199 protein-coding genes, 4 pseudogenes and 1 riboswitch (2 of these 204 running past the window's edge) are annotated in these 230,686 nt (G+C 68.1%); of the genes and pseudogenes, 93 read left to right on the top strand and 110 right to left on the bottom strand.

Going from position 1 to position 230,686, the window contains the following annotated elements; all coding sequences use genetic code 11:
- On the bottom strand, positions 1-1,312 hold the 5' portion of the coding sequence (locus tag WS51_RS05875) for a DHA2 family efflux MFS transporter permease subunit (protein ID WP_069228771.1). Its footprint begins 77 nt before the window's first position; the window shows 1,312 of its 1,389 coding nt (coding positions 1-1,312); the start codon lies at positions 1,310-1,312; its stop codon lies beyond the left edge, outside the window.
- Between the two features lie 267 nt (positions 1,313-1,579).
- Positions 1,580-1,930 carry a VOC family protein gene (locus tag WS51_RS05870; protein ID WP_057925050.1) on the bottom strand — a complete coding sequence of 117 codons (351 nt, stop codon included), beginning with the start codon at positions 1,928-1,930 and terminating at the stop codon, positions 1,580-1,582.
- Positions 1,931-2,189: 259 nt separating this feature from the next.
- Here WS51_RS05870 and WS51_RS05865 point away from each other — a divergent pair, with 259 nt between their 5' ends.
- The 32 genes from WS51_RS05865 to WS51_RS05715 all read left to right on the top strand — a co-directional run bounded on the left by WS51_RS05865 (position 2,190) and on the right by WS51_RS05715 (position 36,063).
- Entirely contained in the window at positions 2,190-3,329 is a 1,140-nt protein-coding gene (locus WS51_RS05865) for an LLM class flavin-dependent oxidoreductase (protein ID WP_059507736.1), read from the top strand.
- A gap of 171 nt (positions 3,330-3,500) precedes the next feature.
- Entirely contained in the window at positions 3,501-4,694 is a 1,194-nt protein-coding gene (locus tag WS51_RS05860; protein ID WP_069228770.1) for an acyl-CoA dehydrogenase family protein, read from the top strand.
- 10 nt (positions 4,695-4,704) lie between these two features.
- Positions 4,705-6,465: an FAD-dependent oxidoreductase gene (locus tag WS51_RS05855; RefSeq protein WP_069228769.1), complete on the top strand. Its 1,761-nt coding sequence runs from the start codon at positions 4,705-4,707 to the stop codon at positions 6,463-6,465.
- Positions 6,462-6,980 (top strand): flavin reductase family protein, encoded by a 519-nt coding sequence (locus tag WS51_RS05850; protein ID WP_059451250.1) that lies wholly within the window; start codon positions 6,462-6,464, stop codon positions 6,978-6,980. Before WS51_RS05855 ends, WS51_RS05850 begins: the two co-directional genes overlap by 4 nt.
- 39 nt (positions 6,981-7,019) lie before the next feature.
- Positions 7,020-7,190: a hypothetical protein gene (locus WS51_RS31940; RefSeq protein WP_155640021.1), complete on the top strand. Its 171-nt coding sequence runs from the start codon at positions 7,020-7,022 to the stop codon at positions 7,188-7,190.
- Between the two features lie 10 nt (positions 7,191-7,200).
- A complete protein-coding gene (locus WS51_RS05845) occupies positions 7,201-8,250 on the top strand; it encodes a ferredoxin--NADP reductase (protein WP_069229136.1) in 1,050 nt (349 codons plus the stop codon).
- 46 nt (positions 8,251-8,296) lie between these two features.
- Positions 8,297-9,883: a FadD3 family acyl-CoA ligase gene (locus tag WS51_RS05840; RefSeq protein ID WP_069228768.1), complete on the top strand. Its 1,587-nt coding sequence runs from the start codon at positions 8,297-8,299 to the stop codon at positions 9,881-9,883.
- Between the two features lie 67 nt (positions 9,884-9,950).
- Positions 9,951-10,259, top strand: coding sequence for an SDR family NAD(P)-dependent oxidoreductase (locus WS51_RS32805; protein WP_069228767.1), 309 nt, complete (start codon positions 9,951-9,953; stop codon positions 10,257-10,259).
- 642 nt (positions 10,260-10,901) lie between these two features.
- Positions 10,902-11,579, top strand: a complete 678-nt coding sequence (locus tag WS51_RS05830) for a hypothetical protein (protein WP_081333524.1) — start codon at positions 10,902-10,904, stop codon at positions 11,577-11,579.
- Positions 11,580-11,686: 107 nt separating this feature from the next.
- The gene (locus tag WS51_RS05825) at positions 11,687-12,883 is read left to right on the top strand and encodes a glycosyltransferase family 87 protein (RefSeq protein ID WP_069228766.1); all 1,197 of its coding nucleotides are present in this window, start codon (positions 11,687-11,689) and stop codon (positions 12,881-12,883) included.
- A gap of 433 nt (positions 12,884-13,316) precedes the next feature.
- A complete protein-coding gene (locus WS51_RS05820) occupies positions 13,317-14,213 on the top strand; it encodes a VOC family protein (RefSeq protein WP_069228765.1) in 897 nt (298 codons plus the stop codon).
- Positions 14,214-14,222: 9 nt separating this feature from the next.
- Complete coding sequence (locus tag WS51_RS05815; protein WP_069228764.1) at positions 14,223-15,116, top strand: CoA transferase subunit A; 894 nt, start codon at positions 14,223-14,225, stop codon at positions 15,114-15,116.
- A 10-nt stretch (positions 15,117-15,126) separates the two neighbouring features.
- Positions 15,127-15,924, top strand: a complete 798-nt coding sequence (locus tag WS51_RS05810) for a CoA-transferase subunit beta (protein ID WP_069228763.1) — start codon at positions 15,127-15,129, stop codon at positions 15,922-15,924.
- An 8-nt stretch (positions 15,925-15,932) separates the two neighbouring features.
- Positions 15,933-16,859 (top strand): enoyl-CoA hydratase, encoded by a 927-nt coding sequence (locus WS51_RS05805; protein ID WP_069228762.1) that lies wholly within the window; start codon positions 15,933-15,935, stop codon positions 16,857-16,859.
- Positions 16,856-17,944, top strand: a complete 1,089-nt coding sequence (locus WS51_RS05800; protein WP_069228761.1) for an NAD(P)H-dependent flavin oxidoreductase — start codon at positions 16,856-16,858, stop codon at positions 17,942-17,944. Before WS51_RS05805 ends, WS51_RS05800 begins: the two co-directional genes overlap by 4 nt.
- A gap of 23 nt (positions 17,945-17,967) precedes the next feature.
- Positions 17,968-18,771 (top strand): enoyl-CoA hydratase family protein, encoded by an 804-nt coding sequence (locus tag WS51_RS05795; protein ID WP_069228760.1) that lies wholly within the window; start codon positions 17,968-17,970, stop codon positions 18,769-18,771.
- Positions 18,768-19,937, top strand: coding sequence for an acyl-CoA dehydrogenase family protein (locus WS51_RS05790; RefSeq protein WP_059507505.1), 1,170 nt, complete (start codon positions 18,768-18,770; stop codon positions 19,935-19,937). The genes WS51_RS05795 and WS51_RS05790 overlap by 4 nt, the downstream gene beginning before the upstream one ends.
- 35 nt (positions 19,938-19,972) lie before the next feature.
- Complete coding sequence (locus tag WS51_RS05785) at positions 19,973-21,040, top strand: acyl-CoA dehydrogenase family protein (protein WP_069228759.1); 1,068 nt, start codon at positions 19,973-19,975, stop codon at positions 21,038-21,040.
- Entirely contained in the window at positions 21,040-22,191 is a 1,152-nt protein-coding gene (locus WS51_RS05780; protein ID WP_059507503.1) for an acetyl-CoA C-acetyltransferase, read from the top strand. Before WS51_RS05785 ends, WS51_RS05780 begins: the two co-directional genes overlap by 1 nt.
- Positions 22,192-22,232: 41 nt before the next feature.
- Positions 22,233-23,111, top strand: a complete 879-nt coding sequence (locus WS51_RS05775; protein ID WP_069228758.1) for an SDR family oxidoreductase — start codon at positions 22,233-22,235, stop codon at positions 23,109-23,111.
- Positions 23,112-23,114: 3 nt separating this feature from the next.
- On the top strand, positions 23,115-24,356 hold the full coding sequence (locus tag WS51_RS05770; protein ID WP_069228757.1) for an acyl-CoA dehydrogenase family protein: 1,242 nt from the start codon (positions 23,115-23,117) through the stop codon (positions 24,354-24,356).
- Positions 24,353-25,555, top strand: a complete 1,203-nt coding sequence (locus WS51_RS05765) for an acyl-CoA dehydrogenase family protein (RefSeq protein WP_069228756.1) — start codon at positions 24,353-24,355, stop codon at positions 25,553-25,555. The genes WS51_RS05770 and WS51_RS05765 overlap by 4 nt, the downstream gene beginning before the upstream one ends.
- Positions 25,552-26,352 carry an SDR family oxidoreductase gene (locus WS51_RS05760; protein WP_059451268.1) on the top strand — a complete coding sequence of 267 codons (801 nt, stop codon included), beginning with the start codon at positions 25,552-25,554 and terminating at the stop codon, positions 26,350-26,352. Before WS51_RS05765 ends, WS51_RS05760 begins: the two co-directional genes overlap by 4 nt.
- Complete coding sequence (locus WS51_RS05755) at positions 26,352-26,837, top strand: MaoC family dehydratase (RefSeq protein WP_059451269.1); 486 nt, start codon at positions 26,352-26,354, stop codon at positions 26,835-26,837. The genes WS51_RS05760 and WS51_RS05755 overlap by 1 nt, the downstream gene beginning before the upstream one ends.
- A gap of 23 nt (positions 26,838-26,860) precedes the next feature.
- Entirely contained in the window at positions 26,861-28,066 is a 1,206-nt protein-coding gene (locus WS51_RS05750; protein WP_069228755.1) for an acetyl-CoA C-acyltransferase, read from the top strand.
- A 168-nt stretch (positions 28,067-28,234) separates the two neighbouring features.
- Positions 28,235-29,194, top strand: a complete 960-nt coding sequence (locus tag WS51_RS05745) for a WD40/YVTN/BNR-like repeat-containing protein (RefSeq protein ID WP_060136480.1) — start codon at positions 28,235-28,237, stop codon at positions 29,192-29,194.
- A 93-nt stretch (positions 29,195-29,287) separates the two neighbouring features.
- Complete coding sequence (locus tag WS51_RS05740; protein WP_069228754.1) at positions 29,288-31,765, top strand: efflux RND transporter permease subunit; 2,478 nt, start codon at positions 29,288-29,290, stop codon at positions 31,763-31,765.
- Between the two features lie 69 nt (positions 31,766-31,834).
- A complete protein-coding gene (locus WS51_RS05735) occupies positions 31,835-32,914 on the top strand; it encodes a Rieske 2Fe-2S domain-containing protein (RefSeq protein ID WP_059773880.1) in 1,080 nt (359 codons plus the stop codon).
- A gap of 300 nt (positions 32,915-33,214) precedes the next feature.
- Entirely contained in the window at positions 33,215-33,418 is a 204-nt protein-coding gene (locus tag WS51_RS05730) for a cold-shock protein (RefSeq protein ID WP_006751843.1), read from the top strand.
- 460 nt (positions 33,419-33,878) lie between these two features.
- Complete coding sequence (infA, locus tag WS51_RS05725) at positions 33,879-34,142, top strand: translation initiation factor IF-1 (protein ID WP_059451274.1); 264 nt, start codon at positions 33,879-33,881, stop codon at positions 34,140-34,142.
- Between the two features lie 410 nt (positions 34,143-34,552).
- Positions 34,553-35,818, top strand: a complete 1,266-nt coding sequence (locus WS51_RS05720) for an alkaline phosphatase family protein (protein ID WP_069228753.1) — start codon at positions 34,553-34,555, stop codon at positions 35,816-35,818.
- Complete coding sequence (locus tag WS51_RS05715; RefSeq protein ID WP_059507493.1) at positions 35,815-36,063, top strand: hypothetical protein; 249 nt, start codon at positions 35,815-35,817, stop codon at positions 36,061-36,063. The genes WS51_RS05720 and WS51_RS05715 overlap by 4 nt, the downstream gene beginning before the upstream one ends.
- A 209-nt stretch (positions 36,064-36,272) precedes the next feature.
- Here the strand turns inward: WS51_RS05715 and WS51_RS05710 are convergent, their stop codons facing one another.
- From WS51_RS05710 to WS51_RS05680, 7 genes are all read right to left on the bottom strand, one after another.
- Positions 36,273-37,661 carry an MFS transporter gene (locus WS51_RS05710; RefSeq protein ID WP_060022222.1) on the bottom strand — a complete coding sequence of 463 codons (1,389 nt, stop codon included), beginning with the start codon at positions 37,659-37,661 and terminating at the stop codon, positions 36,273-36,275.
- A 175-nt stretch (positions 37,662-37,836) separates the two neighbouring features.
- Positions 37,837-38,868, bottom strand: a complete 1,032-nt coding sequence (dmpG, locus tag WS51_RS05705; RefSeq protein ID WP_060339728.1) for a 4-hydroxy-2-oxovalerate aldolase — start codon at positions 38,866-38,868, stop codon at positions 37,837-37,839.
- A 16-nt stretch (positions 38,869-38,884) separates the two neighbouring features.
- Positions 38,885-39,784, bottom strand: a complete 900-nt coding sequence (locus WS51_RS05700) for an acetaldehyde dehydrogenase (acetylating) (RefSeq protein WP_069228752.1) — start codon at positions 39,782-39,784, stop codon at positions 38,885-38,887.
- Positions 39,785-39,797: 13 nt separating this feature from the next.
- On the bottom strand, positions 39,798-40,580 hold the full coding sequence (gene dmpE / locus WS51_RS05695) for a 2-oxopent-4-enoate hydratase (protein WP_069228751.1): 783 nt from the start codon (positions 40,578-40,580) through the stop codon (positions 39,798-39,800).
- Between the two features lie 98 nt (positions 40,581-40,678).
- A complete protein-coding gene (locus tag WS51_RS05690; RefSeq protein ID WP_059773870.1) occupies positions 40,679-42,061 on the bottom strand; it encodes a DUF1329 domain-containing protein in 1,383 nt (460 codons plus the stop codon).
- 41 nt (positions 42,062-42,102) lie between these two features.
- Positions 42,103-43,668, bottom strand: a complete 1,566-nt coding sequence (locus WS51_RS05685) for a DUF1302 domain-containing protein (RefSeq protein WP_059951004.1) — start codon at positions 43,666-43,668, stop codon at positions 42,103-42,105.
- A 166-nt stretch (positions 43,669-43,834) separates the two neighbouring features.
- Positions 43,835-44,614 carry an SDR family oxidoreductase gene (locus WS51_RS05680; protein ID WP_059507487.1) on the bottom strand — a complete coding sequence of 260 codons (780 nt, stop codon included), beginning with the start codon at positions 44,612-44,614 and terminating at the stop codon, positions 43,835-43,837.
- 138 nt (positions 44,615-44,752) lie between these two features.
- On the opposite strand from WS51_RS05680, the gene WS51_RS05675 reads away from it, so the two are divergent.
- The 9 genes from WS51_RS05675 to WS51_RS05635 all read left to right on the top strand — a co-directional run bounded on the left by WS51_RS05675 (position 44,753) and on the right by WS51_RS05635 (position 51,283).
- Complete coding sequence (locus tag WS51_RS05675) at positions 44,753-45,598, top strand: alpha/beta fold hydrolase (RefSeq protein WP_069228750.1); 846 nt, start codon at positions 44,753-44,755, stop codon at positions 45,596-45,598.
- 62 nt (positions 45,599-45,660) lie between these two features.
- Positions 45,661-46,449 carry an SDR family NAD(P)-dependent oxidoreductase gene (locus WS51_RS05670; protein WP_060022211.1) on the top strand — a complete coding sequence of 263 codons (789 nt, stop codon included), beginning with the start codon at positions 45,661-45,663 and terminating at the stop codon, positions 46,447-46,449.
- A gap of 40 nt (positions 46,450-46,489) precedes the next feature.
- Positions 46,490-47,239: an electron transfer flavoprotein subunit beta/FixA family protein gene (locus WS51_RS05665; RefSeq protein ID WP_059845789.1), complete on the top strand. Its 750-nt coding sequence runs from the start codon at positions 46,490-46,492 to the stop codon at positions 47,237-47,239.
- Positions 47,240-47,254: 15 nt separating this feature from the next.
- Positions 47,255-48,205 (top strand): electron transfer flavoprotein subunit alpha/FixB family protein, encoded by a 951-nt coding sequence (locus tag WS51_RS05660; protein ID WP_069228749.1) that lies wholly within the window; start codon positions 47,255-47,257, stop codon positions 48,203-48,205.
- A gap of 3 nt (positions 48,206-48,208) precedes the next feature.
- On the top strand, positions 48,209-48,739 hold the full coding sequence (locus WS51_RS05655; RefSeq protein WP_059944403.1) for an acyltransferase: 531 nt from the start codon (positions 48,209-48,211) through the stop codon (positions 48,737-48,739).
- Between the two features lie 254 nt (positions 48,740-48,993).
- The gene (locus tag WS51_RS05650; protein ID WP_059450374.1) at positions 48,994-49,242 is read left to right on the top strand and encodes a hypothetical protein; all 249 of its coding nucleotides are present in this window, start codon (positions 48,994-48,996) and stop codon (positions 49,240-49,242) included.
- A gap of 222 nt (positions 49,243-49,464) precedes the next feature.
- Positions 49,465-50,109 carry a DUF1326 domain-containing protein gene (locus tag WS51_RS05645; protein ID WP_059450373.1) on the top strand — a complete coding sequence of 215 codons (645 nt, stop codon included), beginning with the start codon at positions 49,465-49,467 and terminating at the stop codon, positions 50,107-50,109.
- On the top strand, positions 50,106-50,897 hold the full coding sequence (locus tag WS51_RS05640; protein WP_069228748.1) for a DUF2182 domain-containing protein: 792 nt from the start codon (positions 50,106-50,108) through the stop codon (positions 50,895-50,897). Before WS51_RS05645 ends, WS51_RS05640 begins: the two co-directional genes overlap by 4 nt.
- A gap of 38 nt (positions 50,898-50,935) precedes the next feature.
- Entirely contained in the window at positions 50,936-51,283 is a 348-nt protein-coding gene (locus WS51_RS05635) for a copper-binding protein (protein ID WP_069228747.1), read from the top strand.
- A gap of 49 nt (positions 51,284-51,332) precedes the next feature.
- Here the strand turns inward: WS51_RS05635 and WS51_RS05630 are convergent, their stop codons facing one another.
- Both WS51_RS05630 and WS51_RS05625 read right to left on the bottom strand, forming a co-directional pair.
- On the bottom strand, positions 51,333-51,743 hold the full coding sequence (locus tag WS51_RS05630) for a VOC family protein (RefSeq protein WP_069228746.1): 411 nt from the start codon (positions 51,741-51,743) through the stop codon (positions 51,333-51,335).
- 63 nt (positions 51,744-51,806) lie between these two features.
- Positions 51,807-52,268: an Lrp/AsnC family transcriptional regulator gene (locus WS51_RS05625; RefSeq protein ID WP_069228745.1), complete on the bottom strand. Its 462-nt coding sequence runs from the start codon at positions 52,266-52,268 to the stop codon at positions 51,807-51,809.
- 114 nt (positions 52,269-52,382) lie between these two features.
- On the opposite strand from WS51_RS05625, the gene WS51_RS05620 reads away from it, so the two are divergent.
- Positions 52,383-53,021, top strand: a complete 639-nt coding sequence (locus tag WS51_RS05620; RefSeq protein WP_069228744.1) for a LysE family translocator — start codon at positions 52,383-52,385, stop codon at positions 53,019-53,021.
- Between the two features lie 35 nt (positions 53,022-53,056).
- Here the strand turns inward: WS51_RS05620 and WS51_RS05615 are convergent, their stop codons facing one another.
- Complete coding sequence (locus WS51_RS05615; RefSeq protein ID WP_059800474.1) at positions 53,057-54,985, bottom strand: TonB-dependent receptor domain-containing protein; 1,929 nt, start codon at positions 54,983-54,985, stop codon at positions 53,057-53,059.
- Between the two features lie 315 nt (positions 54,986-55,300).
- Positions 55,301-55,493: riboswitch (cobalamin riboswitch) on the bottom strand.
- A 108-nt stretch (positions 55,494-55,601) separates the two neighbouring features.
- A complete protein-coding gene (locus tag WS51_RS31935; protein WP_155773565.1) occupies positions 55,602-55,847 on the bottom strand; it encodes a hypothetical protein in 246 nt (81 codons plus the stop codon).
- Positions 55,848-55,898: 51 nt separating this feature from the next.
- Between WS51_RS31935 and WS51_RS05610 the strand changes: the two genes are divergently transcribed.
- A complete protein-coding gene (locus WS51_RS05610) occupies positions 55,899-56,723 on the top strand; it encodes an SDR family NAD(P)-dependent oxidoreductase (protein WP_059944399.1) in 825 nt (274 codons plus the stop codon).
- 48 nt (positions 56,724-56,771) lie between these two features.
- Here the strand turns inward: WS51_RS05610 and WS51_RS05605 are convergent, their stop codons facing one another.
- The 4 genes from WS51_RS05605 to WS51_RS05590 form a co-directional block, all read right to left on the bottom strand.
- Entirely contained in the window at positions 56,772-57,017 is a 246-nt protein-coding gene (locus WS51_RS05605; protein ID WP_059507473.1) for a hypothetical protein, read from the bottom strand.
- Between the two features lie 131 nt (positions 57,018-57,148).
- Positions 57,149-58,123, bottom strand: coding sequence for a threo-3-hydroxy-L-aspartate ammonia-lyase (locus WS51_RS05600; protein ID WP_069228743.1), 975 nt, complete (start codon positions 58,121-58,123; stop codon positions 57,149-57,151).
- 67 nt (positions 58,124-58,190) lie between these two features.
- Positions 58,191-58,829 (bottom strand): helix-turn-helix transcriptional regulator, encoded by a 639-nt coding sequence (locus tag WS51_RS05595; protein ID WP_059773840.1) that lies wholly within the window; start codon positions 58,827-58,829, stop codon positions 58,191-58,193.
- Entirely contained in the window at positions 58,826-59,347 is a 522-nt protein-coding gene (locus tag WS51_RS05590; RefSeq protein WP_069229134.1) for a YbaK/prolyl-tRNA synthetase associated domain-containing protein, read from the bottom strand. The genes WS51_RS05595 and WS51_RS05590 overlap by 4 nt, the downstream gene beginning before the upstream one ends.
- A 413-nt stretch (positions 59,348-59,760) precedes the next feature.
- Here WS51_RS05590 and WS51_RS05585 point away from each other — a divergent pair, with 413 nt between their 5' ends.
- Positions 59,761-61,347: an isocitrate lyase gene (locus WS51_RS05585; protein WP_059450356.1), complete on the top strand. Its 1,587-nt coding sequence runs from the start codon at positions 59,761-59,763 to the stop codon at positions 61,345-61,347.
- A gap of 53 nt (positions 61,348-61,400) precedes the next feature.
- Here the strand turns inward: WS51_RS05585 and WS51_RS05580 are convergent, their stop codons facing one another.
- Together WS51_RS05580 and WS51_RS05575 are read right to left on the bottom strand one after the other, a co-directional pair.
- A complete protein-coding gene (locus WS51_RS05580; protein WP_059450355.1) occupies positions 61,401-62,117 on the bottom strand; it encodes an EthD domain-containing protein in 717 nt (238 codons plus the stop codon).
- A 50-nt stretch (positions 62,118-62,167) separates the two neighbouring features.
- Positions 62,168-62,689 carry a nuclear transport factor 2 family protein gene (locus tag WS51_RS05575; RefSeq protein WP_069228742.1) on the bottom strand — a complete coding sequence of 174 codons (522 nt, stop codon included), beginning with the start codon at positions 62,687-62,689 and terminating at the stop codon, positions 62,168-62,170.
- Positions 62,690-62,898: 209 nt separating this feature from the next.
- Here WS51_RS05575 and WS51_RS05570 point away from each other — a divergent pair, with 209 nt between their 5' ends.
- The 5 genes from WS51_RS05570 (at position 62,899) to WS51_RS05550 (ending at position 68,346) form a co-directional block, all read left to right on the top strand.
- The gene (locus WS51_RS05570; protein WP_059450353.1) at positions 62,899-63,399 is read left to right on the top strand and encodes a nuclear transport factor 2 family protein; all 501 of its coding nucleotides are present in this window, start codon (positions 62,899-62,901) and stop codon (positions 63,397-63,399) included.
- 51 nt (positions 63,400-63,450) lie between these two features.
- Positions 63,451-64,317 carry an SDR family NAD(P)-dependent oxidoreductase gene (locus WS51_RS05565; RefSeq protein ID WP_059541333.1) on the top strand — a complete coding sequence of 289 codons (867 nt, stop codon included), beginning with the start codon at positions 63,451-63,453 and terminating at the stop codon, positions 64,315-64,317.
- A gap of 9 nt (positions 64,318-64,326) precedes the next feature.
- Entirely contained in the window at positions 64,327-65,082 is a 756-nt protein-coding gene (locus WS51_RS05560) for an SDR family NAD(P)-dependent oxidoreductase (RefSeq protein ID WP_059507467.1), read from the top strand.
- A gap of 96 nt (positions 65,083-65,178) precedes the next feature.
- Positions 65,179-65,955: a glucose 1-dehydrogenase gene (locus WS51_RS05555; RefSeq protein WP_060024373.1), complete on the top strand. Its 777-nt coding sequence runs from the start codon at positions 65,179-65,181 to the stop codon at positions 65,953-65,955.
- Positions 65,956-66,480: 525 nt separating this feature from the next.
- On the top strand, positions 66,481-68,346 hold the full coding sequence (locus tag WS51_RS05550; protein WP_069228741.1) for a phosphoenolpyruvate carboxykinase (GTP): 1,866 nt from the start codon (positions 66,481-66,483) through the stop codon (positions 68,344-68,346).
- Positions 68,347-68,477: 131 nt separating this feature from the next.
- On the opposite strand, the gene WS51_RS05545 is transcribed toward WS51_RS05550, so the two are convergent.
- The 5 genes from WS51_RS05545 to WS51_RS05525 all read right to left on the bottom strand — a co-directional run bounded on the left by WS51_RS05545 (position 68,478) and on the right by WS51_RS05525 (position 72,415).
- Positions 68,478-69,383, bottom strand: coding sequence for an NAD-dependent epimerase/dehydratase family protein (locus tag WS51_RS05545; RefSeq protein ID WP_060339925.1), 906 nt, complete (start codon positions 69,381-69,383; stop codon positions 68,478-68,480).
- Between the two features lie 78 nt (positions 69,384-69,461).
- A complete protein-coding gene (locus WS51_RS05540) occupies positions 69,462-70,298 on the bottom strand; it encodes an SDR family NAD(P)-dependent oxidoreductase (protein WP_059845821.1) in 837 nt (278 codons plus the stop codon).
- A gap of 37 nt (positions 70,299-70,335) precedes the next feature.
- Positions 70,336-71,094, bottom strand: a complete 759-nt coding sequence (locus WS51_RS05535; RefSeq protein WP_059800459.1) for an SDR family oxidoreductase — start codon at positions 71,092-71,094, stop codon at positions 70,336-70,338.
- Positions 71,095-71,137: 43 nt separating this feature from the next.
- The gene (locus WS51_RS05530) at positions 71,138-71,995 is read right to left on the bottom strand and encodes an SDR family NAD(P)-dependent oxidoreductase (protein WP_069228740.1); all 858 of its coding nucleotides are present in this window, start codon (positions 71,993-71,995) and stop codon (positions 71,138-71,140) included.
- Between the two features lie 3 nt (positions 71,996-71,998).
- A complete protein-coding gene (locus WS51_RS05525; protein ID WP_069228739.1) occupies positions 71,999-72,415 on the bottom strand; it encodes a nuclear transport factor 2 family protein in 417 nt (138 codons plus the stop codon).
- Positions 72,416-72,867: 452 nt separating this feature from the next.
- Between WS51_RS05525 and WS51_RS05520 the strand changes: the two genes are divergently transcribed.
- The gene (locus WS51_RS05520; protein ID WP_059507734.1) at positions 72,868-73,077 is read left to right on the top strand and encodes a hypothetical protein; all 210 of its coding nucleotides are present in this window, start codon (positions 72,868-72,870) and stop codon (positions 73,075-73,077) included.
- 306 nt (positions 73,078-73,383) lie between these two features.
- Positions 73,384-74,880 carry an FAD-dependent oxidoreductase gene (locus WS51_RS05515; protein WP_069228738.1) on the top strand — a complete coding sequence of 499 codons (1,497 nt, stop codon included), beginning with the start codon at positions 73,384-73,386 and terminating at the stop codon, positions 74,878-74,880.
- 96 nt (positions 74,881-74,976) lie between these two features.
- On the opposite strand, the gene WS51_RS05510 is transcribed toward WS51_RS05515, so the two are convergent.
- Positions 74,977-76,641 carry an acid phosphatase gene (locus WS51_RS05510; protein WP_059773809.1) on the bottom strand — a complete coding sequence of 555 codons (1,665 nt, stop codon included), beginning with the start codon at positions 76,639-76,641 and terminating at the stop codon, positions 74,977-74,979.
- Positions 76,642-77,054: 413 nt separating this feature from the next.
- Here WS51_RS05510 and ftsH point away from each other — a divergent pair, with 413 nt between their 5' ends.
- A complete protein-coding gene (gene ftsH / locus WS51_RS05500) occupies positions 77,055-79,031 on the top strand; it encodes an ATP-dependent zinc metalloprotease FtsH (protein ID WP_060329518.1) in 1,977 nt (658 codons plus the stop codon).
- Positions 79,032-79,155: 124 nt separating this feature from the next.
- Complete coding sequence (locus tag WS51_RS05495) at positions 79,156-79,623, top strand: OsmC family protein (protein ID WP_059507455.1); 468 nt, start codon at positions 79,156-79,158, stop codon at positions 79,621-79,623.
- A gap of 21 nt (positions 79,624-79,644) precedes the next feature.
- Here WS51_RS05495 and otsA read toward each other — a convergent pair whose 3' ends face one another.
- From otsA to WS51_RS05480, 3 genes are all read right to left on the bottom strand, one after another.
- Positions 79,645-81,051, bottom strand: coding sequence for an alpha,alpha-trehalose-phosphate synthase (UDP-forming) (gene otsA / locus WS51_RS05490; RefSeq protein ID WP_059507454.1), 1,407 nt, complete (start codon positions 81,049-81,051; stop codon positions 79,645-79,647).
- 584 nt (positions 81,052-81,635) lie between these two features.
- Entirely contained in the window at positions 81,636-83,273 is a 1,638-nt protein-coding gene (locus WS51_RS05485) for a methyl-accepting chemotaxis protein (RefSeq protein ID WP_069228736.1), read from the bottom strand.
- A gap of 415 nt (positions 83,274-83,688) precedes the next feature.
- Entirely contained in the window at positions 83,689-85,716 is a 2,028-nt protein-coding gene (locus tag WS51_RS05480; RefSeq protein WP_069228735.1) for a TonB-dependent receptor, read from the bottom strand.
- A gap of 454 nt (positions 85,717-86,170) precedes the next feature.
- On the opposite strand from WS51_RS05480, the gene adhP reads away from it, so the two are divergent.
- Positions 86,171-87,199 carry an alcohol dehydrogenase AdhP gene (gene adhP, locus WS51_RS05475; protein ID WP_059507451.1) on the top strand — a complete coding sequence of 343 codons (1,029 nt, stop codon included), beginning with the start codon at positions 86,171-86,173 and terminating at the stop codon, positions 87,197-87,199.
- 65 nt (positions 87,200-87,264) lie between these two features.
- On the opposite strand, the gene WS51_RS05470 is transcribed toward adhP, so the two are convergent.
- From WS51_RS05470 to WS51_RS05460, 3 genes are all read right to left on the bottom strand, one after another.
- Positions 87,265-88,725 carry a sialidase family protein gene (locus WS51_RS05470; protein ID WP_069228734.1) on the bottom strand — a complete coding sequence of 487 codons (1,461 nt, stop codon included), beginning with the start codon at positions 88,723-88,725 and terminating at the stop codon, positions 87,265-87,267.
- Between the two features lie 469 nt (positions 88,726-89,194).
- The gene (locus WS51_RS05465; protein ID WP_059450336.1) at positions 89,195-89,626 is read right to left on the bottom strand and encodes a MarR family winged helix-turn-helix transcriptional regulator; all 432 of its coding nucleotides are present in this window, start codon (positions 89,624-89,626) and stop codon (positions 89,195-89,197) included.
- A complete protein-coding gene (locus tag WS51_RS05460; RefSeq protein WP_069228733.1) occupies positions 89,623-90,540 on the bottom strand; it encodes an alpha/beta hydrolase family protein in 918 nt (305 codons plus the stop codon). Before WS51_RS05460 ends, WS51_RS05465 begins: the two co-directional genes overlap by 4 nt.
- Before the next feature lie 301 nt (positions 90,541-90,841).
- On the opposite strand from WS51_RS05460, the gene WS51_RS05455 reads away from it, so the two are divergent.
- The gene (locus WS51_RS05455; protein ID WP_069228732.1) at positions 90,842-91,807 is read left to right on the top strand and encodes an ABC transporter substrate-binding protein; all 966 of its coding nucleotides are present in this window, start codon (positions 90,842-90,844) and stop codon (positions 91,805-91,807) included.
- 287 nt (positions 91,808-92,094) lie between these two features.
- Here the strand turns inward: WS51_RS05455 and WS51_RS05450 are convergent, their stop codons facing one another.
- The 10 genes from WS51_RS05450 to WS51_RS05405 form a co-directional block, all read right to left on the bottom strand.
- Positions 92,095-93,027, bottom strand: a complete 933-nt coding sequence (locus tag WS51_RS05450; protein ID WP_069228731.1) for an ABC transporter substrate-binding protein — start codon at positions 93,025-93,027, stop codon at positions 92,095-92,097.
- A gap of 34 nt (positions 93,028-93,061) precedes the next feature.
- A complete protein-coding gene (locus WS51_RS33060; protein WP_081333522.1) occupies positions 93,062-94,846 on the bottom strand; it encodes an amino acid ABC transporter permease/ATP-binding protein in 1,785 nt (594 codons plus the stop codon).
- 59 nt (positions 94,847-94,905) lie between these two features.
- Positions 94,906-96,264: an LLM class flavin-dependent oxidoreductase gene (locus WS51_RS05440; RefSeq protein ID WP_069228730.1), complete on the bottom strand. Its 1,359-nt coding sequence runs from the start codon at positions 96,262-96,264 to the stop codon at positions 94,906-94,908.
- A 7-nt stretch (positions 96,265-96,271) separates the two neighbouring features.
- Positions 96,272-97,321, bottom strand: coding sequence for an LLM class flavin-dependent oxidoreductase (locus WS51_RS05435; protein WP_060272132.1), 1,050 nt, complete (start codon positions 97,319-97,321; stop codon positions 96,272-96,274).
- Between the two features lie 35 nt (positions 97,322-97,356).
- Positions 97,357-98,298 (bottom strand): ABC transporter substrate-binding protein, encoded by a 942-nt coding sequence (locus WS51_RS05430; RefSeq protein ID WP_059869715.1) that lies wholly within the window; start codon positions 98,296-98,298, stop codon positions 97,357-97,359.
- Positions 98,299-98,362: 64 nt separating this feature from the next.
- Complete coding sequence (locus WS51_RS05425) at positions 98,363-98,923, bottom strand: GNAT family N-acetyltransferase (protein WP_069228729.1); 561 nt, start codon at positions 98,921-98,923, stop codon at positions 98,363-98,365.
- A gap of 303 nt (positions 98,924-99,226) precedes the next feature.
- Positions 99,227-99,628: a type II toxin-antitoxin system MqsA family antitoxin gene (locus WS51_RS05420; protein WP_069229132.1), complete on the bottom strand. Its 402-nt coding sequence runs from the start codon at positions 99,626-99,628 to the stop codon at positions 99,227-99,229.
- Positions 99,629-99,758: 130 nt separating this feature from the next.
- A complete protein-coding gene (locus tag WS51_RS05415; RefSeq protein ID WP_059450328.1) occupies positions 99,759-100,793 on the bottom strand; it encodes a succinylglutamate desuccinylase/aspartoacylase family protein in 1,035 nt (344 codons plus the stop codon).
- A 232-nt stretch (positions 100,794-101,025) separates the two neighbouring features.
- Positions 101,026-101,301: a hypothetical protein gene (locus tag WS51_RS05410; RefSeq protein WP_059450327.1), complete on the bottom strand. Its 276-nt coding sequence runs from the start codon at positions 101,299-101,301 to the stop codon at positions 101,026-101,028.
- Between the two features lie 292 nt (positions 101,302-101,593).
- Complete coding sequence (locus tag WS51_RS05405; protein ID WP_069228728.1) at positions 101,594-103,144, bottom strand: sensor domain-containing diguanylate cyclase; 1,551 nt, start codon at positions 103,142-103,144, stop codon at positions 101,594-101,596.
- A gap of 504 nt (positions 103,145-103,648) precedes the next feature.
- Between WS51_RS05405 and WS51_RS05400 the strand changes: the two genes are divergently transcribed.
- Genes WS51_RS05400 through WS51_RS05390 form a run of 3 tightly spaced genes read left to right on the top strand, consistent with a single transcriptional unit; the run spans position 103,649 to position 108,464 of the window.
- Positions 103,649-106,525, top strand: a complete 2,877-nt coding sequence (locus tag WS51_RS05400; RefSeq protein WP_060121656.1) for a xanthine dehydrogenase family protein molybdopterin-binding subunit — start codon at positions 103,649-103,651, stop codon at positions 106,523-106,525.
- Positions 106,522-107,205 carry a (2Fe-2S)-binding protein gene (locus tag WS51_RS05395; RefSeq protein ID WP_059944381.1) on the top strand — a complete coding sequence of 228 codons (684 nt, stop codon included), beginning with the start codon at positions 106,522-106,524 and terminating at the stop codon, positions 107,203-107,205. The genes WS51_RS05400 and WS51_RS05395 overlap by 4 nt, the downstream gene beginning before the upstream one ends.
- Positions 107,202-108,464: a cytochrome c gene (locus WS51_RS05390; RefSeq protein WP_069228727.1), complete on the top strand. Its 1,263-nt coding sequence runs from the start codon at positions 107,202-107,204 to the stop codon at positions 108,462-108,464. Before WS51_RS05395 ends, WS51_RS05390 begins: the two co-directional genes overlap by 4 nt.
- A gap of 93 nt (positions 108,465-108,557) precedes the next feature.
- Here the strand turns inward: WS51_RS05390 and WS51_RS32450 are convergent, their stop codons facing one another.
- The 3 genes from WS51_RS32450 to WS51_RS05375 form a co-directional block, all read right to left on the bottom strand.
- Entirely contained in the window at positions 108,558-108,722 is a 165-nt protein-coding gene (locus tag WS51_RS32450) for a hypothetical protein (protein ID WP_167357964.1), read from the bottom strand.
- A gap of 237 nt (positions 108,723-108,959) precedes the next feature.
- Positions 108,960-109,451 (bottom strand): peptidoglycan-associated lipoprotein Pal, encoded by a 492-nt coding sequence (gene pal, locus WS51_RS05380; RefSeq protein WP_059541261.1) that lies wholly within the window; start codon positions 109,449-109,451, stop codon positions 108,960-108,962.
- 332 nt (positions 109,452-109,783) lie between these two features.
- Positions 109,784-111,037, bottom strand: a complete 1,254-nt coding sequence (locus WS51_RS05375; RefSeq protein ID WP_069228726.1) for a porin — start codon at positions 111,035-111,037, stop codon at positions 109,784-109,786.
- A 577-nt stretch (positions 111,038-111,614) separates the two neighbouring features.
- Between WS51_RS05375 and WS51_RS05370 the strand changes: the two genes are divergently transcribed.
- Positions 111,615-123,968, top strand: coding sequence for an LWXIA domain-containing protein (locus WS51_RS05370; RefSeq protein ID WP_069228725.1), 12,354 nt, complete (start codon positions 111,615-111,617; stop codon positions 123,966-123,968).
- 68 nt (positions 123,969-124,036) lie between these two features.
- On the opposite strand, the gene WS51_RS30615 is transcribed toward WS51_RS05370, so the two are convergent.
- From WS51_RS30615 to WS51_RS05360, 3 genes are all read right to left on the bottom strand, one after another.
- Entirely contained in the window at positions 124,037-124,210 is a 174-nt protein-coding gene (locus WS51_RS30615; RefSeq protein WP_414016564.1) for a hypothetical protein, read from the bottom strand.
- A gap of 4 nt (positions 124,211-124,214) precedes the next feature.
- Positions 124,215-125,732 (bottom strand): cryptochrome/photolyase family protein, encoded by a 1,518-nt coding sequence (locus WS51_RS05365; RefSeq protein WP_069228724.1) that lies wholly within the window; start codon positions 125,730-125,732, stop codon positions 124,215-124,217.
- 90 nt (positions 125,733-125,822) lie between these two features.
- Positions 125,823-126,440: a DUF2878 domain-containing protein gene (locus tag WS51_RS05360; RefSeq protein ID WP_081333547.1), complete on the bottom strand. Its 618-nt coding sequence runs from the start codon at positions 126,438-126,440 to the stop codon at positions 125,823-125,825.
- Positions 126,441-126,999: 559 nt separating this feature from the next.
- Here WS51_RS05360 and WS51_RS05355 point away from each other — a divergent pair.
- Positions 127,000-127,959, top strand: coding sequence for an alpha/beta hydrolase (locus WS51_RS05355; protein WP_069228722.1), 960 nt, complete (start codon positions 127,000-127,002; stop codon positions 127,957-127,959).
- Between the two features lie 224 nt (positions 127,960-128,183).
- Here the strand turns inward: WS51_RS05355 and WS51_RS05350 are convergent, their stop codons facing one another.
- Positions 128,184-129,155, bottom strand: coding sequence for a MerR family transcriptional regulator (locus WS51_RS05350; RefSeq protein ID WP_059792529.1), 972 nt, complete (start codon positions 129,153-129,155; stop codon positions 128,184-128,186).
- A gap of 220 nt (positions 129,156-129,375) precedes the next feature.
- On the opposite strand from WS51_RS05350, the gene WS51_RS05345 reads away from it, so the two are divergent.
- Positions 129,376-130,905 (top strand): cryptochrome/photolyase family protein, encoded by a 1,530-nt coding sequence (locus tag WS51_RS05345; RefSeq protein ID WP_069228721.1) that lies wholly within the window; start codon positions 129,376-129,378, stop codon positions 130,903-130,905.
- Between the two features lie 162 nt (positions 130,906-131,067).
- Here the strand turns inward: WS51_RS05345 and WS51_RS05340 are convergent, their stop codons facing one another.
- The 13 genes and pseudogenes from WS51_RS05340 to WS51_RS05285 all read right to left on the bottom strand — a co-directional run bounded on the left by WS51_RS05340 (position 131,068) and on the right by WS51_RS05285 (position 142,348).
- Positions 131,068-131,772 (bottom strand): sigma-70 family RNA polymerase sigma factor, encoded by a 705-nt coding sequence (locus WS51_RS05340; RefSeq protein WP_069228720.1) that lies wholly within the window; start codon positions 131,770-131,772, stop codon positions 131,068-131,070.
- 115 nt (positions 131,773-131,887) lie between these two features.
- Complete coding sequence (gene folE, locus WS51_RS05335; RefSeq protein WP_059450314.1) at positions 131,888-132,619, bottom strand: GTP cyclohydrolase I; 732 nt, start codon at positions 132,617-132,619, stop codon at positions 131,888-131,890.
- 19 nt (positions 132,620-132,638) lie between these two features.
- Positions 132,639-133,478: a hypothetical protein gene (locus WS51_RS05330; RefSeq protein WP_069228719.1), complete on the bottom strand. Its 840-nt coding sequence runs from the start codon at positions 133,476-133,478 to the stop codon at positions 132,639-132,641.
- A 666-nt stretch (positions 133,479-134,144) separates the two neighbouring features.
- A pseudogene (locus tag WS51_RS33145) lies at positions 134,145-134,216 on the bottom strand (DUF2256 domain-containing protein); the annotation flags it as partial.
- 95 nt (positions 134,217-134,311) lie between these two features.
- The gene (locus WS51_RS05325; RefSeq protein WP_059950944.1) at positions 134,312-134,839 is read right to left on the bottom strand and encodes a chalcone isomerase family protein; all 528 of its coding nucleotides are present in this window, start codon (positions 134,837-134,839) and stop codon (positions 134,312-134,314) included.
- Between the two features lies 1 nt (position 134,840).
- A complete protein-coding gene (locus WS51_RS05320; protein WP_069228718.1) occupies positions 134,841-136,058 on the bottom strand; it encodes an SAM-dependent methyltransferase in 1,218 nt (405 codons plus the stop codon).
- The gene (locus tag WS51_RS05315; protein WP_069228717.1) at positions 136,055-136,909 is read right to left on the bottom strand and encodes a DUF1365 domain-containing protein; all 855 of its coding nucleotides are present in this window, start codon (positions 136,907-136,909) and stop codon (positions 136,055-136,057) included. Before WS51_RS05315 ends, WS51_RS05320 begins: the two co-directional genes overlap by 4 nt.
- A complete protein-coding gene (locus WS51_RS05310; protein WP_069228716.1) occupies positions 136,906-138,210 on the bottom strand; it encodes an NAD(P)/FAD-dependent oxidoreductase in 1,305 nt (434 codons plus the stop codon). The genes WS51_RS05315 and WS51_RS05310 overlap by 4 nt, the downstream gene beginning before the upstream one ends.
- A 91-nt stretch (positions 138,211-138,301) precedes the next feature.
- Positions 138,302-138,898, bottom strand: coding sequence for a lipocalin family protein (locus WS51_RS05305; protein ID WP_151003398.1), 597 nt, complete (start codon positions 138,896-138,898; stop codon positions 138,302-138,304).
- Positions 138,899-138,918: 20 nt separating this feature from the next.
- The gene (locus WS51_RS05300; RefSeq protein ID WP_069228715.1) at positions 138,919-140,019 is read right to left on the bottom strand and encodes an SAM-dependent methyltransferase; all 1,101 of its coding nucleotides are present in this window, start codon (positions 140,017-140,019) and stop codon (positions 138,919-138,921) included.
- On the bottom strand, positions 140,016-140,849 hold the full coding sequence (locus WS51_RS05295; protein WP_059507421.1) for a DUF1295 domain-containing protein: 834 nt from the start codon (positions 140,847-140,849) through the stop codon (positions 140,016-140,018). Before WS51_RS05295 ends, WS51_RS05300 begins: the two co-directional genes overlap by 4 nt.
- A 156-nt stretch (positions 140,850-141,005) precedes the next feature.
- Complete coding sequence (locus WS51_RS05290; protein WP_069228714.1) at positions 141,006-141,740, bottom strand: anti-sigma factor; 735 nt, start codon at positions 141,738-141,740, stop codon at positions 141,006-141,008.
- Positions 141,737-142,348, bottom strand: coding sequence for a sigma-70 family RNA polymerase sigma factor (locus WS51_RS05285; RefSeq protein ID WP_059507419.1), 612 nt, complete (start codon positions 142,346-142,348; stop codon positions 141,737-141,739). The genes WS51_RS05290 and WS51_RS05285 overlap by 4 nt, the downstream gene beginning before the upstream one ends.
- A 248-nt stretch (positions 142,349-142,596) precedes the next feature.
- Here WS51_RS05285 and WS51_RS05280 point away from each other — a divergent pair, with 248 nt between their 5' ends.
- Positions 142,597-143,166, top strand: coding sequence for a lipocalin family protein (locus tag WS51_RS05280; RefSeq protein ID WP_069228713.1), 570 nt, complete (start codon positions 142,597-142,599; stop codon positions 143,164-143,166).
- 298 nt (positions 143,167-143,464) lie between these two features.
- Here the strand turns inward: WS51_RS05280 and WS51_RS32790 are convergent.
- The 11 genes and pseudogenes from WS51_RS32790 to WS51_RS05225 all read right to left on the bottom strand — a co-directional run bounded on the left by WS51_RS32790 (position 143,465) and on the right by WS51_RS05225 (position 154,750).
- A pseudogene (locus WS51_RS32790) lies at positions 143,465-143,738 on the bottom strand (addiction module antidote protein).
- Positions 143,739-143,740: 2 nt separating this feature from the next.
- Positions 143,741-143,874 (bottom strand): annotated as a pseudogene (locus WS51_RS33085) (type II toxin-antitoxin system RelE/ParE family toxin); the annotation flags it as partial.
- A 106-nt stretch (positions 143,875-143,980) separates the two neighbouring features.
- Positions 143,981-145,426: an NAD-dependent succinate-semialdehyde dehydrogenase gene (locus WS51_RS05265; RefSeq protein ID WP_069229131.1), complete on the bottom strand. Its 1,446-nt coding sequence runs from the start codon at positions 145,424-145,426 to the stop codon at positions 143,981-143,983.
- A gap of 162 nt (positions 145,427-145,588) precedes the next feature.
- On the bottom strand, positions 145,589-146,908 hold the full coding sequence (locus tag WS51_RS05260) for a c-type cytochrome (RefSeq protein ID WP_060117499.1): 1,320 nt from the start codon (positions 146,906-146,908) through the stop codon (positions 145,589-145,591).
- Positions 146,909-146,923: 15 nt separating this feature from the next.
- Positions 146,924-149,158, bottom strand: coding sequence for a xanthine dehydrogenase family protein molybdopterin-binding subunit (locus WS51_RS05255; protein ID WP_059944364.1), 2,235 nt, complete (start codon positions 149,156-149,158; stop codon positions 146,924-146,926).
- A 1-nt stretch (position 149,159) separates the two neighbouring features.
- Positions 149,160-149,615, bottom strand: a complete 456-nt coding sequence (locus WS51_RS05250) for a (2Fe-2S)-binding protein (protein ID WP_059467966.1) — start codon at positions 149,613-149,615, stop codon at positions 149,160-149,162.
- Between the two features lie 141 nt (positions 149,616-149,756).
- Positions 149,757-150,056, bottom strand: a complete 300-nt coding sequence (locus WS51_RS05245) for a putative quinol monooxygenase (protein WP_059450300.1) — start codon at positions 150,054-150,056, stop codon at positions 149,757-149,759.
- 93 nt (positions 150,057-150,149) lie between these two features.
- Positions 150,150-151,208 (bottom strand): NADP-dependent oxidoreductase, encoded by a 1,059-nt coding sequence (locus WS51_RS05240; RefSeq protein WP_069228712.1) that lies wholly within the window; start codon positions 151,206-151,208, stop codon positions 150,150-150,152.
- Between the two features lie 203 nt (positions 151,209-151,411).
- The gene (locus WS51_RS05235) at positions 151,412-152,032 is read right to left on the bottom strand and encodes a TetR/AcrR family transcriptional regulator (protein WP_059507413.1); all 621 of its coding nucleotides are present in this window, start codon (positions 152,030-152,032) and stop codon (positions 151,412-151,414) included.
- Between the two features lie 123 nt (positions 152,033-152,155).
- Complete coding sequence (locus tag WS51_RS05230) at positions 152,156-153,166, bottom strand: DNA-binding protein (RefSeq protein WP_059804737.1); 1,011 nt, start codon at positions 153,164-153,166, stop codon at positions 152,156-152,158.
- 393 nt (positions 153,167-153,559) lie between these two features.
- Positions 153,560-154,750, bottom strand: a complete 1,191-nt coding sequence (locus WS51_RS05225) for a helix-turn-helix transcriptional regulator (protein WP_059450296.1) — start codon at positions 154,748-154,750, stop codon at positions 153,560-153,562.
- Between the two features lie 281 nt (positions 154,751-155,031).
- Between WS51_RS05225 and WS51_RS05220 the strand changes: the two genes are divergently transcribed.
- From WS51_RS05220 to WS51_RS05200, 5 genes are all read left to right on the top strand, one after another.
- Complete coding sequence (locus tag WS51_RS05220; RefSeq protein WP_069228711.1) at positions 155,032-155,970, top strand: alpha/beta hydrolase; 939 nt, start codon at positions 155,032-155,034, stop codon at positions 155,968-155,970.
- The gene (gene ribBA / locus WS51_RS05215) at positions 155,967-157,091 is read left to right on the top strand and encodes a bifunctional 3,4-dihydroxy-2-butanone-4-phosphate synthase/GTP cyclohydrolase II (protein ID WP_059450294.1); all 1,125 of its coding nucleotides are present in this window, start codon (positions 155,967-155,969) and stop codon (positions 157,089-157,091) included. The genes WS51_RS05220 and ribBA overlap by 4 nt, the downstream gene beginning before the upstream one ends.
- Before the next feature lie 172 nt (positions 157,092-157,263).
- Positions 157,264-157,686, top strand: a complete 423-nt coding sequence (locus tag WS51_RS05210) for a helix-turn-helix domain-containing protein (protein ID WP_069228710.1) — start codon at positions 157,264-157,266, stop codon at positions 157,684-157,686.
- A gap of 2 nt (positions 157,687-157,688) precedes the next feature.
- Positions 157,689-159,023 carry a type II toxin-antitoxin system HipA family toxin gene (locus WS51_RS05205; protein WP_059804730.1) on the top strand — a complete coding sequence of 445 codons (1,335 nt, stop codon included), beginning with the start codon at positions 157,689-157,691 and terminating at the stop codon, positions 159,021-159,023.
- Between the two features lie 91 nt (positions 159,024-159,114).
- Positions 159,115-160,350 carry an NADH:flavin oxidoreductase gene (locus WS51_RS05200; protein WP_069228709.1) on the top strand — a complete coding sequence of 412 codons (1,236 nt, stop codon included), beginning with the start codon at positions 159,115-159,117 and terminating at the stop codon, positions 160,348-160,350.
- Between the two features lie 46 nt (positions 160,351-160,396).
- Here WS51_RS05200 and WS51_RS05195 read toward each other — a convergent pair whose 3' ends face one another.
- On the bottom strand, positions 160,397-161,524 hold the full coding sequence (locus WS51_RS05195) for a 4-hydroxyphenylpyruvate dioxygenase family protein (protein ID WP_059450290.1): 1,128 nt from the start codon (positions 161,522-161,524) through the stop codon (positions 160,397-160,399).
- A 355-nt stretch (positions 161,525-161,879) separates the two neighbouring features.
- Between WS51_RS05195 and shiA the strand changes: the two genes are divergently transcribed.
- The 3 genes from shiA to WS51_RS05180 all read left to right on the top strand — a co-directional run bounded on the left by shiA (position 161,880) and on the right by WS51_RS05180 (position 165,701).
- Positions 161,880-163,187 (top strand): shikimate transporter, encoded by a 1,308-nt coding sequence (gene shiA, locus WS51_RS05190; protein ID WP_059541188.1) that lies wholly within the window; start codon positions 161,880-161,882, stop codon positions 163,185-163,187.
- 209 nt (positions 163,188-163,396) lie between these two features.
- A complete protein-coding gene (locus WS51_RS05185; RefSeq protein WP_069228708.1) occupies positions 163,397-164,698 on the top strand; it encodes a UDP-N-acetylglucosamine 1-carboxyvinyltransferase in 1,302 nt (433 codons plus the stop codon).
- Positions 164,699-164,930: 232 nt separating this feature from the next.
- On the top strand, positions 164,931-165,701 hold the full coding sequence (locus WS51_RS05180; protein WP_059507405.1) for an IclR family transcriptional regulator domain-containing protein: 771 nt from the start codon (positions 164,931-164,933) through the stop codon (positions 165,699-165,701).
- A 37-nt stretch (positions 165,702-165,738) separates the two neighbouring features.
- Here WS51_RS05180 and WS51_RS05175 read toward each other — a convergent pair whose 3' ends face one another.
- The 5 genes from WS51_RS05175 to WS51_RS05155 all read right to left on the bottom strand — a co-directional run bounded on the left by WS51_RS05175 (position 165,739) and on the right by WS51_RS05155 (position 171,836).
- A complete protein-coding gene (locus WS51_RS05175) occupies positions 165,739-168,039 on the bottom strand; it encodes an ATP-dependent DNA helicase (RefSeq protein ID WP_069228707.1) in 2,301 nt (766 codons plus the stop codon).
- Entirely contained in the window at positions 168,036-169,730 is a 1,695-nt protein-coding gene (locus WS51_RS05170) for a VRR-NUC domain-containing protein (protein WP_069228706.1), read from the bottom strand. Before WS51_RS05170 ends, WS51_RS05175 begins: the two co-directional genes overlap by 4 nt.
- Before the next feature lie 99 nt (positions 169,731-169,829).
- Positions 169,830-170,708 (bottom strand): MipA/OmpV family protein, encoded by an 879-nt coding sequence (locus WS51_RS05165; RefSeq protein ID WP_069229130.1) that lies wholly within the window; start codon positions 170,706-170,708, stop codon positions 169,830-169,832.
- Between the two features lie 206 nt (positions 170,709-170,914).
- Positions 170,915-171,226, bottom strand: a complete 312-nt coding sequence (locus WS51_RS05160) for an ATP-binding protein (protein ID WP_059507401.1) — start codon at positions 171,224-171,226, stop codon at positions 170,915-170,917.
- Positions 171,227-171,527: 301 nt separating this feature from the next.
- The gene (locus WS51_RS05155) at positions 171,528-171,836 is read right to left on the bottom strand and encodes a hypothetical protein (protein WP_059507400.1); all 309 of its coding nucleotides are present in this window, start codon (positions 171,834-171,836) and stop codon (positions 171,528-171,530) included.
- A 141-nt stretch (positions 171,837-171,977) separates the two neighbouring features.
- On the opposite strand from WS51_RS05155, the gene WS51_RS05150 reads away from it, so the two are divergent.
- The 3 genes from WS51_RS05150 to WS51_RS05140 all read left to right on the top strand — a co-directional run bounded on the left by WS51_RS05150 (position 171,978) and on the right by WS51_RS05140 (position 173,564).
- The gene (locus tag WS51_RS05150) at positions 171,978-172,226 is read left to right on the top strand and encodes a hypothetical protein (RefSeq protein WP_059507399.1); all 249 of its coding nucleotides are present in this window, start codon (positions 171,978-171,980) and stop codon (positions 172,224-172,226) included.
- Positions 172,227-172,566: 340 nt separating this feature from the next.
- Complete coding sequence (locus WS51_RS05145) at positions 172,567-172,998, top strand: CBS domain-containing protein (protein WP_059507398.1); 432 nt, start codon at positions 172,567-172,569, stop codon at positions 172,996-172,998.
- 65 nt (positions 172,999-173,063) lie between these two features.
- Entirely contained in the window at positions 173,064-173,564 is a 501-nt protein-coding gene (locus WS51_RS05140; RefSeq protein ID WP_059450280.1) for a PRC-barrel domain-containing protein, read from the top strand.
- Between the two features lie 46 nt (positions 173,565-173,610).
- On the opposite strand, the gene WS51_RS05135 is transcribed toward WS51_RS05140, so the two are convergent.
- Together WS51_RS05135 and WS51_RS05130 are read right to left on the bottom strand one after the other, a co-directional pair.
- A complete protein-coding gene (locus tag WS51_RS05135) occupies positions 173,611-174,240 on the bottom strand; it encodes a DUF4142 domain-containing protein (protein WP_155773586.1) in 630 nt (209 codons plus the stop codon).
- A 99-nt stretch (positions 174,241-174,339) separates the two neighbouring features.
- Complete coding sequence (locus WS51_RS05130; RefSeq protein WP_069228705.1) at positions 174,340-176,322, bottom strand: hybrid sensor histidine kinase/response regulator; 1,983 nt, start codon at positions 176,320-176,322, stop codon at positions 174,340-174,342.
- Positions 176,323-176,681: 359 nt separating this feature from the next.
- Here WS51_RS05130 and WS51_RS05125 point away from each other — a divergent pair, with 359 nt between their 5' ends.
- Positions 176,682-177,719, top strand: coding sequence for a sigma-54 interaction domain-containing protein (locus tag WS51_RS05125; RefSeq protein ID WP_059450278.1), 1,038 nt, complete (start codon positions 176,682-176,684; stop codon positions 177,717-177,719).
- 60 nt (positions 177,720-177,779) lie between these two features.
- Here the strand turns inward: WS51_RS05125 and WS51_RS05120 are convergent, their stop codons facing one another.
- Together WS51_RS05120 and WS51_RS05115 are read right to left on the bottom strand one after the other, a co-directional pair.
- Positions 177,780-179,579 carry a methyl-accepting chemotaxis protein gene (locus WS51_RS05120; protein ID WP_059507395.1) on the bottom strand — a complete coding sequence of 600 codons (1,800 nt, stop codon included), beginning with the start codon at positions 179,577-179,579 and terminating at the stop codon, positions 177,780-177,782.
- A 249-nt stretch (positions 179,580-179,828) separates the two neighbouring features.
- Positions 179,829-180,083: a DUF3562 domain-containing protein gene (locus WS51_RS05115; protein ID WP_059450276.1), complete on the bottom strand. Its 255-nt coding sequence runs from the start codon at positions 180,081-180,083 to the stop codon at positions 179,829-179,831.
- A 574-nt stretch (positions 180,084-180,657) separates the two neighbouring features.
- Between WS51_RS05115 and WS51_RS05110 the strand changes: the two genes are divergently transcribed.
- Positions 180,658-181,071 (top strand): hypothetical protein, encoded by a 414-nt coding sequence (locus tag WS51_RS05110; protein WP_059507394.1) that lies wholly within the window; start codon positions 180,658-180,660, stop codon positions 181,069-181,071.
- 489 nt (positions 181,072-181,560) lie between these two features.
- On the opposite strand, the gene WS51_RS05105 is transcribed toward WS51_RS05110, so the two are convergent.
- The 5 genes from WS51_RS05105 to WS51_RS05085 form a co-directional block, all read right to left on the bottom strand.
- Positions 181,561-182,496, bottom strand: coding sequence for a universal stress protein (locus WS51_RS05105; protein WP_069228704.1), 936 nt, complete (start codon positions 182,494-182,496; stop codon positions 181,561-181,563).
- 259 nt (positions 182,497-182,755) lie between these two features.
- Positions 182,756-184,138, bottom strand: a complete 1,383-nt coding sequence (locus WS51_RS05100; protein ID WP_069228703.1) for an amino acid permease — start codon at positions 184,136-184,138, stop codon at positions 182,756-182,758.
- Positions 184,139-184,577: 439 nt separating this feature from the next.
- Complete coding sequence (locus WS51_RS05095; protein ID WP_059450272.1) at positions 184,578-185,603, bottom strand: DedA family protein/thiosulfate sulfurtransferase GlpE; 1,026 nt, start codon at positions 185,601-185,603, stop codon at positions 184,578-184,580.
- Between the two features lie 166 nt (positions 185,604-185,769).
- The gene (locus tag WS51_RS05090) at positions 185,770-186,276 is read right to left on the bottom strand and encodes a cupin domain-containing protein (protein WP_059450271.1); all 507 of its coding nucleotides are present in this window, start codon (positions 186,274-186,276) and stop codon (positions 185,770-185,772) included.
- A 338-nt stretch (positions 186,277-186,614) separates the two neighbouring features.
- Positions 186,615-187,085, bottom strand: coding sequence for a universal stress protein (locus WS51_RS05085; RefSeq protein WP_059450270.1), 471 nt, complete (start codon positions 187,083-187,085; stop codon positions 186,615-186,617).
- Between the two features lie 320 nt (positions 187,086-187,405).
- On the opposite strand from WS51_RS05085, the gene WS51_RS05080 reads away from it, so the two are divergent.
- Positions 187,406-189,517 carry a PAS domain S-box protein gene (locus WS51_RS05080; protein WP_069228702.1) on the top strand — a complete coding sequence of 704 codons (2,112 nt, stop codon included), beginning with the start codon at positions 187,406-187,408 and terminating at the stop codon, positions 189,515-189,517.
- Positions 189,514-190,161, top strand: coding sequence for a response regulator (locus WS51_RS05075; protein ID WP_059450268.1), 648 nt, complete (start codon positions 189,514-189,516; stop codon positions 190,159-190,161). The genes WS51_RS05080 and WS51_RS05075 overlap by 4 nt, the downstream gene beginning before the upstream one ends.
- A gap of 50 nt (positions 190,162-190,211) precedes the next feature.
- Here the strand turns inward: WS51_RS05075 and WS51_RS05070 are convergent, their stop codons facing one another.
- The 7 genes from WS51_RS05070 to WS51_RS05040 all read right to left on the bottom strand — a co-directional run bounded on the left by WS51_RS05070 (position 190,212) and on the right by WS51_RS05040 (position 198,224).
- The gene (locus tag WS51_RS05070) at positions 190,212-190,616 is read right to left on the bottom strand and encodes a lysozyme inhibitor LprI family protein (protein ID WP_059773696.1); all 405 of its coding nucleotides are present in this window, start codon (positions 190,614-190,616) and stop codon (positions 190,212-190,214) included.
- A gap of 265 nt (positions 190,617-190,881) precedes the next feature.
- Positions 190,882-191,211 carry a DUF4148 domain-containing protein gene (locus WS51_RS05065; RefSeq protein WP_059450266.1) on the bottom strand — a complete coding sequence of 110 codons (330 nt, stop codon included), beginning with the start codon at positions 191,209-191,211 and terminating at the stop codon, positions 190,882-190,884.
- A 273-nt stretch (positions 191,212-191,484) separates the two neighbouring features.
- Positions 191,485-192,360 (bottom strand): PilZ domain-containing protein, encoded by an 876-nt coding sequence (locus WS51_RS05060; protein ID WP_069228701.1) that lies wholly within the window; start codon positions 192,358-192,360, stop codon positions 191,485-191,487.
- Between the two features lie 78 nt (positions 192,361-192,438).
- Positions 192,439-194,994, bottom strand: coding sequence for a penicillin-binding protein 1A (locus WS51_RS05055; protein WP_167357963.1), 2,556 nt, complete (start codon positions 194,992-194,994; stop codon positions 192,439-192,441).
- A gap of 186 nt (positions 194,995-195,180) precedes the next feature.
- The gene (lhpH, locus tag WS51_RS05050; protein ID WP_069228699.1) at positions 195,181-196,188 is read right to left on the bottom strand and encodes a trans-3-hydroxy-L-proline dehydratase; all 1,008 of its coding nucleotides are present in this window, start codon (positions 196,186-196,188) and stop codon (positions 195,181-195,183) included.
- A 55-nt stretch (positions 196,189-196,243) separates the two neighbouring features.
- Complete coding sequence (locus tag WS51_RS05045) at positions 196,244-197,365, bottom strand: branched-chain amino acid ABC transporter substrate-binding protein (RefSeq protein WP_069228698.1); 1,122 nt, start codon at positions 197,363-197,365, stop codon at positions 196,244-196,246.
- 121 nt (positions 197,366-197,486) lie between these two features.
- Positions 197,487-198,224 carry a FadR/GntR family transcriptional regulator gene (locus WS51_RS05040; RefSeq protein WP_059507385.1) on the bottom strand — a complete coding sequence of 246 codons (738 nt, stop codon included), beginning with the start codon at positions 198,222-198,224 and terminating at the stop codon, positions 197,487-197,489.
- A gap of 248 nt (positions 198,225-198,472) precedes the next feature.
- Here WS51_RS05040 and lhpI point away from each other — a divergent pair, with 248 nt between their 5' ends.
- From lhpI to WS51_RS05025, 3 genes are all read left to right on the top strand, one after another.
- The gene (lhpI, locus tag WS51_RS05035; protein ID WP_059541149.1) at positions 198,473-199,408 is read left to right on the top strand and encodes a bifunctional Delta(1)-pyrroline-2-carboxylate/Delta(1)-piperideine-2-carboxylate reductase; all 936 of its coding nucleotides are present in this window, start codon (positions 198,473-198,475) and stop codon (positions 199,406-199,408) included.
- A gap of 181 nt (positions 199,409-199,589) precedes the next feature.
- Positions 199,590-199,997 (top strand): response regulator transcription factor, encoded by a 408-nt coding sequence (locus WS51_RS05030; RefSeq protein ID WP_059450260.1) that lies wholly within the window; start codon positions 199,590-199,592, stop codon positions 199,995-199,997.
- Positions 199,998-200,014: 17 nt separating this feature from the next.
- The gene (locus WS51_RS05025; RefSeq protein ID WP_069228697.1) at positions 200,015-200,794 is read left to right on the top strand and encodes a helix-turn-helix domain-containing protein; all 780 of its coding nucleotides are present in this window, start codon (positions 200,015-200,017) and stop codon (positions 200,792-200,794) included.
- 18 nt (positions 200,795-200,812) lie between these two features.
- On the opposite strand, the gene WS51_RS05020 is transcribed toward WS51_RS05025, so the two are convergent.
- The 6 genes from WS51_RS05020 to WS51_RS04995 form a co-directional block, all read right to left on the bottom strand.
- A complete protein-coding gene (locus WS51_RS05020) occupies positions 200,813-201,166 on the bottom strand; it encodes a hypothetical protein (protein ID WP_059774312.1) in 354 nt (117 codons plus the stop codon).
- A 170-nt stretch (positions 201,167-201,336) separates the two neighbouring features.
- Entirely contained in the window at positions 201,337-201,576 is a 240-nt protein-coding gene (locus tag WS51_RS05015; protein ID WP_059450257.1) for a hypothetical protein, read from the bottom strand.
- Positions 201,577-201,592: 16 nt separating this feature from the next.
- Positions 201,593-201,868: a DUF1488 family protein gene (locus tag WS51_RS05010; RefSeq protein WP_069228696.1), complete on the bottom strand. Its 276-nt coding sequence runs from the start codon at positions 201,866-201,868 to the stop codon at positions 201,593-201,595.
- 130 nt (positions 201,869-201,998) lie between these two features.
- A complete protein-coding gene (locus WS51_RS05005; RefSeq protein WP_059541144.1) occupies positions 201,999-202,397 on the bottom strand; it encodes a DUF488 domain-containing protein in 399 nt (132 codons plus the stop codon).
- A 130-nt stretch (positions 202,398-202,527) separates the two neighbouring features.
- On the bottom strand, positions 202,528-203,730 hold the full coding sequence (locus tag WS51_RS05000) for an amino acid aminotransferase (protein WP_059541140.1): 1,203 nt from the start codon (positions 203,728-203,730) through the stop codon (positions 202,528-202,530).
- A 43-nt stretch (positions 203,731-203,773) separates the two neighbouring features.
- Positions 203,774-205,159 carry an amino acid permease gene (locus WS51_RS04995; protein WP_059450253.1) on the bottom strand — a complete coding sequence of 462 codons (1,386 nt, stop codon included), beginning with the start codon at positions 205,157-205,159 and terminating at the stop codon, positions 203,774-203,776.
- Between the two features lie 319 nt (positions 205,160-205,478).
- On the opposite strand from WS51_RS04995, the gene WS51_RS04990 reads away from it, so the two are divergent.
- Positions 205,479-205,952 (top strand): Lrp/AsnC family transcriptional regulator, encoded by a 474-nt coding sequence (locus tag WS51_RS04990; protein WP_006479071.1) that lies wholly within the window; start codon positions 205,479-205,481, stop codon positions 205,950-205,952.
- A gap of 51 nt (positions 205,953-206,003) precedes the next feature.
- Here WS51_RS04990 and WS51_RS04985 read toward each other — a convergent pair whose 3' ends face one another.
- Positions 206,004-206,915 (bottom strand): EamA family transporter, encoded by a 912-nt coding sequence (locus WS51_RS04985; protein ID WP_059507381.1) that lies wholly within the window; start codon positions 206,913-206,915, stop codon positions 206,004-206,006.
- 346 nt (positions 206,916-207,261) lie between these two features.
- On the opposite strand from WS51_RS04985, the gene WS51_RS04980 reads away from it, so the two are divergent.
- Both WS51_RS04980 and WS51_RS04975 read left to right on the top strand, forming a co-directional pair.
- Positions 207,262-208,935 (top strand): phospholipase C, encoded by a 1,674-nt coding sequence (locus WS51_RS04980; RefSeq protein ID WP_059450251.1) that lies wholly within the window; start codon positions 207,262-207,264, stop codon positions 208,933-208,935.
- 100 nt (positions 208,936-209,035) lie between these two features.
- A complete protein-coding gene (locus WS51_RS04975; protein WP_069228695.1) occupies positions 209,036-210,469 on the top strand; it encodes a cytochrome-c peroxidase in 1,434 nt (477 codons plus the stop codon).
- A 67-nt stretch (positions 210,470-210,536) separates the two neighbouring features.
- On the opposite strand, the gene WS51_RS04970 is transcribed toward WS51_RS04975, so the two are convergent.
- The 3 genes from WS51_RS04970 to WS51_RS04960 form a co-directional block, all read right to left on the bottom strand.
- Entirely contained in the window at positions 210,537-211,871 is a 1,335-nt protein-coding gene (locus WS51_RS04970) for a chloride channel protein (protein ID WP_069228694.1), read from the bottom strand.
- A 179-nt stretch (positions 211,872-212,050) separates the two neighbouring features.
- A complete protein-coding gene (codA, locus tag WS51_RS04965) occupies positions 212,051-213,292 on the bottom strand; it encodes a cytosine deaminase (protein ID WP_069228693.1) in 1,242 nt (413 codons plus the stop codon).
- Positions 213,293-213,365: 73 nt separating this feature from the next.
- Entirely contained in the window at positions 213,366-213,830 is a 465-nt protein-coding gene (locus tag WS51_RS04960) for a VOC family protein (protein WP_059507376.1), read from the bottom strand.
- A 21-nt stretch (positions 213,831-213,851) separates the two neighbouring features.
- Here WS51_RS04960 and WS51_RS31930 point away from each other — a divergent pair, with 21 nt between their 5' ends.
- The 3 genes from WS51_RS31930 (at position 213,852) to WS51_RS04950 (ending at position 215,808) form a co-directional block, all read left to right on the top strand.
- Positions 213,852-214,022, top strand: a complete 171-nt coding sequence (locus WS51_RS31930; RefSeq protein WP_155773564.1) for a hypothetical protein — start codon at positions 213,852-213,854, stop codon at positions 214,020-214,022.
- Between the two features lie 117 nt (positions 214,023-214,139).
- Positions 214,140-215,282, top strand: coding sequence for a porin (locus tag WS51_RS04955; RefSeq protein WP_059507375.1), 1,143 nt, complete (start codon positions 214,140-214,142; stop codon positions 215,280-215,282).
- A gap of 223 nt (positions 215,283-215,505) precedes the next feature.
- Complete coding sequence (locus WS51_RS04950; protein ID WP_059773668.1) at positions 215,506-215,808, top strand: DUF4148 domain-containing protein; 303 nt, start codon at positions 215,506-215,508, stop codon at positions 215,806-215,808.
- Positions 215,809-215,980: 172 nt separating this feature from the next.
- Here WS51_RS04950 and WS51_RS04945 read toward each other — a convergent pair whose 3' ends face one another.
- Positions 215,981-216,928 carry a LysR family transcriptional regulator gene (locus WS51_RS04945; protein ID WP_059450244.1) on the bottom strand — a complete coding sequence of 316 codons (948 nt, stop codon included), beginning with the start codon at positions 216,926-216,928 and terminating at the stop codon, positions 215,981-215,983.
- Positions 216,929-217,107: 179 nt separating this feature from the next.
- Between WS51_RS04945 and WS51_RS04940 the strand changes: the two genes are divergently transcribed.
- Both WS51_RS04940 and WS51_RS04935 read left to right on the top strand, forming a co-directional pair.
- Positions 217,108-219,291, top strand: coding sequence for an FUSC family protein (locus tag WS51_RS04940; RefSeq protein WP_059450243.1), 2,184 nt, complete (start codon positions 217,108-217,110; stop codon positions 219,289-219,291).
- A gap of 157 nt (positions 219,292-219,448) precedes the next feature.
- Complete coding sequence (locus tag WS51_RS04935) at positions 219,449-219,661, top strand: hypothetical protein (protein WP_059467910.1); 213 nt, start codon at positions 219,449-219,451, stop codon at positions 219,659-219,661.
- A gap of 138 nt (positions 219,662-219,799) precedes the next feature.
- Here the strand turns inward: WS51_RS04935 and WS51_RS04930 are convergent, their stop codons facing one another.
- Positions 219,800-220,909, bottom strand: coding sequence for a DmpA family aminopeptidase (locus WS51_RS04930; protein WP_069228692.1), 1,110 nt, complete (start codon positions 220,907-220,909; stop codon positions 219,800-219,802).
- A gap of 44 nt (positions 220,910-220,953) precedes the next feature.
- Complete coding sequence (locus WS51_RS04925; protein WP_069228691.1) at positions 220,954-222,360, bottom strand: APC family permease; 1,407 nt, start codon at positions 222,358-222,360, stop codon at positions 220,954-220,956.
- A gap of 132 nt (positions 222,361-222,492) precedes the next feature.
- Here WS51_RS04925 and WS51_RS04920 point away from each other — a divergent pair, with 132 nt between their 5' ends.
- Complete coding sequence (locus tag WS51_RS04920) at positions 222,493-223,293, top strand: helix-turn-helix transcriptional regulator (protein ID WP_059450239.1); 801 nt, start codon at positions 222,493-222,495, stop codon at positions 223,291-223,293.
- A gap of 16 nt (positions 223,294-223,309) precedes the next feature.
- Here WS51_RS04920 and WS51_RS04915 read toward each other — a convergent pair whose 3' ends face one another.
- Positions 223,310-224,749: a cytochrome P450 gene (locus WS51_RS04915; protein ID WP_069229128.1), complete on the bottom strand. Its 1,440-nt coding sequence runs from the start codon at positions 224,747-224,749 to the stop codon at positions 223,310-223,312.
- A gap of 87 nt (positions 224,750-224,836) precedes the next feature.
- Here WS51_RS04915 and WS51_RS04910 point away from each other — a divergent pair, with 87 nt between their 5' ends.
- On the top strand, positions 224,837-225,775 hold the full coding sequence (locus WS51_RS04910) for a helix-turn-helix domain-containing protein (protein ID WP_069228690.1): 939 nt from the start codon (positions 224,837-224,839) through the stop codon (positions 225,773-225,775).
- A gap of 21 nt (positions 225,776-225,796) precedes the next feature.
- Here the strand turns inward: WS51_RS04910 and WS51_RS04905 are convergent, their stop codons facing one another.
- On the bottom strand, positions 225,797-226,174 hold the full coding sequence (locus WS51_RS04905; protein WP_059793901.1) for a nuclear transport factor 2 family protein: 378 nt from the start codon (positions 226,172-226,174) through the stop codon (positions 225,797-225,799).
- A 383-nt stretch (positions 226,175-226,557) separates the two neighbouring features.
- On the opposite strand from WS51_RS04905, the pseudogene WS51_RS04900 reads away from it, so the two are divergent.
- The 3 genes and pseudogenes from WS51_RS04900 to WS51_RS04890 all read left to right on the top strand — a co-directional run bounded on the left by WS51_RS04900 (position 226,558) and on the right by WS51_RS04890 (position 229,247).
- Positions 226,558-227,441, top strand: a pseudogene (locus tag WS51_RS04900) (LysR family transcriptional regulator).
- A 155-nt stretch (positions 227,442-227,596) separates the two neighbouring features.
- Positions 227,597-228,529: an AEC family transporter gene (locus WS51_RS04895; protein WP_069229127.1), complete on the top strand. Its 933-nt coding sequence runs from the start codon at positions 227,597-227,599 to the stop codon at positions 228,527-228,529.
- Positions 228,530-228,872: 343 nt separating this feature from the next.
- Positions 228,873-229,247, top strand: a complete 375-nt coding sequence (locus WS51_RS04890; protein WP_059450237.1) for a COG4315 family predicted lipoprotein — start codon at positions 228,873-228,875, stop codon at positions 229,245-229,247.
- Positions 229,248-229,404: 157 nt separating this feature from the next.
- Here the strand turns inward: WS51_RS04890 and WS51_RS04885 are convergent, their stop codons facing one another.
- Positions 229,405-230,686, bottom strand: partial view of a CoA-acylating methylmalonate-semialdehyde dehydrogenase gene (locus WS51_RS04885; protein ID WP_059507369.1) — the 3' portion only. It continues 236 nt past the right edge of the window; the window shows 1,282 of its 1,518 coding nt (coding positions 237-1,518); the start codon falls outside the window, past its right edge — the gene reads right to left on this strand; its stop codon occupies positions 229,405-229,407.

Here is a 230,686-nt window from a genome sequence, read left to right as displayed (position 1 = left end):
GCGTGACCGCGCCCATGCAGACGAACGACAGCACGAAGCCCTTCGCCATCGAGCCCCAATACGCGGCGAACAGGTTCACGAGCCCGCCGCCGATCGACACGCCGAGGCCCATCGCCAGCATCTGCATCATCGTAAACAGGCTGTTGCCGCTGCCGGCGTCGGCGTGCGACAGCCCCTTGAGCGTCACGGCGTTCATCGCGGCGAACTGCATCGAGTTCGCGGCGCCGAACACGATCAACAATGCAATCTCCAGCACCGGCGCGGGCCGTGCCGAAACCAGCGCGAACCCCGCGATCGCGCAGCCGACGATGCCCGTGTTCACGACCAGGAAGGTCGCATAGCCGAAACGTTTGGCGAGCGGCGCGATCCAGCGCTTCGCGATCACGCCGGCGATCGCGGCCGGCAGCATCATCATCCCCGATTGCAGCGGCGTATAACCGAGCTGCACCTGCATCAGCAACGGCAGCATGAACGGCACCGCGCTCGTGCCGATGCGGCAAAGCAGGTTGCCGAGCAGCCCCGAACCGAAGTTCGGCTCGCGGAACAACCCGAGCCGGAACAGCGGCTGCGCGCGGCGCCGCGCATGCGGCAGGTACGTGAGCGCACTCGCCACGCCCAGCACGGCGAGCCCGGCCGCCCAGCCGGTGCGGTGCGCGGGCATCGGCGGATCGATCGCCAGCGACAGCGCGATCATCGCCACCGACAGCAGCGTGCAGCCGACGAAGTCGAACGGCGGCGGCTGCGTCGCCTGATCGTGCGGCAGGAAGCGCTGTACCGCGATGAAGCCCGCGACGCCGACCGGCACATTCACGATGAACACCCAGTGCCAGGAAATCGCTTGCGTGAGCCAGCCGCCTAGCGTCGGCCCGACGATCGGGCCGAGCTGCCCGGCGATCGACACGAAAGCGATCGCCGCGACGTACCGTTCGCCCGGCACGCGGCGCAACACCGCGAGGCGCCCGATCGGCAGCAGCATCGAGCCGCCGATGCCCTGCACGGCGCGCGCGACGACGAGCTGGCCGAGCGTGTGCGACGCCGCGCAGCCGATCGACGCGAGCGAGAACACCAGGATCGCGAGCGAGAACACGCGGCGCGTGCCGAACCGGTCGGCGAGCCAGCCGGACGCCGGCGTGAGCATCGCCATCGTCAGCGTGTAGACGACCACGACCGGCTGCATCGCGAGCGGCGACGCATGCAGGCTTTGCGCGATCGACGGCAGCGCGGTGTTGACGATCGTCGTGTCGAGCGACTGCATGAAGAACGCGGCGGCGACGATCCACAGCAGCGCGGAGTGTGAGGGTTCGCGGGACATGACGAAACGGGAAGTGCGGCGACCGGCGCGGCGGCGACGTGACGGGCGACGCGCGCCGGCGCACGGCCGGTCTACAAGCGCTCGATGGTACCGGTTCCTGCGGCCATCGGGAAGTTGCCCGTGAGCATTCGTCGTCATCGGAATGGCCGATGGCGGCGCGGGATGCCCGATCCCGTCCGGCTTATTGCCGAGGCCACCCGTTCCGGTCGCATCCGGCCGGGTTCCCGCTGATCGTATCGCGCGGCATGCGCGCCGCGCGTGACCGCATCACGCCGCGCGTTTCTGCGAAATCACCAGCAGCGCGCCGTTCCTGTCCTCCAGCACCGCGCGGTATTCGTGCGGCCCGGCCTGCACAGGCACGCGCACCGACGCGCCTGCCTTCACGACCCGCGCCATCGCCGCGTAAAGGTCGTCGTCCTCGTCCACGCGCAGCGTGAGGGCCGCGCGTTCGACGATCTGCTCGTCGCCGGCCACCAGCGCGATCGTCAGCGGGCCGCCGTCGAGCGCGCAATAGCGATCGCCGTCGCGGAACTTCACGTTCAGGCCCAGCCCGTCGACGAACAGCGGCAAGGCCGTGTCGATGTCATCGACCGGGTACAGCAGCATCGATACCTTCATTCGCTCTCTCCCTTGTCGTGATGTGTACGGCACGTATCGCGCCGTCGTCCGATGCTAGCGCGCGGTGCCGGCCGCCACGCAGTCTGTTCGGATGACGGTGAAACCCCTCTGTCCCCGCGCGCACGCCGTTACTCCAAACAGACGATGCCCGGGCACGCCCGCGCGCCGACACTCCCATCCGTGGACCGTCGCTATTCGTCCGTATCGTGCGGGCGGCTGCACGACCCCGACTCGTCCAACACACATGGAGACGCACGCAATGAAGTTTTCCCTCATCTACGAAGCCCAGACCACCGACGCATCGCGCGAGGGCGACCACCGGGTGTTCAAGGAGACGGTCGAGCAGGCGCTGCTGGCCGAGCAGGTCGGCTTCGACACGATCTGGTGCGTGGAGCACACGTCGCTGACCAACTATGCGCACATGAGCGCGCCGGAAACCTTCCTTGCGTACCTGGCCGGCCGTACGACGCGCATCGGCCTCGGTCACGGCGTCGTGTGCCTGCCGCCGGCGATGAACCATCCGATCAAGGTCGCCGAGCGCGTCGCGCTGCTCGACATCCTGTCGGGCGGCCGCGTGCATTTCGGCGTTGGCAAGGGCGGCAGCCAGCAGGAAGCGGGCGCGTTCGGCTACGACCTCAACGAACTGCAGCCGATGATCGACGAGTCGATGTACCTGGTGCCGAAGATGTTCGTGCAGGACGAAATCGAGCACGACGGCAAGTACATCAAGATCCCGAAGCGTCCGATCCACCCGAAGCCGTTCCAGGATCCGCATCCGCCGATGTACCTCGCCTGCACGAACACCGATGCGCTGCTGCGCGCCGGCCAGCGCGGGATGGGCGCGCTGGTGCTCGGCTTCGGCGGCCCGGACGAAGTCGCGAAGAAGAACGCGATCTACCGCGACGCATGGGCGAACCGCAAGCCGGAAGACCAGGTGGGCTTCCGCCCGACCCAGCACCTCGCGGCGCTGTGCCCGACGGTCGTGATGGCCGACGGCCAGAAGGCCCGCAAGATCGGCATCCGCGGCCAGCGCTACTTCATGGAATCGCTCGCGTACTGGTACACGGGCGGCGAGCGTCCGGACCCGGCGAAGTGGGGCGACGACCTCGTGCAGGCCGACACCGGCGAAATGGTGATCCGTTCGCGCTTCGCGTCGGAGGAAGTCGTCGTGAACTTCGCCGATCCGGCGCTCGCGATGATGAACCCGAACCATGCGTACGGCACGGTGGACGACTGCATCGGCTACGTGGGCCGGCTGCAGGAAGCGGGCGTCGACGAAGTGCTGTTCCTCTGCCAGATGGGCACGGTGCCGCACGACGCGCAGATGGAAACGATCCGCAACATCGGCGAGCACGTGATCCCGTTCTTCAACAAGGAGAAGGCGCGCGCCTGCGCATAAGGGCGGGCGGGCCGGGCCGCGCCCGTCGTCCCTTCGGACGATGCGGCGCGCCCGCGCGAGCCCGACCATCGCCGGCAGGAGCCCTCGCTCGCGGCGCCGGCCGCGACGAACCACTTGGAGAGAGACCGGGGTGAGCGCCGCCGCGCGCGCCCCGTATCACAGGAGACATTCGTGCACCGCGACAACGATTCGAACGCACTGGCCGCCACCCTGATCGCCCGGGCCGAGGCGCTGGCGCCGACCCTTGCCGGCCGCGCCGCGCAGGCGGAAGCGCAGGGCCGCATCCCGGCCGAGACGATCGCCGACATGCAGGCCGCCGGCTTCTTCAAGGTGCTGCAGCCGAAGCGCTACGGCGGCTACGAGCTCGATCCGCAGACGTTCTTCGACATCCAGATGGCGCTCGCGCGCGGCTGCATGTCGACGGCGTGGGTGTACGGCGTGGTCGGCGTGCACAACTGGCAGCTCGCGCTGTTCGACGAACGCGCGCAGCAGGACGTATGGGGCAAGGACCCCGCGACGCTGATCGCGTCGACCTACATGCCGGTCGGCCGCGTGACGCCGGTCGAAGGCGGCTTCCGGCTGTCCGGCCACTGGAAGTTCTCGAGCGGCAGCGAATTGTGCGACTGGGTGTTCCTCGGCGCGCTGGTGCCGCCGGCCGAGGCCAGCCAGCCGCCGGAATACCGAACCTTCCTGCTGCCGAAATCCGACTACCGGATCCAGCAGGACTGGGACGTGCTCGGCCTGCGCGCGACCGGCAGCCACGACATCGTCGTCGACGACGCGTTCGTGCCCGCGTACCGCACGCACAAGGCGCTCGACGGGATGATGGGCACGAGCCCCGGCCTGGCCGTCAACGACGCGCCGCTGTTCAAGCTGCCGTTCGCGCAGATCTTCGTGCGCGCGGTGTGCACGTCGTGCATCGGCGCGTTGCAGGGCGCGCTCGACGATTTCACCGGCTATGCGGCCACGCGCGTGTCGGCCAACAGCGGTGCGAAGACGACCGACGATCCGGGCGCGCAGAACGCGTGTGCGAACGCGGCCGTCGCGATCGACGAGATGAAGGTGCTGCTCAAGCGCAATTTCGCGGAGCTGATGGCGTCGGTGACGGGCGGGCCGGCCGTGTCGATCGAGCGCCGCGTGCATTTCCGCTACCAGTCCGCGCAGGTCGCCGAGCGCTGCGCGCAGGCCGCGAACGCGCTGCTGCGCTATGCGGGCGGCAACGGCATCTATCACCGCAATCCGCTGGTGCGCCGCTTTCTCGACCTGCATGCGGCCCGCGCGCACTACGCGAACAACGTGGATCGCTTCGGCCAGAACCTCGGCGCCGTGATGCTCGGCCGCGAGAACACCGACTATTTCATCTGACGAGGCCGCGATGAACGACACGCAAGCGCAGCAATACGTGTTCGACGTCGTGGTCGTCGGCTCGGGCGCGGGCGCGCTGCTCGCGGCATGCCGCGCGGCCGACCGCGGACTGTCCGTCGTCGTGATCGAGAAGACGGCGCTGTACGGCGGCACGTCGGCGGTCTCGGGCGGCGGCATCTGGATACCGTGCAATCACCATATCGCGGAGCTCGGCGCGACCGATACGCGCGAGGCCGCGCGTCGCTATCTCGACGCGTGCACGGCCGGCGCATCGTCGCGCGAGCGGCTCGACGCGTATCTCGACCAGGCGCCCCAGATGTTGCGTTACCTCGAAACGAAAACGCCGGTGCGCTACCAGGCGCTGCCGAAGTACGCGGACTATTTCCAGAAGCTGCCGGGCGCGATGCCGGGCTATCGGGCGCTCGATCCGTTGCCGTTCGACGGTGCGCTGCTCGGCGACGAGCTCGACCGGCTGCGTCCGCCGTCGCCCGGCACGTTGATCGGCGGCCGCGTGGCCGTGACGTCGAAGGAGGCGCACACGCTGTTTTCGCGCGGGCCGGGCTTCATGAAGCTCGCGATCGCGCAGTTCGGCCGCTACTGGCTCGATGTCGGCGTGCGGCGCCGAACGCGGCGCGACCGGCGCCTGACGCTCGGCAATGCGTTGATCGGCGGGCTGCGCCGTGCACTGCTCGAGCGCAACGTGCCCGTCTGGCTCGACACGCCGATGCGCGATCTGCTCGACGTGGACGGCCACGTGACGGGTGTGCGCGCGCAGCGCTTCGGGCAGCCGGTGACGATCACCGCGCGGCGCGGCGTGATCCTCGGCGCGGGCGGTTTCGAGCGCAACCAGCCGATGCGCGAACGCTACCTGCCGCACCCGACGCAGATGCAATGGAGCGCGACGCCGCCGGCCAATACCGGCGACGCGATTGCCGAAGGCCATCGGCTCGGCGGCGCGCTCGCGTTGATGGAACACGTCTGGGGCGCGCCGACGGTCAGCGTCGCGGGCGAGGAGAAGCAGCGAGCGCTGTTCGTCGAGCGCAACCTGCCGGGCTGCGTGATCGTCAACGGTCTCGGCCGGCGTTTCGTCAACGAAGCCGCGCCGTATTCGGAATTCGTGCCGGCGATGTACCGCGACCATGCGCGCACCGGCGCGTGCGTGCCGGCGTGGATGGTGTTCGACGCGCGTTTTCGCCGCAAGTATCCGTGCGGACCGATCATGCCGGCGTCGATGATGCCCGACTCGCGCATTCCCGATGCATTCCGCGACGTGCTCGTGAAGGCCGACACGATCGATGCGCTCGCCGCACGGATCGGCGTCGATGCGGCCGGGCTGCACGACACGCTGCGCGACATCGCGCGTTACGCGGCAACCGGCATCGACGAAGCGTTCGGCAAGGGCGACAACCTGTTCGACACGTACTACGGCGATCCGACGAACCAGCCGAACCCGTGCCTCGGGCCGGTCGACGAGGCGCCATTCTATGCAGTGCGAATCGATGCGGGTGATATCGGCACGAAGGGTGGGCTCGTCACCGACGCGCACGCGCGCGTGCTGCGCGCCGACGGCGCGCCGATCGACGGCTTGTATGCGATCGGCAACACCAGTGCATCGGTGATGGGAACGAGCTACCCCGGCGCGGGCTCGACGCTCGGTCCGGCGATGACCTTCGGGTTCATCGCAGCCGATCACCTGGCCGCGCAGGCGGCCGACGCCGGAGGCCAGTCCAACCAGCCCTCCACGACCCAACTTGACGGAGTCCAATCATGAGCGATCTCACTACCCATCCGCTGCGCACCGACATGTTGCTCGCGATGCGCCGTCTCGCGCGCTCCGTCACGGTGATCAGCAGCGCGCACGACGGCCGGCGCTACTCGATGTCCGCGACGGCGGTCGATTCGCTGTCGACCGATCCGCCGTCGCTGCTGATCTGCATCAACCGCAATGCGTCGCTGTATCCGCCGCTCGATGCGGGCGCGCCGTTCTGCGTGAATGTGCTGTCCGCACGCCACGAAGGCATCGCGATCGACTGCAGCGGCCGCCTGAAGGGCGAGGCGCGCTTCACGACCGGCGAGTGGCGCACGTCGCCGCTCGGCGTCCCGTATCTGCACGATTCGCAGGCGAGCCTCGTGTGCGAGCAGGACGGTCGTTTCGAATACGGCACGCATACGGTGTTCATCGGGCGAATCCGCGAAGTGCTGATGAGCGGCGACGTCGATCCGCTCGTTTATCTCGACGGTGCGTACACGACGCCCGGCGCGCCCGCGAACCGTGCGGCCGCGTGACGGCGGCGCGCGTTTCATCGCATCGGAAAGGAACGACTCATGACACGCAGACTGAACCGCCATATCTGGAACGGTGCGGACACAACTATTTTTCAAGAGCTCGTGCAGTTGATCGGTGCTGCTGCAACGCAGGTGCTGAACGCGTTCGCATGCATCGCGCCGGCGCTCGCGTCGAACCTGGCGCGGAGCCGTGCGCCCGGTACGCCATGAGGAGCCGGCGATGAGCGATTCCCGTTTTCACCGGCTGACCGTCGCCGACGTCATCGCCGAAAGCGACGATGCATGCTCGTTCGTGTTCGACGTGCCCACGGCATTGCGCGATGCGTTCGCGTATCGGCCGGGCCAGTTCCTGACGCTGAACGTGCCGTGCGCCGGCGCGAGCGTCGCGCGCTGTTACTCGCTGTCGAGCGCGCCGGGTATCGACGCGGCACCGAAGATCACCGTCAAGCGCGTGCGCGACGGCCGCGCGTCGAACTGGCTGTGCGACCGCATCCGCGCGGGCGATGCGCTCGACGTGCTGCCGCCGGCCGGCGTCTTCACGCCGCGCACGCTCGACGACGACCTGCTGCTGTTCGCGGGCGGCAGCGGCATCACGCCGGTGCTGTCGATCCTGAAGTCGGCGCTCGTGCACGGCCGCGGGATGCTGACGCTGATCTATGCGAATCGCGACGAGCGCTCGGTGATCTTCCGCGACGAACTGCGGCAGCTCGCGCAGCGCCATCCGGGCCGCCTGCGCGTGATCCATTGGCTCGACAGCGTGCAGGGCGTGCCGCACCAGCGGCATCTCGAGGAACTCGCGCGGCCGTTCAGCCAGCAGGAAACGTTCATTTGCGGGCCGGCGATGTTCATGGAGAACGCGCTCGCCGCGATGCTCGGCCTCGGGCTGCCGCGTGCGTGCGTACACGTCGAGCGCTTTGCGTCGCTGCCCGATGCGCGGGTGCGGGCCGATCCGGCTGCATCGTCCGCGACGGCGCCCGCCACGGCCGCCGACGATGGCGCGGCGATCGAGACGGTGCTCGACGGCGAGACCTTCGCATTTGCCGGCGCGCCCGGCGAAACGCTGCTCGATGCGATGCTGCGCGCGGGCCTGCCGGCACCGAATTCCTGCCGGATGGGGCAGTGCGGCGCGTGCATGTGCCGTATCGAGCGCGGGCAGGTGGCGCTCGACGGCAACCACGTGCTCGACGACGACGAGATCGCGTCCGGCTGGACGCTCGCCTGCTGCGCGCGGCCCGCGAGCGACGCGCTGCGCGTGGTGTTTCCCGATTGAGCCGCGACGCGCGTGCGGCGCGCGCGGCAACCCTGTTGCGATGCCTATGACGATGGACAACGAAATCCTCACCACGCCCGCGCTGATCGCGCGGGCTGCCGCGCGCCACGGCGCGCATCCGGCGATCGAGTCGGAGCACGGCCGACTGACCTATGCGGAACTCGACGCGGCGCGTCTCGAGGCGGCCCGCGCGCTGCTCGCGAGCGGCATCGATGCCGGCGACCGGATCGCCGTATGGGCGCCGAACCTGCCGCAATGGATCGTCGCGGCGCTGGCGATCCACACCGTCGGCGCGATCCTCGTACCGGTCAACACGCGGATGAAGGGCATGGAAGTGGGCGGCATCCTGCACGACAGCGGGGCACGGCTGCTGTTCTGCTGCGGCACCTTCCTCGGCGAATCCTATCCGGCGATGCTCGCGCCGCACCGGCCCGCGACGCTCGAACGCGTCGTCGTGTTCGACGGCGAACCGCCGTCCGGTGCATGCGACGGAACGTGGAACGCGTTCCTCGCGCGCGGTGCGGCGGTGCCGCTCGCCGCCGTGCGCGAGCGTGAGGCGCAGGTGACACCGGATACCGTGATGGACCTGATGTTCACGTCCGGCACGACCGGCCGCCCGAAGGGCGTGATGACCGCGCACGGACAGAACCTGAAGGCCGCACAGGCGTGGGCCGCGATCGCCGGCGTGCGCCGGGACGACCGCTATCTGATCGTCAATCCGTTTTTCCATACGTTCGGTTACAAGGCGGGGTGGCTCGCCGCATTGTCGAGCGGCGCGACCGTGCTGCCGCATCTCGTGTTCCAGCCCGCCGACGTCCTGCGGCGCATCGCCGCCGAACGCGTGTCGGTGCTGCCCGGGCCGCCGACGCTGTACTACGCGCTTCTCGATGCGCCCGAACGCGCGACGCACGACCTGTCTTCGCTGCGAATCGCGGTGACGGGCGCGGCCGCGATCGCGCCGAGCCTGATCGAGCGGATGCGCGCGGAGCTCGGCTTCGAGACCGTGCTGACCGGCTACGGGCTGACCGAATCGTGCGGGTTCGCGACGCTGTGCCGTCATGGCGACGACGCGCAGACGGTCGCGTGCACGTCGGGCAGGCCGATGCCGGGCGTCGAGCTGCGCATCGCGGGGCGGGACGGTGCCGCGCTCGGGTCGGAGGAAACCGGCGAGATCTGGGTGCGCGGCTACAACGTGATGCGCGGCTACTTCAACCAGCCGGAAGCGACGCGCGAGGCCGTCGACGCCGACGGGTGGCTGCATACCGGCGACCTTGGCTGCGTCGACGCGAACGGCAACCTGAAGATCACCGACCGGATCAAGGACATGTTCATCGTCGGCGGCTTCAACTGCTATCCGGCCGAGATCGAGCGGCTGCTGGCCGCGCACCCGGCGATCGCACAGGTCGCGCTGGTCGGCGTGCCGGACAAGCGGCTCGGCGAAGTCGGGCATGCGTACGTCGTGCTGCGTCCCGGCGCGCACACCGACGCCGACGCGCTGAACGACTGGGCACGCGGCAACATGGCGAACTACAAGGTGCCGCGGCATTTCACGTTCGTCGACCAACTGCCGACGAGCGCGGCCGGCAAGGTGCTGAAGTACCGGCTGCGCGTGGGCGCCGAGGCGGCGGCCTGAGCGCCGGCGCGCGATCCGTGACCAACGGGATGAACGCACGAACGACAACGGATTTCCACCGGGGGCGGTGCTCGTGTTCGGCGGCAGCGGCAGGATCGGGCAGAGCGTTGCGCTCGAATTCGCACGCGCCGGCGTGCCGGTCGCGCTCGGTTATCGCAGCAAGGCCGACGTCGCTGAGCGTGTCGCGCGCGACCTGCGCGACACAGGCGTCGCTGCCACCGCGCATCGCGCGGACGTGACCGATCCCGCGCAGATCGACACGCACAGCCGCGTGCACACGAACACGTCCGTTGCTCTTGGCGCCCGATTCGTCGAATCTGGCACACCGCCGGCGAACGGGATCGTCGGCCCACATTCCATGCTTCGACGCGCGTGAGCGCCCATCTCGCCGCCGACTCGTTGCGCACGCATCGTCCTCGGTAATCACCCTGACCCGCATCGCGGGATGACGTCTCTCTGGCCACGCATGGCCCGGGCGGGGTCACGTCGATGAAACATTTTTCCCGGACGTGTGGTGCCACACGCGCTTGCCGGTCGTTGCGGCTTCGTGGATGCCGACGGCCGCGCACGCTTGGCCGGCGCGCGTCGCAACGCCCGATGCGTAGCTTCCCTGCATCGGCCACGGCGCTCCCGCGCCGTAAACAGATGCGTTCCTGAAACATTTCCGTCGATTCCCTCCCGCATAACCCCGGGCGTCCGGCCGAGACGCTTGCCCGGCGCCGGTCCGCGCCGCATGGCACATGCCTTGCGGTTAGGCCGGTGCCGCTCGACACAACCGCGATCGATATCAACGACGAATCGCGAGAGCGGCATGCAACGACATCGAAATATCGGGGATCGGATCGAGCCGCGCAATGGTCGCCGGTCGTGTCGAACGCGCGAGGCGTCGTTTCGAAGACACGAACGGACACCGCACGTGCGATCCGTCAAACAGCAAGCTTGCTTGCGAGATGTCGTGTCGGGGGCCCGCTGCGCGTGGCGGCATGCGCTGCACGCGGCGGGTCGGCGCACCCGGCACATGTCGGGGGAGACGCCCGTGAAAATGACTGTGAACCAATGGGCAGCGCTGGCGATCGTGTTCGCGGCCGGCGCGCACGCGCAGGAAATCTACCTGCAGGGCGGTACGCAAGGCGTCGGCATCGGCGCGGCCGTGAGCTTCAACTCCGTGCTGGGCGCACACACGGATTTCAATGCGATCAATCTGACGCACGACTTCACCGTGGCCGGCAATCGCTATCAGGACGACATCAAGCTGCGCCAGGGCGGCCTGTATGCCGATATCTTTCCGTGGCGCGGCAGCGGCTTTCGTGCAACGATCGGGTTGCGCTTCAACGACGACGAAATCCGCGGCGTGTCGGTGCCCACCAACGGCACCTACGTGTTCGGCGGCAAGCGATATCCGGCGCTGCCCGGGATGTACGCGGTCGCGGAGGCGCGCTATCCGGCCGTGATGCCGTACGTCGGGATCGGCTACGGGCACCGGCCGGCATCGAAAGGGCTCGGCTTCGTCGCCGATCTTGGCGTCGCATACGGGATCCCGCGCTGCTCGTACACGCTGTCGCCGGCGCTCGCCGCCGCAGCCGGACCGCAGAAGAGCCAGGTTCTGGCCTCCAGCGGCCTCGACGAACTGAACCGGGTAATGTCGCGGTATCGGTGGTATCCGGTCCTGCAGATCGGGATCTCGTACCGGTTCTGAGCGGCACGCCCATCACGGCACGGCCATGCGACGCATGCGCAGTGTCGGCCGCAGCGCGGGCCGGGCGTCATCCATGCTTCACCGGAACACATAGCGCGGGGTGGTCGATGGAGCGGGTACGTGCAGCGGACGATCGTGCAGCCGATGGACGGCGCGTCGGCACGTATGCCGTCGCGGCGCTCGCGTTGCAGGTTCTCTTCCTCGTCGTCTGGGCGATCCGCTATTACCTGTGGCACGACAGGTCCGCGCCGATGGTCGGGTCGGACTTCGCGATATTCTGGGCAACGGCGCGGGTCGCGCTCGAGCACGGCCCGACGGCGATCTTCTCGCCGCAATGGATTCAGCCGATCGAGGCCGCGCTGCGGCCTTTCGACGATTTCGCGCCGTGGCCGTATCCGCCGACCTTTCTGCTCGTCGTCGTCCCGTTCGGCTTGATGCCGTTCGCGAATGCCGTCGTTTTGTTCGGTTTGCTGACCATCGCCTGCTATGCGGCGGTCGTCGCGCGACTGACGCGTTCGCTCGACGGCCAGTGGCGGCTCGCGATCGCCGCGTTTCCGGGGCTGATCGGTGCCGCGCTGACGATGCAGAATGCGTTTCTGACCGTCGCGGCGGCCGGCGCGGCGCTGTTGATGCTCAGGTCGCGCCCGGTCGTCGCGGGCGCCTGCATCGCGCTCCTGATGGTGAAGCCGCAATACGGCGTGCTGTTCCCGTTGGCCCTGATCTGCGGACGGCACTGGACGGCGCTGGCCTCGGCGGGCATGTTCAGTGCCGGACTCGTCGCGGTTTCGGCGATCATATTCGGGTGGCAGGCGTGGATCGCGTTTTTCGCGTTCCTGCCGTCCTTCGATCGCGGCGTGATGGCGTACGGCGAGACGCTCTGGCGCGGCATGCCGTCGATCTTCGGGTTCGCGCGCGCCGCGGGCCTGTCGATTCAGGTCGCATACGGCTTGCAAACGTGCGTCGCGGTGGGCGCCGTCGTGGCCGTCGCTTATGTATGGATTCGCGCGACGCGCTTCGAATTGCGTGCGGCCGCACTGGCTGCCGCGACGCTGCTCGTTCAGCCGTACTTCATGTATTACGACTTGTTGTGGCTGGTGCTGCCGGTCATCTTCCTGCTGCTCGACTGCCGCAACCTTCGGCCGGACCGGCTCGAGACGGCCGTCCTGGCGCTCGCATGGCTCGCGCCGGCGCAGGCGTTCGTCGCGGTCATTACGGGCACGATGTGGCCGGTCGCGTCGGCGATCCTGGTCGCGGTGCTGGCGGTGGTCGTGCGGCGAAGCATGCTGGCGGCCGCGGCATCGTGACGGATCATCGCGTGCACGGCGGCCGGGGCGGGCGAATCGGCTGAATCGCGACGCAAGACGTCGAGCCACGTTCCAGTCGTGGGTTGACAACGTTAGCTAATGCGAATCAGTGCGGCACTGACGGGGGCCACCGTCACGGCGACCTGCCGGTTCGCCACGGCAAGCGTCTGCTGCCGTTGTAGATGCCCGGATTGGCGAGCTGAGCATTCGCATACCATCCGCGTTGTCCCCGATTGTCCAGGCATCGCTCCGGCCTCCCTCTCCCGACCTCCGTTGCCGCGCCGCACCAAGACAACGCCGTTTCCCCCAACGCACTGGCCGCGCCACGCTCCCGCCTCCCACCGGCTCTCGTCCCAACAGACGATGTGACGCCATCCCCGACCGTCCAGAATCCTTTCACGAACAACGGAATCTGAACCTGGAGGAGGCCGACATGATCGATGTCCGTGCGCTCGGCTACGTCGTCGTCGAGGCGACCCGCGTCGATGCGTGGCGCCGCTACGCGGAAGACGTGCTGGGCATGCAGGCGCTCGACGCACCCGACGGCGCGCTGTACCTGAAGATGGACGAGCGCGATTTCCGCTACGTGATCGTCCCCGGCACGGCCGATCGCTATTTGGCGTCGGGCTGGGAGCTGCCCGACGCCGCCGCCTTCGACGCCGCGCTCGCGGCGTTGCAACATGCGGGCGTCGAGGCCGTGCGCGCGACGCGCGACGAAGCCGCACTGCGCCGCGTGCAGGCGATGGCGTGGTGCACCGATCCGTCCGGCAACCGCCACGAGCTGTACTGGGGCGCGCGCTGCGACTTCCGCCGCTTCGTGTCGCCGCTCGGCGTCGCGCGCTTCGTCACCGGCGACATGGGTCTGGGTCACGCGGTGCTGCCCGCGCCGCAGTTCGACGCGACCGACGCATTCGTGTGCGGCGTGCTCGGCTTCGAGCTGTCCGACATCTACCGCGTGAGGTTCACGCCGGACCCCGCGGAACCCGAGAAACGCATCCACTTCATGCACTGCCGCAACGCGCGCCATCACAGCCTCGCGCTGTTCGAGATGGCCGTGCCGTCGGGCTGCGTGCATGTAATGGCCGAAGTCGACTCGATGGACGAAGTCGGCCGCGCGCTCGATCGGGTCGCCGCGCACGACGTGAAGATGTCGGCGACGCTCGGCCGGCACTGCAACGACCAGATGATCTCGTTCTACATGAAGACCCCCGGCGGCTTCGATCTCGAATACGGCTTCGGCGGCCTCACGGTCGACTGGTCGAAGCACGCGGTGTTCGAGGCCACCAAGGTGAGCCAGTGGGGCCACGATTTCAGCATCGGATACCGGTAAGCCAGCACGATGACGATGAAACCTCTCGACAAGACGATGTCCGCGCGCGACGTGGTCGCGCAACTCGCCGACGGCATGACGATCGGCATCGGCGGATGGGGGCCGCGGCGCAAACCGATGGCGCTGGTGCGCGAGATCGCGCGCTCGAACCTGAAGGACCTGACGCTCGTCGCCTACGGCGGCGCCGACGTCGGCCTGCTGTGCGCGGCGGGCAAGGTGCGCAAGGTGGTGTTCGGCTTCGTGTCGCTGGACGTGATCCCGCTCGAACCGCATTTCCGGCGCGCCCGCGAGCAGGGCCGCATCGACGTGCTGGAACTCGACGAAGGCATGTTGCAGCTCGGCCTGCGCGCGGCCGCCGCGCGCCTGCCGTTCCTGCCGACACGCGCCGGGCTCGGCACCGCGCTGCTCGACCACGCGCCGCAATTGCGCACGGTCAGGTCTCCGTACGACGACGGCGAGACGCTGCTCGCGATGCCGGCGCTCGAACTCGACGTCGCGTTGCTGCACGTGAACGCGGCCGACCGGATGGGCAATACGCGCATCGACGGCCCCGATCCATTCTTCGACGCGTGGATGGCGCGCGCCGCGCAGCGCTGCTACGTGTCTGCGGAAACGGTCGACGCATCGCTCGCGACCGAAGACCTCGATGCCGCGAAACGCAACCCGTTCGAGCGCTCGCTCGTCACCGGCGTCGTGCCTGCGCCGGGCGGCGCGCACCCGACCTCGTGCGGGCCCGCCTACGGCTGGGACTTGCCGTACCTGCGCGCGTACTGCGCGAGCGCGGAAGACGATGCGAAGACGGCGGCGTACCTGCGCGACGTGGTCGGCCGGGACGAACGCCAGTATCTCGAAGGCGTCGGCGGCCTGTCGCACGTGACGACGCTGCCGTTGCCGATTCTGTAAAGGAGCGCCTGTGAGCGAATTTCTCGACCATTCCCTCGCGGAACTGATGATCGTCGCGTCCGCGCGACTCTGGCGCGACGACGGCGAAGTGCTGGCGACCGGTATCGGCACGGGCCCGCGGCTCGCGGCTGGCCTTGCGCGGCTCGCGTACAACAACGGCCTGATGCTGACCGACGGCGAGGCGTATCTCGTCGAGGAGCCGGTCCCGCTCGGGCCGCGCCCCGACGGTTTTCGCGTGAAGGCGAGCGGCTGGATGACCTACGAGCGCGTGTTCGACTGCCTGTGGCACGGCCGCCGCCACGCGCTGGTAATGCCGACGCAGATCGACCGCTTCGGCCAGGCGAACATCTCGTGGCTTGGCGACGACTATGCGCGGCCCAAGACGCAACTGCTCGGCGCGCGCGGCTTCCCCGGCAACTCGACGAACCATGCGAATTCGTTCTTCATCAGCGGCCATGGCAAGCGCACGTTCGTCGAAGGCGAAGTCGACATGGTCTGCACGGTCGGCTACAACCCGGCGCGCCGGCTGCCCGCCATGAAGACCTTCGTCGACCTGCGCAGCATCGTCACCGATCTCTGCGTGATGGATTTCGGCGGCCCCGACCATGCGATCCGCGTGCGCTCGCTGCATCCGGGCGTGAGCTTCGACGAGGTGCAGGACGCGACCGGCTTCCCGCTGGTTGCCGCGCCGGAGCTCGGCACGACGGCCCCGCCGAGCGCGGAAGACCTGCGCATCGTGCGTGCGCTCGACCCTCACAACCTGCGCGCGACGATCGTGCGCAACAATCCGGCGCCGCGCCGCGGATGAGGTCCGACATGGAAGCGACCCAGATGGCGTTCGGCGACGGTGTCGTCGACTATGTGGTCGAGGACGGCATCGCGACGATCACGATGAACCGTCCCGAGTATCACAACGCGCAGAACTCGAAGATGACGTATGCGCTCGACGCGGCGTTCCGGCGCGCGTCGCATGACGACGCAGTGAAGGCGATCGTGCTCGCGGGCAACGGCAAGCATTTCTCGGCGGGCCACGACATCGGCACGCCCGGGCGCGACATTCACGAGTCGTTCGAGCGCGCGTCGCTGTGGTACGACCACGTCGACAAGGAGGGCGGCGAATTCCTCTATGCGCGCGAACAGGAGGTGTATCTCGGGATGTGCCGGCGCTGGCGCGACCTGCCGAAGCCGACCATCGCGATGGTGCACGGGGCATGCATCGCGGGCGGGCTGATGCTCGCGTGGGTATGCGACCTGATCGTCGCGTCGGAAGACGCGTTCTTCGCGGATCCAGTCGTGCGGATGGGGATTCCGGGCGTCGAGTATTTCGCGCATGCATACGAGCTGAACCCGCGCATCGCGAAGGAATTCCTGTTCCTCGGCGAGCGGATGCCGGCCGAGCGCGCGTACCAGATGGGCATGGTCAACCGCGTGGTGCCGCGCGAGCGGCTGCGCGACGCGACTTACGCGATCGCCGCGAAGATCGCGACGATGCCGCGGCTCGGCCTCGCGCTGACCAAGCAGGCGCTGAACCACGTCGAGGAACTGCAGGGCAAGCGCGCGGCGATGGACGCGGCATTCGCATGGCATCACTTCGCGCACGCGCACAACGAGCTCGTCAGCGGCGACCGCCTCGGCGGCTACGACGCGCGCAAGATGGCCAGCTCGCAGCGCCGCCCGGAGCAGGCGGACGACGAAGGGCGCGCCGCTGCGGCAGCGGCGGCCGTCAACGGAGCGGCCGCATGAGCACGACGCTGCATACGCCGTTGTGCGACCTGCTCGGCTGCCGCTACCCGATCGTGCAGACCGCGATGGGCTGGGTGGCCGACGCGCGCCTCGTCGCGGCGACCGCCAACGCCGGCGGCTTCGGCTTCCTGGCCGGCGCGACGCTCGAACCGGAGCAGCTCGAGGCCGAGATCCTGAAGGTGAAGTCGCTGACCGACAAGCCGTTCGGCATCAACTTCCACATGTTCCAGAAGAACGCCGCGCAGGTGGTCGATCTCGCGATCGCGCACCGGCTGCGCGCGGTCAGCTACGGCCGCGGGCCGGACGCGAAGACGATCCGCCGCTTCAAGGACGCCGGCATCGTCTGCATGCCGACCGTCGGCGCGCCGAAGCACGCGGCGAAGGCGGTCGAGCTCGGCGCGGACATCGTGACCGTGCAGGGCGCGGAAGGCGGCGGCCACACCGGCTCGGTGCCGACCACGCTGTTGTTGCCGAAGGTGCTCGACGCGGTGCGGGTGCCGGTCGTCGCGGCCGGCGGCTTCTTCGACGGGCGCGGGCTGGCTGCCGCGCTCGCGTACGGCGCCGCCGGCATCGCGATGGGCACGCGCTTCCTGATGAGCGCCGAATCGCCGGTGCCGCGCGCGACGCTCGACCGGTACGTCGCGGTCGGCGACCCGGCGCGGATCCGCGTGTCGGATGCGCTCGACGGGCTGCCGCAACGGATGATCGACAACCCGTATCTGCTGAAGCTCGAGCGCTTCGACCCGCTGCGCCGCACGCTGTTCGCGCTGAAGACGGCAGAAGCGTGGCGCCGTCAGAACGGGCTGCGTACGACCGACATGCTGGGCTTGGCGATCAAGGCGCTGCGCTCGCACGACTACACGGCGAGCCAGACGCTGATGGCCGCGAACGCGCCGTTCCTGATCCAGCGCGCGATCGTCGAAGGGCGGCCGGACGACGGCGTGCTGCCGAGCGGCCAGGCGGCCGCGATGATCGGCGCGATCGAATCGTGCGACGCGCTGATCGCGCGGATCGTCGCGCAAGCGTGCGAGCGGCTCGACGCGCTGGCCGCGTTGCGCAGCGTGGCGGCGACCGACGCGGCCTGAAGGACATCACAGGGAGGCAGGAGATGACTACATCCAAACAACCGGACGGCGCGATGCCGTTCCGGATCGAGCGCGCCGACGGCATCGCCGAACTGGTGATCGCCCATCCGCCCGTGAACGCGCTCGATGCGCAGGGCTGGCATGCGCTCGCACGCGCGCTCGATGCGCTTGGCGAGGACGAAGACGTGCGCGTGATCGTCGTGCGCGGCGAAGGCCGTGGCTTCTGCGCGGGCGTCGACATCAAGGAGCTGGCCGCGCATCCGGAGCGGATCGTATCGGTCAACGCGGGCAACTACGAGACGTTCCGCGCGGTGCACCGCAACCCGAAGCCGGTGATCGCGGCCGTGCACGGCTTCGTGCTCGGCGGCGGAATCGGCATTTGCGGCGCGGCGGACATCGTCGTCGCGGCCGACTGCGCACGCTTCGGCGTGCCGGAGATCGATCGCGGCGCGATGGGGGGCGGCGCGCATTTGCAACGACTGTTCGGGGTGCAGAAGGTCCGCGCGATGTACTTCACCGGCGAGATGATCGACGCGGCCGAAGCACATCGGCTCGGGGCGCTCGAGCAGGTCGTCGCGCGCGACGCGCTGCGCGATGCGGCGCTTGCGATCGCCCGCAGGATCGCGGAAAAGAGTCCCGCGATGGTGCGGCTCGCGAAGGAGGCGCTGAACGGCGTCGAGGACGGAGATCTGGAGGACAAGTACCGCTGGGAGCAGGGCTTCACGCTGCAGGCGTACATGACTAACGATTCGACGGAGGCGCGCGCCGCATTCGTCGAGAAGCGCGACGCGCGGTTCGACGCGCAAGCCGAGGAGGCACGCGCATGAACCTGACCTATACGCCGCAACAGCAGGCGTTCCGCGCGGAAATCCGCGAATGGCTCGCCGCGCACGTGCCGCGCGAGCGGCTGCCGAGCTTCGACACCGAGGAAGGCTTCGCCGCGCACCGCGAATGGGAGCGCACGCTGCATTCGGGCCGCTGGAGCATGGTCACGTGGCCGCGCGAGCTGGGCGGGCGCGGTTGCGACCTGATCGAGTGGCTGATCTTCGAGGAAGAGTACTGGCGCGCCGACGCACCGATGCGCGTGAACCAGAACGGCATCTTCCTGCTCGGTCCGACGCTGATGGATTTCGGTACTCCTCAGCAGAAGGCGCGCTTCCTGCCGGCGATGGCGGCGGGCGAGCACGTGTGGGCGCAGGGCTGGTCGGAGCCGAACGCGGGCTCGGACATGGCCGCGATCCGCACGAGCGCGATCCGCATCGGCGACGAATACGTGCTCAACGGCCAGAAGATCTGGTCGACGCGCGCGGTGTGGGCCGACTGGTTGTTCGGGCTGTTCCGCAGCGATCCCGAATCGTCGCGTCACCACGGGCTCACGTTCCTGATGGTGCCGCTGTCCGCGCCGGGCATCACCGTGCGGCCGATCCGCCAGTTGAACGGGCAGACGGGCTTCGCGGAAATCTTCTTCGATGACGTGCGTGTGCCGGTCGAGAACCGTCTCGCGGCAGAAGGCGCGGGCTGGCAGGTCGCGATGGCCACGGCCGGCTTCGAGCGCGGATTGATGCTGCGTTCGCCCGCGCGCTTCCAGCGCACCGCGCAGGCGCTGCGCGACCTGTATCTCGCGCACCGCGACAGCGCGGATCGCGATCCGACGCTGCGCGAACGCGTGGTGTCCGCGTGGATGGACGCGCAGGCATACGCGCTGTCGACCTACGCGACTGCGAGCCGGCTGCTCAAGGGCGGCCATATCGGCGCGGAGTCGAGCACCAACAAGGTGTTCTGGTCGGAGCTCGACCTGCGCATGCATCAGACCGCGCTCGACATTCTCGGTGCGCACGGCGAGGTCGTCCCGCAGACGGCCGCGCAGCATGCGACGCTCGGCCATTGGCTCGACGGCTTCCTGTTCGCGCAGGCCGGCCCGATCTACGCGGGCACCAACGAGATCCAGCGCAACATCGTCGCCGAACGGATGCTCGGCATGCCGCGCGCGTGAGCGTGCCGGCGCCCCCCTCACTGAACGGACATCGTATGGATTTCGTATTCGATGAAGACCAGGAAGCGCTTGCCGACAGCGTGAAGCGCCTGCTGATGACCGAAATGACGCCGGAGCTGATCCGCGAGCTGTGGGCCACGCCGACGGGCCGCTCCGACGCGTTGTGGTCGCTGTTCGCGTCGCAGGGGCTGACCGCCGTGTCGGTGCCCGACGCGCACGGCGGCCTCGGCCTGACCGAAGTGGAATGGGCGCTGCTCGCGCAGACCTACGGCTACTTCGGCAGCCCGGAGCCGTTGCTCGATACGGCGCTCGTGTCGGCCGGCGTGCTCGCGCGGCTGCCGGCCAGCGACTGGCGCGACGCGCTGCTGCGCGACATCGCCGAAGGGCGCGCGCGTGTCGCGCTCGTGCATCCGGTGAACCCGTATGCGGCCGACGTGCACGTCGCGCAGACGCTGCTGTGCGCGCACCGCGGCGAGCTGCACCGGGTCGACCCCGCGCAGTGCGCATGGCGCGCGGTCGACAGCGTCGATCCATCGCGGCGCCTGTTCACGCTCGACTGGGAGCCGTCGGCGGCCACGCGCATCGCGAGCGCCGACGAAGCCGCGCCGCTGCTCGATCGCGCGCTCGACCACGGTGCGTTCGCGGTCGCGGCGCAACTGCTCGGTCTCACGCAGCGCGTGCTCGACGTCGCGATCGACTACAGCGCGCAACGCAAGCAGTTCGGCAAGGCGATCGGCTCGTACCAGGCGCTCAAGCACCTGCTCGCCGACGTCGCGATCCGCTACGAGTTCGCGCGGCCGGTGATCGCGCGCGCCGCGCAGGCGATCGCCGACGATCACCCGCGGCGCGCGGTGCTGGTGTCGCACGCGAAGCTCGCGGCGACCGCCGCCGCGCAACTGGCCGCGCGTCACGCGATGCAGGTGCACGGCGCGATCGGCTACACGTGGGAGCTCGACCTGCAGATCTTCATGAAGCGGATCTGGGCGCTCTCCGGCAGCTGGGGCGACAACGCATTCCACAAGGCCCGCGTGGCCGACGCGATCCTCGGTGAAGCATTGCCGATCGGTCCCGCGCAGACCTTCGACTTCGAGGAAACACATTGATGAAACAAGCCTATATCGTCGACGCGCTGCGCACGCCGACCGGCCGCCGCAAGGGCGGGCTTGCCCACGTGCATGCGGCGGACCTCGGCGGCTTCGTGCTGAAGACGCTCGTCGAACGCAATGCGATTCCGGCCGACGAATACGACGACGTCGTGTTCGGCTGCGTCGACACGATCGGCCCGCTCGCCGGCAACATCGCGCGCACGTGCTGGCTCGCGGCCGGGCTGCCGCTGCAGGTGCCGGGCGTGACGGTCGACCGGCAGTGCGGCTCGTCGCAGCAGGCCGTGCATTTTGCCGCGCAGGCCGTGATGAGCGGCGTGCAGGACGTCGTGGTCGCGGGCGGCGTGCAGACGATGACGCAGATCCCGATCTCGTCCGCGATGACGAGCGCGGCGCCGCTCGGCTTCGACGACCCGTTCTCGGGCAGCGCCGGCTGGCGCGCGCGCTTCGGCGACGCGCCGGTGTCGCAGTTCGTCGCGGCACAGCGGATCGCCGATCACTGGAACCTGTCGCGCGATGCGATGGAGCGCTACGCGCTGGAAAGCCACCGGCGCGCGGTGGCGGCGATCGAGGCCGGCCATTTCAAGCGGGAAATCGTGCCGTTCGAAGGCGTGCTGCACGACGAGACGCCGCGCCCCGACACGTCGCTGGAAAAGATGGCGACGCTCGAGCCGCTGATGCCGGGCGGCTCGCTGACGGCCGCCGTCGCGAGCCAGACCTGCGACGCGGCCGCCGCGTTGCTGATCGTGTCGGAGGATGCGCTCAAGCGCTACGGGCTTACGCCGCGCGCGCGCATTCACCACCTGAGCGTGCTCGGCGACGATCCGCTGTGGATGCTCACCGCACCGATCCCGGCAACCCAGGCCGCATTGAAGAAGAGCGGGCTCGACTGGTCGCGGATCGACGTCGTCGAGATGAACGAGGCATTCGCGTCGGTCGCGCAGGCATGGCTCGCGGACACGCGCTTCCCGCACGAAAGGACCAACCCGAACGGCGGCGGCATCGCGCTCGGCCATCCGCTTGGCGCGACGGGCGCGCGGTTGATGACGACGCTGCTGCACGAGCTCGAACGCACCGGCGGTCGTTACGGATTGCAGACGATGTGCGAAGGCGGTGGCCTCGCGAACGTCACGATCATCGAGCGCCTGTGAGCGCGGCACTTTCACGATCTGTCGATCGAGGAGACACAAGCATGGGAATCTGTCACGGACGCACCGTGATCATCACCGGCGCGGGCGGCGGGCTCGGCCGCGAATACGCGCTCGCGTTCGCGGATGAAGGCGCGGCGGTCGTCGTCAACGACATCCGTCACGAGGCCGCACAGGCCGTGTGCGACGAGATCGCCCGACGCGGCGGTCGCGCGCTCGCGAATGCCGACGACATCACCCGGATCGACACCGCGCAGCGGATCGTCGATGCCGCGCGCGACGCGTTCGGCGACGTGCACGTGCTGATCAACAACGCGGGCATCTGCCGCGACAAGATGTTCGCGAGCATGACCGAAACTGACTGGGACGACGTGATGCGCGTGCACCTGCGCGGCCATTTCTGCCTGTCGAACGTGCTGGCGCGCGCGTGGCGCGACGCCGCGAAGGCCGGCGCGCCGATCGACGCGCGCATCGTCAACACGAGCTCGGGCGCCGGGCTGCAAGGGTCGATCGGTCAGTCGAACTACGGCGCGGCGAAGGCCGGCATCGCGGCGCTCACGCTGATGCAGGCGGTCGAGCTGCAGCGCTACGGCGTGCGGGTGAACGCGCTCGCGCCGGCCGCGCGCACATCGATGACCGAGGGCGTGTTCGCCGACATGATGAAGAAGCCCGAGGACGGCGGCTTCGACTATTTCGATCCGGCCAACGTCGCGCCGCTCGTCGTGTGGCTCGGCAGCGCGCTGTCGGCCGACGTCACGGGCCAGGTGTTCGAGGTCGCGGGCGGGATGATCGCGGTTGCCGAAGGCTGGCGCACCGGCCCGAGCGTCGATCGCGGCGCGCGCTGGGTGCCGGCCGAGGTCGGCCCGGCGGTTGCGCGGCTGCTCGCCGACGCGCGTCCCGCGCAGCGCGTGTACGGGAGCTGAAGCATGGATCTCGCGCTCACCGACGAACAGGCGATGATCCGCGATGCGGCTGCCGACGTGCTCGCCGAACGCAGCGCATCCGCCGACGTGCGCCGCGCGCTCGAGCATTCGGCCGGCCGCGATGACGCCTTGTGGGCCGCGCTCGCGGGCGAACTCGGCTGGAACGCGCTCGCGCTGCCGGAAGCGGCGGGCGGCCTCGGGCTCGGCGCGGTCGAACAGACGCTGTTGATGGAGCAGCTCGGCCGGCGCATCGCATGCGTGCCGTATTTCCCGACCGCATGCCTGGCCGCGACCGCGCTGGCGAGCTGCTCCGACGCACCGCTCGCAACCGGCTGGCTCGCGAAGATCGCCGAAGGCGCATGCAGCGCGACGCTGGCATTGCCGTTCGAGTTGCCGGCCGGCGCGGGGCTGTTGCCTGTCGTTGCCGAAGAAGCGGCGGGCGGCTACGCGCTGTCCGGCACGATCGAACAGGTGATCGACGGCGCGCGCGCCGACCTGCTGCTGATTCCCGCGCGGATCGCGAACGAAGGGCGGTCGATCGGCCTGTTCGCGATCGACGTTGCGACGGCGCCCGGCCTGCGCATCACGCCGCTCGACACGCTCGACGCGACACGGCCGATCGCGCGCATCGTCCTCGACGAAATCCGCGTGAACCGCGAGGCACTGTTCGCCTGCGGCACCGTCGCCGCGCAGGTGCTGGAGCGCGCCGCATGGTTCGCGGCGCTCGCGCTGGCCGCCGAACAGCTCGGCGGCGCGCAGCAATGTCTCGACCTGACGCTCGACTACACGGGCCAGCGCGTGCAGTTCGGCCGCGCGATCGCGTCGTTCCAGGCCGTCAAGCATCGCTGTGCGCAGATGATGGTGCTGATCGAATCCGCGCGCTCGGCGGTGCTCGGCGCCGCGCACGCATGGGATGCGCAAGCGGGCGGCATGGCGCCGGACGCGGCGCTGCGCGGCGACATCGCGGCCGCGAAGGCCGCCGCGAACGACGCATACGCGTTCTGCGCGCAGGAAGCGATTCAGTTGCACGGCGGTGTCGGCTTTACGTGGGAATACGACCCGCATCTCTATTTCAAGCGTGCGCAGGCGTCGCTCGCGCAGTTCGGCAGCACGCCGCAACTGCTCGAATGGATCGCACGCCATGCGATCGACAACGGCACGTCGCGGCACGACGCGGCACCGGCATCGTTACATGCATCGATGGCCACGCGTCCATCCGCCGCGCGCACGGGAGCGCTCCAATGAACAGCGAAACACGCGAACAGCAATTGCGGCACGAAGTCGGCGACTGGGTGCGCTCGCACCTGACCGGCGAATTCGCGTGCCTGAAATATCGCGGCGGCCCCGGCGACGAGGAGGCGTTTCCGGAACTGCGCAAGGCGTGGGAACGGAAATTGGCGCAGGGCGGCTGGACCGGCCTCGGCTGGCCGACCGACGCGGGCGGCCGCGGCTTCACGGTCGCCGAGCAGGTGATCTTCCACGAGGAATACGCGCGCGCCGGCGGCCCGGGCCGGATGGGCCATATCGGCGAAGGGCTGCTCGGGCCGACGCTCGTCGCGTGCGGCACCGACGACCAGCGTGCGCGCTTCCTGCCCGGGATTCTCGGCGGCACGCAGTTCTGGTGCCAGGGCTACTCGGAGCCGGGTGCGGGCTCCGATCTCGCGAACGTGCGCACGCGTGCGGAGCGGGATGCCGACGGCACCTGGCGCGTGCATGGCCAGAAGGTGTGGACGTCGCTCGCGCACGATTCCGACTGGATCTTCGTGCTCGCGCGTACCGATCCGGCGTCGACGGGCAACAAGGGGCTGTCGTTCCTGCTGATGCCGCTTGACCAGCCGGGCATCGAGATCCGCCCGATCCGGCAGCTCAACGGCGGCGCCGAATTCAACGAAGTGTTCTTCGACGGCGCGCGCGTGCAGGCACGCGACCTGGTTGGCGCGCCCGGCGACGGCTGGCGGATCGCGATGACGCTGCTCGGCTTCGAGCGCGGGATGTCGACGCTCGGCCAGCAGATGCAGTTCGTGCGCGAACTCGATTGGGTGATCGACGCCGCGCGCGAATCGGGCGCCGATCGCGACCCGGTGCTGCGCCAGCGTATCGGCCGCGCGTGGGCCGGGCTGCGCGTGATGCGCTACAACGCGCTGCGGATGCTGTCCGGCGCGGACGACGCGAACGGCGGCGCCACCGCGCCGCTGCGACGCGAGGCGCTGATCTACAAGTATTTCTGGTCGAACTGGCACCGCGACCTCGGCCAGCTCGCGATGGACGCGCTCGGGCCGCGCGCGAACGTGATCGATCCGGGCGACGAAAAGCTTACCCATCTGCAGCGCGTGTTCCTGTTCTCCCGTGCGGACACGATCTACGCCGGCACCAACGAAATCCAGCTCAACATCATGGCCGAGCGCGGGCTCGGCATGCCCAGGGAACCACGAGGCACCGCATGACCGAACCCCAGATCCAGAAAGCGCCCGCGTACGTGCCGGGCCACCAGCTGCTCGCCGGCAAATCGGTGCTGATCACGGCCGCCGCGGGCGCCGGCATCGGCTTCGCGGCCGCGCGTCGCTGCGCGGAGGAAGGTTGCCGCGCGCTGTTCATCTCCGACATCCACGAGAAACGCCTCGAACAGGCGGTCCAGACGCTGCGCGCCGAAACGGGCCTGCAGCAGGTCTTCGGCCGCCTGTGCAACGTCGCGGTCGAGGACGACGTGCAGGCGCTCGTGGCCGATGCCCAGGACCGGCTCGACGGCGTCGACGTACTGATCAACAACGCCGGGCTCGGCGGCGCGCGACGCATCGTCGAAATGGACGATGCCGAATGGTCGCGGGTGATCGACATTAGCCTGACCGGGACGTTCCGGATGACGCGCGCGATGCTGCCGCACATGCAGGCCCGCGGCCGCGGCGCGATCGTCAACAACGCATCGGTGCTCGGCTGGCGTGCGCAGGCGGAACAGGCGCACTACGCGGCGGCGAAGGCGGGCGTGATGGCACTCACGCGCTGCGCGGCGCTCGAGGCGTCGCCTTACGGCGTGCGCATCAACGCGGTCGCGCCGAGCATCGCGATGCACGATTTTCTGAAGAAGTCGGCCCCGGCCGACCTGTTGAATCAACTGGCGTCGCGCGAAGCCTTCGGGCGCGCCGCCGAAGTCTGGGAGGTCGCGAACGTGATGGTGTTCCTTGCAAGCGATTACGCGTCGTACATGACGGGCGAAGTGCTGTCGGTCAGCAGCCAGCACGCATGATGGAGACGACTCTCGACCCCGTGCGCGCGACGCCTCGCGTGTTCGCGCATCCCGGCGAACTCGCGGCGGCCGTCGGCGAAACGCTCGGCGCGAGCGCGTGGCTCACGATCGACCAGATCCGCATCGACGGTTTCGCCGACGCGACGGGCGATCACCAGTGGGTGCACGTCGATCCGATCCGCGCGAAGGACGGCCCGTTCGGCGCGTGCATCGCGCACGGCTACCTGACGCTGTCGCTCGTCAATCATTTCCTGCCGCAGATCGTACGCATCGACGGCGCGCGGCTCGGCGTCAACTATGGCTGCGACAGGATCCGCTTCCCGGCCCCGGTGAAGGTCGGTGCACGCGTGCGCGGCGTCGGCGAGCTGCTCCGTGTCGAGCCGCTCGACGGCGGCGTGCAGGCGTGGATCCGCGTGACCGTCGAGATCGAAGGCGAAGGCAAGCCCGGCTGCGTTGCCGACACCATCAGCCGTTACACCTTCTAGATTCGGATTCGGAGAGCCACCTCATGGAAGACGCAGTCATCGTTTCCGTCGCCCGCACGCCGATCGGCAAGGCGTTTCGCGGCATGTTCAACGACACCGAGGCACCCGCGCTGGGCGGCCACGTCGTGCGCGCCGCGCTCGAACGCGCGGGCGTCGCGCCGGCCGACGTCGACGACGTGCTGATCGGCTGCGCCGCGCAGCAGGGCACGCAGGGCTACAACATCGGCCGCCTGTCGGCCGCGGCGGCCGGGCTGCCGGCTTCGGTGCCCGGCATGTCGATCGACCGCATGTGTTCGTCGGGCCTGATGTCGATCGCGAGCGCGGCGCGCAGCATCGGCGCGGGCGACGCGCGGATCGTCGTCGCGGGCGGCGTCGAATCGATCTCGCTCACGCAGAACAAGCACAAGAACGGCTATCGCGCGCGTTCGCAGGCCGTGCTCGATCACCAGCCGGCCGCGTACATGGCGATGATGGAAACCGCCGAGATCGTGTCGCGCCGCTACGGGATCTCGCGCGCCGCGCAGGACGAATTCGCGCTGCAGAGCCACCAGCGCACGGCCGACGCGCAGGCGGCCGGCCGCTTCGACGCGGAAATCGCGCCGCTCGACGTGACGCGCGCGCTGTTCGACAAGGAAGGCAACCCGAGTGGCCACGAGGCCGTGCGCGCGACGCGCGACGAAGGCGTGCGCGCCGATACGACGGCCGAGCGGCTCGCGGGGCTCAAGCCGTCGTGGAGCGGCGGCAAGGTCGTCGAGCAGGGCGAGTTCGTGACGGCCGGCAATGCGTCGCAGCTGTCGGACGGCGCGGCGGCGGTCGTCGTGATGTCGCGCGCCGAGGCCGCGCGTCGGGGCCTCGCGCCGCTCGGTACGTTCCGCGGGCTGGCCGTGGCCGGCTGCGAGCCCGACGAAATGGGCATCGGCCCGGTGTTCGCGATTCCGAAGCTGCTGGCGCGCTTCGGGATGACCGTGCGCGACGTCGGGCTGTGGGAGCTGAACGAGGCGTTCGCGTGCCAGGCGCTGTATTGCCGGGACACGCTTGGCATTCCAAATGAACGGCTGAACGTCGACGGCGGCGCGATCGCGCTCGGCCACCCGTTCGGGATGTCGGGCACGCGGATGACGATGCACGCGCTGCTCGAAGGCGCGCGCCGCGGCGTGCGGCATGCGGTCGTGACGATGTGCATCGGCGGCGGGATGGGTGCCGCCGCGCTGTTCGAGGTCGGCGCGTAAGGGCATTCGACGCAGCCGCACCGGCAGCCGCACCGACAGCCCGGTTCGGCCGCCATCCATGCGGAACCATGCGAGGCCGCGGCAACGACCGGCGGCCCGGAGACTTGCAGCGGCAGGGCGCGCGCGTCGACGCGGGCCCCGGCCGATTGCCAGGACAGGAGACAACCGATGAAACGTACCTTGCCAGGACTCGCGATGTCGGCGCTCGTGCTCGGCGCCGCGCTGTTCGCGTTTTCGCCGCGCCCGCTGCCGGCGTTCCCGGCCACCGCGATCCACGCGGACCGCCTGCAGATCAACGGGCTCGCCCGCGCCGGCGCGCGCGTCGTCGCGGTGGGCGAGCGCGGCGTGATCCTGCTGAGCGATGATGCGGGCCGCCGCTGGCGGCCGGCGTCGGTCACGCCCGATCAGGGCTCGACGCTCACGCAGGTGAGCTTCGTCACACCGACGCTCGGCATCGCGGTCGGCCACGACGGCCGGATCGTGCGCAGCGACGATGCGGGCGTGCACTGGCGCGAGGTCCACGTCGACCACGCGCATTCCGATCCGCTGCTGTCCGTGTGGGGCAGCGCGAACGGCCCGCTGTTCGCGGCCGGCAGTTTCGGCCAGCTGCTGCGCTCGGACGATGCCGGGCTCACGTGGCAGCCGCTGAAGACCCCGGCCGGCGACCGCCACCTGAACGCGATCGTCGGCGACGGCCACGGCAACCTGCTGATCGCGGGGGAGAGTGGCACGCTGCTGCGCTCGACCGACGGCGGCGCCACCTGGGACAAGCTGCCGTCGCCGTATGCAGGCTCGCTGTTCGGCGCGCTGATGCTCGCCAACGGCGACTGGGTCGCGTACGGCATGCGCGGCAACGTGCTGCGCAGCACCGATCGCGGCGCGACCTGGACGCACGTCGACAGCCACGTGCCGGTGTCGTACTTCGGCGCGACGCAGCTCGCCGACGGCGAACTCGTGCTGGTCGGGCAGGGCGGCGCGATCGTCGCGTCGCGCGACGGCGGCGCGACCTTCGACGTGCGCAAGCTCGGCGGCGTGCAGAGCCTCGCGGCCGTGCTCGACATGGGCCGCGGCGCGCTGCTGCTCGGCGGCGAGGCCGGCGTCGCGCCGCTCGCCGCGTCGCCGTCCTGATGCGCGGCGGCGGCGATTGCCGCCGCCCGTATCCGTTCGCCGCGCTGCGCCGATCCGCATCGTCCGTCCCGTCCGTCCCGACCCGAGAAATCCATGAACGACCTGTCACGCTCCACCGAAGCCGTTCCCGCGTCGCGCCTCGCCGCGTTCGTCGAGCGCTGCGCCGACACGATCATCCGGCAGCGCCGCCTGCTGATGCTGCTGTGCGTCGCGGTGACGCTCGCGCTCGGCCTGTCCGCGACGCGCCTGAAGCTCGATCCGGGCTTCAACAAGATGATTCCGATGCAGCATCCGTACATGCAGGTGTTCGAGCGCTACGCGGGCGCGTTTCCGGGCGCGAACACGATCCTCGTCAGCCTGCGCTGGAAGGGCGACGGCGACATCTACAACCAGGCCTTCATGGACGCACTGCGCCACGCGACCGACGACGTGTTCTTCATCCCCGGCGTGAACCGCTCGCGCGTGTTCTCGCTGTTCACGCCGAACGTCCATTACACGGAAGTGACCGAAGCCGGCTTTCGCGGCGACGTGGTCGTGCCCGGTCAGTTCTCGAGCGCGAACCCGGGCGATCTCGCGAAGGTGCGCGGCAACGTCGCGCGCTCGGGGCAGATCGGCCGGCTGGTCGGCAACGACCTGAAGTCGGCGCTGATCCGCGCGGAACTGCGCGAGACCGATCCGGCCACCGGCAAGCGGCTCGACTACAGCGCGGTCGCGCGCCAGCTCGAGGACATCCGCACGCGCTACGCGAAGCAGGGCATCGACGTGAACATCATCGGCTTCGCGAAGCTGGTCGGCGACGTCGAGGCCGGTATCGCCGGTGTGATGGCGTTCTTCGCGCTGGCGTTCCTCGTGACGGCCGCGCTGCTGTTCGCCTATACGCGCTCGCTGAAGACCTCCGTGCTGGCACTCGTCGTCGCGCTGCTGCCGGTCGTGTGGCTGCTTGGCGCGCTGCCGCTGCTCGGGCTCGGCATCGATCCGATGTCGATCCTCGTGCCGTTCCTGATCTTCTCGATCGGCGTGTCGCACGCGGTGCAGATGACCAACGCGTGGAAGCAGGCGCTGGTGCGCGGCGCGTCGTCGGTCGACGCCGCGCGTGACGCGTTCCGCAAGCTGTTCGTGCCGGGCACGGTCGCGCTGCTGACCAACGCGCTCGGCTTCATGGTGATCATGCGGATCCGGATCGACATCGTGCGCGAGCTCGGCATTACCGCGTGCCTGGGCGTGCTGCTGATGATCGTCACCAACAAGGTGTTCCTGCCGATCCTGCTGTCGTACACGCGCCTCGAGCGCGGCACGCTGGCGCGCGCACAGCGCACGGCCGCCGCGGGCGGCAGCGGGAAGTGGTCGCGCTTCGCGGTGTTCGCGCGGCCCGCGCCGGCGCTCGGCGTGTTCGCCGTGGCGCTCGCGCTGCTCGCATACGGCACGCTCGAGTCGCGCAGGCTGGAGATCGGCGACATCGGCACCGGCGCGCCGGAGCTGCGCGCGAACTCGCGCTACAACATCGACAACGCGGCGATCACGCATCAGTACAACATCGGCGTCGACGTGCTGTCGGTGATCGTAGAGACGACCGGCTTCGACGACGCGTGCCTGCATTACCCGGTGATGAGCGCGATCGAGAAGTTCGAGATGAACATGCGCGGCGTGGCCGGCGTGCAGTCGGTGACGAGCGTCGCGTCGCAGGGCAAGGTGTTCATCGCCGCGTTCAACGAGGGCAACCCGCGCTGGGCCGCGCTGCCGCGCTCGAGCGAAGGGCTCACGCAGGGCTCCAACGCGTTCGATCCCGACAACGGGATGAACACCGCCAACTGCAAGGCGATCCAGGTGCTGATCTACACGCAGAACCACGAGGGTACGACCATCGCGCACATCGTCGACGAGATCAAGCGCTTCGCGGCCGAGAACCCGACGCCGAACGTCGCGTTCCGGCTCGCGGGCGGCAACGTCGGCGTGATGGCCGCGACGAACGAGGCGGTCGGCGACGCGGAGGTAGCGATGCTGCTGTCGATCTTCGGCGCGATCGCGCTGCTCTGCGCGGTCACGTTCCGCTCGTGGCGCGCGGTGCTGTGCATCATCGTGCCGCTCACGCTGGTGTCCATCCTGTGCAACGCGGTGATGGCGCGGCTCGGCATCGGGTTGAAGGTCGCGACGCTGCCGGTGATCACGCTCGGCGTGGGCGTCGGCGTCGACTACGGGATCTACCTGTACGAACGCCTGCAGCACGACATCCGCCACGGTGCGACGCTGCCGGACGCATTCGCCGATGCGATGCGTCAGCGCGGCACCGCGGCGCTGTTTACCGCCGTCACGATGTTCATCGGCGTCGGCACGTGGGCATTCTCCGCGCTGAAGTTCCAGGTCGACATGGGCGTGCTGCTCGCATTCATGTTCCTCGTGAACCTGTTCGGCGCGGTATTCCTGCTGCCCGCGCTGGCCGCATGGCTCGGCGTCGAGCGCGCCGAGCGCCGCGTGTCGCGCGCGCCGCAGCCGGCATCGCCGCAGGCCGCGCCCGCATCCGCACCCGCGCTCAAGCCGGCGCGCACGCTCGAACCCGGCAATCCGGTGCGCTGAGCGACACATCCCCCTTTATCCCGGTGCGCGGCGGGCCGCCGCGCGTTCCCCCAAGAGGAGTCAACCCACATGTCCGCACGCCCTTACAAGATCGAAGCCCAGCCGCTCGCGCAGCGCTATGCGCGCGGCTGGCACTGCCTCGGGCTCGCCCGCGACTACAAGGACGGCAAGCCGCATACGCTGAACATATTCGGCCGCAAGCTCGCCGCGTTCGCCGATTCGACCGGCAGGATCAACGTCGTCGATGCGTATTGCCCGCACATGGGCGCCGACCTGAGCCTCGGCACGGTCGACGGCGACCATCTCGTCTGCCCGTTCCATGGCTGGGCCTGGAACGGCGAAGGGCAGTGCGCGTCGATCCCGTACTGCAAGCGGATTCCGCCGAAGGCGCGCATCGGCGCGTGGCCGACTTGCGAGGAAAACAACCTGCTGTTCGTGTGGAACGACCCGGAAGGCAATGCGCCGCCGCCGGAAGTCGCGATTCCGCGCCTCGACGTGTGCTTCTCCGACGAATGGTCGGACTGGGTGGTCGACAAGATGGTGATCCACGCGAATTGCCGCGAGCTGGTCGACAACATTTCGGACGTCGCGCACTTCGCGACCGTCCACCGCGCGCCGGTCGACTATTTCGCGAACCTGTTCGAAGGTCACAAGGCGACGCAGCTGATGGTCGGCCGCAGCGAGAAGCTGGGCGGCGACAGCCTGACCGCGCTGTCGACGTATTTCGGCCCGGCCGTGCACATCACGCAGATGACGGGGCAGAGCGGCGGCCAGCCGATCCATTCGGTGCTGCTGAACTGCCACGTGCCGATCGACATGAACAGCTTCGAGCTGCGCTACGGCGTGATCGTGAAGAAGGTGGCCGGCCTGAGCGACGAACAGAACATGGAGATCGCGAATGCGTACGTGAAGGAAGCGCAACGCGCGTTCTACGAGGACGTCGACATCTGGCACAGCAAGACGCGGATCGACAACCCGCTGCTGTGCGAAGGCGACGGGCCGCTGTACCAGATGCGCGACTGGTATTCGCAGTTCTACCTGGACGCGGCCGACGTGCGGCCGTCGAGCGTCGCGCGCAAGACGTTCGAGATGAAGATCCGCGACGGCGAGTCGCCGCCGGCGCTGCATCACGTATTCGAACCGCGGTAACGGCTCGCTATTGGCGGCGAAGCGCGGCAAAAAGGGGGCGTATCGTTTCGCGTCCCGATTGCCGCGCACGCCCGCCACGCAAGGCGCGCGCGCTGCCGTGCGCCTGCGTCGCACCGAAAGAGCTTGACGGATCGGCCTGCACCGCGTAGTGTCCGAGACCGAAGTCTTCAAGAAGTTCGATTGCTCATCATTGGCCGCACGCCGTGCGGCAGTCGTTGGTCTCTCCCTCTTTTGATTCTTTCTGTGCCCGACACGGGCGCATGTTCAATCATTCGTTTCAATCGTATTAAGGAAGTATTTGTGGATACCGGTACCGTCAAGTGGTTCAACGAAACCAAGGGCTTTGGTTTCATCTCCCCGGACAACGGCGGCGACGATCTGTTCGCCCATTTCTCGGAAATTCGCGGCACGGGCTTCAAGACCCTCGCCGAAGGCCAGAAGGTCAGCTACGAAGTGAAGCGTGGCCCGAAGGGTCTGCAAGCGTCGAACATCACGCCGCAGTAAGCCGTACCGGCACCGGCCGTCGCATGGCGGCCGCTGCCCGACGGATTTCGCGCGAATGCCGGCCCGAGCCGGCGTCCCGCGCGTTTCGACGCACACGACCGATGCATCGCGGCATTCACGATGCATCGGTCGTGTGCTTCCTTCATCCATCGCAGGTCCGTACGACGTGCGATCCAACGCCCTCGCGACGCGCTTGCCGCGTCGCCAGCGGCTCATGCTGCAACCCGAGTAGACCGTCGCCACGCCGCACGCGGCGCGGTCCCGACTTTGCGCGGTGCCGATCGCACCGCCGCCACCGACCGCCCGACCGCCGCATTGCGCCGGGCTCCGATCAAGACGGGCACATTGCCCGTCTGAACGAATTGATCCCCGGCATCGCGCCGGCCGCCGTCCCGTTGCGGGGCACGGCGCCGGTGAGTTCGCCGCGGCCGCGGTCATTACCTTGTCTGGAGGAATTGGTTTGGCAAAAGAAGAACTGCTGGAACTGGACGGAATCGTTGACGAAGTGCTGCCGGACAGCAAATACCGTGTCACGCTGGAAAACGGCGTCGTGGTGGGCGCGTATGCGTCGGGCCGCATGCGCAAGAACCACATCCGCATTCTCGCGGGTGATCGCGTGACGCTGGAATTGTCCGTGTACGACCTGACGAAGGGACGCATCAACTTCCGTCACAAGGACGCGAATTCGCCGCGTCCGCCGCGCGCCGGGCAACCGCGTCGCTGAAGCATCGGCGATCGGGCGGTGCAATGCCGCACCGATCGCAACCCGGCCGGCCGTTCATGCGGCCGGGCACCCCGGATGGACGGCGCGGTACGCGCCGTTCGCCGGTCGCCCGCGGCGGGGCAGTGCCGCTGCGGCCGGCCCGCATTCCTTCCCGTCGAATCGTCCGATTCGGCCTGTTTTCCCCCCGCTCATCGATTCGCCGCGTATCGCTTTCGCGTTCCATGCCGGTTTTCGGCTGAATCCGCACGTCTTGTCGCGCCCTTAGCCGGCTTTACGCGCTGGCCGGCGTAGCCGTACACTCGTCGGCAATTCGCGGCCCGCGCACGCTGCAGCGCCTTTGCTTTCAGTTTCTTTCCGTGCCGCCGCGATCGTGCCAGCCGGAATTTCGTCGCGCGACGCCAGGAGGCGCCATGAGTGCAGACGCAACCCCCGCAGCTCCCACCGTTCCCGCCGTTGCGTCGGTTCAGGACCGCATCCGCCATGTGTTCGTGCTGATGCTCGAGAACCGCTCGTTCGATCATCTGTTCGCGCTCTCGGGCATCGCCGGCATCACGGCCGCGTCGTCGGGCGACAGCAACGCGTACGACGGCACTGTCCATCCGTTCGGCGGCGGCGCGCCCGACCGGATGCCGACCGATCCGTGCCACGAATTCACTGACGTGCTCGAACAGTTGTGCGGCGCCGGCGTACCGTTCGTTAAAGGGCGGCCTTATCCCGGCATCGACAATTCGGGATTCGTGTCGAACTACGCGACGTCGCATTCCGAGGGCACGTCGCCGCCAGCGGGCAGCGTTGGCGCGGTCATGCAGGGGGCGGATGTGCGCACGCAGGCGCCGTCGCTGTATGCGCTCGCGAACGCATTCGTGCTGTGCGACCGCTGGCACGCGTCGATGCCGGGGCCGACCTGGCCGAACCGCTTTTTCCTGCACGGCGCATCGTCGGCCGGCCTCGACCATTCGCCCACCCGGGAAGAAATGGCGGGATGGGACACGCTCGACGGCTTCCATTATCCGAACGGCTCGATCTTCGCCGCGCTCGGCGACGACAACTGGCGCATCTATCAGGACCAGTCGGGCGATCCGCTCGGCCACGTGCCGCAGGTGGCATCGCTGAAGGGCGTGAGCTTCTTCGACGTCGACGATCTGTCGCACTTCGAAGCCGATCTCGCGGCCGGCTATACCGCGCGCTACACGTTCATCGAGCCCGGTTACGGCGACATCGTGCACGGCACCTACCGGAACGGCAGTTCGCAGCATCCGATGGACGGCCTGGCCGGCGGCGACCAGCTCGTCGCGCGCGTGTACGACGCGATCCGCAATTCGCCGGTGTGGGCGAGCAGCCTGCTCGTGATCGTCTACGACGAGCACGGCGGCTTCTACGACTCGGTCAGGCCGGGCGCGGCGCCGCCGCCGAACGACGGCGCGGCCGCGACGCTGAATGCGAGCGGCTTCGGGTTCGACGTGTATGGCGTGCGCGTGCCAGCGATCGTCGTGTCGCCGTGGGTTGCGGCAGGTCATGTCGATCACACGCCGTACGATCACAGCTCGGTGGTCGCGACGCTCGGGCGCCTGTTCGGTCTCGCGCCGCTGACGGATCGCGATCGCGCAGCCAACGACCTGCTGTCGCTCGTGACCACGACCTGCCGCACCGACTGCCCGACGAGGATCGGCTCATGAACACGACTCCTGCAACCGACCCGCGCGATGCGCTGCCCGTGCGCGACGGCACCAGCCTGATCGCGTATCTGCACATTCTGAAGAAGGCGCATGCGGCGCTGGTCGGCCATGACCAGGCGCATCGCCGGTTCAGCCAGATCGTCACGCGCGGACAGGCGCGGCAGTACATCGAGGAGCTGATGCCGACGCTGCTGCAGGCACGCGCCGCGCATCGGCGGCGCAGGCATGGCGGAAAGCACCGCTGACGTGGTGCGCGGTTGACACTTGGCGGCTCGTGAAGCCAGGCTGCTGGCGAAGGGCGAAGGGCGAAGGGCGAAGGGCGAAGGGCGAAGGGCGAAGGGCGAAGGGCGAAGGGCGAAGGGCGAAGGGCGAAGGGCGAAGGGCGAAGGGCGAAGGGCGAAGGGCGAAGGGCGAACGCACTATGCGCGGTGCATGGGAGCCAAGCGACGCTGCATCACGCCGACTGCCGTGCGCCCCGCACGCCGACCGCCGCTCCCGCAGCTCCCGCCAGTTGCACCGCCGCGCCGGCGAACATCGCCGTGCGCAAGCCCGCCGTGCCGCCATGCGCGGCCGCGAACAACGTGCCGAGCACCGCGATTCCGAGCGTCGCGCCCGCCATCCGCGCGACGTTGACGAGCGCGCTCGCGGTGCCCGAGCGGGCGGCCTCGACCGCGCCGACGGCGACGGTCATCAGCGGGCCCGTCGCGATTCCCATCCCGAGCCCCGTCAACGCGAGCCCGATCTCGGCGCCGAGCAGGCCCGGCGATGCGGCAAACGCGCCGATCGCCGCGAGCCCGCTCGCGATCACGGCGACGCCGCCCGCCGTCGTCGCGCGCGTGCCGACGCGTTCGGACAACGGCCCCGAGCACGGCGACACGACAACGAAGACAAGTGCCATCGGCAACAACGCGAGCCCAGCGCCGGTCGAATCGAGTCGGCCGATGCTTTGCCACGTGAGCGGCAGCAGGAACAGCACGCCGTACATCCCGAACGTCATGCCGGTGGTTGCCGCGATCGCGCCGCGAAACGCGCTGATCCGGAAGATGTCGAGCGGCACCAGCGCCGCTTCGCCATGGCGCCGCTCGATCGCGACGAACGCGATGAACGACGCGATTGCGATACCGCTCGCGACCGCACTGGCGACGGGCGCCTCGCGGAACACGATCGCCGCATACGCGAGCGTGCCGAGGGCCAGCGCGCCGGCAACCTGCGCGCCCGCGTCGAAATGCCGGCCGCGCGGATCGGACGATTCAGGCACGGCCGGTATCGCGAGCAGCATCGCCGCGACGCTCAGCGGCACGACCACGAAGAAAATGCTGCGCCAGCCGAAGTGGCGGATCAGCACGCCGCCGACGGTCGGGCCGATCGCCATCGCGACGCCGTTGCATCCGGCCCAGATGCCCAGCGCGCGGCCGCGCTCGACCGGGTCGCGCCACACGACGCGCACGATCGCGAGCGACGCGGGCAGCAGCAGCGCCGCGCCGACACCGGCCAGCGCGCGTGCGCCGATCAGCACCGACACCGACGGCGCGAGCGCGCATATCAACGACGCGATGGTAAACACGGCCGTGCCGGCCATGAAGATGCGCCGCCGGCCGTGCAGGTCGGCGAGCAGCCCGCCGGTGAGCAGCAGCACCGCGTACGTGAGGTTGTAGCTGTCGACGACCCATTGCAGCGCGCCCACTCCCGCATGGAAATACGCGCCGATCGCGCGTGTCGCGAGATTGACGACGGCCGTGTCGACTTGCGCGACGAGCACCGCGAGACACAGTGTCAGCAGGGTCACGCTGCGCTGCCGGGCGATACGTCCGGCGCGTGCGGCGAGTTCTCCGGTGTGGGCCATGGGCGGGTTCCTCGGCGGGGCGATCATGCGAGCTTAGGCGTCGCCTGCTGCCAGCGTGGTGTCAGCAGGCGACCCGGCCATGTGCGCGCAAGCGGCGTGCCCGCACGCGTCGATTCGACTCGCGACGACGCGCGAATACGGGGCCGTGGTCCGTTTCCCATGGTCCCGGCCACGACTAGGCCGCCACCGCCCGAGCCCGCGCCATCGTCAACGCCGCATCCTCGATCATGTCCTCCTGCCCGCCGACGAGCCGCTGGCGGCCGAGCTCGACGAGAATGTCGCGTGCCGGAATTCCGTATTTCGCTTCCGCACGCTTCGCGAACAGCAGGAACGACGAGTAGACGCCCGCATAGCCGAGCGTCAGCGCATCGCGGTCGAGGCGGATCGGCGCGTCCATGATCGGCACGACGAGATCCTCGGCCACGTCGGAAATCGCGAACACGTCGACACCGGTCTCGATCCCCATCCGGTCGCACACGGCGACGAACACTTCCATCGGCGTGTTGCCCGCGCCCGCGCCGAGGCCGGCCGCGGCCGCGTCGATCCGGTTCGCGCCGGCGGCGACCGCCGCGATCGAGTTCGCGACGCCCATCGCGAGGTTGTGATGGCCGTGGAAACCGAGTTCCGTCTCCGGCTTCAGCGCGGCGCGCACCTGGCCGATCCGCGCGGTCACGTCGTCGGGCAGCATGTGGCCGGCCGAATCGGTGATGTAGATGCAGTTCGCGCCGTACGACTCCATCAGCTTCGCCTGCACGACAAGCTGCTCGGGCGACGACATGTGCGCCATCATCAGGAATCCGACCGTATCGAGCCCGAGCGTGCGTGCAAGACCGATGTGCTGTTCCGACACGTCCGCTTCGGTGCAGTGGGTGGCCACGCGGATCGTGCCGACGCCGAGCTCGTGCGCCATGCGCAAGTGCTCGACGGTGCCGATGCCGGGCAGCAGCAGCGCCGACACCTTCGCGTGCTTCAGTTCGGGGATCACGGCACTCAGGTACGCCTCGTCGGTGTGCGCGGGAAAGCCATAGTTGACCGACGCGCCGCCGAGCCCGTCGCCGTGCGTGACCTCGATCAGCGGTACGCCGGCCGCATCGAGCCCGCGCGCGATGTCGCGCATCTGGTCGAGCGTGATCTGGTGACGTTTCGGATGCATTCCGTCGCGCAGCGACATGTCGTGTACGGTGATCTTCTTGCCTGCAAGTGACATCGTGTGACTCCTCGACTCAAGCGGTGGCGGCCGTCGCGGCCAGCATCTGTTCGGCGAAACGCTCGGCCGTGGCGGCCGCGGCGGCGGTCATGATGTCGAGGTTGCCCGCGTATTTCGGCAGGTAGTCGCCGAGCCCCTCGACTTCCATGAAGACCGACACGCGGTTGCCCTCGAACACCGGGCCGTTCTTCAGCGTATAGCCGGGCACGTAGCGCTGCACTTGCTTGACCATCGCATGCACCGACGCCGTGATCGCGTCGACGTCGGGCGGGCCGTCGGTCAGGCAGTGGATCGTGTCGCGCATGATCAGCGGCGGTTCGGCCGGATTGATCACAATGATCGCCTTGCCCTTGCGCGCGCCGCCGATCTGTTCGATCGCGCCGGACGTCGTGCGCGTGAATTCGTCGATGTTCTTGCGCGTGCCGGGGCCGACCGAGCGCGACGACACCGTCGCGACGATCTCGCCGTACGCGACCGGCTGCACGCGCGACACCGCGTACACCATCGGGATCGTCGCCTGCCCGCCGCAGGTCACCATGTTCACGTTCATCTGCGCGCTGTCGACGTGCGCGTCGAGGTTCACCGGCGGCACGCAATACGGGCCGATCGCGGCGGGCGTCAGGTCGATCATCTTCACGCCGAGCGCGGTCAGCTTGTCGGCGTTGTCGCGATGCACGTAGGCCGAGGTCGCGTCGAACGCGATGCGGATGTCGTCCGCAGCGACGTGCGGCAACAGCCCGTCGACGCCCTGGTCGGTCGTCTTCAGCCCGAATTCGCGGGCGCGCGCGAGGCCGTCGGATGCCGGGTCGATGCCGACCATCCACACGGGTTCGAGCAACGTCGAGCGGCGCAGCTTGACGAGCAGGTCGGTGCCGATGTTGCCGGGCCCGATCAGTGCGCATTTGATTTTCTTCATCAGGTTCGTTCCTTTAGATAAAGCGGACGTCGCAACCGCCGATGCCGGAGATGTGCATCGACAGCGCGTCGCCGGCCGTGACCGGAATCAGTTTCGCGAGCGAGCCGGACAGCACGATCTCGCCGGCAAGCAGCGGCACGTTGTATTCGGCGAGGGTGTTCGCGAGCCATGCGACCGCGTCGGCGGGATGGCCGAGCGCCGCATCGCCGCGGCCTTGCGCGACGCGCTCGCCGTTCATCTCGATCGTCATCTCGCATGCGGCGAGGTCGAGCGTGCGCGGGTCGACGCGCGCATCGCCGAGCACGTACACGCCGCACGATGCGTTGTCGGCGACGGTGTCCTCGATGCGGATCGCCCAGTCGCGGATGCGCGAATCGACGATCTCGAAGCAGGGCGCGACGGCGGCCGTCGCGGCGATCACGTCGGTGCGATCGATGCCGGGGCCGCGCAGGTCGCGCGCCAGGATGAACGCGATCTCGCCTTCGGCGCGCGGCGCAATCAGCGAGTCGATGGCGATCGAGTCGCCCGCCGCGTAGTGCATGCCGGACAGCAGGATGCCGAAATCGGGCTGGCGCACGTTCAGCATGTCCTGCACGGCCTGGCTCGTCACGCCGATCTTCTTGCCGACCACCGATTCGCCGTGCTCGATGCGGCGTTCGATGAAGCGTTGCTGGATGCGGTACGCATCGTCGACGGACAGCCGGCGCGCGCGGCTCGACAGCGGTGCGACCGGTGCGCGTGCGTGCCACGCGGCGTACAGCTCGTCGCCGAGCGTCGTATGCAAGCGGGAAGACATGAAAGGGCCCTCGAATGGAAAAGGCCGCCGTCCCGGGCGGCGTCAGGCGCCGGAGCCTCGCTCCGGCGCGTGGGACGCGGGCATCCCGCGCCGGATCCTTAGTTACCCGAACTGCGGATCGCGTCCGGCGAGAAGTACGCCTCGCTGAACTGCGGGCTGCTGTCGAGTTTCGGCATCGGGCCTTCGTTGGTCAGGCGGTCGGCCATGTACGCGCCGGAGATCAGGTCGTGGAAGAACACGACACCCGGGTAGAACGTCTTCGCGTCGTACGCGTACAGCGTCGTCGCGACGTTGGTGCGCCACAGCTGGCCGCGCGCGTCGTAGTTGTCGGCGAGCAGAGTCATCCAGGTATCCTCATCGATGTACAGCACGCGCTTCGCGTACTGATGGCGGTAGCCGCTTTTCAGCGTCGCCTGCAGCACCCACACGCGATGCAGCTCGTAGCGGATGTACGACGGGTTCTCGTGGCCCTTGGTCAGCAGGTCCGCATACTTGACCGAGCTGTCCATCGCCTTGTAGTTGTGGTACGGCACGTACACTTCGCGCTTGCCGACGATCTTCCAGTCGTAGCGGTCGCCGGGGCCGTTGTACAGGCGGTCGTCGTCGACGGTGCGGAAGCCGCCCGGGCCCTGGGGCTGGTCATAGCCGTATTCCGGCGCCTGGCGCACGCGCCGCGTGCCGGGGTTGTACATCCACGTGCGCGACGAATTGTCCGCGCCGGCCTTGTCCCAGTTCGTGAAGCCGACGATCAGCGAGCCGCGGTCCGACAACGGCAGCTCCGTCGCGTTGCGGTAGAACGTGCGGTTGTTCAGGTCGCTCTTCACGTCGTACTTGCCGACGTTGCGCGGCGAGTAGATGTCGTAGCGCACCTTGCCCCACGCGATGTTGCCGTCGGAGTAGACGACGGCCTGGTCGTAGGTCGCCTGCTCCGTGCCGATCGCCGACGAGAAGCGCTGGTTCCACAGCAGCTCGGCGGCCGTCTTCGGAATCGGGTAGGGCACCTGCGGCGGCGCGTTGGTCACCCCGTTCGCGTCGGACGTCATCGTCGAGTCGGGCGCGTACGTGCGGATGTCCTTGTAGACGGAATCCGCATAGCGGAAATCGCGATGGCTCGGATAGACGTTGATCTTGAACGTCGCCGGGTAACGCTTGAACATTGCCTTCTGGCCGTCGGTCAGGTGCTCCGCGTACTGGGCCATGTTCTCGGCGGTGATCGTCGCGACCGGCTTTTCGTTCGCGTACGGATCGGGATAGCGCCCGCCGCGCTTGTACTGCACGTCGGGCGGTGTGCCGAGCCACTTGCCCGACCACTCCGGCACGCCGTTGTCCTTGCTCGCGGCACGCACCGCGCCCATCGGCGTGAGCGGGCCATCGAGCGCCTTCAGGTCGTCCGGCGTGACCTTCGCGAACGATGCCGTCGCGACGAGCGCGCACGCGGCCATCACCGACGCGCGCGGGAGAGGGAGACGAGTTCGTTTCATGACAAATCCTCTTCTTGCTGAGTGACGAGCGGGCGGGCCGCTCAGAAGTGGTAGGTCGCCGTGGCGAGCACGTAGTCGCGATCGGCGAGCGGACGCGTGACGGGGTTCGGCGAACCGAGGAACTTCGCGTAGACGAGCGACAGCGACAGGTTGCTCAGGCGCGTGAACGTGACGCCGGCCGTCACGCGGTGATCGCCCTGGCCCGTCAGCGAGCCGAGCGCGCCAGCCAGCGGCGACGTGCCCGCCAGGTCGTGCGTGTACGTGAGCGGCACGTCGAGATCCCAGCCGTTGAACACGTTCTTGTAGCTGAGCGTCCAGGCAAGCTCGAGCGCGAGCGCGTTGCGCGAGTTCGCGAGGGTGGTCGAGCCGTCCACGGCCGAGATGCCGCCCGCGTGCACGTACGTGATTTCACCGACCAGCGATTGCGAATTCGCGAGGAAGCTCGGCCCGATCGAGTAGATGCCGGACAGGTTGAGCTGCGTGACGTTCGCGCGCGTCGCCTGCGCGCCGGTCGGCGTGTTGACGAGCACGGCCGCGCCCTGGCGGTATGACGCTTCGCCCGCGACGTTGACCGGACCGACCTGCGTCGAGAAGCTCGCGCCCGTCAGCTTGATGTTGTTGAAATAGGTCTGCCGGTACTGCAGCACCGGATAGAACGACGTTACGACGCTCGGGTTCATGTCGTTGTAATGCAGGTGATACACGCCGAGCTCGGTATCGCCGAACACGCGCACGCGTGCGCCGATACCCCACTGGTTGCGGGCGCTCGGCTTGTCGTCGGCCCCGCGCGGAATGATCATCCCGCCCGGGCCGATGATGAACTGCGCGCCCGGGCCGACCACGTCCGAATAGCTCCAGTACGTGCCGGGCGCGGTCAGGCGGTTCTGCTGGAACGAGAACTGGTAGTAGCCGAGCAGGCTGAAGTTCGGCGTGATCTGCCACTGCGTCGAGATCTGCGGCACCGGCAGCAGGATGTCCTTCACCTGAGCGCCCGCGACATACGACTTGGTCGCATCGGCCGGCCCTTGCGCGCCCGCGATGTTCGGGAAGAACAGGCTTTCGCCCCACGCGACCACCTGGTCGCCGACCTTGACGTTCAGGCTCGTCGCGCCGATCTTGAAGGTGTTGTACGCGTAGGCGGCGAGCAGCGTCGTGTGGCCGCCCGACCAGTAGCGCGCATCGCTCGTGAAGTTGTTGTACTGGCCGGACTGGTTCACGGTGCCCGGCGCGTCGTTGTAGTTCGGGCGGTGATAGGCCTGGTCGTAGAACGTGCTCGCGCGGACGAACACGCCCCAGTCGTCGTGCTTCAGGTTCACTTCGCCGAGCAGGCTGACCTGGTTCTCGATCAGCTTGTTCTTCGCGAAGTTGCGGTCGCCGTCGTCGCCATTGATGTTCGCGGGCGTCAGCAGATTGCCGCTCGGCGCGCGCGTGCGCATGCCGAGGCCGTAACTCAGCGTGAACGTGTAGTCCAGCGTCGTGTCGGCGCCCAGCTCGATCGTGCTGCCTGCGTGCGCGTCGGGAACGGCGCACGTCAGCAGCGCGGCGGCCAGCGTCGACAGCGTGGCGGTGGCCCGCTTGCCGGTACGGCGCGAAATCCGTTGATGCATGGTGTCTCCTCTGGGGTATCGACGACGGTCGACTGTGGTTGTCGTGAGAGGCAGAGTAGGGAGATCGCGGTAGCAGGGAATCGTCAAAATGAACTAGATGACTTCCCTAGGACTGGAAACGATCGGCGTGCGTCGGCGTGCCATCGAGCGTCGCGGGTCGCGCGCGTCAGCGTGGCTCCGTTCGCGCTGCCGCGAGGAACGCCGGCCGTTCGCCGCCGCCGTCGAGCCGCAGGTTCGCGCCGGACGTGTACGACGCGTCGGGCGACGCGAGAAACAGGCACGCCGACGCCACGTCGTCGGGTGTCGCGAGCCGTCCGGCGGGAATCGTCGCGCGGATCGCGTCGAGCGCGGCATCGTCGCCGTAATGACCTTCGGTCGCGGATTCCGTCTGCACGAGGCTCGGGCTGATCGCGCATACGCGCACGCGCGGCGCCCATTCGACCGCGAGCGACGTGACGGCATTCACGAGGCCCGCCTTCGCGGCGCCGTAGGCGGCGGTGCCCGGCGAGGGCCGCGACGCGCTGACACTCGCGATGAACAGCATCACGCCGCCGTGCGGCTGCGGCTGCATGATCGCGTTCACGCGCTGCGCGAGCTGCAGCGGCGCGATCAGGTTGAGCCGCACGATCGATTCGGTGAAGCGCGGCGACGCGTCGGCCGCGAGCACGAACGGCGAGCCGCCCGCGTTGTTGACGAGCACGTCGAGGCAGCCGGTGGCATCGCGGATCGTCGCGAGCATCGCGTCGACCTGCTCGATGTCGCGCAGGTCGGCCGCGACGAAAGTGGCCGTGCGCCCGCCGGCCGAAGGCGGCGTGTCGGGTGCGCTGCGCCCGCACACGAACACGCGGGCACCCGCCGCGAGAAACCGCTCGGCGATGCGCCGCCCGATGCCCTTGGTGCCGCCCGTCACGAGCACCGTCCTGCCGCTGTAGTCGAATCCGTTCATCGTCTGCCTCCGTTTCGGTGGCCCGATGATAGGAACAAGCGCGCGCAGCTTCGTAGTCTGAAAGGATGATGCCGGCCGGCGCCCGCGGAGCAATCATCCTGGCAGGCATCCATCGACCGACGAAGGAGACAACCCGCGATGACGACCCCCACGACGCCGCCGGCCGGCATCTTCACCGACGTACCGGGCGGCTTGCGCCTGCATCATTTCGAGGCGGGCGAAGGCCGCCCGGTCGTGTTCATCCACGGCAGCGGCCCGGGCGCGAGCGGCTTCAGCAACTTCAAGCACAACTACCCGGCATTCGCGGCCGCCGGCCATCGCGCGATCGTCGTCGACCTTCCCGGCTACGGGCAGTCGTCGAAGCCGTCCGACGTCGCCTACACGCTCGACTTCTTCGTCGGCGCGCTGCATGCGCAGCTGTCCGCGCTCGGCATCGGGCCGGCCGTGCTGCTCGGCAACTCGCTCGGCGGCGCGATCGCACTGAAATACGCGCTCGATTACCCGGATGAAGTCGACGCGCTGATCATGATGGCCCCGGGCGGCGTCGAGGACCGCGACACCTACTTCCGGATGGAAGGGATTCAGCGGATGGTGCAGCTGTTCACCAATCGCCAGATGAATGACGACACCATGCGCGAGCTGCTGACGCTGCTGGTTCACGACCCGGCGATCGTCACCGACGCGCTCGTCGCCGAGCGGATGAAGGTCTGCGTCGAGCAGCCGACCGAAGTGCTGTCGACGATGAGCGTGCCGAACCTGACGGGCGCGCTCGGCGACCTGCGCTGCCCGGTGCTCGGTTTCTGGGGCACCGACGATCGCTTCAATCCGGTCGGCGGCGCGCTGACGTTCCTCGAACGCTGCCGCGACGCGCGCTTCGTGCTGCTGAACCGCTGCGGCCACTGGGTCATGGTCGAGCACGCCGCATATTTCAATCGCGAATGCGTCGACTTCCTCGCGGCACCTGGCGCCCCCGCCGCGCGATAATTTCGGATGCCCTTCACGACCGGCCCGTTCGAGGCCGGTTCGCCTGATTACACGGAGACACAATGAAACTGATCGAAGAGCTGTTCGACCTGCGCGGCAAGGTGGCCGCGATCACCGGCGGCGCGCGCGGCATCGGCGCGGAAACGGCACGCACGCTGGCGGCGGCCGGCGCGAGCGTCGCGATCCTCGACGTGCTGTCGCAACCGGCGCAAGCGCTCGTCGAGGAGATCCGCGCGCAGGGCGGGCAGGCCGCGTTCTGGTCGCTCGACGTGACGCACGAGGCCGATGTGGCACGCGTGTTCGGCGAGATCGTCGCGCGCTTCGGGCGCCTCGACGTGCTCGTGAACAACGCGGGCATCGAAGGGCACAACGTGCCGACGCACGAACTCACGCTCGCGCAATGGCAGCGCGTGCAGGACGTGAACGTCAATGGCGTGTTCCTGTGCACGCGCGCCGCGATTCCGCACATCGAGGCGGCCGGCGGCGGCTCGATCGTGAACCTGTCGTCGATGTACGGGATCGTCGGCGGCCCCGACGTCCCCGCGTACCACGCATCGAAGGCGGCGGTGCGGATGATGGCGAAGGTCGATGCGATGCTGTATGCGACGAAGAACATCCGCGCGAACTCGGTGCATCCAGGCTACATCCGCACGCCGATGCTCGAGGATGCATTCCGGCAGATGGGCCAGGATCCGGATCGTGCGTTCGAGTACATGCAGACGCACGTGCCGATGGCGAAGATCGGCAGCCCGCGCGACATCGCGGCCGGCATCCTGTATCTCGTGTCGCCGGCGGGACGCTACGTGACAGGGGCGGAGCTTGTGATCGACGGCGGATACACCGCGCGCTGATTGGCGGCGGCGGAAAAAAAGCGAAACAGGAGACAGGCAGTTGAAAGCGCTCGTGGCAGTGAAGCGCGTGGTCGACGCGAACGTGAAGGTCGGCGTGAAGTCCGATCAATCCGGCGTCGACATCGCGAACGTGAAGATGTCGATGAACCCGTTCGACGAAATCGCGGTGGAAGAGGCCGTGCGATTGAAGGAGGCCGGCGTCGTGACGGAGGTGGTGGCCGTGTCGGTCGGTGTCGCGCAAGCGCAGGAAACGCTGCGCACGGCGCTGGCGATCGGCGCGGATCGCGCGATCCTGGTCGAGTCGAACGATGGCGTCGAGCCGCTGGCCGTCGCGAAGATCCTCAAGGCGCTGGTCGACAAGGAGCAGCCGCAACTCGTGATCCTCGGCAAGCAAGCGATCGACGACGATTCGAACCAGACGGGCCAGATGCTCGCTGCGCTGGCTGGCCTGCCGCAAGCGACGTTCGCGTCGAAGGTGACGATCGCCGACGGCAAGGCAACGGTTGCACGCGAAGTCGATGGTGGCGCGGAAACGCTGTCGCTTCAACTGCCCGCGGTTGTCACGACGGATCTGCGCCTGAACGAGCCGCGCTACGTGACGCTGCCGAACATCATGAAGGCGAAGAAGAAGCCGCTGGAAACGGTGAAACCCGAAGACCTGGGCGTGGACGTTACGCCGCGTCTGAAGACGCTGAAGGTGGACGAGCCGCCGAAGCGCGCGGCCGGCGTGAAGGTGCCGGACGTGAAGACGCTGGTCGAGAAGCTGAAGACCGAAGCTAAGGTGCTGTAAAGGGAGCGGAAAGAAATGACGATTCTGGTGATTGCCGAGCACGATGCGGCATCGGCGGGCGGGGCGTCGCCGATCAAGGCGGCGACGTTGAATGCGGTGGCGGCTGCGCAAGCCATCGGCGGCGACATCCACGTGCTGGTCGCGGGCCACGATGCGCAAGCAGCCGCGGACGCAGCAGCAAAGATCGCCGGCGTTGCGAAGGTGCTGCTGGCCGACGCGCCGCAACTGGCCGAAGGCTTGGCGGAGAACATCGAAGCAACGGTGCTGACCATCGCCGCGAACTACTCACACATCCTCGCCCCGGCAACGGCGTACGGCAAGAACGTCGCGCCGCGTATCGCCGCGAAGCTCGACGTCGCGCAGATTTCGGACATCACGGCGGTCGTTTCGGCCGACACGTTCGAGCGCCCGATCTACGCAGGCAACGCGATCGCGACGGTGCAATCGAGCGACCCGATCAAGGTGATCACGGTGCGCGCGACGGGTTTCGATCCGGTGGCGGCGGAAGGCGGCAGCGCAGCGGTCGAGACGATCGAAGCAGCGGCCGATGCAGGCAAGTCGCAGTTCGTCAGCCGTGAAGTGACGAAGCTGGACCGTCCGGAGCTGACCAGCGCGAAGATCATCGTGTCGGGCGGCCGCGGTCTGGGTAGCGGCGATAACTACACGAAGGTGCTGGAGCCGCTGGCGGACAAGCTGTCGGCAGCGCTCGGCGCATCGCGCGCGGCAGTCGACGCCGGCTACGTGCCGAACGACTACCAGGTCGGCCAGACCGGCAAGATCGTCGCACCGCAGTTGTACATCGCGGTCGGCATCTCGGGTGCGATCCAGCATCTGGCCGGCATGAAGGATTCGAAGGTGATCGTCGCGATCAACAAGGATCCGGACGCGCCGATCTTCAGCGTGGCCGACTACGGCGTGGTCGGCGATCTGTTCGCACTCGTCCCCGAAGCGGTCGCGGCGCTTTGAGCGATGGCGCTGTTCGAATTCAACGGCACGCGCCCGCGCATCGATCCGTCCGCGTACGTTCATCCGAGCGCGGTCGTGATCGGCGACGTGACGATCGGCGCGGGTTGCTATATCGGCCCGCATGCGAGCCTGCGCGGCGACTTCGGTGCAATTGTCGTCGAGGAGGGCAGCAACGTGCAGGACGGCTGCGTGCTGCACGTCGGCATCGGCGAGACATGCCGGCTCGGCGTGAACAGCCACGTCGGCCATGGCGCGATCGTGCACGGCGCGACGCTCGAACCGGACACGATGATCGGGATGAACGCGGTCGTGATGGATGGCGCGACGATCGGCGCGACGACGATCGTCGCGGCCTGCGCGTTCGTGAAGGCCGGCTACGACGTGCCGCGCGGCGTGCTGCTCGCGGGCGTGCCGGGGCGCGTGGTGCGGCGGTTGAGCGACGCGGAGATCGACGCGAAGGCGAACGGCACGCGGGTCTATCAGCAACTCGCGGCGCACTGCCTGCGGACGATGATGCAGATCGGCGACGCGTAAGCGATACGCGTCATCGCTCCGGCGGCGGCTGCCTGGCGGCGGGAATCCGTCGTCGATTGCTCGAATGCCGCCGTGTGGCGAGCACCCAACGAAGCCGTGCCGTCAGCGCGGCGCCAGCGGTTTTCTCCGGGTTTGTGCGGATGGCGATTCGCGTGCGTGCGTGCCGATCGTGACATTCGCGCGGGATCGATTGCCTGATGCGGCGCCGTTGTCTTAAGATCGGCGTCAGACTATCCCTCCGCCTCCGGCGCCGAATGAAAACGACCATACGCCTGCGCGTCGCCATCATCGCTTCGGCTTTTGCCGTATATCACGTATTCATGCACATCCAGTGGGTCGCGAGCGGTTGCATCGAATTCCTCGGCAGCCGGCATTGCAGTTTCGAGAACACTGCGAATTTCGAGGGCATGATGGACTTCGACCTGCTCGTGACCTGCGCGTGGGTCGCGGGCGCGGTGATGGCGTGGCTCGCCGTCGCACGCGCGCCGAAGAAGTCCGGCTGAGCGGCAGCCGGCGCGCACTCCGCACGGGCATCGTATAAAGGCTGAAGAATGTAGCGGCATGCACCGCACGGCGGCGCCGAATTCGTCGGATCCGCGTCGTTGCACGCCGCCACTGGCGGCGTTTTCTTCGCGCGTTCGCACGCGTCGCGCGGCCTTTGCTTTCCCCAGTGCGCTGCACTAGATTCCAAGCATTACGTGCCAGCGACCGCGCGAGGTGAAGCCATGACGCCGTGGGAAATTCAGGGAACCGAACTGATGAACTGCAATTGCTCATACGGTTGCCCCTGCCAGTTCAATTCGTTGCCGACGCACGGCAACTGCGAAGCGATGGGTGCGATTTCGATCGACAGCGGCCACTATGGCGACGTCGTGCTCGATGGCGTGCGGATCGCGGTCGTGTTCCAGTGGCCGGGGCCGATCCACGAAGGCCACGGACGCTGCCAGCCGATCGTCGACGAGCGCGCGAGCCCGGCACAGTGCGACGCCGTGCTGAAGATCATGACCGGCCAGGACACGGATCCGTTCGCGACGATGTTTTCCGTGTTCGCGTCGACGCTCGAGCACGCATACGATCCGATCTTCGCGAAGATCGATTTCGACGTCGATGTCGATGCGCGGCGGGGCCGGATCAGTGTCGAAGGCGTGTTCGACGTCGTCGGCGAGCCGATCCGCAATCCGGTGACGGGCGCCGAGCATCGCGTGCGGATCGACCTGCCGCATGGCTTCGAATACGAGCTTGCCGAGATCGGCTCCGGCACCGGCCGGTCGCGTGGCCACATCGAGCTGGATCTCGAGCGGAGCTACGCGCAGTTCGCGCGGCTGCACCTGAACAATCACGGGCTGATCCGGCATCGCGTCGCGGCATGACTCCGGTCGGCGATTATCTCGGGCGCGAGCGCGTCGTCACGCTGCTCGGCATGACCGCGCTCGTCGGCGCGTGCTGGGTCTACCTGTGGACGGGCGCGGGCACCGGCATGTCCGCGCTGGACATGACGGCGCTCGCGCTGTTCCCGCATCGGCTCGCCGACGGCATGGGCGCGATGGATCCATCGCTCGCGACCGTGATCCTGATGTGGTGGGTGATGATGATCGCGATGATGACGCCCGGCGCGGCGCCGCTCGTGCTGCTGTATCGGCGCGTGCTGCGCCATCGCGGTGCGCAGGCGGCCGGGGCTGCGTTCACGTCGACGTTTCTGCTGGCCGGCTATCTGGCCGCGTGGCTGGGGTTCTCGATCGCGGCGGCGGTGCTCCAGACGCTGCTGCAGCCTGCCGGGCTGATCTCCGGAATGATGCTGTGGTCGAAGAGCGCCGTGCTGTCCGCAATCGTCCTCGCACTGGCCGGCGCCTACCAGTTCTCGCCGTTCAAGCAGGCGTGCCTGCGGCAGTGCCGGTCGCCGGTCGGGTTTCTCACGACGTACTGGCGCCCGGGCGCCACGGGCAGCTTCCTGCTGGGCGTGCGGCACGGCGCATATTGCGTGGGCTGCTGCTGGCTGCTGATGGCGCTGCTGTTCGTGGGCGGCGTGATGAACGTCGTGTGGATCGTCGCATTGTCGCTGTTCGTGCTCGTCGAAAAGGTGCTGCCGGGCGGCGAGCGCATCGGCCGCGCGCTGGGCGTCGTGCTGATCGCGTGGGCGGTCGCGACGTTGCTGGTGTAGCCGGCGCGCTCGTTACTGGCTGAACGGGGAGTCGCTCGATGAAGACCAGATGCCTCGCCATCGCCGTACTCGGCGCGATGGCTGTCGTTGCGATGCCGGTGCGCGCGGGCGGGAACATGCCCGACATGAGCATGGGCGACATGAAGATGTCGGCGCAGGATTCGGAGCTGACCGATGCCGAAGTGAAACGGATCGATGCCGCGCACGGCATGGTGACGCTGAAGCACGGCGCGCTCGAGAACGTCGGGATGGCGCCGATGACGATGGCGTTCAAGGCCCGTGACCGGGCGATGATCGAGTCGCTGCATGTGGGCGACAGGGTCAAGGTCCGGGTCGAGCGCGTGGGCGGCACGCTGACGATCGTGAAGCTCGTGCAACGACAGTAACGGCGGCGCAAGCGAGCGCTTTCCGCGCGACTGTCTCGGGCAGGCAGCGCTAACGCCCGTCTTTACCTGGAGCACCGTCGGCTTCAGCGAAATTCAGTTCGACGCCATTGCCGGCCGGGTCGGTGAAAAAGAGCTGGAGTTGACGCGTGAGCGGCACGTACGCGCGCGAGTACCGGACTTGCGCGTCGGCCAGACGCCGCTCCATGTCGGCCGCGTTTGCGCAAGAAAACGCCATATGGTCGAACGTATTGACGACATGCGCCGGCCGGACCTCGCCGGGCCGTGCTTCCGACAGATGGAGAATCGCCTGCGCCCCCGCGTAGAGCCAGTAGCCGTTGCTCCGGAACGGCGGTCGATAGCCCGGCTCGAGGCCCACGACGTTCACGTAGAAATCGCGCAGCGTGTCGAGCGTGGCTCGATCCGCGCGCAGGTTGTAATGATTGAGTCCGATCACTGGCATGGCGGGTTGTCCGGTTCGTGCAAGGTGCACACCGCACAGCATCGCGCAACGCGGGCCGTCCTGTCACCTCCGCGCGCCCTTGACCGCCGCTGCCGGCCGTGCGACGCCGCGCGCCGGTAGCGGCGTCGACATCACGATCGACGTGCGTGTTTCGCCGTACAGGTTGATGCGCTCGATCAGTTGCTCGAGGTGCGCCATGCTGACCGCGACGAACCGCATCACGTAGGAATCGGCGCCGGTCACGTGATGGCACTCGACCACTTCGGGAATCGTTTCCAGCAGCTTCAGGAATTTCGCCTTCGCCGGTTGCGGCACCGTGATGCCGATCAGCGCGCTCACCGGGTAGCCGGCGGCGGCCGGATTGACGCGCGCCGTGTAGCCGTCGATCACGTCTGCCGATTCGAGACGCTTCACGCGTTCGGTCACCGCCGGTATCGACAGGTGAACCTGGCGCGCCAGATCCGTGTAGCTGATGCGGCCGTTGGCCTGCAGCAGCGCGAGTATCTTCCAGTCGAGTTCGTCCATCGCGGCGGAGTTTTTAAGGTGAGGGGCCTATTTTTCCTTAAAAACCGTCTTCAGCGGCGACCGGACTTTCCCTACGATGCGGTTCATGTCATTGCACGTCGCGAGGAGCCGGCCATGCTGTTCATCAAGTCCGTCGTGATGGGATTGTCGATCGCGGTGCCGGTCGGCCCGATCGGCATGCTCTGCATCCAGCGCAGCCTGAGCCACGGCTTTCGCGCAGGATTCGCGACGGGCATCGGCGCCGCGTGCGCCGATGCGATCTACGGGCTGCTCGGCGCGCTGGGCGTCGCCGGCATCGTCACCGCATTTCCGATGCTGACCGTCGCACTGAAAATCGTCGGCGGCGCATTCCTCATCTGGCTGGCCTGGTCCATCGCGCGGCAGGCACCGGCCGCGCCGGCCGCAGTGCACGACGCGCCGCGCGCGAGCGTGCTGCGCGATTTCCTGACGACCTTCGGCCTCACGCTGTCGAACCCGATGACGATCCTGTCGTTCGTCGGGATCTTCGCGGCGCTCGGCCCGCTGTCGGGCGCGCACGAAGGCACGGCGGGGCCAACCGTGGCATCGATGGTGGTGGGCGTGTTCGCCGGATCCGCGACGTGGTGGCTGTGCCTGAGCAGCGCGACCGCCGCATTGCGCACAAAGATGCCTCTACCGCTCATGCACGGCCTGTCGCGCGGATCGGCGGTCGTGATCGCGGTGTTCGGCGCGATCCAGCTGATCGCGGGCATGCGCGGCGTCGCAGGGGCGTGACGCAAACCACGCCGTCGTCGCACCGCGCACCCCACTCAGAACGTATAGCTGACCTTGCCGAACGCGGTGCGGCCGAGCGTGTTGTAGCCGTACGCCGTCATGTACTGGCGGTCGAACAGGTTCGACAGCGTCGCCGACACCGTCAGGTGCGAATTGATCCTGTACGACGCGCGCAGGTTCACGGTCAGGTACGACGGCAGATACGTCGTGTTGGCCGGGTCGTCGAACGTCGTGCCGCCGTAGTTCAGCGACGCGCCCGTGCTCAGCGCATGCAGGTTGAACTCGTCCCACGTGTGGTCGACGTTGACGCTGACCGTCTGGCGAGGCCGGCGGTTGAGCCAGCTGTCGTTGGTTTCGTCCTGCGGATTCAGGAAACCGACCGCGATGCTCACCGGTGTATACCGGCCGATCGTGCCCTTGTACGACAGGTCGATGCCGCGGATATGCGAGCGGCCGATGTTCATCGGCGAGCGCGTCGCGGGGTTGTACGCGATCAGGTTGCTGATGCGCGTGTCGTAGATCGCGGCGCTGAACGTGCCGTACGCCGTGTTCGCGTCGAGCGCGGCTTCGACCGAATCGCTGCGTTCCGGGTTCAGGTCCGGATTGCCGTAGCCCGGGTAGTACAGGTCGTTGAACGACGGCAGGCGGAACGCGTTGCCGTACGACACGCGCGCCGTATAGACGGGCGTGATGGCCCATGACAGCGCGGCATTGCCGGTGTTCACGGCTTTTCCGGCGATGATCTCGTGCCGCCCGGCGACGAACAGCGTCACGCTGCCGAGTGTCGCCGACTGGTGCAGCGAGAACGCGGAGTCGTTGCGCGTGGGCACGCCGTCGGGCACGTCGACCGGCAGGAATGCCTGTTCGCGCGTGAAGTCGTACGCGAGCTTCGTTTCGCCCGACAGCGGCAGGCCGAACAACCGGAAGCCATGCTCCTGATGGGTCAGCGACGTCGACGTGCTGATGCGCTGCGAGTTGATCTGGTCGGTCGGGATGGTCGGATCGCCGGCATACAGGAACTGGCGATCGTTCGCATAACCGAACGACTGGTCGAATTGCGTGTCGGGCGTGATGTCGAGATGGAACGCGATGCCGGTCGTCAGCTGATGATCGAGCTCGCGATTCGCAAAGCCTGCGTTGTCGAAGGAAAGATCGGAACGGTGATACAGCGCGAACGTCGAGATCGACCAGTTGTCGCGCGCGTAGCCGAGCCGCGCATCGAGGTCCTGTGCGTGATACGGATTGCGTCCGGCCTCGTGCCCGTACGCGAACGGCCGCGTCGCATCGATGCCGGCCGTGTTGTAGTCGTGCAGGCCGAGCGTGTAGGTGAGGCCGCCGAGTGCGGCGAGCGGCCCGGTCGACGGCACGGTGCCCGACGTGCGCACCTGCGTGTCGAAGGTCTTGTTCGTGCCGCCGCCGAACGACGCGGTGGTCTGGTTCGGCTGGCCCGCGGCGCGGCGCGTGAACAGCTGCACGACGCCGCCCATCGCGTTCGCGCCGAACGATGCGGCGGCCGGCCCCGAGATCACTTCGACGCGTTCGAACGCGTCGGTCGGCAGGTCGGCCCACGGCGCGATGCCGGTCGTCGGCGAGCCGATCCGGATGCCGTCGATGAACACCGCGACCTGGTTGGCGGACGAACCGCGGATGCTGACCGACGCGGACGAGCCGGGGCCGCCGTTCTGCGAGACGGTCACGCCCGGCAGCGTCGCGAGCGCCTGCGTGATGCTTGGGTCGCTCGGCGACAGCCGGTCGAGATCGGCGCGCGTGAGCACCTGCGTGGTCGCATAACGCTGGTCGAACGATTCGGGCAGGTGCCGCGTGTCGGTCACGCTGATCGTCGGCAGGTCGGCGGCTTCGGCGGGCCGGGGCGATTGCGCGGGCGCCGTGTCGCCGGCGGCATGGGCGAGCGGGGCGAACAGCGCCGTGGCGGCGGACGTGGCGAGAAGGTGGCGAAGATTCATGAGGCAATGAGCGTGATCGTGTTGCAGGGACGGCAAGCGTAAGCGTGTGGCGGTGCGTACCGCCGCGGTTCGTGTCGGTCTATCGCGAGGCGAGACGGCGTGGGCGGTCGTCGGGCGGGCCGGAGCACACGGCAACGCACGCGCGTGCAGGCACGCCGCGCCGATGGCCGGCGCGACGGCACGACGCTTCCGGTAAGGAAGCGCAGATGAAAAGTCTGGACATCTGAAGGGTCCTGAGGTCGGGCCGTCCATGCAACGGGGCGACCGCGAAAGGCGGCGCCTGGCGCTCCGGGACACCCCGCCCGGCGCGGCTGCTTGGACCTCGGGTCGATGGCAGGTCTCCTGGCTCGCGGGTCGCTATTCGCACCGGCCTTCCCGGTTTCCCAGTGGCGTGGGGGAGTGCGAATTCGCCGCTCACAGTTGCGGGGGCAGCCGCAGATTCGAGGCGCTGCCTCTCCTGCGTTCCCTTTTGATCCCGTGTCCGGGAACCATCAGCGCGCAAGCGTAATGGCGAGCACTCCGCTGCGTCAATTGGCGAAGCACGCAGGGATGCGAAAAAACGTCAGTGCGCGGCGGATTCGTCCCGAATTCCGTCTCGCGAGACCTCGGCATCGCGTTACGTCAGACGAAACGGAAAGATGAGGAAGGCGGCCACGTTGGCGTGACCGCCGAACGCTTCGTCCGGGGGCGTACTGCGCGAGCTCCACTCGAATGTGCGGCGCGCGTGCTCGATCTCGTTCAAATGGGCGACGCGAAAGCCCGGCTCGTGCTGCATGTTGCGGATATCGCGGGCTGACGCGAAGCGGCCCGCGCACGACATTCTGTCGGCGCTCGCGGTGCGGCCGCCCCGGGCGGCCGGCACCCTTGAATCCCGCATTCGCGCATCCGCGCATCGACCAGACAGGACACTGACATGACGACCCAGATTCGCTTCGACGGCGGTACCGCCGTGATTACCGGCGCGGCCAGCGGCATCGGCAGCGGGCTTGCGCGCCACGCGGCCGCGCTCGGCATGCGCGTGGTGCTGGCCGATCTCGACCCGGCGAAGCTCGACGCGTTCGCCGCGACGCTCGACACCGACGTGCTGTGCGTGCCGACCGACGTCAGCCGCCCCGAGGCCGTCGACGCACTGGCCGACGCCGCGTGGCAACGCTTCGGCGGCGTCGACCTCCTGTTCAACAACGCGGGCGTGATGACCACCGGCTTCAGCTGGGAAATCACGCCGGAGCGGTTCGAGCGCAGTTTCGCGATCAACGTGCACGGTGTGATGAACGGGCTCCGCAGCTTCGTGCCGCGCATGCTCGAGCGCAACGTGCCGGCGCGCATCGTCAATACCGCGTCGGTCGGCGGATTCCTGCCGAGCCCGCTGATGTCGCCTTACTCGGCGACGAAATTCGCGGTGGTCGCGCTGACCGAATCTCTTTACGGCGAACTGAAGATGCTCGGCGCGCCGGTCGGCGTGTCGCTGCTTGCGCCGGGGCCGGTGCAGACGGGCATTTTCAACGACCCGTTCGGCGCCGCGCACGAGCGGCCGGAGGTGCGGGGCTTCGTCGAGACGATGCGCGCGATGTTGAACGCGCACGGCCTCACGCCCGACGCATTTGCAGCGCGGGCGTTCGACGGCATTCGCGACGGGCGTTACTGGCTGATTCCGCAGCCGCAGGCGATCGACGGCGCGCTGCAGCGGCGCACCGCAGACATCCTCGCCGCGCGCGACCCGTCGCTGCCGTCGTTGTAATGAGATGACGCGGGCCGGCCGCCCGACGCGGCCGGCTCACGTGCCGGGTTACATATGCATGCCGGCGTGCGTGCGGCCGTTCGGGTCGCCGCCGCGATCGGGCGGCGTATTGTTCTGATCGATCTTCGCGAGCACGAAGCCCGCATGCGGCAGGGCGGGCGAACGGGGGACGGCCTGCGCGACCGGGTCGCGCGGCGAAATGGTGGAAAAACCGGATGACGTCGCGCCCGGTTGCGCGAACGCCGTGACGGATGCGGCCGCGACGGCGGCGGCGACGATCGCGTGCGTGTTCATGGCGACTCCTTCTTCACGACAGACTGCGAAATCACGCATTCAGTCTAGGGCGCGAAACTTAACGCGACGTGAAGGAGCGGCGGCGCGCGGATGACAGGATGTTCATACGGCCATCCGCGCGCCGCAACGCATCACGCGGAGGCGGCGATCAGCGCGCAGAAGTTCTCGAGATCGACGTTGCCGCCGCTGATCACGATGCCGACACGCTTGCCTTTCAGTTCGTCCTTCATCCGGCGCGCGGCCGCGAGCGACAGGCAACCGGTCGGTTCGACGACAATCTTCATACGCGTCGCGAAAAAGCGCATGCAGTCGACGAGTTCCGCGTCGGTCGCGGTCAGGATGTCGTCGACGTCGCGGCGCAGGATCGGGAACGTCAGGTTGCCGAGATGCTGCGTCTGCGCGCCGTCGGCGATCGTGCGCGGCGTGTCGATATGGACGATCGAACCGGACCGGAACGATTGCTGCCCGTCGTTGCCGGCTTCCGGTTCGACGCCGTACAGCTTCGCGTGCGGCGACAGCGCGCGCGTCGCGAGTGCCGTGCCCGACAACAGGCCGCCGCCGCCGAGCGGCGTGAACACGGCGTCAAGCGGCCCGACTTCGTCGAACAGTTCCTTCGCCGCCGTGCCCTGGCCCGCGATCACGTCCGCGTGGTCGTACGGCGGCACCAGCGTGAGCCCGTGCTTCTCGGCGAGCGCGCGGCCGATCTGCTCGCGGTCCTCGGTATAGCGATCGTAGGTCACGACGTTGTCGCCGTAGCCGCGCGTCGCGGCCATCTTCGCGGCCGGCGCATCCTGCGGCATCACGATCGTCGCCGGGATGCCGAGGATGCGCGCCGACAGCGCGATCGCCTGCGCGTGGTTGCCCGACGAGAATGCGACGACGCCGTGACGGCGTTGCGTCGCGTCGAAGCGCGACAGCGCGTTGAACGCGCCGCGGAACTTGAACGCGCCCATGCGCTGCAGGTTCTCGCACTTGAAGAACACCTGCGCGCCGAGCGCTTCGTCGATCGTTCGCGACGTCATCACGGGCGTGCGGTGCGCGTGGCCGTCGAGTCGTGCCGCGGCGGCCGCGACGTCGTCGTAGGTGGGGAGGGTCGGTGTGTTCATGAGTCGCTCGTCGGAAGAGTCGGTCAAAAGGTTGGCGGGGCGCGCGACGGGCACGTGGCCTCACGCATCATTTCGCATCGTTGTATACAGTGGCGCGCGACACGCCGAGGTGCTGCGACACGATTTCCATCGCGCGGCGCACCTCGAGAAAGCCGTCGGCCTTCAGCATCTGCATCAGTTCGCGACGCTGTTCGGTCTTCAGTTCGCGCGGCGTGGTCGCAAGGCGTGTCGCGAACGCGTCGATGCGCTGCCGGATCGCATCCGCGCCGGCCGGGTCGAGCGTTTCGGCCACGGGCGCACCTTCGGTGCTGCAGAACTGGTTCAGCATGCCCTGGAAACCGCGAAACAGCGTGACATCGGCGTTCAGGCACAGCGCGGCCACATAGCGGCCGCTCGAATCCTTGATGCCGATCGACGTGCTTTTCGCGGTGCGGCCGTCGGCGAAGCGGTTCGCGTAGTTCGCGAGCACCTGCGGGAAGTCGTCGTCCTCGATGCGGGCGAGCCCGAGTTCGGTCGCCGGATCGCCGATCGCGCGGCCCGACAGGTTGTTGTGGATCGCGAGGATCGCGTGCTCCGGCGTGCGCAGGTCGTGCACGACGACTTCGGTGAATGGCGCGAACATCGCGCCGAGCCCTTCGGCGATGCGCAGCACCTGCTCGATCAGCGATGCCTGCTCCGACAGTGGCCTGGCGTGGGGCGTGGTCATGTGCTGGCCTCGGGCGCGGGTGAGTCGACCGTCTGCGGCCGCGTGATGTCGGCCAGCAGCGGGCGGGCGATTCGCACGTAGTCGGATGCGTCGAGCACGACCGAGCGATCGAGGCGGCCCGCGTTGAACGCGATTTCATCGTTGAGTTCGATCAGCGCGGGGTCGACGACGAGCGTCACGTTCGAGTCGAACACGAACGGCGGCACGGCGCCCATCACGCAGCGCGTGACGGTGGCGGCAAGTTCAGGTGGCGCGAGCGTTGCCTTGCGGCGGCCGAGCGCATCGGCGACCTTGCGGAAATCGATCTTCAGATGTCCGGGGATGACCGCAAGTGCGGTGGCGTCGCCGCCGTCCTTGAACGTGCAGAGCATCGCCTTCGCGCCCTGCTCGGGACGCGTGCCGCGAATCGCGGCGATCACGTCGGATTTGCCTTCGGCCGGGTGGTCCAGCACGCGGAACCGCGCGCCGGCGGTGGTCAGCAGCTCGCACAGCGCGTCGAAAACGGGATAGTCGCTCATGTCGATCCGGGCAGGAGGGCGCGCATCGTGGTACGCGGGGACGCCGCGCTTGCGCATCGGCATCGATGAATTGTCCAAGTATAGACGTTTTGTCATGCGCGTGGCGCGGGTTCGGCGCATGCACCGCCTGATCGGGATTGCCACCAACTGCCGAAAGGCCATTTCATATTGCGGCATGCGCGCGAAATTCCCGTCACGGCCCCGTCCCGCCGCTTGAAAACCTGTTTTGCATCGCAAAACGCGCCGCTTATCTCATTGAAAAACAAGCGGAATTTATATCTTATGTCTTATATAAGACTTCGACGAAAACGGATCGGGCGGCGTTACCATTGAGTCCATGCAGTTCGCTTCGTCACACGAAGCGGGCACGCTGAACCCTTTACTCAAATGCGCTTCGTTCCCAGGAGATTGACATGTCCCAATATCAAGACGACATCAAGGCAGTGGCTGGCTTGAAGGAAAACCACGGCAGCGCGTGGAATGCCATCAATCCCGAGTATGCCGCCCGCATGCGTGCCCAGAACAAGTTCAAGACGGGCCTCGACATCGCGAAGTACACCGCGAAGATCATGCGCGCCGACATGGCCGCGTACGATGCCGATCCGTCCAAGTACACGCAGTCGCTGGGCTGCTGGCACGGTTTCATCGGCCAGCAGAAGATGATCTCCATCAAGAAGCACTTCAACAGCACCGAACGCCGTTACCTGTACCTGTCGGGCTGGATGGTCGCCGCGCTGCGCTCGGAGTTCGGCCCGCTGCCGGACCAGTCGATGCACGAAAAGACGTCGGTCAGCGCGCTGATCCGCGAGCTGTACACGTTCCTGCGCCAGGCCGACGCGCGTGAGCTGGGCGGCCTGTTCCGCGAACTGGATGCCGCGAAGGACCCGGCTGCCAAGGCCGCGATCCAGGAAAAGATCGACAACCACGTGACGCACGTCGTGCCGATCATCGCCGACATCGACGCCGGCTTCGGCAACGCGGAAGCAACGTACCTGCTGGCCAAGCAATTCATCGAAGCGGGCGCGTGCTGTATCCAGATCGAGAACCAGGTGTCCGACGAGAAGCAGTGCGGCCACCAGGACGGCAAGGTCACCGTGCCGCACGAAGACTTCCTCGCGAAGATCCGCGCGATCCGCTACGCATTCCTCGAACTGGGCGTGGACGACGGCATCATCGTCGCGCGCACCGATTCGCTGGGCGCCGGCCTCACCAAGCAGATCGCCGTCACCAACCAGCCGGGCGACCTGGGCGACCAGTACAACTCGTTCCTCGATTGCGAGGAACTGTCGGCCGACCAGCTGGGCAACGGTGACGTCGTCATCAAGCGCGACGGCAAGCTGCTGCGTCCGAAGCGCCTGCCGAGCAACCTGTTCCAGTTCCGCGCCGGCACGGGCGAAGCGCGTTGCGTGCTCGACTGCATCACGTCGCTGCAGAACGGCGCCGACCTGCTGTGGATCGAAACCGAAAAGCCGCACATCGCGCAGATCGGCGGCATGGTCAAGGAAATCCGCAAGGTGATCCCGAACGCGAAGCTGGTGTACAACAACAGCCCGTCGTTCAACTGGACGCTCAACTTCCGTCAGCAGGCGTACGACGCGATGAAGGAAGCAGGCAAGGACGTGTCGGCATACGACCGTGCACAGCTGATGAGCGTCGAGTACGACGAGACCGAACTGGCCAAGCTCGCCGACGAGAAGATCCGCACGTTCCAGGCCGATGCGTCGCGTGAAGCAGGCATCTTCCACCACCTGATCACGCTGCCGACGTACCACACGGCCGCACTGTCGACCGACAACCTCGCGAAGGAATACTTCGGCGAACAGGGCATGCTCGGCTACGTGGCCGGCGTGCAGCGCAAGGAAATCCGTCAGGGCATCGCGTGCGTCAAGCACCAGAACATGTCCGGCTCGGATATCGGCGACGACCACAAGGAATACTTCAGCGGCGAAGCCGCGCTGAAGGCGGCGGGCAAGGACAACACGATGAACCAGTTCTCGTAATCGTCACACCCGCGGCACGACGCCAACCCGTTCATCGCGGGTTGGCGTTTTTTTTATCCGCGCACGGCCTTCACGACGTACTGGCTCGTCGGCACCACGTCGATCTTGTCGAAATCGATGAAGCGTGCGCAACTGTCCATCATCTCCGCGACGTTGCGCTGGAATTTCCCGTCGTCGCCGACCGCATCGAAGAACGCATGCGGATCGGTCATTGCGGCCGCCGGGAAGCATTCCTCGACGATCGCGTCGTAGCCGGGCGCCGCATGCGTGAGCGCGCGCACGACCACGTTCTGCACGTACAGGAAGTTGTCCTGCGTCTCGATCGCGACGCGCGTGTGGTGGCCGTGCCATACGTCGAGCCACGCTTCGTGCGTGAGACGCGGCGGGCGCTTCAGGAACGCGAGCTGAGAGAAGCCGGTCGTGCGCTCGCCGGGCCGCGCCGGAAAGCGCGTGTTCGGAATCGGCTGCGACTCGGTGACGAGGTACGCGGCCATATGCGGGACGATCGAACGCACCGCGTCGTCGAACGGCTGGCGGAACATCGGGTTCGCGCTGTCGAGCCACACCGCGACGATCCCGTCGATGCCCGGGTGCGTGTTGGTCTGCTTCAGGCCGGCGGCCGGCGCGACGTCGGCGTCGGCGACGTTGACCTGCACGCCGTGCGCGCCCAGCGACAACAGCTTGTCGGCGAGCTGCGCGCGCACGCTGCGGCTCCATTGCTCGGGCGCGGCCTGCGCGTCGCGCCACAACACGTAAATGACTTTCTCCATTGCTCCGGCTCCAAAGGGAATGACGAGGTCGGCGGCGCTGCCGCCGGGTTTCAGGAAGCGTTGACGGCCGAGTCGTTCGCACCCGGTGCGTCGGATGCGCCGGGTGCGAAGCGGTTGGCGGTCAGCGTGCACGACGGCGGAATCGGCGACGTGACGGTTTCGAACAGGCGCTCGTGACGCGTCGCGTGAATGCGCCACACGCCGTCGCGCTTCACGTACTGGTCGTCGTAGAACGCGGTGCCGTGCAGCAGGTAGTTGTCCTCCAGATTGATCGCGTGATCCTCGAGAAACCACACGCCGCACGCATGATCGGCGGATACCAGCGTGAGCTCGGGGTGGTGGCCGTGATGCATCGTCAGGAAGGTCGGCTTGCCGATCAGTTCGCGCAGGCTCGACACGAACGCGTCGCGCCCGTCGTACGCATAGCGGCCGCCGTACAGGCGCGCCTCGCAATCCTCGGTCAGGCACTGCGCGAGCAGCGACCAGTCGTGCGTGTCGATCGCGCGGAAATACCGGTACTTCAGCTGGCAGATCTGCTCGTACTCGTGGAGCGTGCGGGTCGTCTCGTCCATCGCCGTGTCTCGTGGTGGTGTCGTCGGATGGTAGGAACGAAGCCGCCCGTGTCACATCGTCTGATCGGATGAACGCCGCGGACTGCACTCGATTGCGTGCGATATGTGGCATCGAGGTTCATCCAAACAGGTGATGGCCGGCTTCCCGTGCGCCTGTAACGTGGCGTCGACGCGGTTTCGATCCGCGCACACGACACCAAGGAGACGGCATGACCCCGATCGAACGAATGGAAGCGCGCGTGCGCAGGCTCGAGGACGCCGACGCGATCCGCCGCCTGAAGGCGCGCTACTTCACGTGCTGCGACCGGAAGGACCCCGAAGGGATGCGCGAGTGCTTCGCGCCCGGCGCCGTGCATATCGACTACGGACGCATCGGCACGTTCGACCACCGCGACGCGCTCGTCGACGTGTTCGAGCGGCTCGGCTGCCACCCGCACATCGTCGAGATGCACCACGGCGTGAATCCCGATATCACCGTGCTCGACGACACGCATGCGCGCGGCACGTGGGGCCTGCATTACCAGATGCTCGATACCAATGCACGCACGCTCACGCAGCTCGGCGCGACCTACGACGACGAATACCGGAAGGTCGACGGCGAATGGAAGATTGCGGCCACGCGCTGCGTCGTCACGTCGACGTTGTCGGCCCGCTACGACGGCGACGCGCCGGGCGTGCTGTTCGCCGGCACGCAGCCGCCTGTAGCGTGACGACGCGCGCGATCCACGCAGGTTGATGACATTCCCCAGGAGACATCGAACATGGCACAGAACCACGAGGCCCCGGTCGCCGTCGTGACGGGCGCGTCGCGCGGCGCGGGCAAGGGCATCGCGCGCGCGCTCGGCGCGGCCGGCATGACCGTCTACGTGACGGGCCGCTCGCAGCACGAAGGCGACGCGCCGCTGCCCGGCACGATCCACGAAACCGCGCGCGAGATCGATTCGCTGGGCGGACGCGGGATCGCCGTCGCATGCGACCACGCGGACGACGCACAGGTGAAGGCGCTGTTCGAGCGCGTCGAACGCGACAGCGGGCGGCTCGACATCCTCGTCAACAACGCGACGTATCTGCACGACCAGCTGATCCTGCCGGGCCCGTTCTGGGAGAAGTCGCTCGATCTCGTGAACATCCTCGACGTCGGGCTGCGCTCCGCGTACGTCGCGAGCTGGCACGCCGCGCCGCTGATGGCGAGGCGCCGCAGCGGGCTGATCGCGTTCACGTCGTCGTTCGGCGCGAGCTGCTACATGCACGGCGCCGCGTACGGCGCGCAGAAATCGGGCGTCGACAAGTTCGCGAAGGACATGGCCGTCGACCTGAAGCCGTTCGACGTCGCCGCCGTGTCGATCTGGATGGGTCCGCTGCGCACCGAACGCACGACGCGCGTGTGGGACGAGCATCCGGATCTCTACAAGGAATTCTCGCTCGTCGCCGAAAGCCCGGAATTCACCGGCCGCGTGATTCAGGCGATCCATGCCGATCCGCAACGCATGGCGCTGTCGGGGCAGGTGCTGGTCGGTGCGGAAGCCGCGTTGCGGTACGGCATCGCGGATCTCGACGGCAAGCAGCCGCCGTCGTATCGCGAGTTGCTCGGCGGGCCCGTGCAGGCACATCCGGCAATCGTCGCGTAAGGAGCGCAGATGGGCATTCTCGAAGGCAAGGTCGCGCTCGTCACGGGTGCGGGGCAGGGCGTCGGGCAAGGCGTTGCACACGCGCTCGCGGCGGAAGGCGCGCAAGTGGCCGTGGTCGGCCGTACGCGCGACAAGCTGGTCGCGACCTGCGATGCGATTCGTGCACGCGGCGGCGTCGCGGAACCGTTCGTATGCGACGTGATGGATGCCGCGCAGATCGCGCGGTGCGTCGATGCGGTCGTCGAGCGGTTTCGCGGCGTGCAGATCCTGATCAACAACGCGCAGGTCGTGCCGCTCGGCCGCCTGCTCGACGTGACCGACGCGGATTTTCTCGCGGGCCTCGAGTCGGGGCCGATCGCGACGCTGCGCATGATGCGCGCGTGTCATCCGCATCTGAAGGGCGATGGCGTGATCGTCAATTTCGCGTCGTCGGCCGCGGTGCGCTGGGATACGTCGGGCTACGGCGCGTACGCGGCGACCAAGGAAGCGATTCGCGCGCTCACGCGCGCGGCGGCATGCGAATGGGGGGCCGACGGCATTCGCGTGAACGCGGTCGCACCGCATGCGCTGTCGCCGGGGCTGAAGGGCTGGGTCGACGCTAACCCGGACGAAGCAGCCGCGTTCTTCCGCACGATCCCGCTCGGCCGCGTCGGCGACTGCGAGCACGACATCGGGCGCGCGATCGTGTTCCTCGCGAGCCGCGACGCCGGATACCTGACGGGGGCGACGCTGCCGCTCGATGGCGGGCAGGCGTACTGGGGCTGACGGCGAACGCGCCGCACATTAACGGCCGGCCGCTCGCGCGTGGCAACGCGCCGAGGCCGGCAAACCGGAATCGGAAAGCATCGAGGAGAAAACGACATGGGTCGACTGGAAGGAAAGGTGGCGATCGTCACGGGCGGCGCGCGCGGGATGGGCGCCGCAACATGCAGGCTGTTCGTCGAGGAAGGCGCGCGCGTCGTGATCGGCGACGTGCTCGACGCGGAGGGCGAGGCGCTTGCGCGCGAGCTCGGCGACGCCGCACGCTTCATGCGGCTGGACGTGAGCGACGAAGCGAACTGGGCGCGCGTTGCCGATGCGACCGTCGAGCAGTTCGGCCGCATCGACGTGCTCGTGAACAATGCGGCCGTGCTGACGTTCGGCGCGATCACCGAATTGTCGAAACGCGATTTCGAGCGTGCGGTATCGATCAATTTGGTTGGCACGTTCGTCGGCATCCGCACGATCGCACCGCGCATGATCGCGCAGAAGCGTGGGTCGATCGTCAATATCTCGTCGGTGGACGGGCTGCGCGGCGTGAACGCGCTGGCCGCCTACGTATCGAGCAAATGGGGCGTGCGCGGGTTGACGAAGGTGGCGGCGCTCGAACTCGGCCACCAGGGCGTGCGCGTGAATTCGATCCATCCCGGCGGCGTCAATACTGCGATGTCGAACCCGACCGGCGCGCCGCTCGACGAGGTCAACAAGCACTACACGCACGTGCCGCTGCAGCGCGTCGGCTTGCCTGACGAAATCTCGCGGGCGACGCTGTTTCTCGCGAGCGACGAAGCGTCGTACTGCAACGGTGCCGAACTGTCCGTCGACGGCGGGATGGCCGCGGGCGCGTATTACCCCGGATTGCCGGGCGCGCCGTTTTGAGCGGTACCGCACACAACGCATCCGTGACGGATGTTTGTGTGCGCAACCTAATTCAGGGTTTGCCTGAGTAGCGCAAAAACGAATTCGCGCCGCGACCGTTCGCGTGCATCGCAGGCGAACGTGTCGCGCGTTTTTTTCCGTTTTCGCGAGACCCTTGCAGGGCGGACGTTCCAGCCGTTTCGTCCCCAAAGCGCACGCGCCGACGCAGTAAAAAAGACCTGCTGGCAAGCAGCATGCCGGCGCGTCGTGACAATTGTTTCTTGTTGCAACGCAACGCCCGCCCAATAACGGCGATGGTATGCTGGCCGGCATGGAGTTGTACGGCAGGTTGCTTGCATGGCGAAACTCGCGTTCGCACACTCATACGAGACATCACATTCTCTCGCCCGCATCGCGGCATCGATACGCGCTCCGCTCGCGTGTCCCGCCTTGCGCGTCGCTGCATCCTGCGCTCCGACCACATTCCCCATCTCGCGGGTTCGTCCCGCATCCGCCATCCCCGCCCAATAGTCTGGAGACATTCTCATGTCGCAACCCAATCTGGCCGAAGCGACGCACGGCCCGCTGATCGCTCCCCCGGCATTCGTCAAGCATCGCAAACTGATCGACTGGGTGTCGCAAATCGCGGCGCTCACCGAGCCCGAGCGCGTCGTCTGGTGCGACGGCTCGCAGGAAGAAAACGACGCGCTGTGCCAGGCGATGGTCGACCAGGGCACGCTCAAGCGCCTGAACCCGGCGAAGCGCCCGAACTCGTATCTCGCGCAGTCCGATCCGTCGGACGTCGCGCGCGTCGAGGATCGCACCTTCATCTGTACCGAATCGCCCGACGACGTCGGCCCGACCAACAACTGGATCGCGCCGGAAGAAATGCGCGAGACGCTCAACGGCCTGTTTCGCGGTTCGATGCGCGGCCGCACGCTGTACGTCGTGCCGTTCTCGATGGGCCCGCTGGGCTCGCCGATCGCGCACGTCGGCGTCGAGCTGTCCGACAGCCCGTACGTGGCCGTGAACATGCGGATCATGACGCGCATGGGCCGCGAGGTCTACGACGTGCTCGGCGAGGACGGCGAATTCGTGCCGTGCGTGCACAGCGTCGGCCATCCGCTCGAAGCAGGGCAACAGGACGTGCCGTGGCCGTGCAACCCGGTCAAGTACATCGTGCACTTCCCCGATACGCGCGAGATCTGGAGCTTCGGCTCAGGCTACGGCGGCAACGCGCTGCTCGGCAAGAAATGCTTTGCGCTGCGCATCGCGTCGACGATGGGCCGCGATCAGGGCTGGCTCGCCGAACACATGCTGATCCTCGGCGTGACGTCGCCGGCCGGCAAGAAGTATCACGTCGCGGCGGCGTTCCCGTCCGCGTGCGGCAAGACCAACTTCGCGATGCTGATCCCGCCGCAGGGTTTCGACGGCTGGAAGGTCACGACGATCGGTGACGACATCGCATGGCTGAAGCCCGGCCGCGACGGGCGCCTGTATGCGATCAACCCGGAGGCCGGCTTCTTCGGCGTCGCGCCGGGCACGGGCGTGAAGACCAACCCGAACGCGATCGCGACGCTGAAGGAAAACGTGATCTTCACGAATGTCGCGCTGACGGAAGACGGCGACGTATGGTGGGAAGGCCTGACCGACACACCGCCCGCGAAGCTGACCGACTGGCAGGGCAACCCGTGGACGCCGGAGATCGGCAAGGAAACCGGTCGCAAGGCCGCGCATCCGAATTCGCGCTTCACGGCACCGGCATCGCAATGCCCGTCGATCGACGCGGACTGGGAGAACCCGGCCGGCGTGCCGATCGACGCGTTCATCTTCGGCGGCCGCCGCTCGACCACCGTGCCGCTCGTGACCGAGGCGCGCGACTGGATCGAGGGCGTGTACATGGCCGCGACGATGGGCTCGGAGACGACCGCCGCCGCAGCCGGCCAGCAGGGCGTCGTGCGCCGCGACCCGTTCGCGATGCTGCCGTTCTGCGGCTACAACATGAGCGATTATTTCGCGCACTGGCTGAAGCTCGGCCAGCAGCTCGAACGCACGGGCGCGACGCTGCCGAAGATCTACTGCGTGAACTGGTTCCGCAAGGACGCGAACGGCAAGTTCGTGTGGCCGGGCTTCGGCGAGAACATGCGCGTGCTGAAGTGGATGCTCGATCGTCTCGAGGGTCAGGGCGGTGGCGGCGAACATGCGTTCGGCGTGTCGCCGGCCTACGAAGACCTGCACTGGGACGGGCTCGACTTCACGCGCGAGCAGTTCGATGCGGTGACGTCAATGAACGCCGACGAATGGCGTGACGAACTGAAGCTGCATGCGGCGCTGTTCGACACGCTGAAGCTGCGTCTGCCGACCGAGCTGACCGACACGATGAAGAAGATCGAACAGCGCATCGGCGGCTGACGATTCGAGTCAACGTGACCTGGTAACGACGTGGTGGCAAGAACGTCCCGCCGCCGGCAAGCATCGCCGGCGGCGGGACGTTCTTGTTTCTGCTTCGTTTCAGCGTTGTGCGTGCCGCGCCGGCCGTGCGCTTACGCGCCGCACTGCGCGACCACCTCGTTCACCGCGCGCTGCACGTCGCCGCGCCGGTAGCGCAGCAGCGCGATATCGGCCGGATCGGGTTCGTACGACACGACGTTGCCGCGCCCCGTATAGATCGCGATATCGGGCAGCAGCGGATGCTCCTGATCGAGCGACGGCACCGGCTGCGGATTGCCGGCCGCGCGGAAGAAGGCCGCGAAATAGTCGGCGAAGCTCAGGTTCTCGTCGCCGACGAGATATGCCTTGCCCGATTCGCCGCGTTGCAGCGCGCCCCAGATCGCTTCAGACAGCGATAGCGTCGAGATGAAGTTGCTGCCGCCGGCCGGCCCGTACACCGGCAGGCCGGCGAGCTTGCCCTGCGCATAGCCCGTGTACGCGGCGAACATCTCGTTGTGCAGCCCCGGCACCGACCCGACGACGAACGGCGCATTGACGCTGCACACCGCGAACGACGGCGACGCGAGCGCGCGCACGCGTTCGTCGGCGAGATGGCGCGAGCGCACGTACGGCACCGTGTCGACGAGCGCCGGCGCGACCTGCGGATAGAAGCTGCCGACCAGCACCGCGCGCTTCACGCCCGCGTCGCGCGCGAGCGCGAAGAAGCGCGGCACCGCGTCGACGTTCGCGCGTTCCCAGTGCGCGGCTTCGTCGGTGCCCGGCGGCAGGTGGCGGATGTCGTTGCCCGCCGCGAACACGATCGCGTCGAACGGTGCGAGCTCGTCGCGCGTGAAGTTGCCGGCCACGTAATCGCGCAGCAGCACGTCGAACTGTGCGAGCGCGCTGCCCGGCGCGGGCGGCTTGCGCGCGGCGAGCGTCACGTCGTTGCCTTGCGCGTGCAGATGCAGCGCCGCGTGGCCGCCGATGAGGCCGGTGCCGCCGATGATCAGGATCTTCATGATGTCTCCGAGGGCGGCGCAGGCGCGCCGCATGAATTGAACCGACGATTGAACGGATGAAGCCGCGCGCGGCGTCGTTCAGAAGTTGAAGCCGTTACCCGTGACGACCGGCATGTTGGTCCAGAAGCCGTTCGGGTCCCGATACCAGCCGGCCGCCGCGAGCGCGCCGCCGTCCACATGCAGCGTCGTGCCGGTGATCCACGCGGCGAGCGGGCTCGCGAGGAACAGCGCGGCACCCGCGATGTCGCCGGCCGCTCCGAAGCGCCCGAGCGGAATCCAGCGCGGGATGTGCGCGCGATGCTCGGCCGCGACCATCGCGCTCACGGGCACCTGCGGCGTCTCGGTGGTCTCCGGCGCGATCTGGTTTACGCGGATGCCGGCCGGCCCGAGTTCGAGCGCGAGGCTTTTCGTGAAACCGGTCAGCGCGGCCTTGAATGACGCATAGACGGTGCAGTTCGGAATCGCGCGAAAGCCCTCGATCGACGACACGCCGACGATGCTGCCGCCCGCGCCGCGCTTGCGCAGCAACGGCAGCAACGCGCGCGTGACGACGAACACCTGGCGCAGGTTCACGTCGAACAGGCGCGCGATGTCGTCGTCGGTATGGTCGTCGAACGGCTTGGCGATCTGCAGGAAATCGCCGACGTTGTTGACGAGCACGTCGAGGCCGCCGAAGCGTGCGTCGATCGTCCGCGCGAATGCATCGACCTCGTCGCGGCGCGTGACGTCGACGGTACCGACGAGCGCGTCGACACCCGCGGCTTCGAGCGCCTGACGCACGTCCTGCGCGCGGGCGGGATCGCGCTCGGCCACCGCGACGCGCGCGCCTGCCGCCCCGAACGCTTCCGCGCACGCGCGGCCGATGCCCGCGCCGCCGCCGGTGACAAGCACCGTCTTGCCGGCAAATGAAATCATCACGACACTCCTTCGAACGGGAAAGCGATGCGCCGCGTCACAGCGACGAGACGAGTTGCGCGTTGTCGATCCGCAGCTCCGCGCCGTTCACAAAGCGCGACTCGTCGGATGCGAGGAACAGCACGAGATTCGCGACGTCCCGCGGGTCGCACATGCGTGCCATCGGATCGTTGCCGATGCCGAGTTCGGCCGGGTCGAGATCGGGCATCAGCGCCCGGGTCATCGGCGTCCAGATTCCGTCCGGGTGGATCGAGTTGCAACGGATCCGGTAGCCGCTGCGCTTGCAGTGCACGGCGACGCTGCGTGCGAGCGCCGTCACAGCGCCTTTCGAGCCGGTGTACGCGCACATCATCGGCAGGCCGCCGAGCGCGGCGACCGACGACATCATCACGATCGATCCGGGTGTGTCGTTGTCCTTCATCGCGCCGATCGCGTACTTGCAGCCGAGGAAATAGCCGTCCGCATTGACGCGCAGCACGCGTCGCCAGGTATCGAGGCTCGTGTCCTCGATCGAGCCGACCGGGCAGATCGCCGCGTTGTTGACGAGTACGTCAAGGCGTCCGAAACGATCGAGCGTCGACGCGATCGCGTGCCGCCAGCCGTCCTCGTCGGCGATGTCCTGACGCACGAACAGCGCCGTATCGCCGATTTCACGCGCGAGCGCGCGTCCGGCATCCTCGTCGATGTCGGTGAGCACGACACGCGCGCCCTCGGCGGCCAGCAGCAGCGCATCCTCGCGGCCGACGCCGCTCGCCGCGCCGGTGACCAGCGCGACCTTGTTTGCGACTCGATTCATCTTTGGGTCGATTTCCTGTGATGTGTTGAAGGAACGCGGCCGCTCAAGCGGTGCCCGGCGCACGGCCGGCCCTCACCGCATCGAGCGCGGCCGCGCCGTAGATCTGCGCGATCGTGGCGTCGACGCACGGATTGGCGCGCAACTCGTGGCCGCCGTCGACCGCGAAGCTCTGGCCCGTGACCCAGCCCGACTCGGGGCACGCCAGATAGCGCACCGCGCGGGCGATCGCTTCCGGTTCGCCGAGCGTGCCGAGCGGAATCTGTTCGAGGAAGCTGTCGACCAGCGCACGGTCGTCGAACATCGGCGCGGTGGCTTCGGAGCGCGTGAGGCCGGGCCGCACCGCATTGACGCGGATCCTCGCGCCGGCCAGCTCCTCGGCCGCGCCGCGCACCAGCGCTTCGAGCGCGGCCTTGCCGGTGCAGTACGCAGTCAGCCAGCGGAAATTGATGCGCGCGGCCGTCGACGAGATGCAGACGATCGCGCCGCCGCCGCTGTCGGCGAGCCGAGGCGCGGCGTGACGAATCGCGGCGAACGCGCTGTGCAGGTTCAGGTCGATTTCCGCGCGGAAGCTGTCGGCGTCGTGCATCAGCAGCGGGCGAAACCCGGCGCCGCCGACGGTCGGCACGACGATGTCGAGACGGCCGTCGAGCGCCCATGCGGTATCGAGTGCGGCCTGCAGATCGGCGTCGTCGCAGGCGTCGCCGGCGTGGATCTCGACGCGGCTGCCGGGCACGGCGTCGACCAGGTGCCGCCGTGCGCGTTCGAGCGCGTCGCGGCGACGGCCCATCAGCACGACGGCCGCGCCATCGGCGACGAGCGCGTGCGCGCAGGCCGCGCCGATGCCGCCGGCGCCGCCCGTGACGAGCGCGGTGCGGCCGGCGAGAGGCAGGGGCGAGCGCATCGTTCAGCCCTCCAGCGGCAGGTCTTGCGACCAGTCGACGTGCAGCGTGCGCGCGGCGAAGCGCCACGTGCCGCCGTCGAGCACGCAGCGGTCGCGATAGCGCAGCCCCCAGTCGAGCTTGCGCTTCACGCCGTCGCGCACATAGACGTGGCACGCGACGCCGTAGGTCTCGACATCGGCTTCGCCGCCCGCGAGCGTGACGAGCTGGTTGTGCACGTGATGCTGGGTCGTCTCGTAGCGTTCGATCACGCTCATTCCGGCGACGATCGCGTCGCGGTCGTCGAAGCGAAAACCGGGGCCGTCGAGCTGCGCGTTGGCGGTGAAGAGCGTGGCGAGGCGCGGCCAGTCGCGCCGGTCGACGGCTTGCGCATAACGGCACGCAAGTTCGTACAGCGCGTGGCAGGCATTCGGATCGGTCATGCGGTACTCCCGTGAGTGAACGGAAAGCGTCTGCCGCGCCGCCCGCGCGGCCGCGGCGGCATTGCGGCGTCGATGCGCAGGTTCGCACCGGACCGGTCGATCCTCATCATCCATACGGAGCAGGGGAAGGATCGGGGAAAACACCGGGAGCGACGACGGCGCAGCGCCGGATGCTGCGATGCGGCGATGGATGCGCGGCATGGGTCGAACGGCGAGGTGACCCATCGCGACGGACCAGGGAAGGCACCTCGCCGGTCATTCAAGCGAGCCGATCGCACGGTAATGCTGCGACGCGGCACGCCGCATCGAGCCCGCTTCGCGTTTGCCCCTAGTCGGAATGGACGATGGCCGGCGGGCCGGCGCTGGCTACCGTGCAGTCATCCGGCGGCGCTGCATGCGGCCAGTCGCCGGGCACGAACCGCGACGACGGCCAACCGGAGGGGACGACGATCATGAGACTTTCGACTCGCAAGCTGTGCGTATTGGCGATCGGCACGCTCGCGGCCATGGCAATGGCGCGATACGGCGCCGAGCAGGTCCCGTCGCCGCCGTACGCGGCCGGCATCCTGCAATGCCGCTCGGTCGACTCGAACGGCCTGCCGACCGGTTGCGTCCCGATCGATCCGTCGCACTTCGGCTTCGCCGCGTTGCGCGGCATGTGACGCGGGCGCGGCCGTGCCGACGCGATGGCGCCAGGGCACCACGGCGACACCGCGATGCGGCGGCCTCCTGACGGACCGGCCGGACGGCGCACCGCGATACCTGCGCCGCGCACCGCGCGGCAGGTGCGGCCCGTCCGGCTTTCGGATGCCGTCAGACTTCTCGGCCTACGACACGACGCAAGGCGCCAGCCGTCGAGCGCGTTCATCGACAACGCGTCGACGTCCGTAGCGAGTCGGCTATACCGGCGACGCGTTGCCATGCCCACCGCTTTTCATCGACTCCCTTCACGCAGACCCATGGCTCCCATGTCATCCGACTATTCCCTGACCCGCCCCTTGAATATCCACGACGTGCCTCGCTGGGATGCCGAACACGACGTCGTGATCGTCGGCTTCGGCGCGGCCGGCGCGTGCGCGGCGATCGAAGCCGCGAGCGCCGGCGCAGACACGCTGATCGTCGAGCGCGCTTCGAGCTACGGCGGCACGAGCGCGCTGTCCGGCGGCGAGATCTACCTCGGCGGCAGCGGCGGCACGCCTGCGCAGCGACAGGCCGGCTTCAGCGACGATACCGAGGACCTGTACCGCTACCTGATGCTCGCGGGCGGCCGCGACGCGGACGACGCGAAGGTGCGTCTCTACGCGAACGAGAGCCTCGCGCATCACGACTGGCTCGTCGCGCAGGGCCTCACGTACAAGAACACGTTCATCGCCGAGCGGATCGTCGAACCGGAAACCGACGACTGCCTGATCTGGTCGGGCAGCGAGGAGGCCTGGCCGTTCAGCGAGGCCGCGAAGCCGTGCCCGCGCGGCCACACGCCGCAATGGCCGGGCTGGGGCGGCGGACAGATGCTGATGCGCGTGCTGGCCGAGCGCGTGCAGGCGCTCGGTGTGTCGACCCGCTACGACACGCGCGCGCTGGCGCTGATCGTCGACGATGCGCGCGCGGTGCGCGGCGTCGTGCTGCGCGCGTACGGCGAGACGGCATGCGTGCGCGCGCATCGCGCGGTGATGCTGTGCGCGGGCGGCTTCGCGATGAACCGCGACATGGTGCGCCGGCACGCGCCGCAATTGCTGCGCTCAGACGAACCGATCGGCAGCCCCGGCGACGACGGCTCGGGCATCCTGCTCGGCCAGAGCGCGGGCGGAGCCGCGATCCACATGGATCAGGGCTTCGTCAGCCTGCCGTTCTACGCGCCCGAATCGCTGATCCGCGGCATCTTCGTGAACGCGCGCGGCCAGCGCTTCATCAACGAGGACGGCTATCACGGCCGCACCGGCCATCACGCGTTCCATCAGGCCGACGATCGGATCTACCTGCTGGTCGACCAGGCGACCTACCAGGAGCCGCCCGCGATCGCGCGGATCGGCATTGCGGCGGCCGGCGAGACATGGGAGGAAGTCGAACGCGACCTGCAGATGCCCGCCGGCACGCTGACGGCGACCGTCGACGTCTACAACCGCCATGCGGCAGAAGGCGTCGATCCGCTGTTCCACAAGGCGAAGAAGTGGCTGACGCCGCTGATCGAGCCGCCGTTCGTCGCGCTCGATTGCCGGATCGACTACGCGTTCTATCCGCATTTCACGCTGGGCGGGCTCGATACGCTGCCCACCGGACAGGTGCTCGACGCGGCGCGCGTGCCCGTGGCCGGTCTCTACGCGGCCGGCCGCACGAGCTGCGGGCTGCCGCGCTGGGGCGCCGGGTACAGCTCGGGACTGTCGCTGGCCGACGCGACGTTCTTCGGCCGGCAGGCCGGGCGTCACGCCGCGCATGCGGCGAGCGACGCGCTGCGCAGCGCCGCGTAGCGCCGCCCGAGCCTGAAAGAACGACGCCCCGGGCAACCGTGTTGCACCGGGGCGTCGTCGTGTTCGGGCGGACGTCGGTCGAACGTCGAACGACCGTCAGCCGAGATCGAGCGCGTTGGTCAGGTCGCCGGGCGGCGTCTCGCCGCGCGACGCGAACGCCTTGTCGCGCGCGGCGACGCCGTCGAGCGGCGCGAGCCCGTGCACGCGGCTGATGAAGCGCAGGATCGAGTTCGTGTCGTACATCGTGTGGTCGACATGACCCTTCTTCGCGAACGGCGAGATCACGAGCGCGGGAATCCGGGAGCCCGGGCCCCAGCGATCGCCGACCGGCGGCGCGACGTGATCCCACCAGCCGCCGTTCTCGTCGTGCGTCATCACGATCACGGTGTTCGCCCACTGCGGGCCGCGCCGGATGCGTTCGATCACGTTCGCGATGTGGCGATCGCCGGATTCGACGTCCGCATAGCCCGCATGCATGTTCAGGTTGCCCTGCGGCTTGTAGAACGCGACGGCCGGCAGGCGGCCCGCATCGATGTCGGCGATGAAGTGATTGGTCGACGGCTCGTCGCCGAGGCCCGCATCGCGCAGATGCTTGCGGCGCGCGTCGGTGCCGGGCGCATAGTTCGCGAAGTAGTTGAACGGCTGGTGGTGGTACTGGAAGTCCGGCACCGTGCCCGTGTCGCGGTGCTCGAGCGCGTATTGCCATGCACCGCTGTACCACGCCCAGTCGATATTCTTTTCCGACAGGCGGTCGCCGATCGTCGCATGGACTTGCGGCGGAATCACGCGATGGTCGGCCGGATCCGCGTAAGCGGCGTTGCCGGGATCGGCCGGCGGCACGTAGCTCGGCTGGTAAGGCGGCGCCATCGTGTTGACGCCGTAGCCGTCGGGTGTCAGCGGGCCGTCGACCGCGAACTTCGGCGGGCCGTCGAGCGCCGAGGCCGGCGAATCGGCGGCGAGCGTCAGCCGCGTGCCGGCCGGATCGTCGCCGTCGACCTTCGACAGCAGCTTCGCCGCATGCGGATGCTTGTGCGCGTCCGGATAGATCGGCGGCTGCGCGGAAATCAGGAACATGTGGTTCAGCCACGAACCGCCGAAGGCGGCCATGAAGAAGTTGTCGCACAGCGTGTATTGCCGCGCGAGATTCCACAGCCGCAGCGTGTCGGCGGAATTGCGGTAATGGCCCATCACGAGGCCGCCCGAATCGGCCCATGCGGCGAACTGGTTGTTGCGGCCGCCGGCGATCTGCATCTGGTTCTGATAGAAGCGATGCCACAGGTCGCGCGTGATCACGCCGTTCGGCAGCGGCTTGCCTTGCGCGTCGGCGATCCGGAACGGCGCGTTGGGCAGCTTGTCGATGTCGCGCTCGGCGATCGCGTAGCGCTTGCCGTCCACTTCCTGCGCCTGCGGCACGAGCCCGCCCCAGATCTTCGGCAGCACGGGCAACGGCGTCTTGCCGTCGCGATCGAGCTGCTGCGCCTGCTCGGGCCGCACTTCGCTCAGTGGATAGCGCACGCCCGGAAAATCGCCGTACAGGTTCGCGAAGCTGCGATTCTCCGCATAGATCACGACGATGTGGCGCACCTGCCGACGCAGCGCTTCGTCGAGCCGCAGATCGGCGGCGGAGCGCGGCGCGCCACCCGGTGCGGTCTCGCAGCCGCCGAGCGCGACGCCGGCGCCGAGCGCGGCGAGGCCGCCGAGCATGCGGCGGCGGTCGGGATCGACGGGAAGGTCGTCGGGGCGATCGGGTGTGTCGTTCACGTCGTGAGCTCCTCGGATGGATGATTGTCGTTCGATGCGCGGCAGCGTCGCGCGGCCTGCCGCGACGCGGCACGCAATGCGACGGCCGGCGTCGCACCCGGGCAGGGCGACGCCGGTTGTCACGAAAATGTCATGAACGCGACTATAACGCGCGGGGCCGCGTCGATGAAAGCTGTTTGTCGGACGCTGCGCGACGCGTGCGCGCGAACTAGACTTGAATCATGGGTGGCGTGCTGCCGTGCGTCGCCCGCGCGAACGGCGCATCGCGCGCGTTCGCGGTGTCATTCATGCGACGAAACGAGGCGACGAAGACGCGGAAGCATCCCGTATGCGCGTGGCTGCCGATACCGCGCGCCGGCCCGGCGCACGGGCCGGCATGAGCGCGCAGCGGTGCGACCGGCCGGCCCGATGCCATGGACAGGAAATTCGACTACGCAGGATTGCTGATCGCGGCGGGCTTCTTCGTGTTGTTCGCCGCGCAACTGGTGATGCTGCGTCCGGCGTCGACGCTGATCGCGTACAGCGATTTCCATCGTCTCGTCGCCGCGCGGCTCGTCGACGATCTCGAGATCGGATCGACGACGATCACCGGCACGCTGACGATGCCGCAAGCCGGCGCGATGCTGCCGGCGTCCGAAGTCGCGGCCGTGAAGTCGGAGGGTACGCCGCCGCACTTCGCCACCAATCGCGTGACGGACCCGCAGCTGATCGACACGTTGACCGCGGCCGGCATCCGTTTCCACGGCACGTCCGACACCGGGTGGATCACGTCGCTCGCGTCGTGGCTGGTGCCGCTCGTCGCGTTCGTGTTCATCTGGAACCTGATGCTGCGCAAGCGCGGCGGGCTGCAGGACTTCACCGGCATGGGCAAGAGCCGCGCACGCGTCTACGTGCAGCAGGAAACCGGCATCACGTTCGACGACATCGCCGGTATCGACGAAGCGAAGGCCGAGCTGCAGCAGCTCGTTGCGTTCCTGCGCGATCCCGATCGCTACCAGCGGCTCGGCGGCAAGATTCCGAAGGGCGTGCTGGTCGTCGGCGCGCCCGGCACGGGCAAGACGCTGCTCGCGCGCGCGGTGGCGGGCGAGGCGGCCGTGCCGTTTTTCTCGATCAGCGGCTCGGCGTTCGTCGAGATGTTCGTCGGCGTCGGCGCGGCGCGTGTGCGCGACCTGTTCGAGCAGGCGCAGCAGAAGGCGCCGTGCATCGTGTTCGTCGACGAGCTCGACGCGCTCGGCAAGGTGCGCGGCGTCGGCCCGATGTCGGGCAACGACGAGCGCGAGCAGACGCTCAACCAGCTGCTCGTCGAGATGGACGGCTTCCAGGCCGGCTCGGGCGTGATCATCATGGCCGCGACCAACCGGCCGGAGATTCTCGATCCCGCGCTGCTGCGCCCGGGCCGCTTCGACCGTCACATCGCGATCGACCGGCCCGACGTGAACGGTCGCCGCCAGATCCTCGGCGTGCACGTGAAGCGCGTGAAGCTCGCGGCCGACGTCGATCTCGGCGAACTGGCGGCGCGCACGCCGGGCTTCGTTGGCGCCGATCTCGCCAACGTCGTCAACGAGGCGGCGCTGCATGCGGCGGAACGCGGCAAGCCCGCGATCGGGATGGACGACTTCGACGAGGCTATCGATCGCGCGCTGACCGGCCTCGAGCGCAAGAGCCGCGTGATGAACGCGCAGGAGAAGCTGACGATCGCCTATCACGAGGCCGGCCATGCGCTCGTCGCGGAAAGCCGCGCGCATTGCGATCCGGTGAAGAAGGTGTCGATCATTCCGCGCGGCGTGGCCGCGCTCGGCTACACGCAGCAGGTGCCGACCGAGGATCGCTACGTGCTGCGCCGCAGCGAGCTGCTCGACCGGATCGATGCGCTGCTCGGCGGCCGTGTCGCGGAAGAGCTCGTGTTCGGCGACGTGTCGACGGGCGCGCAGAACGATCTCGAGCGCGCGAGCGCGATGGCGCGCCATATGGTCATGCAGTACGGGATGAGCGAGCGGATCGGGCTGGTGAGCTTCGACGACGGCGAAGCGCGCACCGGCATGCCGGGCGCATGGCATGCGGGCGACGGGCGCTGCAGCGAGCACACCGCGCGGATGATCGACGACGAGGTGCATGCGCTGCTGACCGATGCGCATGCGCGCGTCGCGTCGACGCTCGGGGCACGGCGCGACGCGCTCGAGCGGATCGCCCGACGGCTGCTCGCGTGCGAGGTGCTCGAGCGCGATGCGTTGCAGGCGCTCATCGACGGGCGCGAGCCGCCTGGCGCCGCGCCATCGGCGCCATCCGCGACCGATCGAGGGCCTGGCGCGAGCGCGAATGCGTCGGAGCAGGCATCGGCGATCGAGCGGGATTTCGTCGCATACGGGCCGCCGCGCGAACCCGAACGCTGAAGCGCGAGCGTGTCGCGCAGCAGGCGGGCGGCCATGATCGCGCCGCACCGTCGCTGCGTTCCAACCTTGCCGGCGCGGCATTGCGCCGGCGTTTCGCTTCCTCTTTTTCAGTCACGGAGTCGCCATGAGCGAGGCGCACGTATCGGTCGATGTCGCGCAGCATGCGCGTTTCAGTTTCGAAGTCACGTTTGCCGGCACCGGGCTTTCACCGGTGCTCACCGACGAGCCGCCGCCGCTCGGCGCCGGCCGCGGCCCGAATCCCGTCCGGCTGCTGGCCGCGGCCGTCGCGAGCTGCCTCGCGGCAAGCCTGTTGTTCGCGCTCGAGAAACAGCGCGTCGATCCGCAACCGGTCGCCGCGCACATCGACGTCGACATGGTGCAGAACGAGGCGGGCAGGGTGCGCGTGGGCGCGATGGCCGTGACGCTGTCAGTCGGCAAGGCGTGGGCCGATCTCGCGGCGGCGACGCGCATGCTCGACCGGTTCGATGCGTATTGCGTGGTGACCGAGAGCATGCGCGCAGGCATTCCGATCTCGGTGGCGGTGCGGGACGTGAACGGTGCGGTGCTCGACCGCGAGACGACCGGCGTATGAGCGTGCGGCAGTGCGCGTGCGTCAGGACTCCGTCGCGGCGGCCACTTCCGCCGCTTCGGCGAGCGCGTCGAGAAAGCGCGTACGCCACCAGTGCACGTCGGTTTTCCGCACGATCGCCATCAGCGCGTCGTGACGCTGGCGACGTTCGTCGAGCGGCATCGTGAGCGCGCGCTGGATCGCCTGCGCGGTGCCTTGCGTGTCGTACGGATTTACGAGCAGCGCGGGTTTCAGTTGCTCGGCCGCGCCCGCGAATCGCGACAGCACGAGCACGCCCGGATCGGCTTCGTCCTGCGCGGCGAGAAACTCCTTCGCGACGAGGTTCATCCCGTCGCGCAGCGGCGTGACGAGCGCGACGCGGCTCGCGCGGTAGAGGCCCGGCAAGCGCTTGCGGGCGACCGTGCGGTGGATGTAGCGCATCGGCATCCATTCGAGTTCGCCGTAATCGCCGTTGATCGCGCCGCACAGGCTGTCCATCTCGCGGCGCAGGTCGTCGTACGCGCCGAGATCCTCGCGGCTCGGCGCGGCGATCTGTATCAGCGTCGCGCGGTCGCGGTTCTCCGGATATTGTTCGAGCAACTGACGGAATGCATGCACGCGCTGCGGCAGCCCCTTCGTGTAGTCGAGCCGGTCCACGCCGACGAGCAGCTGGCGGCGCGAATACTCGTCGCGCATCCGTTCGAACATGTCGATGCCGTCGCGGTTTTCCGCGAGCGCCGCGAATTCGTCGACGTTGATGCCGATCGGGAACGCACCGGCCGACAGCGTGCGGCCGAACGCACGCAGGCGGCCGTCCGGCAGACGCGCGGCACCGGCCTCCGCCTCGACGTAATGCTCGAAGTGAAGCAGATCCGATTCGGTCTGGAAGCCGACGAGATCGTAGGCGAACAGCGAGCGCATCAGCCATTCGTGCTCCGGAATCGCGGCCATGATCGGCGGCGGCGGCATCGGAATGTGCAGGAAGAAGCCGATCGGATTCGTGCAGCCCATCGCACGAAGTTCGGCGGCAAGCGGAATCAGCTGGTAGTCATGAACCCAGACGACGTCGTCGGGGCGCAGCAGTGTGCTCAGCTTGCGCGCGAACAGCTGGTTCACGCGGCGGTAGCCGTCCGCGAAGCGGCGGTCGAACTGCGCGAGATCGAGGCGGTAGTGGAATACCGGCCACAGCACGTTGTTCGAGTAGCCGAGGTAATACGCGTCGTAATCCTGCGGATCGAGATCGATCGTCGCGAGCTGGATGCCGCCGACGTTCTGGATCTGCACGTCGTCGCCGTGCGGGGGGCGCTCGCCGTCGCTGCGCAGCCTGCCGCTCCAGCCGAACCAGACGCCGCCCGATTCCTGCAGGCTGTCTTTGACGGCCACGGCAAGCCCGCCTGCCGCGGCTTTACGGGGATCTGCAATGCGATTGGATACGACGACGAGTCGGCTCACCAGCTCTCCTGCGAATGGTTGGGAAGGTTCGTGCGGCCAGGGCGCGACGCGGACGCCGCCAGCGGCGCATGGCGCGATGGGGCCGCAATACGTGCGGACGGGAATCAGGGCGCGCGATTCGCCGTCCGAACGTGGAGTGCTTTTTTAGGATACTCGTCATTCGAATGATTTAAAAGTGCATGACCGAGATCGGCGAATTCGCGCGCCGGTTCAATGCGTGCCATTTCGCGCGCGGGGGCGGGCGGGACCGAAAATTGCGCAGCACCATGTGCAACATGGCGGCGGGGATTCCGGAGAAGGGCGAGCGAAGACCGGGAAATTGGGCGGCGTGTGCAACGCGAGGCGGAAATCGCGGAGAAGGGCGATCGCGGACCTACGCGCGTGATCGTGCTCCGTTGCGTTGCGCATGCTCGATACGCGAGAGGACGCGTGCCGCGAATGCACGGCGTGTGTGTTGCGCGGTGCGTGGCGTTTCAGGCTCGCATGAATGCAACGGCCGTCGAACGCCGGCAGTGACGATGCGCGGCCGGCCGCGTAGCCGCGCATCGTATCCGTGCGACGCGTGATACCTGATGCATCATGCGTTACGCGACAGCAGCCTGCCAATGCGACGCATTGTCGGCCGCATGCTTGTGCGCGTGCGCCGACATCGCCTGTTGGCCGGCCGGCATCCGGAACGCGGATACCGTCTCCGACAGATCGCGGCCCTGCGCCTCGAGCGATTTCGACGCGGCCGCGGCCTGTTCGACGAGTGCCGCGTTCTGCTGCGTCGTCTGGTCCATCTGCGTGATCGTGAGGTTCACCTGATCGATGCCGCGACTCTGTTCGGCCGACGCGGCCGCGATTTCGCCCATGATGTCGGTGACGCGCGCGACGGCCCGCGTCACGTCCGACATCGTCTCGCCGGCTTCGCCGGCGAGCGCCGACCCGGCCTGGATCGTCTGCACCGATGCCGAGATCAGCTCCTTGATTTCCTTCGCGGCAGTGGACGAACGTTGCGCGAGGCTGCGCACCTCGCTCGCGACGACCGCGAAGCCGCGGCCTTGTTCGCCCGCGCGTGCCGCCTCGACGGCCGCGTTCAGCGCGAGTATGTTCGTCTGGAATGCGATACCTTCGATGATCCCGGTGATGTCCGCGATTTTCGACGAGCTGTTGCCGATCTCCGTCATCGTCTCGACCACGCGGCCGACCACCGAGCTGCCGCGCAGCGCGACGTCCGACGCATTCGCCGCGAGCGTGCTCGCCTGCTGCGCGTTCTCGGCGTTCAGTCGCACCGTCGACGTGAATTCCTCCATCGTCGCCGCGGTTTCCTGCAGCGACGCGGCCTGTTCCTCGGTGCGCTGGCTCAGGTCGAGGTTGCCCGATGCGATCTCGCCCACCGCGTGCGCGATGCTGTTCGACGAATCGCGCACGCGGCCGACGATGTCGATCAGCCGTGCGTTCATCGTATGCAGCGCGTCGAGCAGATCGCGCGTTTCGTCGTTGCCGCTCACGCTGATGCGGCTGCCGAGATCGCCGTTGGCCACCGTGCGCGCGACCTCCACCGCCGCGACGATCGGTGCGGTGATCTTGCGCGTGAGCCACAGGCCGCCGCCCACCGCGATCACGATCGCGACCGCGCAGATGGCCAGCAGCACGTTGCGCTCGACCGCGTAGCGATCGGCGAAAGCCTGCGCAATCTGCGCTTCGCGCTCGCGCGTGTAGGTTGCGTACGCATCGGTCGCGCGAACAAGTTGCGCGAGCAACGGACGGCAGCGATTGTCGATGTCGGCGGTCGCCTCGTCCTTCTTGCCGGCCTGCGCGAGTCCGACGATATTCAGCGCGACGGGCCCGTAGCTCGCTTCGACGCGCACGATCTCGGCGACCAGTTCGCGTGCGCGATCGGTCGTGTCGGTCGCATTCGCCATCATGTCCTTCAGTTTCGCGAGACGGTCCTGCACATCCTTGTGTGCTTGCTGCACGTCGGCCAGTTCGAGCTGGATGTCGGACGGCGTGGTCACGAGCACGAGGTTGCGCGCGGCGATCGCGCGCCGGTCGACCGCGGTCCGGATTTGCGCGGAAAGGTTCGCGCGCGCGTTGACGCCGTTCATGTACCGGGAAAACTCGTCGTTCGTATCGGACAGCGCCTTCAGCGCCATGCCCGACACGACCACGACGACCGCGGCGAGCAAACCGAAGCCGCCAAGCAGTTTAGCCTTGATGGTTATTCTGGCGATTTTCACGATGTGCCCCTGTGCGAGTGGTTGGCGATGGAATTTATTGTGCGTCCGCGTGCAGGCCCGTGCCGTCATTAACGGGAATGCCGGACAGTTCTTTACCCATCGAAAACCCTGATATTCGCTCTTTCTCGCCGGAAACCCGCGCCAGTCGGGCATTTCAGGCCTGCAGGAAGCTTCGTGAATCATCGATAATCGCCGCGTTCATACGCGGATATGAAAATCGATCCTCTACCGGAATTAATGTATTCCGATCCGTCGCTTAAATCGTCGAATTGGCATGTTCGGTGATTTATTGGCGAATCGCATATTTACGTTCGAACGATCGGGAATGTGCGATTCCGTCCCGAATAAAACGGGCCCGAACGAATGCGCGCCCGCTTGACGCGCCCGCGACACGCGTCGCGGGGCGTGGGGTCGATCAGAACGTCGTGCGCAGGCCGGCCATCACGCTGCGGCCGCCTTCGGGCGCGAAACCGCGCACGACCGAGGTCGCGTAGCGGATCTCCTGGTTCGTCAGGTTGTCGCCGCGCAGGTAGGCGAGCCAGCGCGTCGCGCCGACCCGGAACTTGTACGTGAGCATCACGCCGAGCGACGTGTAGCCGTCGGTCGAAAAGTCGTTGTCGGGCACGCGGTGCTGCGACCACGCATGCGTGAGCTGCGCGCGCGCACCGAACGGGCCGTAGCCGTAGTCGGCCGCGAGCGTCGCGCGCAGCGGCGCGATGCGCGGCAGCGGCTGGCCGGTATCGACGTTGCGCGCATGCGTGTAGTCGGCGGTCAGTTCCAGGTCGACCGTGTGACCGCGCTGCGCGAACGCCCGCCACTTGCCGTCGAGTTCGACGCCGTAGAACTCGGCGCGCACGCCGCGATAGATCGCTTCGTTGAGCGTATCGCCGGTGCCGGGCGCGACCGGTTCGCCGTCTGCATTCACGATGCGGCCGGTGTTGTACTCGGTCAGGTAGTTCGAGAAGCGGTTGTAGAACACGCCGACGCTGCCGCGGTTCGGGCCGCTCGCATAGCGTAGCGACAGGTCGGTCGACACGGCCTTTTCCTTCGACGCGTTCGGGTTGCCGATCAGGAACTGGCCGGTGGCGTCGTGCGGGCCGTTCGAATACAGCTCGTAGAAGGTCGGCGCACGTTCCGTGTACGCAACGTTCGCCGCGACCGACCACACCGGCGTCAGCGTGAACAGCGCGCCGGCCGATACGCTGCCGGCATTGAAGTCGCGCGGCTGCGCGAGCGCGAATTTCTCGACGCCGGCCGGATCGGGATCGACCTTCACGTGCTCGATGCGCCCGCCGAGGCTCAGCTTCAGCGCAGGGACGACCTGCCATTCCTCCAGACCGAACAGCGCGACGCTATTCGTGCGCGTGGACGGCACGAGCAATTCGTCGCCGAGCGCGGAGAACGTGTTCTGGCCGAACTGCACGCCGATCGCGCCTTCGAACGGGCCGATCTTGCGATGCCGCGCCTCGATGCGCGCCTCGTAGCCGCGGTTGCGGAAGGTGGTGGCCGTCTCGCCGTTGTTGACTTCCTTGTGACGGTAGTCGGTGTACGCGAAATCGAACTTCAGCTTCGTGAACGGGCCGCTCAGGTTGCGCACCTCCGACGCGAACGCGAGGCGTTCCTGGCGCATCCGCAGGCGCACGTCGTCCTCGGCGACGGAGCCGTAGTTGGACTCGTAGCCGCTGTACGACAGGCCCGCGAAACCGTCGGCCCACGTGTACGACGCGCCGAGCGCGCCGCCATGCACGCGGCCGTCGCTGTTCGGCACGTTGCCGACCGGTTGCGGCGTGTCGGGATCGTCGATCGCGCGTTGCTGGCTGCTGCGCGCGTAGCCGGGAATCCGCAGCTTGCTCGTTTCCCGGTCGAACGCGTCGACATGAAACGCGAAGCGGCCGTTGCCGCCTTCGACCTGCGCGGCGCCCGCGCGCACCGAATTCGCGCCGCCGTAGCGCGCGTCGAGCGCACCCGTCACGCCTTCGATCGCTTCACGCGGAATCCGGTTGTCGATCGTGTTGACGACGCCGCCGACCGCATTGCCGCCGTACAGCAGCGCGGCCGGCCCGCGCACGATCTCGATGCGCTCGATCGACAGCGGATCCTGCGGCACCGCGTGGTCGAACGACAGCGACGACGCATCGTAGGCGGCAACGCCGTTCTGCAGCAGCCGGATCCGGTCGCCGTCCATCCCGCGGATGATCGGGCGGCCGACCATCGGCCCGTAGGTGGTGGTCGACACGCCGGGCAGGCCGTTGAGCGTCTCGCCGAGCGAATCGGCCTGGCGGCGCGTCAGCGCGTCGCCGGACAGCTGCGCGGTCGGTGAGCTCAATTCGGTGTCGCCGAGCGGATTCGCGGTCACGAAGATCGGCGCGAGCGGCGTGGATTGCACGGGCGTCGACGAGGCTGGCGTATCTGCTTGCGCGTGTGCGACGGCGGCGAACAGCATCAGGGAAACGGGCGAGAGCGGGCGAAGCGGTAGACGGGGGAGGTCGCGCATGGTCGGTGAATCGGTTGGAATCGGATCGGAAAGCGAGTCATGCGGGGCACGGCAAGATACGATATATTGTTGCGTCGCTGGCGCGCAGTGACCCGTCTGGATATGACTCGGCGAAACCCGTCCTCCCGATCGAACCACCTCGGACGGACGAGTTCGCGAAATGATATGTTATATCATTTCAAATTCCAAGCGAAACGGCGGCGTGTCCCAAGGTGCCCGACACACGGCTGAAATGGCCGCGAAAGCAGCGACGGCCGCCGATCGGACGCTACCGGCATGCACGGCACGTGTCGCGACGAAGCCGCTCGCGTCGCACACGTTTGCCGCCCCGTTGATGCGTATCAATGCGTTCCGATGTCGACTCCGGATACTGGCCCGGTCATCGACCAGACAGGAGCGACGCATGACACAAACCATGAAAGCGGCCGTGGTGCACGCATTCGGCGAACCGTTGCGCATCGAGGAAGTGCCGGTCCCGACGCCGGGCCCCGGCCAGATTCTCGTCAACATCAAGGCGTCGGGCGTCTGCCACACCGACCTGCATGCAGCCGACGGCGACTGGCCTGTGAAGCCGACGCTGCCGTTCATTCCCGGACACGAAGGCGTGGGCGTCGTCGCGGCCGTCGGCGCGGGCGTCACGCACGTGCGCGAGGGCGACCGCGTCGGCGTGCCGTGGCTCTACACGGCATGCGGTCACTGCGAGTACTGTCACACCGGCTGGGAAACGCTTTGCCACGGGCAGCAGAACACCGGCTATTCGGTCAACGGCAGCTATGCGGAATACGTGCTGGCCGATCCGAACTACGTCGGCCACCTGCCGGCGCAGGTTGCGTTCGACGAGATCGCGCCGATCCTGTGCGCGGGCGTGACCGTCTACAAGGGCATCCGCGTCACCGACACGCGTCCGGGCCAGTGGATCGCGATTTCGGGCATCGGCGGGCTCGGGCACGTCGCCGTGCAATACGCGCGCGCGATGGGCCTGCACGTCGCGGCGATCGACGTATCCGCGCCCAAGCTCGAACTCGCCCGCCAGCTTGGCGCACAACTGACGATCGATGCATCGGCCGACGATCCGGCAAAGGTCATCCAGAAGGAGATCGGCGGTGCGCACGGCGTGCTGGTCACGGCCGTGTCGCGCAGCGCGTTCGCGCAGGCGTTGGGGATGGTGCGGCGTGGCGGCACGGTGGCACTCAACGGCTTGCCGCCCGGCGATTTCCCGTTGCCGATCTTCTCGACCGTGCTGAACGGCATCACGGTGCGCGGCTCGATCGTCGGCACGCGTCGCGACCTGCAGGAATCGCTCGACTTCGCGGCGGACGGGCTGGTGCGCGCGCACATCCATCGCGACCGGCTCGGCAACATCAACGACATCTTCGCGCGGCTGCGCGAAGGGAAGGTCGACGGCCGCATCGTGCTGACCGACATGCATTGACGCGCATTCGGGCACGCTGCCGCGACGCGCGGGGCGTCGCGGCAGCGCATGCGCTCATGCGTGCATCACGGCGCGAAGAACACGTCGGTGCGGTTCGTCAGGTTGCCCGCGTTGGTCTGCACGAAGAACGGATGGAACGACGACGACGGCAGTACGTCGAGCCCCTGGTAGTCGCCGATGAAGAAACCTTCCGCGTTCGGCGCGAGCTTCATGTCGAACGGGCCGCCGACGCGGCGTTCGTCCGCGAACGTGGCGCCGCCGTCATGCGACACCTTGCGCCAGAACCCGGTCGGCAGCGTCGTCGTGTTGCCGGCCTGCAGGTCGCGGAAGTCATACCAGGTGACCATCACCGAGCCGGCATTGTCGACGCGCACCGACGGATTGAACGCGGCACGCCCGGTCGGCGTGTTCACCTGCAGCGGCGCGCTCCAGCTCGCGCCGCCGTCCTTCGACGTCGACAGCGCGATCTCGTCGTAGTTGCCGCCGTTGAAGCGGCTGTCCTGCCAGACGACGTACAGTTGCCCCGACACCGGATCGATCGCGGGCTCCGGAATGATGTCGCCGGTGCGGACCGGTTCGCCGGTGTTCGGATCGGTCACGCCGACCGTCTGCAGCCCGGCGATCACCTGCGGCGTCGTCCAGGTCGCGCCGTCGTCGGTCGACTTGATGAACGCGACCTTGCCGGCCGCCTTGCTGAACGGCGGCTGGATCAGGTCGAAGAAGTCGTAGAGCGTGCCCGTCTTCGGGGCGACGACGATCTGGTTGCCGATCGTCTGCTGACGCGACGGCACGTTGACGATCACCTTCGGCGCGCTCCACGTCTTGCCGCCGTCGACCGTCTTCGAAAAGAATGTCGGCCCGCGGTATGCCTTCGTGTGCAGGTTCGCGTACGGGTTGCCATTCGGCAGTTCGAGGCGATCCCACACCGCGTAGGCCGTGCCGGCCTTCACCGGATTCGCCGTTACGGATTCCTTGTCGTTGAAGAACTGCGTCGTCGGTTCGTCGTTCGCGATCAGCACGGCGGGGCTGCTCCACGTCTGTCCGCCATCGGTCGACACCGACGCCGCGACCGCGTTGCTGTTGTTCGACTGGTTGAACGAGATCGATACCGAATACGCGGTGCCGTCGGGGCCGAACGACACCCACGGATCGGACGCGCGCTCGTACTTGAGCCCGCCCGGCGCGCACGCGCTGAACGGTTGCGGCGTGCGCGCCCAGGTCGCGCCGCCGTCGAACGTGTAGCCGGCGACGAGCCCGTGGGCGCCGCCGTTCGACCAGCGATCCTGCTGCCACACGCCGATCATGTTGGTCGGGTTCGCCGGATTGACCGACAGCCATGGTTCGACCTCGGCGTTCACGTAGTTCGTGCCGGGGCCGCCGATGGTGCAGGCGGCAAACGGGCTCGGGCCGGACACGACCACGGGTTCGGCGTGCGCGGCCGCGACGGCGGCCATCGACACGGCCATCGCGGCGGACAGGCGGGTGAGACGGGTGACAAGAGAGTGGGACACCATCGTGCGTCGCATGACTGCTCCTCGTTCACGGGCGGCGGCGAGGGCGCGGCAGCGGCACGTCACGCACCAGCACGCGCGGCAACGGGTGCCGCGTCGCGCGTCGGGTCGTGTCGTTCAGGAGGCCGCTTCGGTCATCGCCATCCGCGTGTGCTGGATGCCGCCAGCACGTCGGTCAAGACACCTTTTCGTTTTCAATGCTTGTCGGGTGCTTCCCGGGATGCGGACGCAACGGGAAGGCCAGGTCCGTGCATACGACGAATGCGTCGAAGTGGATTGCAATGTAGGCGATCCGCATGACGCGCGGGAGGCAATTTTTTGTAACAGGACGTAGCCGGAAAGCGTTGCCGAAGCAGCGACGAGACAGCGAAAAATTTTCCGCCAGAAAACTTCGGAAACCGAATCGAAAGCGCGAATCGGAATCGCTTGCGATTACGCGCGGATTGCGCCGCATCGCACCGATGCAGCGCGCCGTGCGCGTCGTTCAGCGTTCGCCCGGAAAGCGCTCCTGCAACGCGTGCAGCCAGCGTGCGACGACGTCGAGTTCGTCGTCGGAAAATCCGTCGCACAGCTTGCCGTTCAGTTCGCGCAGCAGCACGCGCGCACGCTTGAGCGCCGCGCGACCTTCGTCGGTCAGGAACAGGCGCGTTGCGCGCCCGTCGTCCGAATCGGCGTGCCGCGCGAGCAGGCCGGCCTTCGCCATCCGGTCGGCGAGCCCCGACATCGCGGACGGCGCCAACTGCAGCGCGGCACCGACTTCGCCGATCAGCGCGCCGTCCTGCCTCGCCAGGCAGAACAGCACGCCGGCCTGCGCGGCGCTGGCGCGCGCATCGGTCTCGGCCTTGCGGTCGACCCAGCGCTGCACGCGCCGCTGGCCGATGTTCAACAGGAAAAACAGTCGTCGGTCTTCGCTCAAGCTCGGTTCCCGGCTGCAATGGAAAGGGACGGGCGACCCGCGGCACGCGGCGCGTCGAGCGCATGCACGAGCCAGTCGGCGACCGCGGGCCACAGCACGGCGCCCGGCCGGCTGCAGAAAAATCCCATGTGTCCGACCGGCCCGCTGCCCGCTGCGTTCGGATCGATCTGGCGGCGTTCGACGGCCGCCCGGGTCAGGTAGCTTACCAGCAGGTCGATCGCGCGCGGGTTCGCCCACGGATCGTCGTCGAAGCCGAGCGCGAGAATCGGCAACTGCTGCTTCGAAAAGCGCTCGGCTGCCCCGAGCGTCGGATCGTCGAAGAAGTAGCGCGGCAGCGTGGTCCAGTGACTCCACTCGCGGAACACGCCTGCGGGGAGATCCTCGCCCAGCCCGAGCCGCTTGCCCGGCACGTAGCCGAGCAGCGTCGATGCGAGCGGGCCGAGCACGCGCAGGATCAGGCGCACCTTCAGCCGCTCGCCCGCGCGTGAGATCAGCCGCGTGCTGCCCGCGTGCGCGGCGACCATCACGGCCGCGCGCAGATGAGCGGTGCCGGCGGACAGCCCGATCGCGTGGCCGCCGACGCTGTGCCCGACCGCCAGCAGCGGCAGCGACGCGTATGCGTTGCGCGCCCACGCAATCGCGGCGCCGACGTCGAGTTCGACCCAGTCGCGCATGCGTGCGTGCAGCGCGCTCAGCCGCGCGGGCCGCGACGCGCCGATACCGCGATAGTTGTACGTCAGCGCCGCGAAGCCGCGTTCGGTCAGAAAGCGTGCGAAGCCGGCGTACAACCGCTCCGGCACGGCAGTGGCCGGATGGATCAACACGAGCGCGCGCGGCGGCGCGTCCGGCGACCACAACGTACCGCGCAGCGTGTAGCCGTCGGCGGCGGAGAATTCGACGGGTTCCGATGTCATCGCGATCCTCGTTCGGGAAGTTATTTCGTATGCGAAATATAGTCCGGGATTTATTTCGCGCACGAAATATCTATCGAGGAATCATTCGAACGGCTGCTCTCGCAGCGCGGCGGACCGCGTCGCGCGGCGGCGGGCCTTCCATCCAACATTTGCATCTTTGCATAGCGGAATATTGCGTTTGTCTCGCGAAGCGGATCGCCGTATCTTCATCGGTTCCATCCGTGCGCCGGCCATCGCGGCGGCGGCGGATCCACGGGCGACGCCGTCGCGCGAGCGCCCGCCAACTTCCGGGGAGATCACGTTGTCGAGTCGAATCGTCACCGCGTTGCTGCTCGCGCTCGCCGCGCAGCCAGGCATCGCGAAAGACACCGTCACGCTGCGCGTCGGTGAACAGAACTACTTCAACATCCAGGCGTCGATGGAGGCATCCGGCGTGCTGAAGGACCTGCCTTACACGATCGAGTGGAAGCACTTCCAGGCCGCCGCGCCCGTCGCCGAAAGCCTGAACGGCAATGCGATCGACGTCGGCTTCCTCGGCGATTCCGCGCTGTTGACGCTAGCCGCGCGCGGCGCGCCGGTGAAGGTGGTCGCGGTGTCGCGGCAGAGCCTCGACGGCGTCGCGATCCTCGTGCCGAAGAACTCGCCGGTGCGCAGCGTCGCCGACCTGAAGGGCAAGACCGTCGCTGTGTGGCGCGGCGCCTGGAGTCAGCAGCTCGTGCTGCGCGCGCTCGAACACGCGGGCCTGCGCGCGGATTCCGTGAAGTACGCGTACCTGATGCCGATCGATGCCACCAACGCGCTCGCGAACGGCTCGGTCGACGCCGTGTCGCTGTGGGAGCCGTTCGTCAGCACGCTCGCGCTGCGCCAGGGCGCGCGGCCGGTGACGACCGCGCAGGGGCTGATGCCCGCGTTGAGCTTCGTCGCGGCGAACGAGCAGGCGGCGACGACAAGGCGCGCGGAGATCACCGATTTCCTGAAGCGCGTGGTGGCCGCACGCCAGTGGGTCGACGCTCATCCGCGCGAGTATGCCGACCTGTGGGCGAAGCGCGCGAAGCTCGAGCCGGACGTTGCCTACCGCTGGCTCGACAACGCGCACCAGCGCGTAGGCCCGGTCGACGACGCGGCCGCGAAGGATGCGCAGAACACCGCCGACTTCCTGCACAAGGCCGGCGTGATTCCGGCCGCATACGACACGGCGAAGCTGCTCGACCGCTCGTATGCGGGCGCGTTTTCGGCGCCCGCGCCAAAGACGGTCGCGGCGCAGTGACTTGATGTGACGAATCGCATTGGGCTTGTCGACGCGCCGGTCGGTCACAAAGGGTGCGTATTGCCGCCGCGGCGTGTCGACGTTCCCGATTCGCGGCTTCGATCGCGTGACGATGTGCCGGCCTGAGCGCGTGACCGGATTCCGGCGAATCGCGCGCATGTTGCGGAACTCGACCGGTTTCACGCGGCGGTGAAGGCGCAGGCCGCGACGATCGATTTTCCGTTTCACCCCGACATCCCAACCACGGAATGCCGGGGCGACTTCACTTCATCGGCCAGCGCATCGAATCAAAACGACGGCAACCCCGGCGGATTCGTCTCCGCGTGCGCGATTGCCTCGCTCTGCAATCCCCAGCGCGCGAGCGCCTGCCCGTAGCGGCCGCTGACGATGAGCGCGTTCGTCGCGAGCGTCAGCGCCGGTGCGAGCCCGCTGCCGCGACGCGTCGCGATCGCGACATCCGCGTTCGCCGGCCAACCCGCGTTGACGACGCCGACCCGGCGAATCCTGCCGTCGCGCGCGGCCTCGTAAGCCAGCGACGCGTTCGGGTTCAGCTCGGCATCGGCGCGGCCTGACAGTAGCGCAACGCGGGCCGCCGCATCGTCGTCGAAATAGAGCAGCTCGGTGGCCTTCAGCCCTTGCGCGACATTGCGCCGGCTCCATTCGAGCAGGATGCGCTCCTGGCTCGTGCCGGCACCCGTGATGATGCGCAGGCCCGCGACATCCTTCGGCCCGTCGATCTTCGCGATCGGGCTCGCGGTGCGCACGTAGAAACCGTGCAGCCCAAGCCGGTAGGTCGTGAAATCGTATTTCTCCTTGCGCTTCTCGGTCACGCCGACATTCGAGATCACGGCATCGTACTTGCCCGACGTGAGCCCGAGGGGCCAGTCCGCCCACGCGATCGGCACGAGCACCAGCGTGCGGCCGAGCGCGTCGGCGACGAGCTGTGCGTAGTCCGGATCGGCTCCGACGACGGTGCGCGCGTCGGTCGCATAGGTCGACACCGGCGGCGCGTGCGGCGAAATCGCGACGGTGAAGGCCCCGTCGCGGACCCAGCGATAGCGGCTCGCCGCGCGAATCGCCGCATCGTCGCGCGGCGCGCGGATCCGGCCGGCCTGGCGAGGATCGAGGTCGGCCGTCGCGGCGGCGGCCCGCGCTGCGTGCGACCGCAGGCCGGTGGCAACTGCCAGCGCGGCGGTCATGAACTGGCGTCGGTCGATCATCGTCGAGTACCTCGCGAGTCGTGGGCGGCGTGCATCAAAGCACCCGCGACAGGAACGCGCGCGTGCGCGGATGCGCCGGCGCGTCGAGCACGACGGCGGGCGGCCCCGATTCGATGATGCGGCCGCGCTCCATGAACAGCACGTTGTCCGCGACTTCGCGTGCGAAGCCGATCTCGTGCGTGACGATCACGAGCGTGGTGCCCGAGCGCGCGAGCTCCTTGATCACGTCGAGCACTTCGTTGACCAGCTCGGGATCGAGCGCCGACGTCGGCTCGTCGAACAGCAGCACCTTCGGGCGCAGCGCGAGCGCCCGCGCGATCGCGACGCGCTGCTGCTGGCCGCCGGACAGCTGGCGCGGGTACGCATCGGCCTTGTCCGCGAGGCCGACGCGCGCGAGCAGCGTGCGCGCGGTGCGCTCGGCCGCCTCGCGCGTGACGCCGCCGACGGAGACCGGCGCCTCGACCAGGTTCTCGAGCACCGTCAGATGCGCAAACAGGTTGAAGTTCTGGAACACCATCCCGACTGCCGTGCGCCGTTTCAGCACGTCGCGCTCCTTCAGCTCGTGCAGCACGTCGCCGTCGCGCCGATAGCCGATCAGCTCGCCGTCGATGTCGATGAAGCCGTCGTCGACGCGCTCGAGATGGTTGATCGTGCGCAGCAGCGTCGACTTGCCCGAGCCGGACGGCCCGACGATCACCGTCACGCTGCCGCGCGGCGCGACGAACGACACGTTGTCGAGCACGCGCTGCATGCCGAACTGCTTCGACACGTTGCGCACGGCGACTTCGCCGCCGGTGCGCGGCACGGGTGCGTCGGCGGTGCCGCCCTGAGCCGTTGCATCGGCCGTCGCGTCGCGTGTCGCCGCCCGCCGCCGCAGCGCACCGATGCGCGCCAGCACGAACGTCAGCGCCGACCGCGGCGGATTGCGCAACGCGCCGCGCGCGTAGTGGCGTTCGACCTGCACCTGGATCGCCGACAGCACGGTCAGGATGATCAGGTACCACACGGTCGCGACCATCAGCAGCGGAATCACCTCGAGATTGCGGCGATAGATCACCTGCACCGTGTAGAACAGTTCGGGCATCGCAAGCACGTAGACCATCGACGTGCCTTTCGCGAGCGTGATCAGATCGTTGAACGCGGTCGGCAGGATCGCGCGCATCGCCTGCGGCAGCACGATCCGCGTAGTCTGGCGGCCGCGCGGCAGGCCGAGGGCGGCGGCCGCTTCGAGCTGCCCCTGGTCGACCGCGAGAATGCCGCCGCGAATCACTTCCGCGGAAAACGCCGCATGGTTCAGCGTGAGGCCGAGCACGGCCGCGAGGAACGGGCTGATCAGGTCGGTGGTCGGCGTGTCGAACCATACGATGTCGGTGAACGGCACGCCGAGCCGCACGTGCTCGTACAGGTAGCCGAGGTTGTTGAGGATCAGCAGCAGCACGATCAGCGGAATCGACCGGAACAGCCACACGAACGTCCATGCGCTCGCGGCTAGCAGTCGCGAGCGCGACAGCCGGGCGAGCGCGACGAACGCACCGAGCACGAAGCCGAACACCGCGCCGAGCAGCGTCAGCACCAGCGTGCGCGCGAGCCCCGACAGCACCGGCGGCGACAGGAACCATTCGGCGAACACCGGCCATCCCCATTGCGGGTTGCCGAGAATCGAATGCAGCGCGAGCGCGATCAGCACGAGCGTGAGCACGGTGCCGACCGTGCGCGACCGGTGCCGGGCCGGCACGATCCGCAGGCGCGTGCCGGCGTCGCGGGCGTGGGACGAAGAGAGCGGCGGCAGTGCGCCGCCGAGATGGGTCGTATCGCTCATGTCGGTGAGGATCCTCGATCGGGTCGTTGGGCGCGCCGCGTACCGGTGGCGCGTCGGCGTCAAACGTGCGCTTCGGCCGCCTCGCCGTGTTTGCTCGCCGGGCCGGGCGTTGCGTGGCGGTTCGCCTTGCGAGGCAGGCCGAGGTGGTCGCGCAGCGTGTCGCCCGGCAGGTCGCGGCTGTAGCGGCCGCGCGCCTCGAGCACCGGGATCACCAGCTCGACAAAGTCGTCGACGCCCTGGGCCTGCACCGGGAAGCCGAGGATGAAGCCGTCGCCCGCTCCGGCGTCGTGCCAGCGGATCAACTCGTCGGCCACGTGCTCGGCGGTGCCGATGAAGTTCGGGCGCGGCGTCGCGACGGCGAGTGCCGTCTCGCGCAGCGTGAGCTGCTTGCGCTTCGCGTCGGCCTTGATCCGGTCGGTGGTCGAGCGGAAGCTGTTGCGGCCGATGTCGCCGAGCTCGGGAAACGGCGCGTCGAGCGCGTACTGCGTGAAATCGTGATGATCGAAATAGCGGCCGAGATAGGCGAGCGCCTCGTCGATGGTCAGCAGGTCGCGGATCGCCTGGTATTTGTCTTCCGCCTCCGCGGCCGTGCGGCCGACGATCGGCCCGACGCCCGGGAAGATCTTCACGTCGCCGGGCTGGCGGCCGTGCTCGACGGAGCTTTGCTTCACGCGCCGCGTGAACGCGGCCGTTTCGTCGAGCGACGGCGAATGCGTGAACACGGCGTCCGCGTATTTGCCCGCGAGCCCGATGCCGCTGTCGGACGAGCCGGCCTGGAAAATCACCGGCTGCCCCTGCGGCGAGCGCTGGATGTTCAGCGGGCCGGCCACCTGGAAGAAGCGGCCGCGATGGTCGAGCGTATGCAGCTTGTCGCGATCGAAGAAGCGCCCGGTCGCGCGATCGCGCACGAATGCGTCGTCGTCCCAGCTGTCCCACAGCCCCTGCACGACGTCGAGGTATTCGTCCGCGATTTCGTAGCGCAGTTCGTGATCGGGATGTGCCTTGCCGAAATTCTTCGCGGTGCCTTCGAGCGGCGTCGTCACGACGTTCCAGCCCGCGCGCCCGCCGCTGATCACGTCGAGCGATGCGAGCTGGCGCGCGACCGTGAACGGCTCGCTGTACGACGTCGAGATCGTGCCCGCGAGGCCGATCTTCTTCGTCGCGACCGCGAGCGCCGACAGCACCGTGAGCGGCTCGAAGCGATTCAGGAAGTGCGGGATCGACTTCTCGTTGATGTAGAGGCCATCCGCGACGAACGCGAACGCGATGCCGGCGGCCTCCGCCTTGCGCGCGATGCCGATCGCGAAGTCGAGGTTGATGCTCGCGTCCGGCGGGTTGCTCGGATGCCGCCACGCATTCATGTGGCTGCCTGCGCCTTGCAGCATCAGGCCGAAGGGAATCGATCGTCGGGTCGTCATGGGCGCGTCACGCGTTCTGGTCGAGGGAAGGGAATCGTTCGGCGGCGAGCGCCGCCTGCACGGGCGTAATCGACTGCGCACCGCCGAGCCATTCGGCCGACGCGAGCCGGGCCGCGTAATCGGTCACCGGCGAGTCGACCACGAATGCATCGACGTCGAGCCGCCGGCTCAGCGCGTCGAGCGCGCGGTGCACGCGCTCGGGCGTATCGGCCAGCACGGTCGGGCGCAACTCGTCGATCCGGTAGTCGGACGCGCCGCTTTGCCGCGCGAATTCGGCAGCGGCCTGCGCGCTCGCGAGGTTGAAGCTCTGGCCGCCGGCGAATTGCAGCCTGAAGATCTTCAGCGGCCCGATCAGTTGCTCGGCCGCGTCGCGGGTCGGCGCCGCGACCGCGTACAGTGCGACGAGCGGGCGCGTGCCGCCCGCGTCGCGGTACGCGGCCAGCGAGCGTTCGAGGTTCGCGTCGTCGCCGTTGAAGTGCCCGGCGTAGCAGAAGCGCCAGCCGTGGCGGGCGGCGAGCGCGCCGCTGGCGGGCGAGCCGCCGAGCAGGATGCGCTCGGGCGCGTGCGGGGGTACCGGCATCGCGACCGCGCCGGCAAGCGGATGATCCTCGGCGACGCCCCAGCCGAGGAACGCGTCGAGCTCCGCGAGCTGGCCCGCGAAGTCGGGCTTCCTCGCCTTGTCGTGAAACCACTGCAGCGCGCGCGTGGTCAACGGCAAGCCGCCCGGCGCCTTGCCGATGCCGAGATCGACGCGACCGGGAGCGAGCGCGGCGAGCAGCTTGAACGACTCGGCGACCTTGAACGGGCTGTAGTGCTGCAGCATCACGCCGCCCGACCCGACGCGAATGCGCGACGTGTGCGCGAGCAGGTGCGCGACGACGATCTCGGGCGCGGAGCTCGCGAAGCCCGGCGTGCCGTGATGCTCGGCAACCCAGAAGCGCTCGTAGCCGAGCTGTTCTGCGCGCCGTGCGAGGGCCGTCGTGAAGCGCAACGCATCGGCGGCGCTCGCGCCGTCGGCGATCGGGCTTTTGTCCAGCAATGAAAGCGAATAAGACATGTCGGCGTTCCTGCGAGGGCGTGGACGGGCGGCGCTCAGATCTTCGGCAAGCCCGGCGGATTCGTGCGCGACTGGTCGATCGCTTCGGACGCGAGGTTCCAGCGGTCGAGGATCTGTTGATAGCGGCCGTTCTTGATCAACCCGTTCAGCGCGATCGTCAGCGGCTCGGCGAGCCCGCTGCCGCGACGCGTCGCGATCGCGATGTCGGCGGTGCGCGGCCAGCCGCCGCTGATCGCGCCGACGAGGCGCGTCTTGCCCTGCTGCGCGCTCTGGTAGGCGAGCACCGAATTCACGCTGAACACGGCATCGGCGCGGCCCGACTGCACGGCGACGATCCGCATCGCCTGATCGTCGTAGTACTGGACCTGCACGGGCTTCAGGCCGTGCGCGACGTTCTCGCGGTCCCACGCGAGCAGGATCTTTTCCTGGTTGGTGCCCGCATCGGTGACGATGCGCAGCCCCGCGACGTCCTTCGGCTCGCGGATCGACTGGATCTTGCTGTCGTTGCGCACGTAGAAGCCGACCTGGTCCTTGCGGTAGGTCGAGAAATCGAACTTCTGCTTGCGCTCCTCGGTGACGGTGACGTTCGAGATCACCGCATCGACTTTCCCCGATTCGAGTGCGAGCGGCCAGTCGGCCCACGCGAGCGGGACGATCTTCAACTTGCGGCCGAGGCTGTCGGACACGAGCTGGCCGACGTCCGCGTCGAAGCCGATCACGGTACGCGCGTCGGTCGCATACGAGCTGATCGGCGGCAGGCTCGGCGCGACGCCGATCGTCAGCGTGCCCGGTTCGGCGAACCTGAACGACGCGGGCACCGCGCGCTCGACGGCCGCATCGGCCGCGCCGCGCGGCCGGCCGCGCTGCTCGGGGCTGAGATCGAAGGTCGCGGCGGCCGCGGCGATCGCGGTCATGGCGATCAGTGCGGCGGCCAGCGTGCGGATTGCGCGCGGTGTGAAAGGTGTGGATCGTTGCATCGATGTGTCCTGTTGTTGTCGTGTGTCGGGGATTGGGGAAGCGGGATCGGACGGCGCGGGGCGGTCAGCGCGGCAACACCGCCTCGGGCAGCGGCGCCCACAGGTCGGCGAGCGTCGACGTGCGCGACGGATCGGCGAGATCCTTGCCGAAGCGGAGGTGGAAATACGCTTCCGGGTCGATCGACGAATCGAACAACCGCGTATAGCCGGCGCGGTCGTATAGCGCCCACGCCTCGGGCTGGCGAAAGCCGGTGGTCAGGTACACGCGTCGGTAGCCCTGCTGCGCGGCGCGCAGTTCGAGTGCGTCGACGATCTGGCGCGCGAGCCCCTGGCGGCGCAGGTCCGCGCGGATCCAGATGCGTTTGAGTTCGGCGGTCTGCGCGTCGTAGCGCTTGAACGCACCGCCGCCGATCGTTTCGCCGTCGCGCAGCAACAGCACGAACGCGCCGTCGGGCGGCGCGAACAGCTCGGCCGGGTAGCGTGCGAGTTCATCGCGTGCGGATGCGCGGCTGTCGGGGCGATACGCGTCGTAGCGCGTCGCATATTCGTCGATGAGCGCGTCGATCAGCGGCTGGGCGCGGACGTCGAGCGGCGTCGTGTCGATGAGGCGGTCGGTCGTGGCCATGGGCATCGCGAAGGGCGCGCGATGCGGACGTTCCTGGCGGGGGCGGGGCACACGGCCCGTCCGGTCTGTTCCGTTATCGCGACGCGGTTGTCGTGATGACGGCGGCCGCGGTGCTTGCAGTGCTGCATCCGGCGTGCCGCCGCCGTTTCGAACACGTTAGCGGCGCGGGCGGCAAAGACGAACGAAGCAATTTCGATAAGGATTTCGCGGGCAGCGTCAGAAGGCTTGCAGGGAGAGCGAGGTGAGGGCGGGGAGCGCATGCGTCGAATGTTCCACGCATGCGCAATGCCGGAGGGAATACGTCTACGCTGCGCGCACTTCGGCGAGCAGATCCGGATGACGATCCAGAATCTTGAGGAGCTTCACGAGGGCAAGCGGCGGATTCGTCTTGCCGGTTTCGTGGCGCGAGAAGGCATTGACGCCGCCACCGAAGAGCTCCGCCGCCTCGCGTTGATCCAGCATCAGCTTCTTGCGTACCTTCGCGATGAACTTCGGGTCGAAAATGGTCGAATTCACTTGCTTGTTGAACGCGCCGATCGCGTCACCCAGCCGGGTTGCCTCGTCCATGTCCAGCACCGACTCGCCGCAGGCCGGACAGAAGTCGCCGGTTACGTCGCGGACGACGGTCGAGCGACCCTTGTATGTGTAGGGGATGTCTCGTGTATCGCGGATGAGTTTCGCGCCACCGCACGCAGGACACTTCATGTTCAACGCTCCTTCTTTTCGTCGGCGATCTCAACCAAAAGAGTTAATTTGTCAAGTTGGTTAATGGCGCGCGCATGCAGTCCGCCATCCTCGGCAGACTGCACGGAAAAGGATCGGGGAGTCACTCGGCCTATCGGCGAACGCGCGGCGGCGTCGACGCCTCCGCCAGCTGAAACAGGCAATCGCCGCGCCGCACCTGCGCGGGCACGCGCTTGCACACCACTTCGCCGTCGCCGTTGAAGCGGTGCAGCACGGGCTCGCGCAGCGGCGTATCGGGGAAGTGCACCCACGCGGCCGGCTGGCCCGCCTTCACCTGGTCGCCGAGTTCGACGAGCGGCTCGTAGAGCCCGCGGTCGTACGCGTAGACGAAGTGACGATCGCCGTCGACGCGCAGGAAGCGCGTGACGGTCGGCGGCGCGTCGGGCACGAGCGCGCCGCGCAGCAGGCCGATGTAGCCGAGGTAGTGCAGCAGCCCGTGGCGGCCGAGCCGGATCAGCGCCGGATCGGCCATGCCCGCACCGCCGAGCTCGGTCACGATCGAGATCGCCCCCTGCCGGCGCGCGGCCGATGCCGAGTGCACGGGGTTCGGCGCGTGCAGCAGCGCGTTCGGCAGCCCGAACGCGACCAGCAGCCCGTGGAGCTTCGCGGCCTCGTCGTCGTCGAGCGGGTCGATCGCGAGCATGTTGCCGCCCTGGTACAGCAACGAGCTGCCGCCCGAATGCAGGTCGACCAGATACTGCGCGCGCGACAGCAGAACATGCTCGATGTAATGCGCGATCATCTGCGTCGGCGTGCCGGCCGGGTCGCCGGGAAAGCTGCGGTTCAGGTTGCCCTCATCGAGCGGCGACACGCGCAAGCCCGCATCGGCCGCGGGGAAATTCGCCATCGGCAGCAGGATCAGCTGCCCGCTGACCATCTCCGGATCGATCTCGCGCATCAGTTGCGACACGATGATCTGGCCTTCGTATTCGTCGCCGTGGTTGCCGGCCATCACGAGCGCGACCGGCCCGTCGCCGTTGCGGATCGATGCGATCGGGATCGGCAGCCAGCCGTAGGCGGAGCGATGTACGGAATGCGGCAAGCGCAGATAGCCCGCATGCTTGCCTTGCGCATCGAGATCGATTTCGCAGTGGATGGGATTTCGGTGGGACGAGGAGGCGGTCATGGCGGCATCGTTCAATGAACGGAATCCGCCATCTTATCGGGAAACGACGGCCGCGCGGCGCGGGCCACGCAACGCGCCGTCGATCGCCCGTGCGCGATCCGGCGACATGTCGCGACCCGGGCGGCCGCGCGCGATGTTGCAACGCTGAAACGCATGCCGGCGCGCGAGCGAGCGCGCATGCGGCGTTGCGCGGCGGCCCCTTGTCGCAACGGGGCCGGCGCGGACGATGGCTTCAGCGACCGGCGGTTTCAGCTTCGATACGGCCTTCTTCCCACAGCGCCCAGAAACGGCTGCCGGCGCGATACGGATTCGCACGTCGCGCCGCATGGTCGGCGACGCCCTGGCGATACGCGCCGTACAGCGTCAACGGCGGATTGTCGACGCACGCGGCTTCACGCGCGGCGGGCACGCGGCGCTCGGAAACGAGCCGCCGGATCAACGACGCGCCGTCGATCACATCCAGTTGATCGCACGCTTGCTCACGGCTGAGGACTTCGACGGTATTCATGTGTGGGCTCCCTGACATCCTGTTTTCCAGTCAAGGAGCAATAAGGGTGCCAGCCTCGAAATTCCACGCGCCGCACCGATCGTGCGGGCTTCCGCGGCGAACGTGACGCGCGGCGCGGGTCGATGTTACGGAACACGTCACGTGACACGCGCGAGCGCGGCGGAACACGCGCGCGCATGCATGCAGCGAAGCGACGCAAAGCGTTACGGGAATGAATCGAGGAATGAACCGACGGAAGCGAACGGATACGCGTGCAAGCGCGAAGCCCGCCGACGTCGACGAACGCGCGCGCTCAGTTCGTCGTCACGGGCGCGACGCGGCTGCTTCCGGCCGAATAGAAGCGGTAGATCCCCTTGCCGGCCGACTTCGCGTCGTACAGCGCGCTGTCGGCCTGGCGGATCAGTTCGTCGGGGGAGCCGTGCCCGTCGTCGAGCGCGATGCCGATGCTGATCCCGAAGCTGACGGTCTGGCCGATCGACAGCGTGTACGGCGCCGAGATCTGCCGGATGATCCGCGCGGCAAGCAGCGAGCACGCGTGCATCGTGGTCGCGTCGAGCGCGACGACGAATTCGTCGCCGCCGATCCGGGCCACCAGTTCGCCGGCCGGCAGCGTCTTGCCGAGCCGCTCGGCGACCTGCGTGAGCACTTCATCGCCGGCCTGGTGGCCGAACCGGTCGTTGATCGCCTTGAAGCCGTCGAGATCGAGATACATGACGGCGAGCGTGGCGCCCGGCAGGCGCGGCCGGTGCGCGAGCATCCGCTTGAGTTGCGCATGCAGCTCGTGGCGGTTCGGCAATCCCGTGAGCGCGTCGTGTCGCGCGAGGTGCCGGATATGCTGCTCGGCGCGGCGGCGCGTGGTGACGTCCTCGACGATGACGACCGCGTTGCCGTCCGGCACGCGATGGCGCGTCAGTTCCAGCTGCCGGCCGTCGGCCAGCGTGATGTCGAGCGGCACCGGTTCGTCATGGTTCAGCCAGACGTCGCATTGCGCGGCGAGATCCGCGCCGTCGCCATCGGCCACCTCGTTTGCGCCGAGCGCCGCGACGACGTCGGGCAGCGGCGTGTCGAGCATGATCTCGCGCGGCGAGCCGAACAACTGCGCGGTGCGGCGGTTCGCGACGATCACGCGGCTCTCGCCGTCGATCATGCACAGACCGTGCGGCATGTAGGTGAGGGCGGCGTCGAAGCGTGCGACGAGCTCGGCGTTGCGCTGACGCGCGGCGATCAGCGCGACCAGCACGCGGTAATGACGCTGCACGACCGTGCGCATGGCCGCGAGATAGATCGCGAGCGGCGGCAGCAGCAGCCATGCGCCGGGCCGCTCGACCAGCATCGCGCCGAGGCCGATCGGCAGGACGCCGAGCGTGACCTGCGTCATCGCGAGCCGCGGCAGCGCCGAATTGCGCGACGCGATCCCGCCGAATACGCCGCCCGCGACCATCACCGACAGCGTGCCGAGTTCGGCGTCGGGCGCCTCGACGCAGCCCATCACGCCGAGGCCGAGCACGAAGCATGCGGCGAGCGACACGGGCGCATAGCGCAGCGCCCAGTATTCGGCGCGATCGTCGCCGGCGGCACGATGTACTGCATACGCGCGTGCGATCGCGAGTCGCGCGACGAGCAGGCCGACGTCGACGACGAGCCACACGAAACACCAGAGTTGATGCAGCCGGATCAGCGCGATCGCCGCGACGAATGCGCTCGCGAGGCCGGACAGCGCCATCGGGCGCACGTCCTCGAACAGCGTGACGAGCATCGAAGGACGCAGCGCGGCCGTCACATGGTGATTGCCGGAAGGGGGAGTGGCGAGAACGGCGTTCAGGAGGCTTGCCTTGACTGCCATGGCTATTTTGACCTCGACACGATGCGACGCATTGCCGACCGCTTCCGCACGGCACGTGGCGGGAGAACGGCGAGCCGGATGCGCACGACATTACCATGAAACGCCGGCCGCGCGTGCCGTGCGGGGCGTCGACGAGTCGTCGCAAGTCATGCCGGCGTGCGCGCTGCGCATTCGCCGATGCCGGTGCGGAAATCGTCGCTGACGGAGCGTTGTCGGGCAGTTGCTCGCGCGTCGTTTTCGGCGCGCGTCATGCATGCGTCGCGCATCGCGCGTGAACGGCCCGAGGCGATCGATTCACCCGACGCGACACCGGCGGGAGCGCGCACATGCGGTCACCCGCAACCGGGCGCCTCGGCCCGGCTGAATCCCGTTATAAGAAATTCAATAAGTATTTCATGCGAGAAATACTATAGGCGATATATCCAAAACAATGCCAGAATGCGCGCCGCTCCGAACGCCGCGACACCCGATCGCCGTCCGAGCCGCATCAGGAGGTTCTCCCACATGAAAAACCACGGCCTGTCACGGCGGGGTTTTCTGAAAGCCAGCGTGCTGGCGGGTGTCGCGGTGTATGTCGCGCCCATCGGCAGTCGCGCGTTCGCGGCGCTCTTCGAAGAAAAACTCCTTACCCCCGTCAAATGGGATAGCGTCACCGGCATCCCCCAATTCCGCATCGACGGCATCGCGAAGGTCACGGGCTCGAAAGTGTTCGCTCGCGACGTGCGCGCAGCCGACATGCCGCACTGGCCGCAGCAGCAATCGCACGCGCTGATCCTGCGCGTCACGCAGGCCGATCGTGTCTACGAAGGTTTCGACCTGTCGCTGCTCGGCGACGAACTGAAGCCGGACCGCGTGGTCACGGCCGACGACCTCGCACGTGACGGCGTCGCGTTCCCGGCGTTCTACGGCGACGACATGCTGTTGCCCGCCGGCAAGACGCCCGCGTATCTCGGCCATGCGGTCGCGATTCTCATCTATCACGACTTCGCGCGCTTTCGCTTCGCGAAGAACGCACTCAAGTTCCGCGACGACGTGATCCGCTACGGCGCGATCACGGGTCCGCTCGAGCGCGATCCGTGGGGCACGTTCCGCTACGTGCGGGTGGGCGGCAAGACGGCGTACGACGACGATGTCTATTCGAGCCTGAAGGATGCGCCGATCTTCCCGAGCATGATGCGCAAGCACCTGCCGGTTTGGCCCGACGGCAAGGAGCACGGCAAGCTCGACGAACAGGGGATGTTCCTGGCCGGCCAGATCGCCGCCGAGCTCGATCGTCCGTCGGCCGACTGGCTCGTGTTCGACCGCGAGTACAGCACGCAGTCGGTCGATACGGCCGCGCTCGAACCCGACAACGCGAACTGCTGGTACGACACCGCGACGCAGTCGATGCACCTCGTCGTGCCGACCCAGTCGCCGCTCGAGGTGGCGGAGAATGCGGCCGCGATGGTCGCGAAATGCCGCTTCCCGGTGAAGAAACTGTTCGTGCATCCGTGCTACACGGTGGGCTACGGCTCGAAGGATCACTGCAACGTGCCGTTCTACGGCCTCGTGTGCGCGCTGTACGCGGACGGCCGTCCGGTGCGGTTCGCGAACGACCGCTACGAGCAGTTCCAGACGTCGCTGAAGCGTCACGCGTTCAAGATGCATTACCGGATCGCGGTCGATCGCAACACGGGCCTCATGCAGTCGTTCAAGGGCGACTTCGAGGCGAACGGCGGCGGGCGCTCGAACTTTTCGCCGTCGGTGGCGATGGTCGGCGCGACGGCCGCGCAATCGATCTACTACTTCCCGAAAAGCGACCTCGCGGCGGTCGCGATCGCATCGCGCGCGATCGACGCCGGCTCCGCGCGCGGCTACGGCACGCTGCAGAGCATGGCTGCGACCGAGATGGCGGTCGACGAGATCGCCGCGCAACTGAACCTCGATCCGATCGAGTTCCGCCTGCGCAACGCGCTGCGTTCGGGGATGAAGAACACGCAGGGCGCGATTCCCGCCGGCGCGCTGCGCGTCGACGAAGTGCTGGAGCGCGCGAGGCAGCATCCGCTGTGGACGCGCCGTGCGGCGCGCAAGGCCGAATTCGAGGCGGCGAATCCCGGAAAGCGCTACGGCGTCGGTTTCGCGTGCGTGCAGAAGGATTTCGGCACGGGTGCCGAGGCATCGTTCGCGAAGGTCGAATTCGACGAGAACGGCAAGGTGTCGCTGCATCACACGGCTGCCGAGATCGGCACCGGGATGTCGACGTCGCAGGCCGTCGCGGTCGCGAAATGGCTCGGCCGCCCGGCGACCGACGTGCGCGTCGCCGTGACCGAATGGTCCGACCTGCCGGTCGAGACGAGCGGCGATCCCTATCTGATGTCGCAAGCGGAGCAAGACCGGCTGAGTGCGAACCCGCGCTGGTCGCCCGGCTATGCGTCGCCGTCGAGCGCGACGAATTCCGCGTATTACTTCACGCACAGCACGCGCGAAGCCGCGCGCGCCGTGTTCCGCTACGGACTGTGGCCGGCCGCGATGTCGATCTGGACGCGCGGCCTCGGCGGCGGCCAGGCCGCGCCGTACACGATCCGCATCGAGGACGCGCGCTGGGTCGACGGCAAGCTGACCGCCGACGGCCTCGAACCGCTGACGTTCGAGCAGCTCGCGAAGCAGGCGCATGCGCTCGGCCTGCCGACCGGCGCCGTCGTGCACGTGTTCAATCGCTGGCAATGGACCGACGCCGAGTTCGAGGTGGGCGGCGTGGTCGATCGTCTGCCGATCGACGGGCTGTCGCTGCGGGTCGGCACGCCGAAGACGGGCGAAGCCGGCCCGATGCCGGGCACGGCCGCACCGGCCGGCGCGACCGCGATGCACGGCACGCTGGCGCCGACCGCGAACGGCTATCGCGTGCTGGACCGCAAGCGCGTGTTCATCCCGCCGACGAGCCGTAACAACGCGGCCGTCACGTACTACACGGCGGTCGGCACGCTCGTCGAGCTGGCCGTGCATGAAGCGACCGGCAAGGTCGAGCTGCTCACGCATCACTCGATCATGGAGTGCGGCAACCAGATCTCGCCGCAGCTCGTGTCGGGCCAGTTGCAGGGCGGCCTCGCGATGGGCATCGGCCATGCGCTGCACGAGTACCTGCCGCTTTACGAAGACGGGCCGGGCAACGGCACGTGGAACTTCAACCGCTACCAGCTGCCGCGCGCGACCGACGTCGCCGTGTGGTCGCAGACGGGCGACATCCTGCCGCCGCTGTCCGAGACCGATCCGCCGAAGGGCGTCGCCGAGGTGGTGATGATCCCCGTCGTCGGCGCGATCGTGAACGGCATCGCGCACGCGATCGGCCATCGTTTCACCGACTTGCCGGTGACCCCGCAAAAGATCCAGGAGGTGCTCGCATGACGACCGCCCAAACCGCCGCGTCGGCCGCGAGCGCTGCCGGCGCATCCGCACCGAACGCGGCGTCCGCCGCACCGGCATCTGCATCCGGGGCACCCGCTGCCGCGCCGGCGGCCGTCGAGCGTCCGCTCGTCCGCTTTCAGCAGAAGCCGCTGTCGGTGAACATCAACGGCAAGTCAGTCGGCCCGATGCAGGTGCCCGAAGGGCTGATGATGATCGAGTTCCTGCACGAATACGCGGGCCTCACCGGTTCGCGCCTCGGCTGCGGGCAGGGCATCTGTCACGCGTGCGTCGTGATCGTCGACAAGCCGGACGGCACGAGCGAGGAAATGCGCACCTGCATCACCGGCGCGCACTTCTTCCACGGCCGTTCGATCCGCACGATCGAAGGCCATGCGAAGCGCAACGAAGCCGGCGAAGTGGTCGAGCTGTCGCCGATCCAGCAGAAGTTTCTCGAGCACTTCAGCTTCCAGTGCGGCTACTGCACGCCGGGCTTCGTCAATGCGGCGACGGTGCTGATCGAGCGCCTGAAGCGCGAGCCGGTCGCGAAGGCCGACGTCGAACGCACGATTACCGACGCGCTGAACGCGCACATCTGCCGCTGCACCGGTTACGTCCGCTACTACCAGGCCGTGAAGGACGTGATCCTCACGACGCCTGGACTCGTGAAGGACGCCGCATGACACGCACATCCGCCCATCGTGCTGCACGCGCCACGCGCGTGCCCGCGCTCGCGGCTGCCTGCGCGCTGCTGCTCGCCGCCTGCGGCGGCCATGACGCGCCGGTAGCGAGCGCGGCATCCGGCGCCCCCGGCGCCGACCAGGTCGCGCGCGGCCGCTATCTCGTGAAGGCCGCCGACTGCGCGGCATGCCACACCGCGAAGGACGGCGCGCCGTTCGCAGGCGGCGCGCCGCTCGAATCGCCGTTCGGCACGTTCTACGGCTCCAACATCACGCCCGACAAGGCGCACGGGATCGGCAACTGGAGCGCGGACGACTTCTACGCCGCGCTGCACGACGGCAAGGCGCCGGGCAAGCGGCTGTACCCGTCGATGCCGTACACGTCGTACCGGCAGCTCACGCGCGCCGATACCGACGCGATGTACGCGTACCTGAAAACGGTGAAGCCGGTCGCGCAGGAAAACCGCGCGCACGAACTCAAGTTCCCGTACAACCTGCGCTTCGGCATGGTGTTCTGGGACATGGCGTTCCGGAAGGACAGCCTGCCCGATGCATCGACCGGCCAGTCCGCCGACTGGCAGCGCGGCCGCTATCTGGCGGGCGCGCTCGGCCACTGCGCGGAATGCCACACGCCGCGTGCGTTCACGGGGCAGCTCGACGGCGCGAAGCCGTTCGCGGGCGCCGCGCTCGGCCGCGTGGCCGCGCCGGACATCACGCCCGCAGGCCTCGCCGCGCGCGGCTGGACCGGAACCGACCTGCAGACGTTCTTCGGCGTCGGCATCGCGCCGCAAGGCTCGGCGTTCGGCGAAATGTATCCGGTCGTGCACCTGAGCACGCAATACATGACGAAGGACGATCTGCGCGCGCTGTCCGTCTATTTGCTCGGCGATACGCCGCCGGCTCCGCAGCCGGTCAAGCCGGTGTCGGCCGATGCCGCGCAACTCGCGGCCGGCCGCTCGGTGTATCTCGCGGTGTGCGCGGGCTGTCACGGGTTCAACGGCGAAGGCAAGCCGCACGTGGCGGTGCCGATGAACGGCAATTCGACGCTGCGTCAGGGCGATGCGCGCAACCTGCTGGTCGCGATGCTCGACGGCATCGACGAGCAGAAGTTCGCCGGCTTCGAGAACCTCCAGCCGATGCCGGGTTTCGCGCACACGCTGAGCGACGACGAACTCGCCCAGCTCGCGAACTACCTGCGCGCGACGTGGGGCGGCCAGCCCGCGAGCGTCACGCCGGCCGACGTGAAGGCGATGCGTCGGTAAGCCGCGCGACGAAGCGGGGCGTCACGCGCGAGAGGCGGCCGGTTTCCGGCTGCGCTCGCGCGCGGCGCCCCGTTCGAACTTTCCGGCGGTGCTTCAGTAGCCGCTCCCTCCGCCACCTCCGCTTCCACTGCCGCCCGCGCCGCCATAACGGCTCATGCCGGAGCCTTGCGATACGCCGCCACCCGACGACGTGCATCCGCCCGACAGCACGAGCATCAGCGCCGCGAGCAGCATCGCGGCCAGTCTTGCCGAATTCATTTCATTCTCCTTGCGCCGAGAAGGCCGCGCGGCACGGCGGTTCGCGAGAACCATCGGACGCGCGATGACGAAACGTTTCCGGCGGGCGGTTTATTCCATGCTTTTTGCGTATCGGCACATGGCGACACGGAGCGCGATACGCACGCATGCTGCCGGCGGCGCCGCGCGCCCCGCAGATTCGCGGCATCGTGGACGACCCATGACGCGCAGCCGGAATGCCTCCGCCGCGGCATCCGGTCAACGATAGACGAGATCGGCGCGGCGGTTCTGCGCCCACGAATCCTCGTCGTGGCCGAGCGCGACCGGCTTTTCCTTGCCGAGGCTGACCGCTTCGAGTTGCGACGCCTGCACGCCCAGCGTTTCCAGCGCGCTCATCACGGCTTGCGACCGGCGCTGGCCGAGCGCGAGGTTGTATTCGGACGTTCCGCGTTCGTCGGTGTTGCCCTGGATCAGCACGCGGCGCGACGGGTGGCTGCGCAGGTAGTCGGCGTGCGCCTGCAGCAGCGTCTGGTATTCCGGCTTCACGGAGTACTGGTCGAAATCGAAGTAGACGCTGCGCTTCGCAAGCGGGCTGTTCGGATTGTTCAGATCGTCGGCCGTCACCGTGGCGACCGCTTCGCTCGATGGCGCGGGCGCCATCTCGGCATTCTCGGGCGTTTTCGCCGCGTGGTGACAACCGGCGAGCAGCGCGAAGGCTGCCATGATCGCAAATCGGTTCGTTTTGCTCATCGTGCGTCTCCTGCGGTTGACTGCGAGGAAAGCGTGGTGCGCACGAACTGCCGCGTCACACATCCGGGGAGACGGCACGAAAGTGCCGGCTTGCGTGCGCGATGCGCTTTCGTAAGCCGGCGATGCGCCATATGAAAGATTGTCTCGGCCGGAACGCCGAAGCACGGCGCCGCTGCAACCAGATTAGGAAAAATGTCACGGCGTGACCAGTTTCTCCGCATTTTTTGCGCGGAAACGACGCGGGACGCATTCTTGCTTGCGCTGCGACCCGGCATGCGCGGCGATACGTGATGCGCGATGCCGGTGCGCGCGTGTCACGCATCGCGGGGGCGTCAGAACTTGTGCCGCAACCCGAGCGCGACCACCAGCTGGTTGCTGTTGGCTGACGGCGTCATCGTCCAGACGGTCGCGTTGAACGCGGGATTGCCGTTGCCGCCGCTCACGCTTTGATAGACGGCTTCGAGATACGCGTCCGTGCGTTTCGAGAACGCGTAGTCGGCCTGCGTGACCACGTGGTTCCATTTCGGGCGCGTCTGGCCGGTGCGCGAGTCGAAACGGCCCATCGTGTACGTGTACGCGGCGCCCACGCTGAACGCCGGCGTGACGAAGTAGCGACCATCGACCGTGAAGTTGTCGAAGACGAGCGATTCGCCCTTCAGCGGCGTGATGCCGCTGCCCTGGAGCACGCCGCTCACGCCGTCGGTGGCCGAGTGCGACCACGCGGCGCCGACCGAATGCGGGCCGAACGCATAGCGGCCGGCCACGGCCCAGATCTGCTGGTTTCCGCCCGTGATCGTCGCCGAGCCGTCGACCGTGCTCAGCGCGCCGTCCGGATTCGGCGCATTGCGATCGCGGCTGATCTTCAGGTAACCGGCGCCGAGCTTCAGCGGTCCGTTCGCATAACCGAGCCCCGCGCTCCACACGGCGTTGTTCGAGAGCGCGCCGGCCGTGTTCGAGAATCCGTACATCGCGCCGAACGTGAGCCCGCGATACGTCGGGCTCGTGTACTTCACCGCGTGATTGATGCGCAGGTTGCGGTTCGAGTCGTCGTTGTCGTACGGATCCACCGCGAGGTTGCCGCCCCAGCCGGGGCCCGACGCGCCGAGCGGGGTCACGAAATCGAGGATCAGGTCGTACTGGCGGCCGAACGTGAGCGTGCCGGCCGTACGCGAGCTCACGCCGAGCCACGCCTGGCGGCCGAACATGTCGACGCCTTTCTGCGACAGCTTGCCGTTCGTGCCCGAGAAGCCGTTCTCGAGCGTGAAGACCGCCGCCATCCCGCCGCCGAGATCCTCGCGGCCGCGCAGCCCCCAGCGCGATGCGTTCAACGCGCCGCTCGTCAGCGCGACACTGCCGCTGCCCGGCGAGCCGGCGCCATGTGTTCGCTGGTTGGTCGCGTAGGTGATCGACGTGTCGATCAGGCCGTACAGCACCACGTTGCTCTGCGCGTGCGCGACGTACGGAACCAGGCCGGCCGCGCTTGCCGCGATCGCGGTCGCGGCAAGCGCGCCGGTGCGACGGCGTCGAACGGCATGCGACGCGGCAACGCGCGCGCGGGCGGGCTGGATGGTTTTATAGGAATGCATAGGATTTTTTATCGTTGGTCTCCGGCCCGATCGCCGGTGGGTCGCGTCGGCGCGCGGGCCGACGGATCGAGCGGCAATTATTGGAGATCGCGCGACCGTCGATTAAGGCGCTGCACAGGAAAGGTCCTCTGCAAAATCGCGTGGAATCGCGGCGCTCGGATGCAGGGTGTTTCGATCGAATCGGCGCGAAATGAAACCATCGCGTGTGACGAACGATTCGACATTCGGCAAGACCGGGGCGATTCGGCGTGCATGTCGGTGGTCTCGGGAGTCGGTGCCGGATGTCGCCCCGGAGATGATGCATTGCACGACGCCGTACGTTGCCGGTCGACGGCGGCATGTATTGCCGATCTCGCGTGCGCCAGCCGGCAAGATTTTCCGCACGCGGCAACCACGGCCTCATCGCCGCGTCGCGTTCATTGCGTTCGTAGCAGGCGTCGTCCCGGGCCGTCGCGCGCCGGCCCGCGACTACGTAATGCACGACTTTTTCACGCGCGCGCGTTCGGCACAATGGACCATTGCGCGTGGCCTGCCTGCCGCTGTGCCGGCTCGTCGCGCATGCCGCGGGAGAACGGACATGGTGTTGATGGCTGTGGGCGGGGGCGGCCCGGTGAACGTGCCGCAGCCGCAGAACGACGACGATCCGGCACCGAAGAACGGCGCCGGCAGCAACCCGCCGGCGCAGACGCCGGAACAGCAGGCCCTCGCGGCCGCGCAAGCCGAGACGCAGCGCCTGCTGCAGCTCGCGCAGGCCGAAATGGCGACGCTCAAGCGTCTGCACGACCAGGGCGCGTCGCAGGCCGACCTCGACAACCAGGTGAAGAAGGCCGAAGCCGCGTGGGGCGCGGTGCAGGCGGCCGTCGAGAACCAGATGCGCGTTGCCGCGGAGGGCAGCGGCGACACGAACAAGGCGATCGCGGGCGTGGCATCGGATCTGCGCAATGCGTCGCCGAACGATCCAGTGCTCGGCTCGGTGCTCGACGATGCGCAAAAGGCGGTGTCGGCCGAGTCCGTGCCCGAGCGGACGACCAACGTGAAGGCGTTCCAGTACGCGATGGCGATGCAGAAGGACCAGGCCGCGAACGCCGACCTGCAGCAGTACAACGCGTTGCCGGGCGGCATCCGGCGCGCCGATCCCGACACCGGTGCGCAACTGCGCCAGGCGGCCACGACGGCCGACACGAACGCCAACGACGCATACGCGGCGCTCACGAGCGCGCTGCGCCACGAATACAGCACGTCGGCCGCGACGCTGCGCCTGAACGACGCGAAGGCCGACTACGCGGCATGGCAGAAGGAGCCGGGCGGATTGCGCCGCGCCGACGAGGCCGACATCACCCAGGAGTTGTCGCAGGCCCAGAGCCAGTACGACAAGGTCGTGACGGGCGGCGACGACACCGCGCTGACCTACGTGACGGCCGACGAGCAGAAGCAGGTCGTCGCGTCGATGAAGCAGAATCACGACGGCATGTGGTACACCGGCCTCGTCGACGCGCTGGGCGAGGAAAGCCAGCTCAAGCGCACGATCGCGACGATCAATCCCGACGATCCGTCGCTGTCGCCGCAGATGAAACAGCTCGCGCAGTCCGACCCGGTCACGTTCGCGCTGATGCAGGACACCGGCGTGAGCGTCGATCCGAGCGACCCGAAGCTGTCGACGCAGGAGAAGCTGCTTGCCCAGCAGAACCCGCTCGCCGAGGCGTTCGTCAAGATGACGGGCATTCCGGTCAGTACGGACGGGATGAGCGATGCGGCCGCGAACGCCCTGAACGCGCAGATCGACCAGGCAGGCGGCGTGTTCGCGTACGTCATGGCGCAGGCGCAGGCGCAGATCAAGGCGGGCAAGGACAATCCCGGCTATCGGAAGATCCAGATGCTGCTTGCGGCCGCGCCCGAAGTGCGGCTGCAGTACACGAAGCAGCAGGTCGCGCAACTGATGGCGAATCCGGGCAGCAATCCGGGCGCGGCGCTTCAGGTGCTGAAGACCAACATGAACGCGTCGTTCTCGCTGGACGAACGCCAGACGCTGTGGACGCAGGCCGGTCAACCGCATTTCAACGCGAGCTTCATCCATTCGCAGATCGATCCGCTGATGCAGAAGCCCGATCCGAAAGCGACGGACCAGGCCAGCATGCAGGCGCGTTACGACGGCCGGATGAATGCCGACAAGGCCGGCAAATGGATGCAGGACATCCTCGCCAATGCGCCGCCCGAATTCGCGGGCGTCGTGCTCGACACCGTCGAGAAGGATTTCGGCAACAAGTGGACGCAGTCGAACACCGGCACGCCGCAGCCCTACGGCGACGGCATCGAGTTCTACAAAGGGCTCAGCACGGCCGTCGGGCTCGCCGACCAGCAGCCGACCGCGAGCGGCGAGCCCGTGCATCGCGAGGACGATGTCGCGAGCTGGCTGCTAGACGCCAACGGCAGCGCGAAGACGATGATCTACACGCTGCGCGGCAGCGACACCGGCTACGGGTTCGACAGCGTGCGGCAGGCGCTGTCGTCGGGTGTCGATCCGGCATTGTCGAAGGCGCTGCTGTCGAGGATGCAGAACGACGACCGGTTCCGCGCGGGATTCGCGAACGACTTCCAGCTGCGTTACGACCAGGGCACCCAGCATGCGCAGGACAAGCAGAACAAGGATGCCGCCAACGCCAGCTACAAGCTGTTCCAGACCGATCCGGACAAGCAGCTCAGCGCGTATTTCGGCGACTTCCAGAAGCACTTCGACGACAAGGCCTATACGTTCACCACCGGCTCCGACCAGATGACGAACTTCGTCGGCGCGGGCCTCGGGATCCAGCCTGACGATCCGGGCGCGACGCCGACCGACCGGAACGACGTGCCGTCGATGGCGCTGCTCGAACAGTTGATCGTCAGCAACGGGCAACTGTCGAACGGAACGAGCGTCAACAGCCAGTCTCTGTACGCGAAGAATTCGGCCGCGACGCAGATGATCCAGAACGTCGTCGACCAGATCCGCAAGGTCGGCGGCGACCACGCGGTCGTGTCGCTGGTGCCGATCTACTACGTGTCGAAGGGGACCGGTACCGCGCCGAGCGCGCTCTTCAAGGTGCAGGTGGCGGGGCATCCGGACCAGTACAAGCTGATCGACGACCGCGGCTGGAAGTACGACACCGTCGACGACTACCAGCACAACAATGCGCTGTCCGACGACGGCAAGCTGTACGTGCCGAAAAGCCTGACGAACGGTTCGGCGTCGGGCGGGTTCTCGCAATACGAGCCGATCGACGCGCACAAGACGGAGTGGTACCAGCACGCCGAACACATCCTCGAAATGGGCGCCGGCATTCTTGCCGCGGCCGGGGGCGTCGTGCTGGTCGCGAGCGGCATCGGGGCGCCGGTCGGCGGCCTGATGCTCGGCGCCGCGTGGACTGCCGTCGGCGCGGGCATGGCCGTCGGCGTGCCTGCCGCGATCGGCGACCTGAAGAACCTGAGCGATCACGGCCAGTCGATCGGCTTCGGCAACGCACAGGCGCGCGGCGACTGGATCAGCCTGATCGGCAGCGGTGCGGGCATCGCGGGCGGCGGGCTCGGCGTGGCGGCGAAGTCGCTCGCCGAGGCGTCGTCGCTGCTGCGCACGACGGGGCAGGTCTCCGACCTGCTGACCGTCGCATCGCGCGGCGACGGCGTCGCGGCCGACGTGGCCGGCCTCGGCCGCTTCACGCAGGAAGCCGACGCGTTCCAGTCGCTCGCGCAGACGACGGGGCGCACGGCCGGCGTATTCAATACCACGGGCGGCTTGATCGGCGGCTACCAGATGGCCGACCAGGGCGTGTCGCTGGTCAAGAACTGGGACGCGATGTCCGATTCCGATCGCGCGCAGCAACTGCTGAACCTCGGCATTGGCGTCGCGCAGATGGGACTCGGCTCGCACACGCTGATGGAGCGGCCGATTCGAGCGATCACGAAGACGCCCGCACCGTCGACGATGCCGCGGCCGGTCGCGGTCAACGTCGTCGAGTCGTTGTATGGCAACGGGCTGGCGAACCAGCGTCTCGCGGTCGGCGAGATCGGCAATCCCTGGCAGCACGCGGAGGAACAGGCGGCCAGTTTCGGCGAACCGGCCGACGACGGTGAGCCGGTGCCGCCCGCCGACGCAGGGCTGCGGTCGCGATTCGCCGCGTGGCTGCGTGCGCGCCGCGCGCAGGGCACGCCGGACGAAGGCGACGCGATCGTGCTGCGGCTGGCGCCCGATGCCGAAGGGATCGCCGGCGACGCGACCGCGGCCGTGGCGAACGCGTCGGCCGGCGATGGCGCGACGCCGGGCAAAGCCGCCACGCCGGCAGCGGCTTCTGCCGCGGCGGCGGGGCACCCGGCGTCGTGGGACATTCCCGCGCAGGTGGCAGCCGATCGCGAGATCCTGAGCAGCGTGGTCGGGTCGATCCTCGAGAGCGGCAACCGTCTCGAGGACGTCGAATACTACGTGTACGCGCTGGAAGACGGCGAAGGCAACGTGCGCAATCCCGGCCACGACGGCCTGCCCGCGACCGAAAGGGGCAACCTGTCGGACGACATCCGCGCGGCCAATGCCGACGAGCGGCGCGCGGCGGCGGGTAAAGATCCGGCGAAACTCGCCGCAGCGGCATCCGCCGAAGACGGCACGATCCGCGTCACGCGCTACGCGTCTTACCACGATGCGATGATGGTCGCCCGCAGCGGCGTGGCGGCCGGCCGCTATCAGGTCGCGCTGGTCGATCAAACGGCGCTTGCCGCCGACGGCAAGGTGCTGCCCGAAGCGGTGGTGGGACACGTCGGGCTCGACGACACCGGCAAGCGGCTGTCGCTGTCGATGAACCCGATGTACGATCGCACGCTGCGCGTGATGTACCCGCGCGGGTTCGATCCGGCGAAGCCGCTGATCCGCAGCGAGGACGGGCGGCGCATCGACGTGATCAACGCGCTGCCGGGCATGCACGAGACGCAATGGGGCGCCTATCCGCGCCGCGAGGCCGATCTCGCGATCTATTCGAACCATCCCGCGCAGCCCGAGAACCAGTTGCCGCCGGGTGAGCGGCCGTTGATGCCGGTGCCGCCCGGCTACTTCGCCGTGTACGCGCACGCGTGGACCGATGCGTTCGCGAGCGCGGCCGGCAAGCCGATGAGCGCGGAAGATCTGGCAGAGATGGTGCGCCAGAGCGGCTGGGACGGCAAATCGCCGGTGATTCTCTATGCATGCGGCGCGGGCACGCGGGTGAGCCCGCTCGCGCAACTGCTCGCCAACGTGCTCGGCGTGGACGTCTACGGCGCGAGCGGCTTCGTCGCATGGCGCTCGCCGCGCAGCCGCGTCGACGGCAGCCCCGACTCGGGTTACGCGGCCGGCATCGTGATCGAGCCCGATGCCCCGAGTTTCGCGGGCAAGCCCGATCGTTCGGTGCAGTATGGGCCGCGCACCTACCGTTTCTCGCCGGCGCTGGCCGTCATCGACCAGGGCGCGCATGCGGTCGACTGGAGCACGGTGGCACCGCGTCCGGTGTCGAATCGCTGGGGCGGCGGCGGTGCGTCGGGCGACGCGCGCGTGCCGCTCGGCGTCTACGTGTGGCGCGTGCTGACGAACCGCGGGTCGATCATCAATCCGCGCAGCGGCCGCTCGGCGAGCGCGCTCGAAATGACCTACGCGCTGGAGGAACTGGCGTGGAAAGGTTACACGCCGGGCACGCCGATCGCGCTGGAGGGGCCGCACAGCGGCGCCGATCCCGAGCTGCTGCAGGAATTCGCGGACCTGATCCAGGCGCCGGTATTCGGGCGGCTGGGCGACTCCGATGCGGCCGGATGGCAGCGCGCGATCCCCAACCCGAACCGTCGGCTCGCACGCTTCCAGATCGAACCGGACGTGAACGGCAAGTTCTCGCCCGGGCGCGCGCAGCCGGTCCGCGTCAATCCGCTGGAACTGCGGCCGGTGCCGGGCTCGAACGTCGTGAACCTGCTCGGCCATGCAACCGCGCGGCAGTTCCTCAAGGTGTCGGGCTTCGACATCGTCGAATCGCACGGCACGAAGCCGAACAACGTGAGGTGGGACAGCTCGATCGCGGTCACGCAGGACGGCACCACGATTTCACCGCGCGAATTCGCGCGCAGGATGCTCGAGGATCCTGCCTATACGGAAGGCAACGGCGTGCTGCTGACGGGCTGCTATCTCGGCTCCGGCGACTATCCATTCGCGCAGGAGCTCGCATACGAGCTGCAGGTGCCGGTGATCGCGTCGATCGCATCCAACTCGGTGCGCGGCACCGGTGCGCTCGAACTGCACCCGAACAGCGACGACATCGTCGTGCCGGCAAACGATCCCGACGTGTCGACGCGGCTCTACCTGCATATCCCGGAGACGCCCGACGCGAGCCAGCCGCCGCTGGTGTTCGCGCGGCGCGGCGAGCCGGTGGCGGGTGCGACGGCGCGCAACGATGCGCCGGTCGAACCGGTGCGTCCCGTCGACGCGCGAATCGATCCGGATGCGGACAGCGGACGGCGCGGCAACGCAGGCGAAACGGGCGACGCCGCGCGCCCCGGCGCGACGCCAGGCGGGCCGACGCATCCACATCCTCGTCTCTCGGCCGAACCGGACGCGAACGAGCCGCCGGTCTACGTGCCGGTTCCGCTCGTCGAGGTCGGGCCGGGGCAGATCTTCACGGCCGACGAATGGGCGGCCCGCGCGGAGCAGGCCGCCGAGTCGGAGGCCGACGACGGCCTGTCGGGGAAGACGCAGAAAATCTATCCGAAGACCAGCCGCGTCTATACGGACCGCACGATCGCCAACGGCGGCGTGCTCACCACGACGATCCACGGCCATTCGGTGATGCAGCCGGGATTCGACGACGTGACCGGCATCGACGCGACGCAGCATCCGGAGTTCCTGCGTCCGGCCGACACGCTGCTGATGCCGGCCGACGACCCGCTGCATTCGATCGGCGCGCGCGGGCTGATGTCGCCGCCGGGCCATCACGTGGTGTTCGGTCACGGAATCTCGGCCGATGCGATGCTGGGCCCGGACGGACGGCCGATGACACCGGACGAGGTCGCCGGGCGCGTCGCGCCGGTACTCGAACCGGGGCAGGACGTGACGCTGTATTCCTGCTTCGGTGGATCCAGCAAGCACGATCCGTTGCGCGTCGCGCCGGGTCAGGTGCGGGCCGCGAGCACCACCTTCGCGGCAGCGCTTGCGCAGCGCTTGTCGGAACTCACCGGGCGGCCGACGTCGGTCTGGGCGCCGCCGGACATCCTGCTCGTCGAACGCGACGGCTCGACCACCGTGCGCGGCACGCGCCTGACCGGGCAGGTCGACAAGGATCGGCTGCCGATGCAGCGCTTCGTCGGCGATCCCGCGCGCGCAGGCCGCCCGGCATTGCCCGCGGCAGCCGGCGCGGAACCTTCGCCGACGGCTGCCCGAACGGCGGCGCAGCCGCTCGGCGATCGGCCCGCACGCCCGACCGTGCCACGCGTGTCCGATCCGACATTCGCCGATCCCGACTACGATTTCAGCGCAATTCCGGACGATACGTTCGAATCGGTCACGCTCGATCATGCGTTCCGCGGTGCGCTCGCCGAGCGGCCGGGCGTGATCGGTGACGCCGCGCGCGTGACGCAAGCCGGCGGCACCGTGTCGCAGCACTGGCCGAGCGGCTTCCTCGACGATGCCGAACCGACCCGCGTGATCGACGATGTGATGCAGGCGTTCGACGCGGCCGGCCTGACGAACCTGCGCGTCGAGTTCGTGATGCGCGACGGCAGCACCGTGCTCGGCAGCGGCACGGATTTTGCCGCGCTCGACCCGGAGGAAGGCTGGTTCCGGTTCAGCGGCACGGTGCCCGACGCGCCGGCAGCGGCAGCGCACGCGCCCGGCCAAGCCGTGACCGATGCACCGCGCGCGTTGCCGGAAGGCGTGCGGACGATCGCGCACGATGCGCTCGGGCAGGCGCTGGATGCGGCCAATACCGGGCCGAGCAATCACGCATACGTGCCGGCCGAGGCGTTGCCGGACGACACCACGTTCGCGCACGGCGACCTGACGGCGGCGGAACGCGTCGCGGCCAGCGCCGCCGCGAACCTGGCCGCGGTCGAGGCCGCCGCACCGACCGACGTCGTGCTGCTGTCCGCGCTCGGCCACGACCCGGCGAGCGCGCTGCGCATCGTCACGCCCGACGGCGGCACGTTGTTCAAGCCGGCAGGCGTCGACATGTACGTCGTGCGAACCCGCGACGCGACGACCGGCGACGCGTCGTACCGGCTTGCCGCCGTCGATCATTCGGGCCTGCCCGAGGGTTATGCGGCGGTGCATGCCGGCGGCACGCGCGCGGCCGGCGCGGTCGACGGCAGCCCGATCTGGCCGATGATCGGCCCGGCAGGGCCGACGGGCCGCCTCGCGAGCGCGTCCGGCGATCCGTCCGGTGCGACGACACCGGCCACCGTTTCGAGTCATCCGGGCGCGCCCGCCGCGCCATCGCATGCCACCACGGTCGAGACCGAACAGCAGACGCGCGCCGCCGCCTGGCTCGACACCCTCGACCGTCGCACGCTTACGCGAGTCGATGGCCGGCATGTGCCGACGCTCGACGGTCTGGCGCGCCAGATCGGCCCCAATGCACATGTGCTGATCGCCGCGCATGCGACGCCGCCGGCGGGCGACGGCCCGCACGGGGCACCGACGTTCGTCGCGGTGCTCGAGACGGACGCCAACGGCGCGCTCGGCCCGGTGCGGATGCTGAACGGCAAGCGCGTGCCGCACGCGCTGAACAAGGCGCTGGAGCGAAGCGACAACAGCGGCCGACGCGCGCGTGGCAAGCTCGACTTCTACGTGTCGCCCGTCTCGCACGACGAGCTGGTGCACTTCGGCGGCCCGTCGAAGATCGAGACGCCGGACGGCAAGACGTCGTGGTCGGTCACGACTTCGGGCCAGGCCATCGACAAGACGCTCGCGGCGGACGTGTCGAAGCTGCAGGACGCGCCGGTCTTCAAGCGGCCGCGCCAGGCCGTGCGCGCGGTTTCCGGCGAGCACCGCTGGATTCATGTGGTCGACGACGAGACCGGCAAGGTGCTCGGCCACGCGGAGCGCGACACGAACCACGTGTGGAAGTACTTCGAGAAGGCGCCGCTCGGCGATACCGAGATTCCCGAGCAAGCGCTGCGCACGGTATTCCGGCGTCGCCGCCGCGGCGGCATTCCGGTCGGCCGGTCGCCGCGCCGCGGGATCCGCTTCGTCGTGAGCGACGTGACGCCCGCGACCGTCGAGCGCATCGGCGGGTTCCGGCCGGCGAAGGAAGCGCCGGCCGTCGAGAAGAAGCCGATCCGTTCGGCCGGCGACCTGTTCCAGTCGATCGTGCCCGTGCGCCGGCCGCTGGCGCGCGCGGAGCAGGGCGACGACGCGAACGCCGCGCAGTTGCCGCCGGTCGACCCGCATCTGTTGCCGTCCGACAAGTCCGCGCTCAACGCGGTCGACTTCAGCGGCAACAGCGTGCCGCATCTGTTGACCGCGATCCGCAACGGCGCGCTGGACGGCGGCCGTCACGTGATCTACGTGTTCCGGACCGACGGGGCGGTGGCCGAAGCGCTCGGCAACCCGCTCGGCGTGATTGCGGAGCGCAACGGCAAGATGCGGTGGTTCGACAAGCTCCCGCAGGTCGGCAACCAGAATCATGCCGGCCTGCCGCTCGACGAAATGCCGATCGGCAGCGATCGCTTCGGCGCGGATGTGCATTTCCTGCTCACGCAACTGTCGCCGCGCGATTTCCTGAACAGCGCGCGGCCGACGCGCGTCGCCGCGCTCGAGGCGCGTGCGAAGGCGCTGCGCGATCAATGGAAGGATGCGGAGGCGCGCGGCCGGCATTCGGCGCCATTCCGCGCACTCGCGGCGCGCACGCAGCACGCGTACAACGAGGTGCTCGGCGACTTGCGGCGCCTGCGCAGCAACGGCGCGGCGCCCGCGCCGTTGTCGATCGAGCCGTATCAGCCGGGCCTGTCGTCGGCCACCGTCGTCGAGTTCAGTTTGCGCAACGGCGCGGCGAAGCCCGAGCAGTATTTCGCGACGCACGAGCAGATCGAGGCATACAACAAGCAGGCGCAGCGCCCCGGCGGCGTGAACCTGGTGTTGAAGGGCGAGCCGGATGCCGTGATGGTCGACGTGGGCATGTGGCGCACGCTGGGCAACAAGCTGTACGTCGCGCGCGACGTGTCGACATCGGCGTCGCGCTTCCTGCCGGTGCCGGGCAAACTGCGCGCGCGCACGCGCAATCTCGGCGCGGCGACCGTCGCCGACAAGCGGATCCGGCAGATCTTCACGCGCTCGAGCGATGCGTTGCAGGATCGCATGGTGCCGATGGCGCGTTCGTTCTCGCTGCGCGACGATCCCGCGTTGATGGGCGCGCTCGTCGAGCGCTACGGCGGCGTGATGCCGGTCGTCACGCTTGTGATCGATCCGCATTCGCTCGCGGCGGCCCTCGGCAAGGCGCACGATCCGGACTTCCTGCGCGCGGTGGATGCGCTCGGCGACCAGAAGCGCGCCGTGTTCGACGGCGAGAACGGGATGGTCCATCCGGCACCGGACTCGGACGGGACCGCACTCGCGCTCGACGATCTCGAGCATCTGCATCGCTGGCTCGACGAGGCCGCGCGCACGGGCTTCGCGATCCGGCTCGAGACCGCGCCGTCGCGCGCGCTCGTATCCGGCAACGACTACCGGTTCCAGTCCGGCACCAACGACACGTATCACGACTACGTGCGCGTGATGACCGCGCTCGAACGCTGGTCGAACGCGCATCCCGGCACGGTCGCGCCGAACGTGATGATCACGTTCCACGGCTGGGATGCGGTGCCGGAATCGGTGCCGGGCGGCGGCCACGCGAAGCTGTTGCGCGCGGTGCTCGAACGCAAGGGGCTCGAATGGGTCCACATGGGGCTGTCGTACGGCACGCACGGCAACGACTTCATCGGCAACCAGGATCTGACCGGCGCACTCGCGAAGCTGATCGTCGAGAACCGTAACCGGCCGGAGATCATCGATCGTCTGCACGGTGCCGATGCGCTGACGCGCGTGTTCGAGCGCGTCGACCGGCAGACGCTCGCGAACCAGCATCAGCTGCTGTTCGCGGAGGTCGAGCGCATCGGCGCGGCGGATGGAATGACGCCGGCCGAACTGGCCGCATTGCGCCAGAAGATCTACGAAGGCAACACGACCGTCTGGCTGAACCAGGCGCGCAAGGCGACGATCGAGCATGCGACGACACTGTGGGAAGCCGACGGGAACAAGCCGCGCACCACGACCGACAAGGGCGCCCGCACGTTCGGCGGACGCTGGCTGACCGACCACGGCGCCAGCGTGCCGGCGCGCGTGACCACCGGCAACCGGCCTTCCGCCGCCGATCCGCTCGACTACTGGCGTGCGGTCGTGCGCGACCCGGCGCTGCTCAACGACGGCACCAAGCCGATCGGCGCGAGCCGCCGCGGGGCCGCGCAACTCGCCCAGGTCGACATTCCCGCCGGGAAGCGCGCGCAGGCGGAACTGCATGCGCTGCGCGTGCACGACGAACCGATCGGCGACAACGCGCCGCCTCCGTCACGCAAGCGGGTGGCCGGCGACATCGCGGCGGCCACCATGACCGGCGGTGCAGGTGCGGGCGTGCTCGTCGCGGTCGGCCGGGAGTCGGTGCGCACCGCGACGAACTCGCTGTATGCGGGGCTGCGGGTCGGGCGCGTGTTCCAGGCGCTGCATCACGGCGCGGTCGCGAGCCTGAAGAACGGCGATCCGCGCGTGTTCGACCGCGTCGTCGACCGGCTCGTGCGCGGGCTGCAGGCGCAGTTGAAGGCGAACGGTTTCGACGTGGCCGCACGCGGCACGCAGCTCGAACAGATCGCGCACGAAGGCAAGGCGATGGCCGCACAGCTTCGCGCGCTGAACGACGACGGGATGCTGTCGTTCGACGATACCGTCGCGCATACGAAGGCCGTCGCCGCCGACATGCTCGCGCAGATGCAGGGCGTGGTCGGCGGGACCTCGCTGAAGCTGCTGCACCACGGCAGCCCGCGCCATTCGATCGGCCGCGTCGGCCGCGTGCTGGCGCTGGGCGGCTACGGCGGTTCGATCGCGATGAATGCGTCCAGGGCGGTCACGCACGGCGATTGGCTGGCCGGTGGACAGGCGATCGGCGGCGCGCTCAGCGCCGTCTACACCGGCATCGTCTACAAGGGCAGCCTGCGCGGGGTGAACGCCGAGAATCGCAGTCAACTGGCACGCATCGCCAGCGCGACCGGCGATTACCTCACATCGGCGGTCGGCATCATCACCGGCGTCCATACCGCGCTGACGGGGGATCCGATGACCGGCACGCTGACCGCGATGTCCGGCGCGCTGCTCGGCGCCGGGCGGCTGCATTCGCATTTCCCGAATGCGACGCCGTGGATGGAGCGCTTGCCGACCGGCGTCGCGCTGGCACCGGTGGCGATCTTCGGGATCATGCAGGGGATCGGCCTGTACACGTCGGCGACCGCGGACGACAAGCACAAGCCGCCGGGTTCGTCGCCGAAGCCGCCGGGTTCGAAGGCCGGCACGCCGGCGCCGGGCGCATCGTTCGCGCCGTCGCCGGGCACGACGCCGGCGCCGGTCCAGACGAGTGCGTCCGCGACCCCGTCGGCATCGGCGACGCAGCCGTCGACCACGGCATCGCAACCGGCGCCTCCGTCGAGTTCACCAAACCAGACACCGCTGACGGTGAACGTGGCGCCCGGCGATTCATTGTGGACGATCGCGGAGCGTCACGAAGGAACGTTGCTTGCCGCGGCACACGTGCCGGCCGACGAACAGCAGCGGATGTCGGACGGTCAGCGGATCAATGTCGCGCTCAACGAGATCCTGCAACTCAACCGGAATCTCGCAAACCATCCGGGCGAGATCGATCCGGGGCAGCAGGTCATCGTCGGGTGACGGGTGCGGCGTGCGAGCCGCCCCGGTATGCAGCGCTGGCATCGAAGCGGCGGCATGCGGCGGCACGATCAGGCCTTGCGTGCGACGACGTGCGCCGGCGAAACGGGCGCGTGTTTCGGCGCGGTCTTGTCGTGCGTGCTGAACAGCGCCGCGCCGACGAACGGCAAGCCGCCGGCCAGGTTGCCGGCTACCGTGGGAATCGCATTCCACGACAGGTAGTCCACGATCGTGAAGTGGGCCATACCGCTACGCATCGTCGTCCGAAGCGAGCTGCTGGAAGGCATCCAGGGCCCGCGCACGCGCGAGCGGGTGATCCACGATCGGAAACGGATAGCTCCTGCCGAGACTCACGGCCGCGTCGTGCAGTTGTTCCGGCGACGCCGTCCAAGGCGCATGGATTTTTTCCACGGACATCTTCGACAGCTCGGGCACCCAGTGTCGTGTGTATTCGCCTTGCGGATCGAATTTCTGTCCCTGCAGCACCGGGTTGAAGATGCGGAAATACGGCGCTGCGTCGGCGCCACTACCCGAGACCCACTGCCAGCTTGCGGGGTTACTGGCTTCATCCGCGTCGACCAGCGTATCCCAGAACCATGTTTCGCCCACGCGCCAGTCGATCAACAGATGCTTCGACAGGAACGACGCGACGACCATGCGCACGCGGTTGTGCATCCAGCCGGTATGCCAAAGCTCGCGCATGCCGGCATCGACGAGCGGGTAGCCAGTGTGCCCGGTCTGCCATTTGCGGAGCGCCTCCGCGTCGTCGCGCCACGGCATCGAATCGAACTGACGCCGGAAATTGACCTGATGCAGCGGCGGAAAGTGATAGAGCAGGTGATACGAGAATTCTCTCCATCCGATTTCGCTGAGGAATTTGTCCAGCGCTGCGCCTTTCGAAGCGTCGCTGCGCGCCGCGCGCGTGCCGCGCATCGCGTTTGCTGCCGACAACGCCGCATACCACACCTGCCGAACCGATATGTTGCCGAAGCGCAGATAGGGCGAGAGCCGGCTCGTCGCGTGAGCGGCCGGGAAATCGCGCATGCCGGCATAGTCGCGAAGCGACTCGTCCAGGAACGCGTCGAGGCGTTGCCGGGCGGCTTCCTCGCCGCAGCGCCACGTCAATCGCAGGCCGCGCGCCCAGTCGGGTGCCGCCGGCTGGAGTGCGAGCGCCCGCAGTGAGCTGACATGTGGCGTGACGCGTTCGGGAACCGGGAAAAACCGAATGCTCGACGGTGCCGCCAGTGGAGGCGACGGACATAAATCGTCGCGACACGCGGCTCGCCAGTACGCACCGAAGACCTGGAACGGCAAGCCTTCGCGAGTCGTCACCGTCCAGGGTTCGCGCAACAGATGGCCGTTGAATGTCGACACGTCGATTCCGCGGCCGTTCAAGTCCTTCTTGATCGACGCGTCGATTTCCGTATGCGCTTTCGCGTAACGACGATTCCAGACCACCATCGCGGCCTGGATCGCGATGGCGAAGCTCGTGATGGCCTCCTGCGGGTCGCCGCGCAGCACGACCAGCGAGCCGCCGAGCGCGGAAAGTGCGTCGTCGAGCTTCGCGAGGGATTCGTGCAGCCACCATCGTTGCGCGCCGCCCATCGGGCGCCCGGACTTCGGGGCAGGGTCGTGCAGGTAAACGCAGACGACGGGGTGGCCGCTCTCGACTGCATGAGTCAAGGCGGGATTGTCGCCGAGCCGTTGGTCGTCGCGAAACCATACGACGACGGGGCGGCGCTGATACGGCAATTCGGTGGATGTCATGTGCTATGCGTGAGAAGTTGCATGGGTGATGGAAGCGGGTTCGGAGACGAAGCGGACGTGTCGCGCGTTCGGTTCGAACGTTCTCCGTCTTTAGCCGGAGCGGATGTCGTACATGCGGTCCCGGCTGCTCGCCGGCGCAGCGTCCCGGGTCATTCCGTCCCAACGCGTTGCCAGCGCGAGCGAGGCCGGCAAGATGAACGCCCAACCGGTTGCGATGACGACGAGCGCTGCAGCCGGCTCGTTGAAATGAACGGCGCCCAGCGCCGCACCCGCGCGAAACGACGCCGGGCCGGCGAGTGCGCCGACGAGAACCGACACGAGCGGGCGGCGCCTGAGCCAGCACAGCAGCGTGTTGAGCTGGATCGCGAACAGCGCCCACAGCCCGGCGAACCAGTACGGCGCCGTACCGGGGAGCAGCACGCCGTTCGGGTATTCGACCAGGCGCGAATGGGCCACGGCGCTGTCCCATAACCATCCGCACACCACGATCGCGATCACGAGTCGCGCCTCGCATGACGGTCGATCCGCGTACAGCAGATGGCCGGCCGTCGCGATCACCGCATAGGCGACGCCCCATGCGGCGCGGTGCGATGCGGCCGTCATCACGCAAACGAGCCATCCGATCTGTGTCGTCGCGAGATACACGCACATGCGTGCTGCCTCCGGGCCGCGCACGCTCGATGGTCGTCGATTCGGCACGCGGGTCATGATGGTTCGTGCGACACCGGTATCGGCATGCTCGCCATGCATGCGTGTGTCGGCGGCACTCGAGCCTGCAAAAGCGAAACGCTGCGGCCGGCGCGACGGCGCGCGAAGCCGGTCCTGCCGAGTGGCCCGCGTCGCGGCACGGGAAAATCGGCATGCGATACAACCGTCGCAGACGGCTCTGTATCGTCGAAGGTGTGCGTCCATTCGCGGACGATGACTTTGCGATGCGTGATGGTCGGCATTCAGGTTCGTCCTTGTATCCCGTTCCTTATACGGCGCTGCGTTGCGGGCGGATGCAGCTCGCAACGGAACAATCCGGACGGGAGCGACGGGCCGAGAGCCGCCCCCCGGCCGGCCGTTCAGCGTTGCGCAGCGCGTTCGAACGCGGCCATGCCGTCGCCGATCGCCTCGGCAACCTGCACGACGAATATCGGATCGTGGCCCCAGAGCGGGCAGCGGGGCGCTGCCGTGCGACGCATGCATCCGCTTTCGTTCATGTTTCGTACAGCCTCGTATCAGGTGCCGCATTTGCCTGGAATCGTCGGATACGGAGACCTGGATGAACATCAAGGTGGGACTGGCCGTGCTGACGATGCTGCTCGCGGTCGGCCTGCTCGCCGCGTGCAATCCGGTGCGGCTCCTGAACGCGCTGACGCCGCGATATACGTTCAGCCTGTTTGCGGATATTCCGTACGGCCCTGGGGAGCGTCATGTGCTCGACGTGTACGTGCCCGCCCGCGTCGTGGACGACTGGCCGGCCGATGCGGCAGCCGGCGTCCCTGTCGTCGTGTTCTTCTACGGCGGAAGCTGGCAGTCCGGCGAGCGCAAGGATTACCTTTTCGTGGGCGAGGCATTGGCGTCGAGGGGCTTCGTTGCCGTGTTGCCCGACTACAGGACATATCCGGCGACCATCTTTCCCGGCTTCGTGGACGATGCCGCGCAGGCGGTGGCGTGGGCGCGCGAACACGCGGCTGCGTTCGGCGGCGACCCCCGTCGCCTGTTTCTGATGGGGCACTCCGCGGGCGCTCAGATTGCCGCATTGCTCGCGACCGACGGCCGCTATCTGGCGGCGCGGCAGATGCACAAGAGCGACATTGCCGGCGTGATCGGGCTGGCCGGCGCTTATGACTTCCTGCCGCTGCGTGACGCAACACTCGAGCGGATATTTCCGCAGGAGGCGCGCGCCGCGAGCCAGCCGATTCGATTCATCCAGGGCACCGAGCCGCCGATGTGGCTGGCCATTGCGGAAAACGACACGGTAGTCGAGCCCGGCAACACATGGCGTTTCGCACGGGCGTTGCAGAATGCGGGCGACAGGGTCGCGGTCGTGCGTTACGACAAGGTCAGCCACGCGACGATCGTCGGTGTGCTGGGCGCGCCGCTGAGGGGAAGGGCGTCGGTGCTCGACGATCTCTCGGCGTTCGTCACGCGCACCGCGCACGCGGCGCCCGCCGGGCCGACCAGCGGAAAGGCGGCGGCATCAGGCACGGCGGCGCACTCGGCCGTTTCCGCGCGGTGATCGAGGAAAACGCTGCGTTGCGCGCGCACGCGCATACATGTGCGCCGGAAATCGGCGTGTCGGCGCACCGACCTGCCAGGCAAGCAAGCATCGGCAAACGAATCGCGACAGCGCGACGCGCGCCGCTCGCCTGCCGCGCGCGACGAAATGCCCGGCACGCCCGGCGCGCAGTCATGCCGGCTTTCGCCGCGAACGGATCGCCACGGTCGGCGGCACGTGCGGCGCTACAGCGCCTTCAGATCCGGCGTCGTTCCGCCCAGGCCCTCTTCGCGAAGGATGACGGCGAGCGCCGTCTCGAGCAATTCGGCCGCCCGGTTCGCTGCGTCTCCAAGATGGCGGTGCAGCAGTGCGTCGGCCGGCGAGCGCGACACGCATTCGTCACTGTATCGCTCGAATGCACTGAGCTGCATGATCAATTCGGAAAGGTGGCGCGGGCACTCGCACTTGACGGTGGTGGACAGCCCGGTGAGCGACGCGAGCGTCGCTTCGTCGAAGCGTCGCCGCGTGCGCAGCCAGAGCCCGCGCTCGGTCTCCTCCGACTGGCGAGCCTTGACGACCGCATGCGCCAGTTTCGAAATGATGGATGCGGGGTTCGTCTGGCCTTCCGTCGACCGGAACAGCTCGAACCCGGACAGCCGCGCCAGTTCGGTTGCCTCCGCCGTGCCGAACGCGTACACGACGGCCACCGCCTGCGCCTTGAGCTTTTGCGCGACGGCAGCGAGCTGCGAAACGACATCCTCGTGGAGCGACGTGGTCGTCGCGATGAGTGCATCCGCCGATGTATCCGCATGTTCGGCCGCGTCGTCGACCGAGTCGATATGCGCGGCGATCCGGATTCCCATGCGCTCCAGCGCAGATTCAGAAATCGGAAGCGCGCCGACGACCGCGAGGCTCACCGCCGTGTCGGACAATGCCGGGCCACGCGTATCCGTCAGCGACAACGCTTCGAGTTCCTCGCGGCTCAGGCTGGCGATCGTACCGATCGCGTGTCCTTGATTGACGAGTGCCTTCAGCAAGCGGATGCGCTGGACGTCGTCGTCCGAATACATCCGTTGTCCGGACGGTGTCTTCGGCGGAGCAACCACGCCATAACGTCTCTCCCAGATCCTCAGCGTTGCTGCCGGCATGCGCGCCAGGCGCGCGGCCTCGCCGCTTCGATAGCGGTGAGGTGTGTCGCGATCCTTGCGAGGGGGCATCGTGGCTCTCCTAAAGTTGACGAGGGTTTGTCTCGGAATTGTACGCAGTTTGCATGAAATATGAAGCGGGAAAGTGATTCAATTGGCGGAATTTCGTCCGGAAATATGGTTCGCGAAGCGGGGTGCGGCTAGAATGTTTCGAACGCGGCCGCGCCGGTGCCTTAACGCACTTGATGCCCTGCGCCTCTCCCGGTAACGATCATCCATGACGCAGCGTCCCATGAAGACTCTAAGGCTCGTGCTCGGTGACCAGCTGGACCCGGGGCATCACTGGTTTTCCGATGTCCGGGGAGAAATGATCTACGTGCTGATGGAAGTCCGGCAGGAGACCGACTACACGCTCCATCACGCTCAGAAGCTGATTGCCATCTTCGCGGCGATGCGTCGCTTCGCGAGGCTGTTGCGCGCTGCGGGCCATCGCGTGCACTACATCGAGATCGACGACCCGCTCAATCGCCAGGCCATTCCAGCCAACCTCGACAGCGTCGCCGAACTGCACGGCGCAGCGTGCATCGAGTATCTGCTGCCCGACGAATGGCGGCTCGACCAGCAACTGAGCGCGTATGCGGCAGCGGCGAGCATGCCGGTTCGCGCCGTCGATACCGGCCATTTCTACACGACGCGCGACGAGGTCGGGCGTGTGCTGGGAACGGGCCGATCGTGGGTCATGGACCGCTTCTACCGAAGCATGCGCGTGCGGCATCGCGTATTGGTCGACGCGCAAGGGCGGCCGGCAGGCGGGCAGTGGAATTACGATGCCGAAAACCGCAAGGCGTGGTCGGGCGCGCCCGCCGAACCGGCCGACTGGCGTCCACATCACGATCATCGCGCGCTGTGGCAACAGATCGTTGCGGCGGGCGTGCGCAGCTTCGGCGAGCCGTCGGCCGGCGATTTCCGCTGGCCCGTCGATCGCGCCGAGGCGCTCGCATGCCTCGAATCCTTCGTCGAGCACGCACTGCCGTTTTTCGGCCAGTTCCAGGACGCGATGCACGGGAGTGCGCGGCGCCTGTTTCACTCGATGTTGTCGTTCGCGCTCAATGTGAAGATGTTGAATCCGCGCGAAGTCGTCGCGCGGGCCGAGCGTGCGTATCGCACCGGCGCTGCACCGCTTGCGGCGGTCGAAGGATTCATCCGGCAGATACTGGGCTGGCGCGAGTTCGTGCGAGGTGTCTACTGGACCAGAATGCCGGGCTACGAACGGAGCAACGCATTCGATCATCGACGCGCGCTGCCGCACTGGTTCTGGGACGGCAGCACGCGGATGGCCTGCATGTCGCACGCGCTGCAGCAGTCGCTCGAACACGCGCATGCGCACCATATCCAGCGGCTGATGGTGATCGGCAACTTCGCGTTGCTGGCCGGGCTGGATCCGCACGCAGTGCATGAGTGGTACCTCGGTGTCTACATCGACGCGTTCGAATGGGTCGAGATGCCGAACACGCTGGGCATGAGCCAATACGCGGACGGCGGCGCAATGGCCACCAAGCCGTACGTTTCCAGCGCCGCGTACATCAATCGCATGAGCAACTACTGCAAGGGATGCGTGTATGACCACGGCAGTCGCACTGGCGAGCACGCGTGCCCGTTCAACGTCCTCTACTGGAATTTCTTCGACCGGCATCGTGATGCTCTGCAACACAACCATCGACTTGCGATGGTCTATCGGCAACTCGACCGGTTCGACGGTGAAATGGTCCGCGAGATACGCAAGCAGGCGGAAATCGTGATCGACAAGATCGAATCGCTTTGAATCGCCACGTCGGTTTTTTGCTCACCGTCACCGCAGCGAACGAAGTCGAGCCGACGGCACCATGAAGCCGCCGGCTCGCGTGCGCATGCTACGGGGCGTTGGCCACCATCTATTGTTCTCGTGCGGCGCACGATGCGCGGAAAGATGCCCCGCAGCGCGCGCTCATTGCTCGAGATAGATCTTGAGTCGCATCAGGCTGCGACGAATCCAGCTCTTCATCGTGCCGAGCGGCACCTGCATGCGTTCGGCCAGCTCCGCATACGAAGCACCGCCGTGAAATGCTTCTCGCAGCACATACGCCTGGCGCTCGCCGAGATGCGCGAGCCCGCGCTCCAGACGAAGGCGCTCCTCGCTCGCCTGCGCGCCGAGATCGGGCGTCGGGCTCTCGTCCGGGATCGACAGCGCCAGCTCGTCGTCGAGCGGGATCTCGCGATGCTGCCTGATCCGGTCGATGGTTCGATTGCGTGCGAGCGTCATCAGCCACGTCGTCGCCGTGCCGCGTCTTGCGTCGAATGAATCGGCGCGGCGCCACGCAGTCGTGAAGACGTCCTGAAGCAGATCCTCCGCTTCGTGGTGATCGCGAATCATCCGGAGGATCGCGCCGTACAGTCGCGATGCCGTCAACTGATACAGCCGGGCAAACGCATGCTCGTCCCCCGTGGCGACGCGCGACAGCAATTGGTCGATTTCTGCATGCGACTCGACTACCGCGTCGGGCTGAATGACCGCGTCGGCGGTGGATTCGGTTCGGCCGCCCTGGCGTGACCTGCCACGGGACGCGCCCCGGCGTTGCTGCCTGCCCGAATGCTGCATCGTCGATCGCCCTTCGTCCGAGGGCTCGCGGAGTGAATCGTGCGAACAGTTCATCGAGAACTCCGCATGGCTTTGAGCTTCCTGCTGTTGCGCGCCGCAGTGACGAGCGGACGCGGATCGTGACCGCGCATTGCGCCGGCGCATTCGTCGCGAATGCCCGCCGCGCGCCCTACGAATTCTTTCCCGACAGCAAAGCGAGAAACTCTCGGCGCAGCGACGCGTCCTCGAGAAATTTTCCGCGCATCACGCTGTTGGTCATTTTTGCCTGGTCGTCCTTGGTGCCGCGCCAATGCATGCAGAAGTGTTCGGCCTCGAGTACGACGGCAAGCCCGTCGGGCGAGATGCGCGATTCGAGGAGGTCGGCAATCTGCTTGACCGCTTCCTCCTGGATTTGCGGGCGCGTCATGACCCAGTTCACGAGCCGTCCATACTTCGACAGGCCGATCAGATTCGACGTCGCGCTGGGCAGTACCCCGATCCAGATGCGGCCCATGATCGGACAAAGATGGTGCGAGCACGCGCTGCGCACGCGCAGCGGCCCGACGATCAGCAACTCGTCGAGCCGCTCGACGTTCGGGAACTCGGTGACGGACGGCGCTGCGTCGTAGCGGCCGGCGAACACTTCGCGGATGAACATCTTCGCGACGCGACGCGCGGTTTCGCGCGTGTTGTGGTCATTGTCGACGTCGATCACGAGCGAGCGCAGCACGGCTTCCATTCCCTGCGCAACTTCGTTTTGCAACGCATCCAGCTCGCCGTCGCGCAGGTGCGCGGCGATGTTGTCGTTTGCGTGGAAGCGCGCGCCCGCGTTCTCGAGTCGACGACGAATGATGTGCGACAGAGGCATGCCCTCGTCGATCGCGGTCAAGGTGTGCTCGGGAGCGTCGATCAGATTTCCCATTTCGGTTCGCTTCTGGAGGTTAGGTGGCTATGCAATGGATCACGACCGAAGCGATGCGCGATCGGGTCGCATTCCATGGGTAAAAGCCGGGCGAACGGCGCCGCCGCCATTTCGGCGATGCGTCCATCAGGTGACGTTCACGCGCGCGCGGGCATGCATGGCGCCGCGCCAGCGTTACCGGAGATCCGGCGGCGAATGCGCACGACGGGTCGTTCGGCGATGCCGCGATCCAGCCGTCGACCTGCCGGTGCAACCGCAGTACCGGGCCGGTTGCCGCCGGCTTCTCCGCACGCGTGACGGCGACGGACTCTTGCAACTTCGCCAGAACGAATCCCAGGTCGATCTGGCCGCCGACCGAGCGAAACGCGTGGAAGCCTGCCAGTCGGATCAGCGCGAGGGCTTGCACGCTGCCGTACTCATAGACGATCGCGGCCGCGCGCGCGCGGCGCGCCCATGCCAGCGACACGAACCGGGTCGCCAGATCCATGTGCAACGACGTGACCTCGGCGATCAGCGCGTCGACGGCAAGGCCCGGCTGCCGCAGTGCCCGCGACACGGATTCGACGCGCTGACTGACCTGCAGGCCGGCTCGCTCGAAGGTTTCGTCTGACACCGTCAGGCCGCCCATGACGAGCAGCGCGGGGCACGTGCGAGCCGCTGCGTTCGATCCCGGTTCGCCCGGCGCGAGGTTCACCGCGGCGCTTGCACACCGCCCGATCACCTGCGTCGAGCGCCACTCTCCGCGTTGGTCGCGCTGCCGCGCGGCGACGTGCAAGCGCGACGCAATCCGCCGGCCGTGCGCCGCCCCGGCACGGTGCGACGGGCTGTGTACCGTGACGACGACGGTCGCGCGCGCCATCGACGAAGCGCGACAGGCCGGGAACCGGCGCGGCTTGATGTCGTGGTTGCGTGTTGGCACGGGCGTCTCTCCGTCGATTCGTTCGTCACAGGGGGGATTGTATGCAAATTTTCGGGAAAGTGAAGCGGAAACATGATTCATCATGATTATTGCATCGGGAAAATTTGCGTCAAATATCGTGCGAGCGATGAGGAACGGCGGGAAAAGCGTGTAAACATCTGGTATTTGGACGAGATCGTGTGCAGATTGTGCGTGCGAAACGGTTTACGACGTCAACGAATGTGGAATGGAGGATGGGATCAACACACCATGAAATGCGCCGGCGAGCAGGCCAATCCGATGCATGAGTCAAGATTGTCCCGGTTTCGCGTGTCATCGCGGCGAGACTCGATACACCGCGGTCCGCGCAAGCGGACATCACCTCGGTTTCACGGCGCGCAATGCGAGCTGATGCGGGGGAGATCGAATCGCCTGGAAGCGATCGCATGCGTGAATCCAGGCTGCTGTGGGGAAGGGGAGTGGCCGCGCTGGCGAGCCCGCCTGCGCGATCGACTCGTCAACGCGAATTCAGCGACGTGAAGCGTTCGTCTTCATATTCGACGGCGACCGTCGATTCCGGCGGCAACGTTCCGAGCAATACCGGACTTCCTCCCAAACCACCTTCCATTTCTTTCTCCAGCTGAAAGGCAAGCCGCAGGTCTCGCATATCTTTTCAGGCAAGTGCGTGTTGTTGACCATCGCAAGTCTCGCGTCGAGAAGGATCCGTGACGAACCCGCCGATCGACGCTAACCGCATCGATACGACGAGCCACTCGCCATCGCTCACCGTCCAGTCAGCGTCCATCGTCGCCCAGCAACTGACGGCGCAACGATTTTGCGCGCGTGCGCGGGTCGAGCCAGATCGCGAAGAACGCGCGCGCGAATGCCGTGTCGGTCACGTCGGCCGTGACGCGGCCGTTGGTGTAGAAGCGTGCGCCGCGCTCGGGAAAATACACGCCGCAAAGCACGTCGCCACGCGATACGTCCGCGAACGCACGTTCGAGGTCATGGCGCCATGCGTCGAGCGTCGCAGCCGGCAGCGGCGCGGGTGCGAGGCGCTCGATCTCGTCCATGCCGGTCGACACGAGCCGCTCGCCTTTCACGTCGTGGCGGTAGGCCAGCGACAACGCAAACGGCGTGTCGAACCCGCCGGGAGGGCGGGGCGCCCAAAGCTGGGCGTCGTACAGACAGATGCCCAGCAAGCAGAACCGGCCCGATCCGATCAGGCGCGCCGAGGCGATATCGTCGACGCAGTTCGCGCCGGCGTACCTCGGTGCAGCCAGCGCCACGACCGTGGCGAGCATCGCGAGCCGGCGCCACATGTCAGCTGGCCGACGACACGATGAAATGCATCACATCGGTTCGCCGCTCGGCGAAACCCGCTTCGCAATAGGCGAGATACAGGCGCCAGGTGCGAATGAACGTCTCGTCGAACCGTTGCGCGCGCACCGAATCGACGCGAGCCTCGAACGTCGCCCGCCAGGTGCGCAGCGTGCGCGCGTAGTCGTCGCCGAATGCGAGCACCGGCTCGGCGGCGAGGCCGGCCCGCCGCGCCGCGGCGACGAAGCGTTCCGGGCTCGGCAGCATTCCGCCGGGAAAGATGAACTCGCGAATGAAGTCGCTCGACGCGCGGTACGCGTCGAACTGCGACTCGGCGATCGTGATCGATTGGATCAGTGCGCGAGCACCGGGCTTCAGGCGCTGCCTGAGCGTGTCGAAGTACGCCGGCCAGAACGTTTCGCCCACGGCCTCGAACATCTCGATCGACACGATCGCGTCGTATCGGCCGTCGAGGTCGCGATAGTCGCGCAATTCGAGTGTCACCCGATCGGACAGCCCGTCGCGCGCGATGCGCTCGCGGGCCAGCGCGTACTGCGCCTGCGAGATGGTGACGCCATGCACGCGGATGCCCTGCCGTGCAGCGTGCACGGCGAACCCGCCCCAACCGCAGCCAATCTCGAGCACGCGCATGCCGGCGCGCAGGCCGAGCGAATCGACGATGCGCTGATACTTCGCCGTTTGCGCGTCGGCCAGCGACCGCTGCGCGTCGCCGTCGAAGCAGGCGCTCGAATACGTCCAGGTGTCGTCGAGCCACAACCCGTAAAATTCGTTGCCGAGGTCGTAGTGCGCGTGGATGTTGCGGCGGCTGCCGGCCCGCGTATTCATCCTCAGCCGATGGCGCAGCGCGTACCAGACGCGCGCCACGCGGCCGCCGGTCACCGTCTTCGCGATCACCGGCTGGTTGCGGATCGCCACGCGCAACAGCGCGACGAGGTCGGGTGTGTCGATCCAGCCGGCGCGAAAGGCTTCCGCGAAGCCGATGTCGCCCGCGCGCAGGATCGCACGGCACGCCCGCCAGTCGCGGATCTGCAGCGTCGCGGCCGGCTGGCGGTGCGGATCGCCGAACACATGCTGCGCGCCTTCAGGCGTCACGAGCGTCAGGTGACCGTCATGGATCCGCCGTAGCAGGGCAATGAACAAACGGGCCGAGAGCGGCATCGCCGGTTGCGATGCGAAAGACAGCAGGCGCAGCAAGGTCATGGACGAGCCTCGTGATCGGACATCGCCGAGCGGCCGCGAGACGGCGGGGCCGGCGAACGGGACAAGAACGAATCGGCCGCGGCGGAACGGCCGGGCGGCGTCTTGCCGTAAAACGGCACGCGCGCAAGCCACAACCGCAGCGCCTGCCAGTGGATGCGGACGATCACGTTGATCGCGTTCAGCGGCTGCCGGGCCAACGCACGCCATGCGCGTGCCGCGGTCAGCGGTGCGGACCGCATGCCGATCGCCGTGCGCAGCAGCGGGCCGTCGTCGTCGCAATAGTCGATCGCCACGCCCAGATGATCGCCGCGCTGACGCACGCGAAACGCGTAATCTCCGAGGACGTCGCAAAACGGCGAGACATGAAACGTCTTGCGGCACACGAGCACGGTGTCTGCTTCGATCGGCGCGTGGCGCATCGCACTCAGCAGGTAGCCGTGGTGCGCGCCGAACGTGTTGCGTACGTCGGCGTACAGCGCGCGCAGCCGGCCCGCGCGGTCGTAGCAATACCAGAAGCTCACCGGATTGAATGCGTAACCAAAGATGCGCGGGATCGTCTGCAGCCAGATCGGGCCGTCGGCCGGAATGCCGGCCTGCGCGAGGACATCGCGCATCCACGGGCCCAGCGCCCGGCCGTCGCGCGGGCCGTAGTCGCGCGAAGCGAGCGCGAGCGGCGCCCAGCGATCGATGCCGAACCAGCTCGCATCGATCTCCGCCAGCCGTTCGATGTCGCAGCAGACCTGGAAGATCGGATACGTGAACGCATGGCGCACCGGCCGCAGCCGTTCATGCATCACGGTGCCGACGAGCAGCAGGGCGGCCACGCCGTCGCGGACGAAGGGCGCGTTCATGGGCGAGCCCAGGCCGGCGCGATGCCGAAATCGTAGGCGACGCGCAACGCCGACTTCAGACCATCCTCGTGGAACCCGTAACCCGTCCATGCGCCCGCGAACCACGTATTGCGCCGCCCTTGCAGCATCGGCAGACGATGCTGCGCATCCACGGCCGCGAGGTCGAGCAGCGGGTGCTCGTAATCGTAGCGGCCGAGCTGCGTGCCGGGCGCGGGCTCGTCGACCGGATTCAACGTGACGACGACCGGCGAGCCGAAGGGCAGCGGCTGCAACTGGTTGAGCAGGTAACTGACGCAGACCGGCGATTCGCCGCCGCCGTGCGCCGTCCGCCCGCTCAGATAGTTCCATGCCGACCATACGCGTCGCCGACGCGGCAGCAACGCCGTATCGGCATGAAGCACGGCGACGTTGCGCTGGTAGCGCACGGCGCCGAGTACGTCGCGCTCGGCGTTGCTGGCATCCGCGAGCAGCCGGAGGCTCGTCGGCGCATGGCAGGCGAGCACGACTGCGTCGAAACGCTCGTGACCGGACGTGTCGGTGGCCACCGTGACGCCCGCGTCGTCACGCCGTATCGTGCGGACCGGCGTATTCACGCGCACGTCGTCGAGCGTCGCGGCGATGCGCTCGACGTACTGCCGCGCGCCGCCCAGGACCGTTCGCCACGGCGGCCGGTTGTTGACCTGCAACAGCGCATGGTTCAGGCAGAAGCGCAGGAACGTCGCCGCCGGAAACCGCAGGATGTCGTTGGCCGCGCTCGACCAGATCGCCGCCGCCATCGGCAACAGGTAGTGATGCTGAAACGGTGCGCCGTAGCCGCCCGCGGCCAGCAGCTCGCCGACCGAAAGACGATCGCGGCTCGCCGATTCGAGGTGATCGTGTGCGCGAGCATTGAAGCGCAGGATGTCGCGCAACATCCCGAGAAAGGTCGGCGAGAAAAGGTTGCGGCGTTGCGCGAACACCGTGTTCAGATTGCTGCCGGCCCATTCGAGCCGGCCGCCGTCGACCGAAACCGAAAACGACATGTCGGTCGAATGGGTGGCCACGCCCAGTTCGTCGAACAGTGCGATCAGGTTCGGATAGGTTCGTTCGTTGAATACGAGAAATCCCGTGTCGACGGGATGGCGTGCGCCGTCGAGCTCGACGTCGACCGTGTGCGTGTGGCCGCCGAGATAGTCGGCGGCCTCGAACAGCGTCACGCGGTGACGGCGGGCCAGCAGATACGCGCTGGCAAGGCCGGCGATGCCGGCGCCGACGACGGCGATCCGCCGGCCGGGCGGCGACACTGAAAGATCCGGGTACATCGCGAATGGTCTCCGTCAATCACGAGAGCAGGTTGGGAACGACATGTGCGGATATACGGGGCGGGGCACGCTGCGGATGCACGTGCTGCCGTCATTCGCGATCGCCGGGCGACGCGAAGCCCGGCTTGCCGATCTGATCCGGCGTTTGCGGCACCCGCCTGAAGCGCGACGTGTCGTAGCCCATCGCATCGAGCCGCGCGAGCAGCGCGCGATAGGTGGCGTCGTCCATTGCCGGTTCGCGCGAGAAGATCCAGCCGAGCGTTTTGCCCGGGTAGCCGAGGATCGTGTACCGGTAGTCGGGATCGACGTAGAGCGTCAGTTGCGTGACATATATCGGCCAGAACAGCCGCACGCGCCATTCGCCGCCGCCGCTGCCGGGCTTGACGGCGTCGACGAACCGATAGCGCTTCTCGGGCTGCGCGAAGCCGCCCTTGCGGCCGACGAATGCGTCGTCGATCCTGCCGTCGTCGCGCAGGCTCCATTCGGCCCGGCTGCCGACGAAATCGCGCTCGGCGAAGTACGGGATATTCGCGATCACGTACCAGCGACCCATGTAGCGCGGCAAATCGACGGGCACGGTCGACAGCGGAATGCCGGCGCGCGGATTCGGGTTCGGCGGGCTTTCCGAGCAGCCCGCAGCGCCGAGCGCGAGCGCCGTCGCGACCGTGATGGCGACGCGGCGGAACATCCGGCACGACACGGCGGGGCTCACGCGTGGCCCCGGCGCTTGTCGAACAGGTAGTGAGCGACGCCCCATTCCTGCCCGCCGGCATAGCCGAACAGCTCGGCGACAGCCATGTAGAACATCCGCCAGCGCTGGAACCAGATGCGGGCGTCGGCGCCGTACACCGTTTCGAGAATCGGCATGATCCGCTGGCGCGCCGCGTCGAGCGACTCGAGCCAATGATTGGCCGTGCGGGCGTAGTGCGTGCCGTCGAGCCACCATTGGCGAGCGATGCGCACGTCGTCCTGGAACCGCAGCAGCAGATCGGCGGACGGCATCGTCCCGCCCGTGAAGAAATGGCGCGACATCCAGTCGGTGTCGTCGCGCACCGCGAAGTGATAGGCGAGCAGCTTGTGCGCGAAGATGTGCACGAAAAGCTTGCCGTCGTCGCGCATCCAGCGCGAGATCTTCGCGAGCAGTTGCCCGTAGTTCTTCATATGCTCGAACATCTCGATCGACAGCACGCGGTCGAACCCGGCCTCCGCGGGATTGAAGTCGAACTCCGCCACGTTGCCGGTCACGATCCGCAAATTCGTCAGCCTTTTCAGCGCCGCGCATCGTTCGATGAAGTGACGCTGACCGTACGAATTCGACAGCCCGACGATCTGCGCCGCCGGGTACCGCTCGGCGAGCCACAGCGACAACGAACCCCAGCCGCAGCCGAGGTCGAGAATGCGCTGGCCGTCCGCGAGCTCGGCGCGCTGCGCATACAACGTGAGCATTGCCTCCTCGGCCTGCGACAGCGTTTCGTTGCCGCGCGGGTAATAGCCGCACGAATATTTGAGCCTCGGGCCGAGATGCGCCTCGAAGAAGCTGCCTGGCACCTCGTAATGCTGCGTATTGGCCGCATGCGTCTCGATTGCGATCGGGCTTGCTTGCAGCTCGTGCACCAGCGCGTCGAGCGCCGCGCTGCGCAGCTCTGCGTCGTATGCGTGCTCGGCGCGCAGACGTTGCCGCATCAGTGCACGCATGCCGGCCCGAATCAGCGTATCGGGCAGCCAGCCGCGCTCGCAGCAGCGAATCAGCCAGGCGTCGTTGGGGGCGGACGTCGAGGCCGCGGAGGGTTGCGAGGTGGTGGCGGTCATGAGCGCGTACTCCGGTCCTGAGGGTGATCGGGGCGAGTGGGGGAAGTGTTGTCCGCCGGCCTCGGCGGCCACGGAACGAGGGCGCTGGTCGTGCGCATGTATTCGCGGTAGCCCGGACGCGTCTGCACCAGACGCGCTTCGAGCAACGGCAGGCCGGATACCTTGATCAACAGCCATGCCATCAGGAAGGGCGGCATCAGCGTCAGCCATCCCCACGGCATTCCGATTCCCAGCGCCGCGTACGCGAGCCAGTGCACGCACTCGAAGAAATAGTTGGGGTGCCGCGAATAGCGCCACCAGCCGGCGCGGCAGACCTGGCCGCGATGCGCGGGATCCGCGAGAAATCGCTTGAGCTGGCGGTCGGCGGCAGCCTCTCCCGCGACGGCAACGATCCAGATCGCGATCGCCGCTGCAATCGCGAACCGGGACGGCGTTTGCGCGCTATATGCCGGGACGAAGAACGCGACCGACAGGAACATCGAGATCAGCGCTTGCAACTGGAACAGCCAGAACATGTTGCGCGACGCGGCGTCGCCCCACTGCAGACGGAATTGCCGATAGCGCGGATCCTCCGGCTGGCCGCGATTGCGCCGCCACAGGTGCCACGCGAGTCGCAGCCCCCAGATGCCGCCGCCCGCGGCCACCAGCGCACGGTTCAGTTCCGCGCCGGTAGCCAGCACCGCGACGAACATGGCGACGCCACCGAGCGTCGCGGCCCAGACCGGATCGATCATCCCGGCGTTCCGGGAATGCAATTGGGTGATCCACACCGCCGTGAACGACACGATCAGTCCGACCAGGGCGAGGAGGGCGACGGCGACGGCGGGCATACGGGCTCCGGGAACGCGATATTCCCTTATACGGAGCCGGGGACCGAACGGATGCAACCGGATGCGACAAGATCAAGCGCGCACCCCGTCGACCGACAACGCAACGAACGCACGCCGCCACGCTTGCCGCGTGGCGCGCGCGTCGCCGGCATCAAGTCAAGTGATGTGCATCGCGCCGGTGGCGAGCACCGGGCCGGTGGGTTGGCCGCTCGGGGAGCCGCCGTGAGGCTCGAGCGACACGGCGAGCACCGCGCGTGCGCCGAGTTGCGAGACGATCGCTGGCGGCAGCGTCATCGACGCGGGCGCATTGGACGCGAATACCCCGAGCGAGATCGGCTTCGCATTCTGCGGAATCAGCCACAGCTCCGTCGAGCGATCCGCGGCGATCGGCGGCGTGTTAGCCGGCACGACGACCATTCGGGCACGCTTCAGGTCGACCGTGGCGGTCCACTGTGCAGTGCCATCCGATCGTGCCAGCGTCGCCGCCATGTAGTGGCCGCCGTCGGCGGCCGGGCGCGGCGGCGCTTCGTCCATCCGGATCACGTTGACCGCGAGCAGCGCGAGCGCAGCCGCGCTCGCGCCGATGCCGACCCAGCGCCACAGTCGAAGGCTGTTCCACCATCCGCCGGGCGGCGCGGCGTCGCGAGCGCGCGGCGGCGTGACGAAGCCAAGGTCGTGCTGGATCCGCGTCCAGATGCGCGCGGGCGGGTCGACGGGCGTGATGTCGTCCGCGAGCGGGGCGAAGCGGCGTTGCCAGCGCTCGAGCGTGGCTTGCAACGCCGGATCGCGCGCGGCGGACTGCTCCAGCTCGCGGCGTGCGTCTGCGTCGAGCACGCCGAGTGCGTATTCTGCGCAGCGCAATTCGGGATCGTGATCGGCCGGCGTATTCATTGCTCCAGGCATACCTTCAGCTGCATCAGGCTGCGCCGGATCCAGCTCTTCATGGTTCCGAGCGGCACGCGCAGCCGCGCTGCCAGCTCACTGTAGGTCGCACCGCTGAAAAAAGCCTCGCGCACCGCGCGACCCTGCTGCGGATCGAGCTGCGACAGGCAGCGCTCGAGGCGCTGACGTTCCTGTGTTGCCTCCGCCAGCGCGGCGGGCGTCGGATCCTCGTCGGGAAGCTCCAGCACCTGTTCGTCGTCGAGCTGCGCGTCGCGATGCTGCCGCAGACGGTCGATCGTCCTGTTGCGCGCCAGCGTGATCAGCCATGTCATCGCGCCACCGCGCGCCGGATCGAATGTCTCGATGCGTCGCCACGCCGTCGTGTAGACCTCCTGGAGGAGATCCTCGGCTTCCCCGTGATCGTGGAGCATGCGCACGATCGTCCCGAACACGCGCGATGCGCTCAGCCGGTATAACTCCGCGAAGGCCGCCTGATCGCCGCCGGCTGCCCGAGCCATCAGCCGATTCAGATGTTCGCGGCGCGCGACATCCGCATCGGCATCGCGCGAAGGGGCTGACTGATCGAAGCCGCTGGCACCGCTCGGCGTGTCGCTCATGCGAAATGGATGGCGCGGATAGCCATGGTGTGAGTGTCGAGCGAAATATAGCACTGTCGGATGCATTCGATTGAACGATCGATGATGCGCGCCGCACGACGTGCAGGGCGACGCTCGTTGCAAGATCCTCAGTCAGATACGAGCGATGCGTCCGCGGGGATGCAGGCGGGCGTAACGCGGGGCGGATGCTGCGGACCATCGGTCGTTGAGTGCACAATGATCCGGTTTCGTGTCTGGAGAGATATTCAATGAAGCGAAGTATCGCTGACCAACCGCGGAGGACGGCGAGGGCGATCGTGGCGGGCGCCGCACTGGTGCTTGCGGGATGCGCAGGTGTCGCCGGCGGGCCAAGCGGCAATACGCACGTTCCGCAACCCGCGAAAGCCGTCGATCTCGATCGGTACGTCGGCAAATGGTACGAGTTCGCGCGCTATGAAAACCGCTTCGAGCGCGGATGCGACGGCGTCACGGCCGAGTATGCGAAGCGGGAAGACGGTCTCATCGGCGTGCGCAATACCTGTCGCGAAGGTAGCCCGGACGGCCGCGCGCGAACCTCGGACGGGCGCGCAAGGATCGTGGCCGACAGCGGCAACGCGAAGCTGAAGGTGTCGTTCTTCGGGCCGTTCTTCTTCGGCGATTACTGGGTGCTGGATCATGCCGACGACTACTCGTGGTCGATTGTCGGTGAACCGTCGGGTCGGTTCCTGTGGATTTTGACGCGCGACGCGAAGCCCTCAGCGGAACAGGCCATGGCGCTTGCCGAGCGCGTCCGGGCGCTCGGTTACGACACGACGATGTTGCGGCGTACTGCGCATTAGGATGACAGCACTGCGATCCGTGCGCATGGCGTTAGCGAGCCTGGAATGACGCCGGGCCCGTACGCGACGAGGAGTTGTTCGCCACGTTCTGAAGAAGCCTCCGGCGCCGGGAAACCGGCGGCTGGACAGGCTTACGCGGCCCGAAAGCGGACATTTCTATGTAGCCAAAAGCGGACATTTCAATCTAGCCACTACAACAGAAATTATCGATAATTCATGTTATGTAAAGTCTAAGAGCCGGCTTTCCTCATCCTCGCCATCAATTCCTGAACAGCGTTCCTCATAGCTGCTTTCGTCGTTACGCGTGCGTCGCAGCGCGGGCGCGGGCGCGTCGGTGCAGTCCCAAGGCACCAACAACTTTATGATCGTCGCAAACTCCGCATTTCCACCTTCCGACAGCGCGCTTTACGCCGGACCGCGGTCATGCCGCGCGCTTTCGCGACGTTCCCGAGCGCGGCCTGGATCAGGCGCGGATCGCCATCTTCGAACGCTTGCGCCAGATAGTGACGAATCGTTTCCTCGTCCTTCAGGTACTTCGAGCCGTCGAATTCGACCAGTTCGCTGATTTTCATACTCAATCCACCAGTTCGCCGGCGAGTTGCTTCGCCGCCTTGATGCCCTTCTTCCGCGTCGATTCGCCTCCGCCGCACAACACCACAACGACGATCTTTCCGCGCCGCATGAAGGGGCCCGGTATCCCGGCCCTACAACCCACAAACAACAAAGCCGAGCAAAACGCCCGGCCTTCGTCGACGCTGCGCCGCGTGCGTACCGCGCAAGCCGCGGCACGCACGTGGTCAAACGCGAACGATCGTCAGACCGCCATCACCGTCACCGACTTCGTGACGAGGTACGGTTCCAGCGCTTCCGGCCCGCCTTCCGAGCCGTAGCCCGAATCCTTCACGCCGCCGAACGGCATTTCCGGCCACGGCGTCGCGGGCTGGTTGATCCACAGCATCCCGACTTCGAGGCGCTGCGTCAGCAGGTGCACGTTCGCGAACGAACGCGTGAACGCGTAGCCGGCCAGCCCGAACGGCAGACGGTTCGCCTCGGCGATCGCGTCCTCGAGCTTGTCGAAGCCGCGAATCGCCGCGACCGGGCCGAACGGCTCGTTGTTGAACACGTCGGCCTCGAGCGGCACGTTCGCGATCACCGTCGGCGCGAAGAAGTTGCCTTCCGAGCCGATCCGCTCGCCGCCGGTCTCGATGCTCGCGCCGACCTTGCGCGCGTTCTCGACGACGGACGCCATCGCGGTCAGCCGGCGCGGGTTCGCCAGTGCGCCGAGCGTGGTGCCTTCCTCGAGGCCGTTGCCGACCTTCAGCCCCTGCGCATGCTGGACCAGCGCGCGCGTGAATTCGTCGCGAATGCTGTTGTGCACGAGGAAACGCGTCGGCGAAATGCATACCTGGCCGGCGTTGCGGAACTTCGCGCCACCGGCGGCCTTCACCGCCAGCGCGACATCCGCGTCCTCGGCGACGATCACCGGCGCGTGGCCGCCCAGCTCCATCGTCGCGCGCTTCATGTGCTGGCCCGCGAGTGCCGCGAGCTGCTTGCCGACCGGCGTCGAGCCCGTGAACGTCACCTTGCGGATCACCGGGTGCGGAATCAGGTACGACGAGATTTCTGCCGGATCGCCGTACACGAGACCGATCACACCGGCCGGCACGCCCGCGTCGACGAACGCGCGCAGCAGCGCGGCCGGCGACGCCGGGGTTTCTTCCGGCGCCTTCACGAGGAACGAGCAGCCGGTCGCGAGCGCGGCGCTGAGCTTGCGCACGACCTGGTTGACCGGGAAATTCCACGGCGTGAACGCCGCGACCGGACCGACCGGCTCCTTCACGACGGTCTGCTGCGCGCCGAGATTGCGCGGCGGGACGATCCGGCCATACACGCGGCGGCCTTCGTCCGCGAACCATTCGATGATGTCGGCTGCCGACAGCACTTCGACACGCGCTTCCGTCAGCGGCTTGCCCTGCTCCTGCGTCATCAGCTGCGCGATCGTGTCGGCGCGCTCGCGCACCAGCGCGGCCGCCTTGCGCATCGTCGCCGCGCGCTCGTGCGCGGGCACCTTGCGCCATGCTTCGAAACCGCGCTGCGCTGCGGCCAGCGCGTGGTCGAGATCGGCGATGCCCGCGTGGGCCACCTTGCCGATCGTCTTGCCCGTCGCCGGGTTCACGACGTCGATCGTCTTGCCGCTCGCGGCGTCGACCCACTCGCCGTCGATCAGCAGTTGTGTATCCGTATAAGTCACGTTAGCCATCCAGACACCCCAGTTTTGCGTCGATAAATCGCGCGCTGCCGCGAACGGTCGCGCGCCGGTTGACAGAAAGCACTGCGTCGCCGGGGCGCCCTGCACCCAGCGACGTTCGGCGACGCGCACGCGGCACGCATGCGCGTCGTCATCCGCCACGTACGGCCGCGCTCAGCGCGAAGCCGCCGTCGCCTTGCGGAGTTTCGCGACGTCCGCCGCCTGCACGGCCGGCGCGCCGTTGTTCCAGCCGGCGCGCATGAACGTCAGCACGTCGGCGATCTGCTGGTCGTTCAGCTGGTTCGCGAACGCCGGCATCGGATACGCGGACGGCACGCCGCCGATCACGAGCGACTCGCTGCCGTTCAACGTCACGTTGATCAGCGACGATGCATCGGCCTCGAGCACGTTCGGATTGCCCGCCAACGGCGCGAGCAGCGGCGCGTAGCCTCGACCGTCCGCGCCATGGCAATTCAGGCAGTAAGCGTTATACACCTTTGCGCCCGGATCGTTCGCCGGCCGGCCCAGCGCGACCTGGGTCGGCTTCGGATCATAACGGTAAGGCGGCGCGCCCGTGCCGCCCGCCGCCGGCAGCGATTTCAAATAGCGGGACATCGCCGCGAGATCGTCGTCGGTCAGTTCCTGCGTGCTGTGATTGATCACGCTGACCATCGAGCCGAACGCGGTCGCATGCCGGTTCGCGCCGGTCTTCAGGAATTGCGCGACATCCGCATCGCTCCAGCGGCCGAGCCCGGTATTGTGCTCGCCGGTCAGGTTCGACGCGAACCAGTTGTCGATCGACGCGCCCGACAGGAACGCCGAACCGCTTTCGTCCAGCGCCTTTTCCTGAAAGCCGACGCCGCGCGGCGTATGGCACGACCCGCAGTGTCCGAGCCCCTGCACGAGGTACGCACCGCGGTTCCACGCCGCATCCTTCGCCGGCTTGTCGGTGTACGGCGTCGTGTCCAGGAACACCGCGTTCCACAGCGCCAGCGGCCAGCGCATGTTCAGCGGCCACGGAATGTCGGACGCCCGGTTCGCCTGCTTCACCGGTTCGACGCCGTGCATGAAGTACGCGTAAAGCGCCTTCACGTCGTCGTCGCGCAGCTTCGCGTACGACGGATACGGCATCGCCGGATACAGGTGATGGCCGTCCTTCGCGACGCCCGAGCGCAGCGCACTCGCGAACTCGGCCTCCGTATAGCCGCCGATGCCCGTGTCCGGATCGGGCGTGATGTTGGTCGTGTAGATCGCGCCCATCGGCGTGACCATTTTCAGGCCACCGGCGAACGGCGCGCCGCGCGGCGCGGTGTGGCACGCCACGCAGTCGCCCGCTTTCGCGAGATAGGCGCCGCGTGCGACAAGTGCGCTGTCGGCCGGTGCGGTTTGCGCGGCATGCGCGGACGTGCCGGCCATCAGCGCGGCCAGCGCGAGCAACGAAGTGCCGAGCGTGCGAACGGCGCGATTCAGACTGTTCGGGGTAAGGTTTCGCATCGTGTGCCGCTCCCGTCAGGCCGTCTTCAGTTGATTGCCGACCGGGAGCTTGCGCAGCCGCGTGCCGGTCGCCGCGAAGATCGCGTTCGACAGTGCCGCCGCGGTCGCGGCGGTCCCCGGTTCGCCGATTCCGCCGGGCGCCTCGGCGCTCTTCACCAGATGCACGTCGATCGGCGGCGTCTCGTTGATGCGCATCATCCGGTAGTCGGTGAAGTTGCTCTGCACGACGCGGCCGTCCTCGATCGTGATCTCGCCATACAGCGCGCCCGTGATCCCGAAGATGATGCCGCCCTGCACCTGCGCCTCGATCGTGCCCGGATTCACGGCCATTCCGCAGTCGACCGCGCACACGGCACGCTTGACCTGCACTTCGCCGCCCTCCACCGCGACGTCGATGACGATCGAGAAGAAGCTGCCGAACGCATGCATCACCGATACGCCGCGCCCTTGCCCCTTCGGCAGCGGCGTGCCCCAGCCGGCCGCCTTCGTCGCGACGTCGAGCACGTTCAGCGCGCGCGGCGTCTTGCCGAGCAGCGCGCGGCGATACTGCACCGGATCGGTCTTGGTCTGCGCGGCCAGCTCGTCGATGAAGCTCTCGACGACGAAGGTGCTGCGCGTCGGGCCGACGCCGCGCCAGAATGCAGTCGGCACGTGACGCGGCTCCTGCCGCACGTAATCGATCAACTGGTTCGGCAGGTCGTACGGCAGGTCGGTCGCGACTTCAACTGCGTCGGGATCGACGCCGTCCTTGAATGCGGGCGGTGCGAAGCGCGCGAGGATCGACGAACCGACGATCCGGTGCTGCCACGCGATCGGCTTGCCGTTCGCATCGAGGCCGGCGGAAATCCGGTCGTAGTAGTAAGGCCGATACATGTCGTGCTGGATGTCTTCCTCGCGCGTCCAGACCACCTTGACCGGCCCGTTGACCTGCTTGGCGATCTTCACCGCCTGGCCGATCATGTCCGTTTCGAGCCGCCGGCCGAAGCCGCCGCCGAGCAGGTGGTTGTGCACGACGATCTTGTCGGGCGCGAGGCCCGTGAGTTGCTGCACCGTGTCGCGCGCCCGCGTCGGCACCTGCGTGCCGACCCAGATCTCGCAGCCGTCGCCGCGCACGTGCACCGTGCAGTTCACCGGCTCCATCGTTGCGTGTGCAAGGAGCGGCTGTTCGTAGACTGCGTCGATGCGCGTCTTCGCATTCGCGAACGCGCGGCCGACGTCGCCGTCCTTGCGCGCGACGGCGCCCTTTCCGTTCGCGGCAGCCTGCGCGAGATCGGCGACGATGTCCTTGGTCGATACCTTCGCGCCCGCGCCCTCGTTCCACTTCACGACGAGCGCCGACGCGCCGCGCTTCGCGGCCCACGTGTGATCGCCGACCACCGCGACCGCGTTGTCCGCGCGCACGACCTGGCGCACGCCGGGAATCTTCCGCGCGGCCGTATCGTCGACGCTCGCGACCGTGCCGCCGAACACCGGGCTGTTCACGATCACCGCGTACAGCATGCCGGGCAGACGCACGTCGAGCCCGAACTGCGCGGTGCCGTCGACCTTCTCCGGCGAATCGAGCCGCTTCACCGGCTTGCCGATCAACTTGAAGTCGGCCGGCTGCTTCAGTGCGACGTCCTTCGGCACCGGCAGCTTCGACGCGGCGTCCGCAAGCTGGCCGTACGATGCGCGCCGGCCGCTCGCGGGATGCCGCACTTCGCCGTTTTCCGCGACACAGGTGGCCGGATCGACGCTCCATTGCTTGGCCGCCGCGGAAACCAGCAGCGTGCGCGCGGTCGCACCCGCGCGGCGCAGCGGTTCCCACGCGTAGCGCACCGACGTCGAGCCGCCGGTCAACTGGCCGCCGAGCAGCGGATCGAGGAACAGCTTCTCGTTCGGCGGCGCATGGTCGAGCGTGACGTTCGACAGCGGCACTTCGAGTTCCTCGGCGATCAGCATCGGCAGCGCCGTGTAGACGCCCTGCCCCATCTCGACCTTCGGCATCACCAGCGTGACCTTGCCGCTGCGGTCGATCTGCACGAACGCATTCGGCGCGAAGACGCCGGCGCGCGCATTCTCGTCCGCATCGCCGCCGATCACCGAGCGCCGTGCATCATCGCCCGCTGCCGGCATGCTGAAACCGAGCAGCAAGCCGCCGCCCGCCGCCGCGCCGAGCGACATGCCCGCCTTCAGGAACGAACGGCGCGACACGCCCGCGCCAGCCGCTTTCCCGGCGGCCTTCCCTGCTTCGATGAGTCCTCGCGACATGTCACGCCCCCTTCGCGGCTTGCTTGACCGCCGCGCGAATCCGGTTGTACGTGCCGCAGCGGCAGATGTTGCCGGCCATTGCCGCGTCGATGTCCGCGTCGCTCGGGTTCGGGTTCGACGCGATCAGCGCCGTGGCCGCCATCACCTGCCCGGACTGGCAGTAGCCGCACTGGACGACGTCGATCTCGCGCCACGCTTGCTGAACCTTCTGGCCGGCCGGCGTCGCACCGACGGCTTCGATCGTCGTGATCCTGCGGCCCGCGACGGCCGCGACCGGCAGCACGCACGAGCGCGCGGCGACGCCGTCGAGATGCACGGTGCAAGCGCCGCATTGCGCGATCCCGCAGCCGAATTTCGTGCCGGTCAGGCCGACGACGTCGCGCAGGACCCACAGCAGGGGCATGTCGTCGGGCGCATCGACCGTGCGGTTCTCGCCATTGATATTGAGGGTGACCATTCAGACTCCGGAGCCTGTGTATTGGGGGAACGGCGCGATCGATACGCTGCGCCGCGTTGTCGTTGTCATTGCCGTCGCGTCATGCGTGACGGCGGCCGCGCGGCGCGGGCGGGAACGCGCCGCGACGGCGGTGCTGCATCGTCACTCGGCCACGTCGATGCCCGACAGCACCTTGATGACGGGCGGTGCCGAGAACCAGTCGGCCGACTTCACGCGGAATGCCGTGAAATGCGGGCTGGCGAGATGCGCGTCGAACGCGGCCTGGTCGTCGTAGATCTCGTACAGATGCAGGTTCGGCGAACCGTCCTGCTCGCGGAACAGGTCGTAGCGCCGGTTGCCCGGTTCGACGCGTGTCTTGGCGACCATGCCACGCAATTCGGCCTCGGCGGCCTGCGCGTGTTCGGGTTTCAGGAACAGGGAAGCAATCACGTGAAGCGCCATCTTGTCACTCCTTTCGAAACGGAATCGAGCATGCCACAAGCCGGCGTCTCGCGACGCCAGCATGCAATCGTCGTGTGTCGTGTTGCGCCGGTGTCAGGCCAGCTCGTCCGGGCCGACGCGCACGACGACCTTGCCGAAGTTCTTGCCGGCGAGCAAGCCGATCAGTGCCTGCGGTGCATCGGCCAGGTCGGGGACCACGTCTTCGAGCGTCTTCACCTTGCCCTGCGCGACCCACTCGCTCATCTCCTTCAGGAAAGATGCATAGCCGGTCGCATAGTGATCCAGAATGATGAAGCCCTGCATCCGGATGCGCTTGCGCAGGATCGTGCCCATCAGCGCCGGCACGCGGTCGCGGCCGCCCGATACCGCGGTGTCGTCGTACGCCGCGTCGTTGTAATGCGCGATGATTCCGCACACCGGCACGCGCGCATGATCGTTGAGCAGCGGCCACACCGCATCGAACACGGCACCGCCGACGTTCTCGAAATAGACGTCGATGCCGTTCGGGCAGGCCTCTTTCAACCTGGCGGCAAACTGCGGATCGCGGTGATCGACACACTCGTCGAAGCCGAGCGTGCCCTTCACGTACGCAAACTTCTCGGCGCCGCCCGCGACGCCGACCACGCGGCAGCCCTTCAGCTTCGCGATCTGGCCGACCACCGCGCCGACGGCTCCGCTCGCGGCGGCCACGACGACGGTTTCTCCGGCCTTCGGCTCGCCGATCTTCAGCAGCCCGGTGTAAGCGGTGAACCCCGGCATGCCGAGCACGCCGAGCGCGTGCGACGGATGCGGGAAGTCGCGGCCGAGCGCGATGAGATCGCTGCCGTCGGACAGCGAATAGTCCTGCCAGCCGCCGCCCGCGACGACCAGGTCGCCTTCGCGATACGCGGGCAGGTTCGACGCCACGACACGGCTGACCGTGCCGCCGACCATCACGTCGCCGAGCGCGACCGGCGGCGCATACGACGGCGCGTCGCTCATCCGGCCGCGCATGTACGGGTCGAGCGACAGCCAGACCGTGCGCAACAGCACCTGGCCGGGACCGGGCACCGGCACGTCGCCGGTTTCGATACGGAAGTCGTTCGGGGTAGGCGCGCCGACCGGGCGCGCGTTCAGGATGATTCTGCGGTTTGCTGCCTTGCTTTGCGGCATGGGACCTCCGTCAACGGGAAGGGACGTGCACGGGGCACGAACGGATCAACCTGGACAACCGTGATGCGCGAGGCTGCGTGCCGTGCCGGAAATTCGGCCGACGGAGCCGCGCCCCTCGCTATTCAAACAACGGGATTTCAGCGTAAGTAGACCAGTCGTCTAGCATCCATCCAAAAAACAAGGCGCGCCTGCGCGCGCCCACGTTACGACTGCGCTCCGTCTGGCTCGATGGACGGCAGATTCAGCATCCGGCGGGTTTCGAGCATCGCGCGTTCGAGCGGTTTGCGGTTTCGGTGAATCTTCTCCAGCAGCGTGGCACCCAGCCACAATTCATAGAGAATCGCCGCCGTATGCGCCGGATCGTCGACGCCGCTCAGCGAACCGTCGGCCAGCCCGGCCTCGATCCCGCCCGCGAGCCGCTCGATGATCTGGCCGGTGCCGCGCCGCAAGACCGCGCGCATCGACTCCGACAGATCGGACACTTCCGCGCCGAGCTTCACCGCGAGGCACTTGCCTTCCGGATCGTCCGCGCACTGCGTGTGCAGCCAGTTGCCCCAGTACGTCATCAGGCGCTGCGCGCCCGTGCCGGCCTGATGGCCGAGCAGGTTGTCGAGATGCGCGAGATAGCCTTCGAAATACGATTCGAGCAGCGCCTCGCCGAACGCCTCTTTCGAGCCGAAGTAATGGTAGAACGAGCCCTTCGGGATGCCCGCCGCGGCGAGTATCTCGTTCAGACCGACCGCCGAGAACCCCTTGTGGAGCATGATCGGCTTCGCGATATTCAGGATGTGCTGGCGGACTTCCGCGCCTGAAGATGCATTCATGATGGCGTATCTTAGCAACGATTAGACCGGTCGTCTAGCAACGTCGAGCCGGCAAGTTGAGCCGCACTTTACCCGAATCGCGCCATGCCGCGGATGCGTTGTGGCCGCACCGTGGCGCCCATGTCACGCGGGTTTGGGAACGCGCTTCCTGGCGACCGGTTTCGCGACGCGCAGGCCGCCGCCCGCCGAGCGACCAGGCGCCCTGCGCACGACGGTGCGCGATGCGCGCTCGGCCCGCAATGCATCGAGCTCGCCGACATACGCGACGTTGGCCGCGCGCATGCCGTCGAGCTGGCCTTCGAGCACCGCGCAGCGGCGCTGCGCATCGGCCAATTGCCCTTGCAGCGCCGCGAGATCCTTGCGGTGCTGCGTCTCGCGCTGTTCGGCGCGCATCGCGGCCGCGTCGAGTTCCTTTTGAACGCGAGCGGCCGCGAGCCGTTCGCGGTCGATCTCCTGAAGCGCCCGTTTCTCCGATGCGCGCAGGCGTTCCTCGGCGCGGCCGGCGTCGTCGCGCAACCGGTCGAGCTGCGACGTGAAATCGGCGCGCGCTTGCGCCAGCGCGCGATCGGCGTCCGCATTGTCGGACTTCAGCCGTTCGACCTCCGCCTGCAACGCGCGGCGCGATGCGTCGTCGGCCGCCCTCGCCTGCTCGAGTTCCTGGATGCGCACCTGGGCCGCCAGCAACGCGCTCGTGCGGTGCTCGAGCGCGGTTTCGGTGCGGGACAGGTCGGCCTGCAATGCGGCGACTTCCGCTTTCGCCGCCGCCCGCTCGGCTTCGACTTCGGCGCGTAGCGCATCGAGCGCTGCGGCGGCATCGGCAGTCGAGCGGCTCCACAACGCGGCGACGAGATCACCGGCCGCCGCCTGCAGGTCGGCCGGCAAGTCGGGATGCTCGATGCGTACGCGGCTCTTTTCCCGCAACTCGGCCCAGAACTCTGCGAGGACGGCCGTCGGCGTGCTCATGCTGCCCTTGCGCACGAGCTGGTAAAGGCGGTTCGCGGTGGGCGTGATGCCGAAGCGGAAGAACATCAACGCGCAGACCTCGCGATACAGCTCGCGGGTTTTCGGGAAATCGGCCTTCAGGCGGTCGATTTCGGCGGTCAAGCGGGATTCGTCGGCGGCGAGGTCGGACATGGCAGGTCACGTTGAGAATTTCGTAAATAATATAACGTAAACCGTTAGATATCCAATTATCCTCGGCATGTGGTTTGACATTATTTCTATAATGTTGAGATTTATCGGTTGCGCTTCGTGATTTTCGAATGAGGCGCGGTGCGCCGACCTCTTCTGGATCATCAAGCGGCTCCGAGAGTCGTCACGACGCGCGCGGCATCGTGATGCGCAATGACTGAAACGTTCGACGCCCGCCCAGTGAGAGCGCATGAAACGAAAGAGGCTCGCACCGCGCGAGCCTCTTCTTCATGATGCAGCGATCGCCGCGGCGCAGCGCAACGCATCACATCGCACCGCCAACCGCAGTCGATGGATCAGCGAACGAATCCACACGCGATCGACGTACCGCCCCGTTCAACCGAGCGGCACGACGCTCCCCAGCAGGATCCGCACGAGCGTCGCCTGGCGCGTCACGCCTGTCTTCGAGAAGATCGCGCGCAGGTGCGTGCGCGCCGTGTTCTTGCTGATCCCCGACTCCTCCGCCGCCTCTTCGAGCGTCAGCCCGTTCGTCAGCAGCAGCGCGAGCGACGTCTCGGCCGGCGTCAGGTCGAACAGCTTGCGGATGATTTCCTGCGCGCCCTGCGGCTTGCGGTCCGGGTCGCGCAGGAACAGCGTGACTGCCGGCCGGCGCTTGTTGTCCTCCGACCAGTCCGACAGCAGCACGGTGCGCACCAGCAGCCCGAGACGCGGCTTGTCGAAACTGCGCGTGATCGGCATCGCCTCGACGGTCGCCGCCGCCGTGCCGTGATGACCCATCACCGCATGGCGGATCAGCCGCTTGAGCGTGCGGTTCTCCTGCGCATCGGTCGCCTCGATCGTGCCGCGCGCAATCGTCAGACCGTTGTTCTGCTTGAGGATCTCGTCGGCGACGCTGTTCATGTCGATGATCGTGCCGTTCTCGTCGAGCGTGATCGTGCCGATCTGCATCCGGTTGATCGCGTTCGCGTAGATCGACCGTTCGACCTCGGCCGTGTCGAGCCGCGAATGCAGCTCGACCGCCCGCTTCAGATGCGGCAGCAGCAGCGCGCAGATCGCCTTGTCGCGCGCGGAGAACTGCTTGGACGCATGGTTGCGGCACACACGAAAGCGGCATTCGACGCCCGACGGCGTGCGCAGATCGGCGCCGAGGATATAGCGCACGTCCTGCGGCTTCAGGAACTGCTTGTACAGCTCGCTCGACAGCCAGCCCGTATCGCCGAACACGTCATCCACCGTGACCACGCGATCGGCCGGCAGGCCGACGAACGGGTCGAGCGAATAGTAGTAATTGTTGTACGACGCCTCGCCGTCACCCGGCACGACCGGGCCGAATTCCGACGCATGCACGGACAGCGGCGCGCGGCGATCGCTCGCGGCCGCGCGCAGGATCAGCGTCACGTAGTTGGCCTGCAGCAACCGGCGAACCAGCTCGAGCGCCCCCGCCCACGGCGGCGTTTCCAACGGTCCCTGGTAGATGCGCGCCATCAGTTCGCTGAAATCCGCGACGCCGATGCCGGCCTCCTCACTTGTTGACTGGCTCTCTTGCGGAGCCCATCTCGTCTCCATCAGCACGCTCCATCCTCCATGCAACTTGTGTCCGGTGCGATTCATCCGCGCCGCCATGATTAAGACGCGTCTTAATTCGGACGTCATCGGGACATTCACTGAATGGTGAGCTTTGGCCAATCGGACGCGCGATCCATCGTCCGATCGGATGATGTGGCGCCCTGCCCGCTGCGCTGGAATGCCCGTCAGGCCGTTCCGGCAAGCGTCCGGCGCGGCCTCAGGGAAAACCGCGACGCGGGTTTACCTGATTCAGACCGCATCCGATTCAGACAGGAGTTCCAATGCCGCTCGACCCTCAGGCGCAAGCGCTGCTCGCCGCGCTCGCCCAAGCGCCCGCGATCGATTTCGATCAACTGACCGTGCCTGCGTACCGCGCGAGCCTCGCCGCAGGCAGCGCGTTCGCGCCCGGCGACGCGGTCGCCGCCGAAGAGGACTGGCGGATCCCGGCACCGGGTCGTCAGTTGTCCGCACGACTGTATCGACCCGATGCCGACGGGGCGTTGCCGCTGACCGTGTTTTTCCACGGCGGAGGCTTCGTCGCATGCGGTATCGATTCCCACGCGAACGTGTGCCGCAGCCTTGCCGCGCGGGCACGTACGCTCGTGCTGTCGGTCGACTACCGGCTCGCACCGGAAGCGTGCTTCCCGGCGGCTGCTCAGGACGCATGCGATGCCGTGCGCTGGGCCGCGGCCAGTGCGCGCGATCTCGGCGCACGGGCCGGCGCGCTCGCCGTGGCCGGCGACAGCGCGGGCGGCAATCTTGCTGCGGTCGCCGCATTGCAGTTGCGCGGGTCGGGCATCGCGATCGCGCACCAGTTGCTGCTGTATCCGGTCGTCGATTGCGCGACCGAGCATCCGTCGTACGAATCGCTCGGCGACGGCTATTTCCTGACGGCCGACGCGATGCGCTGGTTCAAGCGCCAGTATTTCGACGACGGCGCCGAGCGCGCATCGCCGCTCGCGAGCCCGCTCGCGGTGGCGGACTTGTCGGGCGCGGCGCCGGCCACGATCGTGAGCGCGGAGTTCGATCCGTTGCGCGATGAGGCCGAAGCGTATGCACTGCGTCTCGCGCAGGCCGGCACGCCGGTCTCGCTCGTGCGCTGGCCGGGGCAACTGCACGGCTTCGCGAGCATGCTCGGCGCGGTCGATGCGGCCGATCGCGTGCTGAGCTTCGGCACCGACGCGCTGCGTCGCGCATTCGATGCGACGGAGGCGCAATGACGCTCGCCACGACGCTCGAAATCGTCGACGAGTTGCGCGCGGGACGAATGGTCCTGCTCGTCGACGAAGAGGATCGCGAGAACGAAGGCGACCTCGTGATCGCCGCCGATCACGTGACGCCCGACGCGATCAACTTCATGGCGCGTTTCGGGCGCGGGCTGATCTGCCTGACGCTGACCGCCGAGCGCTGCGAGCAGCTGCGTCTGCCGCCGATGGCCGATCGCAACGGCACGCCGTTCGGCACCGCGTTCACCGTCAGCATCGAGGCTGCCGAAGGCGTGACGACCGGCATTTCCGCAGCCGATCGGGCGCGGACGATCCGCGCGGCGGTCCGTGCGGGCGCGCGCCCCGACGATCTCGTGCAGCCGGGCCACGTGTTTCCGATCGCGGCACGCCCGGGCGGCGTGCTGGTGCGCGCGGGGCACACCGAGGCCGGCTGCGATCTCGCGGCGCTTGCCGGGCTCACGCCCGCGTCCGTGATCTGCGAGGTGATGAACGACGACGGCACGATGGCGCGGCTGCCCGAGCTGAAGGCGTTCGCCGCGCATCATGGGTTGAAGATCGGCACGATCGCCGATCTGATCCATTACCGCCGCGAACACGAATCGCTCGTCGAACGCGTTGGCGAGCGGCCGCTGCATACGCCGTGGGGCAGGTTCCGCGCGATCGAGTATCGCGACACCGTGCAGGGCGCGCCGCATCTGGCGCTCGTGCGCGGCGAGCCCGATCCGTCGACGCCCGTGCTGACGCGCGTGCATGAATGCCATTCGCTGCTCGACCTGCTCGACGCGGAACCGTCCGCGCATTCGTGGCCGCTGCACGCGGCGCTGCAGCGGATCGATGCGGCCGGCTGCGGCGTCGCGGTGCTGCTCGACTGCGACATGCGCGGCGACGCGATGCGAACGCCCGCCGGCCACGCACGCCGAGACGGCCGTGTGACGGGGATCGGATCGCAGATCCTGCGGGACCTCGGCGTGCGGCGGCTGAACGTGCTGTCGAGTCCGTTCCGGCTGCCGGCGTTGTCGGGGCACGATCTGGAAATCATGGCGTTCATCCCGCTCGGCGACGACGATCCGGAAAGCGCGCGCGCCGCCGACGCGAGCGCGCTGCGGGCGGCGTGAAGCCGGGCTGGCTAGCACGGGCCGCCCGTCCGTTCGCCGATCCACGGGCTTTCGCTCAACAGGTTATCGCTTGTTTTTTGTAATTACAGTCTACCGTTTGTATTTTGACGATACATACCATAGACTGTATTTTTCGATTACAAGCGATCGCCTGTCGTTTCGCGGAGAGCCCATGGCATTCCCTGTCCAGACCCTGAGCCAGTTGCGCCCGATCCTCGTCGGCTTCCGGAAGTCGGCGGGGCTCACGCAGGCGCAACTCGCCGCCCGCCTCGGCGTGACGCAACAGTCGTACGCGCAGCTCGAAGCCAATCCGTCCGCGGTCAGCATCGAACGGCTTTTCAAGGTGCTGAACGTGCTCGGCGTTCGCCTGACGCTCGTGCCTGGCACCCCGGACGATACAGCGCTGCCCGACGCCACCACGCCAGCGCGCAGCAGCACATCGGCCGCGCGTGGTCGGTCCTCAGCTACTTCCGGTTCGCCGGACGTGCCGGCCCGCCCGCCGGCCGCCGCGAAGGCGCCACCCGCCGCCGCGCGGAAACGGCGTGCTGCGGCAGCGCCGGCCAAATCCCGAAACCGCACGCGGGAGGACTGGTGACGATGGGCCGCCGTCCCCGCCACGACCGCCTCGACCTGTGGATGAACGGCATCCCGGTCGGATACTGGGAAGTCCGGCGCGGCGTCGAGCGCCTCGTCTATCTGCCGGCGTGGGTCGACGATCCGCAAGGGCGTCCGCTGTCGCTGTCGTTGCCGTTCACGCCGGGCAACCAGCCGCACCAGGGCGCGATCGTCGCCGATTACTTCGACAACCTGCTGCCGGATAGCCAGCCCATCCGCCGCCGCATCGCGCAGCGCTACCGGCTCGGGTCGACGGCGCCGTTCGAACTGCTCGCGTCGATCGGCCGCGATTGCGTCGGCGCGCTGCAGCTGTTGCCGCCGGACGAAACCCCGGTCGACCTCGAATCGATCGACGGTACCGCGCTCGACGACGCGGCCGTCGCCGACGTGCTGCGCCACGCGACCGCCGCGCCGCTGCCCGGCCACGCGGAGCCGGACGGCGAACTGCGCCTGTCGATCGCCGGCGCGCAGGAAAAGACCGCGCTGTTACGCAACGGCAAGCGCTGGCTGCTGCCGGCTGGCAGCACGCCGACCACGCACATCTTCAAGCTGCCGCTGGGACGTGTCGGAAACATGCAGGCCGACATGCGCACGTCGGTCGAGAATGAATGGCTGTGCTCGAAGATCGTCGCCGCGTACGGGCTGCCCGTTGCCGCGTGCGACATCGGACGGTTCGACGACCAGAAGGCGCTGATCGTCGAGCGCTTCGACCGCCGCCCGTCCCGCGACGGCACGTGGATCCTGCGGCTGCCGCAGGAGGACATGTGCCAGGCGACCGGCACCCCGGCGGGCGCCAAATACGAATCCGACGGCGGCCCGGGGATCGCGACGATCATGGGCATCCTCGCGAATTCCGCCGATGCCGCACTGGATCGGCGAAATTTCTTCGTCACGCAACTCGTGTTCTGGGTACTCGCGGCCATCGACGGCCACGCGAAGAATTTCAGCATCGCGCACCTGCCGGGCAACACGTATCGCAGCACGCCGTTGTACGACGTGCTGTCCGCGCATCCGATCATCGGCACGCGGCGCAACCAGCTGTCGCCGCGACGCGCACGGCTCGCGATGGCCGTGTGCGGCAAGAATCGCCATTACGTGATCGGCGACATCCAGCCGCGTCACTGGATCGCGCAAGGCACGCGCGTCGGTCTGACCGAACACGATGTGTGCGCGGCCATGGCCGATGTGGCGGCGCGCACCGAACCGGTGATCGCCGCCGTCGCGTCGCTGATTCCGGCGGATTTCCCGGCGGACGTGGCCGATGCGATCTTCGACGGCATGCGTCGGCAGGCGCGCAAGCTGGCTGCCGCCGAGTAGGCGGTGCGGCCGCGGGTCGTCCACGTGGACGATGCGGCCCCGCACCGGCTCAGCACAATGGTCGGCGTGCCCATTCCGACGCCCGCCCGACATGGAACCCGCCACGCTCGAAACCGTATTCAGCCCGCTGCAGATCGGTCCGCTGACGCTGCGCAACCGCGTGATCAAATCCGCGACCAACGAAGGGATGACGCCGAACGGCGTGCCGTCGCGCGCGCTCGTCGGGTTTCATGAGCGCATCGCCGCAGGCGGCGCCGCGCTGACCACCGTCGCGTACTGCGCGGTCAGCGATGACGGCCGCACGTTCGTCGACCAGGCGCGCCTCGATGCGCCGACGGTCCGGCAATTCCGCGCGCTGACCGACGCGGTCCATCGTCACGGCGCGGCGGCGTCAGCGCAGATCACGCATGGCGGCTGCTTCACGTTCTTGCCGTCGCTGTCGACGAAACGGCCGTTGAGCGCGTCGGGCGGCTTCAACAAGGTCGGCGTGATGAGCGGCCGCTTCCTGAAGCAGGCGATGACGCGCGACGAGATGACCGCGATCGCCGACGAATTCGCACGGGCGGCGCGACATGCGCGCGACGCGGGCTTCGACGCGGTCGAGATCCACATGGGGCACGGTTATTTGCTGAGCCAGTTCCTGTCGCCGCTGTACAACCGTCGTCGCGACGCGTACGGCGGCGACGCGGCGCGCCGCGCGGCATTTCCCGCCGAGGTGCTGGGGCGCGTGCTCGACGCGGTCGGCCGCGATCTCGCCGTGGTCTGCAAGATCGGCGTGACCGAAGGCGTGCGCGGCGGCGGAACCGCCGACGATGCGTGCGAGATCGCGCGGCGGCTCGAGGCCGAGGGTGCGCACCTGCTGGTGCTGAGCGGCGGGATGAACGTCGAGTCGGTGTGGCAGCTGTTTGGCAGCCCGCTGCCCGGCGATGCGCGCGCGAACGCCGACAACGCAATCGTGCGCGCCGCGATGGCGCTGCAGAAGCTCACCGAGCCGAAGATGGGCGCGTTTCGGGAAATGTATTTCCTCGAGCATTCGAAGCAGGTGCGCGCGGCCGTCCGGATGCCGCTCGCGTACCTCGGCGGCGTGCGCTCCCGCGAAAACGTCGCGCAGGCGTTGCGCGAAGGATTCGACGCGGTGGCACTCGCCCGCGCGCTCGTGTTCGAGCCGGACTTCGTCAACGGGCTGCGCGACGGCCGGCTTGCGCAGTCGGGCTGCACGTCGTGCAATCGCTGCGTCGTGTCGATGTATACGCCGGGCGGCACCGCATGCGCGCTCAAGACGCCGAACGACCCGGCGCCGAACCGCGTGCCCGCCGTGGGCGCGTGAGGTTACGCGCAGGCTGACTCCGCTGTCGCGCTCGTGCGCGTGCCGCTCAACCGGCGTCGCGCGCGCGGGCCAGCGCCGCGAGGTTCCCTTCCCCGAATCCGTGGTGCCCCTGCCGCTGCACGATCTCGAAGAAGATCTCGCCGGGCCGGCGCTTGACGAAGGTCTGGAAGAACAGGCGCGGCACGCCGCCGCTGTCGATTTCGCCGTCGACCAACACCGCGCGGCGGCGCAGCGCATCGAGATCGACGCCGTGCCCCGGCAGCCGCGCATCGACTTCGTCGTAATAGCGCGCCGGCGGCTCGATGAATTCGACGCCGTTCGCGCGCAGCGCATCGACGCTCGCCAGGATGTCGTCGGTCGCCAGCGCAACGTGCTGGACGCCCTCTCCCGGGTGATCGGGCAGATACGCGTGCATCAGCTCGGTGCGCCGCGTGCCTTCCTCGTAGACCGGAATCCGCACCGCGCCGCACGGCGACACCATCACGCGCGATTCTTCCGATACATGCCAGTGCGCGTCGATTTCGTGGATTTCGCGGAAGTGCAGCAGGTCGTGGTAGAAGTCGAGCCATTCGCGCATGCGCCCCGCGCCGACCGTCTGCGTGAAGTGGTCGACCTGCTGCAGGCCCGTGCCGACGCACTCGACATCCGTATGCGCGGTCGCGATGTCGATCGGCCGGAAGTCGATGTCGAAGATCGAGATGTCGCCGACGCCGCCGCGCTGGCCGTCCCGCCCGCGCCAGCGGTCGACGAAATAGAGGTGCGAATCGCCGATGCCCTGAATCGCCGGAATCTTCAGCTCGCCGACCCCGACCCGCTCGCCTTCGAATGCCCACGCGCCGAGCTCGATCGCGCGCTCGAACGCACGGCGCGCGCTGGCCACGCGCAGCCCGATCGCGCAGACGCCCATTCCGTATTCCTCCGCATAACGCGCGGCGAACGAATCGGGCTCGGCATTGATCAGGAACTGCATGCGTCCTTGCCGGTACAGCGTGACGTTCTTGCTCACATGGCGCGCGATCGCCTTGAACCCGAGTTGCTCGAAACGTTGCGCGAGCGCGTCCGGCACCGGTGCCGCGAACTCGACGAATTCGAGTCCGGCCATCCCGAGCGGATTGGCGGCCGGGTCGGCAACGGGCGGCGTATCGCTGGACAACGGGTGGGAATTGCCGGGCATTCCAGTCTCCGGGGGCATGCGTCGATGAGGATGACGCCCGGCGCGTGCGGCACGCCCGGCCTGCGTCGGCCGGACGTCCGCCCGATTCGGGCGAGGTTTCGATGGTCCCGATTTTAACCAGATCGTTCACGGCGGCACACCCCGGCCGAACGGGATATGGGTGTCGCGCCTAGTGCAAACCCGGAAAGCGTTCGATAATCGCACATAACTGAACGATAATCGCGCACTTTGACCGATCGGCCAATTGCCGCCGTGCGCCGAGCGCCCTATTCTCCGTTCACCTCATCGATTTGAATGCAGCATCGGACGCGGCGCCGCCACGATTCCACGATGCGCCGAGCCAGGAGACATCGCCATGACCCCCACCTTCGACACCCTCGACGCCGCCGCCGGCGCCCGCGCGCGCAGCCAGGCCCGCAAGGCCGCGATCGGCAGCTTCGTCGGCGCCGTTGTCGACTGGTACGACTTCCTGTTGTACGGGATCGTCGCCGCCCTAGTCTTCAATTCCGAATTCTTCCCGAAGATCAGCCCGACGATGGGCACCCTCGCGGCGTTCGCGACGTTCGGCGTCGGCTTCCTGTTCCGTCCGCTCGGCGGCGTCGTGTTCGGCCATTACGGCGACCGGCTCGGCCGCAAGCGGATGCTCGTGCTGACCGTCATGCTGATGGGGCTGTCGACGGTCGCGATCGGCCTGCTGCCGAGCTTTGCGACGATCGGCTGGTGGGCGCCCGTGCTGCTGGTGCTGATGCGTGCGATCCAGGGCTTCGCGGTCGGCGGCGAATGGGGCGGCGCGGCGTTGATGGCCGTCGAAAGCGCGCCGAAGCAGAAGAAGGCGTTCTACAGCAGCGGCGTGCAGGTCGGCTACGGCGTCGGCCTCGTGCTGGCGACGGGCATCGTGTCGATCCTGAGCCATACGCTCGGCGAGGCCGCGTTCAAAGCCTGGGGCTGGCGTCTGCCGTTCGTGTTCAGCATCGTGCTGGTGCTGATCGGGCTGTGGGTCCGCAAGAGCATGGACGAGTCGCGGGAGTTCGTCGAGAAGGTCGAGCACGGCAACCGCAAGCTGCGACTGCCGGTGCTGGAAGCGCTGACGCGCCATCCGAAGGCGTTCCTGCTGATCGTCGCGCTGCGGCTCGCCGAACTGTTCACGATGTATATCGTCACCGCGTTCGCGCTCAGCTATTCGACGTCGAACCTCGGCATGTCGCGCGACCTGTTCCTGAACATCGGCCTGCTCGTCGGCGCGGTCAGCTGCGTGACGATTCCGTGCTTCGCGTGGCTCGCCGACCGCTTCGGCCTGCGCCGCATCTACCTGATCGGCGCGCTGATCGGTCTCGCGTCGGCGGTGCCGTTCTTCGTCGCGCTCGAGTCGCGCTCGATCGCATGGATCGTGATCTTCTCGCTGCTGCTGGCGAATGCCGCGCACGACATGGTCGTGAGCGTCCAGCAGCCGCTGTTCACCGAGCTGTTCGGCGCCGAATACCGCTACAGCGGTGCGGGCGTCGGCTATCAGTTCGCGAGCGTGGTCGGCGGCGGGTTCACGCCGTTCATCGCGGTGGCGCTGGTCAGCATGGCCGGCGGCTCGTGGCACCTCGTCGCAGGTTATCTCGCGGTGGGCTGCCTGATCTCGCTGGTGGTCGCCGCGCGGATGCGCGCCGCGCAGTGAGGCCTTGACCGGATGGCCGGCCCGACAAGCGCCGGCCATTTCCGCACCGGCGGCCATCCGCGGCCGTGCAGGCGCACATCGCCCCGCCCAACGTCAAACACGGTCAATCCCGCGGGCAGAAGCCCTTTTTCCCTTCTGAACATTCCACGCCGCGCGCCGACCAATGGCATCATATGGGCCTACGTCAGTCACCGATACGCCCCCATATCATGTCGAATCTCATCGTCCACGGCGGCACTCCGCTGCGCGGGGACATCAAGCCGTCCGCGAACAAGAACGCCGTCCTGCCGATCCTGTGCGCCACCCTGTTGACCGATCAGCCGCTGCGCCTCGTCGGCGTGCCCGACATCACCGACGTGCGCAAGATCCTCGACATCTTCCGCACGCTCGGCAGCGACGTGTCGGTCGACTTCACGACCGGCATCCTCGATCTCCACCATCGCAACACGACGTTCGATCCGGCCGTTCACCGCCTGCCCGAGGCGATGCGCTCGTCGATCATGCTGATCCCGCCGCTGCTCGCACGCTTCGGCGTCGCGCGCCTCGAGAACGACGTGAAAGGCTGCACGCTCGGCGTGCGCGAGATCGATCCGCACGTAGAAGTGTTCGAGCGCTTCGGCGCGCACATCGAGCGCACGCCCGATTCGCTGATCGTCCGTGCCGACGGCCCGCTGACGGCCAACGATCACTGGCTCGACTATGCATCGGTGACGACCACCGAAAACTTCGCGCTGTGCGCGACGGCGGCGAGCGGCACGTCGACGCTGATGAACGCGGCGTCCGAGCCGCACGTGCAGGAGTTCTGCCAGTTCCTCGCGATGATCGGCGTCGCGATCGAAGGCATCGGCACGTCGCGCCTGTGCGTGACGGGCGGCGGCAAGCTCGGCGGCGGCGAATTCCGCTTCGCCGAGGATTTCCACGAAATCGCGACGTTCCTCGCGCTCGGCGCGATCACGGGCGGCGACATCACGGTGCGCAACTCGTCGCCGGAGCATTTCCCGTTGATCGACCGCACGTTCGCGAAGTTCGGCGTGAACGTCACGCACCGCGATGGCTGGTCGCGCGCGGAACGCGACGGCCCGCTGCGCGTGCGGCGGCCGTTCACGCAGAACATCCTGACCAAGGTCGAAGCCGCGCCCTGGCCGTACCTGCCGGTCGACCTGCTGCCGATCTTCATCGCGCTCGGCGTGCGCGCGGAAGGCAGCGCGATGTTCTGGAACAAGGTCTACGACGGCGCCCTCGGCTGGTCGGGCGAGCTGTCGAAGTTCGGCGCGCACGTGCTGCTGTCCGACCCGCACCGGCTGATCACTTTCGGCGGGCTGCAATTGAGCCCGGCGCGCGTCGAGAGTCCGTACATCATCCGTGTCGCGATCGCGCTGCTGATGGTGGCCGCGAGCATCGAAGGACGCTCCGAAATCATGAACGCGCTGCCGATCCGCCGCGCGCACCCGCATTTCGTCGAAAACCTGCGTTCGGTCGGTGCGAACGTCGAGTGGACGAGCAGCGAGTAACGTCGATCCGGATGCGGCGTGGACGATGTCCGCGCCGCGCCTCCTCTCTCCGCGCATCACCGCGCGCGCCCGAACGAACAACGGCAGCGGCCACCCGTTCGAACCGGCCGTGCCGGCGCCACCCCGCGCCTTCGGCTCTCCTCGTCGCCCATCGCTTTCGCGCAATTCCGGATCTGCGCGATAATCGCCCATTCCTGCGCGAACACCGCACGCCGCCCTGCGTGCACCGACAATGAAAAAGCCCGACCTCGACCGACGCGACTGGATTGCCGGCCTCGAAAAAGGCCTGATGATCCTCGAAGCGTTCGACAGCCAGCACGCGCGCATGACGCCCACCCAGGCAGCCGCCCGCACCGGCCTCACGCGCACGGCCGCACGACGCTACCTGCTGACGCTCGAATCGCTCGGCTACGTGTACACCGACGGCAAGCTGTACGGCCTCACGCCGCGCGTGCTGCGGGTCGGCTGGTCCTACTTCGATTCCGCGCGCCTGCCGCGCACGGTACAGCCCTATCTGCAGCAACTGAGCGCATCGCTGAACGAATCGGCATACGTGAGCGTGCTCGACGGCTGGGAGCTCGTGTTCATCGCCCGCAACGGCGTGTCGCGCGTGATGACGACCGGCTTCGTGCTCGGCGCACGCGTGCCGGCCCCGCTGACGTCGCCCGGCGTCGTGTTGCTCGCACATCATCCGGATCGCGAAGCCGTCCGCGCGTGGCTCGACGACACCGAACTCGCGCCGTTCACGCCGCACACGATCACCAACAAGGCGCGCCTGCTCGAACAGGTCGACCACGCGCGCGACGCGGGCTTCGCGGTGATCGAACAGCAGTTGCAGGTCGGCGTGCGCGGCATCGCGGTGCCGCTGAAGAACCGTCACGGCGAAGTCGTCGCCGCGCTGAGCACCAACATGCCGATCGGGGCCGAGACGACCGACGCGGCCGTGCGGCGCGTGCTGCCGCATCTGCAGGAAGCCGCGCTCGCGATGCTGAACGTGCTTTGAGAATTCACGCGGGCGCGTGCACGGCCCGTCCGGCAGGTCAGCCGATCCGCCACCAGCGCGGCAGCAGATCGCGCACCTCGCGCCGCCGGTAACGATCGTCGATCAGATGCACGACGCCCTCGTCGTGTTCGGTACGGATCACGCGTCCGGCCGCCTGCACGACCTTCTGCAAGCCCGGGTACAGGTACATGTAGTCGTATCCGTTGCCGAAACGCGCATCCATCGCGCGCCGCATCTGTTCGTTGACGTCGTTGACCTGGGGCAGCCCGAGCGTTGCGATGAATGCGCCGATCAGCCGCTCGCCGACCAGATCCACGCCCTCCGAGAACGCTCCGCCCAGCACCGCGAAGCCGACTCCGCGCCCGCCCGCGTCGAAGCGCGCGAGAAACGCGTCGCGCTCGCTTTCGGCCATGCCGGGCGCCTGCGCCCACACGGGCACGTCCGGGTGGCGCGCCTGCATCAGCGCGACGACGCGCCCGAGATAGTCGAAGCTGCTGAGAAAACCGAGATAGTTGCCGGGCCGCGTCGCATATTGCGCGGCGATCAGGTCGACGATCGGTTCGAGCGAACGGTCGCGGTCGCGCCAGCGCGTCGACACGTGGCTCGCGACGCGCACGGTCAGTTGCTCGGCGCGGAACGGCCCGTCGACGTCGAGCCAGCCCGTGTCGGCCGGCAGCCCGAGCGTGTCGCGATAGAAATGAAACGGGCTCAGCGTGCCGGAAAACAGCACGGTCGCGCGCGCGGCTTCGTAACGCGACGCGAGAAAGCCGGCCGGAATCACGTTGCGCACGCACAGCGTCGACTGGATGCGGCGCCGGCGCGCGGCCGGCGCGACGCCGTCGAGCCCGGACTGGCGCGGCAGCGGCTCGCCGTGCAGCGTCGCGTCGAAGATCGATGCATCGTCGAACGCGTCGGCGAGCACGCCGAACTGGATCGCCTCGAAATGAAAGCGCAGCAGCGCGTCGCCATTCGCACGCGGCGCGTCGGTCAGGTATTCGCCGGTCGCCGCGACGAGATTCTGCACGGCCGTCACGATCGGGCCGGGAATCTCCGGGTACGCCGCATAGCGTTCCGCCTGTGCGCGATTGAGCGTGCCCCACGCGCGCGCGAGCCGGTCGAACGCCTTGCGCAGTGCGTTGGGCGCCGCCTCCCGCGCGGCCGCGAACGCGAACGGATCGAGCGATGCGCTGTACATCTTGCGGGCGCGATCGAGCAGGTTGTGCGCCTCGTCGACGAGCACGCCGACGCGCCACTGGTTCTGCTGCGCGAGCGTATGCAGCATCGCGCTGCCGTCGTAGTAATAGTTGTAGTCGCCGATCACCATGTCCGACCAGCGCGCAAGCTCCTGCGCGAGATAGTACGGACAGACGTCGTGCGCGAGCGCCGCCTCGCGCACGGTGTCGCGATCGAGCAGCCCGGCGCCGATCGCCGCGTCGCGCGCCGCCGGCAGCCGGTCGTAGAAGCCTTGCGCGAGCGGGCACGATTCGCCGTGACACGCGCGGTCCGGATACTCGCAGGCCTTGTCGCGCGCGACGAGTTCCAGCACGCGCAGCGGCAGCGCCGGTGTGCCGGCACCAAGCGTGGTCGCCGCTTCGAGCGCGAGCGCGCGGCCGGGCGTCTTCGCGGTCAGGAAGAATACGTGATCGATCACGCCCTCGCCGCATGCCTTCAGCAGCGGAAACACGGTGCCGAGCGTCTTGCCGATGCCGGTCGGCGCCTGCGCCATCAGGCACCGTTCGTCGCGCGCCGCCCGATAGACCGATACGGCCAGCTCGCGCTGACCGCTGCGGAATTGCCCGTGCGGAAACGTCAGCGCCCGCAGCGCCGCATCGCGGGCCGCGCGATGCGCGGTCTCGCGTTCCGCCCAGCCGACGAAGCACGCGCACTGCTCGGCGAAGAACGCGGCGAGCGCGCTTGCGCCGAGCGTCTCCGTCAGCACGGTCTCGCGCTCCGAAACGATGTCGAAATACACGAGCGCGACGTCGATTTCCGCGAGACCGCGCGCGTCGCACATCAGGTGCGCATAGACTTTCGCCTGTGCCCAGTGCAGCGCGCGATGGTTGGCCGGCATCGCGTCGAGGCTGCCGCGATAGGTCTTGATCTCCTCAAGACGGTTCGCGACGGGATCGTAGCCGTCCGCGCGCCCGCGCACGGTGAGCGTGCCCCACGTGCCGGTCAGCGCGATCTCGGTCTCGTAGCGCGCGCCCCGCTTCGACGTGACCGCGCCGTGGCCCGCGATGCCCTCGAGCGCGGTCGGCGCCGGCGTGAAGCGCAAGTCGAGATCGCCGCGCCGCGCGGTGAACTCGCACATCGCCCGCACCGCGACGACATAGCTCATGCGGACAACCCCGCCGTTTCGTCCTGCGACACGCCCTCGGCCGCCCATTCGACATCGACGACGCGCACCGGCATGCCGTGCGCGATGCAGTACGCGAGCCAGCGCGTCTGGTTGTCCTGCAGCCGGTCGCCGGGGCCCTTCACCTCGATCAGTTCATAGCGCCGCTCGCCGGGCCAGAAGCGGACGAGATCGGGCAGCCCGGAGCGGTTGCCGCGGATATCGGCGAGCAGGCGCGTGAACCAGAGCCGCAGATGCGCGGGCGGCAGGCAAGCCAGCGCCTCGTCGAGCAGTGCGTCGCTCAGCACGCCCCAGAACACGAACGGCGATTGCAGTCCCATCTTGGCCACGTAGTGCCGGCGGATCGTGTCGCGGTACACGCCCGAGTCGAGCTGCGCGAAACAGGCGGCGAACGCGTCGGGGCGGCGCAGCGCGAAATCGGGGGCGTGCAGGTCGGCCGGGCCGCGCTGGAACGGGTGAAAGAACGCGCCGGGCACGGCCGCGAACACGGCCTCCCAGCACAGCAACCCGAACAGCGAATTGATCAGCGTGTTCTCGACGTAGTGAACCGGTGCGTCGGGTCGCGCGAGATGGTCGCGCACCGCGTATTCGACGCTGACGAATTCGTCCGGACGCGCGAGCACGAGCGTCTCGCGCGGCACGCCGGCCGCGCGGCCCGCGCGTTCGACCCGCTGCCCGAGGCGGCGCTGCAGGCGCGGCAGCATCCGCTCGACACGCTGGCGCTCCTCGTCGCTTTCGAAGCGGTCGCGCGCTTCGAGCGCCAGCGCGAGCGCATCGTCGTCGCGACCGCAGCGTTCGAGCACGCGAATGCGCCGGTGCCGGCTGCCCGGCCACGCGCTGCGCGCATACGCGTCGAGCGCGCCGGCCCAGTCGGCGCGCCGCTCGCAGGTCTGCCCGAGCGTAAACAGCAGCTTCGCACGGCGCGTCGCGAGCCACGGCTGCGCGCAGCCGATCGCGTCGATCGCGTGCAGCAGATCGTCGAACGGCAGGTCGTCGGGCCACGCATCGAGGGCTTCGCGGCACGTGTGCAGCGCGAGATACGCGTCGACGTCGTCGCGCTGCTGGAACGCGCGCGACGACGGCGCGAACGGCACGCTTTCGTACTGGAACACGCCGAGATCGGCGAGCACGAATTCGCTCCAGTCCTGATGAAGATTGCCGAAGAACATCAACCGCCACCGGTCGCACAGCGCGCCGACCGTCACGCGCAACACGCGATCGCCGGCCTGCGCGCACCATGCATCGAGCGGCTGCGCGACGTCGTGCACCGGCCGCAGGCGTTCGAGCCAGTCGGATTTGCGCTCGCCCGCGTGCGCGGCGAGCGACGGGAACACCTTCAGGAGATCGGCCTTGGTCGATAGCGCGAACAGCTCGTCGAGCGTGAGCGCGGGCGCCGGGTCGACCCAGCCGAGTTCGACGAGCGGCGCGGCCGCGTCGAGCGTGCTGCCGATCTCGTCGTACACGAGCTTGCTCGCGCGAAAGTCGGGGCCGCTGCGCATCAGCATCCGCACGAGCAACGCGCGCGACACTTTCGGCAGCCGCGCGAAATCCCGCAGGAACGCGTGTTCGCGCGCGTCGAGCAGGTCGTCGTAACGCTCGCCGAGCCACGCCAGCGCGCGTTCGAAATTGGTCAGGTAGTAAAACGCCGGGGGCGTCGGCGATGCAGGCGTCACGGGGATCGATCACTGTACGTTTGTACAGGTCGGAATCATATCAAATGTGACGAAAAATACTGCACGCCGCGCACCGCGCGCCTGCGCCGCCGGCCCCGATCAGAACTGGTAATTCACCGACATGTCGAACACGCCGTTCGTCGACTGCTGCGTGATCGGGCTGCGCCGTGCGCGGCCGACGAGCTGTTCGATCGCGCCGTCCATCGTCACGAACCAGTTCTTGTTGATGAACCAGACCATCGTCACGCCGGCGCCAAAGGATTTCATGCCCGCGCCCGGCGAGTAGCTCGGCAATCCCGAGCGCGCGGACGCACCCTGGTTCACGCCGAACCAGCTGTTCATGTAGCGCGAATCGGCGAACGACACGGTCGGCCCCGCGAACCAGAAGAAATGCTCGTTGCTGCCCGGCAGCGGCATGTACGCGGAGAAATCGCCGACCCAGCCGTTCGACCCGCCGATGCTGCGCCGAACATCCGCGCGCAGCACGAGCGGAAAGTCCTTCGAGATCACGTAATCGGCCGCGAGCTTCATCACCGGCGCCGCGTTGATGTTGTCGAGCCCGTTCAGATGGTCGAGATCGTCGGCCGAACGGCGCCCGAGGTCGTAGCCTACGGACAGGCTCACGCGCCAGTTGGGGCCGCGCAGCACGTTCGCGCCGAGCCCCTCGCCCGTCGACAGGAAGAACAGGTCGCGATAGCGCACGTCGAGGTTCGGCCCGCCCATCAGGCGGTAGCGATCGGAACCCGCGTAGCGCGGCTGGAGCGTCATCGCCGCGCCGACGCTGACCTGCCACGTCGGCACCGTCGGACTGAAGAGTTTCTGCAGCGGGACACCCGCCGAGTATTGCCATTCGCCGAGCGGCGACGGCGTCTGCGCCGACGCGTCGCGGGCGCCGGCGACTGCCAGCGCGGCGAAGGCCGACAGGCCGGACACGAGCCGGCGAATGCCGGGTGACAACAACGGGCGGGCAACGGTCATCAAGGTGGTCTCCGTCGGCTGCATGAAACGAACCTGAGGGAAAGCGCATCGCGGCCCGAACGGCTGCAACCGCAGGCAGCCGATGGCGCGAACGTAGCGTGCGCTGAATTGTGAACATCCTACGCGACGCGCGCGAAGCCGCAAAGCGCCCGTCGAGCACGGGCACTTTGCCGATTTCCGGTACGAACCGGCGCAGGATTGCGGAATCAGAAACGCTCGACGTGATAGTCGCCGGCGAGCGCGGCCGGACTGCGCCTGGCCATCATGCGCGAGAAGCCGTCGGCGAGACGCCCGAGCGCGAGCTGCTTCTGGCTCGCGTCCCAGTGCGTGTAGGTGTCGTAGGCGGTGTCGTCGAACGACACGGTGACGGCAACCGGCCGCCCGCTCGCGCGAAAGCCGATATGCAGCACGCCGCCCGGCAATTCCTCGATGTGATAGCGCAACGAACGCGACTCGAAATAGCGGCCCAGCACCTGGGCGATCGCGCGCTTGTCGGGCGATTGCACGTGAATGTCCATGATGGTCCTCCTTTCAGTGATCGCGCGGCCGGCCGTGGCTGGCTGCATCCCGCCCGGCATTCGCATCGGCGGCGGCTGCGACGGCGGATCGCCTTGCGGCAGCCCCGGCGGCACGGGCGGATCGAACGGATCGTCGTGCTCGGGCAGCGCCGGGTCGGGATCGACGTCGGGCGTCGGCTCGGGACGGTGCAGCATGGATCGTGTGCTCATGTCACTCCTGCGCGGCGGCTCGCGCGTGTCGATAGGCGCGGCGAGCGTGTGCAAGCAGCGTGCCTGCCCGGTGCGAGGCCCGCACGGAGACTCACGCGTCGTATGCCGCCATGACCAGCCACAGCGTGCGCCCGTCGGCCGCGAGCCGCACCGCGAGCGCGAACGGATCGGACGGCGCGCATCGCGCGACGAGCGCCCGCTGCGCGCTTTCCGGCCCGGCATAGACGGTATGGTTCAGCTCGCGGACTTCGTCCTTGCCGTCGAACACGCGCCGCTCGGGCCGATGGACCCGCGCTTCGCGCTTCCATCTGTCGAACCGTTCGCGCACGTCGCGGAAATCGCCGCCGCACACGTTCGCGTCGTAACGTATGCTCTTCCTGGATTCACCGGGTTCAATCATCACGATGTCCTCTCGTCCATACCGGCGGCAGGCGGCCCGTATGTCCGCCCGCCCGGCCGTCTCGACATCTGCAAGCGTCATGCCGCACACGCCGCGCGGGCATGGCGCTTGCGCGCCTCGTACGCATAAGGAGGTTCGATCATGACCGCATCCGCCCCCGGCAGCCGCAACGCCGTGCCTCCGGCTGCCGGCCAACTCCCTCTGGCCATGTCGCGCAAGCCGTCCGAAGACAAGACGGAGAAACGCATCGACGAAGGGCTCGAGGAGACGTTCCCGGCCAGCGATCCGCCCGCCGTCGGCGGCGCGACCCGCATCGACCCCGCCAAGCCGTCCGGCGAACGCGACCGTCGCGCGCCCGACACCCCACCACCGCCCCGCGATCACGGCTGACGGCGGCACCCCGGCCCGCGACGCGCGGCAGCGCGGCAACGGGCCGGCACAACCGGAGCGATCTGATGAAACGCATCGAACGTGCATGGCACGAAGTCAGCGGCGCCGCGGGCGTCGCGGCGCTCGCCGCGATCGAGAGCGCGGTCGTGCTCGCCATCGTCGTGATGACGGGCGTCGGTCACTGAGCGCCGCTCGCGCCCCTGCCACGGCTGCCGTCGTGGAAGATGTACAAGCCGGCTGGCAAATTTCTCCGTGGCGCGGCCGCGCAGGCCCGGCGCGTGCCGATCGGACGCGGCACGCGTTCTGCTCCCGCATCGTCTCGCTCACGAAGGAGGCGTTCATGTATCGCGTCAACGAAATCATGTCGCGCGACGTGGTGTGCGTCGCGCCCACCGACACGATTCGCCATGCGGCCGAATTGATGCAGCGCTTCGACATCGGCGTGCTGCCGGTGTGCGACGCCACCGGGCTCGTCGCGATCGTGACGGACCGCGACCTCGCGGTACGCGCGCTGGCGCACGGGCATCCGCCCGAGACCCCGGTGAAGGCGGTCGCATCGGCGCCGGTGCAGTGGTGCATCGAGGACGACGGCGTCGGCGACGTGCAGCAGCGGATGGCCGACATACAGTTGCACCGGATGCCGGTGCTCGACGCGAACCACAAGATCGTCGGCATGGTGTCGCTCGGCGACATCGCGACGCGCGCGGGCGGCCCGGCACGCGACGAACTCGCGAATACGCTCGAGGACGTGTCCCTGCCGCGCCGCCGCTGAGCGACCGCCCAACCCCGGGCTGCGCGCGCCGCAGGCGCCGCGCCGCTTCGACCAGGAGAACAGCGATGACAACGGACAGACCGTCGCGCACGCAAGCGCGCATCGTCGGCAAGCGCGGCCGTTCGGCCGGCGGGCCGGGGCCCGACGTGATGGCCGCCGGCACGCTGGAAAACGATCGTGTGCTGACGATGGACGGCGACGACATCGGCAAGGTCACGAACATCATGCTCGATGTCCGCTCCGGCCGGATCGCGTACGCGGTCGTGTCGTCGGGCGGATTTGCGGGGATCGGCGACAAGCTGCTCGCGGTGCCGTGGAACGTGCTGACGCTCGACGTCGAGCGCCGCTGTTTCGTACTGCCCGTTCCGACCGACCAGGTGCGCGACGCGCCGGGCTTCGAGAAGGACCGCTGGCCGACGATGGCCGATCCCGCATGGGCCGAGGCACTGCACGCGCACTATGGCGCGTCGCCGTACTGGCTGGTCGAGGAAGGCGAGACGGCGCTCGACTCGCCGCCGTACGAGGCGTCGCCGGGCGGCCCGGACAGCGACACGCGACGCCACTGAACGACGCGACCGACGCGACGGACACGCGCGGCCGCCGCGCAGCGGATCAATGCGCGGCCGCGATCGAACGCTCCAGTGCGCGCGCCGCGCTCAGGTGCACCTTCAGCGTTGACAGCGCATCGGCCGCGAACGCGCGAAGCTGCGGGTCGCCACCGTTGCGTGCTTCCGCTTCGTAGAGCCTGAGCGCCGCCTCCTGCGCATTCGATCCAGCCAGCGCGACGTAACCCTTGTCGAACGCTTCGCCGTTCATGGTTCGCAGCGCCGTCAACGCCGGATCGACCTGCATGCGCGTCTGCACGGGCAGGCCCTTTTGCGCGCCGAGCCGGCGCAATTCCGCGGCCATGCGGGCATGATCGTCGACCATCCGTCGCGCGTAGGCCTTCACCTCCGGATTCGACGACCGATCGAGCGCGAGCTGGCTCGCCTGCAGTTCCGTCTTGCCAACGATGCCCGCCTTGTCGACGAATTCCGCGTCTGTGCCTTGCGGCCGGCGCGTGATGCCCGCCTCGTCGGCCGTCTCGCCGGGACGGACGACGCCGGGCGCGACACGCACGGACGATGCAGGCGGCGCCTGCGCATGCGCCGCCATCAATGCCGACGCGCAGAATGCCACAAGCACGCCAGACACCAGCGAGCCCGCAGTGCCGGCAAACGAGATCGGTACGATCGGCGGCATGCGTCCGGCGCGCATCGGCTTGCCGCCGATGGCGTCGCATTGCGTATCGTTCGATCGCTTCATCGCGCCTCCTGGTTGCTTGGCGCAGGCCGCCGCGCGTCAGCGCTGCCGTCCGCCGCCCGCCACGTCGACGATCACGCTGGCCAGCGTCGGCATGTCGACCGGCTTGCACAGATACGCATCGAAACCGGCCGCCATCACGCGGTTGCGGTCCGCCGTGCCCGCGTGTGCGGTCACGGCGACGACGGGCAGGCGCCCGCCGCCGTCGGGCAAATGGCGGATATGGTCGAGCAACCAGTAGCCGTCGCCGTCCGGCATCGCGAGATCGGACAGCACGACGCTCGGCGGCTGCCGCGCGACCACGTCGAGCGCGTCGCGCCCCGATCGAGCCGTCGACACCTGCGCGCCCAGCGTTTCGAGTGCCGCCGCGAGGCTGGCGCGCGACGTCGCATCGTCGTCGACCACCAGCACGCGCTGGCCGTCGAGCGCCACCGCCGTCGACGCGCCGCTCGGCCGTAACGGCTGGCCGGTCACATCGTCGGCACTCCAGTCCACCGGCAGCATGACGGTCACGGTCGTGCCGCGCCCGGCACCGTCGCTCGCGGCCGCCACCTCGCCGCCGTGCAGCCGCACGATGTTGCGCACGATCGACAAACCGAGCCCGAGGCCGCGTTTCGGCGATGCGGATGCGCCCTCCGACCGGTTGAACGTGTCGAACAGATGCGGCAGGCGATCCGCGGAAATGCCCTGCCCCGTGTCGGCGACGGACAGCCGCACGCGCGCGCCGGCCCGCGTCAGCGATACCTTGATGCGGCCGCCCGCCGGTGTGAACTTGATCGCGTTCGACAGCAGGTTCGACAGCACCTGGCGAATGCGCTCGCCATCCGCGTTGATCACGCAGTTGGACATCGCACACGCGGTGGACAGTTCGAGCCCGTTCGCCTCGGCGGTTGCGGCGAGCGCGCGCACGGCCTCGTGCACGATGTGCACGAGATCGACGGGTGTACGTTCGAGCCGCATCCGGCCCGTCGCGAGTGACGACGCGTCGAGCAGGTCGCCGACCATGCGCGACAGCGACCGCGCGCTGCGATCGATCGCGTCGATCGCCTGATGCGCGAAACCCTGGCCGTCGACGCTGCGCAGCACCTCGACCCAGCCGTAGATCACGTTCAGCGGCGTGCGCAATTCATGCGACACGGTCGCGAGCAGTTCGTCCTTCAGCCGGTTCGATTCGTCGGCCTGCACGCGTGCGTCGCGCGCGCCGCGCAGCGAGCGCAGGTCGCGCCGCTCGTCGCGACGGCGGTCCTGCGCCTCGCGCAGCGTCATCGACAGGCCGGTGCAGTTGCCTTGCGCGTCGATGATCGGCGCTGCCTCGACGGTCGCGCGAAACCGCGCCCCGTCGCCGCGCACGCACAGAACGTCGAGCGGGCCGGTCGGCGCACGCGCGTTGGCGAACGATGCGGGAACCGGATGCAGCCGCAGCCAGCGAGGCGCGATCAGCGTCGTGACGTCGCGCCCGACCGCCGCCGCGACGTCGATGCCGAAGAGGCGCCGCGCCGCCGGGTTCCAGCTCGTGATCCGCCGCACGGCATCGACACCGACGATCGCGTCCGGCGATGCATCGACCACGCGGCGCAGCAGGACGTCGTCGAGTGCGCGCGGCGCGGGCGCCGGTTCGCGGCCCGGCATGCGCGCGTCGTCTGCTTCGGCATTGTCTGCTTCGGCCTCGTCGGCTCCGCGCAGCCGGTCGTTCGCAATCAGCGGTTTCACGGCCAGCACGAGCATGCATTCGACAAAGCCGATCGCGACGAAGACGCCGGCACGCATGAGCAGCACGGGCAGCGGCACATCGCGCCACCACCACGCGCCGATCACGGCCACACTCGCGGCGGTCGCGGCCAGACCGCCGCCGAACGAAGTCAGCCAGGCCGCAGCCGCGACACCGGCGTACAAAGGCAGCGGTGCAAACGGTTCACGCATGCCGACGACGTGAATCGCCCACACCTGTAGCGCGGACGCCAGCCCGACGGCCAGCACGACCCATGCGCCCTGCCGAAACAGCTCACGGGTAAAGGTTCTCATCGTGTCCCTGCATCGCCCTGCGACCGTCGCTCGACGGCATGCGGTCGAGCGGACCGGGGCGAGCCTACGCGCTCAGCAACGCGCGTGCCCGCGACTGTGCGCCCGGTGCGTGCGCGGCCCGGACTGCGTCACCCGTGCCGCCGTGCGCTGCCGCGTCGCCCGACCGTTCGCAGCATTTGCTGCGAATCGATGACAGGTACCTTTCGATTTTTCATTCATCGGCTGTAAAAAAGCACCGGCCGGCATGTCGGCTGCCGTCCGTCGGCGGATGTGCCGCGCCGATCGCCAATTTCTTCGGACATTGCCGCGGGCATTGGAAATTTCTAAATCGCGGCACCTTCCGTGCGCTTTCGCTGTCGATGATAGATATTGCAAAGAAGGGAATGCGCGGTGCCGATTTTCAAAACGGCCCGCCGACGCCTATGGCCGAATCCGCAAACCGTCCGAAGCAACGCGCCGACGCGCGCCGGCTTTCCGGCCGCTCCGCGGCGATGCGCACGTTGCTCTGCCGTATCGAGAAAATCGCTCCGACCCGCGCGAGCGTGATGATTGCCGGCGAAAGCGGGGTCGGCAAGGATATCGTCGCGCGCCGGCTTCACGACCTGAGCGCGCGACGCGACGGGCCGTTCGTGCCGGTCAACTGCGGCGCGATTCCGGCGGACATCGCCGAAGCGCAATTGTTCGGTCACGAGAAAGGCAGCTTCACCGGCGCGATCGCGCAACGCGAAGGATTCTTCGAAGCCGCGTGCGGCGGCACGCTGCTGTTCGACGAGATTGCGGAAATGCCAGCCCCGCTGCAGGTGAAGCTGCTGCGCGCGCTCGAATCGAACACGATCGTGCGCGTCGGCGGCACCGAGTCGATTCCGCTCGACGTGCGCATCGTGTCGGCGACCCGCCACAACCCCGCCGAAGCCGTGCGCGACGGCCGGCTGCGCGAGGATCTGTTCTACCGCCTTGCCGCGTTCGCGCTGTACGTGCCGCCGCTGCGCCAGCGCAGCGGCGACGTCGAGGCGATCGCGCACGAGTTCGTCGATGCACTCAACGCGCGGCACCGCTCGCACAAGCGGCTGACCGATGCGGCGATCGCCGCGCTGCGCGCATATTCGTGGCCCGGCAACGTCCGCGAGCTGCGCAACACGATCGAGCGCGCGTACATCCTTGCGGACGACGGCATCGACATCGCACTGCCGAAGCCGACAATGCTGCCCGACCACACGTCGGACGACGCGATGGCGCTGCCGCTCGGCGCAACGCTGCACCACGCGCAGCAGCGCTTCATCGCGGCGACGCTGCAGCACTTCGACGGCAACAAGCCGCAAGCGGCGAAAGCGCTCGGCATCAGCCTGAAAACGCTCTACAACCGGCTGGCGCTGATGCGCGACGACGCGCGCGACTGAGCGGCGCCGCGCGCGCGGCGTGCGGCGCGTGCCGATTCGGCCCGCGTCACCCGATGCCGGTCACGCGACCTTGAACTGCCCGACCGTCGCCGCAAGCGCGTTCGCCTGCGTCTGCAGCGCGGTGGCGGCCGCGGTCGACTGTTCGACGAGCGCCGCGTTCTGCTGGACCATCTCGTCGAGCTGCGTGACCGCGCGGTTCACTTCCTGGATGCCGCGCGTCTGCTCGTTCGCCGCGTGCGTGATCTCGGAGATGATCGTCGTCACGTTCGCGACGTTCGACACGATTTCGCGCATCGTGTCGCCGGCCTGGCGCACCTGCCCCGACCCGGCCGACACGCTCGCCACCGTCGACTCGACCAGCACCTTCACCTCGCGCGCGGCCTGCGCGCTGCGTTGCGCGAGACTGCGCACTTCCTGCGCAACGACCGCGAAACCGCGCCCTTGCTCGCCGGCACGCGCGGCTTCCACGGCCGCATTCAGCGCGAGGATGTTGGTCTGGAACGCGATCCCGTCGATCACGCCGATGATGTCGCCGATCCGGCCCGACGCTTCCTCGATCTTCCCCATCGTCGACACGACGTCCGAGACGACCACGCCGCCGTGCGACGCGATCCGCGATGCCGCGGCCGCGCGTTCGTCGGCCTGGCTCGCCGCGGCGGCCGACTGACCGACCGTCGCGGTGATCTCCTCCATCGATGCGGCCGTCTCCTCGAGGCTCGCGGCCGCCGATTCGGTCCGCGACGAAAGATCCTGGTTGCCCGCGGCGATCTCGTTCGCGGCGGTGCGCACCGATTCGCTCGCGTCGCGGATCTGCCGCATCACGTCGTTCAGCTTGTCGACGAAGCTGTTGAACGAGCGCGCGATGTCGGCCACCTCGTCGCTGCCTTCGGCCGGCAGGCGCTGCGTCAGGTCGCCGGTGCCCGAGCCGATCGACGCCATCGCCTGGCGCACCTGCGACAGACGGCGAAACGCGGTTGCGGTGATCGCGCCGACGATCAGCGACGCGACGCCCACGATCACCACGAGCGTGATGAGCGACGCGGTCAGCAGCGAGCGCATCCCGGCCGTCGCTTCCGACTTGTCGAGCAGGACCAGCGCGTACCAGTCGGTGCCCGGCACGGCCTGCGCACGCACCAGCTTCGCGTCGCCGCCCACGTGCACCTCGACCGGCGCGCTGGCCGCGGCCAGCGACGCGGCGCTCATGCCGCCAAGGTCGGGCGACACGTCGGCGACCGGCTTCAGCGTGAGCTTCGCGTCCGGATGCGCGACGACGTGGCCGTTGCTGTCGATCAACATCCCGAAGCTCGCGGGCGTCGGATGGATCGACTTCACGTTCGCGATCACGCTGTCCATCGCGACGTCGGCCGCGACGACGCCCTTCAGCGCGCCGTCGCGCAGGATCGGCACCGCGAACGTGACGACCAGGTTGCCGGTGCCGGCATCGACGTACGGCGGCGTGACGACCGGCTTGCCGGCCTGCGCGGCCTGCTTGTACCACGGGCGGCCGGTCGGGTCGTAATCGGGCGGAATGCCGGTCGGGTCGGAGAAGCGGAACGCCTTGTCCGCGTAGCCCGCGTAGACGTTCGTGAAACCACCGGCCGCGGCCATCTGCTTGAACACCGGCAGCGGATCCGGCGACAGCGCGGCATCCTGCAGCGACGCGATCATCCGGCTGCGGGTCGCGACCCAGTCGCCGATGCCGACCACATGGCCGCTGGCGACGGATTTCAGGTTGCGGTCGATCGCATCGTCGTTGTACGAGCGCGCGATGAAGTAATTGATCAGCGTGGTGGCGACGAGCGCGAATACGACGATGGCGACGCACGCGGCAAGAATGCGGGTGCGAATGGACGAGAACATGGCAACGACTCGGTAAGGGAGCGCGAACGCCCGGTGGACGAATTCACCGGGTAAACGGCATTCGCGCCACTTACTTGAGGCCGTTGTGTCGATTCGATGAAACGTATGACGAAAGTTCCCGTCGGCATGAAGGTGCGTGACGGCATGCTTGCGCGCAGCGATTGCCTGCGCGGCATGCACGCGCGTCGGCATCGGGCTGCAATCGGCCGCGGTCAGCGCGTCGGTGGCGCTTGCCGCAGCGGGCCGCCCTCACAAACGGCGGCTGGTACCTGTGTCCGGCTCCCGGCGCGGCGTGCTGGCGTGCGTGTCGCGCTCGAGTTCGTCCTGTCGGCGCATCCGTTCGCGCAGATGGCGGATCGCGAACACGTGGATGTAATCGTGCACGCGGGCATCGGACGACAACGCACGCACTTCGTCGTCGAGCATCGCGCGCAACTGGTCGTCGCCGATCGAGCGCTGTTCGGCGACGGCCTTCAAGGCCTCAAGCATATTGTCCTGTGACATCGACGGGCTCCTGGCGGTCGAGGAACGAAAGGAAATGATGACGCTACCGGAAGATTAGAGACTGGACAGCCGCCCGGCGTACGATGCGCCGAAGCGTGTTTGCGCGCGCTCAACAGCACGTTGCGTGCCGCCGCGCCGATCCGTCGCCGGAGCGGCTCGCGCGCAGGATCCGCGGTGCGCATGGCCCGCGGACGACTGGAAGATTACTCGCGCCACCCCGAGGCGCGGCACCGTCGATCGCGCGGACGATAAACCCTCGCACGATGCCGATGCAGTGAGGAAACTTAGACCGGCCGAAATCGCGCGTCAAGCGATGCGCGCCGCACGCGATTCGTCTGTTCGAATGCACCGGATCGGGGCGCCGCGCGTCGCGCGCCGCTGCAACCTGTCGTCGAACCTGCGTGTCAGCGGATTCCGATACGTCGCCCGCGATGTCTGACAGCGAGTTCAGCACGCGCCGATTGGCAGCGCGGGCTGCGCGGCGGATACTGACGTCATGAACGATGCGTTCATACCCGGTCATCGCTCAGCCGGCCGTCGAGCCGGCACGCGGGGTCGGGCGCAGGAGACCATCATGGCCCATCGCAACTTCCCGGCGCGAGACGGACAGCAGCGCACGCGCATGCTGTCCGCGCCTGCCGCGCCGGTCGCATTCAGCCCGCCCGACGACGATCTCGACGCGCTGCTCACGCTCGCGCGCGAATCCGGTTTGCTCATCACGCTCGATGGGCAGATCGGCCGCGAAAAATACCAGAGCGTCGCGGGGTCCGTGCTCGCGCTGCAGCGCTTCGCCGCCGCGCTGCGCGCGCGGGCCGGTGCCGGCGCACCCGTCGCAGTGAGGCCGCGCCGCAAGACGCGCCCCGGCTGGCCGCGGCTGCGCAATCGCATGCCGGGCGGACGAGGACGGCCGCATGGCGTGCGTCGGCGCGCACGCGTGTGCCACGCCGGCCGCCGACGGCACGATCTGCGAGTGCCGCGCGCGGCATAGGCGCGTGCACGCCGCCGACGCGGCACGGGCCAGCGCGACGGTTGCGGAAGCTGTCACGCCAATCGGCCGCGACCGCAGCGCGCCTGCACGTCGCATGCCGCCACACGCCGTTGTGCACGGCGACTTCGACCAGAACAATACCTGCGAGGAAAGTAGTCTGCACGGGGCCAGGAAGCGGACGGGGTGAGGTCACCCCGTCCGTCATTCCAAGGCAGCCGCAGGCTGCCTACCCTCGCGCCAGAGAGTTCGTGATGGGCCAATGCGCCACGCATCGCGTGGGACGGCTCCGGAATTCGGTTGAAGCGCGAGCGGCGTCGGGTATGCGCCCGTTCGCGCGGTGCCGGCCTGACGTGTCCAATCGCCGTGTCGCGCACGGACGATGGACAACCCGCCACGACGGACGTTCTGTCACTATCTCATGCAAGGCGCACGGCGTTTCTGACGCAAATCAACGAAAGTTCGATTCGCGACCATCGCGTCGAGAGACTTTCACTCCGCGCCGCGCACGAGCAGCACCGGCACCTGCGCCAAATGCGCGACCCGGCGCGCGACGCTGCCGATCAGCCAGGCGGCGATGCCACGCCGGCCATGCGTGCCGACCACCAGCAACTCCGCGTGCCAGTGCACCGCGTCGCGCATCAACGCATGGGCGACGTCGTCGCTGGTCGGCCGCGTTTCGATGATGCCGCGCTTGGTCGGGTTTCCCGTCGCATGGAACAGCGGGCCGATCCGCGCCAGCGCATCCTCGCCTTCCGCGCGATACGCGTCCTCGAGCGCGCGCACCGGCACGATATCCGTCAGACGAACCGCGCGATCGACGACATACGCCGCGTAGAGCAGCGTCGTCGGCGCCGCGAAGCCGAGCCCGACGCGCACCGCATGCAGCGACGGCTCGCTGCCGTCCACGGCGAACATCAGGCGCTGCAGCGGCCCGTCCGACGGCCGCGCATAATCGGCGGGCACGATCAGCAGCGCGCAGCGTGCGCGGGCGGCGAGCGTGTCGGACACCGCACCCTCGACGAGCCGCAGCAGTCCATGGTGCGGATTGGCGCCGACCACGAGCACGTCGGCGCGCGATGCCGACGTGTCGTTCGCGAGTGCATCGGCCACCGTGCCGCCGGTAACCGACGTATCGATGATCACCTGCTCGATCTCCGCGCCGCTGCCGGCGAACAGTGCCGCGATGCGCTCGAGCGTCGCCCGCGCTTCGCGAGTCATCTCGTCGCGCGCCGAGCTCAGCAGCGCATCGACGCGCGGAATGTCGGGCAGCACGAGGCGCGGATTGTCGATTGCGCAGACGATACGCACATGGATGCCGGGACGCAGCAGCATGCGCGTGTAGCGCGCGGCGGCCAGCGACTCCGGCGTCAGGTCGACGGCCAGCGAAATACGGGCAAGCGGCGGGATGGTCGGGCTGGATGGCATGGCGAAGGTCTCCTGGCGGACGCGTCGTCGCGGACGACGACCGGAGCTTCGCGCGGACAGCGGCACGCGCCGGATGGAGAGCCGACGCGGTCGCGAGGATCGGCGATCGGCGAACGGCCACGCGAAGCGCGGACAAGCGATTCAGACAGCATATGTCGCCCGCGCCGCACGTGCATGATCGCGATCAATGCACGTGCGGTTCGCAGCGCGCCGCGCGCACGCGTGCGACCCGCGGCAGGCCGAGCGTTGCCCGGCGGGCTTACGACTTCGTCGATGCGGGCGCACCCGCGCGATTCGCATGGAACACCGCGTATGCGATACCGAGCAGCACGATCCACGCCGGGCCGATCACGAGCGCGACGCGCGTGTCCGGCGTGAACGCCATCAGCACGACGACCAGCGAGAGAAACCCGAGCGCGACGAAGGAGCCGAGCGGATAGAACGGCACGCGGATCGGCAGGCGCGCGATCCTGTCGGCCGACAGCGTGCGGCGAAAGCGCATCTGCGCGATCAGGATCACGCACCACGTCCAGATCGCGCCGAACGTCGACACCGACGTCAGCCACGTGAACACCTGCTGCGGCGCCAGGTAGTTGAGCAACACGCCGATCAACAGCAGCGCGACCGACACGGCGACGCCGTACACCGGCACGCCGTTGCGATTCACGCGACCGAGGCGGGCCGGCGCCTGGCCCTGCTGCGCGAGGTTGTAGAGCATCCGCGCGGTGCTGAACAGCCCGCTGTTGCACGACGACAGCGCCGCGGTCAGCACGACGAAGTTGATGATGCCGGCGGCGGCCGGGATCCCGAGCCGCGAGAAGGTCATCACGAACGGGCTGCCCTGCGTGCCGATCTGGTCCCACGGATAGAGCGACATGATCACGAACAGCGCACCGATGTAGAAGATCAGCACGCGCCAGAATACCGAGTTCACCGCCTTCGTCAGCGACTTCTCCGGATTGCGCGCCTCGCCGGCCGTGAGGCCGAGCATTTCGACGCCGAGATACGCGAACATCACGATCGGCAACGCGCCGATGACGCCGTCGATGCCGTTCGGCATGAAACCGCCATGCGCCCACAGGTTCGAGATGCCCGTCGCGACGCCGCCGTTACCGATGCCGAACGCGATCATGAGGCCGCCGCCCACGATCATCAGCACGATCGTGACGATCTTGATCAGCGCGAACCAGAACTCGAACTCGCCGTACAGCTTGACGGCGATGAAGTTCACCGCGCCCATCGCCGTGAGCGCCGCGAGCGCCCAGATCCAGTTCGGCACGCCCGGGAACCACATGTGCATGTAGACGCCGACCGCCGTGATCTCCGCCATGCAGGTGACGATCCACACGAACCAGTAGGTCCAGCCGGTCAGGTAGCCCGCGAGCGGGCCGAGATAGTCGCGCGCATAGCGGCTGAACGCGCCGGCGACCGGATTGGTGATCGCCATTTCGCCGAGCGCGCGCATGATCAGGAAAATCGCGATGCCGCCCAGCAGGTACGTCAGCAGGATGGCCGGGCCGGCCGTGCGGATCGCGGTGGCCGAGCCGAGGAACAGGCCGACGCCGATCGTCGCGCCGAGCGCCATCAGGTTGATGTGCCGCTCTTCCAGCCCGCGGTGCAGTTGGTCTTCCGGTTGTGTCAAGTCCGTCTCCTGGCAGCCGCGAACGGGCCGCCGTCATTGTCGATGTCAATGCGCGGCCGTTCATGCCGATACCGGCAAACCGAAAACGAAAAATCCCCGCCGCCGTTTCTGGATTAAAAACGTTGCGGATACTGCGTCACTCCGATTGGAATTGCCGTCGATTATCGGCATTTTCCGGAACAATCCGGAAAACGGATCGGTCTTTCACGGAATACGCCCGTGCGGCCCGTGCGACGCGGCTGTGCGCGTAGCAGGCAGCAACGGGATCAATCGCCTTCGGCGCGAACGAACGCGCGTCGAACGTGCGCAATCACGCGCACGCAATATGCAGGCGAGATTATAGGAATAATCAGACGATTCGTGTCAGCCGATTTTCTCGGCGGCGGGAAGCGTGAAATCGGACGTGAAATGCGGATGTGCGCGGAATCCCGCGCACGATTTATTTCGACAACGTCGCGCGCACCGTATATTCGCCGGCGAGCGCCGCATGTTCGGGCCGCACGAAATACCGCGATGAATCGAGATCGGCCGGCAGCGGCTCGACCGGATAGCCGTGCTTCTCCCACGCGTCGAGGCCGCCCTTCAGCGCCTTGATGTTGTGGAGCATCTTCTTGCGCTGCATCTTCGCGATCAGGCGCTTCGCGGTTGCCTCGTTCGGGCATACGCAATACACGACGATCGGCCGCTTCAGCAGCTCCGGATCGAGCAGATCCGGCGAATCGAGATCGACCGGCACCGCGCCGGCGATCCGGTACGGCTCGCGTTCGCGAATCGCGCGCGGCCGCGCGTCGAAGATCAGCGGCGGCTCGTTGGACGTCATCATCTCGACGAGTTGCGGCGGGGAGATGCGCACCTGCGCGAGGTAGCGGCGGAACTGCACGCGGCGCACCCAGCGATAAAGCAGGAACGTGATGAAGATCGCGAGGAACGCATCGAGGATCGTGCCACCGCTCGCGCGCACCCACAGCACGAACTGGACGATCTGGTCATGCACGGCCGCCCCGCCGACGAGCCAGAACGCCGCCCATAGCGACGCGCCGGCCAGATCCCAGAACAGGAACACGCCGATGCCGATCGCCGTCGTGCCGAGCAGCGGCGCCGACACGAGGCCGAGGCCCGGCAGGAATTTGGAGAGGACGAGCAGCGGCGCGCCGTATCTTTCGAATACATTGCGCGCGAAGCGCAGCGTCGTGTCGAGCGACAGCGAGAATCGCACGAGGCCGTTCAGCAAGCGCCGGCCGCGCGTGCGGCCCATGAAGAACCACAGCGAATCGGCAAGCATCGTCGCACCGATCGCCGCCGCGAACATGCTCGCCCAGGACGCCTGCCCCATCGCCGCCATCGTGCCGCCGAGAATCAGCATCGGCACGGCCGGCACCGGCACGCCGAGCTGCGTGATCAGTACGCTCGCGAACACGGCCCAAGGACCGAGCGACGAGGGAATCGCGATGGGAAAGTGCCACACGGCGGCGCTCCTGGAAGACAGGCTGACCGTGCGACGGGGGCGGCCGTCGATACGGCTGGCAGCGATCGCCGCGGTACGTCCGCGACCAATCCTGCACCACCGTGCATTCTAAACGGGTTTGGCCGGGATCGCGCGGACGGGCTGCCGTTGACGGCGGCCGCCATGCTCACGCATCGGAGCGCTGCGCGAGCCGCGCGACGTGCTCCGCGTACTCGGGAAACGTGGCGGCCAGTGCCGTCGCGTCCGCGAGTTCGAATTCCGCGAATTCGAACCCCGGCGCGACCGTGCAGCCGACCAGCGCGACATGCTCCGGCGACGCGCAGCGCGCGCCGAACCAGCGCCCCGCCGGCACGACCGCCTGGAATACGGTGCCGGGATGCGTGAGCGGGTTGCCGAGCCGATGGATCGTCAGGCCGTCGTGTTCGTCGAGCACCCACACTTCGAGCGGATCGCCCGCGTAGAAATGCCAGACTTCATCGGAACGGATCCGGTGCCACGACGAATACGCGCCGTCGCACAACAGGTAGTAGATCGCGGTCGACGCCGCGCGCGGCGCGCCGTCGGCCGGGCGCACGACCGTATCGGCCGCGCGGTATGTTTCCCGGAAATAACCGCCCTCGGGGTGCGGTTGCAGATCGAACTGGCGAATCAGGTCGGCGGCGGAGATGGGCATGGCGAATGACGTCGGTGAAGGAGTGGACCGGGCACGCGCTACACGGGGGCCGCCCGGAAATCCCGTCGGCCGGGCTCGCGTGCCGCTGCGTCGATCGCCGCGGCCATGCACGCGGCGACGGGATCGCGCGCGCCACGCGGCGCGCGGCGATCAAGCGAACACCGGCCGATGCTGCCAGAAGTGCGGGCCGCGATGCAACCGGCGCCGCGCAATCATGCCGCGGGACGCGGCGGTGCTACGCATCGCCGCGTCGCGCGATGCGCCGCACCCGCCATCACACCGACATCCGCACCACAGCCGCCTGCCCGCCGCTCATGGCTCGGCGCCGCACCGCCCCTTCACGCGGTTGCAGCCGCAGCCGGCTCGTCGTGGCGCACCAGCAGCACGGGCCGGTCGGCCGCGCGCAGCAGCGATTCCGCGACGCTGCCCAGCAACAGCCGGCGCAGGCCATGCCGCCCGCTCGTGCCCATCACGATCAGATCGGCGCCGGCCTCGGCCGCCGTGCGCATCAGCACCGCGGCGATGTCCTCGCCGTACGCGTCGAGCGCGCGCACGGTGCCCGGCACGTGCCGCTGCGCGAGCGCCGCCTTCGCGTCGTCGAGCACGGGCGTCGCCGCATCCGCCGCCGCCGCGTCGCCGTCGTGTTCGGCCGCGAAGCCCGCATCGACGTCGACGAGCTGCGGCCGGTGCTCGACGACATACGCGCACGTGATCTCGCCGCCGGATGCCTCCGCGATCCGGATCGCCTCGTTCAACGCGAGACGCGCACTCGGGCTGCCATCGAGCCCGACGAAAATCCGCTTGTACATGGTCCGCCCTCCGACCGGGCGCTCGCCGCGCATCGCGCGAACGACGCCCTCGTCACCGCAAGCCGGCCCGATGCCGGCTCGCCTGCCGAACAGTCTGCCCCCACGTGACGACACGCCGGTTGACGCGTGTCAATCGCGGCCGGGACGCCAGTTGCACCGCCCGGCATCTCATTTTTAGCTGACCCTATTACAAAAAACGTGCAAAACGCGCACAATTTAATCTTGAAAATAGACGCCGCACGCGGCCGGTGCGATTTTTCCCCGGTTATGCCGCGCCGCCCGAGTGCCACGGGCGGCCCCGACACCAGAATGGCCATCGAATGACCGCCAGTGGAACCCCGCCGCGTGACGCCCGTGGGCCCACGCGTTTCCAGACCATGTTACGCCAGCCGCTCGCGGCTGGCGTCGTTACGCTGTTCGCCGGCGCCGTGCTGTCGCTCGGCGTCGCGCTGCTCGTTCGCGAGCAGTGGCAAGGCGCCGTCCATACGCGCTTCGAGCGGCGCACGACGCACGTGACGGCGATGCTGCGCCACGAGCTGCAAGCCGGCGTCGCCGTGCTCGAAAGCACGCGCGGCGCGTTCGCGCTCGCGCCGCAGATGACGCCCGAGCAATGGCGCCGGTATGCCGACACGCTCGAGCTCGACAACGGGCGTTCGCCGATCCGGCAATTCGGCTATGCGCCGCTGTCGCCCGCGGCGCGCAGCGCCCTCGCCGGCCACGCGCCGATGCCGGCCGGCCCGCTCGCGGTGGCGACGCTCGGCGCGCCGGCGTCGAGCTCGGCCGGCGTGCGCTTCGGCGCGACGGACCAGGCGCCCATGGCGCACGCGCTGCGCACGGGCGATGTCGCCCTCGGTGTCCATTCGGCCGACGACGATACGTCCCGAGATGCGCGTACCCTCACGCTGTTCCTGCCCGCGACGGCTTCACCGCGCACCACCGCCGCGCCGGCCGGCGCCCGCGAGACGGGCGCCGACGGCGTGCTGTTCGCACAGGTGAGCCCGAATCGCTTGATCGAGCGCGCACTCGACGCGGAACGCGGGCTCGACCTGCGGATGAGCGCCGGCGACGATCCCCGGCCGATCGCGAGTGCCGAGACGACGACCGACGAAGCCTCCGCGTCGCCCGACCTGATGCGGCGCACCGACCAGCTGAATTTCGGCGGGACCGTGCTGACGCTCGCCTATTCCGCGGACGGCCGCCCGAGCGCGACGGGCGCGCAGCGCGCGGCGGGCACGGTGCTCGCCGCGGGGCTGATCGCGTCGTTCGCATTCGCGGCGCTCGTCCATGCGTTGCTGCGCGGCCGCGCCGGCGCCGCCGATACGGGCGCCAGCAGCCGCGGCATCCTGAACGAGGCGCGGATGATGGGCATCATCCGCTCGTCGATGGAAGCGATCATCACGATCGACGAGAAACAGACGGTCGTGATCTTCAACCCGATGGCCGAACAGGTATTCGGCGTGTCGGCGATGGAGGCGATCGGCGCGCCGCTGTCGCGCTTCATCCCCGAACGGTTTCGTGCCGCGCACGCGAAGCACGTCGACCAGTTCGGCGTGACGGGCGTGTCGGAGCGGCAGATGGGCCGCCAGCGCGTGCTGTTCGGGCTGCGCGGCAATGGCGAGGAATTCCCGATCGAAGCGTCGATCTCGCAGATCCGCGACGCGTCGGGCAAGCTCTACACGGTCATGTTGCGCGACATCACCGAGCGGCAACGGGCAGAGAATGCGCTGAAGCAGTCGCGCGAGGAGCTGCGCGAACTGTCGGCGAACCTGCAGAACGTGCGCGAAGAGGAAAAGACCCGCATCGCGCGCGAACTGCACGACGACCTCGGCCAGCAACTCACCGCGCTGAAGATGGACCTGTCCGTCATCGAGCAGCAACTGCGTGCGCCGAACCGCGCGCAACCCCACGACGACGTGCTGTCGCAACTCCAGGGCATGCGCCGGCTGATCGACGCGACCGTCGCGTCGGTGCGGCGCATCGCAGCCGACCTGCGCCCCGTGATGCTCGACGATCTCGGCCTCGTGCCCGCGATCGAATGGCTGGCGAACGATTTCACGAACCGCTACGGCATCGACGTCGAACGCCAGATCGAAACCGGCGGCCTCACGTTCACCAGTACCGGGGCGACCACGCTGTTCCGGATCGTCCAGGAAGCGCTGACGAACGTCGCGCGCCATGCGGATGCGACGCGCGTCGCATTGCGGCTCGATATCGAGGAAGGCTTCTGCGTGCTGCGCGTCGCGGACAACGGCCGCGGCGCGGCACCGGGCGGCACCGCCCACGAGGACAAGTCGTTCGGCCTGATCGGCATTCGCGAACGCGCACACATGCTGGGCGGCAGCGTGACGATCGATACCGCGCTCGCGCGCGGCTTCTCGATCACCGTCGCGTTCCCGCTCGGCACCGTTCAACAGGAAACCACCCTCACATGATCAAGGTGCTCATCGCCGACGACCATACGCTCGTGCGCGACGGTCTGCGGCACATTCTCCAGAACACCACCGCATTCGAAGTGGCCGGCGAAGCGTGCGACGGGCCGTCGACGATCGCGCTGATTCGCTCGACGCCAGCCCAGGTGCTGGTGCTCGACCTGTCGATGCCGGGCCGCAACGGCGTCGAGCTGATCAAGCAGATCAAGGACGAGAAGCCCGCGCTACGCGTGCTCGTGCTGACCATGCATGCGGAACAGCAGTACGCGGTGCGCGCGTTCCGCGCCGGCGCGTCGGGCTATCTGACCAAGGAAAGCGCGAGCGCCGAACTGGTCGGCGCGGTGACCAAGGTGGCGTCGGGCGGCGTCTACGTGAGCCTCGCGATGGCCGAGCAATTCGCGCAAAGCCTGAACGAACCGGCCGAGACGCTGCCGCACCAGCGGCTGTCCGATCGCGAGTTCGACGTGTTCCGCCGGATCGCCGCCGGACAGACCCTGACCGAGATCGCGCAGGCGCTGTGCGTGAGCGCGAAGACGGTCAGCACCTACAAGACCCGGATCCTGGAAAAGATGCAGATGCCGCACGAAGCGGCGCTGGTCCGCTACGCGATGCGGCACAAGCTGCTCGACGAGACGGACGACGTCTAGGCGCACCGTGGCGGCCGCGCGACGCGCGGGCCGGCTGAAGGTCGCGCAGCCTACTTGCCCGGCACCGGGCAGGCCAGGTCGCCTTCCTCGCACGACAGATAACCCTTCAGCGTCTCGTTGCGCGTCTTGGTCAGATCGTCGAGGCAGGTCGATACGACCATCGGATACACGCTGCCGCCTTCGGCGTTCGCGCTGGAGAAGTTGCATTCGGCGTCGCGGTACGCGATCCACGCGCGTTGCGCGTTCACGAGTTTTTCCGCGAGCGGCTTCGCGTCGCGCAGCCGTGCGGTGACGGCCTGGTAAGTGCGGTTCAGGTCCGCGTCGGATTTCTTGTACGCGCGATCGGCGCACGCCGTCAGCGCTGCCTGATCCGTCGCGTCCGCACAATTCGCCTGTGCATGGGCAACGTTCGCCGCCAGCGCGAGCGCGCACAGCAGACCGGTCGAGACACGCATGGATGCTCCTGTTTGTTTTCGTTGAAGTCGTGGAACGTGATGCCGGGCTTGCCGCCGCGCCTCGGCGCGCGACCTCGCCGGCCGACGGTCGCGACTTCGGTCGCGGCCGCCGCAGCGTGGCAATGCCGACCGCGATGCTAGCGCACGCGCGATCGATTGTCAGCCCGCGCCCGCGTGCCGCGCACGCAAAAAAGCCCGCACTCGAGTGCGGGCCTTTCGATACGGCGTTGCGGGCGGCCTGGCGGCCGCGCGGCGAATGGCTTGCTTAGTGGCCGAAGTACACCGACGAACGATCGGCTGCGGCCGGCACGGTCACGCGCTGGCCCGACTGCGACGTCGCGACCGGGTTCGAGCCATAGCCCGTTACGTCGGCCTGCGCACCGGTGTTCTGTGCGGCGGCGATCTTCGCCTGTGCGGCCTGGATGTTTTCCGGATAGTTCATCCAGTCGTTCGGGTTGTAGCCGGCCTTTTCGAGCTGAACCAACTCGGCACGCACTTGCGCGCGCGTCAGCGGCTGCTGGTTCGATTGGGCGAACGACACGACCGGGGCGGCCACCAGAGCGGCCAGTGCAACTGCCTTGATCAGCGATTTCATGATGCGTTACCTCCAGATTGTTTTGTCAGGCGCTTCCGACTCGGTAGTCGTTGCGCATGAGTGAAAGTCTAGGAGGCCGCGCTATCAGGGTAAATACTTAAATCGCAAATTCACTGTTGACGGAATCCGTACAATCGCGATGCATGCGGCCGAATCATCGGAGGATTATGGCCACGCTTGAAACCAATGGGCGGCAGCATGCTTCGTCCGACGTGGATCGGCCGAGCCGGAGGCCGCTGCGCCGCGGCTGCCACGTGTGCCCGGTTCACCGCATCAGCGGACCAGGTCCGTATCGGCGGCGCCGACCGACAGGTCGAACAACAACGCCTTGAGGCGGGTCCGGTCGTCGGCGGCAGTCTCGTCGAACGCCGCATGGTGGAGCACCCAGCCCGGGAGCGCCGGATCGGCATGCACCGCGCGCACCGTGCCGTCGAGTGCGAGCAACGCGACACGATCGTCATCCATGTACGGCAACTGCACGCGCAACGGCTCGCCGGCCGCCGCGAGCGCCCGGTCGACCGCGATCGACAGTCCGTTCAGGCTGAGATCGCGCACGATCCCGATACCGTCCGCCTGCACTGTCCCGCCCGTGCAGCGGGCCGCGATCCGCACCTGGACGCGCGGCTCCGCGCGCGTGCGCAGCCGGTCGACGAAGCCCGGCGGCGACAGCACCAGGAACGGCGCCGCACCCGCCGCGTGCACCGCATCGACCGTCGCACCGAAACGCGACACCGCCGACCGGCCGATCGCGACCGCCTCGACGTCGTCGCCACGGGCAAAATCGAGCGCGACCGCCGGCTGCGGTTCGACGAACAGCGCCCCCGATGCGCCGATCCCGATCAACCGGCAGCGCTGCAGCACGCGGGTCGCGCCGACCCGCCGCCGGATGCCGATCGCCGCGCCGGCCGACAGCCCCATGCGCGCGGCCGCCGGCACGGTGTCGGGCGCAGGCGCGGCGGGCTCGGCGTCATCGCGCCGGCGAACGGGCCGGAAGTGATCGAACAGGAAAGCATGCTGCGCGGGATCGTGCAGCGTCGTGCCGGCGGGCAGCAGCGCGGCGCCGCCCGCGTCGAAGAGATCGAAGCCGAGCGGAGTGCCGGTTGAGAGGTCGTCGCGCGCGAGCGCGACGTGATCGGTGATGAGCCGCATCGGAAAGGCGCGGAGCAACCGCGCGGGCTGTCGTGACAACGTTATTACGGCAGCATCGCGCGAAATCTGAACGTCTCGTTACTCCGAACCGCTGGTCGCGCCGGGTGAAACGGGAGCCGTGGCCGGAGCCGTCGGCGGTGCCGGTACGGACGAAGGCACGGCCGGCGCGGAGGCGAGGCCCGCGCCGGAAGCGTTGCCCGCGTTGCCGCCCGCCGCCGGCGGCTGCGTGGCCTGCGATTGCGACGCGCCCGCCGACAGCGCGGCGGCCGATGCCGCCACCTCCGACGCCGGAATCCACTCCTCGACGATCCCGCCGGATGCCGCGTCGGGCGCCGACGCAGCCGATGCACCCGATGCCGCAGCGGCGTCCGCCTCCGGCTGCCGCTCGATACGCTGCGTCCTGACGGGCGCCGGCGCCTGCTTCGGCTCGGGCCCGAACCATCCGTCGAACAAGTCCGTCACGCGCTCGCGCACCGACGCGAACCAGCCGGGCGACGGTTCGGTATCGAATTTCAGCTTCGTGTCGACGATTCGGGCGCGTTGCGCGCGCTGGAAAAAGTCGCCGACGATCGGCAGCGCGCTGTGCGCGCCTTGCCCCCAATAGTCGCTGCGCAGCGTCACGCGGCCGTCGTCGAAACCGACCCATGCGCCGGCCACCAGCCCGGGCTGCATCAGGATGAACCAGCCGTCCGCGTTGTCCTGCGTGGTCCCGGTCTTGCCGGCCACGTCGCCGCGAATGCCGAAGCGCGCGCGGATGCTGCTGCCGGTGCCGCGTGTCACCACGTCGCGCATCACGCCGAGCAGCGTCTTGTCCGTCTCGGCATCGAGCGCGCGCTCGGGCGGCGCCGGCGCGTACTCGGCGAGCACATCGCCCTGGCGGTTCTCGATGCGCGTCACCATCTGCGGCTCGACGTACAGGCCGCCGTTCGCGATCGTCGCGTACGACGCAACCATCTCCTTCAGCGTCACCGGGCTCGTGCCGAGCGCGAGCGACGGCACGCGCTCGAGCGGGCTTTCGCGCACGCCCATGTCGCGCGCGAGCCGCGCCACCGCCGCCGGCCCGACCTTCTCCATCACCTGCGCGGTGATCCGGTTGCGCGACAGCGCGACCGCGTCGCGCAGCGTCATCGGCTTGCCCGACGGCGGCACGTCGTCGTTCGGCCGCCAGATCTCGCCGCCCTTCAGCGGAATCTCGACCGCCTGGTCGATGAAGGTATCGTCCGGCTTCATCCCGTTCGCGAACGCGACGCCGTAGACGAACGGCTTGAAGGTCGAACCCGGCTGACGCCGCGCCTGCGCGACGTGATCGAACGGCTCGCTCGTGAAGTCGCGGCTGCCGACCCACGCGCGGATCTGCCCGTCGCGCGGGTCGATCGCGACGAAGCCGGCCTGCACGTCGGTCTTCGCCTTGCACAGCGCGCGCATGAAACCGCGGTCGGCGGCGAGCTGCTTCATCGCGGCGGCATCGTTCTTGCCGGCATCCTGCGCGGCCTTGTACTCGGGCGACTCGCGCATGAACGTGCGGAACACCTCGTTGTCGGTGCCGCAGCCGTCGCGGCCGCTCCATGCGTTGTTCGCGATGCCCTGCAGCTGGTTCGCCTGCAGCGTCAATGCCGCCGTCGCCATCTGCTGCAGCCGCGAATCGATCGTGGTGCGCACGATCAGCCCGTCCGAATAGATGTTGTAGTCGTTGCGGTCGGCCCAGCCGATCAGCCATTTGCGCAGTTGCTGCGCGAAGTGCGGCGCGGGTCCCGGCGGCTCCTTCTGGCGCTCGAAATCGATGCGCAGCGGCCGGCGCTGCAACTGCGCGAACTGCGCCGGCGACAGCTTGCCGTACTTCACCATCTGGCCGAGGACGGTATTGCGCCGCTGCAGCGCGCGCTCGGGGTTCAGCACCGGGTTGTAGTAGCTGTTGCCCTTCAGCATCCCGACGAGCGTCGCGCTGTCCAGCACGTCGAGCTCGTCGGCGGACTTGTCGAAATAGGTGCGCGCGGCCATCTCGACGCCGTACGCGTTGTACAGGAACGGCACCGTGTTCAGGTAGGTCTCGAGGATCTGGTCCTTGCTGTAGACGGCCTCGATCTTCAGCGCGGTGATCGCCTCCTTCACCTTGCGCGTGAGCGTCGGCGCGCGGCCGATCTCGTCCGGATACAGATTGCGCGCGAGCTGCTGCGTGATCGTCGAGCCGCCCTGGCGGCTGCCCGAGAACGTATGGAGCGCGGCCGACGCCGTGCGCTTCCAGTCGAGGCCGTGATGCTCGTAGAAGCGATGGTCCTCGGTCGCGATCAGCGCGTCGACCATGTGCGGCGAGATCTGCTTGAGCGACACCCATTCGCGGTTCGACGGCTTGAATTCGGCGAGCAGCTTGCCGTCGGCCGACAGCACCTGCGCGGGCTGGTCGACGCGCGCCTTGCGGATGTCGCCGATGCCCGGCGTGAACGGGATCAGCACCAGCACGTACAGCACGAACAGCGCCGGCACGGCGGCGGCCGCGCGCAGCACGCCGCGGCGTGTCGGATGACGGAGGTGGTGCCAGGCGCTGGCCCGGACACGCTTGACGAACACGGCGGCAGCGGCCGCGACGGGTTGGGCACGCGCGACCCATTTGGCACAGAGGTCACGCACTGACGACACGTTTCGGCGATTCACGCGGGTGGGGGATCTGCTGGAAAGGCTGCATCGTACCAAAACTCGCGCGGCCCGCCGGCCGGCGGCCGTCCGGCGCCCGCGCGAATGGCGCCGGTTCGCACATTTTTACAACAAAAAGGCGCGCGCCCCGCAGCGGGAACGCGCGCCCGACCGAGGGCGGTACGCCGACGCTCAGCGGACGAGAAAACCGTAGGTGAGCGGATCGCGCTCGTCGACGATCCAGTTCGCGAACCCGCAGATGTGCGCGCTGCCCTCCACTTCCGGAATCACGGCCGGGATATCGCCGACCGTCGTCTCGCGCAGCACGCGTCCCTTGAACACCGTGCCGACGATCGACTCGTTGACCAGCGTGTCGCCCGCCGCGAGCAGCCCGCGCTGGTACAGCTGCGCGACACGGCCGCCCGTGCCGGAGCCGGTCGGCGAGCGGTCGACCTCGCGATCCGCGAACACGCAGCAGTTCGCCTGCGTCGAGCCCGGATGGCGCGGCGCGTTCGCGATGATCGTGCCGTAGATATGGTTGATTTCGGGGATCTCCGGATGCACGACCGAATATTTCGCGTTCGCGGCGGCCTTCACTTCGGCGCCGAAGCGGATCAGCTTTTCCACCGCCGCTTCGCGCACCGGCAGGTCGAACGGCGCGCCGTCCACGTAGAAATAGAACGCGCCGCCGTATGCGATGTCGCCGGTCACGGTGCCGAACGACGGCGTGTCGACCGACACGTCGCGCTGCCAGATGAACGACGGCACGTTGACGAAGCGCACCGGCCCGGCATGTTCGCCGTCCCATTTCACGAACGCCTCGATGAAGCCGCACGGCGCATCGATGCCCACGCGCGTCTCCGGCACCGTGCGCTGCACCCAGCCGAGCTCGACCGCGGCGGTCGACAGCGCGATGACGCCGTGCCCGCAATGGTCGCTGTAGCCCTCGTTGTGCACGAATATCACGCCGAAATCCGCGTTCGCCGACACCGGCTCAGTCAGGTAGCCGCCGTACATGTCGGCGTGGCCGCGCGGTTCGAACATCAGTGCGCGGCGAATTTCGTCGGCATTCTCCTTGAGCCACGCGCGGCGCTGGACGATCGTGTCGCCGGGCAGGCGCGGCAGGCCGCTCGTGACGATGCGGAACGCTTCGCCGCCGGTATGGACTTCGACGGTGGAAAGGGATCGGGAAATTTTCATGGAGGATCGAAGGCGTGAAGACGAAGGACGGCGCCGCGGCGCCGTCCGGTGCGGGTTACTTGGCGTAAGGCTCGGGCAGCCCGTTGCGGATGACGTAGACGGTGGTCGGCGCGCCCTTCAGGTCGCCGCGCTCGTCGAACGAATAGGTGCCCGCGACGCCCGCATAGTTCGACTTCGCCAGCTGCGCGATCAGCTTCGCCTTGTCCGTGGTCGTGCCGGCCTTGACCATCGCGTCGGCCAGCAGCTTCATGCCGTCGTAGTAGTTGACGCCGTAGACCTGGGTGTCCGTGTGATAGGTATCGTGATACTTCTTCAGGAATTCGCGGCCGGCCGGCGTCTTCTCGAGCGCGACGCCGCCCTGCGCGCAGTAGACGATCGACGCGGCCTCGCCGGCGACCTTGCCCATGTCGGCCGAGCAGATGCCGTCGCCGCCGAGCAGCTTCGCGCGCAACCCGCGCTGCTTCATCTGCTTCGCCATCGGCGCGCCTTGCGCCGCGTAGCCGCCGAGGAAGATCACGTCGGGATTGCTGGCCTTGATCTTGGTGAGAATGCCGAGGAAATCGGTCGCCGACGAATTCGTGTACTCCTGGTCGACGATCTTGATCCCGTTCGCTTTCGCGACGTTCATGAACTGCTCCGCGACGCCCTGCCCGTACGCGGTGCGATCGTCGATGACCGCGGCGGTTTTCGCGTTCAGCGTCTTCGCGGCGAAGGTCGCCATCGTGCCGCCGAGCTGTTCGTCGCTCGCGCCGATCCGGAAGATGTTCTTGAAGCCCTGCCGCGTGAGCGCCGGGTTCGACGCGACGGGCAGGATCGGCACGCCCGCGTTGCTGTACACGCGCGACGCCGGAATCGCGACACCCGAGTTGTACGGCCCCAGCACCGCGACGACGCCCTTGTCGACCAGGTTCTGCGCGACCTGCACGCCCGCCTTCGGGTCGGCCTGGTCGTCCTCGGACACCAGCTTGAACGTGACCGTCTTGCCCGCCACCTTCACGCCGGCCTTGTTGAGCTCTTCGACGGCGAGGCGCGCGCCGTTTTCATTGTCCTTGCCGTTCGCGGCCTGCGGGCCGGTCAGCGGTGCCGAATGGCCGATCATCACGACTTCCTGCGCGTGCGCGGAAGTCAGCGCGCCGGCGGCAACGGCCACCGAGAGCGCGATAACGAAGTGTCGCATGGTGTCTCCTGATTGGTTTTGTGTGAAACCAATGTAGGACACACGTGGTCACGACGCAAGCAATTTCAAAATGAATTTCGCGCTTCTGGTCGATTTTCAGACCAGAATGGCGTGGCGCATTTCATTTCGGCGCGATGTCCCGCCGCACGCGAAGGATGTGCTGTTCGACGTAGAAGGCGGCCGCATCGGCGTCGCCCGACACGATCGCCTCGTAGATCAGCCGGTGCTCGGACACGTAAAGGCGGATGCGGCCCGCATCGTAGATGCCGTCGTCCTTCAGCCGTTTCCACAGCGGCTGATCCATCGTCTTCGCGACTTCGTCCGCGATCTTCACGATCAGCGCGTCGCCGGTCATCAATGCAAGCTGCCGGTGGAACAGCCGGTCGCTCTCGTTCCACAACGCCCGCTGCTGCGGATCGTCGATGTCGGCGATGGTTTCCATCTGCGCAAGATAGCCCTCGGCGACGGGATCGGCGCGCCCGTGCGCGGCGGCGAGGCGCGCGATCGCCGGCTCGAGGATGAGTCGCACGCCCAGCGTCGACGTCGGACTGAAGTCGGCGTCGGGCACGCCGCGCGTGTCGCCGCGCTGCGCGAGCACGTCGAGCGGCGCCGCCACGACGTAGGTGCCCGAATTGCGCTTCGTGAACACCAGCCCCTCGTTCTGCAACGCGCCGAGCGCCTCGCGCACGGCCGGCCGGCCGACCTGGAACAGCGCCGCGAGTTCGCGCTCCGACGGCAACCGCGAATCGGCCGCATAGCGCCCCGCGCGGATCTCGTCGCGGATCTTCTCGGCGACCTGTTCGTAGATCTGCAGCGGCCGGAAACCGGCTTCGAGCGATTCAGGACGTGCGGACATCATCAGGGGCTCCTGCCCGGTCGGGTGGTGAATAGGGAAACAAACGGGCTCGCACCATACCGGAGCGACGCCCATCTGGACGGATATTAGAACCAAAATCGGCAGCCTGCTGGCTTTTCCGGCTTGCCTGCCGACAAGTGACTGGTATAGATTTGATCCAGAACGGCTGCCGTGTCGATCATCGACAGCCGCCATGGCGAGCGCGTGCTGCGCGGTCGTCCACGCCCACCGATGCAAAACCGACCGATACGATGACCGCTCTCTCCCGGATCCCCGCTTTCGATGCCGCCGAAACGGCAGCGCTGCTCGACTACCCCGCACTGCTCGCCACGCTCGCCCGTACCGTCGCCGAATACGCGGCAGGCGAGATCGTCAGCCCCGAACGGCTGGTCGTGCCGCTGCAGGCGGGCGGCGTGATGCTGTCGATGCCGTCGAGCGCACGCGACCTCGCGAGCCACAAGCTCGTGAACGTATGCCCCGGCAACGGCGCGCGCGGACTGCCGACGATCCTCGGCCAGGTGAGCGCGTACGACGCGACGACGGGCGCGCTGCGCTTCGTGCTCGACGGCCCGACGGTCACCGGGCGCCGCACGGCGGCCGTTACCGCGCTCGGCATCCAGGCGCTGCACGGCGCCGCGCCGCGCGACATCCTGCTGATCGGCACCGGCAAGCAGGCGGCCAATCACGCGGAGGCGCTCGCGGCGATCTTTCCGGATGCACGGCTGCACGTGCGCGGCTCGCGCGCCGACAGCGCGGCCGCGTTCTGCGCCGCGCACCGCGCACAGGCGCCGCGGCTCGTGCCGCTCGACGGCGACGCGATTCCCGATGCGATCGACGTCGTCGTCACGCTGACGACGAGCCGCACGCCCGTCTATCGCGAAGCCGCGCGCGAAGGCCGCCTCGTGGTCGGCGTCGGCGCGTTCACCGCGGATGCCGCCGAAATCGACGCCGACACCGTGCGGCACAGCCGGCTCGTCGTCGACGATCCGGCCGGTGCGCGCCATGAGGCCGGCGACCTGATCGTCGCGCAGGTCGACTGGCAGCGGGTCGCGTCGCTCGCCGACGTGCTGCGCGGCACGTTCGAGCGCAGCGGGCCGCTGCTGTTCAAGACGGTCGGCTGCGCGGCCTGGGATCTGGCCGCATGCCGCACGGCCCGCGACGCGCTGGACGCGCGCGCGGCCGGCTGACTGCGCGGCGGCAGACCGATTCCCCACCAGTTGCACGAAGCCGCCCGGTATCGTCGGGCGCGCCACCTCGCCTCTTTCCCGTACGCGTTGTAGGAAACGCCCTACAACGCGTCGCCACGGCCTACACAAACTTCCAGTTCGGCCGATTTCATTTTCGGCGGCGCAACACGATACTGCCGGCATGAATGCCAGCCTGTCGCCCGCCGTCGCACTTCGGGTTTTTCTCGTCGATCACGCCATTGCCGTCCGGCAACGGATCGCGCTGCTCGTCGGCGCGATTCGCGGCGTCGTGGTCGTCGGCGAAGCGGAAGACGGCGAGGACGCATTGACGCATATCCGCGGCAGCCACGCGGACGTCGTGATCGTCGACCTGCGGCTCGCCGACGGCAGCGGCCTCGATCTGATCGGGATGCTGTCGAAGGCCGTGCCGCGGATCGTCACGATCGTCCTGACCAACCATTCGGCGCCGGCATTCAGGGAGGCATGCGCGACGGCAGGAGCGGACTACTTCTTCGACAAGACCGCCGAATTCGACGCCGCATGCCACGTCATCGAATCCCTGGTGCGCGCTCATGCGCATCACCCCTGACCGAGACGGAGTGACTCATGTCCACAGCCACCGCCTGCGCCGCCGACCCATCCGTCGCGCCTCGGCCATCGACTCCGCTTCATTCGATCGCGCGTAACGACGGCGCGAAGCATCCCGCCGCGCGCTGCTCGGCTTGCCTGATGCGCTCGCTGTGCCTGCCGCCGGACTTGACCGCCGCCGAATACGGCCGACTCGACGCGATCATCTGTTCGACGCGCCAGGTTCGCCAAGGCGATGCGCTGTTCCGCAACGACGATCCGTTTCACAGCATCTACGCCGTGCGCGCCGGCTCGTTCAAGACGGTCATGATGCATCGCGACGGCCGCGAGCACGTGACCGGCTTCCAGATCGCCGGCGAAACGCTCGGCATGGACGGCATCGGCGGCGGCCAGCACTGCTGCGACGCGATCGCGCTCGAGGACAGCGTCGTATGCGTGATCCCGTTCGGCGCACTGGAGGCCGCGTGCCGCGAAATGAAGCCGATGCAGCATTTCATCTACCAGATGCTGAGCAGCGAGATCGTCCGCGAGTCGAGCCAGATGCTGCTGCTCGGCACGATGTCGGCCGAGCAGCGCGTCGCGCATTTCCTGCTGAACCTGTCGTCGCGCTTCGAGGCGCGCGGCTATTCGCCGTCGGAATTCAACCTGCGGATGACGCGTGAGGAAATCGGCTGCTATCTCGGCATGAAGCTCGAGACCGTCAGCCGGATGTTCTCGCGGTTCCATCGGGATGCGCTCGTCGAAACGCGCGGCAAGCGCGTGCGGATCATCGATGCCGAGGCGCTCGCGCAGGTGTGACGCACGGCGCGTCGCGCTTCACTGCATGGTGGCGCCCGGCGGGACCGCATGCAGCGCGATCGCTTCGGATTCGCCGGCCTGCCCGGCGGACAGTGCCTGCTCGGCCAGCGCGAACACGCGGCCGAGCACCTCGATCACGTCGTCGCCGGTGCCGCGCGGCGGCGCTATCGGCGAGCGGCCGCGCACGGCCAGCTCGAGCCGCACGTCGTAGGTCGGGCGGCCATCCGCGCGCGGGCGCGATTCGATCACCAGGCGGCAATCTTCCAGCCGTGCGCGGAACCGTTCCAGCCGCACCAACTGCACCGCCGCTTCCGCTTCCAGCGCGGCGGAACCCGCGAATCCGACGCAGACGATCTGCATGCCCACGCCCATGGCGCTCCTCCCGTCGGCGTCGCCGTTCGCCGACGGCGTTGCCTGTTCCTGTGTCGTCGTGCCACGGTGTCCCGCGCGCGGCACGATCCCGCGTCATGCAGCACGATGACGGCCGCGGCGATTACTGCCCTGGCAGTCTTGCATCCACGCATCGATCGGCACGATGCGGTTCATACGCTGAATGTCTGCGACGCCTTCATTTCGATCCACGTCATGCCGGCCCGCAACCCTTCGATCGCAGCCTCGTGCTCGGTCGGGTATGCATGGCTGTGCTCGAACGTGTGGTGAAAGCGCGCTGCGCCCGTGCCGTGCTCGACGGTCACGCGGCAGCGGAACTCGCCGGATTCGCACGGCCGCGTCTCGATCTCGACCGACCAGTCGCGCTCATGAATCGTGCCTTGCAGTGTCATGCGTCCTCCTGCGGTATCAGTCATCCATCCTGAAGTGACCGCTGTGCAGCAACACCGGCCGGCCGCCGATTTCGTCGAGCATCCGTCGCGCCATCGCCTCGATCACCGGCCGGTGCGCGTCGAACGCATCCAGCAAATCCCGTTCGAGCAACGACGGCGCACCGAAATGGTCTTCCAGCGCTTCGGCCGTGATCGCGCACTGCACGCAGCGGCCGTCGACCAGCGCCGAAAACGCGACGACCAGATCGCGTGCGCAATATTCGGGCGGTTCCGGTGGAAAGGCTATCTGCATCTATCCGCCTGTCATCGTCGGGACGATTCATGACGTGAGCATAACGGGCCGTGCCGCCGCACGCTTGACCCACGTCAACCGGTTCGCTGCACCGCGCGACGCGCGCACCGTCGTGCCGCCCGGCAGGCGTTCAGCGCGCGTCCGCGTCGAGCGCCGCACCGCGCTCGGCGAGCAGTTCGCGCAGCACGCTGCGATGGCAGCGGCGTTCGTCCTCGCAATAGCAGCCGATCGAAAACGCGCTCGTGGCCGACAGCGCGGCGAGCAGGTCCAGCACCTTCGGCGCGTCGCCATGCGCCATCTCGGCACGGAAGTGGCGCGTGAACGCGCGCCATTCGGCGTCGGTTTCGGCAGCCTGCGCCTGCGCGACCAGCTCGGGGCTCGGCGACAGCGTCGGCAGCCATACATCATAGTAGTCGCGCGATGCGAATTCCGCCTTGGGTACGCCGCGCGGCGGCCGCCGCACCGTGCCGATCCTCACGCCCTCGCCGGCCGCGCGCGGCGAGCCGAGCCGTACGATTCGAATAGCCATGCCGCTCCTTCATCATGCGTTCGATCCGACATCGTACCGCCGCGCCGCCGCCGCGCAACAAAAAACCGGCTGCCTCCGCGACGGAGACAGCCGGTTTCGGCGATGCGCTCGTGCGCCCGAGGGCGCGCCGTCAGACGCCGCTCTTCAGCACCTTGCCGATCGCATCCGCGACGATGCCGACGTTCGAATCGTTCAGCCCCGCGACGCACATGCGCCCCGAACGCAGGATGTACACGCCGTGCACTTCGCGCAGCGCCTCGACCTGCGATTCGGTCAGGCCCGTGTACGTGAACATCCCGCGCTGCTTCACGTAGCGCGTCAGCGCTTCGCCGCTGACGTGGTCGCGCAGGCCGTCGTGGATCGACTGGCGCATCCGCGCGATGCGGCGGCACATCGCGGCCAGCTCTTCTTCCCACTGCTTGCGCAGCGCGGGCGTGTTCAGCACGGTCGCCACGACCTTCGCGCCGTAGGTTTGCGGGTTGCTGTAGTTCGAGCGCACCGCACCGGCCAGCTGGCCCAGCACGCGCTCGGCCGCGGCCGCATCCTCGCAGACGACGCTCAGGCCGCCCACACGCTCGCCGTACAGCGAGAAATTCTTCGAGAACGAGTTCGCGACGAGCGCCGGCACGCCGCGGCGGGCCAGTTCGCGCACCGCGAACGCGTCCGCGTCGAGGCCCGCGCCGAAGCCCTGGTACGCCATGTCGACGAACGGCAGCAGCCCGCGCGCCTCGATCACGTCGATCAGCTTCTCCCACTGGCCTTCGTCGAGATCGACACCGGTCGGGTTATGGCAGCACGCGTGCAGCAGCACGACGCTGCGCGCCGGCAGCGCGTCGATCGCCGCGAGCATCGCGTCGAACTTCAGGCCGCCGGTCGCTTCGTCGTAGTACGGGTACGTGTTCACCGTGAAGCCCGCGCGCTCGAAGATGAAGCGGTGGTTTTCCCAGCTCGGGTCGCTCAGCCACACCTGCGCATCGGGGAAGTAGCGCTTCAGGAAATCGGCGCCCACCTTCAGCGCGCCCGAGCCGCCGAGCGTCTGCACGGTCGCGATGCGGCCGGCCGTGCGCGCCGGATGATCGGCGCCGAACACGAGCGCCTGCACGGCATCGCGATACGCGGCGAGGCCGACCATCGGCAGGTAGGGTTTCGGGCCGTGGTCGCGCTGCAGCGCGGTTTCGGCTTCGCGCACGGCACCCATCACGGGAATCCGGCCTTCGGCATCGAAATAGATGCCGATGCTCAGGTTGACCTTCTGCTCGCGCGGATCTTTCTGGAAGTTCTCGTTGAGCGTCAGGATCGGATCGCCCGGGTACGCGTCGATGTGTTCGAACATGGCTATGTCGGTCTCGTTTGGAAGAAGGGTCGTGTTGCTCGTGTCAGCCGGCGGACGCGCCGTCGCGGATCGCGTAGCCCGCATTCTTCTGACGGAAGCGATACCCGACCGCGAGCACCGCGAGCCATACGGGAATCAGGTACACCGACAGGCGGAGATCCGGCGTCAGGTACATCACGACGAGAATGCCGGCCATGAACGCCAGGCACAGGTAATTCGTGAAAGGATAGCCCAGACTGCGGAAGAAAGTCTGCTCTCCGGCGATGCGCTTGGCCTGGCGGAACTTCAGGTGGATCAGCGTGATCATCGCCCAGTTGATGATCAGCGCCGACACGACGAGGCCCATCAGCACCTCGAACGCCTTGCCCGGCATGAAGTAGTTGACCAGCACGCACACGCCGGTCGCGAGCGCCGACGCGCCGAGCGCGGCAAGCGGAATGCCGCGCTTGTTCACCGAGCACAGCACCTTCGGCGCATTGCCCTGCTTCGCGAGGCCGAACAGCATCCGGCTGTTGCTGTACACGCCGCTGTTGTAGACCGACAGCGCGGCCGTCAGCACGACGACGTTCAGCACGTTGGCGACCACGTTGCTGCTCAGCGCGTGGAAGATCAGCACGAACGGGCTGCCGCCGGTGACGACCTTCTCCCACGGATACAGCGACAGCAGCACGGCGAGCGCGCCGATGTAGAAAATCAGGATCCGGTAGATGACCTGGTTGGTCGCGCGCGGAATGCTGTGCTTCGGATCGTCGGCCTCGGCCGCGGTGATGCCGATCAACTCCAGCCCGCCGAACGAGAACATGATCGCCGCCATCGACATCACGAGGCCCGACACGCCGTTCGGGAAGAAACCGCCGTGCTGCCACAGGTTCGCGATGCTCGCTTCCGGCCCTGCATGACCGCTCGCGAGCAGCCAGCCGCCGAAGCCGATCATCCCGATGATCGCGGCCACCTTGATGATCGAGAACCAGAATTCCGTCTCGCCGTACGATTTCACGCTCGCCAGGTTCAGCAGGTTGATCGCGACGAAGAACACGAGCGCCGACACCCAGGTCGGGACGCCGGGCCACCAGTACTGCACGTAGATCCCGACGGCCGACAGCTCGGCCATGCTGACGAGGATGTACAGCACCCAGTAGTTCCAGCCGGACAGGAAACCGGTGAAGTGGCCGACGTACTTGTCGGCGAAGTAGCTGAACGAGCCGGCGACGGGCTCGTCGACGACCATCTCGCCGAGCTGGCGCATGATGAAGAACGCGACGATGCCGGCCACCGCGTAGCCGAGCAGCACGGACGGGCCGGCCATCTTGATCGTCTGCGCGATGCCGAGGAACAGCCCCGTGCCGAGCGCGCCGCCGAGCGCGATCAGCTGGATGTGCCGATTCTTCAGCCCCCGCTTGAGGCCGTCCTTCTCGTTTCCAGAAACCATGTCTTCTCCATTCTGCCCGCCTCCGCCGGAAGCGGTGCGGCGCGCCTCGGTGTGCCGGGCGCTGTTTTGCTGTGCCGGCGGCCGTTCGTGGAGCCGCCGGGTTGGGGACTGCAATCTTCGCGCGGCGACACCCGATTCCTGTCGGCAGGCCCGCCAGACCGGCCGCCGACCGTCGCCCTCGCCCGCATTGCTGCGGACGCACACGAAAATCCGGCGTCAGTTTAGCGTCGCGACAGCGAAATCGGGTTGCGTAACTCGCTCATGCAAACCCTACATTATGAGATAAGATTGCATCCGGGAGACAGATGAGGAAACAAAAATGCCTGAACCGGTTCTCGATCGCATCGATCGCCACTTGTTGTCGGTGCTGCAGGAGAACGGCCGCGCGTCGAACCTCGACCTGGCGAAGGCCGTCGGCCTGTCGCCCGCGCAGACGCTGCGGCGCCATCGGCGCCTGGAGGAAATCGGCGCGATCCGCCGTTACGAAACCCGTCTGTGCCCCGACACGCTCGGGTTCGGCGTCACCGCGTTCGTGCACGTGACGATGGAGCGCGGGCACATCCGCGACCTGTCGAAGTTCCAGAAACTCGTGTCGGATCTCGCGCAGATCCAGGAATGTTTCTCGGTGACGGGCGATATCGACTATGTGCTGAAGGTGGTCGCGCACGACCTGAAGGGGCTGTCCACGTTCCTGCTCGAAACGCTGATGCGGATTCCGGGCGTGAGCGGCGTGCATTCCAGCGTGTGCCTCGACGAGATCAAGTGCACGAGCGCGATGCCGGTGGAAAGCTGACGCCGCGCCGTGCGCGCGCCCGCGCGGCGCGCTACGTGCGTGCCGCCGCGCTCAGCGCACCGCCTCGAATGCGCTGATGAGCAGCGCGCCCCCGGCGATCACCGCGCATCCCGCCGCGCGGCGCGGCGTCAGCCGCTCGCCGAGATACACGCGGGCGATCAACGCCGCGAATACCACGCTCGTTTCGCGCAGCGCCGACACCGGGCCCATCGGCGCGCGATCCATCGCCCAGATCACGATCGCATACGCAAGCGCCGCGAACACGCCGCCGCATGCGGCCTTCGCCGTTTCGCCGACATCCTGCGCGAGCCGCAACGGCCCCGCGCGCAGCCGGTAGTACGCGGCCATCAGCAAGCCGGTCAGCACGAACATCCACGCCGTATAACCGACCGTGCTGCCGCTCTCCCGCACGCCGATTCCGTCGACCACGCTGTACGCGGCGATCGATACGCCGGTGGCGAACGCGGTGGGCAACACCTGCGTCATCCGGTGCCGTGCGCCGCCGCCACGCTCCAGGCCAATCGCCATGATCCCCGCGCAGATCAGCACGAGCCCGCCTTGGGCGCCCGCGTTCAGGCGCTCGCCCGCGAACGCCGCCGCGCCCAGCGTGACGAGCAGCGGCGCGGTGCCGCGCGCGACCGGATATGCGACGCTCAGGTCGCCGTGCTCGTAAGCGCGCACCAGCAGCAGCGTATAGACGACATGGAGCACCGCCGACGCGACGACGCAGGCCCAACTCGCGGGCGTGATCGGCGCGGCGGCCGGCAGGAACAGCAGCGCGAACAGCCCGATCGCGATCTGCAGCACCGTGGCCGAGCGCAGCCGGTCGCCGCTGCTGCGCACGAGCGCATTCCACGACGCATGCAGGAAGGCGGCGCACAGCACGGCGAACAGAACGGGAATCGGCACGTTGAACACTCGCTGACGGCCGGCAACGCGAAATCGTCGCCGCAAGCCAACCATCGTATGAATGCGTCATCCGGTTGTCAAAAAAGCGTGCGGCCCGGCATCACGGACGAACGGGCCCGACGCCCGCGGATGCTCGTCCGGCGTGGCATTCGCGGCCGCGACCGCGCCGGTCGCCGGATGTGTCGCGTGCATGGCATCCGCTCCGTCCCTTTCCGCCATCTTTCGTGCGGCTTCGCGCCGTAATGAAATCGATACCGACGCGCAACCGCCGCGAAACCGCTCCGCCCCCATATCTTCATACCGAACTGTTTCAATGCCGGTGCCTATCGCGAGCGCCGCGCCGAACCGACACGGCAGCGGAGCCGCCGTCCACCACCGAAAACCTACCTGGAGCTTCCCGATGTTCCGTCAAGCCTTGCTCGTCACCGCGTGCGCCGGCGCGGCGCTTGCGCTGTTCGCCTGCGGCGGCAGCGACGACCCCACGTCGACGCCCGCCGTGTCGTCGCAGGATGCGCTGCAGACCGCCACGCCGATCAAGCACGTCGTCGTGATCTACGGCGAGAACGTGTCGTTCGACCACTACTTCGGCACCTACCCGAACGCGTCGAACCCGGCCGGCGAACCGGCGTTCACCGCGAAGCCCGGCACGCCGACGATCAACGGGCTGACGGGCACGCTGCTCACCGCGAACCCGAACTTCACGAACACGGCCAACGGCACCGATGCCGCGAACCCGTTCCGCCTCGACCGCACGCAAGCCGCGACCGCCGACCAGAACCACGCGTACACGGCCGAGCAGCAGGCCGAAGACAACGGCCTCGCCGACCTGTTCCCGAAGTACACGGGCAAGGGCTCGTCCGGCGGCGCCGGCGCGTTCGGCACCAAGGGCCAGGTGATGGGCTACTTCGACGGCAATACCGTGACCGCGCTGTGGAACTACGCACAGCGCTTCGCGATGAGCGACAACGCGTACACGACGGTCTATGGCCCGTCGACGCCGGGCGCGCTGAACGTCGTGTCCGGCCAGACCAACGGCATGCAGATCGTCAAGACGTCGAAACAGCCGTCGACGCTCGCCGCCACGTCGTACTACATCAACGACGGCCAGGGCGGCTTCACGATGATCAACGACGTCGACCCGGGCTACGACGTGTGCTCGAGCACGACCGACCAGGCGATGATGGCCGGCAAGAACATCGGCGACCTGCTGAACGCCGCGAAGATCACGTGGGGCGGCTTCATGGGCGGCTTCAACCTGTCGACGACCAACAGCAACGGCACGACGGGTTGTGCGCGCAGCACGGTCGCCACCGCCGTGAACGCCGCGACGGCCGACTACATCCCGCACCACAACTGGTTCCAGTACTACGCGTCGACCGCGAACCCGCAGCACACGCGCCCGAGCTCGGTCGCGGCGATCGGCTCGAGCTTCGAAGCCGACGGCAAGACGGCTGAGCCGGCGAACCATCAGTACGACACCGACGACTTCTTCGCGGCCGTGAAGGCCGGCAACTTCCCGTCGGTCAGCTTCCTGAAGGCACCGGCCGCGCAGGACGCGCACGCGGGCTATTCGGATCCGCTCGACGAGCAGGCGTTCGTCACGAAGGTGGTCAACTTCCTGCAACAGCAGCCGGACTGGCAGAACACGGCCGTGATCGTCACCTATGACGACTCGGACGGCTGGTACGACCACGCGTACACGGCGCCGACGCATTCGTCGTCCGACGCGGTCGACCAGGTGAACGGCAACGGCCAGTGCGGCTCGGGCGGCACCACCGGCGTGAACGGCGGCACCGTGAACGGCCGCTGCGGCCCCGGTGTGCGCATTCCGCTGGTCGTGATCTCGCCGTATGCGAAGCAGAACTACGTCGACCACACGCTGATCGACCAGGCGTCCGTCGTGCGCTTCATCGAGGACAACTGGCTCGGCGGCCAGCGTATCGGCGGCGGTTCGTTCGATGCGACGGCAGGCGACCTGCGCGGGCTGTTCGACTTCGCGTCGAAGCCGAATACGGCGCCGCTGTATCTCGATCCGACGCAGGGCACGGTGCTGAGCGCGGCGCCGTCGATCTGACGGCAGCGCGTCACCGGCAGCAGCAGGCCGGCGCATCGTGCGCCGGCCGTTTCCATTCGATGCGCCGCCTTCACGCGGCGACCGACTTTTCACCGACAGCATGACCGCTCGTCCCGCATTCCCGTCTCCCGACGCATCCGGCGCCGCCGCGCCGCGTTCTCCTGCCCGCGTGGTGCGCCGCGCGGCGTTCGTGCTCGGCGCTGCCGTGCTCGGCGCTGCCGTGCTCGGCTATGGCGCGTTCGCCATCGCGTTTCCGGCCCGCACGCCGGCGGCGATCGCCGACGTCGTCGCCGACTGGACGGGCGCGAATCCGCATCCGGTCGTGCTGCAGCGCCCGGCCGTGCAGCCGCTGTCGGCGGTCGCGCAACTCGGGCGCGCACTGTTCGCCGATCCGTCGTTGTCGGCATCCGGCAAGCAGTCGTGCGCGTCGTGCCACAGCCCCGATCATGCGTACGGGCCGCCGAACGGGCTCGACGTGCAGCCGGGCGGCCTGGCGATGACGCAGCAGGGCTACCGCCCGCCGCCGTCGCTGATGTACCTGTATCGTCAGCCCGCCTTCAGCATCGGCCCCGATGCCGGCGAGAACGACGCCGCGCCGAGCGTCGCGCAGCAGGCTGCTTCGGCGGCCGGCGTCGTCAAGGCGCAGAAGGTGGCCGGCACGTCGGCCGCACCGCAGCTCGTGCCGCAGGGCGGGATGTTCTGGGACGGCCGCGCCGATACGCTGCAGCAGCAGGCGTTCGGGCCGCTGCTGAATCCGGTCGAGATGGCGAATGCGAGCATCGACGACGTCGCGCGCAAGCTCGCAGGCTCGCCGCATCGCGCGCAGTTCGAGCAGCTGTTCGGCGCGCGTGTGTTTTCCAGCCCGCAGTTGCTCGTGTCGGAGGCGATGTTCGCGATCGCGCGCTATCAGGTCGAGGATCCGTCGTTCCATCCGTACAACAGCAAGTACGACCGCTGGCTCGAAGGCCGTGCGCGCCTCACGCAGGCCGAATTGCGCGGGCTGCGGCTCTTCAACGATCCGGCCAGGGCCAATTGCGCGGGCTGCCACCTGTCGAAGCCCGGCAAGGACGGCTTGCCGCCGATGTTTACCGACTACCAGTACGAGGCGCTCGGCGCACCGCGCAACATGGCGCTCGCGCAGAACCGCAACCCGGCGTTTCACGATCTCGGCGTGTGCGGGCCGTTCCGCGAGGATCTGAAGGACCAGACGCAGTACTGCGCGATGTTCCTCACGCCGACGCTGCGCAACGCGGCCACGCGCCACGTGTTCTTTCACAACGGCGTGTTCCACACGCTCGACCAGGTGATGGCGTTCTACAACGAGCGCAGCATCTCGCCCGGGAAGTTCTATCCGCGCGGCGCGGACGGCAAGATCGACGAATATGACGACATTCCGCCGAAGTACCGTGCAAACGTCGACGTGACCGATGCGCCGTTCGATCGCAAACCGGGCGACAAGCCCGCGATGACCGCGCAGGACATCAAGGATATCGAAGCGTTTCTCGGCACGCTGACCGACGAGCCGGCACGCTGAGCATCGGCGATCCGACGCGCTTCGTCAGTGTCGCGCGCGGACGCGGCGGCTCGCGGTGACAGGCTCGCTACCGCGCCGCCGTTGCCGGCGTGTCGACGGTTGCGGCTGCATCGATCCGCCGCGCCGCCAGTTGCTGCGCGAACCGGTACGCCACCAGCGAGCCGGCCACGGCCAGCAGCATCGGCACCAGGCTGTCGTGATCCACACGCGTGAACTCGAGCAGCAGCACGACGGCCGTGATCGGCATCTGCATCGACGCGGCAAGGAACGCGGTCGCGCCGATCAGCGCGCATCCGCCGATCGACGTGCCCGGCCACACGAGGTGCCACAGCCCGCCGAGCACGACGCCCAGCAACGCGCCGTTCGCGAGACCCGGCGTCAGGAGCCCGCCCTCCGCGCCCGCGCGCAGGCTGCCCGCCTCGATCAGCACCTTCAGCACGAGCAGCGTGGCCGCGAGACCGATCGTCAGCGTGCCGTCGAAACCCAATGCAGCCGGCCCCTTGCCGTTGCCGGGCAGTTGCGGAAACCACATCGCGAGCACGCCGATCGCCGCGAAGTTGACCAGCGCGAGCACCGGGAGCAGGCGGCCCTTCGGCGCCTGCTCCCGCGCGCGCGTCGTGAGCCGCACGAACGCGTAGGCGGCAAAACCGAACAGCGGCCCGCAGACGATCGACCACGCCACCAACGGCGCACTCAGCGCAAACGAAGGCACCGCGTACTGATGTTCGTTGCCGAGCCCGATCCACGCGACGGCCGCCGCGATCGCCGACGTGACGACGGCCACCACCAGCGCGCGCAGTTCGAACGTGCCGAGCAGCACTTCGAGCACGAACACGGCGCCGCCGAGCGGCACGTTGTAGACCGCCGCGAGGCCGGCGCCCGCGCCGCACGCGACCATCAGCCGGCAATCGGCGGGCGTGAGCCCCGCGCGATGCGCGAGCCGGCCGGCCAGCAGCGCGCCGATCTCGCGCGGCGCGACTTCGCGGCCGAGCGGCGAACCGAGCGCGACGGTGACGATCTGGAGCAACGCATGCACAGTCGTGCTGACGACCGGCATTCGCGGATCGGCTGCGCGAACGGCCCGGCGGATGCTGACGAGCGGTCGGCCGAACCGGTAAAGCGCCCACCAGCCGCCGCCCGCGACCAGCCCGCAGACGACCAGCACGACGACCCGGCGCAGCGGCTCGGCGCCGGTCACGCCCGCGAGAAAGCTCTCGCTCCCGACCACGTGCGCGAGGCTGTAACCGTAGGCCACATGCTGAACCGCGTGAAGCAGCAGCGCGAGCAACATCCCGCCGACGCCCGCGCCGACACCAGTCAGGACCGTGACGGCCGCCATCCGCGCGAACGGGCTGGCCAATGGCGAAGAGGAAGCGGGAGCGGACGGGAGATCGGGGCGCATGAGGTCGGCGAACGTGGATCGATACGACGGCGCGCACCATGCACGCCGCCGTCAGGACCGCATCGTAGGCTTCGGCCTTCCATGAGACAAACGTATTTTTCTGATCAACTCATGCATTTTGTGACTACATGCGTCGCGGCAGCCCATGGCGATGTGCGCCGCCGCCCCGCACGATCGCACTACGCCGGATACGTGACGCGCTCCGGCTCCCGCCGCATGATGACCTTCCCGTGCCGCACCGACAGCGTGGCCTTCGCCTGCCGGCGCACGGCTTCGTAGTCGCTGTCCGCGTCGAGCACGATCAGGTTCGCCGACCGTCCGACCACGATCCCGTAGCGGTCGCCGAGGTGCATCGTCGTCGCGGCGTGGTCGGTCACGAAGTCGAGGCAGCGCTGCAGGTCCTGGTAGCCCATCATGTGGCAGATGTGCAGGCCGGCATCGAGCACGCGCAGGATGTTGCCGTTGCCGAGCGGATACCACGGATCCTTGATCGAATCCTGGCCGAAACACACGTTCAGCCCCGCGCGATCGAGTTCCGCGACGCGCGTGACGCCGCGCCGCTTCGGAAACGTATCGAAGCGCCCCTGCAAATGGATGCTCTCGGTCGGGCACGAGACGAAGTTCAGGCCCGCGCGCTTGAGCAGCCGGAACAGCTTCGAGCAGTACGCGTTGTCGTACGAACCCATCGCGGTCGTATGGCTCGCCGTCACGCGCGCGCCCATGCCGCGCACGCGCGCTTCTTCCGCGAGCACTTCCAGGAAACGCGAATGCGGATCGTCGGTCTCGTCGCAGTGCACGTCGACGAGACAGCCGGTGCGCTCGGCCAGCTCCATCAGGAAGCGGATCGAGCTGACGCCCTGCTCGCGCGTGTTCTCGAAGTGCGGAATTCCGCCGACGACGTCCGCGCCGAGTTCGATCGCCTGCTCCATCAGCGCGCGGCCGCCGTCGAACGACTCGATGCCTTCCTGCGGAAACGCGACGATCTGCAGGTCGATCAGCCCGCGTGCTTCGTCCTTTACTTCGAGCATCGCCTTCAGCGCGGCCAGCGTCGGATCGGTGACGTCGACATGGGTGCGCACGTGCTGGATGCCGTGATCGCGCAGCATGCCGATTGCCGCATGCGCGCGCGTCTTGGTATCGGCATGCGTGATCGTCGCCTTGCGCTCGGACCAGCGTTCGATTCCCTCGAACAGCGTGCCGCTCATGTTCCAGGACGGCTCGCCGGCCGTGAGCACCGCATCGAGATGGATGTGCGGTTCCACCAGCGGCGCAATCGCGAGACGCCCGCCGGCATCGATATCGCTGCCGCCGACCGAGGCGACGGGCGCGGCTTGCGCGTCGATCCGCGCGATCGTGCCGCCGTCGATGCCGATCGTAAACAGCCCGTCGCGACCGCGCAGGCGTGCATTGAAAAGGTTCATGTGGATTCGGGCGTCATGCGGCGCCAGCGCGCCGCGTGGTGGGGAAAACCGGCTCCGGCGATGCGTGCCGCGCTTAGTTGAAATCCTCGATCGTCAGGCCGGTGGCCGCGCTCATCTCGTCGTTCGTCACGTCGCGCACGTGCTTGCTGAAGGTCCACACGTGCCGGCCGGGATCGCGCGCGCGATACACGCGATCGCCGTAGAACTGGTCGGCCGGCGCCTGCAGGATCTCCGCGCCGGCCGCACGCGCGCGCTCGCAGTGCGCGTCGATGTCCGCATCGTCGGGAAGGTGCACGTGGACGTGCTGCGTGTTGCGATCGCCGGTGTCTTCCGGCGACGCGATGAACTCGGCCCACCCGCTGCCGATCATCACGAGGCCGTCGCCGAATTTCATTTCGGCATGCGCGATGTCGCCTTCCGGCGTGGTGACGACGATCGCGCGCTCGAAGCCGAATGCGCGCTCGAGCCATTCCAGCGCGGCTTTCGGGTTGCGGTAGCACAGCGCGGCACTGAACGACGGACGGCGACGCGTGGTCATCGGAGGTCTCCCGATCTCGGCATGGGTCTGCTCATTCTCCACGCGCGCGGCGCGGCAATCAACTCCCGCGCCGCCGGCACGCGTGTTGTCAATACGCGACACGGTGTGCGCGGCCGGCCGGCATCTCGCGTCGCGCCGTCGCCGAAAACGCACGCCATCCGGGCTGCGCATCGCTTTGTGAAAACGATGTGACGCACTCTTGCGCAACTTGCAACGGTGCGCTCGCTCGCCCGCAGCCGGGATCGCGCGACCCTGCCCCTACACTTGCGCCGAACTTCAGTCATTCGTCCCACACGCAGGAGCAGTTACATGAACAAAACCCTGATTGCCGCCGCCACCGCCACCGCACTGTTCGCCCCGCTCGCGCAGGCGCAGAGCTCGGTGACGCTGTATGGCCTGATCGACGCCGGCATCGCGTACACCAACAACGCGGGCGGCGCATCGCTGTGGCGCATGACGAGCGGCACGGTCAACGGCAGCCGCTTCGGCCTGCGCGGCACGGAAGATCTCGGCGGCGGCGTGAAGGCGCTGTTCGTCCTCGAGAACGGCTTCAACGTGAACAACGGCGCGCTCGGCCAGGACGGCAAGCTGTTCGGCCGCCACGCATACGTCGGCCTGACCAGCAGCGGCTACGGCACGCTGACGCTCGGCCGCCAGTACGACACGATGGTCGACTTCGTCGCGCCGCTGTCCGCGACCGCCGGCGATTTCGGCGATGCGGGCTTCGCTCACCCGTTCGACAACGACAACCTGAACCACTCGGTGCGCATCAACAACGCGGTGAAGTACACGAGCGACACGATCGCCGGTTTCAAGGTCGGTGCGTTGTACGGCTTCTCGAACTCGACGAACTTTGCCGGCAACCGCGCGTACAGCGTCGCGGCGAGCTACACGAACGGCCCGCTGAAGCTGGCCGGTGCTTACCTGCAGATGAACGGCACGAAGGGCTCGACGAGCGCGAGCCCCGGTGCGACCGACGTGGCCGAAGCCAAGAGCGTGAGCCAGGGCGGCTGGTCGGTGGGCGCGGACCGCATGCGCAGCTACGGCGGCGGCGTCAGCTACGTGTTCGGCCCGGCGACCGTCGGCTTCGTCTACACGCGTTCGCAATACGACAACACGGGCTCGTTCGGCTCGACCGGCCAGGTCGCGTTCAACAACTACGACGTGAACGTGCGCTATGCGGTGACGCCGGCCGTCAGCCTCGGCGCGGCTTATGTCTACACCGACGCCAGCGTGTCGAACCCGGACAGCAAGCACGGCACCGATCCGAAGTGGCACCAGGTCGACCTGCAGGCGGTGTACAAGCTGTCGCGCCGCACCGACCTGTACGCGGAAGCGATGTATCAGCACGCGTCGGGCCGCGGCTACCAGGCGTTCATCAACACGTCGGGCGGTGCATCGAGCACCGCGAACCAGATCGTCGGCACGATCGGCATGCGCACGCGCTTCTGAGTTCGGCGTCGCAGGGCCGCACGTCGCCCGCGAGCCGTGAACCTGCCCCGACGGACGGGTTCGCGCAACGCGGGCGACGTGCGTCAGTGTTGTTCCATCTGGAAAGCTGCCTGCCTGGAATCGGGGTTTTTGTGCCCGCGTGCACTGCATAGACTGGCATCGATGGTTCGGATCGCATATCGATCGCCGAACCGGCCTCACACCCCGCCTACAGGAGAACATCGTGAAATCGCTCGTCGTTACCGCCGCCGCTGCCGTCCTGCTTGCCGCACCGGCCCTGTCGTTCGCTCAGTCCGCCAAGTCGCCCGTCACGCGCGCGCAGGTGCTGCAGGAGCTCTACGATCTGGAATCGGTCGGCTACAACCCGTCGCTCGGCGATGCCGGCAACTATCCGGACGACATCATGGCCGCGCAGGAGCGCCTCGCGGCAAAACGGCTTGCCGAACACAAGGCCGCGCAGGCCGCCTATGGCTCGACCGGTGCGGGCGCAACCGAATCGGGCGTGGCCGTCAAGCCCGCGCTGTGAATGCGGGGCGCCATGCCGCGCCCGCACGACACGTGCGGTGCGGGCGCGGCGAACCTCGCGCGCATCGGTCCGTGACGATCGATGCGGCCGGGCCGCGTGCCATCCGGCACGCGGCCATCCTTTTCGCTATTTGCGGTATTTGCGGTATTTGCGGTATTCGACGTATTCGCCGTCAGGCGGCCTGCGGTTCCCGCTCGATCGCGTTCAGCATCTCGACGTCGTGCGCGATCATTCCCGGCACCTGCGCACGCAGCATCTCGACCCAGGTGCGCACCTTCGCATCGACGTAGCGGCGCGACGGATACAGCGCATATACGTTCATCTTCTGCAGGATGTGATCGGGCAGCACACGCACGAGCGTGCCGTCCTGAAGCGCGTCGATCGCCGCGTACAGCGGCAGCATGCCGATCCCGATGCCGTCGCGAATCGCGAGCGCGAGCGACTCGGCCGTGTTGGTCTGCACGGGCCCCGCGACATGGATCTGCTCGACACCGTCGGCGCCTTCGAGCACCCATTCGTGCGTGGGAAATGCCGGCGTGCAAAGCGTCAGGCACGCATGCGCGCCGAGATCCTGCGGGCGCGCCGGCGCGCCGTGACGCTTCACATACTCGGGCGACGCGCAAAGAATGCTGAACGTCGAGCCGAGCAGATGCGACACAAGTTCCGAATCGGGCAGCGACGACGCGGTCACGACCGCCATGTCGCTCGTGCCGTCGAACAGGTCGGGCATGCGCTGCGACAGCGACAGTTCGATCGATACGTCCGGATATTGCGTGTGGTAGCGCGTAAGCGCGGGCATCACGTAGTGATGGCCGACGCTCGCGAAGCTGTGCATGCGCAGGACGCCGGCCGGCCGCTCGTGCGCGCAGCTCGCCTCTTCCTCGGCGCGATCGACGTCGGCGAGGATCTGGCGACAGCGCCGCAGATAATTTTCACCGGCCGACGTCAGCGCGAGACGGCGCGTCGAGCGATTCATCAGACGGGTGCGCAGGCGCGCCTCGAGTTCCGACACCGCGCGCGACATCGCGCCCGTCGTCGAGTTCAGCGATTGCGCGGCCGCGGTGAAACTGCCCGTCTCGACGACGCGCGTAAACACCCGCATGTTTTGTAGGGTATCCATTCCTGTGAGCCACCTGTAGCGGAGCCGCTATTTTCCTCCAGCGCATGCGACAAATTGTTACGCGCGCTGCAACTATCGTTTCCCCGCAGCTGCGTTAATGCTGGCGCGCCGCGCTCCTACAATCGGCGCCTCATCAGTCGAACGGACGCGCCGCGTCACCGCGCGCCCCCTCTTTCTTCATGAAGCCACAACCCGCGATCGAGCAACCGTCCATCGAACCGGCACGGTGGAGAAGCTGGCTCGATCCGCTCGGCGGCGCCGCGCGCGACTGGGCCGCGAGCGACGGGCTGATCTGGCTCCATCTCGCCAAGACCGTGCTCGCCGCGCTGCTCGCGATGGGCATCGCGATGCGGCTGGAGATGTCGCAGCCGCGCACGGCGATGACGACCGTGTTCGTGCTGATGCAGCCGCTGTCGGGGATGGTGTTCGCGAAGAGCTTCTACCGGGTGCTCGGCACCGCGGCCGGCCTCGTCGCCGCGCTCGCGCTCGGCGGGCTGTTCGCGCAGCAGCCCGAGCTGTACATGGCCGGCATGACGCTGTGGGTCGGCGGCTGCATCGCGCTTGCGGTCCGCAACCGCCATTTCCGCTGGTACGGGTTCGTGCTCGCCGGCTACACGGCCGCGCTGATCGGCCTGCCCGCGGTGATGACGCCGCAGACACTGTTCCAGTCCGCACTCACGCGCGCCGCGGAAGTCGCGCTAGGTATCGCATGCTCCGGCGCGGTCAGCGCGCTGATTCTTCCGCTCAGTTCCGCGAAGGCGCTGATGCGCTCGCTGGCCGCCCGTCACGTGAAGTTCGCGGCATTCGCGGCCGGCGCGCTGTCGGGCGAGCTCGCACGCGGCGATTTCGAGCGGCGCTTCGCCGATTTCGTCGACGAGATCGTCGGCTTCGAGGCCAACCGTGCGTTCGCGTCGTTCGAGGATCCGCACATTCGCGCGCGCAGCCGGCGGCTCGCGCGCCTGAACAGCGAATTCATGAACGCATGCACGCGCCTGCATGCGCTGCACCAGCTCGTCAAGCGCCTGCGCGCGAACCGCTCCGACGCGGTGCTCGCCGCGCTCGCGCCGCACATCGACGCGCTCGCGCAGCGGGTGAGCGCGTTGCGCGACGAGCGCCAGCGCGGGATCACGTCGACCACCGGCGCGCTGCTCGAACTGCGCCGCTTTCACGGCACGCTGCCGAAGGCCGCGCGCGCATCGCGTCGCGAGATCGAGGATCACGCAGCCGGCGGCCTGCTCGACTTCGATACCGCGATCGAGCTGATGTATCGCTTCATCGGCGAGTATCTCGGCTATGCCGACACCAACGCGTCGCTCGACCGCGACGATCACGCGTTCGAACGCTCGGTCACGCACTATGCGGTGAAGACCAATGCGTTCTTCGTCGGATTCACGTTCCTGCGCACGCTCGTCGCCGTCGGCGCGATGAGCGCGTTCTGGATCGCATCCGAATGGCCGAGCGGCTCGCTCGCCGTCATCGCGACCGCGATCGCATGCGCGCTGAGCTCGACGTCACCGCGCGCACCGAAGTTCGTCGCGCAGATGGGCGTCGGCGCGGCGTTCGCGACGGCCGTCGGGTACGTGTTCCTGTGCTACGTCTATCCGAACATCGACGGTTTTCCGCTGCTGTGCGCGGCACTCGCGCCGGTGCTCGGCCTCGGCGCCTTTCTCGCGATGCGTCCGGGCCTGTCGGGCTACGGGATCGGCTTCGCGGTGTTCTTCTGCCTGCTCGCGGGCCCCGACAACGCGATCGCGTATACGCCCGAGGTGCTGATCAACAACGGCTTCGCCATCGTCGTCGCGATGCTTGCCTGCTCGATCGTGTTCGCCGTGGTGTTTCCGACCCACATGCCGTGGCTCACGTCGCGCATCGCGCACGACCTGCGCCGCCAGGTCACGCTCGCGTGCGAAGGCACGCGCGACGGGCTCGCCGCACGCTTCCAGTCGAGCACGCACGACCTGATGGCGCAGTTGCGCACGCTGCTCGTCAAGCGCACGCGGCAGCATCGCGACGCGTTGCGCTGGATGCTGTCGACGCTCGAAGTCGGCCATGCGGTGATCGACCTGCGCGACGAGCTGCACGGGTTCTGCGAATCGAAACCGCCGCAGACGCAGCGCTGGACCGCATCGATCGACGCGGTGCTGCACGCGCTGCCGCGCTTCTTCGACGATCCGACGCCGGCCCACCATGCGCGTACGCTGAAATCGGTGAATCTGGCGATCCGCGCCGCCCAGCACACGCTGCACGCGTGGTACGCGGTGCCGGACGAACGCCGCCGCATGCAGCGCATCGTCGGCTGCCTGCACTTCATCCGCAGCGCGCTGCTGGACAAGGATGCACCGTTCAATCGCCATCGTCATTGACCGTCGATGGCGGTCGGCGGCGATCGATGCGCGCGCAACGTCATCCTTGTTCCGTTTGGAAATAAGCTCTGCACCCGCGGTGATTAATTTATAAGCAGTGCGAGCCTATAGTTTCCTCACTGCCAGCGAGACTGGCACTGACCCAGGAGAAACTCAAATGAAGCCGCTGCACCTCGCCCTCGTTGCCCTGTCGTTCACCGCCGCTGTCGCGCATGCCCAGACCGCGCCGGCCGACGTCGCGCAGCAACCGGCGAACCGCGCCGAAGCCGTCCAGGCCGCCGGCCGCGTCGATCGTGCGCAATCCAAGCAGGAAGACCCGAACGCATGCGTCGGCCCGGTCAGCTTCTGCAACGTCTACTTCGGCAGCTGAGCATGACGCCGCGTCGCAACGGCCACGCGCGTCGCGCACGCATCGCTCGCATCACGTGCGTGCGCGCACGACGCGCCGGCCGATCGCCGCACCGGCACTGTCCGCCACGCCGCGTCGACTGAAGCGGCGCATGCGGTGTCAGGCGCCGCGCCCCGGCCGCCAGCCCACTTCGCGCAATGCATCCAGCAAACGCGCGTGCCCCAGCCCTTCGACCCGCGCGCCGCGCGATTCGACGTCGCTCCCCGCGACCAGCGCATTCACGATCGCCTCCTCCACCGCCTCCGCCGCCGCGACGAACAGCGCGGAGATGTGGTCGTTGTTCACCATCTTCACGGCCGTCGTCGGCGCGCCCTTGCTGCCGTAGTTCGCGGCCAGCAGCCCGTCGTTGCCCGTCGCGAACGCGAGGAAGATGTCGCCGCTCGAATCCTCGGTCCCGCCGCCGACGCGAGCCAGCCCGACGCTCGCCCGCTGCGCCAGGCGCGTGCACTGATGCGGCAGCAGCGGCGCGTCGGTCGCGATCGTGACGACGATCGAACCCATCCCGGCCTCGCCCTGTGCACCGGGTGCGCGAAACGGCGAATGCACGTGCCGCAGCACCTCGCCGACCGGATAGCCGGCCACGCGCAGCATCTCGCGCACGCCGTAGTTCGCCTGCACGAGCGCGCCGACGGTCCAGCCGCCCGCGTCGGCCGCGACCACGCGCGACGCGGTGCCGATGCCGCCCTTGAACTCGTGGCAGATCATTCCGGTGCCGCCGCCCACGCCGCCCTCGGCGACGGGCCCCGACTGCGCGGCGGCCAGCGCGCGCAGCACGTGGCCGGCGCTTACGTGCTGCCCCCAGATGTCGTTGAGCAGGCCGTCGTAGGTTTCCATCACGACGGGCATGCACCAGTACACGCGGCCGGCCGCCGCTTCGCGTTCGTTCGCGACCAGCGCGTCGCGCACCGCGCCGACACTGTGCGTGTTCGTGTAGGCGACGGGCGTCGTCAACAGGCCGGCTTCGCGGATCCATTCGAGCCCGGTCGCGTCGCCGTTGCCGTTCAGTACGTGAACGCCCGCAAAGCACGGCGAATCGTGCGCGGCGCCCGCGCGCGGCTCGATGACGGTGACGCCGGTGCGGATCGACGCGTCGCCGTTCTCCACGTTCAGCGTGCAATGTCCGACCCGCACGCCCGGCACGTCCGTGATCGCGTTGAAGCGGCCCGGCGTGCCGAGTCCGATGCGGATGCCGAGATCCCTCGTGCGCATGATGCAATTCCTCCCGTCTTTCAGTGGTTCGGTGTGTCGATGGATCAAAGCGAGCGGAACGCCTCGCTGTGGCGCGCCCAGACCGCATACATCGCGAGCGCGGCCACCAGCAGCCCGCCGATGATGATCAGGTCGGTCGGCTTGGTCGCGGTCGCGAGTGTCGTGTAAAGCGTGTAAGTGGCGCCCGCGACCGCGACGAGCGGCGTCACGGGCCACAGGGGCATCCGGTAATGATGCTCGACGTCGCGACGCACGAGGCGGCTCGCCAGCGCGGCCAGCCCGACGACGAGGTAGATCAGCAGCAGCAGGTCGACCGTGAACGCGGTCAGCTCGTCGAGGCTCGACACGAACACGAGCCCCGACGACGGCAGCGCGAGCGCGAGCGTCGCGAGCCACGGCGACTGCAAGCGCGGATGGATCGTGGAGAACGCGCGGTTGCAGCCGCGCGACCACAGCGCATGCCGGCCGCTGCTGTACAGCAGGCGTCCCATCGTGATCACGATCGCGATGATCGCGTTGAACACCGACAGGAAGATCCCGCCGCTGACCACGCGCGACACCGTCGGGTTGCTCAGCGAACGCACGACATAGCCGATCGGGTCCGCGCTCTTCGTCAGCTCCGTCAGCGACGGCGCGCCGAGCACGATCGCGGTGAGCGGAATCAGTTCGACGACGAGAATCACCAGCAGCGAACAGATCACCGCCTTCGCGACGTTGCGGTTGCCGCCGCGCAGGTCTTCCGCGAGATAGGCTGCGGAGCCGAAGCCGTTGTAGCAGAAGATCGCCGTGCCGATCGCGGGCACGATCGCCGCGAGCGTGGCCGGCACCAGCGCATTGCCGCTCGCGACGACCGGTGCGACCAGCGCATCGGCGCCGCGATGCGGCGAGCCGAAGCCGAGCCCCGCGATCAGCATCAGCACGCCGATCTCGACGACGAGAAACGCGCCCGTGATCCACGCGTTGGTCTTGATGTTCAGCATCCCGAGCAGATAGCTGAGCAGCACGATCGTGAGCGCGACCGACTGGTTGCCGAAGTGCGTGCCGAGCGCGTTGTTCAGATACGGCGCGGCGCCGCTCGCGAGCACAGCCGGGATGAACACGCTGACGGACAGCACCGTGATGAACGTCAGGTAGCCGGGCAGCGTGCCGAACACGCGCTTGGCCATCACGTATTCGCCGCCCGCGCTGCGATGCGCGGCACTGAGCTCCGCGTAGCAAAGCGCGAACGCGAGTGCGAGCACGCCGCCGAGCACGAACGACAGCACCGCGCCGCTGCCTGCCTGCTGGATCGCGAAGGGCGCGATCACGAAGATCGAACTTGCGGGCGTCACGCCCGACACGGTGATCATCACCGCGTCGCGCACGCTGAGCGTCTGCGACAGCGCGCGCGGCGCGTCTTCCGTGTCGGGCGTCGCTTGCAGCGTGCCCGTCGATTCCGACATCATCGCCATTTCGTTCTCCTGTTGCTCCTACCCTGCTCTTTTTTGAACACCCATACTCGGGCCCGATTGATTGCGTGGCAGTCTAGGAAGCCAAATTCAGGACCGCTATTCCCCCTTCGTGTTACACCCTTCGGTGGTGGTATGGATCGACTCTTCTCCGAAATCGCGATGCACCAGGCGCTCGGCCGCGCGATCGATCATCTGGGCCAGCCGCGCTTCTGGCGCTTCCTGGTGCTGCTGCTCAACGAAATGGTGCCGTTCGACAACGCGCTCGCGACCGCGATCGGCTCCGACGGCGTGCCGCTCGTGCTCGACGAATACGACACGGGCGGCTCCGACAGCGCGTCGCCGGTGCCGCTTTACCTCAATGGGTTATATCTGCTCGACCCGTTCCTGCAGGCCGCGCACGACGGGCTCGCCGACGGCTGCTACCGGCTCGAGGAAGTCGCGCCCGACCTGTTCCGGCAGAGCGAGTATTTCCTGAGCTACTTCCGCGACGCGGTCGGCGACGATGAAATCCAGATCCTGCTGCGCCCGAACCCCGACCTGCTGCTGTCGTTGTCGCTCGGCGCGTCCGCGCGCTTCGAGGTCGAACCGCTCGGCAAGCTGACGGCCGCGATGCCGTGGGTGCTCGCGACGATCCGGCAGCACTGGCGGCTGGTGGGCGATGCCGCGCGCGCAACGCCGGACGACGATCTCGGCGCGCGCGTCGAGCAGGCGCTCGCGCGCTTCGGCGCGGGCGTGCTGACCGATCGCGAGATGTCGATCGCAAGAATGGTGCTGCGCGGCAATTCGTCGAAGGCGATCGCGGAACGGCTGGCGATTTCACCGGAGACGGTGAAGGTGCATCGGCGGCATCTTTACGCGAAGCTCGGGATCTCGTCGCAGCCGGAGCTGTTCTCGCGGTTCATTCAGGCGTTGGGGGAGGATGCGGCAGGCTGAGCGCGGCTTCGCAGCGTCATGACGCTGCGGCGTTCGCCGCCGGCGACGTCGGCGCGATCGCCAGGTGCAGCGCACGCTCGGGCCGCAGCGTCACGTTCAGCGTCGCGCGCGGCGGCGCCATGCCGGGCGGCACCGACAATGCATGGCGCTGCAGGATCATTGCCGCCGCCACCGTCATCTCCGTCATCGCCAGATGCTGGCCGAGGCACACGCGCGGCCCCGTGCCGAACGGCAGGTAAGCGCCGCGCGGAATCGCCGGCGCATCGTCGCCGAAGCGCTGGGGCCGGAAGGCCGCCGGCTCCGGAAACCAGCGCGCGTCGTGATGCATCAGCTGAATCGGCAGCATGAACAACGTTCGCGCCGGAAATTGCCATGCGCCCAGCGCGACCGGCCGCGATGCGCGACGGCTGATCAGGATCGGCGCGGCCGGATACATGCGCATCGTTTCCTCGAGTGTCTGCGTCAGATAGCGCAAAGCGGCGCGCGTGTCGGCAGTCGGCGCACGGCCGCCCAGCACGCGCACGACTTCGTCGCGCGCGGCGGCCTGCGCGGCCGGGTGCGCTGCCATGTTCCACGCCCACCAGGTCAGCGTGGCCGCGACCGTCTCGTGACCGGCCAGGAATGCCGTCATGCACTCGTCGTGCACGGCCTGCAGCGGCCATGTGCGCGGGTCGGCGCGGTGCAGCCGCAACAGGCGCGACAGCAGGTCGTCCGGCCAGCCGTGCTCCGGCACGTCCAGACGCGCATGCAGTTGCCGGTCGATCAATCCGTTCAGCACCGCCAGCGCCCTCGCCTTGCCGCGCTTCCACGGCATCCAGTCCGGCGCGTTCGCGGGCTGGTAGAACTCGGCGTTCGCCACCGCGCTGATCGTGCGCACGGCCGCCTCGGCCACGCGCGCATTCGCGCCGATCGCGTCCGAGAACATCGTTCGCATGATCACGTCCATCGCGAGCGACGTCAGCGCGCTTTCGATCGGCCAGTGCGCGTCGTGCGCGGGCCACTGCGCAAGCGCGTGGCCGGCCGTCGCGGCGATCGACGGCACGAATGCCTGCACCGGTTTCGGCATGAAATTCGGCTGCATCGCATGGCGCTTGTCGCGCCATGCGTGACCTTCGGCAATCAGCACGCTATGCCCGTGAACCTGCGAAAACACGCGGATGCCGCGCTCCCAGCGCACCAGCGCATCGTGCTGCGCGACCAGCAGCTCGCGCACGAGCGCCGGGTCGGTCACGACCACCGCGTGTTCGGGCCACATGCGCAGGTGCACGACGTCGCCATGCGCGCGCTGCCAGCCCGCGAGCGTGCCGAGCAGGTCGCGCGACATCGCGCGCAGCAGCCGCCAACCCGTCAGGCCGGCGCGCGGCCCCGGCGGCCATGCGCCGGGCGGGTGAAGCGCGGGCGCCGCACCGGCGGCGTCCGCATGGAACGGGCATCGGGAAGAGGATCGTGTGTTCATGCACCGGATTGTCCGGATCGACACGCGGCCGGTCTTGAACGCAAACGACATCGACACGCGCGGTGCAGGTCCCTATACTCCGGCGTCATGCCCTTCGGTCCGTCTCCCGCTTTGCCGCCGTGTCCCGATCCGCTCGCGCGTGCGCCGCGCGTGCAGTGCGACGGCCGCTCGCCGCCCACCCGGCTGTATCCGCCGCCGGCCGCGCTGCAAGGCGCGGTCGTCGCGATCGTCACCCGCGACACGCGCGGCTTCGCGTTGAGCGACGCGCAGCGGCTCACGCATTTCCCGGCATCGCCGATCGTCTGCCTGTCGTGGTATCGCGGCCTCGACGTCGGGCTCGTGCAACGCACCGGCGACGGGCCCGCATGGCGGCCGTTCGGCGCATCCGCGACGCTGTCGGGCAGCCAGTCGATGCCGGTCGCGAGCTGGGCGCCGACGACCGGGCAAGGCGGCATCGTGTGCCTGCATGCCGACGCCGCACGCGCGCTGTTCGGCGTCGCGCTGCCGGCGATCCACGACACCTTCGTCGACGCGCATGCATGTCTCGACGACAGCTGGCAGCCGCTGCTCGATGCGCTCGTTAATGCCGAACACGACGACGATGCACTGGCCGCGCTCGACCGTTACGTCGCGCCGCGCTGGCACGCGCTGCGCGGCAACGTGTCGCCGCTGACGTCACTGCGCGATGCCGGACGCGGCTGGGTCGGGCGTCTCGCGTCGAAAGCGCGCGAATGGCGGTACACCCACAGCCCGCGCCAGGTCGAACGGCGCATCAAGTCGTACAGCGGCCACTCGTTGCGCGACTGGCAAACGCTGGTGCGCACCGAAGGCGTGTTCTTCGCCGCGCGCGACCGGCAGGAGGCCGGGCAGCCGGTCGACTGGGCCGCGCTCGCGCTGGACGAGGGATTCGCCGACCAGGCACACCTGAGCCGCGCGACGCGGCGCATCACCGGCTTCTCGCCGACCGAGTTCGTACGGCGCTTCACCGAGGACGAATCGTTCTGGATGTACCGTCTCTGGGTGTGACAAGCCGCTGGCCGTCGCGCATCAGCGGGCCGATTCGATGAACCCGCCCTCGGGCGCCTGATGCGGCACATACCAGCCGAAATACACTTCGGCCTCGACGATCCGGCCATCGCGCACGCGCAACCGCTCTGCATTGCGAAACCGCCTGCCGGCGCTCGTGTCGGCTTCGTATACGACGAACACGTATTCGCCGTGCACGGCGACGTCGACGAACGCGAAACGGGCGAGCAACGCGCTGTTCGGCCAGCAGCGCGCCAGATAGGCGTCGCGGTCGAGCCGGTTGTCGAGCGGGCTCGTGAAATGAAAGTCCGGCGCGATCAGTGCTTCGATCGCGTCGCGGTCCTTGTCGACGTACGCGCGATAGCTGGCGCGCGCAACGTCGCCGGGGTCGTCTGTCATCGTTGTTTCCTCCACGAAGGGCGGGGCCGGCGCGACAGCGCGCGCCGCCCTGACGCATCGATCGAATGCATGCGGGCAGCCAGACCGGCGACGACCGCCCACCGCGGGCAGCGATGCGTGCATGCGCGCCTCGATGCCATTCACGAAAACCCGCACCTGGCGATCGCTGCGACCATCTGCACACGGCGCGCCGCGTTTTCCGCCACGCGCCGATGGCGCGGTTGCCCGTTTCCGCACGCGCGGGCATGATGTCCGCCAGCGTGCCGGCCGCGCAGCCGGCTTGGTCGAGCATCGGCGCTGCGATCGGCATGCCGTCGATGCGCCGCCTCCGGCATCATCGAGCAATCCGCGTGCCGGCACCGGCCGCCTACCTCACCGACTCCATGTCACTACGCGCATTCAGAACGCTGGTCGCGATCGCCCGATACCGGACCTTCGCACGCGCCGGCGAAGCGATCGGGCTCACGCAATCGGCCGTGAGCCTGCAGATCAAGACGCTCGAAAGCGAATACAACGTGCAGCTGTTCGACCGTTCGCGCCGCCATCCGGTACTGACCGAAGCCGGCAACATCCTCGTCGCGCAAGCCGAGCAGGTGCTCGCGATGGTCGACCGGATTCCCGATGCGCTCAGCGACGAGAAGAAGCTGGTCGGCCGCCTGCGAATCGGCGCGATCCAGACCGCGCTGTCCGGCCCGCTGCCCGATGCGCTGCTCGCGCTGCGTGCCGCGCATCCGTCGTTGCGCGTGCACGTATCGGCGGGCATGTCGGCCGAACTGGCGAACCGCGTCGCCGCCGGCGAGCTCGATGCCGCGATCACGACGCGCACGGTGCGCCCGCACCCGGCGCAACTGACGTGGACCACGCTGTACGAAGACCGCTTCTGGCTGCTCGCGCCGCCGCAGTATGCGGAGCGCGACGCGCGCACGCTGCTCGAGGCGTTGCCGTTCATCCGCTTCGACGCGCAGGCATGGGCCGGCCGGATGATCGCCGCCGAGTTGCGCCGCATCGGCGTGCGCGTACGCGAGAGATGGTGCTCGACAGCGCGGAGACGATCGCGCGGATGGTCGCGCGCGGGCTCGGCGCGGCGATCGTCGCACTCCCCGACTCGACGCTCGCGCGGCTGCCGCCCGTCACGCGCTTGCCGTTCGGCGAGCCGCAAATGGGCCGTGCGGTCGTGCTGCTTGAACACCAGTCGCGGCCCGCGGAGCGTTTCGCGCGTGCGCTGGCCGCCGAAGTCACCGCGTCATCGATGAGAATTTCTCATTGAATACCCGATAATTAACCATTATTCCTGCTGCATCCGCGTGTTAACTTGGCGGCATCGTCACTCTTTCGATTGCGTGCCGCCATGTCGCCCGCCGGATGGATTCCCGCTTCGTTCCGCTGCCGCGCCTGCCTGCCGTCTCGCCCGAAGGCGCGTCGATGATCGGCCCGATCCTGCTCGCGCTCGCGCCGGTCGCGCTGTTGGTGGCGCTCGGCCACGGCCTGCGCCGCACGGGCTTCATCGCCGATGCGTTCTGGCCGCATGCCGAGCGGCTCTGCTATTACGTGCTGCTGCCCGCGCTGTTCGCGAACGGCCTCGCGAACGCGCGGTTGCAGGCGTTGCCCGTCGTGCCGCTGGCGGCGGCGCTGGTCGGTTCGACCGTGCTCGTCGCGGCGCTTCTGCTGCTGGTCCGCCGTTTCGTTTCGGTGGACGGCGCCGGATTCACGTCGGTATTCCAGGGCGCGGTGCGCTTCAACAACTATGTCGGCACCGCGCTCGCCGCCGGACTCTTCGGCGCGCACGGAATCGCGCTCGCGGCCGTGTGCGTCGCGGTGATCGTGCCGACGGTGAACCTGATGTGCGTGCTGGTGTTCGCGCGCTACGGCAACACGCGGTTCGGCGCGTGGGCGCTCGTGCGCCAGATCCTGTCGAATCCGCTCGTCGTCGGCTGCGCGCTGGGGATCGCGATGCAGGCCGCGGGCGTCGCGTTTCCGGCTGCCGTCGAGCCGGCCGTCCGTGCGCTCGGCGCCGCGTCGATGCCGCTCGGCCTGCTGTGCGTGGGCGCGGCGCTGAAGTTCGACGCGGCGCGCCAATGGATGCAGCCGATGTGCATCGCGTCGGCGTTCAAGTTCATGGCGATGCCGCTCGCCACGCTCGCGGCAGGCCGCCTGTTCGGGCTCGGCGATGCCGCGCTGACCATCGCGCTGCTGTTCCAGGCGCTGCCGACCTCGTCCTCGTCGTACATCATGGCGCGCCAGCTCGGCGGCGATGCACCGCTGATGGCCGGGATCACCGCGTTCCAGACAGTCGCCGCCGCACTCGCGATGCCGGCCGTGCTGACGGCGCTCGCGTCGGCGCCGGTATTTCGCTGACGGCCCGGCACCGCGCCGTGCCCGCGTCCGTCGCGCAAGCACAACCGCACGAGCCGGCCTGACTCGCGACGCTTCGGGGACGGATACCGAATCCCGCCGCACGCGCGCAACCGCCCCGCCCGTTGCGCGGCACGCACGCATCGCCGATATGCCCCCGGTTGTTCTCGCAGCCCCGCCAAAAAGCGCCTATGGTGAATGAAGCGGGTCCGTTGCCTCCGCCATTCGACTACACGTCGCTCGCACCGGCGGCCACGGCGCCGCGTTCCGGCACCATTCCCCGCAGTCCCGCGCACGCCGGCCATGCGTGCGGCTGCGCCGCCCACCGGACTACAAGGAGGTAATCATGAAAGCCGTGCTGCTCGTCAGCTCCGCCGTGCTCGCCATGGCGTCCGTCTCGGCCTCGGCTCAAGGCTCGATCACCAAGGTCGAAAACGGCGCGCTCGTCGCCGCGAACGGCATGACCGTCTACGCATTCGACAAGGACAAGCCCAACGCAGGCACCAGCGCATGCACGGGCCAATGCGAAGCGATCTGGCCGCCGTACAAGGCCAGCGCGACCGATGTCCCGGTCGGCCCCTACACGATCGTCAAGCGCGACGACGGCAGCCCGCAATGGGCCTACAAGGGCAAGCCGCTGTACTTCTTCGCGAAGGACATGAAACAGGGCGACCGCAACGGCGACAACTTCAAGAACATGTGGCACGTGGTCGCGCCGTAAGCGTGCCGTCCCGGTCTTCCGTGCCGGCACGGCCGCCGCGCAGATGAAAAGACCCGCCCCGGTCGGCGACCGGGGCGGGTCCTTGCGTCCTTCCTTCGCGCGCCGCCTCGCATCACGCCGCCGACGGGCGCGCGTCGCGTGACGGCCGGATCGCGCGTCAGCGGTTCGACGGGAAGCTGAACACCGTGCCTTCGCGCACGCCGGCCGATGGCCAGCGCTGCGTGATCGTCTTGCGCTTCGTGTAGAAGCGCACCGCATCCGGGCCGTACGCGTGCAGGTCGCCGAACAGCGAGCGCTTCCAGCCGCCGAACGAGTGATACGCGACGGGCACCGGCAGCGGCACGTTGATGCCGACCATGCCGATCTGGATGTTGTCGCTGAAGTAGCGCGCCGCCTCGCCGTCGCGCGTGAACAGGCACGTGCCGTTGCCGTATTCGTGCGCGTCGATCAGCGCCATCGCCTCGTCGAGCGACTTCAGGCGAATCACGCCGAGCACCGGCCCGAAGATCTCGTGCTGATAGATCGGCATGCCGGGCTTCACGTTGTCGAACAGGCACGGGCCGAGGTAGTAGCCGCCGTCGTGACCGTCGACCTTCACGCCGCGCCCGTCGACGACGAGCGTCGCGCCCGCTGCCACGCCCGCGTCGACGAAGCCCGTCACCTTCTCGAAATGCTGCTTCGTGACGAGCGGGCCCATGTCGACGCCGGCGCCGTTGCCCGGGCCGACCTTCATCTTCGCGATCTCGGCCTTCAGGCCCTCGACCACCTTGTCGCCCGTTTCATCGCCGATCGCGACAACCAGCGGAATCGCCATGCAGCGCTCGCCGCACGAGCCGTACGCGGCGCCCATCAGCGCGTTCACCGCGTTGCCGATGTCGGCGTCGGGCATCACGACCGCGAAGTTCTTCGCGCCGCCGAGCGCCTGCACGCGCTTGCCGTGCGCGCAGCCGGTCGAATAGATGTATTCGGCGATCGGCGTCGAGCCGACGAAGCTCACCGCCTTCACGCGCGGGTCGGTCAACAGCGTGTCGACCGCTTCCTTGTCGCCGTTCACGACGTTCAGCACGCCCGGCGGCAGGCCGGCCTCGAGCGCCAGTTCCGCCATGCGCAGCGTCGACGACGGCGTGCGCTCGGACGGCTTCAGCACGAACGTGTTGCCGCATGCGACGGCCATCGGCCACATCCACAGCGGCACCATCACCGGGAAGTTGAACGGCGTGATGCCGGCCGCGACGCCGAGCGCCTGGAATTCGCTCCACGAGTCGATCGCGGGGCCGACGTTCTTGGTGTGCTCGCCCTTCAGCAGCTCGGGCACGTAGGTCGCGTATTCGACGTTCTCGATTCCGCGCTGCAGCTCGCCCATCGCGTCGGCGAGCACCTTGCCGTGTTCGGCGGTGATCAGCGCGCACAGCTCGTCCGCATGCTCCTCGAGCAGCGTC

This window comes from Burkholderia territorii (assembly GCF_001718335.1).
GTDB lineage: Bacteria > Pseudomonadota > Gammaproteobacteria > Burkholderiales > Burkholderiaceae > Burkholderia > Burkholderia territorii.
The sequence above is the reverse complement of the archived record's forward strand: the minus strand, read 5'-3'. Positions and strand labels throughout refer to the sequence as shown.

Excerpts from the sequence above, each read along its gene's own strand:
- WS51_RS05005 (WP_059541144.1), bottom strand. The coding sequence starts at position 202,397 with ATGGCTATTCGAATCGTACGGCTCGGCTCGCCGCGCGCGGCCGGCGAG.
- WS51_RS05440 (WP_069228730.1), bottom strand. The coding sequence starts at position 96,264 with ATGACGACCCGACGATCGATTCCCTTCGGCCTGATGCTGCAAGGCGCA.
- WS51_RS05280 (WP_069228713.1), top strand. The coding sequence starts at position 142,597 with ATGAAGCGAAGTATCGCTGACCAACCGCGGAGGACGGCGAGGGCGATC.
- WS51_RS05195 (WP_059450290.1), bottom strand. The coding sequence starts at position 161,524 with ATGCCCGGCAATTCCCACCCGTTGTCCAGCGATACGCCGCCCGTTGCC.
- WS51_RS05225 (WP_059450296.1), bottom strand. The coding sequence starts at position 154,750 with ATGGAGACGAGATGGGCTCCGCAAGAGAGCCAGTCAACAAGTGAGGAG.
- WS51_RS30615 (WP_414016564.1), bottom strand. The coding sequence starts at position 124,210 with ATGGCCCACTTCACGATCGTGGACTACCTGTCGTGGAATGCGATTCCC.
- WS51_RS05815 (WP_069228764.1), top strand. The coding sequence starts at position 14,223 with ATGACGATGAAACCTCTCGACAAGACGATGTCCGCGCGCGACGTGGTC.
- WS51_RS05295 (WP_059507421.1), bottom strand. The coding sequence starts at position 140,849 with ATGCCCGCCGTCGCCGTCGCCCTCCTCGCCCTGGTCGGACTGATCGTG.
- WS51_RS04975 (WP_069228695.1), top strand. The coding sequence starts at position 209,036 with ATGACCGCTCGTCCCGCATTCCCGTCTCCCGACGCATCCGGCGCCGCC.
- WS51_RS05530 (WP_069228740.1), bottom strand. The coding sequence starts at position 71,995 with ATGCGCTCGCCCCTGCCTCTCGCCGGCCGCACCGCGCTCGTCACGGGC.
- WS51_RS05590 (WP_069229134.1), bottom strand. The coding sequence starts at position 59,347 with ATGAGCGACTATCCCGTTTTCGACGCGCTGTGCGAGCTGCTGACCACC.
- WS51_RS04895 (WP_069229127.1), top strand. The coding sequence starts at position 227,597 with ATGATCGGCCCGATCCTGCTCGCGCTCGCGCCGGTCGCGCTGTTGGTG.
- WS51_RS05750 (WP_069228755.1), top strand. The coding sequence starts at position 26,861 with ATGGAAGACGCAGTCATCGTTTCCGTCGCCCGCACGCCGATCGGCAAG.
- WS51_RS04960 (WP_059507376.1), bottom strand. The coding sequence starts at position 213,830 with ATGACCACGCGTCGCCGTCCGTCGTTCAGTGCCGCGCTGTGCTACCGC.
- WS51_RS05065 (WP_059450266.1), bottom strand. The coding sequence starts at position 191,211 with ATGAAATCGCTGATCAAGGCAGTTGCACTGGCCGCTCTGGTGGCCGCC.
- WS51_RS05015 (WP_059450257.1), bottom strand. The coding sequence starts at position 201,576 with ATGACACTGCAAGGCACGATTCATGAGCGCGACTGGTCGGTCGAGATC.
- WS51_RS05735 (WP_059773880.1), top strand. The coding sequence starts at position 31,835 with ATGTCCGCACGCCCTTACAAGATCGAAGCCCAGCCGCTCGCGCAGCGC.
- WS51_RS05560 (WP_059507467.1), top strand. The coding sequence starts at position 64,327 with ATGGGCATTCTCGAAGGCAAGGTCGCGCTCGTCACGGGTGCGGGGCAG.
- WS51_RS05845 (WP_069229136.1), top strand. The coding sequence starts at position 7,201 with ATGAGCGATTCCCGTTTTCACCGGCTGACCGTCGCCGACGTCATCGCC.
- WS51_RS05545 (WP_060339925.1), bottom strand. The coding sequence starts at position 69,383 with ATGAAGATCCTGATCATCGGCGGCACCGGCCTCATCGGCGGCCACGCG.
- WS51_RS05075 (WP_059450268.1), top strand. The coding sequence starts at position 189,514 with ATGATCAAGGTGCTCATCGCCGACGACCATACGCTCGTGCGCGACGGT.
- WS51_RS05825 (WP_069228766.1), top strand. The coding sequence starts at position 11,687 with ATGGAGCGGGTACGTGCAGCGGACGATCGTGCAGCCGATGGACGGCGC.
- WS51_RS05255 (WP_059944364.1), bottom strand. The coding sequence starts at position 149,158 with ATGTCGCGAGGACTCATCGAAGCAGGGAAGGCCGCCGGGAAAGCGGCT.
- WS51_RS04985 (WP_059507381.1), bottom strand. The coding sequence starts at position 206,915 with ATGGTTGGCTTGCGGCGACGATTTCGCGTTGCCGGCCGTCAGCGAGTG.
- WS51_RS05675 (WP_069228750.1), top strand. The coding sequence starts at position 44,753 with ATGACGACCCCCACGACGCCGCCGGCCGGCATCTTCACCGACGTACCG.
- WS51_RS05185 (WP_069228708.1), top strand. The coding sequence starts at position 163,397 with ATGTCGAATCTCATCGTCCACGGCGGCACTCCGCTGCGCGGGGACATC.
- WS51_RS05755 (WP_059451269.1), top strand. The coding sequence starts at position 26,352 with ATGGAGACGACTCTCGACCCCGTGCGCGCGACGCCTCGCGTGTTCGCG.
- WS51_RS05060 (WP_069228701.1), bottom strand. The coding sequence starts at position 192,360 with ATGCGGCTCATCACCGATCACGTCGCGCTCGCGCGCGACGACCTCTCA.
- WS51_RS05415 (WP_059450328.1), bottom strand. The coding sequence starts at position 100,793 with ATGACCGCCTCCTCGTCCCACCGAAATCCCATCCACTGCGAAATCGAT.
- WS51_RS05865 (WP_059507736.1), top strand. The coding sequence starts at position 2,190 with ATGAAGTTTTCCCTCATCTACGAAGCCCAGACCACCGACGCATCGCGC.
- WS51_RS05630 (WP_069228746.1), bottom strand. The coding sequence starts at position 51,743 with ATGCCAGTGATCGGACTCAATCATTACAACCTGCGCGCGGATCGAGCC.
- WS51_RS05085 (WP_059450270.1), bottom strand. The coding sequence starts at position 187,085 with ATGTACAAGCGGATTTTCGTCGGGCTCGATGGCAGCCCGAGTGCGCGT.
- WS51_RS04890 (WP_059450237.1), top strand. The coding sequence starts at position 228,873 with ATGAAAGCCGTGCTGCTCGTCAGCTCCGCCGTGCTCGCCATGGCGTCC.
- codA (WP_069228693.1), bottom strand. The coding sequence starts at position 213,292 with ATGAACCTTTTCAATGCACGCCTGCGCGGTCGCGACGGGCTGTTTACG.
- WS51_RS05360 (WP_081333547.1), bottom strand. The coding sequence starts at position 126,440 with ATGACCCGCGTGCCGAATCGACGACCATCGAGCGTGCGCGGCCCGGAG.
- WS51_RS05320 (WP_069228718.1), bottom strand. The coding sequence starts at position 136,058 with ATGACCTTGCTGCGCCTGCTGTCTTTCGCATCGCAACCGGCGATGCCG.
- WS51_RS05425 (WP_069228729.1), bottom strand. The coding sequence starts at position 98,923 with ATGGCCACGACCGACCGCCTCATCGACACGACGCCGCTCGACGTCCGC.
- WS51_RS05260 (WP_060117499.1), bottom strand. The coding sequence starts at position 146,908 with ATGCGAAACCTTACCCCGAACAGTCTGAATCGCGCCGTTCGCACGCTC.
- WS51_RS05585 (WP_059450356.1), top strand. The coding sequence starts at position 59,761 with ATGTCCCAATATCAAGACGACATCAAGGCAGTGGCTGGCTTGAAGGAA.
- WS51_RS04915 (WP_069229128.1), bottom strand. The coding sequence starts at position 224,749 with ATGAACACACGATCCTCTTCCCGATGCCCGTTCCATGCGGACGCCGCC.
- WS51_RS04990 (WP_006479071.1), top strand. The coding sequence starts at position 205,479 with ATGCCTGAACCGGTTCTCGATCGCATCGATCGCCACTTGTTGTCGGTG.
- WS51_RS04935 (WP_059467910.1), top strand. The coding sequence starts at position 219,449 with ATGAAGCCGCTGCACCTCGCCCTCGTTGCCCTGTCGTTCACCGCCGCT.
- WS51_RS05830 (WP_081333524.1), top strand. The coding sequence starts at position 10,902 with ATGTCGGGGGAGACGCCCGTGAAAATGACTGTGAACCAATGGGCAGCG.
- WS51_RS05250 (WP_059467966.1), bottom strand. The coding sequence starts at position 149,615 with ATGGTCACCCTCAATATCAATGGCGAGAACCGCACGGTCGATGCGCCC.
- WS51_RS05710 (WP_060022222.1), bottom strand. The coding sequence starts at position 37,661 with ATGGCCCACACCGGAGAACTCGCCGCACGCGCCGGACGTATCGCCCGG.
- WS51_RS05670 (WP_060022211.1), top strand. The coding sequence starts at position 45,661 with ATGAAACTGATCGAAGAGCTGTTCGACCTGCGCGGCAAGGTGGCCGCG.
- WS51_RS04970 (WP_069228694.1), bottom strand. The coding sequence starts at position 211,871 with ATGCGCCCCGATCTCCCGTCCGCTCCCGCTTCCTCTTCGCCATTGGCC.
- WS51_RS04925 (WP_069228691.1), bottom strand. The coding sequence starts at position 222,360 with ATGGCGATGATGTCGGAATCGACGGGCACGCTGCAAGCGACGCCCGAC.
- WS51_RS05110 (WP_059507394.1), top strand. The coding sequence starts at position 180,658 with ATGGCCCATCGCAACTTCCCGGCGCGAGACGGACAGCAGCGCACGCGC.
- WS51_RS05180 (WP_059507405.1), top strand. The coding sequence starts at position 164,931 with ATGAAAAAGCCCGACCTCGACCGACGCGACTGGATTGCCGGCCTCGAA.
- WS51_RS05120 (WP_059507395.1), bottom strand. The coding sequence starts at position 179,579 with ATGTTCTCGTCCATTCGCACCCGCATTCTTGCCGCGTGCGTCGCCATC.
- WS51_RS05565 (WP_059541333.1), top strand. The coding sequence starts at position 63,451 with ATGGCACAGAACCACGAGGCCCCGGTCGCCGTCGTGACGGGCGCGTCG.
- WS51_RS05615 (WP_059800474.1), bottom strand. The coding sequence starts at position 54,985 with ATGAATCTTCGCCACCTTCTCGCCACGTCCGCCGCCACGGCGCTGTTC.
- WS51_RS05145 (WP_059507398.1), top strand. The coding sequence starts at position 172,567 with ATGTATCGCGTCAACGAAATCATGTCGCGCGACGTGGTGTGCGTCGCG.
- WS51_RS05640 (WP_069228748.1), top strand. The coding sequence starts at position 50,106 with ATGACTCCGGTCGGCGATTATCTCGGGCGCGAGCGCGTCGTCACGCTG.
- WS51_RS05310 (WP_069228716.1), bottom strand. The coding sequence starts at position 138,210 with ATGTACCCGGATCTTTCAGTGTCGCCGCCCGGCCGGCGGATCGCCGTC.
- WS51_RS05765 (WP_069228756.1), top strand. The coding sequence starts at position 24,353 with ATGAACAGCGAAACACGCGAACAGCAATTGCGGCACGAAGTCGGCGAC.
- lhpI (WP_059541149.1), top strand. The coding sequence starts at position 198,473 with ATGACCGCTCTCTCCCGGATCCCCGCTTTCGATGCCGCCGAAACGGCA.
- WS51_RS05365 (WP_069228724.1), bottom strand. The coding sequence starts at position 125,732 with ATGACATCCACCGAATTGCCGTATCAGCGCCGCCCCGTCGTCGTATGG.
- WS51_RS05805 (WP_069228762.1), top strand. The coding sequence starts at position 15,933 with ATGGAAGCGACCCAGATGGCGTTCGGCGACGGTGTCGTCGACTATGTG.
- WS51_RS05080 (WP_069228702.1), top strand. The coding sequence starts at position 187,406 with ATGACCGCCAGTGGAACCCCGCCGCGTGACGCCCGTGGGCCCACGCGT.
- WS51_RS05370 (WP_069228725.1), top strand. The coding sequence starts at position 111,615 with ATGGTGTTGATGGCTGTGGGCGGGGGCGGCCCGGTGAACGTGCCGCAG.
- WS51_RS05715 (WP_059507493.1), top strand. The coding sequence starts at position 35,815 with ATGAACACGACTCCTGCAACCGACCCGCGCGATGCGCTGCCCGTGCGC.
- WS51_RS05450 (WP_069228731.1), bottom strand. The coding sequence starts at position 93,027 with ATGATCGACCGACGCCAGTTCATGACCGCCGCGCTGGCAGTTGCCACC.
- WS51_RS04920 (WP_059450239.1), top strand. The coding sequence starts at position 222,493 with ATGGATCGACTCTTCTCCGAAATCGCGATGCACCAGGCGCTCGGCCGC.
- WS51_RS05635 (WP_069228747.1), top strand. The coding sequence starts at position 50,936 with ATGAAGACCAGATGCCTCGCCATCGCCGTACTCGGCGCGATGGCTGTC.
- WS51_RS05535 (WP_059800459.1), bottom strand. The coding sequence starts at position 71,094 with ATGAATCGAGTCGCAAACAAGGTCGCGCTGGTCACCGGCGCGGCGAGC.
- WS51_RS05405 (WP_069228728.1), bottom strand. The coding sequence starts at position 103,144 with ATGGCAGTCAAGGCAAGCCTCCTGAACGCCGTTCTCGCCACTCCCCCT.
- WS51_RS05395 (WP_059944381.1), top strand. The coding sequence starts at position 106,522 with ATGACGACCGCCCAAACCGCCGCGTCGGCCGCGAGCGCTGCCGGCGCA.
- WS51_RS05125 (WP_059450278.1), top strand. The coding sequence starts at position 176,682 with ATGATAGATATTGCAAAGAAGGGAATGCGCGGTGCCGATTTTCAAAAC.
- WS51_RS05390 (WP_069228727.1), top strand. The coding sequence starts at position 107,202 with ATGACACGCACATCCGCCCATCGTGCTGCACGCGCCACGCGCGTGCCC.
- WS51_RS05870 (WP_057925050.1), bottom strand. The coding sequence starts at position 1,930 with ATGAAGGTATCGATGCTGCTGTACCCGGTCGATGACATCGACACGGCC.
- WS51_RS05205 (WP_059804730.1), top strand. The coding sequence starts at position 157,689 with ATGGGCCGCCGTCCCCGCCACGACCGCCTCGACCTGTGGATGAACGGC.
- WS51_RS04930 (WP_069228692.1), bottom strand. The coding sequence starts at position 220,909 with ATGCGCACGAGGGATCTCGGCATCCGCATCGGACTCGGCACGCCGGGC.
- WS51_RS05555 (WP_060024373.1), top strand. The coding sequence starts at position 65,179 with ATGGGTCGACTGGAAGGAAAGGTGGCGATCGTCACGGGCGGCGCGCGC.
- WS51_RS05625 (WP_069228745.1), bottom strand. The coding sequence starts at position 52,268 with ATGGACGAACTCGACTGGAAGATACTCGCGCTGCTGCAGGCCAACGGC.
- WS51_RS05790 (WP_059507505.1), top strand. The coding sequence starts at position 18,768 with ATGAACCTGACCTATACGCCGCAACAGCAGGCGTTCCGCGCGGAAATC.
- WS51_RS31930 (WP_155773564.1), top strand. The coding sequence starts at position 213,852 with ATGGGTCTGCTCATTCTCCACGCGCGCGGCGCGGCAATCAACTCCCGC.
- WS51_RS05770 (WP_069228757.1), top strand. The coding sequence starts at position 23,115 with ATGGATCTCGCGCTCACCGACGAACAGGCGATGATCCGCGATGCGGCT.
- WS51_RS05420 (WP_069229132.1), bottom strand. The coding sequence starts at position 99,628 with ATGAAGTGTCCTGCGTGCGGTGGCGCGAAACTCATCCGCGATACACGA.
- WS51_RS05570 (WP_059450353.1), top strand. The coding sequence starts at position 62,899 with ATGACCCCGATCGAACGAATGGAAGCGCGCGTGCGCAGGCTCGAGGAC.
- WS51_RS05795 (WP_069228760.1), top strand. The coding sequence starts at position 17,968 with ATGACTACATCCAAACAACCGGACGGCGCGATGCCGTTCCGGATCGAG.
- WS51_RS05680 (WP_059507487.1), bottom strand. The coding sequence starts at position 44,614 with ATGAACGGATTCGACTACAGCGGCAGGACGGTGCTCGTGACGGGCGGC.
- WS51_RS05175 (WP_069228707.1), bottom strand. The coding sequence starts at position 168,039 with ATGAGCTATGTCGTCGCGGTGCGGGCGATGTGCGAGTTCACCGCGCGG.
- WS51_RS05375 (WP_069228726.1), bottom strand. The coding sequence starts at position 111,037 with ATGCATTCCTATAAAACCATCCAGCCCGCCCGCGCGCGCGTTGCCGCG.
- WS51_RS04945 (WP_059450244.1), bottom strand. The coding sequence starts at position 216,928 with ATGGATACCCTACAAAACATGCGGGTGTTTACGCGCGTCGTCGAGACG.
- WS51_RS05030 (WP_059450260.1), top strand. The coding sequence starts at position 199,590 with ATGAATGCCAGCCTGTCGCCCGCCGTCGCACTTCGGGTTTTTCTCGTC.
- WS51_RS05600 (WP_069228743.1), bottom strand. The coding sequence starts at position 58,123 with ATGAACACACCGACCCTCCCCACCTACGACGACGTCGCGGCCGCCGCG.
- WS51_RS05575 (WP_069228742.1), bottom strand. The coding sequence starts at position 62,689 with ATGGACGAGACGACCCGCACGCTCCACGAGTACGAGCAGATCTGCCAG.
- WS51_RS05230 (WP_059804737.1), bottom strand. The coding sequence starts at position 153,166 with ATGTCCGACCTCGCCGCCGACGAATCCCGCTTGACCGCCGAAATCGAC.
- WS51_RS05300 (WP_069228715.1), bottom strand. The coding sequence starts at position 140,019 with ATGACCGCCACCACCTCGCAACCCTCCGCGGCCTCGACGTCCGCCCCC.
- WS51_RS05745 (WP_060136480.1), top strand. The coding sequence starts at position 28,235 with ATGAAACGTACCTTGCCAGGACTCGCGATGTCGGCGCTCGTGCTCGGC.
- WS51_RS05720 (WP_069228753.1), top strand. The coding sequence starts at position 34,553 with ATGAGTGCAGACGCAACCCCCGCAGCTCCCACCGTTCCCGCCGTTGCG.
- WS51_RS04940 (WP_059450243.1), top strand. The coding sequence starts at position 217,108 with ATGAAGCCACAACCCGCGATCGAGCAACCGTCCATCGAACCGGCACGG.
- WS51_RS05315 (WP_069228717.1), bottom strand. The coding sequence starts at position 136,909 with ATGAACGCGCCCTTCGTCCGCGACGGCGTGGCCGCCCTGCTGCTCGTC.
- WS51_RS05515 (WP_069228738.1), top strand. The coding sequence starts at position 73,384 with ATGTCATCCGACTATTCCCTGACCCGCCCCTTGAATATCCACGACGTG.
- WS51_RS05525 (WP_069228739.1), bottom strand. The coding sequence starts at position 72,415 with ATGACCGATCCGAATGCCTGCCACGCGCTGTACGAACTTGCGTGCCGT.
- WS51_RS05265 (WP_069229131.1), bottom strand. The coding sequence starts at position 145,426 with ATGGCTAACGTGACTTATACGGATACACAACTGCTGATCGACGGCGAG.
- WS51_RS05345 (WP_069228721.1), top strand. The coding sequence starts at position 129,376 with ATGAAGACTCTAAGGCTCGTGCTCGGTGACCAGCTGGACCCGGGGCAT.
- WS51_RS05135 (WP_155773586.1), bottom strand. The coding sequence starts at position 174,240 with ATGCCGCCGATCGTACCGATCTCGTTTGCCGGCACTGCGGGCTCGCTG.
- WS51_RS05045 (WP_069228698.1), bottom strand. The coding sequence starts at position 197,365 with ATGCGACACTTCGTTATCGCGCTCTCGGTGGCCGTTGCCGCCGGCGCG.
- WS51_RS05855 (WP_069228769.1), top strand. The coding sequence starts at position 4,705 with ATGAACGACACGCAAGCGCAGCAATACGTGTTCGACGTCGTGGTCGTC.
- WS51_RS05850 (WP_059451250.1), top strand. The coding sequence starts at position 6,462 with ATGAGCGATCTCACTACCCATCCGCTGCGCACCGACATGTTGCTCGCG.
- WS51_RS05340 (WP_069228720.1), bottom strand. The coding sequence starts at position 131,772 with ATGAACTGTTCGCACGATTCACTCCGCGAGCCCTCGGACGAAGGGCGA.
- WS51_RS31940 (WP_155640021.1), top strand. The coding sequence starts at position 7,020 with ATGACACGCAGACTGAACCGCCATATCTGGAACGGTGCGGACACAACT.
- WS51_RS05620 (WP_069228744.1), top strand. The coding sequence starts at position 52,383 with ATGCTGTTCATCAAGTCCGTCGTGATGGGATTGTCGATCGCGGTGCCG.
- WS51_RS05785 (WP_069228759.1), top strand. The coding sequence starts at position 19,973 with ATGGATTTCGTATTCGATGAAGACCAGGAAGCGCTTGCCGACAGCGTG.
- folE (WP_059450314.1), bottom strand. The coding sequence starts at position 132,619 with ATGGGAAATCTGATCGACGCTCCCGAGCACACCTTGACCGCGATCGAC.
- WS51_RS05090 (WP_059450271.1), bottom strand. The coding sequence starts at position 186,276 with ATGCCCATCTCCGCCGCCGACCTGATTCGCCAGTTCGATCTGCAACCG.
- WS51_RS05540 (WP_059845821.1), bottom strand. The coding sequence starts at position 70,298 with ATGATTTCATTTGCCGGCAAGACGGTGCTTGTCACCGGCGGCGGCGCG.
- WS51_RS05430 (WP_059869715.1), bottom strand. The coding sequence starts at position 98,298 with ATGCAACGATCCACACCTTTCACACCGCGCGCAATCCGCACGCTGGCC.
- lhpH (WP_069228699.1), bottom strand. The coding sequence starts at position 196,188 with ATGAAAATTTCCCGATCCCTTTCCACCGTCGAAGTCCATACCGGCGGC.
- WS51_RS05760 (WP_059451268.1), top strand. The coding sequence starts at position 25,552 with ATGACCGAACCCCAGATCCAGAAAGCGCCCGCGTACGTGCCGGGCCAC.
- WS51_RS05700 (WP_069228752.1), bottom strand. The coding sequence starts at position 39,784 with ATGAAGAAAATCAAATGCGCACTGATCGGGCCCGGCAACATCGGCACC.
- WS51_RS05660 (WP_069228749.1), top strand. The coding sequence starts at position 47,255 with ATGACGATTCTGGTGATTGCCGAGCACGATGCGGCATCGGCGGGCGGG.
- WS51_RS05330 (WP_069228719.1), bottom strand. The coding sequence starts at position 133,478 with ATGGCGCGCGCGACCGTCGTCGTCACGGTACACAGCCCGTCGCACCGT.
- WS51_RS05820 (WP_069228765.1), top strand. The coding sequence starts at position 13,317 with ATGATCGATGTCCGTGCGCTCGGCTACGTCGTCGTCGAGGCGACCCGC.
- WS51_RS05580 (WP_059450355.1), bottom strand. The coding sequence starts at position 62,117 with ATGGAGAAAGTCATTTACGTGTTGTGGCGCGACGCGCAGGCCGCGCCC.
- WS51_RS04905 (WP_059793901.1), bottom strand. The coding sequence starts at position 226,174 with ATGACAGACGACCCCGGCGACGTTGCGCGCGCCAGCTATCGCGCGTAC.
- WS51_RS04980 (WP_059450251.1), top strand. The coding sequence starts at position 207,262 with ATGTTCCGTCAAGCCTTGCTCGTCACCGCGTGCGCCGGCGCGGCGCTT.
- WS51_RS05040 (WP_059507385.1), bottom strand. The coding sequence starts at position 198,224 with ATGATGTCCGCACGTCCTGAATCGCTCGAAGCCGGTTTCCGGCCGCTG.
- WS51_RS04910 (WP_069228690.1), top strand. The coding sequence starts at position 224,837 with ATGCCCTTCGGTCCGTCTCCCGCTTTGCCGCCGTGTCCCGATCCGCTC.
- WS51_RS05460 (WP_069228733.1), bottom strand. The coding sequence starts at position 90,540 with ATGACATCGGAACCCGTCGAATTCTCCGCCGCCGACGGCTACACGCTG.
- WS51_RS05355 (WP_069228722.1), top strand. The coding sequence starts at position 127,000 with ATGAACATCAAGGTGGGACTGGCCGTGCTGACGATGCTGCTCGCGGTC.
- WS51_RS05220 (WP_069228711.1), top strand. The coding sequence starts at position 155,032 with ATGCCGCTCGACCCTCAGGCGCAAGCGCTGCTCGCCGCGCTCGCCCAA.
- WS51_RS05480 (WP_069228735.1), bottom strand. The coding sequence starts at position 85,716 with ATGCTGTTCGCCGCCGTCGCACACGCGCAAGCAGATACGCCAGCCTCG.
- WS51_RS05160 (WP_059507401.1), bottom strand. The coding sequence starts at position 171,226 with ATGGACATTCACGTGCAATCGCCCGACAAGCGCGCGATCGCCCAGGTG.
- WS51_RS05780 (WP_059507503.1), top strand. The coding sequence starts at position 21,040 with ATGAAACAAGCCTATATCGTCGACGCGCTGCGCACGCCGACCGGCCGC.
- pal (WP_059541261.1), bottom strand. The coding sequence starts at position 109,451 with ATGAGCAAAACGAACCGATTTGCGATCATGGCAGCCTTCGCGCTGCTC.
- WS51_RS05235 (WP_059507413.1), bottom strand. The coding sequence starts at position 152,032 with ATGAATGCATCTTCAGGCGCGGAAGTCCGCCAGCACATCCTGAATATC.
- WS51_RS05610 (WP_059944399.1), top strand. The coding sequence starts at position 55,899 with ATGACGACCCAGATTCGCTTCGACGGCGGTACCGCCGTGATTACCGGC.
- WS51_RS05520 (WP_059507734.1), top strand. The coding sequence starts at position 72,868 with ATGAGACTTTCGACTCGCAAGCTGTGCGTATTGGCGATCGGCACGCTC.
- WS51_RS05325 (WP_059950944.1), bottom strand. The coding sequence starts at position 134,839 with ATGTGGCGCCGGCTCGCGATGCTCGCCACGGTCGTGGCGCTGGCTGCA.
- WS51_RS05010 (WP_069228696.1), bottom strand. The coding sequence starts at position 201,868 with ATGCAGATAGCCTTTCCACCGGAACCGCCCGAATATTGCGCACGCGAT.
- dmpE (WP_069228751.1), bottom strand. The coding sequence starts at position 40,580 with ATGTCTTCCCGCTTGCATACGACGCTCGGCGACGAGCTGTACGCCGCG.
- WS51_RS05240 (WP_069228712.1), bottom strand. The coding sequence starts at position 151,208 with ATGCCGCAAAGCAAGGCAGCAAACCGCAGAATCATCCTGAACGCGCGC.
- WS51_RS05495 (WP_059507455.1), top strand. The coding sequence starts at position 79,156 with ATGAGCGAGGCGCACGTATCGGTCGATGTCGCGCAGCATGCGCGTTTC.
- dmpG (WP_060339728.1), bottom strand. The coding sequence starts at position 38,868 with ATGTCACTTGCAGGCAAGAAGATCACCGTACACGACATGTCGCTGCGC.
- WS51_RS32450 (WP_167357964.1), bottom strand. The coding sequence starts at position 108,722 with ATGAATTCGGCAAGACTGGCCGCGATGCTGCTCGCGGCGCTGATGCTC.
- adhP (WP_059507451.1), top strand. The coding sequence starts at position 86,171 with ATGACACAAACCATGAAAGCGGCCGTGGTGCACGCATTCGGCGAACCG.
- WS51_RS05400 (WP_060121656.1), top strand. The coding sequence starts at position 103,649 with ATGAAAAACCACGGCCTGTCACGGCGGGGTTTTCTGAAAGCCAGCGTG.
- WS51_RS05165 (WP_069229130.1), bottom strand. The coding sequence starts at position 170,708 with ATGACCGTTGCCCGCCCGTTGTTGTCACCCGGCATTCGCCGGCTCGTG.
- WS51_RS04995 (WP_059450253.1), bottom strand. The coding sequence starts at position 205,159 with ATGGTTTCTGGAAACGAGAAGGACGGCCTCAAGCGGGGGCTGAAGAAT.
- WS51_RS33060 (WP_081333522.1), bottom strand. The coding sequence starts at position 94,846 with ATGAGCGATACGACCCATCTCGGCGGCGCACTGCCGCCGCTCTCTTCG.
- WS51_RS05290 (WP_069228714.1), bottom strand. The coding sequence starts at position 141,740 with ATGAATACGCCGGCCGATCACGATCCCGAATTGCGCTGCGCAGAATAC.
- WS51_RS05140 (WP_059450280.1), top strand. The coding sequence starts at position 173,064 with ATGACAACGGACAGACCGTCGCGCACGCAAGCGCGCATCGTCGGCAAG.
- WS51_RS05155 (WP_059507400.1), bottom strand. The coding sequence starts at position 171,836 with ATGATTGAACCCGGTGAATCCAGGAAGAGCATACGTTACGACGCGAAC.
- WS51_RS05605 (WP_059507473.1), bottom strand. The coding sequence starts at position 57,017 with ATGAACACGCACGCGATCGTCGCCGCCGCCGTCGCGGCCGCATCCGTC.
- WS51_RS05685 (WP_059951004.1), bottom strand. The coding sequence starts at position 43,668 with ATGCATCAACGGATTTCGCGCCGTACCGGCAAGCGGGCCACCGCCACG.
- WS51_RS05245 (WP_059450300.1), bottom strand. The coding sequence starts at position 150,056 with ATGGCGCTTCACGTGATTGCTTCCCTGTTCCTGAAACCCGAACACGCG.
- ribBA (WP_059450294.1), top strand. The coding sequence starts at position 155,967 with ATGACGCTCGCCACGACGCTCGAAATCGTCGACGAGTTGCGCGCGGGA.
- WS51_RS05435 (WP_060272132.1), bottom strand. The coding sequence starts at position 97,321 with ATGTCTTATTCGCTTTCATTGCTGGACAAAAGCCCGATCGCCGACGGC.
- WS51_RS05775 (WP_069228758.1), top strand. The coding sequence starts at position 22,233 with ATGGGAATCTGTCACGGACGCACCGTGATCATCACCGGCGCGGGCGGC.
- WS51_RS05150 (WP_059507399.1), top strand. The coding sequence starts at position 171,978 with ATGACCGCATCCGCCCCCGGCAGCCGCAACGCCGTGCCTCCGGCTGCC.
- WS51_RS05210 (WP_069228710.1), top strand. The coding sequence starts at position 157,264 with ATGGCATTCCCTGTCCAGACCCTGAGCCAGTTGCGCCCGATCCTCGTC.
- WS51_RS05020 (WP_059774312.1), bottom strand. The coding sequence starts at position 201,166 with ATGGGCGTGGGCATGCAGATCGTCTGCGTCGGATTCGCGGGTTCCGCC.
- WS51_RS05000 (WP_059541140.1), bottom strand. The coding sequence starts at position 203,730 with ATGTTCGAACACATCGACGCGTACCCGGGCGATCCGATCCTGACGCTC.
- WS51_RS05690 (WP_059773870.1), bottom strand. The coding sequence starts at position 42,061 with ATGAAACGAACTCGTCTCCCTCTCCCGCGCGCGTCGGTGATGGCCGCG.
- WS51_RS05650 (WP_059450374.1), top strand. The coding sequence starts at position 48,994 with ATGAAAACGACCATACGCCTGCGCGTCGCCATCATCGCTTCGGCTTTT.
- ftsH (WP_060329518.1), top strand. The coding sequence starts at position 77,055 with ATGGACAGGAAATTCGACTACGCAGGATTGCTGATCGCGGCGGGCTTC.
- WS51_RS05130 (WP_069228705.1), bottom strand. The coding sequence starts at position 176,322 with ATGAGAACCTTTACCCGTGAGCTGTTTCGGCAGGGCGCATGGGTCGTG.
- WS51_RS05840 (WP_069228768.1), top strand. The coding sequence starts at position 8,297 with ATGACGATGGACAACGAAATCCTCACCACGCCCGCGCTGATCGCGCGG.
- WS51_RS04955 (WP_059507375.1), top strand. The coding sequence starts at position 214,140 with ATGAACAAAACCCTGATTGCCGCCGCCACCGCCACCGCACTGTTCGCC.
- WS51_RS05410 (WP_059450327.1), bottom strand. The coding sequence starts at position 101,301 with ATGAATACCGTCGAAGTCCTCAGCCGTGAGCAAGCGTGCGATCAACTG.
- WS51_RS05350 (WP_059792529.1), bottom strand. The coding sequence starts at position 129,155 with ATGCCCCCTCGCAAGGATCGCGACACACCTCACCGCTATCGAAGCGGC.
- WS51_RS05115 (WP_059450276.1), bottom strand. The coding sequence starts at position 180,083 with ATGTCACAGGACAATATGCTTGAGGCCTTGAAGGCCGTCGCCGAACAG.
- WS51_RS05070 (WP_059773696.1), bottom strand. The coding sequence starts at position 190,616 with ATGCGTGTCTCGACCGGTCTGCTGTGCGCGCTCGCGCTGGCGGCGAAC.
- WS51_RS05200 (WP_069228709.1), top strand. The coding sequence starts at position 159,115 with ATGGAACCCGCCACGCTCGAAACCGTATTCAGCCCGCTGCAGATCGGT.
- WS51_RS05305 (WP_151003398.1), bottom strand. The coding sequence starts at position 138,898 with ATGTTCCGCCGCGTCGCCATCACGGTCGCGACGGCGCTCGCGCTCGGC.
- WS51_RS05105 (WP_069228704.1), bottom strand. The coding sequence starts at position 182,496 with ATGCCATCCAGCCCGACCATCCCGCCGCTTGCCCGTATTTCGCTGGCC.
- WS51_RS05550 (WP_069228741.1), top strand. The coding sequence starts at position 66,481 with ATGTCGCAACCCAATCTGGCCGAAGCGACGCACGGCCCGCTGATCGCT.
- WS51_RS05025 (WP_069228697.1), top strand. The coding sequence starts at position 200,015 with ATGTCCACAGCCACCGCCTGCGCCGCCGACCCATCCGTCGCGCCTCGG.
- WS51_RS05470 (WP_069228734.1), bottom strand. The coding sequence starts at position 88,725 with ATGCGACGCACGATGGTGTCCCACTCTCTTGTCACCCGTCTCACCCGC.
- shiA (WP_059541188.1), top strand. The coding sequence starts at position 161,880 with ATGACCCCCACCTTCGACACCCTCGACGCCGCCGCCGGCGCCCGCGCG.
- WS51_RS05595 (WP_059773840.1), bottom strand. The coding sequence starts at position 58,829 with ATGACCACGCCCCACGCCAGGCCACTGTCGGAGCAGGCATCGCTGATC.
- WS51_RS05655 (WP_059944403.1), top strand. The coding sequence starts at position 48,209 with ATGGCGCTGTTCGAATTCAACGGCACGCGCCCGCGCATCGATCCGTCC.
- WS51_RS05740 (WP_069228754.1), top strand. The coding sequence starts at position 29,288 with ATGAACGACCTGTCACGCTCCACCGAAGCCGTTCCCGCGTCGCGCCTC.
- WS51_RS05645 (WP_059450373.1), top strand. The coding sequence starts at position 49,465 with ATGACGCCGTGGGAAATTCAGGGAACCGAACTGATGAACTGCAATTGC.
- WS51_RS05800 (WP_069228761.1), top strand. The coding sequence starts at position 16,856 with ATGAGCACGACGCTGCATACGCCGTTGTGCGACCTGCTCGGCTGCCGC.
- WS51_RS05285 (WP_059507419.1), bottom strand. The coding sequence starts at position 142,348 with ATGAGCGACACGCCGAGCGGTGCCAGCGGCTTCGATCAGTCAGCCCCT.